Origin of the sequence: Streptomyces sp. PKU-EA00015 (assembly GCF_013387495.1) — a bacterium.
GTDB lineage: Bacteria > Actinomycetota > Actinomycetes > Streptomycetales > Streptomycetaceae > Streptomyces.
In genome coordinates, this window is sequence record NZ_JABZEE010000011.1 from 114,743 (window position 1) to 281,455 (window position 166,713).

The 166,713-nt window shown below is 71.4% G+C and carries 154 protein-coding genes, 4 tRNA genes and 4 pseudogenes; 95 read left to right on the forward strand and 67 right to left on the reverse strand.

Features of this window, described 5'->3' with window-relative positions:
- Nucleotides 1–770 precede the first annotated feature (770 nt).
- The 11 genes and pseudogenes from dnaN to HW130_RS11200 all read left to right on the forward strand — a co-directional run bounded on the left by dnaN (nucleotide 771) and on the right by HW130_RS11200 (nucleotide 14,457).
- On the forward strand, nucleotides 771–1,901 hold the full coding sequence (gene dnaN / locus HW130_RS11150; RefSeq protein WP_177149470.1) for a DNA polymerase III subunit beta: 1,131 nt from the start codon (nucleotides 771–773) through the stop codon (nucleotides 1,899–1,901).
- Between the two features lie 86 nt (nucleotides 1,902–1,987).
- Complete coding sequence (gene gnd / locus HW130_RS11155; protein ID WP_309140406.1) at nucleotides 1,988–2,881, forward strand: phosphogluconate dehydrogenase (NAD(+)-dependent, decarboxylating); 894 nt, start codon at nucleotides 1,988–1,990, stop codon at nucleotides 2,879–2,881.
- 57 nt (nucleotides 2,882–2,938) lie between these two features.
- Nucleotides 2,939–4,078 (forward strand): DNA replication/repair protein RecF, encoded by a 1,140-nt coding sequence (recF, locus tag HW130_RS11160; RefSeq protein WP_177149327.1) that lies wholly within the window; start codon nucleotides 2,939–2,941, stop codon nucleotides 4,076–4,078.
- A complete protein-coding gene (locus tag HW130_RS11165) occupies nucleotides 4,075–4,620 on the forward strand; it encodes a DUF721 domain-containing protein (RefSeq protein WP_177149328.1) in 546 nt (181 codons plus the stop codon). The genes recF and HW130_RS11165 overlap by 4 nt, the downstream gene beginning before the upstream one ends.
- A gap of 305 nt (nucleotides 4,621–4,925) precedes the next feature.
- The gene (gene gyrB / locus HW130_RS11170; RefSeq protein ID WP_309140395.1) at nucleotides 4,926–7,001 is read left to right on the forward strand and encodes a DNA topoisomerase (ATP-hydrolyzing) subunit B; all 2,076 of its coding nucleotides are present in this window, start codon (nucleotides 4,926–4,928) and stop codon (nucleotides 6,999–7,001) included.
- A 44-nt stretch (nucleotides 7,002–7,045) separates the two neighbouring features.
- Nucleotides 7,046–9,640: a DNA gyrase subunit A gene (gene gyrA, locus HW130_RS11175; protein WP_177149330.1), complete on the forward strand. Its 2,595-nt coding sequence runs from the start codon at nucleotides 7,046–7,048 to the stop codon at nucleotides 9,638–9,640.
- A gap of 3 nt (nucleotides 9,641–9,643) precedes the next feature.
- A complete protein-coding gene (locus HW130_RS11180) occupies nucleotides 9,644–10,279 on the forward strand; it encodes a DUF3566 domain-containing protein (protein WP_375256524.1) in 636 nt (211 codons plus the stop codon).
- A gap of 81 nt (nucleotides 10,280–10,360) precedes the next feature.
- Nucleotides 10,361–10,434 (forward strand) — tRNA-Ile (locus tag HW130_RS11185).
- A gap of 234 nt (nucleotides 10,435–10,668) precedes the next feature.
- Complete coding sequence (locus HW130_RS35365) at nucleotides 10,669–10,803, forward strand: DLW-39 family protein (protein ID WP_003958712.1); 135 nt, start codon at nucleotides 10,669–10,671, stop codon at nucleotides 10,801–10,803.
- Nucleotides 10,804–10,986: 183 nt separating this feature from the next.
- Nucleotides 10,987–12,958: pseudogene (locus tag HW130_RS11195) on the forward strand (VWA domain-containing protein).
- On the forward strand, nucleotides 12,955–14,457 hold the full coding sequence (locus HW130_RS11200; protein ID WP_177149331.1) for a hypothetical protein: 1,503 nt from the start codon (nucleotides 12,955–12,957) through the stop codon (nucleotides 14,455–14,457). Before HW130_RS11195 ends, HW130_RS11200 begins: the two are co-directional and overlap by 4 nt.
- A gap of 22 nt (nucleotides 14,458–14,479) precedes the next feature.
- On the opposite strand, the gene HW130_RS11205 is transcribed toward HW130_RS11200, so the two are convergent.
- Nucleotides 14,480–15,775 carry a serine/threonine-protein kinase gene (locus HW130_RS11205; RefSeq protein WP_177149332.1) on the reverse strand — a complete coding sequence of 432 codons (1,296 nt, stop codon included), beginning with the start codon at nucleotides 15,773–15,775 and terminating at the stop codon, nucleotides 14,480–14,482.
- A gap of 46 nt (nucleotides 15,776–15,821) precedes the next feature.
- Nucleotides 15,822–16,370, reverse strand: coding sequence for a DNA-binding protein (locus HW130_RS11210; RefSeq protein ID WP_177149333.1), 549 nt, complete (start codon nucleotides 16,368–16,370; stop codon nucleotides 15,822–15,824).
- A 190-nt stretch (nucleotides 16,371–16,560) separates the two neighbouring features.
- Between HW130_RS11210 and HW130_RS11215 the strand changes: the two genes are divergently transcribed.
- The 3 genes from HW130_RS11215 (at nucleotide 16,561) to HW130_RS36720 (ending at nucleotide 17,803) form a co-directional block, all read left to right on the forward strand.
- Nucleotides 16,561–16,633: transfer RNA gene (locus HW130_RS11215), tRNA-Ala, on the forward strand.
- Nucleotides 16,634–16,727: 94 nt separating this feature from the next.
- Nucleotides 16,728–17,105 (forward strand): AsnC family protein, encoded by a 378-nt coding sequence (locus HW130_RS11220; RefSeq protein WP_177149334.1) that lies wholly within the window; start codon nucleotides 16,728–16,730, stop codon nucleotides 17,103–17,105.
- A gap of 191 nt (nucleotides 17,106–17,296) precedes the next feature.
- Nucleotides 17,297–17,803, forward strand: a complete 507-nt coding sequence (locus HW130_RS36720; RefSeq protein ID WP_309140396.1) for a DUF6344 domain-containing protein — start codon at nucleotides 17,297–17,299, stop codon at nucleotides 17,801–17,803.
- Nucleotides 17,804–17,858: 55 nt separating this feature from the next.
- Here the strand turns inward: HW130_RS36720 and HW130_RS11230 are convergent, their stop codons facing one another.
- Nucleotides 17,859–18,539: a DUF5324 family protein gene (locus HW130_RS11230; RefSeq protein ID WP_177149335.1), complete on the reverse strand. Its 681-nt coding sequence runs from the start codon at nucleotides 18,537–18,539 to the stop codon at nucleotides 17,859–17,861.
- A gap of 281 nt (nucleotides 18,540–18,820) precedes the next feature.
- Between HW130_RS11230 and HW130_RS11235 the strand changes: the two genes are divergently transcribed.
- Nucleotides 18,821–19,354 (forward strand): peptidylprolyl isomerase, encoded by a 534-nt coding sequence (locus tag HW130_RS11235; RefSeq protein WP_177149336.1) that lies wholly within the window; start codon nucleotides 18,821–18,823, stop codon nucleotides 19,352–19,354.
- A 95-nt stretch (nucleotides 19,355–19,449) separates the two neighbouring features.
- Nucleotides 19,450–20,346, forward strand: a complete 897-nt coding sequence (locus HW130_RS11240; protein ID WP_177149337.1) for a rhomboid family intramembrane serine protease — start codon at nucleotides 19,450–19,452, stop codon at nucleotides 20,344–20,346.
- Between the two features lie 261 nt (nucleotides 20,347–20,607).
- Here HW130_RS11240 and crgA read toward each other — a convergent pair whose 3' ends face one another.
- On the reverse strand, nucleotides 20,608–20,865 hold the full coding sequence (gene crgA, locus HW130_RS11245; RefSeq protein ID WP_177149338.1) for a cell division protein CrgA: 258 nt from the start codon (nucleotides 20,863–20,865) through the stop codon (nucleotides 20,608–20,610).
- A gap of 141 nt (nucleotides 20,866–21,006) precedes the next feature.
- On the opposite strand from crgA, the gene HW130_RS11250 reads away from it, so the two are divergent.
- From HW130_RS11250 to HW130_RS11275, 6 genes are read left to right on the forward strand one after another with little or no spacing between them, the layout of a single operon-like run.
- Nucleotides 21,007–21,774 (forward strand): DUF881 domain-containing protein, encoded by a 768-nt coding sequence (locus HW130_RS11250; protein WP_177149339.1) that lies wholly within the window; start codon nucleotides 21,007–21,009, stop codon nucleotides 21,772–21,774.
- Nucleotides 21,775–21,825: 51 nt separating this feature from the next.
- Nucleotides 21,826–22,527 carry a class E sortase gene (locus tag HW130_RS11255; protein WP_177149472.1) on the forward strand — a complete coding sequence of 234 codons (702 nt, stop codon included), beginning with the start codon at nucleotides 21,826–21,828 and terminating at the stop codon, nucleotides 22,525–22,527.
- 57 nt (nucleotides 22,528–22,584) lie between these two features.
- A complete protein-coding gene (locus tag HW130_RS11260) occupies nucleotides 22,585–22,758 on the forward strand; it encodes a hypothetical protein (protein WP_177149340.1) in 174 nt (57 codons plus the stop codon).
- On the forward strand, nucleotides 22,755–23,393 hold the full coding sequence (locus HW130_RS11265) for an aminodeoxychorismate/anthranilate synthase component II (RefSeq protein WP_177149341.1): 639 nt from the start codon (nucleotides 22,755–22,757) through the stop codon (nucleotides 23,391–23,393). The genes HW130_RS11260 and HW130_RS11265 overlap by 4 nt, the downstream gene beginning before the upstream one ends.
- Nucleotides 23,390–24,745 carry a class E sortase gene (locus tag HW130_RS11270; RefSeq protein ID WP_177149342.1) on the forward strand — a complete coding sequence of 452 codons (1,356 nt, stop codon included), beginning with the start codon at nucleotides 23,390–23,392 and terminating at the stop codon, nucleotides 24,743–24,745. Before HW130_RS11265 ends, HW130_RS11270 begins: the two co-directional genes overlap by 4 nt.
- Nucleotides 24,746–24,784: 39 nt before the next feature.
- Nucleotides 24,785–25,462, forward strand: coding sequence for a class E sortase (locus HW130_RS11275; protein WP_177149343.1), 678 nt, complete (start codon nucleotides 24,785–24,787; stop codon nucleotides 25,460–25,462).
- A gap of 71 nt (nucleotides 25,463–25,533) precedes the next feature.
- On the opposite strand, the gene pknB is transcribed toward HW130_RS11275, so the two are convergent.
- From pknB to HW130_RS11305, 6 genes are all read right to left on the reverse strand, one after another.
- Nucleotides 25,534–27,555: a Stk1 family PASTA domain-containing Ser/Thr kinase gene (pknB, locus tag HW130_RS11280; RefSeq protein ID WP_177149344.1), complete on the reverse strand. Its 2,022-nt coding sequence runs from the start codon at nucleotides 27,553–27,555 to the stop codon at nucleotides 25,534–25,536.
- Between the two features lie 167 nt (nucleotides 27,556–27,722).
- A complete protein-coding gene (locus HW130_RS11285) occupies nucleotides 27,723–29,183 on the reverse strand; it encodes a penicillin-binding protein 2 (protein WP_177149345.1) in 1,461 nt (486 codons plus the stop codon).
- Nucleotides 29,180–30,607 carry an FtsW/RodA/SpoVE family cell cycle protein gene (locus HW130_RS11290; RefSeq protein ID WP_177149346.1) on the reverse strand — a complete coding sequence of 476 codons (1,428 nt, stop codon included), beginning with the start codon at nucleotides 30,605–30,607 and terminating at the stop codon, nucleotides 29,180–29,182. The genes HW130_RS11285 and HW130_RS11290 overlap by 4 nt, the downstream gene beginning before the upstream one ends.
- 26 nt (nucleotides 30,608–30,633) lie before the next feature.
- Complete coding sequence (locus HW130_RS11295; protein WP_177149347.1) at nucleotides 30,634–32,133, reverse strand: Stp1/IreP family PP2C-type Ser/Thr phosphatase; 1,500 nt, start codon at nucleotides 32,131–32,133, stop codon at nucleotides 30,634–30,636.
- 141 nt (nucleotides 32,134–32,274) lie between these two features.
- Nucleotides 32,275–32,790: an FHA domain-containing protein gene (locus tag HW130_RS11300; protein WP_177149348.1), complete on the reverse strand. Its 516-nt coding sequence runs from the start codon at nucleotides 32,788–32,790 to the stop codon at nucleotides 32,275–32,277.
- A 10-nt stretch (nucleotides 32,791–32,800) separates the two neighbouring features.
- Complete coding sequence (locus HW130_RS11305) at nucleotides 32,801–33,664, reverse strand: DUF3662 and FHA domain-containing protein (protein ID WP_177149349.1); 864 nt, start codon at nucleotides 33,662–33,664, stop codon at nucleotides 32,801–32,803.
- A 335-nt stretch (nucleotides 33,665–33,999) separates the two neighbouring features.
- Here HW130_RS11305 and HW130_RS11310 point away from each other — a divergent pair.
- The 4 genes from HW130_RS11310 to HW130_RS11325 all read left to right on the forward strand — a co-directional run bounded on the left by HW130_RS11310 (nucleotide 34,000) and on the right by HW130_RS11325 (nucleotide 37,164).
- A tRNA-Leu gene (locus HW130_RS11310) sits at nucleotides 34,000–34,086 on the forward strand.
- A gap of 309 nt (nucleotides 34,087–34,395) precedes the next feature.
- Nucleotides 34,396–35,877 (forward strand): DUF2252 domain-containing protein, encoded by a 1,482-nt coding sequence (locus HW130_RS11315; protein WP_177149350.1) that lies wholly within the window; start codon nucleotides 34,396–34,398, stop codon nucleotides 35,875–35,877.
- Nucleotides 35,878–35,910: 33 nt separating this feature from the next.
- Nucleotides 35,911–36,756, forward strand: a complete 846-nt coding sequence (locus HW130_RS11320) for a hypothetical protein (RefSeq protein WP_177149351.1) — start codon at nucleotides 35,911–35,913, stop codon at nucleotides 36,754–36,756.
- 63 nt (nucleotides 36,757–36,819) lie between these two features.
- Nucleotides 36,820–37,164, forward strand: coding sequence for a rhodanese-like domain-containing protein (locus HW130_RS11325; RefSeq protein WP_177149352.1), 345 nt, complete (start codon nucleotides 36,820–36,822; stop codon nucleotides 37,162–37,164).
- A 174-nt stretch (nucleotides 37,165–37,338) separates the two neighbouring features.
- Here HW130_RS11325 and HW130_RS11330 read toward each other — a convergent pair whose 3' ends face one another.
- The 6 genes from HW130_RS11330 to paaA form a co-directional block, all read right to left on the reverse strand.
- On the reverse strand, nucleotides 37,339–38,508 hold the full coding sequence (locus HW130_RS11330) for an acyl-CoA dehydrogenase family protein (protein ID WP_177149353.1): 1,170 nt from the start codon (nucleotides 38,506–38,508) through the stop codon (nucleotides 37,339–37,341).
- A 158-nt stretch (nucleotides 38,509–38,666) separates the two neighbouring features.
- Nucleotides 38,667–39,722, reverse strand: a complete 1,056-nt coding sequence (locus HW130_RS11335; protein WP_177149354.1) for a 2Fe-2S iron-sulfur cluster-binding protein — start codon at nucleotides 39,720–39,722, stop codon at nucleotides 38,667–38,669.
- Complete coding sequence (gene paaD / locus HW130_RS11340) at nucleotides 39,723–40,241, reverse strand: 1,2-phenylacetyl-CoA epoxidase subunit PaaD (RefSeq protein ID WP_177149355.1); 519 nt, start codon at nucleotides 40,239–40,241, stop codon at nucleotides 39,723–39,725.
- Complete coding sequence (gene paaC / locus HW130_RS11345; protein WP_177149356.1) at nucleotides 40,235–40,954, reverse strand: 1,2-phenylacetyl-CoA epoxidase subunit PaaC; 720 nt, start codon at nucleotides 40,952–40,954, stop codon at nucleotides 40,235–40,237. Before paaC ends, paaD begins: the two co-directional genes overlap by 7 nt.
- Nucleotides 40,951–41,241 carry a 1,2-phenylacetyl-CoA epoxidase subunit PaaB gene (gene paaB, locus HW130_RS11350; protein ID WP_177149357.1) on the reverse strand — a complete coding sequence of 97 codons (291 nt, stop codon included), beginning with the start codon at nucleotides 41,239–41,241 and terminating at the stop codon, nucleotides 40,951–40,953. Before paaB ends, paaC begins: the two co-directional genes overlap by 4 nt.
- The gene (paaA, locus tag HW130_RS11355) at nucleotides 41,238–42,209 is read right to left on the reverse strand and encodes a 1,2-phenylacetyl-CoA epoxidase subunit PaaA (protein WP_177149358.1); all 972 of its coding nucleotides are present in this window, start codon (nucleotides 42,207–42,209) and stop codon (nucleotides 41,238–41,240) included. Before paaA ends, paaB begins: the two co-directional genes overlap by 4 nt.
- Before the next feature lie 114 nt (nucleotides 42,210–42,323).
- On the opposite strand from paaA, the gene HW130_RS11360 reads away from it, so the two are divergent.
- From HW130_RS11360 to HW130_RS11370, 3 genes are read left to right on the forward strand one after another with little or no spacing between them, the layout of a single operon-like run.
- Nucleotides 42,324–43,160: a DUF5819 family protein gene (locus tag HW130_RS11360; RefSeq protein ID WP_177149359.1), complete on the forward strand. Its 837-nt coding sequence runs from the start codon at nucleotides 42,324–42,326 to the stop codon at nucleotides 43,158–43,160.
- Nucleotides 43,157–44,344 (forward strand): HTTM domain-containing protein, encoded by a 1,188-nt coding sequence (locus HW130_RS11365; RefSeq protein ID WP_177149360.1) that lies wholly within the window; start codon nucleotides 43,157–43,159, stop codon nucleotides 44,342–44,344. The genes HW130_RS11360 and HW130_RS11365 overlap by 4 nt, the downstream gene beginning before the upstream one ends.
- 17 nt (nucleotides 44,345–44,361) lie before the next feature.
- The gene (locus HW130_RS11370) at nucleotides 44,362–44,994 is read left to right on the forward strand and encodes a TrmH family RNA methyltransferase (protein ID WP_218183423.1); all 633 of its coding nucleotides are present in this window, start codon (nucleotides 44,362–44,364) and stop codon (nucleotides 44,992–44,994) included.
- A gap of 57 nt (nucleotides 44,995–45,051) precedes the next feature.
- Here the strand turns inward: HW130_RS11370 and paaN are convergent, their stop codons facing one another.
- Nucleotides 45,052–46,731 (reverse strand): phenylacetic acid degradation protein PaaN, encoded by a 1,680-nt coding sequence (paaN, locus tag HW130_RS11375; protein WP_177149362.1) that lies wholly within the window; start codon nucleotides 46,729–46,731, stop codon nucleotides 45,052–45,054.
- Nucleotides 46,732–46,853: 122 nt separating this feature from the next.
- On the opposite strand from paaN, the gene HW130_RS11380 reads away from it, so the two are divergent.
- Both HW130_RS11380 and HW130_RS11385 read left to right on the forward strand, forming a co-directional pair.
- A complete protein-coding gene (locus HW130_RS11380) occupies nucleotides 46,854–48,365 on the forward strand; it encodes a 3-hydroxyacyl-CoA dehydrogenase (RefSeq protein ID WP_177149363.1) in 1,512 nt (503 codons plus the stop codon).
- Nucleotides 48,362–48,961, forward strand: a complete 600-nt coding sequence (locus HW130_RS11385) for a TetR/AcrR family transcriptional regulator (protein WP_177149364.1) — start codon at nucleotides 48,362–48,364, stop codon at nucleotides 48,959–48,961. The genes HW130_RS11380 and HW130_RS11385 overlap by 4 nt, the downstream gene beginning before the upstream one ends.
- Nucleotides 48,962–49,076: 115 nt before the next feature.
- Here the strand turns inward: HW130_RS11385 and HW130_RS11390 are convergent, their stop codons facing one another.
- Nucleotides 49,077–49,619 carry an Lrp/AsnC family transcriptional regulator gene (locus HW130_RS11390; protein WP_177149473.1) on the reverse strand — a complete coding sequence of 181 codons (543 nt, stop codon included), beginning with the start codon at nucleotides 49,617–49,619 and terminating at the stop codon, nucleotides 49,077–49,079.
- Between the two features lie 241 nt (nucleotides 49,620–49,860).
- Here HW130_RS11390 and pdhA (HW130_RS11395) point away from each other — a divergent pair, with 241 nt between their 5' ends.
- The 7 genes from pdhA (HW130_RS11395) (at nucleotide 49,861) to HW130_RS11425 (ending at nucleotide 58,111) form a co-directional block, all read left to right on the forward strand.
- Nucleotides 49,861–51,000, forward strand: coding sequence for a pyruvate dehydrogenase (acetyl-transferring) E1 component subunit alpha (pdhA, locus tag HW130_RS11395; protein ID WP_177149474.1), 1,140 nt, complete (start codon nucleotides 49,861–49,863; stop codon nucleotides 50,998–51,000).
- The gene (locus tag HW130_RS11400) at nucleotides 50,997–52,001 is read left to right on the forward strand and encodes an alpha-ketoacid dehydrogenase subunit beta (protein ID WP_177149365.1); all 1,005 of its coding nucleotides are present in this window, start codon (nucleotides 50,997–50,999) and stop codon (nucleotides 51,999–52,001) included. The genes pdhA (HW130_RS11395) and HW130_RS11400 overlap by 4 nt, the downstream gene beginning before the upstream one ends.
- Nucleotides 52,001–53,446, forward strand: coding sequence for a dihydrolipoamide acetyltransferase family protein (locus tag HW130_RS11405; RefSeq protein ID WP_177149366.1), 1,446 nt, complete (start codon nucleotides 52,001–52,003; stop codon nucleotides 53,444–53,446). The genes HW130_RS11400 and HW130_RS11405 overlap by 1 nt, the downstream gene beginning before the upstream one ends.
- A 169-nt stretch (nucleotides 53,447–53,615) precedes the next feature.
- Complete coding sequence (locus HW130_RS11410) at nucleotides 53,616–54,572, forward strand: NTP transferase domain-containing protein (protein ID WP_177149367.1); 957 nt, start codon at nucleotides 53,616–53,618, stop codon at nucleotides 54,570–54,572.
- The gene (locus HW130_RS11415) at nucleotides 54,569–56,035 is read left to right on the forward strand and encodes a molybdopterin molybdotransferase MoeA (RefSeq protein WP_177149368.1); all 1,467 of its coding nucleotides are present in this window, start codon (nucleotides 54,569–54,571) and stop codon (nucleotides 56,033–56,035) included. The genes HW130_RS11410 and HW130_RS11415 overlap by 4 nt, the downstream gene beginning before the upstream one ends.
- Nucleotides 55,987–57,111, forward strand: coding sequence for a TrkA family potassium uptake protein (locus tag HW130_RS11420; RefSeq protein WP_177149475.1), 1,125 nt, complete (start codon nucleotides 55,987–55,989; stop codon nucleotides 57,109–57,111). The genes HW130_RS11415 and HW130_RS11420 overlap by 49 nt, the downstream gene beginning before the upstream one ends.
- A gap of 10 nt (nucleotides 57,112–57,121) precedes the next feature.
- The gene (locus HW130_RS11425) at nucleotides 57,122–58,111 is read left to right on the forward strand and encodes an NAD(P)H-quinone oxidoreductase (RefSeq protein ID WP_177149369.1); all 990 of its coding nucleotides are present in this window, start codon (nucleotides 57,122–57,124) and stop codon (nucleotides 58,109–58,111) included.
- A gap of 112 nt (nucleotides 58,112–58,223) precedes the next feature.
- On the opposite strand, the gene HW130_RS11430 is transcribed toward HW130_RS11425, so the two are convergent.
- From HW130_RS11430 to HW130_RS11455, 6 genes are all read right to left on the reverse strand, one after another.
- Nucleotides 58,224–58,766: a bacterial proteasome activator family protein gene (locus HW130_RS11430; protein ID WP_177149370.1), complete on the reverse strand. Its 543-nt coding sequence runs from the start codon at nucleotides 58,764–58,766 to the stop codon at nucleotides 58,224–58,226.
- 111 nt (nucleotides 58,767–58,877) lie between these two features.
- Nucleotides 58,878–61,739 (reverse strand): ABC transporter permease, encoded by a 2,862-nt coding sequence (locus tag HW130_RS11435; protein WP_177149371.1) that lies wholly within the window; start codon nucleotides 61,737–61,739, stop codon nucleotides 58,878–58,880.
- Nucleotides 61,736–62,497 carry an ABC transporter ATP-binding protein gene (locus HW130_RS11440; RefSeq protein ID WP_177149372.1) on the reverse strand — a complete coding sequence of 254 codons (762 nt, stop codon included), beginning with the start codon at nucleotides 62,495–62,497 and terminating at the stop codon, nucleotides 61,736–61,738. Before HW130_RS11440 ends, HW130_RS11435 begins: the two co-directional genes overlap by 4 nt.
- Nucleotides 62,498–62,643: 146 nt before the next feature.
- Nucleotides 62,644–63,282, reverse strand: a complete 639-nt coding sequence (locus HW130_RS11445) for a PadR family transcriptional regulator (RefSeq protein WP_177149373.1) — start codon at nucleotides 63,280–63,282, stop codon at nucleotides 62,644–62,646.
- 85 nt (nucleotides 63,283–63,367) lie between these two features.
- Entirely contained in the window at nucleotides 63,368–63,526 is a 159-nt protein-coding gene (locus HW130_RS35845; RefSeq protein ID WP_256356027.1) for a hypothetical protein, read from the reverse strand.
- An 823-nt stretch (nucleotides 63,527–64,349) separates the two neighbouring features.
- Complete coding sequence (locus HW130_RS11455; RefSeq protein WP_177149375.1) at nucleotides 64,350–65,945, reverse strand: protein kinase; 1,596 nt, start codon at nucleotides 65,943–65,945, stop codon at nucleotides 64,350–64,352.
- A 303-nt stretch (nucleotides 65,946–66,248) separates the two neighbouring features.
- On the opposite strand from HW130_RS11455, the gene HW130_RS11460 reads away from it, so the two are divergent.
- A complete protein-coding gene (locus HW130_RS11460) occupies nucleotides 66,249–67,787 on the forward strand; it encodes a protein kinase (protein ID WP_177149376.1) in 1,539 nt (512 codons plus the stop codon).
- A 19-nt stretch (nucleotides 67,788–67,806) separates the two neighbouring features.
- Here the strand turns inward: HW130_RS11460 and HW130_RS11465 are convergent, their stop codons facing one another.
- Both HW130_RS11465 and HW130_RS35850 read right to left on the reverse strand, forming a co-directional pair.
- Nucleotides 67,807–68,817: a phosphotransferase gene (locus HW130_RS11465; protein WP_177149377.1), complete on the reverse strand. Its 1,011-nt coding sequence runs from the start codon at nucleotides 68,815–68,817 to the stop codon at nucleotides 67,807–67,809.
- A 311-nt stretch (nucleotides 68,818–69,128) separates the two neighbouring features.
- Nucleotides 69,129–69,359, reverse strand: a pseudogene (locus tag HW130_RS35850) (response regulator); the annotation flags it as partial.
- 345 nt (nucleotides 69,360–69,704) lie between these two features.
- Here HW130_RS35850 and pdhA (HW130_RS11470) point away from each other — a divergent pair.
- The 5 genes from pdhA (HW130_RS11470) to HW130_RS11490 all read left to right on the forward strand — a co-directional run bounded on the left by pdhA (HW130_RS11470) (nucleotide 69,705) and on the right by HW130_RS11490 (nucleotide 75,334).
- Entirely contained in the window at nucleotides 69,705–70,853 is a 1,149-nt protein-coding gene (gene pdhA, locus HW130_RS11470; protein WP_177149378.1) for a pyruvate dehydrogenase (acetyl-transferring) E1 component subunit alpha, read from the forward strand.
- Nucleotides 70,854–70,855: 2 nt separating this feature from the next.
- On the forward strand, nucleotides 70,856–71,836 hold the full coding sequence (locus HW130_RS11475; RefSeq protein WP_177149379.1) for an alpha-ketoacid dehydrogenase subunit beta: 981 nt from the start codon (nucleotides 70,856–70,858) through the stop codon (nucleotides 71,834–71,836).
- 14 nt (nucleotides 71,837–71,850) lie between these two features.
- Nucleotides 71,851–73,257 (forward strand): dihydrolipoamide acetyltransferase family protein, encoded by a 1,407-nt coding sequence (locus HW130_RS11480; RefSeq protein WP_177149380.1) that lies wholly within the window; start codon nucleotides 71,851–71,853, stop codon nucleotides 73,255–73,257.
- 110 nt (nucleotides 73,258–73,367) lie between these two features.
- Nucleotides 73,368–74,030: a GntR family transcriptional regulator gene (locus HW130_RS11485; RefSeq protein WP_177149381.1), complete on the forward strand. Its 663-nt coding sequence runs from the start codon at nucleotides 73,368–73,370 to the stop codon at nucleotides 74,028–74,030.
- Entirely contained in the window at nucleotides 74,027–75,334 is a 1,308-nt protein-coding gene (locus tag HW130_RS11490; protein WP_177149382.1) for a nitrate/nitrite transporter, read from the forward strand. The genes HW130_RS11485 and HW130_RS11490 overlap by 4 nt, the downstream gene beginning before the upstream one ends.
- A 58-nt stretch (nucleotides 75,335–75,392) precedes the next feature.
- Here HW130_RS11490 and HW130_RS11495 read toward each other — a convergent pair whose 3' ends face one another.
- On the reverse strand, nucleotides 75,393–76,217 hold the full coding sequence (locus HW130_RS11495) for a maleylpyruvate isomerase family mycothiol-dependent enzyme (protein WP_177149383.1): 825 nt from the start codon (nucleotides 76,215–76,217) through the stop codon (nucleotides 75,393–75,395).
- 169 nt (nucleotides 76,218–76,386) lie between these two features.
- On the opposite strand from HW130_RS11495, the gene HW130_RS11500 reads away from it, so the two are divergent.
- Entirely contained in the window at nucleotides 76,387–77,193 is an 807-nt protein-coding gene (locus tag HW130_RS11500) for a carbon-nitrogen family hydrolase (protein WP_177149384.1), read from the forward strand.
- A 1-nt stretch (nucleotide 77,194) separates the two neighbouring features.
- On the opposite strand, the gene HW130_RS11505 is transcribed toward HW130_RS11500, so the two are convergent.
- On the reverse strand, nucleotides 77,195–77,689 hold the full coding sequence (locus HW130_RS11505; RefSeq protein WP_177149385.1) for an LURP-one-related/scramblase family protein: 495 nt from the start codon (nucleotides 77,687–77,689) through the stop codon (nucleotides 77,195–77,197).
- A gap of 53 nt (nucleotides 77,690–77,742) precedes the next feature.
- Between HW130_RS11505 and HW130_RS11510 the strand changes: the two genes are divergently transcribed.
- Nucleotides 77,743–78,051 carry an antibiotic biosynthesis monooxygenase family protein gene (locus tag HW130_RS11510; RefSeq protein WP_177149386.1) on the forward strand — a complete coding sequence of 103 codons (309 nt, stop codon included), beginning with the start codon at nucleotides 77,743–77,745 and terminating at the stop codon, nucleotides 78,049–78,051.
- 81 nt (nucleotides 78,052–78,132) lie between these two features.
- Nucleotides 78,133–79,944 (forward strand): NHL domain-containing thioredoxin family protein, encoded by a 1,812-nt coding sequence (locus HW130_RS11515; RefSeq protein ID WP_177149387.1) that lies wholly within the window; start codon nucleotides 78,133–78,135, stop codon nucleotides 79,942–79,944.
- 145 nt (nucleotides 79,945–80,089) lie between these two features.
- Here HW130_RS11515 and HW130_RS11520 read toward each other — a convergent pair whose 3' ends face one another.
- Both HW130_RS11520 and HW130_RS11525 read right to left on the reverse strand, forming a co-directional pair.
- Nucleotides 80,090–81,385, reverse strand: coding sequence for a M18 family aminopeptidase (locus HW130_RS11520; RefSeq protein WP_177149388.1), 1,296 nt, complete (start codon nucleotides 81,383–81,385; stop codon nucleotides 80,090–80,092).
- A 153-nt stretch (nucleotides 81,386–81,538) separates the two neighbouring features.
- Nucleotides 81,539–83,365, reverse strand: coding sequence for an acyl-CoA dehydrogenase (locus tag HW130_RS11525; protein WP_177149389.1), 1,827 nt, complete (start codon nucleotides 83,363–83,365; stop codon nucleotides 81,539–81,541).
- Between the two features lie 129 nt (nucleotides 83,366–83,494).
- Between HW130_RS11525 and HW130_RS11530 the strand changes: the two genes are divergently transcribed.
- The 3 genes from HW130_RS11530 to HW130_RS11540 all read left to right on the forward strand — a co-directional run bounded on the left by HW130_RS11530 (nucleotide 83,495) and on the right by HW130_RS11540 (nucleotide 86,232).
- Nucleotides 83,495–83,947, forward strand: coding sequence for an SseB family protein (locus tag HW130_RS11530; RefSeq protein WP_177149390.1), 453 nt, complete (start codon nucleotides 83,495–83,497; stop codon nucleotides 83,945–83,947).
- Between the two features lie 120 nt (nucleotides 83,948–84,067).
- Nucleotides 84,068–85,051 carry a pirin family protein gene (locus HW130_RS11535; RefSeq protein ID WP_177149391.1) on the forward strand — a complete coding sequence of 328 codons (984 nt, stop codon included), beginning with the start codon at nucleotides 84,068–84,070 and terminating at the stop codon, nucleotides 85,049–85,051.
- A gap of 89 nt (nucleotides 85,052–85,140) precedes the next feature.
- Nucleotides 85,141–86,232, forward strand: a complete 1,092-nt coding sequence (locus HW130_RS11540; RefSeq protein ID WP_177149392.1) for an AI-2E family transporter — start codon at nucleotides 85,141–85,143, stop codon at nucleotides 86,230–86,232.
- Here the strand turns inward: HW130_RS11540 and HW130_RS11545 are convergent.
- A complete protein-coding gene (locus tag HW130_RS11545; RefSeq protein WP_177149393.1) occupies nucleotides 86,175–88,286 on the reverse strand; it encodes a SpoIIE family protein phosphatase in 2,112 nt (703 codons plus the stop codon). The two genes, HW130_RS11540 and HW130_RS11545, sit on opposite strands and share 58 nt — an antisense overlap.
- A gap of 191 nt (nucleotides 88,287–88,477) precedes the next feature.
- Between HW130_RS11545 and aspS the strand changes: the two genes are divergently transcribed.
- Complete coding sequence (gene aspS, locus HW130_RS11550; protein ID WP_177149394.1) at nucleotides 88,478–90,262, forward strand: aspartate--tRNA ligase; 1,785 nt, start codon at nucleotides 88,478–88,480, stop codon at nucleotides 90,260–90,262.
- 114 nt (nucleotides 90,263–90,376) lie between these two features.
- Here aspS and metG read toward each other — a convergent pair whose 3' ends face one another.
- Both metG and HW130_RS11560 read right to left on the reverse strand, forming a co-directional pair.
- On the reverse strand, nucleotides 90,377–91,981 hold the full coding sequence (gene metG, locus HW130_RS11555; RefSeq protein WP_177149395.1) for a methionine--tRNA ligase: 1,605 nt from the start codon (nucleotides 91,979–91,981) through the stop codon (nucleotides 90,377–90,379).
- 127 nt (nucleotides 91,982–92,108) lie between these two features.
- On the reverse strand, nucleotides 92,109–94,121 hold the full coding sequence (locus HW130_RS11560; protein ID WP_177149396.1) for a VWA domain-containing protein: 2,013 nt from the start codon (nucleotides 94,119–94,121) through the stop codon (nucleotides 92,109–92,111).
- Nucleotides 94,122–94,405: 284 nt separating this feature from the next.
- Here HW130_RS11560 and HW130_RS11565 point away from each other — a divergent pair, with 284 nt between their 5' ends.
- On the forward strand, nucleotides 94,406–96,460 hold the full coding sequence (locus HW130_RS11565; protein ID WP_177149476.1) for a PhoX family phosphatase: 2,055 nt from the start codon (nucleotides 94,406–94,408) through the stop codon (nucleotides 96,458–96,460).
- A gap of 13 nt (nucleotides 96,461–96,473) precedes the next feature.
- Here HW130_RS11565 and HW130_RS11570 read toward each other — a convergent pair whose 3' ends face one another.
- Nucleotides 96,474–97,433, reverse strand: coding sequence for a hypothetical protein (locus tag HW130_RS11570; RefSeq protein ID WP_177149397.1), 960 nt, complete (start codon nucleotides 97,431–97,433; stop codon nucleotides 96,474–96,476).
- Between the two features lie 143 nt (nucleotides 97,434–97,576).
- The gene (locus tag HW130_RS11575) at nucleotides 97,577–99,055 is read right to left on the reverse strand and encodes an APC family permease (RefSeq protein WP_177149398.1); all 1,479 of its coding nucleotides are present in this window, start codon (nucleotides 99,053–99,055) and stop codon (nucleotides 97,577–97,579) included.
- A gap of 197 nt (nucleotides 99,056–99,252) precedes the next feature.
- On the opposite strand from HW130_RS11575, the gene HW130_RS11580 reads away from it, so the two are divergent.
- On the forward strand, nucleotides 99,253–99,648 hold the full coding sequence (locus HW130_RS11580; RefSeq protein WP_177149399.1) for an RNA-binding S4 domain-containing protein: 396 nt from the start codon (nucleotides 99,253–99,255) through the stop codon (nucleotides 99,646–99,648).
- On the opposite strand, the gene HW130_RS11585 is transcribed toward HW130_RS11580, so the two are convergent.
- The 3 genes from HW130_RS11585 to HW130_RS11595 all read right to left on the reverse strand — a co-directional run bounded on the left by HW130_RS11585 (nucleotide 99,643) and on the right by HW130_RS11595 (nucleotide 103,616).
- Complete coding sequence (locus HW130_RS11585) at nucleotides 99,643–101,631, reverse strand: FUSC family protein (protein ID WP_177149400.1); 1,989 nt, start codon at nucleotides 101,629–101,631, stop codon at nucleotides 99,643–99,645. The genes HW130_RS11580 and HW130_RS11585 overlap by 6 nt on opposite strands.
- A 59-nt stretch (nucleotides 101,632–101,690) precedes the next feature.
- Nucleotides 101,691–101,936: a DUF2630 family protein gene (locus HW130_RS11590; protein WP_177149477.1), complete on the reverse strand. Its 246-nt coding sequence runs from the start codon at nucleotides 101,934–101,936 to the stop codon at nucleotides 101,691–101,693.
- Between the two features lie 654 nt (nucleotides 101,937–102,590).
- On the reverse strand, nucleotides 102,591–103,616 hold the full coding sequence (locus HW130_RS11595) for an endonuclease/exonuclease/phosphatase family protein (protein WP_177149401.1): 1,026 nt from the start codon (nucleotides 103,614–103,616) through the stop codon (nucleotides 102,591–102,593).
- Between the two features lie 186 nt (nucleotides 103,617–103,802).
- Between HW130_RS11595 and HW130_RS11600 the strand changes: the two genes are divergently transcribed.
- The 5 genes and pseudogenes from HW130_RS11600 to HW130_RS11620 all read left to right on the forward strand — a co-directional run.
- Nucleotides 103,803–104,210: a hypothetical protein gene (locus HW130_RS11600; protein ID WP_177149402.1), complete on the forward strand. Its 408-nt coding sequence runs from the start codon at nucleotides 103,803–103,805 to the stop codon at nucleotides 104,208–104,210.
- A gap of 282 nt (nucleotides 104,211–104,492) precedes the next feature.
- Nucleotides 104,493–105,050, forward strand: a complete 558-nt coding sequence (locus tag HW130_RS11605; protein WP_177149478.1) for an NAD(P)H-dependent oxidoreductase — start codon at nucleotides 104,493–104,495, stop codon at nucleotides 105,048–105,050.
- An 82-nt stretch (nucleotides 105,051–105,132) separates the two neighbouring features.
- On the forward strand, nucleotides 105,133–106,104 hold the full coding sequence (locus HW130_RS11610) for an ATP-binding cassette domain-containing protein (RefSeq protein ID WP_177149403.1): 972 nt from the start codon (nucleotides 105,133–105,135) through the stop codon (nucleotides 106,102–106,104).
- Nucleotides 106,101–106,958, forward strand: coding sequence for an ABC transporter permease (locus tag HW130_RS11615; RefSeq protein ID WP_177149404.1), 858 nt, complete (start codon nucleotides 106,101–106,103; stop codon nucleotides 106,956–106,958). The genes HW130_RS11610 and HW130_RS11615 overlap by 4 nt, the downstream gene beginning before the upstream one ends.
- A 98-nt stretch (nucleotides 106,959–107,056) precedes the next feature.
- A pseudogene (locus HW130_RS11620) lies at nucleotides 107,057–107,350 on the forward strand (MerR family transcriptional regulator); the annotation flags it as partial.
- 42 nt (nucleotides 107,351–107,392) lie between these two features.
- Here the strand turns inward: HW130_RS11620 and HW130_RS11625 are convergent.
- From HW130_RS11625 to HW130_RS11640, 4 genes are all read right to left on the reverse strand, one after another.
- Complete coding sequence (locus HW130_RS11625; RefSeq protein ID WP_177149405.1) at nucleotides 107,393–110,581, reverse strand: AAA family ATPase; 3,189 nt, start codon at nucleotides 110,579–110,581, stop codon at nucleotides 107,393–107,395.
- 186 nt (nucleotides 110,582–110,767) lie between these two features.
- A complete protein-coding gene (locus HW130_RS11630; protein ID WP_177149406.1) occupies nucleotides 110,768–111,214 on the reverse strand; it encodes a universal stress protein in 447 nt (148 codons plus the stop codon).
- A 71-nt stretch (nucleotides 111,215–111,285) separates the two neighbouring features.
- On the reverse strand, nucleotides 111,286–111,909 hold the full coding sequence (locus HW130_RS11635) for an FMN reductase (RefSeq protein ID WP_177149407.1): 624 nt from the start codon (nucleotides 111,907–111,909) through the stop codon (nucleotides 111,286–111,288).
- Nucleotides 111,906–113,033: an LLM class flavin-dependent oxidoreductase gene (locus HW130_RS11640; protein ID WP_177149408.1), complete on the reverse strand. Its 1,128-nt coding sequence runs from the start codon at nucleotides 113,031–113,033 to the stop codon at nucleotides 111,906–111,908. Before HW130_RS11640 ends, HW130_RS11635 begins: the two co-directional genes overlap by 4 nt.
- A gap of 148 nt (nucleotides 113,034–113,181) precedes the next feature.
- On the opposite strand from HW130_RS11640, the gene HW130_RS35855 reads away from it, so the two are divergent.
- Entirely contained in the window at nucleotides 113,182–113,316 is a 135-nt protein-coding gene (locus HW130_RS35855; protein WP_251023638.1) for a DUF6126 family protein, read from the forward strand.
- Nucleotides 113,317–113,352: 36 nt separating this feature from the next.
- On the opposite strand, the gene HW130_RS11645 is transcribed toward HW130_RS35855, so the two are convergent.
- Together HW130_RS11645 and HW130_RS11650 are read right to left on the reverse strand one after the other, a co-directional pair.
- A complete protein-coding gene (locus HW130_RS11645; protein ID WP_177149409.1) occupies nucleotides 113,353–114,141 on the reverse strand; it encodes a DUF4239 domain-containing protein in 789 nt (262 codons plus the stop codon).
- Between the two features lie 47 nt (nucleotides 114,142–114,188).
- Nucleotides 114,189–114,836 carry a hypothetical protein gene (locus HW130_RS11650; protein ID WP_177149410.1) on the reverse strand — a complete coding sequence of 216 codons (648 nt, stop codon included), beginning with the start codon at nucleotides 114,834–114,836 and terminating at the stop codon, nucleotides 114,189–114,191.
- A gap of 193 nt (nucleotides 114,837–115,029) precedes the next feature.
- Between HW130_RS11650 and HW130_RS11655 the strand changes: the two genes are divergently transcribed.
- From HW130_RS11655 to HW130_RS11665, 3 genes are all read left to right on the forward strand, one after another.
- The gene (locus HW130_RS11655; protein WP_177149411.1) at nucleotides 115,030–117,072 is read left to right on the forward strand and encodes an NADPH-dependent 2,4-dienoyl-CoA reductase; all 2,043 of its coding nucleotides are present in this window, start codon (nucleotides 115,030–115,032) and stop codon (nucleotides 117,070–117,072) included.
- A gap of 184 nt (nucleotides 117,073–117,256) precedes the next feature.
- On the forward strand, nucleotides 117,257–118,138 hold the full coding sequence (locus HW130_RS11660; RefSeq protein WP_177149412.1) for a septum formation family protein: 882 nt from the start codon (nucleotides 117,257–117,259) through the stop codon (nucleotides 118,136–118,138).
- Nucleotides 118,139–118,215: 77 nt separating this feature from the next.
- Complete coding sequence (locus HW130_RS11665) at nucleotides 118,216–118,773, forward strand: PadR family transcriptional regulator (RefSeq protein WP_177149413.1); 558 nt, start codon at nucleotides 118,216–118,218, stop codon at nucleotides 118,771–118,773.
- A gap of 261 nt (nucleotides 118,774–119,034) precedes the next feature.
- On the opposite strand, the gene HW130_RS11670 is transcribed toward HW130_RS11665, so the two are convergent.
- Nucleotides 119,035–120,744, reverse strand: coding sequence for an Imm49 family immunity protein (locus tag HW130_RS11670; protein WP_309140400.1), 1,710 nt, complete (start codon nucleotides 120,742–120,744; stop codon nucleotides 119,035–119,037).
- A gap of 380 nt (nucleotides 120,745–121,124) precedes the next feature.
- Between HW130_RS11670 and HW130_RS11675 the strand changes: the two genes are divergently transcribed.
- Complete coding sequence (locus tag HW130_RS11675) at nucleotides 121,125–121,310, forward strand: hypothetical protein (protein WP_177149414.1); 186 nt, start codon at nucleotides 121,125–121,127, stop codon at nucleotides 121,308–121,310.
- A 10-nt stretch (nucleotides 121,311–121,320) separates the two neighbouring features.
- Here HW130_RS11675 and HW130_RS11680 read toward each other — a convergent pair whose 3' ends face one another.
- The 4 genes from HW130_RS11680 to HW130_RS11695 all read right to left on the reverse strand — a co-directional run bounded on the left by HW130_RS11680 (nucleotide 121,321) and on the right by HW130_RS11695 (nucleotide 124,334).
- Entirely contained in the window at nucleotides 121,321–122,418 is a 1,098-nt protein-coding gene (locus HW130_RS11680) for a magnesium and cobalt transport protein CorA (protein WP_177149480.1), read from the reverse strand.
- A gap of 131 nt (nucleotides 122,419–122,549) precedes the next feature.
- Nucleotides 122,550–123,710: a GTP-binding protein gene (locus HW130_RS11685; protein WP_177149415.1), complete on the reverse strand. Its 1,161-nt coding sequence runs from the start codon at nucleotides 123,708–123,710 to the stop codon at nucleotides 122,550–122,552.
- Between the two features lie 4 nt (nucleotides 123,711–123,714).
- Nucleotides 123,715–123,885, reverse strand: a complete 171-nt coding sequence (gene rpmF / locus HW130_RS11690; protein ID WP_177149416.1) for a 50S ribosomal protein L32 — start codon at nucleotides 123,883–123,885, stop codon at nucleotides 123,715–123,717.
- Between the two features lie 86 nt (nucleotides 123,886–123,971).
- Nucleotides 123,972–124,334 carry a helix-turn-helix transcriptional regulator gene (locus tag HW130_RS11695; protein WP_177149417.1) on the reverse strand — a complete coding sequence of 121 codons (363 nt, stop codon included), beginning with the start codon at nucleotides 124,332–124,334 and terminating at the stop codon, nucleotides 123,972–123,974.
- Between the two features lie 131 nt (nucleotides 124,335–124,465).
- Between HW130_RS11695 and HW130_RS11700 the strand changes: the two genes are divergently transcribed.
- Both HW130_RS11700 and HW130_RS11705 read left to right on the forward strand, forming a co-directional pair.
- The gene (locus tag HW130_RS11700; RefSeq protein ID WP_177149418.1) at nucleotides 124,466–125,863 is read left to right on the forward strand and encodes an NAD(P)-binding domain-containing protein; all 1,398 of its coding nucleotides are present in this window, start codon (nucleotides 124,466–124,468) and stop codon (nucleotides 125,861–125,863) included.
- Between the two features lie 5 nt (nucleotides 125,864–125,868).
- Complete coding sequence (locus HW130_RS11705) at nucleotides 125,869–127,140, forward strand: MFS transporter (RefSeq protein WP_309140401.1); 1,272 nt, start codon at nucleotides 125,869–125,871, stop codon at nucleotides 127,138–127,140.
- 17 nt (nucleotides 127,141–127,157) lie between these two features.
- Here HW130_RS11705 and HW130_RS11710 read toward each other — a convergent pair whose 3' ends face one another.
- From HW130_RS11710 to HW130_RS11720, 3 genes are all read right to left on the reverse strand, one after another.
- The gene (locus HW130_RS11710; RefSeq protein ID WP_177149482.1) at nucleotides 127,158–128,471 is read right to left on the reverse strand and encodes a serine/threonine-protein kinase; all 1,314 of its coding nucleotides are present in this window, start codon (nucleotides 128,469–128,471) and stop codon (nucleotides 127,158–127,160) included.
- 333 nt (nucleotides 128,472–128,804) lie between these two features.
- Nucleotides 128,805–129,545, reverse strand: coding sequence for a PP2C family serine/threonine-protein phosphatase (locus HW130_RS11715; RefSeq protein ID WP_177149419.1), 741 nt, complete (start codon nucleotides 129,543–129,545; stop codon nucleotides 128,805–128,807).
- A gap of 76 nt (nucleotides 129,546–129,621) precedes the next feature.
- The gene (locus tag HW130_RS11720; RefSeq protein ID WP_309140402.1) at nucleotides 129,622–130,389 is read right to left on the reverse strand and encodes a DeoR/GlpR family DNA-binding transcription regulator; all 768 of its coding nucleotides are present in this window, start codon (nucleotides 130,387–130,389) and stop codon (nucleotides 129,622–129,624) included.
- Between the two features lie 73 nt (nucleotides 130,390–130,462).
- Between HW130_RS11720 and HW130_RS11725 the strand changes: the two genes are divergently transcribed.
- Nucleotides 130,463–131,650 carry an MFS transporter gene (locus tag HW130_RS11725; RefSeq protein ID WP_177149420.1) on the forward strand — a complete coding sequence of 396 codons (1,188 nt, stop codon included), beginning with the start codon at nucleotides 130,463–130,465 and terminating at the stop codon, nucleotides 131,648–131,650.
- A gap of 393 nt (nucleotides 131,651–132,043) precedes the next feature.
- Here HW130_RS11725 and HW130_RS11730 read toward each other — a convergent pair whose 3' ends face one another.
- Complete coding sequence (locus HW130_RS11730) at nucleotides 132,044–134,623, reverse strand: glycoside hydrolase family 32 protein (RefSeq protein ID WP_177149421.1); 2,580 nt, start codon at nucleotides 134,621–134,623, stop codon at nucleotides 132,044–132,046.
- A gap of 286 nt (nucleotides 134,624–134,909) precedes the next feature.
- Entirely contained in the window at nucleotides 134,910–135,872 is a 963-nt protein-coding gene (locus HW130_RS11735) for a carbohydrate kinase (protein WP_177149422.1), read from the reverse strand.
- Between the two features lie 319 nt (nucleotides 135,873–136,191).
- Here HW130_RS11735 and HW130_RS11740 point away from each other — a divergent pair, with 319 nt between their 5' ends.
- From HW130_RS11740 to HW130_RS11755, 4 genes are all read left to right on the forward strand, one after another.
- Nucleotides 136,192–137,208, forward strand: a complete 1,017-nt coding sequence (locus HW130_RS11740) for a sugar ABC transporter substrate-binding protein (RefSeq protein ID WP_177149423.1) — start codon at nucleotides 136,192–136,194, stop codon at nucleotides 137,206–137,208.
- A 352-nt stretch (nucleotides 137,209–137,560) separates the two neighbouring features.
- Nucleotides 137,561–138,583, forward strand: a complete 1,023-nt coding sequence (locus HW130_RS11745; protein WP_177149424.1) for an ABC transporter permease — start codon at nucleotides 137,561–137,563, stop codon at nucleotides 138,581–138,583.
- Nucleotides 138,580–139,407, forward strand: a complete 828-nt coding sequence (locus HW130_RS11750) for an ATP-binding cassette domain-containing protein (protein ID WP_177149425.1) — start codon at nucleotides 138,580–138,582, stop codon at nucleotides 139,405–139,407. The genes HW130_RS11745 and HW130_RS11750 overlap by 4 nt, the downstream gene beginning before the upstream one ends.
- 77 nt (nucleotides 139,408–139,484) lie before the next feature.
- Nucleotides 139,485–140,507 (forward strand): LacI family DNA-binding transcriptional regulator, encoded by a 1,023-nt coding sequence (locus tag HW130_RS11755; protein ID WP_177149426.1) that lies wholly within the window; start codon nucleotides 139,485–139,487, stop codon nucleotides 140,505–140,507.
- A gap of 28 nt (nucleotides 140,508–140,535) precedes the next feature.
- Here HW130_RS11755 and HW130_RS11760 read toward each other — a convergent pair whose 3' ends face one another.
- Nucleotides 140,536–141,027, reverse strand: a complete 492-nt coding sequence (locus tag HW130_RS11760) for a hypothetical protein (protein WP_177149427.1) — start codon at nucleotides 141,025–141,027, stop codon at nucleotides 140,536–140,538.
- A gap of 41 nt (nucleotides 141,028–141,068) precedes the next feature.
- Complete coding sequence (locus HW130_RS11765) at nucleotides 141,069–141,521, reverse strand: helix-turn-helix transcriptional regulator (RefSeq protein WP_177149428.1); 453 nt, start codon at nucleotides 141,519–141,521, stop codon at nucleotides 141,069–141,071.
- A gap of 250 nt (nucleotides 141,522–141,771) precedes the next feature.
- Between HW130_RS11765 and HW130_RS11770 the strand changes: the two genes are divergently transcribed.
- The 7 genes from HW130_RS11770 (at nucleotide 141,772) to HW130_RS36725 (ending at nucleotide 144,841) form a co-directional block, all read left to right on the forward strand.
- On the forward strand, nucleotides 141,772–142,086 hold the full coding sequence (locus tag HW130_RS11770) for a WhiB family transcriptional regulator (protein WP_309140403.1): 315 nt from the start codon (nucleotides 141,772–141,774) through the stop codon (nucleotides 142,084–142,086).
- The gene (locus tag HW130_RS11775) at nucleotides 142,083–142,598 is read left to right on the forward strand and encodes a hypothetical protein (RefSeq protein ID WP_177149429.1); all 516 of its coding nucleotides are present in this window, start codon (nucleotides 142,083–142,085) and stop codon (nucleotides 142,596–142,598) included. Before HW130_RS11770 ends, HW130_RS11775 begins: the two co-directional genes overlap by 4 nt.
- Nucleotides 142,595–142,813, forward strand: a complete 219-nt coding sequence (locus HW130_RS11780; protein ID WP_177149430.1) for a helix-turn-helix domain-containing protein — start codon at nucleotides 142,595–142,597, stop codon at nucleotides 142,811–142,813. The genes HW130_RS11775 and HW130_RS11780 overlap by 4 nt, the downstream gene beginning before the upstream one ends.
- 244 nt (nucleotides 142,814–143,057) lie before the next feature.
- Nucleotides 143,058–143,393 (forward strand): hypothetical protein, encoded by a 336-nt coding sequence (locus HW130_RS11785; protein WP_309140409.1) that lies wholly within the window; start codon nucleotides 143,058–143,060, stop codon nucleotides 143,391–143,393.
- Between the two features lie 53 nt (nucleotides 143,394–143,446).
- Nucleotides 143,447–144,040: a phage tail protein gene (locus tag HW130_RS11790; RefSeq protein WP_177149432.1), complete on the forward strand. Its 594-nt coding sequence runs from the start codon at nucleotides 143,447–143,449 to the stop codon at nucleotides 144,038–144,040.
- Nucleotides 144,041–144,149: 109 nt separating this feature from the next.
- A complete protein-coding gene (locus HW130_RS11795) occupies nucleotides 144,150–144,440 on the forward strand; it encodes a hypothetical protein (protein WP_177149433.1) in 291 nt (96 codons plus the stop codon).
- 212 nt (nucleotides 144,441–144,652) lie between these two features.
- Nucleotides 144,653–144,841 carry a hypothetical protein gene (locus HW130_RS36725; protein WP_309140405.1) on the forward strand — a complete coding sequence of 63 codons (189 nt, stop codon included), beginning with the start codon at nucleotides 144,653–144,655 and terminating at the stop codon, nucleotides 144,839–144,841.
- A gap of 10 nt (nucleotides 144,842–144,851) precedes the next feature.
- Here the strand turns inward: HW130_RS36725 and HW130_RS11805 are convergent, their stop codons facing one another.
- Complete coding sequence (locus HW130_RS11805) at nucleotides 144,852–145,262, reverse strand: hypothetical protein (RefSeq protein WP_177149434.1); 411 nt, start codon at nucleotides 145,260–145,262, stop codon at nucleotides 144,852–144,854.
- 32 nt (nucleotides 145,263–145,294) lie between these two features.
- On the opposite strand from HW130_RS11805, the gene HW130_RS11810 reads away from it, so the two are divergent.
- The 9 genes from HW130_RS11810 (at nucleotide 145,295) to HW130_RS11850 (ending at nucleotide 152,651) form a co-directional block, all read left to right on the forward strand.
- Entirely contained in the window at nucleotides 145,295–145,915 is a 621-nt protein-coding gene (locus tag HW130_RS11810; RefSeq protein ID WP_177149435.1) for a hypothetical protein, read from the forward strand.
- Nucleotides 145,916–145,924: 9 nt separating this feature from the next.
- The gene (locus HW130_RS11815) at nucleotides 145,925–147,025 is read left to right on the forward strand and encodes a hypothetical protein (protein ID WP_177149436.1); all 1,101 of its coding nucleotides are present in this window, start codon (nucleotides 145,925–145,927) and stop codon (nucleotides 147,023–147,025) included.
- A gap of 9 nt (nucleotides 147,026–147,034) precedes the next feature.
- A complete protein-coding gene (locus HW130_RS11820; RefSeq protein ID WP_177149437.1) occupies nucleotides 147,035–147,880 on the forward strand; it encodes a hypothetical protein in 846 nt (281 codons plus the stop codon).
- Nucleotides 147,867–150,248 (forward strand): hypothetical protein, encoded by a 2,382-nt coding sequence (locus tag HW130_RS11825; RefSeq protein ID WP_177149438.1) that lies wholly within the window; start codon nucleotides 147,867–147,869, stop codon nucleotides 150,246–150,248. Before HW130_RS11820 ends, HW130_RS11825 begins: the two co-directional genes overlap by 14 nt.
- A complete protein-coding gene (locus HW130_RS11830; protein WP_177149439.1) occupies nucleotides 150,245–150,391 on the forward strand; it encodes a hypothetical protein in 147 nt (48 codons plus the stop codon). Before HW130_RS11825 ends, HW130_RS11830 begins: the two co-directional genes overlap by 4 nt.
- A 241-nt stretch (nucleotides 150,392–150,632) precedes the next feature.
- A complete protein-coding gene (locus HW130_RS11835) occupies nucleotides 150,633–151,274 on the forward strand; it encodes a hypothetical protein (RefSeq protein ID WP_177149440.1) in 642 nt (213 codons plus the stop codon).
- Nucleotides 151,275–151,288: 14 nt separating this feature from the next.
- Nucleotides 151,289–152,170 (forward strand): peptidoglycan-binding protein, encoded by an 882-nt coding sequence (locus HW130_RS11840; RefSeq protein WP_177149441.1) that lies wholly within the window; start codon nucleotides 151,289–151,291, stop codon nucleotides 152,168–152,170.
- On the forward strand, nucleotides 152,167–152,424 hold the full coding sequence (locus HW130_RS11845; protein WP_177149442.1) for a hypothetical protein: 258 nt from the start codon (nucleotides 152,167–152,169) through the stop codon (nucleotides 152,422–152,424). Before HW130_RS11840 ends, HW130_RS11845 begins: the two co-directional genes overlap by 4 nt.
- Nucleotides 152,400–152,651 carry a hypothetical protein gene (locus tag HW130_RS11850; RefSeq protein ID WP_177149443.1) on the forward strand — a complete coding sequence of 84 codons (252 nt, stop codon included), beginning with the start codon at nucleotides 152,400–152,402 and terminating at the stop codon, nucleotides 152,649–152,651. The genes HW130_RS11845 and HW130_RS11850 overlap by 25 nt, the downstream gene beginning before the upstream one ends.
- A gap of 62 nt (nucleotides 152,652–152,713) precedes the next feature.
- On the opposite strand, the gene HW130_RS11855 is transcribed toward HW130_RS11850, so the two are convergent.
- The 6 genes from HW130_RS11855 to HW130_RS11880 all read right to left on the reverse strand — a co-directional run bounded on the left by HW130_RS11855 (nucleotide 152,714) and on the right by HW130_RS11880 (nucleotide 156,348).
- Nucleotides 152,714–153,223 carry a hypothetical protein gene (locus HW130_RS11855; RefSeq protein ID WP_177149444.1) on the reverse strand — a complete coding sequence of 170 codons (510 nt, stop codon included), beginning with the start codon at nucleotides 153,221–153,223 and terminating at the stop codon, nucleotides 152,714–152,716.
- Nucleotides 153,224–153,404: 181 nt separating this feature from the next.
- Nucleotides 153,405–154,646: a PP2C family protein-serine/threonine phosphatase gene (locus HW130_RS11860; protein ID WP_177149445.1), complete on the reverse strand. Its 1,242-nt coding sequence runs from the start codon at nucleotides 154,644–154,646 to the stop codon at nucleotides 153,405–153,407.
- Between the two features lie 211 nt (nucleotides 154,647–154,857).
- Nucleotides 154,858–155,130: a hypothetical protein gene (locus HW130_RS11865; protein WP_177149446.1), complete on the reverse strand. Its 273-nt coding sequence runs from the start codon at nucleotides 155,128–155,130 to the stop codon at nucleotides 154,858–154,860.
- Nucleotides 155,131–155,173: 43 nt separating this feature from the next.
- Nucleotides 155,174–155,449 carry a hypothetical protein gene (locus HW130_RS11870; protein ID WP_375256525.1) on the reverse strand — a complete coding sequence of 92 codons (276 nt, stop codon included), beginning with the start codon at nucleotides 155,447–155,449 and terminating at the stop codon, nucleotides 155,174–155,176.
- A 73-nt stretch (nucleotides 155,450–155,522) separates the two neighbouring features.
- Nucleotides 155,523–155,774 carry a hypothetical protein gene (locus HW130_RS11875; RefSeq protein ID WP_177149447.1) on the reverse strand — a complete coding sequence of 84 codons (252 nt, stop codon included), beginning with the start codon at nucleotides 155,772–155,774 and terminating at the stop codon, nucleotides 155,523–155,525.
- Nucleotides 155,775–155,778: 4 nt separating this feature from the next.
- Entirely contained in the window at nucleotides 155,779–156,348 is a 570-nt protein-coding gene (locus HW130_RS11880) for a DUF5994 family protein (RefSeq protein ID WP_177149448.1), read from the reverse strand.
- Between the two features lie 295 nt (nucleotides 156,349–156,643).
- Between HW130_RS11880 and HW130_RS11885 the strand changes: the two genes are divergently transcribed.
- Nucleotides 156,644–157,168: a DUF5994 family protein gene (locus HW130_RS11885; RefSeq protein ID WP_177149449.1), complete on the forward strand. Its 525-nt coding sequence runs from the start codon at nucleotides 156,644–156,646 to the stop codon at nucleotides 157,166–157,168.
- 302 nt (nucleotides 157,169–157,470) lie between these two features.
- On the opposite strand, the gene HW130_RS36965 is transcribed toward HW130_RS11885, so the two are convergent.
- Complete coding sequence (locus tag HW130_RS36965; RefSeq protein ID WP_375256526.1) at nucleotides 157,471–159,021, reverse strand: tetratricopeptide repeat protein; 1,551 nt, start codon at nucleotides 159,019–159,021, stop codon at nucleotides 157,471–157,473.
- A gap of 362 nt (nucleotides 159,022–159,383) precedes the next feature.
- Here HW130_RS36965 and HW130_RS35860 point away from each other — a divergent pair, with 362 nt between their 5' ends.
- From HW130_RS35860 to HW130_RS11910, 4 genes are all read left to right on the forward strand, one after another.
- Nucleotides 159,384–159,542 carry a DUF5958 family protein gene (locus HW130_RS35860; RefSeq protein WP_256356042.1) on the forward strand — a complete coding sequence of 53 codons (159 nt, stop codon included), beginning with the start codon at nucleotides 159,384–159,386 and terminating at the stop codon, nucleotides 159,540–159,542.
- Nucleotides 159,543–159,705: 163 nt separating this feature from the next.
- Nucleotides 159,706–160,473, forward strand: coding sequence for a hypothetical protein (locus tag HW130_RS11900; RefSeq protein ID WP_177149452.1), 768 nt, complete (start codon nucleotides 159,706–159,708; stop codon nucleotides 160,471–160,473).
- 585 nt (nucleotides 160,474–161,058) lie between these two features.
- Nucleotides 161,059–161,607: an SMI1/KNR4 family protein gene (locus HW130_RS11905; RefSeq protein ID WP_177149453.1), complete on the forward strand. Its 549-nt coding sequence runs from the start codon at nucleotides 161,059–161,061 to the stop codon at nucleotides 161,605–161,607.
- 478 nt (nucleotides 161,608–162,085) lie between these two features.
- Nucleotides 162,086–162,445, forward strand: coding sequence for a hypothetical protein (locus HW130_RS11910; protein WP_177149454.1), 360 nt, complete (start codon nucleotides 162,086–162,088; stop codon nucleotides 162,443–162,445).
- 129 nt (nucleotides 162,446–162,574) lie between these two features.
- Here HW130_RS11910 and HW130_RS35370 read toward each other — a convergent pair whose 3' ends face one another.
- The gene (locus tag HW130_RS35370) at nucleotides 162,575–162,811 is read right to left on the reverse strand and encodes a hypothetical protein (RefSeq protein WP_218183389.1); all 237 of its coding nucleotides are present in this window, start codon (nucleotides 162,809–162,811) and stop codon (nucleotides 162,575–162,577) included.
- 481 nt (nucleotides 162,812–163,292) lie between these two features.
- Between HW130_RS35370 and HW130_RS11915 the strand changes: the two genes are divergently transcribed.
- Nucleotides 163,293–163,730 carry a hypothetical protein gene (locus HW130_RS11915; protein WP_177149455.1) on the forward strand — a complete coding sequence of 146 codons (438 nt, stop codon included), beginning with the start codon at nucleotides 163,293–163,295 and terminating at the stop codon, nucleotides 163,728–163,730.
- Nucleotides 163,731–163,762: 32 nt separating this feature from the next.
- Here the strand turns inward: HW130_RS11915 and HW130_RS11920 are convergent.
- Together HW130_RS11920 and HW130_RS11925 are read right to left on the reverse strand one after the other, a co-directional pair.
- Nucleotides 163,763–164,768, reverse strand: a pseudogene (locus tag HW130_RS11920) (IS110 family transposase); the annotation flags it as partial.
- Between the two features lie 221 nt (nucleotides 164,769–164,989).
- A tRNA-Gly gene (locus HW130_RS11925) sits at nucleotides 164,990–165,063 on the reverse strand.
- Nucleotides 165,064–165,284: 221 nt separating this feature from the next.
- On the opposite strand from HW130_RS11925, the gene HW130_RS11930 reads away from it, so the two are divergent.
- The 3 genes from HW130_RS11930 (at nucleotide 165,285) to HW130_RS11940 (ending at nucleotide 166,622) form a co-directional block, all read left to right on the forward strand.
- Nucleotides 165,285–165,461, forward strand: a complete 177-nt coding sequence (locus HW130_RS11930; protein ID WP_177149456.1) for a hypothetical protein — start codon at nucleotides 165,285–165,287, stop codon at nucleotides 165,459–165,461.
- A gap of 73 nt (nucleotides 165,462–165,534) precedes the next feature.
- Nucleotides 165,535–166,110 (forward strand): dCTP deaminase, encoded by a 576-nt coding sequence (gene dcd, locus HW130_RS11935; RefSeq protein WP_177149457.1) that lies wholly within the window; start codon nucleotides 165,535–165,537, stop codon nucleotides 166,108–166,110.
- Between the two features lie 14 nt (nucleotides 166,111–166,124).
- Complete coding sequence (locus HW130_RS11940) at nucleotides 166,125–166,622, forward strand: phosphoribosyltransferase (protein WP_177149458.1); 498 nt, start codon at nucleotides 166,125–166,127, stop codon at nucleotides 166,620–166,622.
- Nucleotides 166,623–166,713 lie beyond the last annotated feature (91 nt).

The following is a 166,713-nucleotide window of genomic DNA, read 5'->3' on the forward strand; positions in this document are numbered from 1 at the left end:
AGGCCGCCGTGCCGTCCTGTCACGGGACGGCTGTGTTCGAATACGTCCCGACCGGTGCCCGTTCTCCACAGGAGTGGGGACGATCTTCCGTCCACAGCCTGGGGACCGGGAAGTTGTCCAGATACAGTCCACAGGACCGCCTGTGGAGGCACTGCAGGGCCAGCTCAGCCGGGTGTGGATTTGTGGCCGGACGTCCTCCACAGTCTGTGGACAGCCGAATCGTCCACAGACCTTGATCCATGTTGTCCACCGGCAGCCCACAGGCAGGGCCTCGTTGCCCACAGCTTTTCCCCACCCCTGTCCACTGTTCGGCAACGCGACATCCCCGCTCACCGGGTCGAGTGAAAGGCATCACACCAAGGTGGTCGGTTGGCCTGTGGGGAACGTGGGTAAAGCTGGGGACGGCACTGGGGAGAAGTCCCTGTGGGCTGTGCATCGGGTGTGCAGAACTTTCGCGTGTCCACAGAAGCACCCGGTTGTCCACCGGTGCCGCCCACAGGCGCAGTGGACAAAAAACGGGCACTGACCTGCGCAGAAGGCGTTATCCACGGTTTCCACAGGCCCTACTACTACTCCCACTCAGAGTTACCGGGAAATTCGCTTGGAAGAGGGGCCTGTGCACAACTCGAGCCCGGAGCGCCCGGTACCTCTTGGCACGACTTGACCCCGACCCGCACCAGCTGTCGGCGCCGTGCGTCAGACTGGTCTCCGGCATCAAGCCGACGACGAAGGCCAGCAGGGCGAGCCAGCAACAGCAGGAGGCGGTTCCGGTGAAGATCCGGGTGGAGCGCGATGTACTCGCGGAGGCGGTGGCCTGGGTGGCCCGCAGCCTTCCGGCCCGTCCGCCGGCGCCCGTACTCGCAGGCCTTCTTCTGAAGGCGGAGGACGGCGCCCTCAGCTTCTCCAGCTTCGACTACGAGGTCTCGGCCCGCGTCTCGGTGGAGGCCGAGATCGACGAGGACGGCACCGTGCTCGTCTCCGGCCGCCTGCTCGCCGACATCTGCCGCGCACTGCCCAACCGGCCGGTGGAGATTTCCACAGACGGTGTACGGGCGACCGTGGTCTGCGGCTCCTCGCGGTTCACCCTCCACACCCTGCCGGTGGAGGAGTACCCGGCGCTCCCGCAGATGCCGACCGCGACCGGCACCGTGCCCGGTGAGGTCTTCGCCTCCGCCGCCGCCCAGGTCGCCATCGCCGCCGGCCGCGACGACACCCTTCCCGTCCTGACCGGTGTGCGGATCGAGATCGAGGGCGACACCGTCACCCTGGCTTCCACCGACCGCTACCGCTTCGCGGTCCGGGAGTTCCTGTGGAAGCCCGAGAGCCCTGACGCCTCCGCGGTGGCCCTGGTGCCCGCCAAGACGCTGCTCGACACCGCCAAGGCGCTGACCAGCGGTGACACGGTCACTCTGGCGTTGTCCGGCTCCGGTGCCGGTGAGGGTCTGATCGGTTTCGAGGGCGCCGGGCGGCGGACGACGACCCGTCTGCTCGAAGGCGACCTGCCGAAGTACCGCACGCTGTTCCCGACCGAGTTCAACTCGGTGGCCGTCATCGAGACCGCGCCGTTCGTCGAGGCCGTCAAGCGTGTCGCCCTGGTCGCCGAGCGGAACACCCCGGTGCGTCTCAGCTTCGAGCAGGGCGTGCTGATCCTGGAGGCCGGCTCCAGCGACGACGCACAGGCTGTGGAGCGCGTGGACGCGCAGCTGGAGGGCGACGACATCTCGATCGCCTTCAACCCGACCTTCCTGCTGGACGGTCTGAGCGCGATCGACTCCCCGGTCGCCCAGCTGTCCTTCACGACCTCTACCAAGCCCGCGCTGCTGAGCGGCAAGCCGGCCGTGGACGCGGAGGCGGACGAGGCGTACAAGTACCTGATCATGCCGGTGCGACTGAGCGGCTGATCAGCGGCTTTTGAGCGCCTGACCCCACAGGTGTGCAGCCGCGTCCGGGCGTAGTCTCGGACGCGGGTAGGAAACGGCACACAACGATTGAGGAATCTCTGATGGAGCTCGGTCTCGTCGGCCTCGGCAAGATGGGCGGCAACATGCGTGAGCGCATTCGCCGCGCAGGCCACACCGTCATCGGCTACGACCGCAACCCGGACCTCGCGGATGTCCACAGCCTCGAGGAGCTTGTGAACAAGCTCAAGGGCCCGCGCGTCGTCTGGGTCATGGTCCCGGCGGGCGCCGCGACCCAGTCCACGATCGACGAGCTGGCGGAGCTGCTGTCCCCCGGCGACATCGTCGTCGACGGCGGCAACTCCCGCTGGACCGACGACGAGAAGCACGCCGAGGAGCTGGCCGCCAAGGACATCGGCTTCGTCGACTGCGGTGTATCCGGCGGTGTCTGGGGCCTGGAGAACGGCTACGCGCTGATGTACGGCGGCGACGCCGAGCACGTGGCGAAGGTCCAGCCGATCTTCGACGCGCTCAAGCCCGAGGGCGAGTTCGGCTCGGTCCACGCGGGCAAGGTCGGTGCCGGGCACTTCGCCAAGATGGTCCACAACGGCATCGAGTACGCCATGATGCAGGCCTACGCCGAGGGCTGGGAGCTGCTGGAGAAGGTCGACTCCGTCACCGATGTGCGCGAGGTCTTCCGCTCCTGGCAGGAGGGCACAGTCATCCGTTCCTGGCTGCTCGACCTCGCGGTCAACGCCCTGGACGAGGACGAGCACCTGGAGAAGCTGCGCGGTTTCGCGCAGGACTCCGGCGAGGGCCGCTGGACCGTCGAGGCCGCGATCGACAACGCCGTGCCGCTGCCGGCGATCACCGCGTCGCTGTTCGCGCGGTTCGCGTCCCGTCAGGACGACTCCCCGCAGATGAAGATGATCGCCGCACTGCGCAACCAGTTCGGCGGCCACGCGGTGGAGAGCAAGAAGTAATCCACAGGCTGTGCACCGCCATGCACAGCCTCGCCGGGGGAAGGTCGGCGCCACACCATGCACGTCACGCATCTGTCGCTGGCCGACTTCCGCTCGTACGCCCGGGTCGAGGTCCCTCTCGATCCGGGCGTCTCCGCTTTCGTGGGGGCGAACGGCCAGGGCAAGACCAATCTCGTCGAGGCCGTCGGCTATCTGGCGACGCTGTCCAGCCATCGGGTGTCCTCGGACGCTCCGCTGGTGCGGATGGGGGCCGACCGTGCGGTGATCCGCGCCGCCGTCACCCAGGGCGAGCGCTCCCAGCTGGTCGAGCTCGAGCTCAACCCGGGCAAGGCGAACCGTGCCCGTATCAACAGGTCCTCGCAGGTCAGGCCGCGTGACGTGCTCGGGATCGTACGCACGGTCCTGTTCGCGCCGGAGGACCTCGCGCTGGTCAAGGGCGATCCCGGTGAACGCCGGCGCTTCCTCGACGAGCTCGTCACGGCCCGCTCGCCCCGCATGGCCGGGGTGCGCTCGGACTACGACCGCGTGCTCAAGCAGCGCAACACCCTCCTGAAGTCGGCCGCGATGGCGCGCCGGCACGGCGGGCGTTCCATGGACATGTCCACGCTGGACGTATGGGACCAGCACCTGGCCCGGGCCGGCGCCGAGGTGCTGGCCAGACGGCTCGACCTGATAAGCGCCCTCCAGCCCCTGACGGACAAGGCGTACGAGGCACTCGCCCCGGGCGGCGGTCCGATCGCCCTGGAGTACCGTTCCTCCTCCGCTCCCGCGGGCACCGAGCATGCCGGGCCCGTGACACGCGAGGAGCTGTACGAGCAGCTGATGGGCGCGCTGGCCGAGGCTCGCAAGCAGGAGATCGAGCGGGGTGTGACCCTGATCGGCCCGCACCGTGACGACCTGCTGCTCAAGCTGGGACAGCTCCCGGCGAAGGGGTACGCGAGCCATGGCGAGTCCTGGTCGTACGCGCTGGCGCTGCGGCTGGCCTCCTACGACCTGCTGCGTGCCGAGGGCAACGAGCCGGTGCTCGTACTCGACGACGTGTTCGCCGAGCTGGACGCACGGCGCAGGGAGCGCCTGGCGGAGCTGGTGGCCCCTGGTGAACAGGTGCTGGTGACGGCCGCGGTGGACGACGACGTCCCGCACGTGCTGGCGGGTGCCCGGTACGCGGTGGCGGACGGTCAGGTGGAGCGCGTATGAGCGAGGACGAGATCCCGTCGGCCGCCCGGGTTCCCGAGTCCTCGGGTGTCGACCTGGCACGCGTCGCGCTGCGCGCGGCCAAGGAGCAGGCGAAGGCCAAGGGCGCGGCCGCACAGCAGAAGAAGCAGGCCAGGCGCGGCGGTGGGCTGCGCTCCGGTGCGCGGGCGGACGGTCGCGATCCGCTGCCGCTGGGCGCGGCGATCAACCGGCTGATCACCGAACGGGGCTGGGAGACCCCGGCCGCGGTGGGCGGTGTGATGGGCCGCTGGCCGCAGATCGTCGGCGAGGACCTGGCCAGGCACTGCGTACCGCTGCGCTACGACGAGGACCCGGACGAGCGCGTGCTGACGGTCCAGTGCGACTCCACGGCGTGGGCGACGCAGCTGCGGCTGCTGGCTCCGCGGCTGGTGGCGCGGCTGAACGAGGATCTGGGGCACGGCACGGTCCGGGTGATCAAGGTGCTGGGCCCCGGCGGGCCGCAGCGCCGGTTCGGTCCGCTGCGGGCGCCGGGAAGCACGGGTCCGGGGGACACGTACGGCTGATCGGCCCCGGTCGCGCGGCTCCGGGACAGGGGAAACCTGGCGGTACGTCCGGGGTGTCCCTCAGGGTAGCCGGAGGTTGACAGCCCGAAGCTCTCAAAGCCCGTGTGAGCCTCTTGGAGCCCCTTCCCGTATATGGGGAGTCGGACGGAGGAGGTTCAGGGCGGCACATGCGGACTCAGCTACCGGCAAACCCCCATTCGTGTCGCCGGTACCGGTAGACTGGTCGACAATCCCGCGCCTCTCGCGGGACACGTCGATTAGATGCCGAACGACGCAGCCGGTCCCGCTAGCCCGGAGAGCGGCTTGTGCTGTGCCAGAAAGGGCGCTTCGTGGCCGATTCCGGCAACCCCAACGAGAACACCCTGTCCACTGCTGCCGGTGGTAACGGCGAGGTCAGCTCCTCGTACGACGCCAGCGCGATCACCGTCCTCGAGGGTCTGGACGCGGTCCGCAAGCGCCCCGGCATGTACATCGGCTCGACCGGTGAGCGTGGACTCCACCACCTCGTCCAAGAGGTCGTCGACAACTCCGTGGACGAGGCCATGGCCGGCCACGCCGACAGCATCGACGTCACGATCCTCGCCGACGGCGGCGTACGCGTCGTCGACAACGGCCGTGGCATCCCGGTGGGCATCCACCCCGTCGAGAAGAAGCCGGCCGTCGAGGTCGTGCTCACCGTGCTGCACGCGGGCGGCAAGTTCGGCGGCGGCGGCTATGCCGTCTCCGGCGGTCTGCACGGCGTGGGTGTCTCCGTGGTGAACGCGCTGTCCTACAAGCTCGCCGTCGAGATCAGGACGGACGGCTACCGCTGGACGCAGGAGTACAAGTCGGGCGTCCCCACGGCTCCGCTGGCCAAGCACGAAGAAGTCTCCGACACCGGCACTGCGGTCACCTTCTGGGCCGACCCGGACGTCTTCGAGACGACCGAGTACTCCTTCGAGACGCTGTCGCGGCGCTTCCAGGAGATGGCCTTCCTCAACAAGGGCCTGACGATCACGCTGACCGACGAGCGCGAGTCCGCGAAGGCGACCATGCGCGCCGACGACGCGGACGCCTCCGCCGAGGCGGTCGAGGAGCAGCCGGCCCGCACCGTGAAGTACTACTACGAAGGCGGCATCGTCGACTTCGTCAAGTACCTCAACAGCCGCAAGGGCGAGCTCATCCACCCCACGGTCATCGACATCGAGGCCGAGGACAAGGAGCGGATGCTCTCGGTCCAGATCGCGATGCAGTGGAACTCGCAGTACACGGAGGGTGTGTACTCCTTCGCGAACACGATCCACACGCACGAGGGCGGTACGCACGAGGAGGGCTTCCGGGCCGCTCTGACGGGTCTGGTCAACCGGTACGCGCGCGACAAGAAGCTGCTGCGCGAGAAGGACGACAACCTGTCCGGCGAGGACGTGCGCGAGGGTCTGACCGCGATCATCTCGGTCAAGCTCGGCGAGCCCCAGTTCGAGGGCCAGACCAAGACCAAGCTGGGCAACACCGAGGCGAAGACCTTCGTGCAGAAGGTCGTCCACGAGCACCTGACCGACTGGTTCGACCGCAACCCCAACGAGGCCGCGGACATCGTCCGCAAGTCGATCCAGGCGGCCACCGCCCGTGTCGCGGCTCGCAAGGCACGCGACCTGACCCGCCGCAAGGGACTGCTGGAGTCGGCGTCGCTGCCGGGCAAGCTGAGCGACTGCCAGTCCAACGACCCCACGAAGTGCGAGATCTTCATCGTCGAGGGTGACTCCGCCGGCGGCTCGGCCAAGTCCGGCCGCAACCCGATGTACCAGGCCATCCTGCCCATCCGAGGCAAGATCCTGAACGTGGAGAAGGCGCGGATCGACAAGATCCTGCAGAACACCGAGGTCCAGGCGCTGATCTCGGCCTTCGGCACCGGGGTCCACGAGGACTTCGACATCGAGAAGCTCCGCTATCACAAGATCATCCTGATGGCGGACGCCGACGTCGACGGCCAGCACATCAACACCCTGCTGCTGACGTTCCTGTTCCGCTTCATGCGGCCGCTGGTCGAGGCCGGCCACGTCTTCCTCTCCCGCCCCCCGCTGTACAAGATCAAGTGGGGCCGGGACGACTTCGAGTACGCGTACTCCGACCGCGAGCGCGACGCCCTCGTCGAGCTCGGCAAGCAGGCCGGCAAGCGCATCAGGGAGGACTCGATCCAGCGCTTCAAGGGTCTCGGCGAGATGAACGCCGAGGAGCTGCGCGTCACCACCATGGACCAGGAGCACCGCGTGCTCGGCCAGGTCACGCTGGACGACGCGGCGCAGGCCGACGACCTGTTCTCGGTGCTCATGGGCGAGGACGTGGAGGCGCGGCGCTCGTTCATCCAGCGCAACGCCAAGGACGTCCGCTTCCTCGACATCTGAGTCGGTCTCAGCTGAGTACCGCACGAAAGGACTGAAGACCAGCAATGGCCGACGAGAACACTCCTGTGACCACCGAAGAGGAAGAGCCTCTCGCCATGCGTGTCGAGCCCGTCGGGCTCGAGACGGAGATGCAGCGCTCCTACCTCGACTACGCGATGTCCGTCATCGTGTCGCGCGCGCTGCCCGACGTGCGGGACGGTCTCAAGCCCGTCCACCGCCGCGTGCTGTACGCGATGTACGACGGCGGCTACCGCCCCGAGAAGGGCTTCTACAAGTGCGCCCGTGTCGTCGGTGACGTCATGGGTACGTACCACCCCCACGGCGACACCTCGATCTACGACGCCCTGGTCCGCCTGGCGCAGCCGTGGTCGATGCGCATGCCGCTGGTGGACTCCAACGGCAATTTCGGTTCCCCGGGCAACGACCCGGCCGCGGCCATGCGGTACACCGAGTGCAAGATGATGCCGCTGGCCATGGAGATGCTCCGGGACATCGACGAGGAGACCGTCGACTTCCAGGACAACTACGACGGCCGCAACCAGGAGCCGACGGTCCTGCCGGCGCGCTTCCCGAACCTGCTGATCAACGGCAGCGCCGGTATCGCCGTCGGTATGGCCACCAACATCCCGCCGCACAACCTGCGCGAGGTCGCGGCCGGTGCCCAGTGGGCGCTGGAGCACCCGGAGGCCACGCACGAGGAGCTGCTCGACGCCCTGATCGAGCGGATCAAGGGCCCGGACTTCCCGACCGGTGCCCTGGTCGTCGGCCGCAAGGGCATCGAGGAGGCGTACCGCACCGGTCGCGGCTCCATCACGATGCGGGCCGTCGTCGAGGTCGAGGAGATCCAGAACCGCCAGTGCCTGGTGGTCACGGAGCTCCCGTACCAGGTGAACCCGGACAACCTCGCGCAGAAGATCGCCGACCTCGTGAAGGACGGCAAGGTCGGCGGCATCGCGGACGTCCGCGACGAGACGTCCTCGCGCACCGGCCAGCGCCTGGTCATCGTGCTGAAGCGCGACGCGGTCGCCAAGGTCGTGCTGAACAACCTGTACAAGCACACCGACCTGCAGACGAACTTCGGCGCCAACATGCTCGCCCTCGTCGACGGCGTGCCGCGCACGCTGTCCCTGGACGCGTTCATCCGCCACTGGGTGACGCACCAGGTCGAGGTCATCGTCCGGCGCACCAGGTTCCGCCTGCGCAAGGCCGAGGAGCGGGCGCACATCCTGCGCGGTCTGCTCAAGGCGCTCGACGCGATCGACGAGGTCATCGCGCTGATCCGGCGCAGCGACACCGTCGAGGTGGCGCGCGAGGGCCTGATGGGCCTGCTGGAGATCGACGAGATCCAGGCCAACGCGATCCTCGAGATGCAGCTGCGCCGGCTCGCCGCCCTGGAGCGTCAGAAGATCGTCCAAGAGCACGACGAACTCCAGGCGAAGATCAACGAGTACAACGTGATCCTCGCCTCGCCGGAGAAGCAGCGCGGGATCATCAGCGAGGAACTGGCCGCGCTGGTCGAGAAGTTCGGCGACGACCGCCGCTCCAAGCTGGTGCCCTTCGACGGCGACATGTCCATGGAGGACCTGATCGCCGAGGAGGACATCGTCGTCACGATCACGCGTGGCGGCTATGTGAAGCGCACGAAGACCGACGACTACCGCTCGCAGAAGCGCGGCGGCAAGGGCGTGCGCGGCACGAAGCTGAAGGAAGACGACATCGTCGACCACTTCTTCGTCTCCACCACCCACCACTGGCTGCTGTTCTTCACCAACAAGGGCCGGGTCTACCGGGCCAAGGCCTACGAGCTGCCGGACGCCGGACGTGACGCGCGCGGTCAGCACGTCGCCAACCTGCTGGCCTTCCAGCCGGACGAGCAGATCGCCGAGATCCTCGCGATCCGCGACTACGAGGCCGCGCCGTACCTGGTGCTCGCCACCAAGGCCGGTCTGGTGAAGAAGACGTCGCTGAAGGACTACGACTCCCCGCGTTCGGGCGGTGTCATCGCGATCAACCTCCGGGAGACCGAGAGCGGTGCCGACGACGAACTGATCGGCGCCGAGCTGGTGTCCGCCGAGGACGATCTGCTGCTCATCAGCAAGAAGGCGCAGTCGATCCGGTTCACCGCGACGGACGAGGCGCTCCGCCCGATGGGTCGCGCGACCTCCGGCGTCAAGGGCATGAGTTTCCGCGAGGGCGACGAACTGCTCTCGATGAATGTCGTCCGGCCCGGTACGTTCGTGTTCACCGCCACCGACGGCGGGTACGCGAAGCGGACCGCCGTCGACGAGTACCGCGTCCAGGGTCGCGGCGGCCTCGGTATCAAGGCCGCGAAGATCGTGGAGGACCGCGGATCGCTCGTGGGCGCGCTGGTGGTCGAGGAGACCGACGAGATCCTCGCCATCACGCTCGGTGGCGGCGTGATTCGTACGCGAGTCAATGAAGTCAGGGAGACGGGCCGTGACACCATGGGCGTCCAACTGATCAACCTGGGCAAGCGCGATGCCGTGGTCGGGATCGCTCGCAACGCCGAGGCAGGTCGCGAGGCCGAAGAGGTCGACGGGACCGAGGCGGACGGCGAAGAGCCGGCCGAGTCGGCAGTCGAGGGCACTCCGTCCTCGGCTGGGGAGCACGAGGAGTAGAGCGTGAGTGGAGCCACGGGCGCCGGAGCGGCCGCTTCCGGAGCGAACGGTGCCCGTGGCCCTGCCGCGGACTCCCAGGGGGCCACAGTGACGGACACCCGGGGGCCTCAGCCCCCTCACCAGATGTTCGGCGGCGAGCAGCCCGCTCCCGCCCAGCCGGGACAGGCGTACCACCCGCCGCAGGCGTATCCCTCACCGGGCGGCGCCCAGGGCGGCCAGTCCGCTTCGGCGGTGCGGCGGCCGCGTACGGGTGCCAGTACGACACCGCGTACGCGCAAGGCGCGGCTGCGGGTGGCGAAGGCCGACCCGTGGTCGGTGATGAAGGTCAGCTTCCTGCTCTCCATCGCCCTGGGCATCTGCACCGTGGTGGCGGCCGCGGTGCTGTGGATGGTCATGGACGCGATGGGCGTCTTCTCGACGGTCGGCGGGACGATCAGCGAGGCCACCGGCTCCAACGAGAGCAACGGCTTCGATCTCCAGTCGTTCCTGTCGCTGCCGCGCGTGCTCGTCTTCACCTCGGTCATCGCGGTGATCGATGTGGTGCTCGCCACAGCGCTGGCCACCCTCGGGGCCTTCATCTACAACCTCTCCGCCGGATTTGTGGGCGGTGTGGAGCTCACGCTCGCCGAGGACGAGTAGCGCCGGAGCCGGGCCCCGGAATCCGATTTTGGCGCTGCACCGCGGGTGCGCTAATCTTCAGAGGTCAGCGCGCAGCGCGGAGGGGCTATAGCTCAGTTGGTTAGAGCGCATCCCTGATAAGGATGAGGCCACAGGTTCAAATCCTGTTAGCCCCACAATGCGAAGGCCCCCAGCCGGATCCGGTTGGGGGCCTTTGGCGTGTCCGGCCGGGCCGATCGGTCCGTGACCGGCGCGCCCCGGCGAGAGCCGGGCCGATCGCTTAGCCGTGGCCCCAGTTGAGGCGGGGCGGGGGCTCGGCGGCTTCCCGGTAGGTCACCGATCGGTATCGGTCGGTGTGTATAGTCGGGCGCCAGAAGTCCTCATACGTCAAGGAAAGACGAGGTCGCGCGGTGAAGAAGCTTCTCCTGGTCGCACTGGCCGCCATCGGCGGGCTCCTCGTGTACCGCCAGATCCAGGCGGATCGCGCCGAGCAGGATCTGTGGACGGAGGCGACCGACTCCGTGCCCGCAGGTTCGGGTGTGTGAGACGCAGTCCGTGGATCATGGGCCCCGGTCGCGGAAGCGGCCGGGGCTTCGTGCTGTTCGGGCGCTGGTGCCGCGACGGCGGCCGACTGCGGGCCGTTGCGCGACCGTGACGCAATACCCTTGAGTTCACCTCCGCAAATCACTAACTTGCGAGAGCAAACGCGAAGCTGTGGGGGGACGAGCGTGACAGCACGACAGCGCCGCCGGGCGGCGGTGGTGACGATCGGGGCGGCTTTGGCCCTGGTGGCACCGCTGCCGGCGGCGGGTGCGGCGGAGCCGGGCGGGTGGGAGGCCCGGGCGCCGGGGGAGGGCAGCGCCACGGGACTCGTGATGGTGCTGGACTCCTCCGGGTCCATGGCCGACGACGACGGCACGAGGCGCACGCGGATGGAGGCCGCGCGCTCGGCCGTGGGAACGGTCGTCGACACGCTCCCCGAAGGCCATCCGACCGGGCTGCGCGTGTACGGGGCCGACTGCCCCAAGGGCTGCACCGACACCCGGTCCGTGCTGCCCGTGCGGCCCCTCGACCGGGCGGACCTGAAGCGGGCCGTACAGGCCGTGCGGCCCAAGGGGGACACTCCCATCGGCCTGTCGCTGCAGAAGGCCGCCGAGGACCTTCCCGAGCCCGCTGACGGTGCCGCCGGCACGCGCACCATCCTGCTGGTCTCGGACGGCGAGGACAACTGCGGCACTCCGCCGCCCTGCCGGGTGGCCCGCCGGCTCGCCGCGGACGGCGTGGGGCTGCGGATCGACACCGTCGGCTTCCAGGTGCGCGGCGCCGCAGCTGGAGTGCATCGCCAGGGCCGGGAACGGCCGTTACCACGACGCCCCCGACGCCGACGCGCTCGCCCGTCAGCTGCAGCGCTCCGCCCAGCTGTCGGCGGACGGCTACCGCTTCGACGCCGAGCGGGTCGCCGGCACGCCGGCACGGGACGCGGCCCCGGTGCTCCGCCCCGGCCAGTACCTGGACACCATCGGCCCCGGCGAACAGCGGTACTACGCCGTCGATCTCGACGCCGAGTCGACGGTGGTCCTCTCCGCCACGGCCGTGCCGCAGCCGGGGGCCGCGGTCGACACCTTCGACGCGCTGCGCACGGAGATCGCGTACGGCGCCGACAGCGCCTGCGAGTCGAGCACCGAACACTTCCTCCAGAAGGAGGGCGCGACTCCGCTGACGTCGGCCGTCGCACGCGTGCCCAGCCCCGAGGATTCCGGCAGCTGCGGCGAGGCGGGCCGCTACTGGCTCGTCGTCGAACGGAAGAGCAAGGCGGGCTCCGACGCCGCCCGCCGACCGCTGGAGCTCACCTACGGCGTCGAGAAGCCGCTGGGCGCCGGCGTGACGCCCGCGCAGTCGCAGCCGGAGTACGGAAAGGGCGGCAAGGACGCGGTGCTGCCCACCGGTGACCCGAAGGACGTGCGCGGCGGAACCGGCTTCAACGACGCCGAGAAGATCGGGCAGGGCGTGTGGCGGGACGAGCTGCTCCCCTCGCAGACCCTCTGGTACAAGGTCCCCGTGGGCTGGGGACAGCAGCTGCGCTACGACGTGGAGTTCTCCAACGAGCCGACCCTGAACGGCTCTTCGGGGGTCTCGTCGTACGGAGCCACCCAGGTCTTCACCCCGGCCCGGGCGCCGGTCGGCGGCGGCACCGGGGAGTTCAGCCCGCAGACCGTCTACAACGGCCGCCCGGCGGTGCTGGAGATGGGCACGGTCCCGGTCGCCTGGACCAACCGCCACGAGAGCCACCCCACCGTGGTTCCCGTGCACACGACAGGAGGCTTCTGCATCGCCGTGACGCTCGGCGCGGAGGCCGCCGAGATCGCGCAGAACCCGCGGATCGGTGCGGTCCTGCGCGTGACCGTCCTCGGCGAGCGGCTGTCCGGGCCGCAGCACGACGCCCCCGTGTCGGCGGGCGGTCCGGGCGAACAGGGGGACAAGAAGGGTGATTCGCCCGCGCGCGCAGACAGCGCGGGCGCCGACGGGGCAGGATGGTCCGGCGTCGCGATCGCCGCGGCGGCGGGCGGCGGCGCCGTCCTGATCGCGGCCGTGGCGGTCGTCCTGCTGCGGCGCAGGACCGCGGCGGCCACCGGCCCGTCCGGTTGGCCGAGCCCGGCGGCGGGCTCGTCGGACTCATCGACCACAGGGAGAAACGCGTGAAGAGGCAGCGCGGCAGGGGCCGGGTGACGCTGGCCGCGATGGCGGCGATGTGCGCCGTGGCGGCGCTGCCGGGGCAGGCGTGGGCGGCGGGCGAGCCGAGCCCGTACACGTTCGACGACGAGGCGAAGCCCGTCCGGGGCACGCCCGTCAACAGCACCGGCCCGGAACTCACCGCCGGTTCCACGTACAAGGACAGCATCAAGCCGGGCGAGAAGCGCTACTACCGGATCGACCTGGACGACACGTCCAACGCCTACGTCTCGGCGGTGGCCGTCCCCAGGCTGGGGACGAAGGTCGCCTACGCCGACAAGCTCGAGGTCAGCATCGAGGACCGGTCGGGATCCGAGTGCAGCGACGGCGAGGCCACGTTCGGATCGGCGACGTACGCCCGCCCGGTCGCCGACTACGCGACCCGGCGGATCGAGAAGGACAGCAGCAGCTGCCAGGAGGCGGGCGCGTACTACGTCCTCCTGGAGCGTACGAGCGAGGCCACGTCGACACCCGAGCCGTGGGATGTGGAGATCCGTTTCCTCTCCGAGCCCGGGCTGAAGGAGGCCGAGTCCACGGCGGCGCCGGAGAACTGGGCGTCCGCCTCGCCCGCGGTTCCGGGCGGCGGCCCGCAGAAGCGGGCCGGAGGCACCGGCTTCCACGACGCGACCAGCCTCGAACAGGGCGAGTGGCAGGACGAGATCGCGCCCGGCCGGACCCTCTTCTACCGGGTGCCGGTGGACTGGGGGCAGCAACTGTTCGTCAGTGCCGACATCGGAAACAGCACTTCGGGCGACGGCCTGAAGAGCGTCGGCAACGCCATGGCGGTGGCCCTGCACAACCCGGCCCGCGGGCTGGTGGACGAGGACAGCAGCGTCTACTACGACGGCAAGCAGAAGGCCATGGCCCTCGACCCGCTGCCGCCGGTGGCCTACGAGAACCGCTACGACTCCGACACCAGTGCGGCCGCCATGCGGTTCGCCGGCTGGTACTACCTCTCGGTCACGCTGAGCCCGGAGATGTCCGAGGCGTTCGGCGACAAGCCGCTGCCGCTGACGCTGCGCGTGAACGTGACCGGTCAGCCCGAGCCGGGTCCCGCCTACGACGGTCCGGCAGGCGACTTCCAGGTCACCGAGGACGACCGGGCCGCTGCCGACAGCGGCAAGAACGCCGACGCCGCGGAGAAGAGCGGCACGATGGCGGTCGTCGCCGCGGCGGGCATCGGCGCGGGGACCGTCCTGGTGCTCGGGCTCGGCGCATGGACACTGCTCGCACGGCGGCGGGACGGGGCCCCGGAGGGCCCGGCCACCGTCCCGGCGCAGGGGCAGGTGCCGGCCCCGCAGCAGGCCCGGGCGGTCCCGGCGCAGGACGCGCCGGCGGCCGCGTACGGCCCGCCGCCCGGGTACGGCTATCCGCCCGCGCAGCCGCAGGGACCGCACGGGCAGCCCCCGCAGGGACCGCACGGGCAGGGCTACGGGTACGGGCAGTACGGACCGCCGCCCGGCCGGTAGGCGAGAGTGCGGCGGTGCCGGCTCAGGTCTGGGTGAGCGCCCAGATGCCCACGGCGAAGCACAGCAGAGCGACGATCAGAACCGGGACCGCGACCTTCGGGGGCGGTCCCGGCCGCTTCTGTGCGGCGCGGCCGGGAACCTGCGGGCGCTGGGCGGTGTAAGCACGAGTGGAAGGCTGCTCGTACGGCACCGCAGCGGTGAGGGCCTGGGAGAGCTGCTCCTGCGCCGGCGCGTGATGGGGGGAGACGGGATGCGCTGGTGCGGGAGCGGCGGCAGCGGGGGCCGGGTTCGGCGTGGAGTCCGGCGGGACCACGTGCGGCAGCTGGGGGGAGGGCTGCTGCGGGGGCGGGGCCAGGTGGAAGCTGCCCGTCTCCGAGGCCGGGGCGGGCTGCGGGGCAGGTGTGGCGGGCGGCTCCTGCCGGGGCCTGTCCTGGACCGGCTCCGGCCCTGCCGGGCCGAAGCCGGCCGGCAGCGGCCCGAGTTGGTCGAAGATCTCGACCGGCTCCTCGTCGGCCGCGGCCTCGGGCAGCATCTCCACGGCGGCGGTGAGCGCCTTTCGCGCACCCGTCGCCGTGCGGAAGCGGGCCTGCGGATCGGGTTGCAGCAGCCCGGCGAGCACCTGCCACAGCGGCTCGGGAATGCCCCGGGGGGCGCTCGGGGTGCCGTAGTTGGCGAAGTGCTCGATCAGCGCCTGGGAGTCGGGCTTTCGGCCCTGCAGGAGATACAGCCCGACGAGACCGACGGCGAACAGGTCGGCGGTGAAGTCCGGCTCCGCGCCCATCATCTGCTCGGGGGCGAAGTAACCGGGCGTACCCACCACATAGTTGGTCTCGGTCAGCCGCGGCTCGCCCTTGCGCATGGAGATGCCGAAGTCGGAGACCCGCAGGTGCGGCCGGCCGGTTCCGGTGGCCTCCATCAGGATGTTGGCCGGCTTGATGTCGCGGTGCACGACCCCCTCCGCGTGCACCGCGGCGAGTCCGGACAGCAGCTGATCGAGCAGGGTGCAGACGAAGCGCGGGGGCAGCGGGCCGTAGTCGCCGATGACGTGCGCCAGCGACCCACCGCTCACCAGGTCCATGGTGAACAGGACCTTGTCGTCGTCCGCGGCCCAGCTGGCCGGGGCGAGGACGTGCGGGTGATCGATCCGCAGCGCCTGCTCGCGCACGAAGCGGAGCAGGGTGTGGGCGTCGCTCTGCTGCAGGACCTTCGCCGCCACATAGCGGCGGCGCCGGTGGTCCCAGGCGCGCCAGACGGCTCCGACACCGCCGCGTCCGATCGGGTCGATCAGTTCGTACCGACCAGCGAAGACCTCACCCATTGTGCTGCGCCAGCTCCTGGTTCCCTTGCGGCGGCGTCCGCCTCGTTCAGCTCTGGTGCGACTCGTAGTGGGCGACCGCGTCGGCGGTGCGCCCGGCGCCGTACACCCGGAGGAACTCTGCCAGTTCGGGGTGGGCGGGGGCGAGTGAGTCCGCGGCATCGATGATGTCGCCCGCCGCCGCGACCGAGCGCAGCAGCGACTGGATCTCACGCACGACGCGGCGCACGGTCGGCGCCCCGGACGTGCCCGTGGACTGGCTGGTGCCGGTGAGGACCGAGCCGCCCTGCGACTTCTTGATCTCCTCCATCCGGTCCGTGGCCTCCACGGCGCTCACGCTGCCGTCGGCCACCTGGCTCGCCAGCTCCTGCAGTGCCTGGACGCGCTGGACGACAGCGGGGTTGCCGATCTTGGCGCGCTGGCCGCTCATCAGCTGGGAGAGCATCGGAGCCGACAGCCCGAGCACGCCCGCGAGCCTCGCCTGGTTGAGGCCGAGGTCGTCGATGAGCCTGCGGAAGAGCGCCCCCAGCGGTTCCCCGTACCAGCTGCGCTGCAGTTCCCGGGCTCTTGCGGTCGTCTCCTGCTGCGCTGCGTCCATTGCGTCTCCCCATCGCTTCCCCAAGCGGCTTCGCTGCTGCGAACCTCGTGGTGCATCTTACGGAGCGTGTCCACGGACCGGGAGTCCCATCGGGAGTCCCAATCCTTTTGCAGAATCACGGGGGTGACCCGGTACTCTGGTGCGCGACGGTGACCGAGGAGCGTGCCTCTCGGTCGTGGTCACCTTTCCCGGGGCCTTAGCTCAGTTGGTAGAGCGCTGTCTTTGCATGGCAGATGTCAGGGGTTCGACTCCCCTAGGCTCCACAACCTCACAAACTCCCCTGACCTGTGGAAACGCGGATCAGGGGAGTTTTTCGTGGTGTGCGGCGGTCCCGGCGGGTCAGCGAGGCGCCCCATCGTGCGGCGACCCTGTCGAGGTGACGGCCCCCGGCAGCGCCGATCTGCTGCTGGACGTGCTCGCACCGGCCCTGCCCTCGTCGACCCCGTCGACCGGGCCCTGCTCGGCGCACTCGTCACGGACGGCCGAATGGGCTGGGCCGAACTCGCTCAGCGCACCGGGAGCAGCCCCGCGACCGTACGCCGCCGGCTGCGCCGTCCGACGGACGCCGAGGTGCCCACCTTCCGCCGCGACATCGCCACCGTCCACCGCACCCTCGAGGCGCTGGCCGAGTGCCGCCTGGTCGCGGCCGTCACGGGAACCGACGACCTCTTCGCACCGATAGGCACAGGGCGGGGCCCGCTGATCAGGCAGGAAACGGGGGCGGGAGGCCCCTGAGGGACACGCGCTACACGACCGCGGCAGGCCGCGCATCCCGTGCGCGGCCTGCCCACGGCGTCGCGGGATGGGCCACACGAGTGGTGTTCATCCGAAGAACTGCGCGGGAGCGGCGTCGCTCCCACACTCCTCGAGATGCGTACACATCATGAGAAAGGTATGTAAAGCGCTCAACCCGAAAGCGAGGGGTCATGGCCGCCTTCAAGGTCAGGAATCTGTGGACCGCGTTCGTCACCGCGTTCTTCGCACTGCTTGCCTCGGTGGGGCTCACCACCGCCGCCGCTGCCGCGTCGCAGCCCGCCGTCCGGACGTCCGACGAGCCGGTGAAGGCCCGTCCTCAGGTCTCCGGCGCCGTCCTGCCGGCCCAGAGCAGGAGGGCGGCCACGACACGCTGGCTGCCCACGACCCGGGACCGGTCCTTGCCGCCGACGATGAAGCAGCGCATCGGCGCCGAGGCCCATGGCGCCTCCCCTGCCACCAGGCATCTGCCCGCGCTCGAAGCCGACGCCGCCGACATGGCCGAGGCCGATGCCCCGGCAGCTGTCCCCGCCGTCTCGTCCGCCGTCGCCGCCGCACCCGCCGCCGCGGCGCACCCGACCGGATCCCGGCGGACGGCACGCACGACGCTCGCCGCACGTCCCGCGACCGGCGCCCCGGCCGCCGCTCCCGTCCGTTCGTCCTACGCCGCAGCGGCGTGAGGCGCCGGGAGCGTCCTTTTCTCCCGGCGCCATCTCCCACAGGGACGGAATACGGTCAGCGACCCTCGTCGCGGTCCGAGGACTCCGCCTCGTCCTGCTTCATCCGGACCTCGGGATCGAGATCGGACGTGGTGCTGCCGTCGACGGACGACAGCGGGGCCCGGTCGGAGACCTCCGTGGCGGCGGGCGGTTCCACCAGCCAGTCCGGGTTCGCCTGCTTGTCCCACCACTTCCAGGCGGCGAAAGCGCCGCCGGCCAGTACGCCGACCAGTGCAACACCCTTGAAGACACGTCCGGCCCTGGATCGCCGTTCGTGCTTCCTCACAAGCTTCCGGATCTCCTTCGCCGTCACCTGTCCGCGCAGAGCGGCAATGACGGCAGCAGAACGGGCCACAGCCTCCTGCCGCACGGGCTGGGCGACGGCCACCGCGTGCTCGACACGCGGAACGGTGTAGTCAGCCGCCTGATGCGCGGCCCTCCGGGCCTGTACAGCAGCCCGGTGCGCGGCCTTGTCGATCTTGGGCGGCACATGCGGCGCCACACGTGCGCCGTACTGGGTACGGGCCTGAGCAGCGGCCTTGGAGACTTTTGGCGCGAGCCGTACGCGGGCTTCGCGCGCATAGAGCGCGGCGTGGTCCTTGGCCGTGCCGGCGTAGGGCGCCACCACTTCCGCGGCGTGCTGCACGCTCTCCTTCGCCGTACCGGTCGCGGCGCGCACGCTGTCCATGCGGGTCACGGGATCCTCCTCCTCGGTGGCGTTCTGGTGGGTCTGGGGTTTGTCCCCAGTTGGGCACAGTTCCGCCTTTCCACCCGATTGAAAATCATGCCTGTTGAGCGCTCCCTCGGCATGTGGGGCGGGCATCCGGGTCATGTCGGGACCCCGCGGACGGCACGTGCCTGTTTACGTGTTCGGGTCGAAGAGTGCTTGTGCGACGGCTACCCCGCCGCCTTTCCGTGTACGCCGCCCCGCCGTGCGAGGATCGGGGGACGTCAGAGAAGACTTACGGAAGGCAGACCGTGGCCGAGCAGCTTTACGCCACCCTCAAGACCAGCCAAGGCGACATCGAGATCCGGCTCCTGCCGAACCACGCGCCCAAGACGGTGAAGAACTTCGTCGATCTCGCGACCGGCGAGCGCGAATGGGTCCACCCGGGTACCGGCAAGAAGTCCACGGACAAGCTGTACGACGGGACCGTCTTCCACCGTGTGATCAGCGGCTTCATGATCCAGGGCGGTGACCCCCTGGGCAACGGCACCGGCGGCCCGGGCTACGAGTTCGGCGACGAGTTCCACCCCGAGCTGGCCTTCGACAAGCCGTACCTGCTGGCCATGGCCAACGCCGGCCCGGGCACCAACGGCTCACAGTTCTTCATCACCGTGGCACCGACCGCGTGGCTGACGCGCAAGCACACCATCTTCGGCGAGGTCGCGACGGAAGCCGGCAAGAAGGTCGTGGACGCCATCGTGGCCACCCAGACCAATCCGCGCACCGACCGCCCGCTCAACGACGTCGTGATCGAGTCGGTCGTCGTGGAGAAGCGCGAGAGCTGATCCCGCGGGATTCCCGTGCGGGAACCTTTTCGCCCTGTCCGTCCGTAAGGATGGACAGGGCGGTGTCGCGCGAGCCCGGAAGACGAGGGGACCTCATGGACCAGGCGCCAGGCAGTCCGCAGGAGCCGCAGGACACCCATGGCCTGCCCGGCTGCTACCGGCACCCGGGCCGCGAGACGGGTATCCACTGCACCCGCTGCGAGCGTCCGATCTGCACGGACTGCATGATCAGCGCGTCGGTCGGCTTCCAGTGTCCGGACTGCGTGCGCACCGGGTCGGGCACGGGCCACGCGCCCGACGCGAACCGGCCGCGGACGATCGCGGGCGGGACCGTGACGGCGGATCCGCGCCTGGTGACGAAGGTGCTGCTGGCGATCAATCTGGTGGTGTTCGTCCTGGGCGCTGTGAACGACCGCCTGGTGGACGCGCTGGCCCTGATCGGTCAGTGGCCGCCCGCGCCGTTCCTTCCCAGCGAGGGTGTCGCCGAGGGCGAGTGGTACCGCCTCGTGACTTCGATGTTCCTGCACCAGGAGATCTGGCACATCGCGTTCAACATGCTGGGCCTGTGGTGGCTGGGCGGTCCGCTCGAGCAGGCTCTCGGCCGTTCCCGCTACCTGGCCCTGTACCTGATCTCGGGACTGGCGGGCAGCGCCCTCACCTATCTCCTGGCCGATCCCGGGCAGGGTTCGCTGGGGGCCTCCGGCGCGATCTTCGGTCTCCTCGGCGCCACCATGGTCCTCATGCGGCGGCTGCGGTACGACATGCGCCCGGTCATCGCCCTGCTGGCGATCAACCTGGTGATCACCTTCTTCTGGCCGGGCATCGCCTGGCAGGCCCACGTCGGTGGTCTGATCGCCGGCGCGGCCATCGCCTACGGGCTCGTCCACGCCCCGCAGGGCAAGCGGCGCACCCTGGTCCAGCTCGGCGTGTGCGCGCTCGTCCTGCTCGTCTCGCTCGTGGTCGTCGTGGCGCGGACCCTCGCGCTCAGCTGATCCGCGGCGGCATCTTTCCCCAAAGTTGTCCACAGCGTGTGTCGGATCTTGTGCACACTGTGGGAACAAGCGTACCCCTCGTTACTGACCTGGGGTTTCGTGGTCGCGACGAGGGGCCTTCAGCTTCACCGGCCCGGCCGAGGCAATCACATCGGCGTCAACGTCCGGAGAGTTATCCACAGATCGTCTGACCTTTTCCCCTGCTGTGGACAACCGTGTGGATAACCTCAGGGCAGGGCTTGACGGCCGACGGCGCGGAAGCTACTTCCACTGCGTGGAGACACCGAAGCCCGCGGCGATGAAGCCGAAGCCCGCGACGATGTTCCAGTTGCCGAAGCTCTTGATCGGCAGGTCGCCCTCGGTCACGTAGAAGAGAACGATCCAGGCGAGACCGATCAGGAACAGCGCGAGCATCACCGGCGCGACCCAGCTGCGGCTGGTCAGCTTGATGTTCGTGGCCTGCTTCGAGGCCGGCGGCGGCGTGAAGTCGGCCTTCTTGCGGATACGTGACTTCGGCACGAGGGACTCTCCTGTCGATGCGCTTGCGTGACCGCGCAGGTAACTGTGGCTGGCGCCGGGGCCGGCGCGAGGGGGACCATCGGTTCCCCCGGGCGTCCGTTAGCGTAGTGCTTCCGCGGTGCGGAAGGAGATAAGGGTACGTTGCGCAATTCTGCCGACTCCCCGCAAGGGGCGGTTCGCCGCACCAGGTGGCGGCTTGTCCGCCTGCTCACGGCTGCCGTTTTCGCCCTCGCCGGTCTGATCTTCGTCACGAGCTTCAACACCGCCAAGGGCACGGATCTGCGCACCGACGACTCCCTGCTGAAGCTCTCCGACCTGATCAAACAGCGCAGCGCCGTCAACGGCGACCTCGAGGAGTCCACCGCTTCCGTACGCGACGACGTCGACGCCCTCGCCCAGCGCGACGACGGCTCGACCGAGGCGGAGGACGCCAGGCTCAACGCCCTGGAGGAGTCCGCGGGCACCGAAAAGCTGAGCGGCAAGGCCGTGACCGTCACGCTCGACGACGCCCCGCCGAACGCCCAGGCCGCTCCCGGCTACCCCGAACCCCAGGCCAACGACCTGGTCATCCACCAGCAGGACCTGCAGGCCGTGGTCAACGCGCTGTGGCAGGGCGGGGCCCAGGGCATCCAGGTCATGGACCAGCGGCTGATCTCCACCAGTGCCGTACGGTGCGTGGGCAACACGCTGATCCTCCAGGGGCGCGTCTACTCCCCGCCCTACAAGATCACCGCTGTCGGTGACCAGGAGGCGCTCAAGAAGGCGCTCGCGAAGTCACCCGCGGTCCAGAACTACCAGCTGTACGTGGAGGCCTACGGCCTCGGCTGGAAAGTGGACGAGGACGAGCGGGTGACTCTTCCGGGTTACTCGGGCACAGTGGATCTCCACTACGCGAAGCCCGCCGGGTAGCGCTCAGGCCGCCCGGAGGGCGCCGCCGGTCGGTGGAGCCTGGGGGTGCACGTGAGAGTGCGGCTGCTCGTACGGACCTTCAGCGAACTGTGCATCACGGCGGGCACGTTGATCGTGCTGTTCGTCGTCTACGTGATGTTCTGGACCGGTGTCGAGGCCGAGGGCGCGACGGAAGGCCAGATCGACCGGCTGCGGGACAGCTGGACCGGGGCCCCGGTGGCGACACCCGCGCCCGACCGCGCGAGGCCGGCCGCCCCCGAGGAGTACGAGCCCGGAAAGCCTTTCGCTGTCATGCACATCCCGCGCTTCGGGAAGGACTGGGACTGGCCGGTCCTCGAAGGCACCGGCACGGGGGTCCTCAAGAAGGGGCTCGGGCACTACGCGGGGACCGCCGCCCTGGGCGAGACGGGCAACTTCGCGGTCGCCGGCCACCGCCGCACGTACGGCGACCCCTTCAGGGACTTCCCGCGGCTGCGCGCGGGGGACGCCGTCGTGCTGACGGACGGGACTACCTGGTTCACCTACCGGATCGTGAAGGCCCCCTACCGCACGCTGCCCACCGACATCGGCGTCATCGCGCCCGTGCCGGATCCGGTCGAGGCCGGCGCCGCCGGATTCGACGGACCGGGCCGCTATCTGACGCTGACCACGTGCGAGCCGGAGTGGGGCAGCAGCCACCGGCTCGTCGTCTGGGCGCACCTCGATGCGACGCAGCCTGTGACCGACGGCAAACCGCGGGCTTTCCACAGCTGACCCCCGGGGCCCGCGCCGCCCTTTAGTCTGGTGCCGTACCGAACGGAAAGGGACGGCATGTACGGCTGGATCTGGCGACATCTGCCGGGGAACGCATGGGTGCGGGCGGTCATCTCGCTCGTGCTGGTCCTGGCGGTCGTCTTCGTACTGTTCCAGTACGTCTTCCCGTGGGCGGAGCCGTTGCTCCCGTTCAACGACGTGACGGTCGACGGAGAGGGAGCGGCCCGATGAGCACACGCATCCTCGTCGTCGACAACTACGACAGCTTCGTCTTCAACCTCGTCCAGTACCTCTACCAGCTCGGCGCCGAGTGCGAAGTGGTGCGCAACGACGAGGTGTCCCTGGAGCACGCGCAGGACGGCTTCGACGGCGTGCTGCTCTCCCCCGGCCCGGGCGCACCCGAACAGGCCGGTGTCTGCATCGACATGGTCCGCCACTGCGCGGCCACGGGCGTGCCCGTCTTCGGCGTCTGCCTGGGCATGCAGTCGATGGCGGTGGCCTACGGCGGCGTGGTCGACCGTGCCCCTGAGCTGTTGCACGGCAAGACCTCGCTGGTCACCCACGAGGGCAAGGGCGTCTTCTCCGGGCTGCCGTCGCCCTTCACGGCGACGCGCTACCACTCGCTGGCCGCCGAGCCCGCCGACCTGCCGGCCGAGCTCGAGGTGACCGCCCGTACGGCCGACGGCATCATCATGGGTCTGCGCCACCGTGAACTGCCCGTCGAGGGCGTCCAGTTCCACCCCGAGTCCGTCCTGACCGAGCACGGCCATCTCATGCTCGCCAACTGGCTGGTGCAGTGCGGCGACGCCGGAGCCGTCGGGCGTTCGGCAGGGCTCGCACCGGTGGTGGGCAAGGCACTGGCGTGAGCGCCGTGCGCCCCGGGCACGAGCACGAGCAGGACGACGGGCGGCAGTACGGGGGCGAGGCAGGGCCCGGCTACGACCCCCTGACGGATCCCCTGCCCCCGGGCGAGCACGCCTCCCCCTGGTTCCGCGTGCCGACCGTGCCCGCGGGGCAGGAGAGCCAGGCCCTGCCGTACCCGGAGCCGCGGGCGGCAGGGGAGCCGGTCGACTGGTACGACCGCGAGGGCTACCGCCAGGACTGGTACGGCCCGGAGCCCGGAGGGGAGCCGGAGCCGGCCGGGGTACGGGCGTCGTCGCACGCCCCGGTCCCGCCGCGTCCGACGGTGCCAGGAGCCGAGCAGGCCGCGCCGCACACGGAGCTGTTCGAGACCGAGCAGGCCCCGGCGGAGACCGCCGTGTTCGAGACCCTGGACCCTGGGACCAGGACCCCTGAGACTCCGGCCGCGGACTCCGGGCCGGCCGTTTCCGCCACCGCCCCGGTGACCGACGACGAGACGATGGCGCTGCGCACGTCCGACACGCGCCGCGCGGCCGAGGCGCCTCCGCGGCCGGGCCGGGCCGATCGGCGCCGAGCGGCGAAGGGCAGGGGCCGCAGGCGGCCCGCCGCAGCGGCCGCCGAGAAGCCCGCCGGGCCCGCGAAACCGATGTCGCGGGTCGAGGCGAGACGGGCGGCCAAGGCGGCGAAGGACAGTCCGGCCGTCATCGCCAGCCGTGCCATCGGCGAGCTGTTCATCACGTTCGGCGTGCTGATGCTGCTGTTCGTCACCTATCAGCTGTGGTGGACGAACGTGCTGGCGGGGCAGCAGGCCGACAAGGCGGCGACCAAGATCCAGGACGACTGGTCCAAGGGCCGCAAGCCCGATGCCTTCGAACCGGGCCAGGGCTTCGCCATCATGTACATCCCGAGGCTGGACGTCGTGGTCCCCATCGCCGAGGGCATCGACAAGAACGGCGTCCTGGACCGCGGCATGGTGGGCCACTACAGCGAGGGCAAGCTCAAGACCGCGATGCCCCACGACAAGCAGGGCAACTTCGCGGTCGCCGGCCACCGCAACACCCACGGGGAACCGTTCCGCTACATCAACCACCTGGAGCCCGGCGACCCGATCGTCGTCGAGACGCAGGACACCTACTACACGTACGAGATGGCGAGCATCCTGCCGCAGACCTCGCCGTCGAACGTGAGCGTGATCGGTCCCGTGCCGCCCGGCTCAGGTTTCACGCGGCCCGGCCGGTACATCACGCTGACGACCTGCACGCCGGAGTTCACCAGTACCTACCGCATGATCGTGTGGGGCAAGATGGTCGAGGAACGGCCGCGCAGCAAGGGAAAACCCGACGCACTCGTCGGCTGATGACGTCGGCCCAGACACTTCAAGACAGGAACAGGTGCAGTGGCACGTGCACGAAGCCGGATCGCCGGCGCCATCAGTGTCTTCGGGGAGCTGCTGATCACCGCGGGCGTGGTGCTGGGGCTCTTCGTCGCCTACTCGCTGTGGTGGACGAACGTCCTCGCAGACCGGGAGGCCTCCGAACAGAGCGACCGGATGCGCGACGACTGGGCGAGCAGCGGTCCCGGTGAGCTGGACACCAAGGACGGCATCGGCTTCCTGCACGTACCCGCCATGAAGAACGGCGAGGTGCTGGTGAAGAAGGGCACGGACACCACGGCCCTCAACGACGGGATCGCCGGCTACTACACCGACCCGATCAAGTCCGCGCTCCCGTGGGACGACAAGGGCAACTTCACCTTGGCCGCGCACCGGGACGGCCACGGCGCCAAGTTCCACAACATCCACAAGCTGCGCGAGGGCGACCCGATCATCTTCGAGACGAAGGACACCTGGTACGTCTACAAGGTCTACAAGATGCTCCCGAAGACATCGAAGTACAACGTGGACGTGCTGCGGCCGGTCCCGGAGGAGTCGGGCAGGAAGAAGCCCGGCCGCTACATCACGCTGACGACGTGCACGCCGGTCTACACGTCGGACTACCGGTACATCGTGTGGGGCGAGCTGGAGCGCACGCAGAAGGTGGACGCGCAGCGGACGCCTCCGGCCGAGCTGCGGTAGAGCCCTTCACGGCACGGGAAAGCCCCGGCACCCCTCAGGGGTGCCGGGGCTTTCCCGTGCCGTGAAGGACCTCAGTCGTCGCCGACGCCGCCGATGAAGCCGCCGCCGTTGTTGCCGCCGTTGTTGCCGCCGTTGTCGCCGCCACCGCCGAACGTCGCGAGGACGATCTGCTGGCTCGGGTCGGCGGGGGTGCCGGGCGACGGGTTGGAGCCGGTCACGAGGGCGTTGTCGTCCTGCGGGTTGCCAGGGGCGATCGTGACGTTGGTGAAGCCGGCCTGCGCCAGGATCTGCTTGGCCTCGGCCAACCGCTTGCCCAGGATGTCCGCAGGCACCGGGACCTGTGTCTGCTGCGGGCCCTTGGAGACCTGGAGGGTGACCTTGGAGCCCTTGGCGACCTTGCCGGCCGGCGGGTTCTGGCCGACGACCTGGTTCGCCGGCTGGTCCGAGTCGACGTCGACCCGCACCACCTCGAACTCGAGGATCTCCAGCTGGCTCTTCGCCGTCTCGAACTGCTGGCCCACCACGTCCGGCAGATCCCGCTTGGCCTGCTTGGCCACCGTCAGCGTGACCTCGGTGCCCTTCTCGACCATGGTCCGGCCCGCCGGGTCCTGCTCGAGGACCGTGCCCGGGTCCTCCTCGGCGGACTCGACCTCCTTGACGTCGACTGCGAAGCCGTCCTCCTCGAGGAGTTCGGTCGCCGAGTCGACGTCCTTGTCGGTGACGTCGGGAACCCTGACCTTGGGCGCGCCCTCCGAGACGACTACGCTGATCGTGCTGCCCTCGGAGATCTCGCCGGACTCGGGGTCCTGGCTGCAGATCTTGCCCTTGGGCTGGTCGCAGCGCTCGGTACCGGACTGCTGGACCTCGACCTTGGCGTTCTCGGCGCGCTTCTCCGCGTCCTTCAGGGTCATGCCCACCAGCTGGGGCACCGGTACCTTGTTGCCGCCGCCACTGTCGCCGAAGACCGACTGGCCGATGAGCACCGCGCCGATCAGGACGAGGATGCCGGCGATGACCAGCAGGATCGTGGAGGTGTTCGACTTCTTCTGGCGTCGGCGGTCCGGGCGGTCGTCGTACCCGCCGTAGCCGCCGTCGTCGGGATTCAGCGGCGGGAGCATCGAGGTCTGGCCGGCCGGGTCGGCCTGGCGCAGCGCCGTGGTCGGCTGGTCGTCGGGGCCGTAGCCGCCGCCGTAGCCGACCGCGCCCATCGCGGCCGTCGCCGCGACCGGCTGGCCGTCGAGGCAGGCCTCGATGTCGGCGCGCATCTCGTCGGCGGACTGGTAGCGGTAGTCCGGGTCCTTGACCAGGGCCTTCAACACGATCGCGTCCATCTCGGGCGTGATCTCGGGGTCGAAGTTGCTGGGCGGCTGCGGCTCTTCCCGTACGTGCTGGTACGCCACGGCCACCGGGGAGTCGCCCACGAACGGCGGACGCACGGTCAGCAGCTCGTAGAGGAGGCAGCCGGTGGAGTACAGGTCGGAGCGGGCGTCGACCTGCTCGCCCTTCGCCTGCTCCGGGGAGAGGTACTGCGCGGTGCCGATGACCGCCGCGGTCTGCGTCATGGTCATGCCGGAGTCGCCCATGGCGCGGGCGATGCCGAAGTCCATGACCTTGACCTGCCCGGTGCGCGTCAGCATGACGTTCGCCGGCTTGATGTCGCGGTGGACGATGCCGTTGCGGTGCGAGTACTCCAGCGCCTGGAGGATGCCGATCGTCATCTCCAGCGTGCGCTCGGGCAGCAGCTTGCGGCCCGAGTGGAGCAGCTCACGCAGGGTCGACCCGTCGACGTACTCCATGACGATGTACGGGATCGAGACCCCCGCGCCCCCGCCGGGGGCGCCGTCGTACACCATGTCCTCGCCGGTGTCGTAGACAGCGACGATCGCCGGGTGGTTGAGCGAGGCGGCCGACTGGGCCTCACGGCGGAACCGGGCCTGGAAGGACGGATCGCGGGCCAGGTCGGCCCGCAGCGTCTTCACGGCGACGGTGCGGCCGAGCCGGGTGTCGTGGGCGAGGTAGACCTCGGCCATGCCACCACGGCCGAGCACCGAGCCCAGTTCGTACCGGCCGCCGAGGCGACGCGGCTCTTCCATAACCTTCCAGCCCTCTCCGTCAGTCCCGACCGCACCCGTGTGTGGTCCGCCGGTGTGCTGTTCGCGCATACGCTACCGGGCACGTACTGCTTGATCCGCCCGGTAGCGGCAGCTGATACCCGACCGGTATCGCAATGTGCAGGTATGCGGGTCGGGAGTGATCCTCGTCACTCCTGTTCGTCGAGCACCGCCTTCATCACGGCCTTGGCGATGGGGGCGGCGAGGCCGCCACCCGAGATGTCGTCGCGGCGGGCGTTGCTGTCCTCGACGACGACAGCGACGGCGACGGGGGACCCGTTGTCGCCCTTGGCGTACGAGATGAACCAGGCGTAGGGGTTCTTGCTGTTGTTCTCGCCGTGCTGGGCGGTACCGGTCTTGCCGCCGACCTTGACGCCGCTGATCCGCGCGTTGCTGCCGGTGCCGTTCTCGACGACGTTCTCCATCATCTGCTGGAGAAGCTGGGCGTTCTTCGCGGAGATCGGGCGGCTCATCTCCTCCGGCTCGTTCGCCTGGATGACGTCCAGGGTGGGCGACTCGAGCTTGTCGATCATGTACGGCTTCATCAGCCGGCCGTCGTTGGCGATGGCCGCCGTGACCATGGCCATCTGGAGCGGGGTGGCCGCGGTGTTGAACTGGCCGATGGAGGACTGCGCGTTCCCGTCCCGGCTCATGTTCTTGTCGTAGACGGAGGCGGCGGCGCGGACCGGGGTGTCGATCTCCGGGTTGTTGAAGCCGAACCTCTCCGCCATCTCGACCATCTTGTCGCGGCTCACGTCGTCGCCGAGCTTGGCGAAGACCGAGTTGCAGGAGACGCGCATCGCCTCGTTCAGGCTGGCGTTCTCGCAGCCGCCGGCGTGGTTGACCATCGGCGTCCGGGTGCCGGGCAGGATGTACGGCTCCGGGGTCTCGGTCGCGGCGTCGATGTCGTCGACTGCGCCGTACTCGAGGGCCGCGGCGGCGGTGACCACCTTGAACGTGGAGCCGGGCGGGTAGGTCTCGCGGAGCGCGCGGTTGAGCTTCGGCTTGTCCTTGTCCTTCTCCAGGGCGATCCACGCCTTCTCGTCCTTGGCCGAGTAGCCGGCGAAGGAGGAGGGGTCGTAGGACGGCGTGGAGGCGAGGGCGAGGATCTTGCCGGTCCTCGGGTCGATGGCGGCGACGGCGCCCTTCTTGTCACCGAGGCCCTCGAAGGCGGCCTCCTGGGCCTTGCCGTTGAGGGTGGTGACGACGTTGCCGCCCTTCTTCTTGTCACCGGTGAACATCGACATGGTCCGGTCGAAGAAGAGCTGGTCGGAGTTGCCGCTGAGAATGCCGTCCTGGAGCTTCTCGAGCTGGTTGGCGTCGTACGCCTGCGAGGCGTACCCGGTCACCGGCGCCCACATGGGGCCGTTGACGTAGGTCCGCTTGTACGTGAAGTCGGTGTCGTCCGTCTCGACGGAGCCGGTGACGGCCTTGCCGTCGACAATGATGTTGCCGCGCTCGTGGGCGTAGCGCTCGATCTGGACACGGCGGTTGAGCTTGTGCGTGTTGAGCTCGTCGGCCCGGACGTACTGGAGCCAGTTGTCCCGGATGAGCAGGGCGAGGACGAGCAGCCCGCAGAAGATCGCGATCCGGCGCAGGGGCTTGTTCACGGTCGGACCACCTGAGTCATCTCGGCGTCGGGGGACGGGGCGGGCGCGGGCGCGGGACGGCGCGCCGTGTCGCTGATCCGGATCAGGATGCCGATCAGGGCCCAGTTGGCGATCACGGAGGAACCGCCGGCGGCGAGGAACGGCAGGGTCATACCGGTCAGCGGGATGAGGCCCATCACACCGCCGGCGACGACGAACACCTGGAGCGCGAAGGCGCCGGACAGGCCGATCGCGAACAGCTTGCCGAACGGGTCCCGGGCGGCGAGCGCCGTGCGGACACCCCGCTCGATGAGCAGGCCGTACAGCAGGAGGAAGGCCATGGCGCCGGCGAGACCCAGCTCCTCGCCGACGGTGGCGAAGATGAAGTCGGAGTTGGCGGCGAAGCCGATGAGGTCGGAGTCGCCCTGCCCCAGACCGGTGCCGAGTGTTCCGCCGGCGCCGAAGGACATCAGGACCTGTGTCATCTGGTCACAGGCGTAGGCCATGTTGGAGCCCTCGGGGGCGGTCTCCAGGCACCCGAAGGGGTCGAGCCAGGCGGCCACACGGGACTGGACGTGGCTCGCGAACTGCGAGACGACGACCGCACCGCCCGCAGACATCAGCAGGCCCATGACGATCCAGCTGGTCCGCTCGGTGGCGACGTACAGCATGATCACGAACATGCCGAAGAACAGCAGCGAGGTACCGAGGTCGTTCTCGAAGACCAGCACCAGCAGACTCATGGCCCAGATCGTCAGGATCGGTCCGAGGTCGCGGCCGCGCGGCAGGTAGAGCCCCATGAAACGGCGGCTGGCCAGCGCCAGCGCATCCCGTTTCACCATGAGGTAGCCGGAGAAGAAGACCGCGATGACGATCTTCGCGAACTCCCCGGGCTGGATCGAGAATCCGCCGACGCGGATCCAGATCTTGGCGCCGAAGACGTTCGCGCCGAGGCCCGGAACGAGCGGAAGCAGCAGCAGAACGAGTGCCGCCGCCATCGAGATGTACGTGAAGCGCTGAAGGATGCGGTGGTCCTTCAGCATCAGCAGCACACCGACGAACAGGGCGACACCGAGAGCCGAGTACATCAGCTGGTTGGTGGCCTGTGCGGAGAAGTCGGGACGTGCCTGAAGCCGCGGTGACTGGTCGAGGCGCCAGATCAGCACCAGGCCGAGTCCGTTCAGCAGCGTCGCCAGCGGCAGCAGCAGCGGGTCCGCGTACTTGGCGAACTTGCGCACCACGAGGTGAGCGACGCCTGCGAGCAGACCGAGGCCGAGCCCGTAGCCGAGCATGCCCGTGGGCACTTCGCCGTCGAGAGCGAGCCCGGCGTTGAGGTAGGCGAACACCGGAATCGCGACAGCGAACCCGAGCAGCATCAGCTCGGTGTTCCGTCGGCTCGGCGCGTCGATCGCGCCGATCGTGGTCGTGTTGGTGACAACGCTCATGGTGGAGAAGGCCCCCTACGGCCCTGTTACTGCTTGCCGCAGTTCGAGGCCAGCTTCTGCTCCTCCTCCGAGAGGGTGGGACTCGGAGAGGGAGCGGCTGCGTTCGGCTTGGTCTTGGACGTCTGCGTGGTGGGCGTCCCGGCGGCTCCGTCGGCCTCGCCCTCGCCCTCACCGGGCGGTGGGGTGCTGGCGCGGTCGGCCGCCTCGCGGCGCTGCTCGTCCTTCTTGCAGGCGGTTGCCTGGCGGGCGAGCTCGTCGACCTTGGCTCTCGCCTTGCCGAGGCTGTCCTCGGTGATCGTCGCCTCCACCTGCTTGCGCTGGTAGGGCGGTAGGTACTTGAGTTCGATCTCGGGGTGGTCCTTCTCCACATCCGAGAGCGAGACCCAGGCGAGGTCCTGGCTGATGCCCCGGTAGAGCGCGACGTGCTCGTCCTTCGAGCCGACGTAGTACTGGGTCTGGGTCCAGCGGTAGCCGCCGTACAGTCCGCCGCCCACGACCGCGAGGGCGAGGGCGACGAAGAACGACCGCTTCAGCCACTTGCGGCCGCCGCGCCCTTTGACGAAGTCGTCGTCGGTGTAGGACCCGAAGGAGCCCTCCGGCGGCATGCCGCCGTATCCGTCGCCGGACCCGGGCGGGCCGAAGCTGCCGCTGGGAGCCTGCCCCCCCGAGGGGCGGCCGAGGCCCGCCGCGCGGCCGGCCGGGGTCTGCATGGCGCCGCCGTCGTTCAGCTGGTGCTGGTTCTCGGCGACCGCGCCGACGACGACGGGGGTGTCGCTCAGGTGTCCGGCCAGCGTGTCCCCGGAGTCGGTGTCGAGGACGTCCGCGACGATGCAGGTGATGTTGTCGGGACCGCCGCCTCGCAGGGCGAGCTGAATCAGGTCCTGCACGGTCTCCTGCGGCCCCTGGTAGCTGGCGAGCGTCTCCTCCATCGTCTGGTGGGAGACGACGCCGGAGAGGCCGTCGGAGCAGATCAGGTAGCGGTCGCCGGCGCGGACCTCGCGGATGGAGAGGTCGGGCTCGACATGGTCGCCGCTGCCCAGCGCGCGCATCAGCAGGGAGCGCTGCGGGTGGGTGGTGGCTTCCTCCTCGGTGATGCGGCCCTCGTCGACGAGCCGCTGCACCCAGGTGTGGTCCTGCGTGATCTGGGTCAGCACGCCGTCGCGCAGCAGGTACGCGCGCGAGTCGCCGACGTGGACGAGGCCGAGGCGCTGACCCGTCCACAGGAGCGCGGTGAGCGTGGTGCCCATGCCCTCGAGCTGGGGGTCCTCCTCGACCATCATCCGGAGCTGGTCGTTCGCGCGCTGCACGGCGCTGCCGAGCGAGGTGAGGATGTCGGAGCCGGGAACGTCGTCGTCGAGCGTGACGAGCGTGGAGATGACCTCGGAGGAGGCGACCTCTCCGGCGGCCTGGCCGCCCATGCCGTCGGCGATGGCGAGCAGGCGCGGGCCGGCGTAACCGGAGTCCTCGTTGCCCTCGCGGATCATGCCCTTGTGCGATCCCGCGGCGAAACGCAGAGAAAGACTCATGCGCACCTCGCCCGTCGGCTCGCCGCTTGACTGTCGCGCCAGCCGGTCTCGAGCCACACTGCCCACCCTCCGGTCGGGAGTCCGTGCCGGTCGCCCGTGGGGACCGCTGCGACTCGCTCGCTCCGCTCGCTCATTGTCGTACTACTTCCGCAGCTCGATGACGGTCTTGCCGATGCGGATCGGCGCGCCCAGCGGAATCGGTGTCGGTGTGGTGAGCCGGGTCCGGTCGAGATAGGTGCCGTTGGTGGACCCGAGATCCTCGACGATCCACTGGCCGTCTCGATCGGGGTAGATCCTGGCATGCCGGCTGGAGGCGTAGTCGTCGTCCAGCACGATGGTGGAGTCGTGCGCGCGGCCCAGGGTGATCGTCTGGCCCTGGAGGGCGACCGTGGTGCCGGTGAGGCTGCCCTCCGAGACGACGAGCTTCGTGGGCGCCCCCCTGCGCTGGCGGCCACCCGCCTGCTGGCGCTGCTGCTGCTGCGGGGCAGCAGCCTGACGCGCCTGCTGGGGACGGGCGTCCGCCGTGCGGCGTGAGCCGCGCTGCGTGACGCGCGTCCCGAACAGGTCGCTGCGGATGACCTGGACGGCCACGATCACGAACAGCCACAGAACAGCCAGGAAACCTAGCCGCATGACCGTCAGGGTCAGCTCTGACATTGCCCCCGCTTCACCCTTCGGCTTGCCGGTAAACGATGGTGGTGCTGCCCACGACGATCCGCGAGCCGTCGCGGAGCGTAGCGCGGGTGGTGTGCTGCCCGTCCACCACGATGCCGTTGGTGGACCCGAGATCCTGGATCGTCGAGGGCGTTCCGGTCCGGATCTCACAGTGCCGGCGTGATACGCCGGGGTCGTCGATCCGCACGTCGGCGTCGGTGCTGCGACCCAGCACCAGCGTCGGGCGGGAGATCTGATGGCGTGTGCCGTTGATCTCGATCCAGCGGCGTACCTGTGCGCTCGGCAGCGCGCCCGGGCCGGGCGCGCGCTGGCCGGCCGCGGGGCCGGGGCGCCGGTCGCCGGGCATGCCCGGCGGCGGCGCGGCCGGCATGGGCGGTGCGCCGGCGACGGGGGTCCCCCCGCCGTAGGCAGGGGGAGGGTAGCCGTAGCCGCCGCGGGGTGCGCCCTGGGGAGCGGCGGGTGCGCCGGCGTTTTGTGACGTACTCGACGCCAGAGTGCGGCTGCGCACGCGGTACAGACCGGTGTCGAGGTCGTCCGCCTTCTCCAGACGGACCTTGATCGGGCCCATGAAGGTGTAGCGCTGCTGCTTGGCGTAGTCGCGGACGAGGCCGGACAGCTCGTCGCCGAGCTGGCCCGAGTACGGGCTCAGGCGCTCGAAGTCGGGCGCGCTGAGCTCGACGATGAAGTCATTGGGGACGACCGTCCGCTCGCGGTTCCAGATCGTCGCGTTGTTGTCGCACTCGCGCTGGAGGGCGCCCGCGATCTCGACGGGCTGGACCTCGGACTTGAACACCTTGGCGAAGGTGCCGTTGACCAGGCCTTCGAGACGCTGCTCGAAACGCTTCAGGACTCCCATGGGGCACCTCCTCCGTCGTTGTCGCCCTGGTACTGCTTACAGATCGTATCCACGCGTCGGGAAATCGGCTGGTTCCCCTTGTCTGCCCCGTCGATGAGTGTCACCTCTCACACGGATCGTAGAGGCGGCCTGAGAACAGTGTCCCGCACCCTGGGTACATCAAGGAGGAGTGGGGGCAGGCCGCTCGTCGTTCCCGCTCATTCGTTCCGTTCCCTGTTCGCTGCGAGGGGCCCCGAAACAACGGATGTGAATCCACCCTGGGCAGCGTGCTAATCTTCTGCATGTCGCCAGGGGGCAGCACCGAAACGGTGAAGCACCCGACGACAGCACCCAATGCGCGGGTGGCGGAATAGGCAGACGCGCTGGATTCAGGTTCCAGTGCCCGCAAGGGCGTGGGGGTTCAACTCCCCCCTCGCGCACCATGGAGACGGGTCTCCACCGGACGAAAGTCCCGGTGGGGGCCCGTTTCTCGTTGTGCCCCGTTGTCGGCCCGGCCTCCGTGGGCGGCCGGGGCGTGTCGGCCAGGGTGCGGCGGCTCGATGTTTCACGTGGAACATCACGGGCCGAAGGCGCTCTGGTGGCGGGACATGGCGGGCTCCGTGGCGATGGCCACATGAGCGGCCGGAGAGCGGCGGACAGGGTTTTCCACAGGGGCAGACGGCTGTCGTGGCCCGGCGGTACGGTCTTGGCAGTTGATGTTGAGGGCGTACGACGCCGGGGGAGGCCGCGGCATGGACGAGGCCGAGATGTTGGTGCCGCCGCAGCGGCCGGAGAGCGGCGTGGCGGGCGGAGGGGCCGGTGAGCGTATCCCGGAAGTGCCCGGATTCGCTCCGCGCAGAGTGACGAAGGGCACGGCGGCCGGCGGTTCGCCGAAGGACCTGGGCAAGGCGCTGCGGGCGCGGGTGCCGCGGTCCGGGCACGATTCGCTCGTCCTCACGACCGGGCGGCCCGATGCCATGCGGGCGGTGGAGGAGTCCAGCCGGGGCCGCGTGCCCGAGCTGACCCCGATACGGGTGGGGAGGATGGCGGCCTCGCCGTTCGCGTTCCTGCGGGGCTCGGCCGGACTGATGGCGCACGACCTGGTGGGCACTCCCGTGAGCGGGATCGGCGCCCAGATCTGCGGCGACGCGCACGCCGCGAACTTCGGCCTCTACGGGGACGCCCGCGGCCGCCTGGTCATCGACCTCAACGACTTCGACGAGACCGTCGTCGGCCCCTGGGAATGGGACGTCAAGCGGCTGGCGGTGTCGCTGGTGCTGGCCGGCCGGGTGGCGGGGGCGGACGAGGACGTCTGCAGGGCGGCTGCCTTCGACGCCGTGGGCGCCTACCGCCGCACCATGCGACTGCTGGCGAAGCTGCCGGCACTGGACGCGTGGAACGCCATCGCCGACGAGGAGCTCGTCTCGCACACGGACGCGCGGGATCTGCTCGGCACCCTGGAGCGTGTCGCCGCGAAGGCCCGCAACAACACCAGCGCCCGCTTCGCCGCGAGGTCCACGGAGCCGGTGACGGGCGAGGGCGGTGAGGCCGGCCGCCGCTTCGTGGACGCGCCGCCTGTCCTTCGGCGGGTGCCGGACGAAGAGGCGTCGATGGTCGCCGCGTCCCTCGGCCCGTACCTGGCCACGGTCTCCGAGGACCGGCTGCCGTTGCTCGCGCGGTACGCGATCCACGACGTCGCCTTCCGCGTGGTGGGCACCGGAAGCGTCGGTACACGGTCGTACGTGGTGCTGCTGCTCGATCACCGGGGAGACGCGCTGGTGCTGCAGGTGAAGGAGGCGCGGGCCTCGGCGCTGGAGCCGCATCTGCGCGCCGCCGGTTTCCCGGTGCGGCAGGTGGAGCACGAGGGACGGCGCGTGGTGCTCGGTCAGAAGCGGATGCAGGTGGTCAGCGACATCCTGCTCGGCTGGACGACGGTGGACGGACGGCCCTTCCAGGTGCGGCAGTTCCGGAACCGCAAGGGCAGCGTGGACCCCGCCGCTCTGGCGCCCGACCAGGTCGACGACTACGGACGGATGACCGGCGCGCTGCTGGCGCGGGCGCACGCCCACAGTGCCGACCCGCGGCTCCTGGCCGGCTACTGCGGCAAGAGCGAGGAGTTCGACGAGGCCGTCGCGTCCTTCGCCGTCACCTACGCGGACAGGACAGAGGCGGACCATGCGGATCTGCTGGCCGCGATCAAGAGCGGACGCATAGCCGCCGAGCTGGGGGTGTGACCGGGCGGCCCGTCGCGCCCGTAGTCTGGACGGGTGACCCAGGAAGCCGCCGGGGGACCGACCACCCGGAACGACGAAGAGCGCGACGCGCACCAGGACGCGCAGCCGAGGCCCGAGGCCCGGCTCGCGCAAGCGGTGCGTGTGGCCGAGCAGGCGCTGATCGAGTTCGAGATCGCGCTGGAGACGTTCCGGGTGGAAGTGGAGAACTTCTCCCGGCTGCACCACCAGAAGCTCGGACCGATGTACGCGCGGCTGGACGAGCTGGACGCTCAGATCGCCGAGGCCCGGGCGGCACACAGCGGCGACCCGGAGGACCTGCGCAAGGCGCAGGAGGCCCGGGCCATGGTGCTGCCGATGCCCGGCGTGGACGAACTGTTCCACGGCTGGGTGGACAGCGACGGCCTGTCCCCCGAGGCCGCCGCGATGCTCACCGAGCAGCCGGTGCGCGCCCCCAAGCGGGTGCGGCCCAGTGAAGAGGCCCGCAAGCTCTACCGGGAGCTCGCGCGCAAGGCGCATCCGGACCTGGCACAGGACGAGACGGAGCGGGCCCGGCGCGACGAGTTCATCGCCCGGGTGAACGCCGCCTACGGCCTCGGTGACGAGGTCCGGCTGCGGGAGCTGGCCGAGGAGTGGGAGGCCGGTCCGGTGACGCCTGAGCCCCAGCTCAGCGAGAGCGAGGAGCTCTACGCACGGCTGGAGTGGCTCTCGCAGCGCAAGGAACTGCTCACCGCGGTCGCCAAGGAGCTGGAGGAGAGCGCGATCGGCGCGATGCTGCGGATGGCGCCCGACGACCCGGACACGCTGCTCGACGAGATCGCCGAGCAGTTGCTCGCGCAGGTCTCCGAGCGGGAGAAGGAACTGGCCGGCCTGGTGGAGTAGGTTTTTTGGAGGCCCGCAGGCGGCCCCCCGCCGCCGTGTACGTACGAGAGAAGGCATTGCCCCATGAACTTCGCCCCGCTGCCCTCCGTGGAAGCCGCGGCGGTACCGGCCGACGGTCTGGTGCTGGACGTCCGTGAGGCCGACGAGTGGGCGGCCGGTCACGTCGAGGGGGCGCTGCACGTCCCGATGAGCGACTTCGTCGCCCGCTTCGGCGAGGTGACCGAGGCGGTGGCCGACGGACGTCGCGCCTATGTGATGTGCCGGGTGGGCGGGCGTTCCGCGCAGGTGACCCAGTACCTGGTGCAGCAGGGCATCGACGCGGTGAACATCGACGGCGGCATGCTCGCCTGGGACGGCGCGGGCCGCCCGATGGTGACCGAGGGCGGGGCCCCGGCCTTCGTGCTCTGATCCCGGCCGGGCGGCCGCACTCGATCAGCGACGGCGCCCGCACCGGCGATCCGGTTCCGGCTGCGGCGGACGACCGGTTCCGGCTGTGGCGGACGACTGGCTACGGCCGGCAGGTGACGGCCGGGCGGCCGCGCGGGCGGTCCTGGAACGGCACGTGGCCTCCAGGGGGAGCCGCTAGCCGAGCGGATGCGCGGCGAGCAGATCGCCGAGGGTCTCCTCGTGGGCGGCGGCCGGGCCGAGGGAGAGTTCCAGTTGCTTGGCCCAGGCATGGAAGCGGTGGAGCGGACAGTCGGTGTCCGCGCCGAAGCCGCCGTGCAGGTGCTGGGCCGTCTGCACCACCCGGCGCACCCCTTCGGACGCCCAGATCTTGGCCACCGACACGTCGGCCGTGACGGGCAGGGCCACGGCGGACGCCATGCCGGACGCACCGGTCTCCTCCGGCTCGGTCAGGCGCCAGGCGGCCTGCCACAGGGTGGCTTCCATGGCGCGCAGGTCGATGTAGCGGTCGGCCGCCTGGACGGCGACCGCCTGGAACGTCGCCAAGGGGAAGCCGAACTGTTCGCGCTTCGCCGTGTAGCGGCTCGTCATCGTGAGCACCGCTTCGCCGAGGCCCAGCGCCAGCGCGCACGTGCCGGTCGCCAGGAGCCCGTGCAGCCATTCCCACGAGTCGTCCGCGTCGACGACGGCGGAGTCGTCCACCCGGACGGAGTCCAGGGTGACCTCGGCGAACAGCTCGCCGTTGGTGGAGATCTGCTCCGCCAGCGCGAGCCCGGCGGCGTCCTGGGGGACCAGGACGAACAGGGCACGCCCGTCGTCCGTGTGCGCGGGCACGGCGATCCGGTCCGCGCACTGGGCCCAGGGCACTCCGGTCTGCATCCCGTCGAGGACCCATCCGTCGTCCGACCCATCCGGCCGGCGCGCGGACACGGCGAGCTCGGCGGGATCGTGGCCGGTGCGGCCGTTCGCCCCGGCCGTCAGGATCAGCTCGCCGCGGACGACCCGGGGGAGGATCTCGGCCCGCAGAGCGGGGCTGCCGTACCGGGCCACCGCCATGGCGACCGCGCTTGTCTCCAGCAGGGGCACCCTGGCCAGCACCTTCGCGGACTCGCGCAGCACCAGGCACAGGGCGATCGGGTCCAGGCCCGCTCCGCCGTGCTCCGCCGGCAGGACCAGGCCGAGCAGGTCCGCACGCGCGAGGCCGGCCCACAAGGCACGGTCGACGTCATCGGCCACCGCGCCCGGCGTCAGTGCCGGACTGGGCACCGCGTCAGGCGCCACGTCCGAAAAGACGGCCCGGGCGGCCTCCACGGCCGCTTGCTGTTCCTCGGTGAAGGTGAAGTCCACTGTCCCGTCCTCCCGCACGCACCAGCACAACGGCACCGGTGGAGGCCATATCTGACGGAGCGTCAAGATAGGGCACGGTGCCGGAAATGAACACAGCGCGTGCGGGGCGGAATGCGGGTAGGGGCGGTCTTCGGGGCAGGAGTCCGGGACGGGCCGCGTCAGCGGTCGAAGTCCAACTCCACCTCGGCTGTGGCCGGATGGGACTGGCACGCGAGGACGTAGCCCGCCTCGGTCTCCTCCGGCTCCAGCGCGAAGTTGCGGTCCATGCGGACGTCTCCGGAGACGAGGAAGGCGCGGCAGGTGCCGCAGACGCCGCCCTTGCAGGCGTACGGAGCGTCCGCACGACTGCGCAGCACGGTCTCCAGCAGCGACTCCCCTTCCTGCACCGGCCACGTACCGGACCGGCCGTCGAGCGTCGCCGTCAGGGACGCATGGGCGGGAGCCACCACCGGAGCGGCGACCGGGGCCGAGCCGTCGTCCACGTGGAAGATCTCCTGATGGATGCGCCCGCGGTCCACTCCGAGTCCGCGGAGGGCCTGCTCGGCTCCCCGCACGAGTCCGAAGGGCCCGCACAGGAACCAGCCGTCCACGTCCGCCACCGGCAGCAGCGCGGGCAGGAGGGCCGTCAGCCGCTCCCGGTCCAGCCGGCCGGACGGCAGCCCCGACTGCTGCTCCTCCCTGGAGAGCACGGTGACCAGGTGGAAGCGGTCCGGGAAGCGGTCCTTGAGGTCGGCGACCTCCTCCAGGAACATCGTCGACGCCGCCGTGCGGTCGCTGCGGATCAGACAGAACCGGGCATCCGGCTCATCGGCGAGCAGAGTCGCGGCCATGGACAGGACCGGCGTGATGCCGCTGCCGCCGACCACGGCGGCGAAGTGCCCGGGGCGGGGCGGCAGGAGGAACCGGCCCATCGGAGGCATGACCTCGACGACGTCGCCGACGGCCAGCTCCTTGAGGGCGTACGTCGAGAACTCGCCGCCGTCGACCAGGCGGATGCCCACGCGCAGCACGGGGACCCCGCCGGCGGGGACGGCCGGGGAGCAGATCGAGTACGTGCGCCGGATCTCCTCGCCGTCCATGACCCGGCGCACGGCCAGATGCTGGCCCGGGGTGTGGCGGAAGGTCTCGTGCAGCTCGGGCGGCACCTCGAAGGTGACGGCCACCGAGTCGTCGGTGAGCTGCTCGACGGCGCCGACCCGGAGCGGATGGAACATCTACAGCTCCTTGAAGTGGTCGAAAGGTTCGCGGCAGGAGACGCAGCGGCGCAGGGCCTTGCACGCCGTCGAGGAGAACCTGCTGAGCAGCTCCGTCTCGGTCGACCCGCAGTGCGGGCAGCGCACGGCGAGCGTCAGCCGCACCGGTCCCTCGGCACGGTGGGGGCGCGGCGGCGCTATGCCGAACTCGTGGAGCTTGCGCCGCCCTTCCTCGCTGATGTCGTCCGTGGACCAGGCGGGGGAGAGCACCTTGACGACCGAGACGTCCGCCATCCCGTGGTCGTGCAGCACTCGCTCGATGTCCGCGGTCATCGCCTCGACGGCCGGGCAGCCCGTGTATGTCGGGGTCAGCTCGACCTCGACACGGTCGGGGCCGACCAGGTGGACCCCGCGGAGCACTCCCAGCTCCTCCAGAGTCAGCACCGGCAGCTCGGGGTCGGGAACGGACCCGGCCAGTCTGCGCAGCTCCGCCTCCAGCGCCGTGTCACCGGCGGGCGGCTCCTGTGTCCCGGTCACCATGACGCCCCCGGATGACTCCGGCGCAGATGCTGCATCTCGGCGAGCATCCGGCCGAACGGCTCCGTGTGCAGGCCCTGGCGCCCTGCCCCGGCCGACCAGGCGCCCTTGCGCGGCCCCTCCGGCACGGTCAGCGTCGCCTGCTTCAGCACGCCGGTGACGTACTCCAGCCAGGCCGACTCCAGCGCCTCCCACTCGACGTCCAGGCCCTCCACCGGCTGGAACATCTCGCCGGTGAACCGCCACAGCGCCTCGCACGCCGCCTGCATGCGCTCATGGCTCTGCGCGGTCCCGTCACCCAGCCGCGCGACCCAGTGCTCGGCGTGGTCGCGGTGGTACGCGACCTCCTTGACCGCCTTCGCCGCGAGTGCGGAGAAGGGGCCGTCACCGGCGGCGAGGGTCTCGTAGAGCATGCCCTGGTAGCCGGAGAAGTAGAGCTGGCGGGCCATGGTGTGGGCGAAGTCGCCGTTCGGCTGCTCGACCAGCTGGAGATTGCGGAACTCGCGCTCCTCGCGCAGGTACGCGAGCTCGTCCTCGTCACCGACGAGCGAGAGCAGCACCCTTGCCTGGCCCAGCAGGTCGAGGGCGATGTTGGCGAGGGCCACCTCCTCCTCGAGGACGGGAGCGTGGCCGGCCCACTCCCCCAGCCGGTGCGAGAGCACCAGCGCGTCGTCGCCGAGCGCCAGGGCCGCGGTGTGCACGGGCGTGCTGCTCACAGGTGCTTCACTCCTTCGGGGATCTCGTAGAAGGTCGGGTGGCGGTACGGCTTGTCGGCGGCCGGGTCGAAGAACGGGTCCTTCTCGTCCGGCGAGGAGGCGGTGATCGTGGCGGAGGGCACCACCCAGATCGAGACGCCCTCGCTGCGCCGGGTGTAGAGGTCGCGCGCGTTCCTCAGGGCCATGTCGGCGTCCGGGGCGTGCAGGCTGCCCGCGTGCGTGTGGGACAGGCCGCGGCGCGAGCGCACGAAGACCTCCCACAGCGGCCATTCGGTCGAGCTGCTCATGCGGTCGCCTCCCCGGGCTCGGTGTGCGGTGCTGCTGGTCTGTGCTTGTCGGCGTACGCGGCGGCCGCTTCGCGGACCCAGGCGCCCGCCTCGTGCGCCCGGCGGCGCTGGCTGATCCGCTGTTCGTTGCACGGCCCGTTGCCCTTGAGGACTTCCTGGAACTCCGACCAGTCGATCGCGCCGAAGTCGTAGTGGCCCCGCTCCTCGTTCCACCGGAGGTCCGGGTCGGGGAGCGTCAGGCCGAGCGCCTCGGCCTGCGGGACGCAGATGTCGACGAAGCGCTGGCGCAGCTCGTCGTTCGAATGCCGCTTGATCTTCCAGGCCATGGACTGGGCGGAGTGCGCGGAGGCGTCGTCCGGCGGGCCGAACATCATCAGCGAGGGCCACCACCAGCGGTCCACCGCGTCCTGTGCCATCGCGTGCTGCTCCGGCGTGCCCTGGGACAGGGTGAGCAGCAGTTCGTAGCCCTGGCGCTGGTGGAAGGACTCCTCCTTGCAGATCCGGACCATCGCGCGGGCGTACGGACCGTAGGAGCAGCGGCAGAGGGGGACCTGGTTGGTGATCGCGGCGCCGTCGACGAGCCAGCCGATGGCGCCGACGTCCGCCCAGGTCAGGGTCGGGTAGTTGAAGATCGAGGAGTACTTCTGGCGGCCGGCGTGGAGCTTGTCGAGGAGTTCGTCGCGGCTGGTGCCCAGGGTCTCGGCGGCGCTGTAGAGGTAGAGGCCGTGACCGGCCTCGTCCTGGACCTTGGCCATCAGGATCGCCTTGCGGCGCAGCGAGGGCGCCCGCGTGATCCAGTTGGCCTCCGGCTGCATGCCGATGATTTCGGAGTGCGCGTGCTGGGCCATCTGGCGGACGAGCGAGGCCCGGTACGCGTCCGGCATCCAGTCGCGCGGCTCGATGCGCTCATCGGCGGCCACGGCGGCGTCGAACGCCGCCTCGTACGCCTCCGGTGTCACTGTCGTCATCCGGACCCCCTACCGACCGATCGTTCGGTTCATCGACTTCAATGGTGGGTCGACGGCCCTTAAGGTGTCAAGCCTGTGGATAACCGAGGCGTACGACTGGGGATCGGGGCGGGGATGGAGTCCTTTGAGCACAGGGACGGCACGGGTGGGAGCCTCGGCTCCGGGCCGCCCGCGCCGCGGTCGCCGGAAGGGGACGCGATACCGGTCCAGGTCGCCCCGTCCGGCCCGCCCCCGGTCGTTCCGACCGAGGCGGGCCTCGCCCCGAGCGGGCCGGCGCCGTCCGGCCCCGACCGCGGCATCGCCGCGCTGCCCCTCCCGTACCAGGTCGCTGCAGCCGTCTTCCTCGTGCTCGTCGCCGCCGTCGCGTGCGTCCACCTGACCATGGTCTTCCTCCACGTCGCCCCCTCCAACACGGTCACCAAGAGCCATGGTGAGGCGGTCCAGGGATGGGTCTACCCCGAGTTCGAACAGAACTGGAAGCTTTTCGCCCCCAATCCGCTCCAGCAGAACATCGCCGTACAGGTGCGGGCCGAGTACACCGCCGAAGACGGCAGCCGCCGGACTAGTGAATGGCTCGATCTGTCCGCACAGGACGGTGAGGCCATCCGCGGCAACCTCGTCCCCAGCCACGTCGACCAGAACCAGCTGCGCCGCGGCTGGGACTTCTTCCTCGGCTCCCACGACAACGAGGCTCGCCCCAACGGCCTGCGCGGCAGGCTCTCCGAGCGGTACTTGCGCCGCATCGTGATGCTGCGGCTGGACGGCATGGACCTGGGAGGCCCCGTCCAGCGCGTCCAGCTCAGGTCGTCGACCCGTGCGATCGAAGCGCCCGCGTGGAGCGGCGAGAGGACCGACACCCGGCCCGTCCACCGGGTCATGCCGTGGTGGACGATCACTGCGGCCGATCTGCCCGCCGGTGTCGACAACGCAGACAAGGAGGCGGGCAGGTGAGCACCACCACTGTGGAGCGCGGCGTGGCCCGCATCGTCCAGCGCGTCACGGCGACGGCCTTCGGGCCCTACCAGACCGCGATCGTCCGGATCGGGTTCGGCACCACCTGGCTGCTGTTCCTGCTGGTCGAGCTGCCGAACCGGCATCAGCTCTACGGGCCCGGCGGCCCCTGGAGCTGGCACATGGGGCGGGAACTGGTCGCCAACAACAACGCCTTCACCGGCCTGCTGTGGTCGGACAGCGGCCTGTGGTTCGAGACCGTCTACGGCCTGTCCATAGTCGCGAGCCTGCTGCTCATACTCGGCTGGCGTACCCGCGCCGCTTCCGCGCTGTTCATGTTCGGCGTGCTGTCCCTGCAGAACCGCTCGATCTTCGTCGGCGACGGCGGCGACAATGTCGTCCACCTGATGGCGATCTACCTCGTCTTCACGCGCTGCGCCCAGGTCTGGTCGCTCGACGCCCGTCGCGCGGCGCGCACGGTGCCCGGCGTGCCCTCCCGGGACCGTGTCGGTCCCCTGCTGTGGACGGTGCTCGGAGCCGCACTGGTCGTCGGCTCCCTTCACAACGACACGGGCCTGTTCGTGCTGACGCTGCTCTGGGTGCTGTGGGTGGCTCAGGGGCTGTGGTGGCTCGTCTGCCGGTACGCGCCGCACAGCCGGCCACGCGTGCTGCTCGATGTCCTGGCCGACATCCTCCACAACTGCGCACTCGTCGTGATCATGGCCGAGGTCTGTCTGATCTACGCGACCGCCGGCTGGTACAAGATCCAGGGCACGCGCTGGCAGGACGGGACGGCCCTGTACTACCCGCTCAAGCTCGAGTACTTCGCGCCGTGGCCGGCCCTCTCCGACGCGCTGGCCACCAGTGGTCTGCTGATGCTGGTGCTCACCTACGCCACGGTCGCCGTCCAGGTCGCGTTCCCGTTCACCCTCTTCAACCGGCGCGTCAAGAACGTCCTGCTGGTCGCCATGATGCTGGAGCACGCGGGCATCGCCGTGCTGCTCGGGCTGCCGGTCTTCTCGCTCGCCATGATCGCCGCCGACGCCGTCTTCCTGCCGACCGCGTTCCTGCTGTGGCTCGGTGCGCGGGCGGCCCGGGCGCGGGACCGGGTGTTCTCGCGGAGGCCTGCCCAGGGGCAGCCGGAACGGGAGAGCGGCGAGGTGCCCCGTACGCTCGTCGGGTGAGCACCACCGAGGAACCGATGCAGTACGACGAGGGCTACGGCCCCGAGGTCGGCGTGGGACCGCACCCCCTGCCGTGGCCGCAGGACGAGCGGTACGACCCCAAGCTCCTGGCCGAGGGCGACCGCCGCAACGTCGTCGACCGGTACCGGTACTGGACGCGCGAGGCGATCGTCGCCGATCTGGACACCCGGAGGCACGGCTTCCATGTGGCCGTCGAGAACTGGGGCCATGACTTCAACATCGGGTCCGTGGTGCGTACCGCGAACGCCTTCCTCGCGAACGGGATCCACATCGTGGGCCGCCGGCGCTGGAACCGGCGCGGGGCCATGGTCACCGACCGGTACCAGCATGTGCGCCACCACCCGGACACGGCGTCCCTGACCGCATGGGCGGCCTCGGAAGACCTGCCGATCATCGGCATCGACAACCTGCCGGGCGCCGTGCCGCTGGAGCGGACCGAGCTGCCGCGCCGCTGTGTGCTGCTCTTCGGTCAGGAGGGGCCGGGCCTGACGCGGGAGGCGCGCGAGCATGCGGCGATGGTCTGCTCGATCGCGCAGTTCGGCTCCACGCGGTCGATCAACGCGGGCGCTGCGGCGGCCATCGCCATGCACGCGTGGGTGCAGCGGCACGCGGACGTGCCGCTGCCCTGAGGACGGAGCCCCCTTCAGGGCGCGGCGGGCCGGCGACCGACCGGCCCGCCGGGCGCGTCAGGCCTGCCGCCGCACCTCGACCACACGGAAGCGGCTCGAGACGAACGCGCCGTCGCACAGGGCGGCGTTCGCCGCAGGGTTGCCGCCGGAGCCGTGGAAGTCGGAGAACGCCGCGGTCTGGTTGACGTACACCCCGCCGGTCAGGTTCAGCGAGAGCTGGGCCGACTCGTCGAGGCAGACCTCCTCGAGCGCGCGCTCCGTCTCCTCGGACGTGGTGTAGGCCCCGACCGTCATGGCGCCCTTGTCGCGGACCGTGCGCCGCAGCAGGTCCAGCGCGTCCGCCGTCGAGTCCATGGCCACCACGAACGACACGGGGCCGAAGCACTCGGAGAGGAACGCGGGCTCCGCGTCCTGCGCCTCCCAGTACTTGCGGGCGCCGTCGAGCTTGACGATCACCGGAGTGCGCACGGTCGCGTCCGGGAACTCCGGATTGACCACCTCGCGCGAGCGGAGCGCCACCTCGCCGAGCTCGGCCGCCGCCTCCAGGCGGGCCTTCACGTCGGGATTGACCAGGGCGCCCAGGAGGGCATTGGCCCGGGCGTCGTCGCCGAGCAGACCGCCGACGGCCCCCGCGAGGTCGGCCGCCACCTCGTCGTACGTCTTCGGGCCCTGATCGGTGGTGATGCCGTCCCGGGGGACCAGCACGTTCTGCGGGGTGGTGCACATCTGGCCGCTGTACAGGGACAGGGAGAAGGCCAGGTTGGACAGCATCCCCTTGTAGTCGTCGGTGGAGTCGACGACGACCGTGTTGACGCCGGCCTTCTCGGTGTAGACCTGCGCCTGGCGCGCGTTGGCCTCCAGCCAGTCTCCGAAGGCGGTGGAGCCCGTGTAGTCGATGATCCTGATCTCGGGGCGGGTCGCCAGCGTCTTCGCGATGCCCTCGCCCGGGCGCTCGGCGGCCAGGCAGACCAGGTTGGCGTCGAAGCCCGCCTCGGCGAGGACCTCGCGCGCCACCTTCACGGTGAGGGCGAGGGGGAGCACCGCGCGCGGGTGCGGCTTGACCAGGACCGGGTTGCCCGTGGCCAGGGAGGCGAACAGCCCGGGGTAGCCGTTCCACGTGGGGAAGGTGTTGCAGCCGATCACCAGGGCGATGCCGCGGCCGGCCGTCGTGAAGGTCTTGCGCAGCTCAAGGGGGTCGCGCTTGCCCTGGGGCTTGGACCAGTCGGCCGCGGCCGGGGTCCGGGTCTGCTCCTCGTACGCGTACGCCACGGCCTCCATGCCGCGGTCCTGGGCGTGCGGGCCGCCCGCCTGGAACGCCATCATGAACGCCTGCCCACTGGTGTGCATCACCGCGTGCGCGAACTCGTGGGTGCGGGCGCTGATGCGGGAGAGGATCTCCAGGCAGACCAGGGCACGCGTCTCGGGGCCGGCCTCGCGCCAGGCCGCCATGCCCGCGCGCATCGCGGGGAGCAGCACGTCGAGATCCGGGTGGGGGTACTCGATGCCCAGCTCCGGCCCGTACGGCGAGGTCTCACCTCCCGTCCAGCCGTCCGTGCCCGGCTGGTCCAGGTCGAAGCGGGTGCCGCGCAGCGCCTCGAAGGCCGCGAGGCCGTCCGCGGGGGCGCTTTCGCCGTACGCCTTGGGGTGCTCGGGGTGCGGTGACCAGTAGGCGCGCGTGCGGATCGCTTCGAGGGCCTGGTCGAGCGTGGGCCGGTGGGTCTCGGTCAGCTGCTGCATGACGGACCAACTCCTCGTCGAGCTGGGCAGGGAACTAGTGACAGAGTTAGAGTAACCGAACGATCGGTCGGTACAAGGGGGCCTGTCGAAGCTGTGGACAACTCATCGGGGAGGATCGCTCCATGACCGCCATCGACACCAGCCGCACCGTCGCCGTCGTCGGCACCGGCACCATGGGTCAGGGCATCGCGCAGGTCGCCCTCGTCGCGGGCCACCCCGTGCGGCTCTACGACGCCGTGGCCGGCCGGGCCGGTGAGGCCGCGGACGCGATCGGCGCGCGCCTGGACCGGCTGGTCGAGAAGGGCCGCATGGGCGCCGGGGAGCGCGACGCCGCCCGCGCGCGTCTCGTCCCGGCCGTGGACCTTGCGGAGCTCGCCGACGCCGCGCTCGTCGTCGAGGCGGTTCTCGAACAACTGGCGGTCAAGCAGGAGCTCTTCGCCGAGCTGGAGAAGATCGTCGCCGACGACTGCCTGCTCGCGACCAATACCTCCTCCCTCTCGGTGACAGCCGTCGCGGGAGCCCTCCGCGCTCCGGGCCGCTTCGTCGGCCTGCACTTCTTCAACCCCGCACCCCTCCTCCCCCTGGTCGAGGTCGTCAGCGGCCACGCCACCGACGAGGAGACCGCCACGCGCGCGTGGGCGACGGCCGCGGCCTGGGGCAAGACGCCCGTGCGCTGCGCCGACCTGCCCGGCTTCATCGTCAATCGCATAGCCCGGCCCTTCTACGCCGAGGCCTTCGCCGTCCACGAGGAGCACGGCATCGACCCGGCCACCATCGACGCGATCCTGCGCGAGAGCGGCGGCTTCGCCATGGGGCCGTTCGAGCTCACCGACCTGATCGGCCAGGACGTCAACGAGGCGGTCACCCGCTCGGTGTGGGAGTCCTTCTTCCACAGCCCCAAGTTCCAGCCTTCCCTCGCCCAGCGCCGGCTCGTCGAATCACGCAGGCTCGGCCGCAAGTCGGGCCACGGCTGGTTCTCGTACGCCGAGGGCGCCGCGCGGCCCGGGCCGGCCGACGCGGGACCCGAGGACGCGCCGGAGTACGTCATCGCAGAGGGCGACCTCGCACCCGCCGCAGAGCTGATCGGGATGATCCGCGAGGCGGGCATCACCGTGCGGCAGGAGGACGAGGACAAGGGCACCCGGCTGATCCTGCCGAGCGGCGGGCAGCTGGTGCTGGCGGACGGACAGATCTCCGCGGAGTTCCGCGACGTCGTCTACTTCGACCTCGCCCTCGACTACCGGACGGCAGGCCGGATCGCCCTGTCCGCGGCGGCCGAAGTCCAGCAGGACACCCTCGCGCAGGCCACCGGCCTGTTCCAGGCGCTCGGCAAGCGGGTCAGCGTCCTCCCCGACGTACCCGGCATGATCGTCGCCCGTACGGTCGCGATGCTCGGCGACCTCGCGCTGGACGCCGTCGCCCGGCGGGTCGCCTCCGCCGAGGACATCGACACCGCGATGCGGCTCGGCGTCAACTACCCGCTGGGGCCGGTCGAATGGAACGAGAAGCTCGGGCGTGACTGGGCCTGGGAGCTGCTGGCCAACCTCCACCAGGCCGTGCCGACCGGCCGTTACGCGCGCACGCTCGGACTGCACCAGTGGTCGTACGGCTCCCCGCTCGAGGATGCGTCATGACCACGCCCAAGCGGGACACGTACACCCCCGAGACCCTGCTGACCGTCGCGGTGCGGATCTTCAACGAGCGCGGCTACGACGGCACCTCCATGGAGCACCTGTCCCGGGCCGCGGGCATCTCCAAGTCCTCGATCTACCACCATGTCGCGGGCAAGGAGGAGCTGCTGCGCCGGGCCGTCAGCCGGGCCCTGGACGCCCTCTTCGCGATCCTCGACGAGGACGGCGCCGTGGGGGGCCGGGCCGTCGAGCGCGTCGAGTACGTCACCCGGCGCACCGTCGAGGTGCTCATGGCCGAACTGCCCTACGTGACGCTGCTGCTGCGCGTCCGCGGCAACACGAAGACCGAGCGGTGGGCCATGGAACGCCGCCGCGAGTTCGACCAGCGCGTCGCCGACCTGCTGAAGGCGGCCGCCGCGGAGGGTGACCTGCGCGCCGACATGGACACCCGTCTGGCGACGAGGCTGCTCTTCGGCATGGTGAACTCCCTCGTCGAGTGGTACCGCCCGCACGCGGGCGGCGGATACGACGGGGAGCAGGTGGCCGAGGCGGTCGTGCGGATGGCCTTCGACGGGCTGCGGACGGACGTGCCCGCCTGAGCGGTCTCCGGGCGGGCGGCGGACAAGGCTGCCGGGCGTTTCACGCCTGAACCAGTTCCCGGGACCGTTTCCGGACGGGTGGTACCTGAGGCGCCCCGCGTGCCGTCCCCTGCTCCTACGGGCCCTCCGGCGGTTCCGCGTCGGGGGCCAGGCCGGCGGCCGTGCCGGGCGGGCCGGGCACGGGGTCGAGGTCCGTCTCCTCGAAGACCAGCAGCGTGCGCGTCGACAGGACCTCGGGGATGGACTGCAGCCTGGTCAGGACCAGTTCGCGCAGCGTGCGGTTGTCGGGCGTGTGCACGAGGAGCAGCACGTCGAAGTCGCCGCTCACCAGGGCGATGTGCGCGGCTCCCGGCAGGGCCTGGAGCTGCTCGCGCACGGTCCGCCAGGAGTTCTGCACGATCTTGAGCGTGATGTAGGCGGACGCGCCCTGGCCCGCACGCTCGTGGTTCACGCGGGCGCTGAAGCCACGGATCACGCCGTCGTCGATGAGCCGGTTGATCCGTGCGTACGCGTTGGCGCGCGACACGTGGACCCGCTCGGCCACGGAACGGATCGAGGCGCGGCCGTCCGCCTGGAGCATCCGCAGGATGTCGCGGTCGATCGCGTCCAGGGGGCGCGGCGGCGGCGTCTGCTCCGGGCGGTCCCCGTCCTGGGCCATTTGTTCAGTCGGCATGTCCCCCCGCCTTCCCAGCATGGACGACCTGTCTCCATCTCAAGCTGTGGAGAACCGTTTGTCCACAGGCTGCCCGCGCCTGTAGCCAAAATGCGTCCACGACCGAACAATCGGTAGGTGAGGCGCGCCACACTCGCGACGCCTCCCGTTCGCATTCGTCGTCGCCTTCGTCTTCGTTGATCGTCGGCGCTCCCACGAGGAGGTGCTCGCGTTGAGAAAGAGCAGCATGACGGTCCAGGAGCTGCCCGGTGACGCTGCCGTCTACCGGCCCACCCCGCCCCCGGCCTGGCAGCACCGCACCGACCCCGCACCCCTGCTCCCGGACCCGGAGCCGTTCCGCGTGCTGGGCACCGAGGCAGCCGCCGCGGCCGACCCCGAGCTGCTGCTCCGGCTGTACGCGGAGCTCGTCCGCGGCCGGCGGTACAACGCTCAGGCGACCGCTCTCACCAAGCAGGGCCGGCTCGCCGTCTACCCGTCGAGCACCGGACAGGAGGCGTGCGAGGTCGCCGCGGCGCTGGCCCTCGAGGAGCGGGACTGGCTCTTCCCGAGCTACCGCGACACCCTCGCGGCCGTCGCCCGCGGGCTCGACCCTGTCAAGGCCCTGACCCTGCTGCGCGGCGACTGGCACACCGGCTACGACCCGTACGAGCACCGCATCGCGCCCCTGTGCACCCCGCTCGCCACCCAGCTGCCGCACGCCGTGGGACTGGCGCACGCGGCCCGCCTCAAGGGCGACGACGTCGTCGCGCTCGCCATGGTCGGCGACGGCGGCACGAGCGAGGGCGACTTCCACGAGGCACTGAACTTCGCTGCGGTGTGGCAGGCCCCCGTCGTCTTCCTCGTCCAGAACAACGGCTTCGCGATCTCCGTGCCGCTGGCCAAGCAGACCGCCGCGCCCTCCCTGGCGCACAAGGCCGTCGGCTACGGCATGCCCGGCCGCCTCGTCGACGGCAACGACGCCGTCGCCGTGCACCAGGTGCTCGGCGAGGCCGTCGCCCGGGCCCGGCGCGGTGGCGGTCCGACGCTGATCGAGGCCGTCACCTACCGCATGGACGCCCACACCAACGCCGACGACGCCACGCGCTACCGGGGCGACAGCGAGGTCGAGACCTGGCGGGGGCACGATCCGATCCTGCTGCTGGAGCGCGAGCTGACCGAGCGCGGACTGCTCGACGACGACCGCCGCAAGACGGCCGCCGACGCCGCCGAATCGATGGCGGCCGACCTGCGCGAGCGGATGAACGCCGACCCGGTCCTCGACCCGATGGACCTGTTCACCCACGTCTACGCGGAGCAGACCGGCCAGTTGCGTGAGCAGGCGGCGCAGCTGCGCGCCGAGCTCGACGCCGAGGGAGAAGCACGATGACCACGGCTGCCGTGAAGCCGGCGACCATGGCCCAGGCCCTCCAGCGCGCGATGCGCGACGCGATGGCCGAGGACCCCACCGTCCACGTGATGGGAGAGGACGTCGGCACGCTCGGCGGTGTCTTCCGGGTGACGGACGGGCTCGCGAAGGAGTTCGGCGAGGACCGCTGCACCGACACGCCGCTGGCCGAGGCCGGCATCCTCGGCACGGCCGTGGGCATGGCGATGTACGGGCTGCGGCCCGTCGTCGAGATGCAGTTCGACGCCTTCGCCTACCCCGCGTTCGAGCAGCTCATCAGCCATGTCGCCCGCATGCGCAACCGCACCCGCGGCGCCATGCCGCTGCCGATCACCGTCCGCGTGCCCTACGGCGGCGGAATCGGCGGCGTCGAGCACCACAGCGACTCCTCCGAGGCGTACTACATGGCGACTCCGGGCCTCCACGTCGTCACGCCCGCCACGGTCGAGGACGCCTACGGGATGCTGCGGGCAGCGATCGCCTCCGACGACCCCGTGGTCTTCCTGGAGCCCAAGCGGCTGTACTGGTCGAAGGCCCAGTGGTCGCCGGAGGCCCCCACGGCCGTCGAGCCGATCGGCCGCGCCGTCGTGCGGCGCCCCGGTCGCAGTGCCACGCTCATCACCTACGGACCCTCCGTGCCCGTCTGCATGGAGGCCGCCGGGGCGGCCGAGGCCGAGGGATGGGACCTGGAGGTCGTGGACCTGCGCTCGCTGGTCCCGTTCGACGACGAGACGGTCTGCGCCTCCGTACGGCGGACGGGCCGTGCGGTCGTCGTCCACGAGTCCACCGGCTTCGGCGGTCCCGGCGGGGAGATCGCCGCGCGGGTGACCGAGCGCTGCTTCCACCATCTGGAGGCGCCCGTGCTGCGGGTCGCCGGGTTCGACATCCCGTATCCGCCGCCGATGCTGGAGCGTCACCACCTCCCGGGCGTGGACCGGGTGCTGGACGCGGTGGCACGGCTGCAGTGGGAGGCGGAGAGCTGATGGCGCAGGTGCTCGAATTCAGGCTGCCCGACCTCGGTGAGGGACTGACCGAGGCGGAGATCGTGCGCTGGCTGGTGTCCGTGGGCGACGTCGTGGCGATCGACCAGCCCGTCGTCGAGGTCGAGACGGCCAAGGCGATGGTCGAGGTGCCGTGCCCGTACGGAGGCGTCGTCACCGCCCGCTTCGGTGAGGAGGGCACCGAGTTGCCCGTGGGCGCACCGCTGCTGACGGTCGCGGTGGGGGCGATGGACGCGGACACCGCGGGCGCCGCCGGTTCCGGTGGCGCTGCCGGGCCGGCCGCCGACATCGGGGACACCGGCACGGAGACCTCCGGGAACGTGCTGGTCGGGTACGGGACCGGGGCCCCGGCGGCCCGCCGACGACGCGTCCGGCCCGCCACGGGCACACCGTCCGCCGACGGCGCCGGCCGCATCTCGGGCAACGTGCCCGCTGCCGCCCGGCAGGCGGGCGCGGCGGTGGCCACGGCGACCGGCCCCACCCCTGGCGCGTCGGCGCACAGGGCTGCCGGCGAGCGGGCGCCGCAGGACGGCCCCGTGGCCGTCATCTCGCCGCTCGTGCGCAGGCTCGCCCGTGAGCACGGTCTCGACCTGCGACGCCTCGCCGGATCCGGCCCCGACGGGCTGATCCTGCGGGCCGACGTGGAGCGGGCCGTGAGCGCCGCCGGCACGCAGCTCCAGGCTCCTGCCGCACCGCAGCCCGTGGCCGCCCGGTCCGAGGCGCCCTTGGCGTCGGCACAGGGCGAGCGCGTTCCGCTGCGGGGAGTGCGCGGAGCGGTGGCCGAAAAGCTCTCGCGCAGCCGGCGTGAGATCCCCGACGCCACCTGCTGGGTCGACGCGGACGCCACCGAGCTGATGGCCGCCCGTGTGGCGATGAACGCGGCGGGCGGCGAGAAGATCTCTCTCCTCGCGCTTCTCGCCCGGATCTGCACGGCCGCGCTCGCGCGCTACCCCGAGCTCAACTCCACCGTGGACACGGAGGCCCGCGAGATCGTGCGGCTCCCCGAGGTTCATCTCGGTTTCGCGGCACAGACCGAGCGGGGTCTGGTCGTGCCCGTCGTCAAGGACGCGCACACCAGGTCTGCGGAGTCGCTCACCGCGGAGTTCGCGCGGCTGACGGAGGCGGCGAGGCAGGGGACGTTGACCCCGGCCGACCTCACGGGCGGCACGTTCACGCTGAACAACTACGGGGTGTTCGGAGTCGACGGCTCCACGCCGATCATCAACCATCCCGAGGCTGCCATGCTCGGCGTCGGCCGGATCGTGCCGAAGCCGTGGGTGCACGAGGGCGAGCTGGCGGTACGACAGGTGGTCCAGTTGTCGCTGACCTTCGACCACCGGGTCTGCGACGGCGGCACCGCCGGCGGATTCCTGCGCTACGTCGCCGACTGCGTGGAGCACCCGTCGGTCCTGCTGCGCACCCTGTAGGGCGCCCCGGTACACAGCCGGGGACACGCACGCTGCAGGACGCCCCGGCACACGCCGGGGACATCACCGGCAGACAGCCGGGACACCCGCGGGCACGCCCCGGACCGAGATCCGACCGGAGATCGGGACGGGGCTCCCCGCCTGCCACGATCCGGCCCATACTGCATGGGTGACCGCGAAGACCGCGTACGACGCCATCGTGCTCGCCGGAGGCGCCGCGAAGCGCCTGGGCGGAGCCGACAAGCCGGCGGTGAGCGTGGGCGGGCGGGCCCTGCTCGACCGGGTCCTCGGCGTATGCCGGGACGCCGGGCGCACCGTCGTCGTCGGCGGACGCCGCCCCACCGCCCGCCCCGTCGTATGGGCCCGCGAGGAGCCGCCGGGCGGCGGACCGCTCGCCGCGCTCGACGCCGGAGTCCGGCAGTGCGACGCGCCCTCGGTGCTCGTGCTCTCCGCCGACCTGCCGTTCCTCGGACGGACGACCGTGCGGCGCCTGATCTCCGCGCTCGACGAGAGCGACCGGGAGGCGGCGCTGCTGACCGACGCCGACGGCCGCGACCAGCCTCTCGTAGCCGCCTACCGCACCGAGCCGCTCCGACGTGAACTCGCTCTCCTCGCGACCGAACACGGCACCCTTTCCGGACTGCCGCTGCGTCTTCTGGCACAGGAACTGGACCTTGCCCGGGTCCGGACCGACCCTCTCGCCTCCTTCGACTGCGACACCTGGGAGGACGTTTCCGCTGCCCGGGCCCGTATCAGGGAGCATGGCTACGTGCTGGATGAATGGATCACCGCAGTCAAGGACGAACTCGGCGTCGAACTCGACGTCGACACCCGTGTCCTGCTCGACCTCGCCCGCGATGCCGCGCACGGAGTCGCCCGCCCCGCCGCGCCGCTGACCACCTTCCTGGTGGGTTACGCGGCCGCCCGGGCAGGCGGCGGACCGGAGGCCGTGGCCGAGGCCGCCCGCAAGGCCGTCGCTCTCGCGACCCGCTGGGCGGAGGAGACCGAGCAGGCCGCCGGGCCCCCACCCGGGGCGGCCGGGACCGGCCCTGCCGCCTCCGGGACCGAACGCGGCGCCGGCGCCTCCCACGACCCACGCAAGAACGGCGAGGCCGAAGCCGGATGACCGGCCACGACGACACATCGGGCCGCCCCGGCACCGGGCCCGCCCACGAGGACCCGCCTCCCGGCGGGCGACGGCAGAAGCGCGTCCACGACGATCCCCGCTCCGCCCCGCGCCGACAGGAGCTCGCCCCCGAGGGCGACCTCGACGGAGTGGACGAGGCCCTCGCTCTCGTCGGCCCGCGAGACCGGCAGCCCGGCCGTGCGGATCCCGGCGCCGCGCCCCCCGGCGCTGCCGCTCCCGCGCGCCACCGTGCCACCTCCTGGCCCGAGGCGCGCTCCCACGCCGCCCGGATCGGACGCGCTGCCGCGCCCCGGACGCGGAGCGCGGCCCTCGGCGACGCGCTGGGACAGGTCGTCGCCGAGCCGCTCGTGGCGCTGTGCGACCTCCCGTCCTTCGACACCTCCGCCATGGACGGCTGGGCGGTCGCCGGCCCCGGGCCCTGGCGCCTGGACACGGAGGCGTCCGTCCTCGCCGGGCACGGCGAGACGCGGCCCCTCCCCGACGGCACGGCGGTACGCATCGCCACCGGCGCACGGGTGCCGCCCGGCACGACCGCCGTCATCCGCAGCGAGCACGCCCGTGCCGGTGCGGCCGCACAGCAGCTGCACGCCGAGCGTGAGGTCGTGCCGGGCCAGGACATCCGGCCGCGCGGCCAGGAGTGCCGTGCGGGCGACCAGCTCCTGCCCTCCGGCTCCCAGGTGACCCCGGCCGTCCTGGGGCTGGCCGCGGCCGCCGGTTACGACCACCTCGTGACCGTCGCCCGGCCGCGTGTCGAGGTCCTGGTGCTCGGCGACGAACTGCTCACCTCCGGGCTCCCCCACGACGGCCTCATCCGCGACGCACTCGGCCCGATGATCGGTCCCTGGCTGGCGTCGCTGGGAGCCGAAGTCGTCGCGACCCGGCGGATCGGCGACGACGCCGAGGCCCTGCACCGTGCCGTCACGACCTCCGACGCCGACCTGCTGATCACCACCGGCGGTACGGCGGCGGGGCCCGTCGACCACGTCCACCCGGTGCTGCGCAAGGCGGGCGCCGAGCTGCTGGTCGACGGAGTCGCCGTACGGCCCGGCCACCCCATGCTGCTCGCCCGGCTCGCTCCCGGCCGTCACCTGGTGGGCCTGCCCGGCAATCCCCTGGCCGCCGTCTCGGGTCTGCTCACGCTCGCCGAGCCGCTGCTGCGCGGACTCTGCGGGCGACCGCCCGCGGTTCCGTACAGCCTGCCCGTTCGGGATGCGGTGCACGGCCACCCGCACGACACCCGGCTCGTGCCGTTCGTGCACGGCGAGGATCTGCTCGTGCCGCTCCACTACAACGGTCCGGCGATGCTGCGGGGCATCGCGGCCGCCGACGGTCTGGCCGTGGTCCCGCCCGGTGGGGCACAAGCCGGTGACGAGCTGGAAGTCCTCGACCTGCCCTGGGCCGCCTGGACGCCGCCGACCGCCGAGGGAGGACGTTTCACGTGAAACTTCCCGGCCACGACGCCATGGCGCGGAATGCGGACGAACAGCTGATCACGAGCCGGGTGAAGCTTCCCCGACGGGTCGTCGAGCGTCCGCTGCGGCAGGTCAGCAAGCGCCTGCTGATGGCCCTGATGGTGCTCCTCATCACGGTGCTGCTCGTCTGGAGCGACCGCCACGGGTACCACGACAACGCCGACGACTCCGTCGACTTCCTCGACTGCATCTACTACGCGACCGTCACCCTCTCCACCACGGGGTACGGCGACATCGTTCCCTACAGCGACGCGGCCCGGCTCACGAACGTGCTGCTGGTGACCCCGCTGCGTGTGCTCTTTCTGATCATCCTGGTCGGCACCACCCTCGAGGTCCTCACCGAACGCACCCGGGAGGAGTGGCGACTGAACCGCTGGAGGTCCACCTTGCGCGATCACACCGTCATCGTCGGCTTCGGCACGAAGGGACGATCGGCGATGATGACGCTCTGCGCCACCGGCCTGCGGAAGGACCAGATCGTCGTCGTCGATCCGAGCAGCAAGGTGATCGAGGCGGCCAATGCCGAGGGCTTCGTCGGCGTGGTCGGCGACGCCACCCGCAGCGACGTGCTCATCCGTGCCGAACTCCAGAAGGCCCGCCAGATCATCGTCGCCCCCCAGCGCGACGACACCGCCGTGCTGGTCACCCTGACGGCCCGCCAGCTCAACCGCGGCGCCAAGATCGTCGCCGCCGTCCGGGAGGAGGAGAACGCGCCGCTGCTGCGCCAGTCCGGCGCCGACGCGGTCATCACCAGCTCGGGCGCCGCCGGCCGGCTGCTCGGCCTGTCCGTGCTCAGCCCCAGCGCCGGTACGGTCCTGGAGGACCTCATCCAGCAGGGCAGCGGCCTCGACCTCATCGAGCGGCCGGTGATAAAGGCCGAGGTGGGCCGCGACGTGCGGGAGACGGACGACCTGGTCGTCAGCGTGCTGCGGGGGCACCGGCTGATCGGCTACGACGACCCCGCGGCGAGCCCGCTGCAACTCACCGACCGGCTCATCACCATCGTCCGCTCACAGAACGACCAGACGCCCGGCGGCCGGGAGTAGCCTCGCGGCCATGTATGCGATCACGATTCCCGAACCCGGTGGTCCCGAGGCCCTGGTCTGGGCCGAGGTCCCCGACCCCGTACCCGGCGAGGGAGAAGTCCTCGTCGACGTCGTCGCCAGCGCCGTCAATCGCGCCGATCTGCTGCAACGGCAGGGCTTCTACGACCCGCCGCCCGGCTCCTCCCCCTACCCCGGCCTCGAGTGCGCGGGCCGGATCTCCGCGCTGGGGCCCGGGGTTTCGGGCTGGTCCGTCGGCGACGAGGTGTGCGCGCTGCTCGCGGGCGGCGGATACGCCGAGAAAGTCGCCGTACCGGCAGGGCAGTTGCTGCCGGTCCCGGCCGGAGTGGATCTGGCGACGGCCGCGGCGCTGCCCGAGGTCGCCGCGACCGTGTGGTCCAACGTCTTCATGATCACCCACCTGCGGCCGGGCGAGACCCTGCTCGTCCACGGTGGCGCGAGCGGCATCGGGACGATGGCGATCCAGCTGGCCAAGGCCGTGGGCGCGCGGGTGGCGGTGACGGCGGGCGGCCCCGAAAAGCTCGCGCGCTGCGCTGAGTTGGGCGCCGACATCCTGATCGACTACCGCGAGCAGGACTTCGTCGAGGAGATCCGCAAGGCGACGGACGGCGCCGGGGCCGACGTCATTCTCGACATCGTCGGCGCCAAGTACCTGGACCGGAACGTCCGGGCGCTGGCGGTCAACGGCCGGCTCGCCGTCATCGGACTCCAGGGCGGCGTGAAGGGCGAGCTGGATCTCCGCGCCCTGCTGGCCAAGCGGGCGGCGATCACCGCCACCTCGCTGCGCGCCCGTCCGCTGGGCGAGAAGGCGGCCATCATCGCGGCCGTGGCCGAGCATGTCTGGCCGCTGATCGCAGCCGGCCGGGTACGCGCGGTCGTGGACCGCCATGTGCCGCTGCCGGAAGCCGCCGAGGCCCACCGGGCGCTGGAGTCCGGTGAGCACGTGGGCAAGGTGCTGCTGATCGCGCCCGAGAAGCCCTGAGGGGCGTACGCCACGCCGAAGGCCCGGCCCACCGAGCGGTGGGCCGGGCCTTTCGCTGTCCGGCGATGAAGCCGTGCCTGGTGACGGCCGTGCCCGGCTGCGCCGATCCTGGTTACAGATACGGACCGGAGCGGATCGCTCCGTGCTGCCCGCCCTCGTCGTCGTCGTGCGGGGCACCGGGCGGCAGGGCGCGGCGCATCTGCTCCAACTGGGCCCTTGCGGCCATCTGCTGGGCGAACAGCGCCGTCTGGATGCCGTGGAAGAGACCCTCCAGCCAGCCGACCAACTGAGCCTGGGCGATGCGCAGTTCTGCCTCGGAGGGAATCGCGTCGTCGGTGAACGGGAGGGACAGGCGCTCCAGTTCCTCGACGAGCTCGGGCGCGAGGCCGTCCTCGAGCTCCTTGACCGAACCGCGGTGGATCTCCTTGAGCCGGACGCGGCTGGCCTCGTCGAGAGGCGCCGCCCGCACTTCCTCCAGAAGCTGCTTGATCATGCTGCCGATGCGCATGACCTTCGCAGGCTGTTCGACCATCTCCGTCACCGGGACCTCGCGCGACTCGTCGTCACCGTCACCGCCGCCGAGCGCCATCCCGTCCTGTCCCACCACGAGGACGTGGGGGCTCTCCTGCGACCGTTCATTCCTCGGCATCTCCATGCCGCCATTCTCTCGTACATGGGCGTCACCACACGGTGTGCCCCCGCAGGAAGGTGATCCACCCTCCTGCGGGGGCACGAAATCGCAGCGCACGGCCGTGGGCGGGTCCTCTCAGGTCGCCTCGCGGCGGGCGAGCGCCCCGCGGGAGCGGGTGACCAGGGCCGCCAGCAGGGCCGCCCCGACCGGCACGGCGACCAGCAGCGTGGCCAGCGTCTCCCACGGCACCACGATCGGCACGTACGGCAGCTCGCCCGCGCCCCAGCCGTTGTCGAGGGCCTCCTGGTACCAGCCCATCTGCTGACGCTTCTCGGTGAGCCGCAGGCCGACGGCCGGCAGGACTCCCGCCGCCGATCCCAGCACCACGCCCATCGCGGCGACCACGCCGCACTGGAATCCGCTGAGCGTCCTGCGGACCCGCGGCGGGGCGCCGACGGCGGCCAGCGTCTTCAGGTCGGCCTCCGCGTCGGCCTGCGCCAGGCCCGTGGCGATACCCGCCGCACCGATGGTGATCAGTCCGGCGAAGACGGTCAGTGCCAGCATCACGATGCTGTTCTCGCTGGTGTAGCCCTCCTCGACGTGCAGGCTGATGTCCGCGCCCGTCCTGTCGAGCTCGTCGTCGAGCTTCTGACGCTGTTCGGTGGTGGGCATCTCCTCGGTGGAGAAGTAGGCGCCGATCGGGACCGTGTCGAAGCCGGCCTTCTCGGCCGCCGTCGGCGGCACGACGAGCCTGACGCCGTACGTCTCCGGCGTGCCGGCGACCTGGTGGACGGGCAGGCTCCTGATCTCGCCGGGAGCCTCCTTGCCCTGCTCCATGGCCCTGTCGGCGGCCTCGATGTCGGTGATCAGCCGGATGTCGATCGAGCCCTGAGCGTTGACGTTGCGCTTGTCGAAGGAGACCGCCCGGCCGGAGGCCAGGGCCTTCTCGGCGGCCGGGTCGTCGATGCCGAGCACCTTGAGCAGCTTCTCGTCGCCGACGAGAAGCCCGCCGTCGGTGGGCACACCGTAGCCGCCGCTTTCCTGGCAGCGCCAGTCCTTGGCGAGCTTGCGGCGTTCGGCCTTGCTGAACTTCGCGGCCGGGTCCTGGCCGGGCTTGGCGACGTCCGTCGTCCACATGGGGCATTCGTGGGCCTTGGGCACGATCACTTCGTAGCGGCCGCAGCCCTCGCGCGGCTCGTACATCGAGCAGTTCTTCTTACCGACGGCGATGCGGTCCACATCGGCCCGCACGTCGACGGGCAGCAGCTTCTGCACCGTGGCGCGCACACCGGGGACGTCGCGCCCGCCCGCCTCGTCCATCGTCACCGAGACGGCTCCGTGCGGCAGTTGCGCCTGGTACTCGGCCCTGCGCTGGGTGTCCTCGCTCGCCGCGTACGTCGCCACAGCCACGGTGCCGGCCACCGCGGCCAGCACCGCGGCGACAGCGGGAGCCGTACGGCCCCGGTTGCGCACGGCGTCGCGCAGCGCGAGCCGCGGAGAGAGCGGCAGCAGACGGCCGGTCCGGCCGAACAGGCCGACCAGGGCCGGGGTCAGCGCGACCACACCCAGCTCGGCAAGGGCGCTGCCGCCCGCCACCACGACGAACTGGTCCGTCATCGTGGACCCGTACAGCGCGATGGAGGCACCGAGGGCGACCGCGACCAGGCCGACGACCGGCAGCACACGGCTGCTCCTGCGCACACCGCGGCGGCCGGTGAGGGAGGCGAGGACGGACTGCCGGGACGCCGTGATCGCGGGGACGATCGCGGCCAGCAGACCGGTCAGCACGGCCAGCAGGGCGATCGCGAGGAGTTCCAGGGGCCGTATGTCGAAGCTGCCGAAGCGCTGGCCCATGTAGTCCTCCAGCACCGGCTGGAGGGCGAAGGTCAGGATCAGGCCGAGCAGGGTGCCCGCGACGGCCGCGGCGACGCCGATCACCAGACCGCCCGCGAGGACGATGGCCCGGATGTGGCGGCGGTCGCCGCCGTTGGCGCCCACGAGACCCAGCTGACGGCGCGAGCGGCGTGCCCCCACGGCGAACGCGGGACCGGCGAGCAGGCAGATCTCCAGCATGGCCAGACCGACGACCGTGCCCACGGCGGCGAGCGCGGCGGCCTTGGCGGCGGTGCTCTCCTCGTAGTTGCCCCAGTCCTCCTTCTGGAACAGCGGCACCTCGGAGTCGGCGGGCGGGTTCAGGGCCACGGTGCGGGAAAGGACCGTCACACCCTTGGCGTTGATCTCCTGGACCGTGTTCCACGTGAAACCACCGGGAACGGTGACGAGAAGGCTCGTGCCGGCCGAGGGCCCCGGCAGCCCGGCGGCCTCCAGAGCCTTGGCGAGCGGGGCGATCAGGGCGCCGGGAAGGGCGTTGACCTGGTCGGTGTCCAGTGCGTCGGGGAGCTCGTACGCACCGACGATCGTGTACGCGCGGTCGAAGCCGCGCGCGGTCAGCTTCGAGCCGACCTTCAGACCGCTGCTCTCGAGGAAGTGCGTGGTGGCGGCGACCTCGTCGGACTTCTGCGGCAGCCTGCCGCTGACGACCGGCATGATGCCCCGGGCCATCGGGTCGGAGGCCTTCAGCTCACGGATCTCCGTCGGCAGCAGACCGTGGGTCGTGCGGAGCTTGGCGTAGCCGGTCGTGTCCGTCAGCGTCCTGGCGCCCGCGGGCAGAACCTTGGCGATGTCCGTGCTGCCCTCGGGATACGGCTTGTCTTCGAAGTCCTCGGCCGGAGTGTAGTTGCTGCCGTCCGGGGCCTGGAGGATCGGGACGCCGCCCATGCCGGGATCGGAGAGCCGCGCGTCAGCGGCGCCGATCCGGCGCGCCAGGCTCTGCTCGGTCGACAACTCGGCGCTGCGCACGGTGAGATCGGCGGCGCTCACCCCGAGGATGGGCAGCGCGATCATCGCGAGAACCAGGAAGCTGCGCCCCTTGGAGCGCCAGGCGTCGCGGCGCGCGATACGGATCGCGGCCCGCCAGGAGTGGTACCAGGTCGTCACAGCTCGGCCGCCTGGCCCGAGAGCAGCGAGTCCGCGTCGCTGCGGACGGTCTGGTCGACGACCGCGCCGTCCCGCAGGAACACGACCCGGTCGGCCCATGCGGCGAACCGGGGCTCGTGGGTGACCAGGATGCCGGCCGCGCCGGCGTCGCAGCGCGCCCGCAGCAGCGCCAGCACGGACTCTCCGGTCTCGGAGTCGAGGGCGCCGGTGGGCTCGTCGGCGAGCACGAGCCGGCGCTCGCCCACGAGGGCGCGGGCGATGGCGACGCGCTGCTGCTGACCGCCGGACATCTCGTCGGGGAAGCGGTCGGCGAGGTGGCCGAGCTCCATCTCCGCCAGGGCCGCGAGGGCTTCGGTGCGGGCCTTGCGGGCCGAGGTGCCGTCGAGTTCACGCGGCAGGGCGACGTTCTCGGCGGCGGTGAGGGCGGGAATGAGGTTGTAGTCCTGGAAGACGTACCCGATGCTGCGGCGGCGCAGGGCGGCGAGCGTCTTGCGGTCCGCGGTGGTGATGTCGGTGTTCTCGACGATCACCCGTCCCGACGTCGGGAGGTCGAGCCCGCCCGCGATGGTGAGGAGCGTGGACTTGCCGGATCCCGACGGGCCCATGACGGCGACGAGTTCACCGGGGAAGACGTCGAGGTCGATGCCGCGCAGGGCGTGCACCTCGGTGGCTCCGCTGCCGTGGACGCGCGTCAGCTGCTGGAGTTGCAGTACGGGCTGCTGCGACGGAAGTGGCTGTGGTGACGGGTGTTGGGACATGGATGGTTTCCCCCTTGAGCGGGTGAGTACACACGGGCGGTGTACGAGAGGTCGAAAGGGGCCTCGGGAGGCCGGAGAGCGGCCGGGGCGGACGCCCTGGGCATACACGGGCTGCCGCGTGCCCGTCGAAGAAGCCGCAGCGGGCCCTACGCCGGTCCGGGGCGCCGGCCCGAGGCCGATGTCCGGTCCGGCGCGGGCGACGGCGCACGAGGCGCGGCCGGCGGCGGGTCCTGCCGGGCCGCCGCGGAGAGCCTGGTGAGCCTCATCTCGCAGTGGTCGAGCCAGCGGGCCTCGGCCTCGGTCTGGAAGATCAGCTGTTCCAGCACCAGCAGCCAGGCGACGTCGTCGCGTTCCTGGGAGCCACCGCTCTCGATCGCGGCCAGCGCCTGCGCCTTGAGCCGGGTGTAGTCCTGCATCGCCTTCACGGAGTGACGGCGCTGGGACTGGATCACGGAGCGGATGTCCACGCCGGGCGTCCCGACCGCCATGGCGAGCTTGATGGCGAGCTCGTCGCGCGGCGGACTGCTGCGGTCCACGGGCGCCGCGAACCACTGCCGGAGCTCGGCGCGGCCCTTGTCGGTGATGACGTAGAGCGTGTGGCCCGCCTCGTCCTCGCCGTCCTGGGCGACCATGCCGTCACGTTCGAGGCGGCCGAGGGTCGTGTACACCTGGCCGACGTTCAGCGGCCAGGTGGCGCCCGTGCGCGACTCGAACTCGGAGCGGAGCTGGGAGCCGTAGCGCGGGCCGGGCTCCAGGAGGGCGAGAAGCCCGTGACGGATCGACATACTCGGTATGTATACCGGGTATGCCGCCTGCGGCCAACCGTCGCCGGAAGGACGTGCGGGGTCCGTCTTGAGGAGGACGGCTGTGTCAGCGGCGGCGCAGACGGATGCCGAGGAAGCCGATCCCGAGGCCCATCAGGGCCATGCCGACGCCCAGTGACAGCGGTGAGATCTGGTGCGCGACCGGCGCGGGCGCGGAATGAGGTCCCTGGTCACCGGCCTCGGCCGGTGTCCAGTGCGGCGGCACGGGCGACCCTGCGCCTGCGGATCCGGCGTCCTCGTCCCCTCGGGGCGCCCCGTCATCCGCAGGAGGGGGATCGTCCCCCGCGTCTGCCGTTCGGGGCGCCTGCCCCGGGGCGGAGAGGGACGGCGCCGCGGAGCGGGAGGGCTTCGGTGAGCGCCGCGCGGGCTCGGAGGCGGAGGCTGCGGGGGAGGTGACGCTGCGCGCGGGGTCCACGGACGGGCTCGCGCTCCCGGTCCCCGTCGGCTGCGGCCGTCCGGGCCGCGGCCGGCCCTGGCCCGCCTGCCGCCCGGCGAACGAGGTCGAGGGTGCGGGCGACGGCTTCACGACGGGCCGGGGCATCGGGGGCTCGGACGGCTCGGCGTGCGCGGCCGGTGCGAGAGGAAGAGCCGTCAGCGCGAGCGATGCGACGGTGATCGCGCACCGGGCGCGGAGTTGTGGAATCACCGGAGGGCCTCCCGTGACGGGGCACCGAGTCGCCGAACTGATCGAGAACGGACTCAGCGTCACATGGAGGAACAGATCCGGCATCTCGGGCACTCGGGCTCGGGCAGCGCCTCCGGCGGGAAGCCTGCGCCCAACGGCCGAGGCCCGGTACACGGACGGTGTACCGGACCTCGGCCGAACGGCGTATCACCGGGCCGCTCCACACGGCCGCCTGGGGGACTAGGGTCTCTCGTTTGGATCATGCCGGGCTCGCGGGCCCTGGCACGCACGCTCGCCGCGTTGTCGTCGGTCGCCATGGCTCCGCCATTGTCTCCCTCCTCCGCCTTGCGATCGCACGCACCAGACCCCGCTCACTGATCCGGCCTGATCCAAACGAAAGACCCTAGTCGGCGCGACCGGTGGACACCTCGAGCATGAACGTCGTGTTCTTCTCGGAGATCTCCGTGTCCGCCAGCGGGAACTGCGAGAGGACGATGTCCTCGCCCCACTGCGCGTTGGCGACTTCCTTGATGTTGAGCTTCCAGCCCATCGTGTCCGCGCATTCCTTCACGGACAGGACGTCCTTGAAGACGAAGTTCGGCGCCTGGACCTTCGACGGGTCGTCGTAGCCCTCCTGCGGGTTCGAGCACTTCGTCTTGTCGATCGTGCGGTTGCGCTCGGGGCCCTTGTAACTCGCGTCCTGTGACGCGCTCGTCGACGGGTCGCCGCCCCCGCCCGCCTCAGTCCCCTCGTCGTTGCCGTTCAGCGCGATCGCCGTGACCAGGCCGCCGACGGCGAGGAGCGCCACCGCGACGGCGCCCACGATCACGGGCATGTTCCGCTTGCCGCCGCCCGACGCGGGCGCCGGGGCCGGCGACATGGTGTACGGCGGCGGCGTGGAGGCCGCCGGGGGCTGGGTCTGGTACGCCGGGGCCGGGTAGCCGTAGTGCGGCGTGGGCGCCGGGGCTGGGGTGGGCGGACCGTACGGGCCCGGCTGGTAGGGCGTCTGCACGCTCTGCGGGGCGGGCGTCGCCTGGTCCAGCGGCGGGAAGACGGCGGAGCCGACACCCGAGCCGCTGTTCGCCGGTGCGCCACCCATGATCACGGGGGCGCCGGTGTGGCCGGCGCCCGCGACCCGGGCGCACTCGTCGCGCATCGCGGCCGCGCTCGGAAAACGCTCGTTCGGGTTCTTCTTCAGCGCCCGGGCGACCAGCGCGTCCATCGCGGGGGTGAGGGAGCGGTTGATCGTCGACGGGGCGACGGGCTCCTCCTGCACGTGCGCGTACGCGATGGCGAGCGGCGAGTCCGCGTCGAAGGGCAGCCGTCCGGTCAGCAGCTGGAAGAGCATGATGCCGACCGAGTACAGGTCGGAGCGGGCGTCCACGCCGCGGCCCAGGGCCTGCTCGGGCGACAAGTACTGGGGAGTGCCGACGACCATGCCGGTCTGCGTCATGGAGGTGACGCCCGACTGCATGGCGCGGGCGATGCCGAAGTCCATGACCTTGACCACGCCGCGCTTGGTCATCATCACGTTGCCCGGCTTGATGTCGCGGTGGACCAGGCCCATCTCGTGGCTGGTCTCCAGCGCGGCCAGCACGTCGGCGGTGACCTTGAGCGCCTTGTCGGCGGGCATCGCCCCGTACTGCTGGATGTCCGCGGCGAGGACCGAGCCGAGCGGCTGGCCCTCGACGTACTCCATGACGATGTAGGGCATGAGCGAGCCGTCCAGCTCGTCCTCGCCCGTGTCGAACACCGAGACGATGTTGGTGTGGGACAGCTTGGCGACGGCCTGCGCCTCGCGGCGGAAGCGCTCGCGGAAGGACTGCTCCCGGCCGAGCTCCGTGTGGAGCGTCTTGATCGCGACCTGGCGGTCCAGCGCGGAGTCGTACGCCAGATATACGGACGCCATGCCGCCTTCGCCGAGCAGGTCTCGAAGCTGGTACCGGCCGCCCGCTACGGAACCGCCCGCGTAGCGGCCCTGTGCGCCGTCCTGGCTCATCTCGTGCTTCCCCCTGTGCGCGCGGTGGCCGCGGCTGATCCGGATTTACGGGCCAAGTCTGCCCGAGGGCACCGACACGTCAAGCCGGGTGCCCGTTCCGTGACCGTACGCACAAGAAGCGTCTCGGAAGCGTTACAGGAACAGCATGGAATTTGCGCGGGCCGGTGGACTGCGGCTTTGATGGCCGGTCTCCTTCGAAACCGGCCTGTCGTCCGAAGGCTGTAGCGTGGCGTGGCACAAGCACCCTGAGGACAGCGGCCCCGCACGCACCACGCAAGCGGACAGATACGACGGCGAGGACTGATGGCACCCGAACCCGAAGCAGACGGCGGCGGAGTGCCGGAGTCGGCGGACGCCTGGGGCATCGGCGGACTGGTCGGTGACGGCCGCTACCGGCTGACGCACCGTCTCGGCCGCGGCGGCATGGCCGAGGTGTTCGCGGCGGAGGACGTACGGCTCGGCCGTACCGTCGCCGTCAAGCTGCTGCGCGCCGATCTCGCCGAGGACCCCGTCTCCAAGGCCCGGTTCACGCGCGAGGCGCAGTCGGTCGCCGGCCTCAACCACCATGCCGTGGTGGCGGTCTACGACTCCGGCGAGGACGTCGTCGGCAGCCAGACCGTCCCCTACATCGTGATGGAGCTCGTCGAGGGCCGCACGATCCGCGATCTGCTGGTCAACGCCGAAGCCCCGCCCCCCGAGCAGGCGTTGCTCATCGTCTCCGGCGTCCTGGAGGCCCTCGCCTACTCGCACCAGCACGGCATCGTGCACCGTGACATCAAGCCCGCCAACGTCATCATCACCAACTCCGGTGCGGTGAAGGTGATGGACTTCGGCATCGCCCGCGCCCTGCACGGCGCGCAGTCGACGATGACCCAGACCGGCATGGTCATGGGCACCCCGCAGTACCTCTCCCCCGAGCAGGCGCTGGGCAAGGCCGTCGACCACCGTTCCGACCTGTACGCCACGGGCTGCCTGCTCTACGAACTGCTCGCGCTGCGGCCCCCGTTCACCGGTGAGACGCCGCTCTCGGTCGTCTACCAGCACGTGCAGGACATCCCGGTCCCGCCGTCCCAGGTCCTGGACGCGGTGCCGCCGGAGCTCGACGGCCTGGTGATGCGCTCGCTCGCGAAGGACCCGGACGACCGGTTCCAGAGCGCCGAGGAAATGCGCGGACTCGTCCAGTACGCACTGCAGATGCTCCAGCAGCAGGGCGGCCACACGGGCATCTGGAACACCGGCCCGGTCGACCTGTACGACCCCGGGAGCACCCCGCCCGGCGGCATGACGGGACCGACCGCGGTGCACCCGGTGCACGGCGAGACCTCCCAGGGCCCGCTCCTGCCGCCGCCGAACCCGCACGACGGCGGCTACGACGGCATGCACCACGGGCGCGGCGGCCGCGGCAAGGTGTGGCTGCTGGCCGCGCTCGCGGTCGTCGCGGTGGTCGCCGGCATCGCGTTCGCGTTCAACAAGGCGAACGACTCCGGCAAGAACCCCGACACCACGCCGACGGTCTCGCAGACACCGTCCACGCCGGACGAGACGCCCACGCCGTCCGACGAGGAGACGGAGCCCACCGAGGACCCGGGCACCACGACCGGGGGCGACGAGCAGCCGTCCTGGACGCCGTCCGACATCCCGTCGTACACGCCGAGCACGCCGCAGACACCCTCCGGCGACCCGACGACCAGTGGCCCGACCGACGACCCGACGGACGATCCCACCGGCGATCCGACGGACGACCCGACCGACGTCCCGACGGACCCGACGGACGTCCCCACCGACCCGGCGGGCGGCGCCGACGGCGGGAACGGGGACACCGCCGGCAACGAAGGCGGCTGAGACCGCCGCACGCGGAGGGTCAACCGGCGAAGGCGTCGCACACCGCCTCGTACTCCCGCGTCCACCAGACCGCCAGGGCCGACGCCGCAGGAAACTGCGGGTCGGCCCTTCGGTCGTGGAGCTGATAGCGCCAGCGCAGTATCCAGAAGTCGTTGAGCCGCTCCCACCACACCCGGTGCACCGCCGCGGCCAGTTCCGCCGGGTCCGCGTCCGCCGCGCGCCGGTAGGCCCGCGCGTACGCCCGGACCTTCGCCAGCTCCAGCTGTCCGGCGGGCTGGACGAAGAAGATCGCGGCTGCCCGTACCGCCTCCTCGGCCCGTGGCTGGACGCCGAGGCGGTCCCAGTCGACGATCGCGGCGGGCTCGGCGCCCCGGTACAGCAGGTTCAGCGGGTGGAAGTCGCCGTGGACCCAGCCGCCACCGCCGCCCGGCGGCGGCCTGCGGCCCGCGTGCTCGGCCAGCAGAGCACGCCGCTGGAGCAGCCGGTGCTCGGCCAGGGTGTCGAACGAGTCGCGCGGGCGGCTGCCGCGGGCCAGCTCCAGCAGCTCGTCGATGAGCGCGAACGTCTCCTCGGGGTCGGCGCTGTCGTACGCGGCGCTCCGGCTCGCCGCGCCGTCCATGACCTGGGCCAGACAGGTGTGCACCAGCCCCAGCAGAGCGCCGAGCCGCCGTGACTGGGCGGTGCTGAGCTGGGCGCCGCCGCGGTGCCGGCCGTCGACCCAGGGGTGCAGGGCGTAACAGCGGCCCCCGATCACGGCCACCGTGCCGCCGCCCGCGTCCTCCAGGGGCGGCGCCACCGGGACGCCGAGCGTCTGGAGCCTGCGGGTGGCCTTGTGCTGGCGGACGATGGCGGCCTGGTCCCCGTCGAGGTGGTGCTTGAGGAAGTACGCGCCGCGCGTGGTGGAGAGGCGGTAGCCGCGATTGAGGAGGCCCTGGGTGACGGGACGGCAGGAGAGCGGTTGGCCCACGGTGTCGTAGCGGCGCAGAAGGGCGTCGACGGGGGGCGCAGCAATAGCAGATGAGCGCGGCACCCGCCAGATGTTAGATCACGCTGCGTGTCGCGCCGGTGGCTGTTCGAGGTGGTCGACCGCGTGCACGACGACGGACCGCGGGTCGGCGCGCAGGTGGACCGGGTCGAAACCGGCCGGTCGACGGCGCGGTGATCCTCGGTGGGCATGCCTTTCCCTCTCCGTCACCTGCGGCCCCGGACGGCAGGGCCACCGGATGTCCACCGGGGAGGGGGCCGAAGTCCCCGCCGGGGGGCCCAGCGGATTAGCCCGAACGGGTGACGCCCCCGGCCGTGCACCGCGATGACGCATCGCCGCCGCGGACGGCCTTGAGGACATGTGATGTTCTCGTTCTGAGAACGGACGTCGCGGCACACCTCGACGCCGTTTCCGTCCGGCAGCCGCACCTGGAGAAACGCCACGTCGGGAGCGGTGGCGGGGATCCTGACCAGGGCGTCTTCCGCCGTACCGGCCTCGCCCGCGACCTCGGTGCCGGGTTCGGCCGAAAGTGGTTCCCGGACGCCGCGCCGCCCGGCTGCGGGGTCGGCGAGCGGGAATAGGGTGATTTTTCCTTCTTCATGTGCCTGGGCAGTCTCACATGTTGACTCTTCCCGTGCCTGGGGTGTGCGGGATAACGTGCCTTCGTTCCGGCGGTCCGCACGGCCCTGACCAGTGGCGTTCCCGCATTTCCTCGATTTACTTGGAAATCCAAGCAAAATCGCAGGTCAAATGGGGTTTCGCAGGAGTGCTGCGCACTGGGTAACGTGCCTTTGACAGGACGTTCGCCGGGGCACCTGTCACGCCCGAATCCGGCCGCGTCGCACCCACCCCGTGCACCGGTCCGGACGCGGGCGAGCCGCACTGGCCACACCGGCGGACCCCGGGGGCCGGACCGACGGAGGAGCACGCACGTGACCGTGGAGAGCACTGCCGCGCGCAAACCGCGACGCAGCAGCAAGCGCGTCAGCGCCGCGAAGAAGCCACAGAGTTCCGAGCCCCAGCTCGTACAGCTGCTGACGCCCGAGGGTGAGCGCGTCCAGCACCCGGACTACGACATCGACCTGAGCGCCGAGGAGCTGCGCGGGCTGTACCGCGACATGGTCCTCACGCGTCGGTTCGACGCCGAGGCCACCGCCCTGCAGCGCCAGGGTGAGCTGGGCCTGTGGGCCTCGCTGCTGGGCCAGGAGGCCGCCCAGATCGGTTCGGGACGCGCTCTGCGCGACGACGACTACGTCTTCCCGACCTACCGCGAGCACGGCGTCGCCTGGTGCCGCGGGGTCGACCCGACGAATCTGCTGGGCATGTTCCGCGGTGTGAACCACGGCGGCTGGGACCCGAACAGCAACAACTTCCACCTGTACACGATCGTCATCGGCTCGCAGACGCTGCACGCCACCGGCTACGCGATGGGCGTGGCCAAGGACGGCTCCGACTCGGCCGTGATCGCGTACTTCGGCGACGGCGCGTCCAGCCAGGGCGACGTGGCCGAGTCCTTCACCTTCTCCGCGGTCTACAACGCCCCGGTCGTGTTCTTCTGCCAGAACAACCAGTGGGCGATCTCCGAGCCGACCGAGCGCCAGACCCGCGTCCCGCTCTACCAGCGTGCGCAGGGCTACGGCTTCCCCGGCGTCCGCGTCGACGGCAACGACGTCCTCGCCTGCCTCGCGGTCACCCGCTCCGCGCTGGAGCGCGCCCGCCGAGGCGAGGGCCCGACCCTGGTCGAGGCGTTCACCTACCGCATGGGCGCCCACACCACCTCCGACGACCCGACCAGGTACCGGCACGACGAGGACCGCGCCGCCTGGGAGGCCAAGGACCCGATCCAGCGCCTGCGGACGTACCTCGAGAACGAGGGCCACGCCGACGCGGCCTTCTTCGCCGCCCTGGACGAGGAGAGCGACGTGCTCGCCAAGCGGGTGCGCGAGGCGGTACGGGCCATGCCCGACCCCGACGACATGGCGATGTTCGACCACGTGTACGCGGACGGGCACGCGCTCGTCGACGAGGAGCGCGCACAGTTCGCCGCCTACCAGGCGTCGTTCGTCGAGGAGGGCAAGTAGTCATGGCGGTACAGAAACTCCCGCTCGCGAAGGCGCTCAACGAGTCGCTGCGCAAGGCCCTGGAGACCGACCCCAAGGTCCTGATCATGGGCGAGGACGTCGGCAAGCTCGGCGGCGTCTTCCGCATCACCGACGGGCTGCAGAAGGACTTCGGCGAGGACCGGGTCATCGACACCCCGCTCGCCGAGTCCGGCATCGTCGGCACGGCGATCGGCCTGGCCCTGCGCGGCTACCGCCCGATCGTGGAGATCCAGTTCGACGGCTTCGTCTTCCCCGCGTACGACCAGATCGTCACGCAGCTCGCGAAGATGCACGCCCGCGCACTCGGCAAGATCAAGCTGCCCGTCGTCGTCCGTATCCCCTACGGCGGCGGCATCGGCGCGGTCGAGCACCACTCCGAGTCCCCCGAGGCGCTCTTCGCGCACGTCGCGGGCCTCAAGGTGGTCTCCCCCTCCAACGCCTCCGACGCCTACTGGATGCTCCAGCAGGCCGTCCAGAGCGACGACCCGGTGATCTTCTTCGAGCCGAAGCGGCGCTACTGGGACAAGGGCGAGGTAGACACCGAGGCGATCCCCGGCCCGCTGCACACGGCGCGCGTCGCCCGGCCCGGCACGGACATCACCCTCGCCGCCTACGGCCCGATGGTGAAGGTCTGCGTCGAGGCCGCGGCCGCGGCGGCCGAGGAGGGCAAGTCGGTCGAGGTCCTCGACCTGCGCTCGATGTCCCCGATCGACTTCGACACGATCCAGACGTCCGTCGAGAAGACCGGCCGGCTGGTCGTGGTCCACGAGGCCCCCGTCTTCTACGGCTCCGGCGCGGAGATCGCCGCCCGTATCACCGAGCGGTGCTTCTTCCACCTGGAGGCCCCGGTGCTGAGGGTCGGCGGCTTCCACGCCCCGTACCCGCCGGCCCGCCTGGAGGAGGAGTACCTTCCGGGACTGGACCGGGTGCTGGACGCCGTCGACCGCTCGCTCGCGTACTGAGGAGTGCCGTGACCATGACCGCAGACACCTCCCTGCGCTTCCGCGAGTTCAAGATGCCCGACGTGGGCGAGGGACTCACCGAGGCCGAAATCCTCAAGTGGTACGTCCAGCCCGGTGACAGCGTCACCGACGGCCAGGTCGTGTGCGAGGTCGAGACGGCGAAGGCGGCCGTCGAGCTGCCGATCCCGTACGACGGCGTCGTGCACGAGCTGCGTTTCGAGGAGGGCACGACCGTCGACGTCGGCACGTCGATCATCACGATCGACGTGGCTCCCGGCGCGGGGCCGGCCGAGGAGCCGCCCCCGGCGGCCACCGAGCCGTCGCTCGCCGCCGCCGAGCCGCCGCCCGCGTCCGAGCCGGAGCCGGAGGCCAAGCCGCAGGGCCGCCAGCCGGTCCTCGTGGGTTACGGCGTCGCCGAGTCGTCGACCAAGCGCCGTCCGCGCAAGGCCCCGGCCGGATCCGTCCCCGAGCAGGCCGCCACGGCCGCGATCCAGGCCGAGATGAACGGGGCCGCCCCGGCCCGTCCGCGTCCGCTCGCCAAGCCGCCGGTGCGCAAGCTCGCCAAGGACCTGGGCATCGACCTCGAGGCGGTCACGCCCACCGGCCCCGACGGGATCATCACCCGCGAGGACGTGCACGCCGCCGCGGCACCCGCGCCGGTCGCCGCCCCCGAGCCGGTGGCGGCCGAGGCTCCCGCTCCCGTGTCCGTCCCCGCCGGTGCTCGTGAGACCCGTGTCCCGATCAAGGGCGTACGGAAGGCGACCGCTGCCGCGATGGTCGGCAGCGCCTTCACCGCGCCGCACGTCACCGAGTTCGTCACCCTCGACGTGACGCGCACGATGAAGCTGATCGAGGAGCTGAAGGCCGACAAGGAGATGGCGGGGCTGCGGGTCAACCCGCTGCTGCTGATCGCCAAGGCCCTGCTCGTCGCCATCAAGCGGAACCCGGGCATCAACGCCGCCTGGGACGAGGCCAACCAGGAGATCGTCCAGAAGCACTACGTCAACCTGGGCATCGCCGCGGCCACCCCGCGCGGTCTGATCGTGCCGAACATCAAGGACGCGCACGACAAGACCCTGCCGGAACTGGCCGAGGCGCTGGGCGAGCTCGTGGCCACCGCGCGCGAGGGCAAGACCACCCCGGCGGCCATGCAGGGCGGCACCGTGACCATCACCAACGTCGGCGTCTTCGGCGTCGACACCGGCACGCCGATCCTGAACCCCGGCGAGTCCGCGATCCTCGCGGTCGGCGCGATCAAGCTCCAGCCGTGGGTCCACAAGGGGAAGGTGAAGCCTCGCCAGGTCACCACGCTCGCGCTCTCCTTCGACCACCGGCTGGTCGACGGTGAACTGGGCTCCAAGGTCCTCGCCGACGTCGCGGCGATCCTGGAGAACCCGAAGCGGCTCATCACCTGGGCCTGACGGGCCTGTTCCACGTGAAACACCCCCGGTGAACCCACCGGGCACGGAAGCCCCGTCCGTATCGCGGACGGGGCTTTCTGGTTGAAGTCTGTTGTATCTATGCTGTGTGCATGCCTGCCGCCTCCGCGCCCCCCGTCAGACAGCCCCCGGCCGCCGACCGCGTCTACACCCACATCAAGCAGGCCGTCCTCGACCGGCAGTACGAGGGCGGGACGCTCCTCACGGAGGGCGAGCTGGCCGAGGCCGTCGGCGTCTCCCGCACCCCCGTGCGCGAGGCACTCCTCAAGCTCGAGGTCGAAGGGCTGATCAAGCTCTACCCGAAGAAGGGTGCGCTGGTCCTCGCCGTCTCCGCGCAGGAGATCGCGGACGTCGTCGAAACGCGGCTGCTGGTGGAGGAGTTCGCCGTGCGCAAGGCGGTGCCCGCGCCCGCCGCACTCGTCGCCCGCCTCCAGGAGCTCCTCGACGAGCAGCAGCGGCACGCCGCCGCCGGCGACCTCGCCGCCTTCGCCGTCAGCGACCGCTGCTTCCACGCCGAGATCGTCCGCCACGCGGGCAACGAGATCCTCTCCAAGCTCTACGACCAGCTGCGCGACCGCCAGTTGCGCATGGGCGTCGCGATGATGCAGGCACTCCCCGACCGGGTCACCAGGAACCACACCGAGCACGCCGAGATCCTCGAGAGGATCCGGGCCGGTGACGCGGACGGCGCCGCCGAGTGCGTGCGCAGCCACCTCAGCCGCGTCAAGGTGCTGGTGCGGGGTGAGGAACGGTGAGCGCGTCCTCCTGCGAGGTGTCCCTCCCCAGTGATCCCCCCGGCGGCCGACGGGCCGCCGCCGTCTGGGGCATCGGCGTCGCGGTCTACTTCGTCGCCGTCATATTCCGTACGTCCCTGGGCGTCGCCGGACTCGACGCCGCCGACCGCTTCGACGTCAACGCCTCGGCCCTGTCGACCTTCTCGATCCTGCAGCTGCTCGTCTACGCGGGCATGCAGATACCCGTCGGCCTGATGGTCGACCGGCTCGGCACCAAGAAGGTCCTCACCATCGGCGTGGTGCTGTTCACCGTCGGCCAGCTCGGGTTCGCCCTCTCGCCCTCGTACGGCATGGCGCTCGCGTCCCGTGCGCTGCTCGGCTGCGGCGACGCCATGACGTTCATCAGCGTGCTGCGGCTCGGCACCCGCTGGTTCCCCGCCCGGCGCGGTCCCCTCATCGCGCAGATCGCCGCGCTGTTCGGCATGGCGGGCAACCTGGTCTCCACCCTCGTCATCGCCCGCATGCTGCACGGCGTGGGCTGGACCGCCACCTTCGCCGGCAGCGCCGCGGCCGGCCTCGTCGTGCTCGTCCTGATGCTCCTCTTCCTCAAGGACCACCCCGAGGGCCACGAGCCGCCACCCGTCCGGCACACGGGCGCCGCGTTCGTTCGGCGTCAGATCGCCGCGTCCTGGCGCGAGCCGGGCACCCGGCTCGGCATGTGGGTGCACTTCACCACCCAGTTCCCCGCCATGGTGTTCCTGCTGCTGTGGGGGATGCCGTTCCTCGTGGAGGCGCAGGGGCTGACGCGTGAGAGCGCCGGCGCTCTGCTGACTCTCGTCGTGGCGTCCAACATGGTCGTCGGCCTCGTCTACGGGCAGATCATCGCGCGCCACCATGCGGCACGCACCCCGCTGGCGCTCGGCACCATAGGCGCCAGCGCCCTGCTATGGGCGGCCACCATCGTGTACCCCGGCGACACCGCCCCCCTGTGGCTGCTCATCACCCTGTGCACCGTGCTCGGCGCCTGCGGGCCCGCCTCGATGATCGGCTTCGACTTCGCGCGGCCCGCCAATCCGCCCGAACGTCAGGGGACGGCGTCCGGCATCGTCAACATGGGCGGTTTCGTCGCCTCGATGACCACGCTGCTCGCGGTGGGCGTGCTGCTGGACGCGACCGGTGACGACTACCGGATCGCGTTCTCGTCCGTCTTCGTGCTCCAGGCCCTGGGGGTCGCCCAGATCCTGCGGCTGCGGGCGCGCACGGTGCGGCGCGAGCGCGAGCGCCTGGTGGCGAGCCGGGTGGAGGCCGTGCACGTGCCGGTCTGACCGCCACCCGCCACGGGCGACGGCAGGGGGCGGGTGCGCCCGCCCCCCAGCGCCTTCGTCAGGGCGTGACCGCGATGACGCGCAGGATCGCCTCGGCCGCCTCCGCGTCGCCGTCGACCTTGACCCGGTCCGCCACGGCCGCGGGCCGCACCCGGCCGCATGCCAGCCGGTAGAACGTCTCCCAGTCCGTCGTGAACGTCACCAGCGGGCCCAGTGACGGCGAACCGTCCACCGAGCCGTGCCCGTCGGCGTCCACCCGCACGGTCCGCAGGAACTCCACCGGGCCGCTCACGTCGAAGACCACGGCCGAATTCGGCGGCGTGCCCGCGTCCTTGGCCACCACCTTGGGCAGGGCCTCGAGCAGGCAGTCCCGCGTCACGTACGCACCCGGCGAGTCCAGGTTTCCCGGCTTGCCGAGCGCCACGCGCAGATCCTGCTCGTGCACCCACGTGTCGAACGCGCGCATCCGGTAGGCGAGTTCGAGGGTCTGCTCGGCCCCCAGCGGGGCCCGGACCGGAGTGTCGGGGGCGCGGTTCTCGTTGCGCAGCTGACGGGCCCGGCGGATCATCGTGTACTCGAGCTCGGCCGTCATCTCCGGGGAGGTGTGGTGCCGGCGCACATCGACCTGCATCTCCATGTAGCGCGCGAACTCGCTCCGCACGTGGTAGAGATCGCGCGGCAGCGAGTGGATCGGGCGCGGGTCGCCGAGCATCTCGCACTCCATGCCGATGACGTGCGACACGATGTCCCGCACCGACCAGGCCGGGCAGGGGGTGGCGCGGTTCCACTCGCCCTCGGGGAGCGGCTGCACCAGCTCGGCTATCGACTCGACTGCGTGGGTCCAGGCATCGGCGTAGTTCTGGAGGCTGGGATGGACGGTCACGGGACCCCTCGGCGGTCGTACGCGGGCAAACTGGACTGGCGGCGGTCTGTGGGGGTCCGGGGGTGGCCCCCGGATGAGCACAGTACGCTGCCCGAAGGCACCCCGGCAGTGCTTTCGTGTGACGATCGTAGGCCCGAGTTGACAGCTCGAATGCCAGGACGGTGGTAGTGTGCGCGCCTCGCTCGTGCAGATCGCAGTAGACCCGGACGAATCGGTCGATTCTCGCAGGCGCCGCGTCGCCGCGCTGGTACGCGAGCAACGGGACGCCGACCTGGTGATCCTTCCCGAGCTCTGGCCCGTCGGCGCCTTCGCCTACCAGCAGTTCGAGGCGGAGGCCGAGACGCCGGCCGGGCCGACGTACGCGGCCATGGCCGGAGCCGCGCGCGACGCCGGCGTCTGGCTGCACGCCGGCTCGATCGTCGAGCGGGACGGCGACGGCACGCTCTACAACACCGCACTCGTCATCGCGCCCGACGGCCGGATGGCCGCCGTCTACCGCAAGATCCACCGTTTCGGCTTCGACAAGGGCGAGGCCGTGATGATGGGCGCCGGCGAGGAACTGGTGACCGTGTCCCTGCCCGGTGCGCTCACCCTCGGCCTCGCCACCTGCTACGACCTGCGCTTCCCCGAACTGTTCCGCGGCCTCGTCGACGCCGGCGCCCAGGCGCTCGTCGTCCCGGCCGGCTGGCCGGCCCGCCGCCGCGAGCACTGGACTCTGCTGGCCCGTGCCCGCGCCGTCGAGAACCAGGCGTACGTGCTCGCCTGCGGGACCGCGGGCACGCACGCCGACGTCGAACAGGCCGGGCACAGCATCGTCGTCGACCCCTGGGGCGAGGTCCTCGCCGAGGCCGGCCCCGACGAGGAGGTGCTGACCGTGGACCTCGACCCGTCGAAGGTGGAGAAGACCCGGGAGCTCTTCCCGGCGCTCAAGGACCGCCGCCTGGGCCTGCCGGTCCCGCCGGGCCGGTCCGGGTAGCTCACCCCTCCTCCCGCTCCTTCTCCGCCATCCGGATCACGCACTCCGCGACGGCGATCAGCAGCGCGGCGTCCGCGTCCTCGCGCACGACGTCCACGCCGTACGTGTCCCGCGGCGTCAGCCACCGCCGCGAGATGTGCGCCAGCAGTTCGCCCTCGTACTGGACGGCGAACTCCCGGTCCAGGATCCGCCCGCTGACGTCCAGAGCGGTGCCGTCGGCGAGCGTGACCCGGTAGTGGTTGCGCAGCAGCGACAGCCGCTTCCTGCGGATCGTGGCGAGGGCGGCCCCGTCCCGCTCGATCGTCATGGCATCCCGCAGGCCGAGCAGCCTCTGCCGCAGCGTGACGAGCACGTACCCGCTAGGGTCCTTGAGCTCCAGCGTGTCCCGCAGCCGCAGCGCCTTTCCGTCCACGAGGAAGGCGTGCCGCCCGTGCTCGTCGTCGATCCAGTAGTCGTCGCCGATCGCGAAGATCTTGTCCCGCACCAGGTAGGTCATGGGCGCACGGATTCCCGAATGAACTGACCGGTATGCCGGATTAGCCTGGTGGTATGAGAGAGGAACTCAAGCACTGGTCCTCGGGGAACTGGCACGTCACAGAAGGGAAGGCCGACGATTTCATCGACGCCTGGACGGAATTCCTGGCGTGGACCAAGGGCGCCAACGAAGGGTTCGTGAAGGCCCGCCTCATCCGCGACCTGTCCGACCCGAACCACTTCGTGTCCTTCTCGGCGTGGCGGAGCCCTGAGGCGATGTCCGAATGGCAGGGCAAGCCCGAGTTCGCGGACCTCTTCGGGAAGTGCCGGGCACTGTGCGACGACATGACGAGCGGGATCTACGAGTCCACGGTGACGCTCTGACGGTCGCGCGGGGTCACGATCCGGCACCCGGGGCCGCACGGCCGTGATCCGGCATTCATACCCGGATGGCAAGCTTGAACCATGAACGATGCCGCCCCGGCGCCCACCCCCGCGCCCAGCCGCCGTGCCCGTGTCCGTGCCCCCGAGCTGATCGGCAAGGGCGGCTGGCTGAACACAGGTGACAAGCAGTACACCCTCGCGGACCTGCGAGGGCGCATTGTGGTCCTCGATTTCTGGACCTTCTGCTGCATCAACTGCCTCCACGTCCTCGACGAGCTCCGCGAGCTCGAGGAGAAGCACCGCGACACCCTGGTGATCATCGGCGTGCACTCGCCGAAGTTCGTCCACGAGGCCGAGCACCAGGCCGTCGTCGACGCCGTCGAGCGGTACCAGGTCCACCACCCCGTCCTGGACGACCCCGAGCTCGCGACGTGGAAGCAGTACGCCGTACGGGCCTGGCCCACGCTCGTCGTCATCGACCCGGAGGGGTACGTCGTCGCCCAGCACGCGGGCGAGGGGCATGCGCACGCCATCGAGAAGCTCGTGGAGGAGCTGGAGGCCGAGCACGCGGCCAAGGGGACGCTGCGGCGTGGTGACGGGCCCTATGTGGCGCCCGAGCCCGTGGCCACCGATCTGCGTTTCCCCGGCAAGGCGCTGCTCCTGCCGTCGGGCAACTTCCTCGTGTCCGACTCGACCCGGCACCAGCTCGTGGAGCTGGAGCCGGACGGCGAGAGCGTCGTGCGGCGGATCGGGGACGGCGAGTTCAACGAGCCGCAGGGGCTCGCGCTGCTTCCCCACGGCCGCGTCGCCGTCGCGGACACGGTGAACCACGCCATCCGCGCCTACGACCCCGAGACCGGTGCGATCGAGCTCCTCGCCGGGACCGGGAAGCAGTGGTGGCAGGGGTCGCCGACCTCGGGGCCCGCGCTGGAGGTCTCGCTGTCGTCGCCGTGGGACGTGGCCTGGTGGGACGGCAGGCTGTGGATCGCGATGGCCGGCGTGCACCAGCTGTGGACGTACGATCCCGACGCGGGCACCGTGCAGGTCGCCGCGGGCACGACCAACGAGGGCCTGGTGGACGGCCCGGCGGCCGAGGCGTGGTTCGCGCAGCCGTCCGGGCTCGCCGCGACCGGGGACCGGCTGTGGATCGCCGACTCGGAGACCTCGGCGGTCCGCTTCATCGACCGGGACATGCAGGTCCGCACGGCCGTCGGCACCGGTCTGTTCGACTTCGGGCACCGCGACGGGGACGCCGGACAGGCGCTGCTCCAGCACCCGCTGGGCGTCACCGCGCTGCCCGACGGCTCGGTGGCGATCAGCGACACGTACAACCACGCGCTGCGCCGCTTCGACCCGGCGACGAACGAGGTCACCACGCTGGCCACCGATCTGCGGGAGCCCAGCGGGGCCGCGCTCGTGGGCGACGACATCGTGGTCGTGGAATCGGCCCGGCACCGGCTGACCCGGCTGCGGCTGCCGGAGGAGGCCGTGCGCGTGGAGGGCGTCGCCCACCGCACCCAGCGCGCCGCGACCGACGTCGCGCCGGGCGCGCTCCGGCTGGACGTCGTCTTCCAGGCCCCGGCAGGCCAGAAGCTCGACACGCGCTACGGGCCCTCGACCCGCCTGCTGGTCTCCTCCACCCCGCCCGAGCTGCTGCGCGCGGGCGAGGGCGCGGGGACGGATCTGAGCCGGGAGCTGGAGCTGAACCCGGAGATCACCGAGGGCGTCCTGCACGTCTCGGCCATGGCGGCGTCCTGCGACGACGATCCTGCCAACCAGTACCCGGCCTGCCACGTACACCAGCAGGACTGGGGCGTTCCGGTGCGCCTGACCGCCGGCGGCGCCGACCGACTGCCGCTCGTCCTGGCGGGGATGGACCCGGCGGCCGGGTAGGCCGAGACAGGTCCCGAGGCGGTCAGCGAGCCCTGGCCGCCTCGGCGAGGCCCTTCATCAGGTCGTCCTTGTTCACGCAGGGCTGGAGCTCGACGTCCGCGCCGAGAGGTCGCCTTCCTGCCGGGCACGGCCGCGCGTCTGCGGCTCAGCCCTCCAGGAACGCCACCAGCGCGTTCGCCAGCAGGTACGGGTCGTCCGCGCCGCACAGTTCGCGGGCGCTGTGCATCGACAGGATCGCGACGCCGATGTCCACGGTCGCGATGCCGTGCCGGGCCGCGGTGATGGGGCCGATCGTGGTGCCGCACGGCATCGCGTTGTTCGACACGAACGTCTGCCACGGCACGCCGGCCTTCTCGCAGGCCGCGGCGAACACGGCCCGGCCGCTGCCGTCGGTGGCGTAGCGCTGGTTGACGTTGACCTTGAGGATGGGGCCGCCGTTGGCGCGGGGGTGGTGCGTGGGGTCGTGGCGCTCGCCGTAGTTGGGGTGGACTGCGTGGCCGGTGTCGGAGGACAGACAGATGGTCCCGGCGAAGGCGCGGGCCCGGTCCTCCAGGGTGCCGCCGCGCGAGAAGACCGAGCGCTCCAGCACCGAACCGAGCAGCGGTCCCTCGGCGCCGGTGTCGGACTGGGAGCCGTTCTCCTCGTGGTCGAAGGCGGCGAGGACGGGGATGTACGGCAGCTCGCCGGAGGCGGCGACCGCGGTCAGCGCGGCCGTGCCCGCGTGGACGGACAGGAGGTTGTCCATCCGGGGGCCGGCCAGGAGCTCGCGGTCGCGGCCGAGGTAGGCGGGCGGTTCGATGGCATGGACCATCAGGTCCCAGCCGGTGACCTCGCCCTCGCCGACGCCCGACTCCTCCTCCAGGAACCGGATCAGGTCCCCCTCCTCGACGTCGCCGAGGCCCCAGACGGGCTGCATGTGGCGCTGGCGGTCCAGCTTGAGGCCGTCGGTGTTGACCGAGCGGTCCAGGTGGACGGCGAGCTGGGGGACGCGGAGCAGCGGGCGGTCGACGTTGACGAGCCGGTGCGAGCCGTCGCGCAGGGTCAGCCGGCCGGCCAGGCCCAGGTCGCGGTCGAGCCAGGTGTTGAGGAGCGTCCCGCCGTAGATCTCGACGGCGACCTGTCGCCAGCCGTGGGAGCCGGTGTCCGGCAGGGGCTTGACCCGCAGGTTGGGGGAGTCGGTGTGGGCGCCGACGATGCGGAAGGGGGTGTGGGCCGAGGCGCCTTCCGGTACGTACCAGGCGATCAGCGCGCCGCCGCGCAGCACGTACCGGCCGCCTGCGTTGCCGTCCCAGGAATCGGTCTCCAGCAGGTGGCGGAAGCCGGCCTTCTCCAGCCGCTCGGCGGCCTCGGCCACGGCATGGTACGGCGAGGGTGCTGCCGTCAGGAAGGACATGAGGTCGTCGGTGTGACCGCGGTCGAAGCGGGGGGATGGGCTGCTCATGGGTTCACCTTAACGAGGGGTGTGCGTGCGCCGGTTGCCGATGCGCGGCACCCCAGGTGGGCGGCCCTACGGGCTCCGCCGCGACGGTCTACGCGGCAGGGCCGCCGCCCGACGAGGTCGTGGCGGCGGCCCTGTGCGAGGGTGCGGCCGAGGTCAGAACGCGGCCTCGTCGAGGTCCATCAGCGAGCCGTCGACGGTCTCGGCGAGCGCGCGCTCGACGGAGACGCCCGGCAGGACGTTGGCGGCGAAGAACTTCGCGGCCGCGATCTTGCCCTGGTAGAACGGCACGTCCTTGGCGGACGCGGTCGGCAGCTTCTCGGCGGCCACGGCGGCGCCGCGCAGCAGCAGGTAGGCGACGACGACATCACCGGAGACCATCAGCAGCCGGGTGGTGTTGAGCCCGACCTTGTAGATGTTCTTGACGTCCTCGCCGGTGGCGATCAGGTCGTTCGTCATGGTGCCGACGATCGCCTCCAGGTCGACGGCCGCCTTGGCGAGCGCGTCGCGGGCCGGGGCGAGCTCGTCGCCGCCGGTGCCGACCGCGAGGAACTTCTTGATCTCCTCGGACAGCGCGTTCAGCGCCTGGCCCTGGTCGCGGACGATCTTCCGGAAGAAGTAGTCCTGGCCCTGGATGGCGGTGGTGCCCTCGTAGAGGGTGTCGATCTTGGCGTCGCGGATGTACTGCTCGACCGGGTACTCCTGGAGGTAGCCGGAGCCGCCGAAGGTCTGCAGCGACTGCGCCAGCTGCTCGTAGGACTTCTCCGAGCCGTAGCCCTTGACGATGGGCAGCAGCAGGTCGTTCAGCGCGACGAGGTCCTTGGCGTCCTCGCCGGCGGCCTCCTTGACGGCTATGTCGTCCTGGAGGGCGGCGGTGTAGAGCACCAGGGCGCGCATGCCCTCCGCGTAGGACTTCTGCGTCATGAGGGAGCGGCGCACGTCGGGGTGGTGCGTGATGGTGACCTTGGGCGCGGTCTTGTCCGCGAAGTTCTTCAGGTCCGGGCCCTGGACGCGCTCCTTGGCGTACTCCAGCGCGTTCAGGTAGCCGGTGGAGAGGGTGGCGATGGCCTTCGTGCCGACCATCATCCGGGCGAACTCGATGATCATGAACATCTGGCGGATGCCGTCGTGCTTGTCGCCGATCAGCCAGCCCTTGGCGGGGTGCTGGTCGCCGAACGTCATCTCGCAGGTGTTGGAGGCCTTCAGGCCCATCTTGTGCTCGACGTTCGTCGCGTACACGCCGTTGCGCTCGCCCAGCTCGCCGGTCTCCCAGTCGAAGTGGTACTTCGGGACGAGGAAGAGGGACAGGCCCTTGGTGCCCGGACCGGCGCCCTCGGGGCGGGCGAGGACGTAGTGGAGGATGTTCTCCTCCATGTCGTGCTCACCGGAGGTGATGAAGCGCTTCACGCCCTCGATGTGCCAGGAGCCGTCCTCCTGCTGGATCGCCTTGGTGCGTCCGGCGCCGACGTCCGAGCCGGCGTCCGGCTCGGTGAGGACCATGGTGGAGCCCCAGCGCTTGTCGACCGCGATCTGGGCGACCTTCTTCTGCGCCTCGTTGCCCTCCGTGAAGAGGATGCCGGCGAAGGCGGGGCCCGAGGAGTACATCCAGACGGCCGGGTTGGAGCCGAGCAGCAGCTCCGCGTAGGACCAGATCAGGGAGCGGGGCGAGGTGGTGCCGCCGATCTCCTCCGGCAGGCCCAGGCGCCAGTACTCCGAGTCCATGAAGGCCTCGTAGCTCTTCTTGAAGGAGGCCGGGACCGGGGCGGTGTTGGTGGCGGGGTCGAACACCGGCGGGTTGCGGTCGGCGTCCGCGAAGGACTCGGCCAGCTCGTTCTCCGCGAGGCGGGCGATCTCCTCGAGGATCGACTTGGCGGTGTCGACGTCCATCTCCGCGAACGGGCCGGTGCCGTACAGCTTGTCGCGCCCGAGGACCTCGAAGAGGTTGAACTCGATGTCGCGGAGATTCGACTTGTAGTGCCCCATGGCGACGGCTCCGTAAGGATCGGAAGATGGACTTGTCGTCCACGTACCAGTAAGTAGCTTCGATGATGCTACCCGTCGGTAATAAGATGCAACCCCTATCGGGGACTGTGACTCGTTACTCTTGCGCTCATGTACGGCTACGACCAGACCCCGGGCGCACAGCAGCAGCAGTACGTGCCGCAACAGCCCTCCTACGGAGAGCAGCCGCTGTACCCCGAGCCGTCGCCGCCGTCCCTGGCCGACGCGGTGCGGGCCTTCACGACGGGATCGATGTCGGCCGAGGACTTCCAGCAGATCTTCGCGACGTCGAAGGTCTACTGCCCGCGCGGCGACAACCCGGGCTTCCTGGCGCTGCACAACACCCAGCAGCCGGTCATCCCCATGTTCACGTCCCTCAAGGAGCTCCGCCGCTACGCGGGCAAGGACTCCAAGTACTTCGTCATCACCGGCGCCGAGGTGATCGACCTGCTGCCGACGGGGTACGGCTTCGTGCTCGACATGGAGGGTGACCACCGGATGGTCTTCGACGCGAAGGCCGTGGAGCAGATGGTCGACTTCGCCATGCGCCGGATGTACGGATAGGAGCCGGCGGGCAGGTTGTGGGACCGGGGCGCCCGGGAGGAATTCCTCCCGGGCGTTCGTCGTTCCCCGTGGCAAGAAGTTCAGGATTCAACTAAGCTGGTCGCACAAGGAGGTCCCGCCATGCCCGCAGTGACTGTCGAGAACCCGCTCACCCTGCCGCGCGTCGCCGCGCCCGCCGACGCCGTGTCCCGGCCGGTGCTCGCCGTGACCACGGCGCCCAGCGGCTTCGAAGGAGAGGGCTTCCCGGTGCGACGCGCGTTCGCCGGGATCAACTACCGCCACCTCGACCCGTTCATCATGATGGACCAGATGGGCGAGGTGGACTACGCGCCGGGCGAGCCGAAGGGGACCCCCTGGCACCCGCACCGCGGCTTCGAGACCGTCACGTACCTGATCGACGGGACCTTCGTCCATCAGGACAGCAACGGCGGCGGCGGCACCATCCGGAACGGCGACACCCAGTGGATGACCGCCGGCTCCGGCCTGCTGCACATCGAGGCGCCGCCTGAGCAGCTCGTCCTGTCCGGCGGCCTGTTCCACGGGCTCCAGCTGTGGGTGAACCTGCCCGCCAAGGACAAGATGATGGACCCCCGCTACCAGGACATCCGCGGCGGCCAGGTCCGGCTGCTGACCTCGGCCGACGGCGGTGCGCTGCTGCGGATCATCGCCGGTGAGCTGGACGGTCACGAGGGTCCGGGCATCACCCACACCCCGATCACCATGATCCACGCGACGCTGCGCCCGGGTGCGCAGATCCGGCTGCCGTGGCGCGAGGACTTCAACGGCCTGGCGTACGTCCTCGCCGGACGCGGCGCGGTCGGCGAGGAGCGTCGGCCGATCCACATGGGCCAGACCGCGGTGTTCGGCGCCGGCGGCGTCGTCACCGTCTGGGCGGACGACACCCAGAACGGCTCGCACACCGGCGACCTGGAGATCGTGCTGCTGGGCGGCGCGCCGATCCGCGAACCGATGGCGCACTACGGGCCGTTCGTGATGAACACCCGCGAGGAGCTCCAGCAGGCCTTCGAGGACTTCCAGAAGGGCCGGCTCGGTACGATCCCCGCCGTCCACGGCATGCAGGAGTCCGGGCCGACCGTCGCCTGACGGCGGACCGGGCCAGGGGGCTGACGCCGTGTCACCCCCCTGGCCGCTCCGGCAGGACGCGGAACGGGGGGCGTGATCGGCTGGGCACCGTGCAGACCCCTCACGTCCGGCCCGTCCTCCCCGATCCCGTGCGCCGACTCGCGGCCTGGTGCGTGGTCGTGCTGCTGCTGACGGGGGTCGCGGCGGTCGGCGTCTGGCTGGTCGTCACGCTCAAGACCTCCGTCACGGCGGTCCTGCTGGCGCTGCTCGGCACCGCACTGCTCGGACCGCTGTACCGGCGGCTCCTGCGCATGAAGGTGCGGCGCTCGCCGGCCGCCGGACTGACGTGCGCGGCCGTGCTCGCGGTCGTCGGCGGCGCGGCCTACATCGTGGTCAACGCGCTGCTGGAGACCGGCGACCAGATCATCTCCTCGCTCCGGCGGGCCGCCCGGGACCTCGCCCAGCACTTCGGCGCGGCGGGCACCTCGCTCGACGACGTCGCGGCCAACGCCAAGGAACTGCTGAGCAAGTTCGGCGGGACGGCCGCGTCCGGCGTGATCTCGGGACTGAGCGTGGTCGGCGAGATGATCGCCGTCGCCGTGCTGGCGCTGCTGCTCGTCTTCTTCTTCCTGCGCGACTCCGACCGCGCCGTCCTCACTCTGCGCTCCCTCGTCCCGCGCTCCACCGGCGACACCGCGGAGGCGATGGCCCGCCGCGCCTTCGAGGCGGTCGAGGGCTTCATGCGCGGAACCACCTTCATCGCGCTGATCGACGCCCTGTGCATCACCGTCGGGCTGCTGATCCTGCGCGTGCCCGGCGCGGTCGGCCTCGGGGCGCTGGTGTTCGTCGGCGCCTACATCCCGTACCTGGGGGCCTTCATCTCCGGCGCCGTCGCCGTACTCGTCGCGCTCGCCGACCGCGGATTCGTGATCGCGCTCTGGGTTCTGGGCGTCGTGCTCGCCGTCCAGGTGCTCGAAGGCCACGTGCTCCAGCCGATGATCCAGAGCCGTACGGTCCAGATGCACCCGGCCGTGGTGATGCTGGCGATCACGGCCGGGGCGAGCCTGGCCGGCATCCTCGGGATGCTGCTCGCCGTGCCCGTCACCGCCGCCGCCTTCGGCGTGATCGGCGAGCTGCGGGCCCGTTACGCCACGGGCGCCCCGTCCGGCCCGTCCGGGCCCTCGCCGGCGGCCGGCTCGTAGAGCTCGAACCAGATCGACTTGCCCTCGCCTCTCGGGTCCACGCCCCAGACGTCCGCCAGCACCTCCATCAGCACCAGGCCGCGCCCGGACGACGCCATCTCGCCGGGACGGCGCTTGTGCGGGAGCTCGTCGCTCGGGTCGGTGACCTCCACGCGCAGCCTGCGGCCCTTCTCCCCATGGGCGACCTCGGCGGCCAGCAGGGCGTTGCCGTCCGTGTGGACGAGCACGTTGGTGACCATCTCGGAGACCATCAGCACCGCGGAGTCGATCTGCTCCTCGTCCGACCAGTCGTGCAGCAGCTCGCGCACCTGCTGCCTCGCCGCCGCGATCCGCTCCGGCTGCGCCTGCGCGACGCTCATCGCCGTGCGCCGGGTGGGCCGCCGGGCGGGCTCGGCCTCCCGGGTGAGCAGCAGGACCGCGATGTCGTCCTCGCGCCGGTCGGCCAGCGGGCCGGTCGTGTAGTGCGAGGTCGGTCCGTGGACGGCCTGGACGAGGGTGTCGGCGAGATCCTCCAGGGGCCGGCCCGCGTTCCCCTCCAGCACGGCCCGCAGCCGCGCCCAGCCGGTGTCCAGGTCGTGCCCGCCGGTCTCCAGGAGCCCGTCCGTGCAGATCATCAGCGTCACGCCGGCCTCCAGCACGAACCGGGTCGTCGGATAGTCCGTGTCCGGGTCGATGCCGAGCGGCAGTCCGCCCTCGGTGGCCCGGAGCAGCACGGTGCCGTCGGAGGTGATCACGGCGGGCTCGGGATGGCCGGCGCGGGCGATCTCGACCAGGCCGGTGGACGGCTCGACCTCCAGGTAGAGGCAGGTGGCGAATCTGGGGCCCGCGTGGTCGCCGGTCTCGTGCGCGTCCGTGACGCCGTGCAGGAAGCGGGAGGCACGGGAGAGGACCGCATCGGGCCGGTGGCCCTCGGAGGCGTACGCGCGCAGGGCGATCCGCAGCTGGCCCATGAGCCCAGCGGCGCGCACGTCGTGGCCCTGCACGTCGCCGATGACCAGCGCCACACGTCCGGACGGCAGCGGGATCATGTCGTACCAGTCGCCGCCGACCTGGAGTCCGCCGCCGGTGGGCACGTACCGGGCGGCCACGGTCATGCCCGGGATGCCGGGGCCGAGCGTCGGCATCATCGTGCGCTGGAGGCCGAGCGAGAGTTCCCGTTCGGACTCGGCGGCCCCGGCGCGGGCGAGCGCCTGGGCGAGCATGCGGGCCACGGTGGTCAGCACCGAGCGCTCGTCGGGGGTGAAGGCGACCGGGTGGCGGAAGGCGGCCATCCACGCGCCGATGGTGCGCCCGGCGACGATCAGCGGCAGGAAGGCCCACGACCGGCGGCCGAAGCGCCGGGCGAGCGGCCAGGTGACGGGAAAGCGGCGGCGGTAGTCGTCCGGCGTCGGCAGGTAGATCGCGCGGCCGGTACGGACGACCTCGGAGGCCGGGTAGTCGGTGTCCAGCGGCAGGTCGCTGAAGGGCTCGTCGTCGCCCTCGCCGTGCCCGTGGTGGCCGATGATCGTCAGCCGGTCGCCGCGGACGCCGAAGACGGCGAGTCCGTCGGGCGAGAAGCCCGGCATGGACAGGGACGCGGCGACGCGCAGGACCTCGGCCGTGGAGCGGGCCTCCGCCAGCGCGCGGCCCGCGTCCAGCAGGAACGCCTCGCGGGAGCGCCGCCAGTCGCCGGTGATCGACGTCTGGGCGGCGGTGGCGCTCGGCCTCGGCTCGGTGACCTCCTGGATCGTGCCGATCAGCCGGTAGTGCGCGCCGTCGAGGACGGGCTTGCTGCGGCTGCGGACGGTGCGCAGGACCCGGCCCGCCCCGTCGACGATGCGCAGCCGCGCCTCGGCGAGGGTGCCCTCGGCGGCCGCGAGGGCGACGATCCCGTTCACCTCGTTCCAGTCGACCGGGTGGAAGCGGGAGCGCACGGCGGCCTCCGAGTACTCGCCGGGCTCCGCGGGCAGCCCCAGCAGCCGGGCGGCCTCCGCGTCGAGCGTGACCGTCCCGGACGCGTCGTCCCAGCGCCACAGGCCCGTCGCGATGGCGGCCAGCACGTCCTCCGTACGCATGGCCCTCACCCTATTCCGGCCCCCAAGGTCATGACGCGCCGGACGGTGTCACGGGGCAGCGGCCAGACAGCCGGGCCTCGCGGCCGGCCGATGTGACGCTGTCGCGTCTATGTCAATGAGCCGCGGCGGGGCCGGGCGGTAACCTTGCAAAGGTTGCCCGACCCCGACACTCCAAGACTGGATGAACGACGATGCATCGGTACAGGTCCCACACCTGCGGCGAGCTCCGCGCCTCTGACGTCAACGCGGACGTCCGGCTGAGCGGCTGGCTGCACAATCGCCGAGACCTGGGCGGCATCCTCTTCATCGATCTGCGTGATCACTACGGCATCACGCAGCTCGTCGCCCGCCCGGGGACCGCGGCCTACGAGGCCCTGGACAAGGTGAACAAGGAGTCGGTCGTCCGCGTCGACGGCAAGGTCGTCTCCCGCGGCGCCGAGAACGTCAACCCCGACCTGCCGACCGGCGAGATCGAGGTCGAGGTGTCCGCGGTCGAGCTCCTGGGCGCGGCGCAGCAGCTGCCGTTCCAGATCAACACCGACGACGGCGTGGGCGAGGAGCGACGCCTGGAGTACCGCTTCCTCGACCTGCGCCGCGAGCGCATGCACCGCAACATCATGCTGCGCACGGCCGTGATCTCCGCGATCCGGCACAAGATGACGGCCCTCGGCTTCAACGAGATGGCCACCCCGATCCTGACCGCCACCTCCCCCGAGGGCGCGCGGGACTTCGTGGTGCCGTCCCGGCTGAACCCCGGCAAGTTCTACGCGCTGCCGCAGGCGCCGCAGCAGTTCAAGCAGCTGTTCATGATCTCCGGCTTCGACCGCTACTTCCAGATCGCGCCCTGCTTCCGCGACGAGGACGCCCGCGCCGACCGCTCGCCGGGCGAGTTCTACCAGCTCGACGTCGAGATGAGCTTCGTCGAGCAGGAGGACGTCTTCCAGCCGATCGAGAAGCTGATGACCGAGCTCTTCGAGGAGTTCGGCGGCGGCCGCCACGTCACCTCGCCGTTCCCGCGCATCCCGTTCCGCGAGTCGATGCTGAAGTACGGCAACGACAAGCCGGACCTGCGGGCACAGCTGGAGCTCGTCGACATCACCGACGTCTTCGCGGGCTCGGAGTTCAAGGCGTTCGCCGGCAAGCACGTCCGCGCCCTGCCCGTGCCGGACACGGCCGCCCAGCCGCGGAAGTTCTTCGACGGCCTCGGCGAGTTCGCCGTCGAGCACGGTGCGAAGGGCCTCGCCTGGGTGCGGGTCGGCGAGAACGGCGCCCTGACCGGCCCGATCGCCAAGTTCCTCACCGAGGAGGACGTCAAGGTCCTCACCGAGCGCCTGTCCCTCGCCCCCGGCCACGCGGTCTTCTTCGGCGCGGGCGAGTTCGACGAGGTCTCCAAGATCATGGGCGCGGTCCGCGTCGAGGCCGCCAGGCGCGCCGGCCACTTCGAGGAGAACGTCTTCCGGTTCTGCTGGATCGTCGACTTCCCGATGTACGAGAAGGACGAGGAGACCGGCAAGATCGACTTCTCGCACAACCCCTTCTCGATGCCGCAGGGCGGCCTGGAGGCCCTGGAGACGCAGGACCCGCTGGACATCCTGGGCTGGCAGTACGACATCGTCTGCAACGGTGTCGAGCTGTCCTCCGGAGCCATCCGGAACCACGAGCCCGAGATCATGTTCAAGGCGTTCGAGATCGCGGGGTACTCGCGGGAGACCGTCGAGCGCGAGTTCGCCGGCATGCTGCGGGCCTTCCAGTACGGCGCCCCGCCGCACGGCGGCATCGCCCCCGGCGTCGACCGCATCGTCATGCTGCTCGCCGACGAGCCGAACATCCGCGAGACCATCGCGTTCCCGCTCAACGGCAACGCGCAGGACCTGATGATGGGCGCCCCGACGGAGCTGGAGGAGGCCCGCCTGCGCGAGCTGAACATCGCGCTGCGCAAGCCGGTAGCCAAGTCCGGCGACGACAAGGACAAGTAACGCCTTCCGTTCCGCAGAGCGCCCCCGGCCACCGGCCGGGGGCGCTCTGCGTCGTGCACGCATGCGAAAGGGGCCGGACTCCGGGTCCGGCCCCTCTTCGCGTGTACGGCGTCCTTACGCCGGCTTCTCCTCCAGGCGCGGGAACAGCACCGCGCCCTTCGTCACCGTCGCGCCGGCGGGGAGCCTGCCCCACTCGCCCGCGTCCTGGACCCGCTGGTCGGCCAGCGTGCCGAGGACCGGCTCCGCGCCGAGCGACTCCCAGAGCTTCTGGGACGTCTCCGGCATCACCGGGTTCAGCAGGACCGCGACCGCGCGCAGGGACTCCGCGGCGGTGTAGAGGATCGTGGCCAGGCGGGCACGGCCCTCGTCGGAATCGTCCTTGGCGACCTTCCAGGGCTCCTGCTCCGTGATGTAGCCGTTGACCTGCTTCACGAAGTCGAAGATCGCCAGGATGCCGCCCTGGAAGTCCAGCTCCTCGCCGATCTTCCGGTCGGCCTCGGCGACCGCCTTGGCCAGGCCGTCCTGGACGGCCTTCTCGGCGTCCCCGGCGGCCGTGGCCTCCGGCAGCTCGCCGCCGAAGTACTTGCCCACCATCGCCGCGACGCGCGAGGCGAGGTTGCCGTAGTCGTTCGCGAGCTCGGAGGTGTAGCGGGCGGTGAAGTCCTCCCAGGAGAACGAGCCGTCGCTGCCGAAGGCGATCGCGCGCAGGAAGTACCAGCGGTAGGCGTCCACGCCGAAGTGCGAGGTCAGGTCCTGCGGCTTGATGCCGGTCAGGTTCGACTTCGACATCTTCTCGCCGCCTACCATCAGCCAGCCGTTGGCCGCGACCTTGCCGGGCACCGGCAGGCCCTGCGCCATCAGCATGGCGGGCCAGATCACCGCGTGGAAGCGGAGGATGTCCTTGCCGACCAGGTGCACGTTGGCCGGGAAGGTCTCCTCGAACTTCGCCGGGTTCTCGTTGTAGCCGACCGCGGTCGCGTAGTTGAGCAGCGCGTCGACCCACACGTAGATGACGTGCTTCTCGTCCCACGGCACCGGGACGCCCCAGTCGAAGGTGGAGCGCGAGATCGACAGGTCCTGGAGGCCCTGCTTGACGAAGTTCACGACCTCGTTGCGGGCGGACTCGGGCTGGATGAAGTCCGGGTTCGCCGTGTAGAGGTCGAGCAGCTTCGGGCCGTACTCGGAGAGCTTGAAGAAGTAGTTCTCCTCCTTGAGGATCTCCACCGGCTTCTTGTGGACGGCGCACAGCTTCGTGCCGTCCTCGGCCTCGATGAGATCCCCGGGGAGCTTGTACTCCTCGCAGCCCACGCAGTACGGGCCCTCGTACCCGCCCTTGTAGATCTCGCCCTTGTCGTACAGGTCCTGCACGAACTCCTGCACACGGTCCGTGTGCCGCTTCTCCGTGGTGCGGATGAAGTCGTCGTTCGCGATGTTCAGGTGCTCCCAGAGGGGCTTCCACGCCTCCTCGACGAGCTTGTCGCACCATGCCTGGGGCGTGACGTTGTTCGCCTCGGCCGTGCGCATGATCTTCTGACCGTGCTCGTCCGTGCCGGTGAGGTACCACACCTTCTCGCCGCGCTGACGGTGCCAGCGGGTGAGCACGTCGCCTGCGACGGTCGTGTAGGCGTGGCCCAGGTGAGGAGCGTCGTTGACGTAGTAGATGGGGGTCGAGACGTAGTACGCCTTCGCCCCCTGCTTCTCGGATCCAGTGGCCGCCATGGTCGAAATCCTATCGGCCCTGCGGAGATCAACTCACACGCATAAGGCCGGACCGCCCCACGACGCCCGACGGCCGGGCCGCGCTGTGTGCGCGGCCCGGCCGTCGGGGTGTCGTTCGCCGGCCCGGTCAGGGGCGCCAGGTGCCGAGGAGGCCCTCGAACACCTCGGCGTCCGGCAGCTCGGCGGGCGCGGGGCCGGCGTGGAAGAACGCCGCGCCCGCGACCTGGAGCTTGCGGAGGTAGTCGAACGCCTTGGCGTCGTGCTCGCCGAACGCCACGAACTGCCAGAAGACCGGCCGGTCGGCGGCGGCCGTGAGGGCGGCGGTGGCGGCGGTCTTGGACTCGGGCGCGCCGTCGGTCTGGAAGATCACGAACGCGGGGGCGTCCGTGGCCGCCTTGGCGTGCAGGGCGAGGACCTCCTCGACGGCGAGGTGGTAGTTCGTCCGGCCCATCCGGCCGAGCCCGGCGTGCAGCTCGTCGACGCGGCCCTCGTGGGCGTCGAGGGTGAGCTCCCCGGTGCCGTCGATCTCGGTCGAGAAGAAGACGACGTCGACGGTGGCGCGCTCGTCGAGGTGCGCGGCGAGGGCGAGCGCCTGCTCGCCGAGGCGCTGGGCGCTGCCGTCCTTGAAGAAGGGGCGCATGGACCCGGACCGGTCGAGCACGAGGTAGACCCGCGCGCGTGCGCCGGTGAGCCCGGCCTTCTTGAGGGCGGCGCCCGCGGCCTTGTAGGCGTCGACGATCCGGGGTGCCCGCGTCTTGAGGCGCGCGAGCGGGACGGCGGCCTTGCCCTCGACCGCGCCGGCTTCCGGCTCGGTCTCGGTCTTGGTCTCGGGGGTGGCGGTCTGGGCCGCGAGCGGCTCGGCCTCGGCCGGCTCCGCGGGCGCGGCGGCCTCGGGCTCGGCCGCGACGGTCTGGGGCTCGGCGTCCTCGACAGGTGCGACGGCCTCGACCTCGGCCGGCTCCGCGGGCGCAGCGGCCTCCGGCTCGGCCGCGACGGTCTCGGGCTCGGCGTCGTCCGCAGGCGCGGCGACCTCGGCCTCGGCCGGCTCCGCGGGCGCGGCGGCCTCGGGCTCGGCCGCGTCGGCCTCCGGCTCGGGGGCGGCGGCCTCGGCCTCGGTCGGCTCCGCAGGCGCGGCGGCCTCGGCCTCGGTCGGCTCCGCAGGCGTGACGGCTTCGGGCTCGGCGTCCGGGGTGTCCTCGGTGGGGGCCTCCTCCGCAGCTGTGGCGTTGTCGTCGGGGGCGTTGTCCTGCGGCTCGACCGCGTCGGCCTCCGGCTCGGGGGCGGCGGCCTCGGGCTTGACGTCCTCGACAGGTGCGACGGCCTCGGGCTCGGCCGCGTCGGCCTCCGGCTCGGGGGCGGCGGCCTCGGGCTTGACGTCCTCGACAGGTGCGACGGCCTCGGGCTCGGCCGCGTCGGCCTCCGGCTCGGGGGCGGCGGCCTCGGGCTTGACGTCCTCGACAGGTGCGACGGCCTCGGGCTCGGCCGCGTCGGCCTCCGGCTCGGGGGCGGCGGCCTCGGGCTTGACGTCCTCGACAGGTGCGACGGCCTCGGGCTCGGCCGCGTCGGCCTCCGGCTCGGGGGCGGCGGCCTCGGGCTTGACGTCCTCGACAGGTGCGACGGCCTCGGGCTCGGCCGCGTCGGCCTCCGGCTCGGGAGCGGTCTCGGCCGCGGCGGTCTCCGGCTCGATGTCCTCCGCAGGCGCGGCGGCCTTGACCTCGGTCGGCTCCGCAGGCGCGGCGGCCTCGACCTCGGCGTCCTCGACAGGTGCGACGGCCTCCTCGGCCGCGGCGGGCTCCGGGGTGGCGGACTCCGCAGGCGCGGAGGGCTCCTGTGCGGGCGCCGTCGTCGACGGCTTCGACTGAGTGGGGAAGCGCGGGGTCGGGTTGTCGAACGCCGCCGAGACCAGGTCCGACGCCCGGTCCGCCGAGACCAGGTCCGACGCCCGGTCCGCCGAGACCAGGTCCGACGCCCGGTCCGCCGCGTTCTGGGCCGGCACCGTGGCCGGTTCCGTGGCCGTCTCCGTGGCCGGTTCCGTGCGCTCCGTCTGGGCGGGAACGGAGGCCGCCGCCGACTCCTCGCGCCCGGCGCCGTCAGCGCGATCGCGGCCGAACACCTTGCGCAGCAAGCTCCGAATACCCATGGGCGGGGCCTTTCGCATGAGTTGGGTGCGGTGACTGTCCGCTCTGCAGACGTTCCCCCCGGGCAATGCAGGCCAGGGCGGACACGTAAGGTTAGCGGCCGCCCGTCGCGGCTTCCGGGAGGGCACCCGCATGCCCCGTCCGCACACACCGACCGCGCCCCGTGTGCACCCCATTCATTCCTCGTTCACCTCGTGTCCGCCGCCGGGCAGAGGAGCACACCTAACGTCACCGCCGGAATCATTCCGACACCATGTCGGCGCAGGATGCGCCGGAGGAGGACGACGTGCGCAAACTGCTGCCGCTGTTGAACACCACCCCCCACGCGGGCGGACGTTCCGCGCTGACCTGCCGCTACCGCTGCGGCGACGCCTGCTTCCACGAGGTTCCCAACACCAGCGACAACGAGTACGCCGGTGACGTCATAGCGAGTGCGCTGTCGCGCCGTTCGATGATGCGTGCCGCCGCCGTCGTCACCGTCGCCGCTGCCGCCGGCGGTGCCGCCGCCGTGCAGGGCGCCACCCCCGCCGCGGCGGCGGGAACCGGCCGGCCGCAGAAGCCGGGCACGGCCGACGGCGCCCGCGGTCTGCGCTTCGCCCCCGTCGCCCCCAACAAGGACGACAAGGTCACCGTCCCCGCCGGCTACGAGCAGAGCGTCGTCATCCGCTGGGGCGAGCCCATCCTGCGCGGCGCGCCGGCCTTCGACCCGGACAAGCAGACCGCCAAGGCTCAGGCGGGTCAGTTCGGTTACAACAACGACTTCCTCTCCCTGCTCCCCCTCAAGGGCGAGTACGGCCGCCAGGTCCTCGTCGCGAACCACGAGTACACGGACGAAGTCCTGATGTTCAAGGGCTACGACCCCGAGAACCCGACCCGCGACCAGGTGGAGATCGCCTGGGCCGCGCACGGTCTGTCGGTCGTCGTGGTCCAGGAGGAGCACCGCAGCGGCAAGCTGACCCCGGTCACCCGCCACCCGCTCAACCGCCGCCTCACTGCCACGAGCGAGTTCGAGCTCACCGGTCCGGCCGCGGGCTCCGCCCTGCTGCGTACGTCCGCCGACCCGTCCGGCACCAAGGTGCTGGGCACGCTCAACAACTGTGCCGGCGGCACCACTCCGTGGGGCACCACGCTCCACGGCGAGGAGAACTTCAACCAGTACTTCGCCAACGGGTCGAGTGCGACCGACAAGCGGTACGGGATCGGCACCGGCGCCACCGAGCGCAAGTGGGAGCGCTTCGACAAGCGCTTCGACGCCAAGCAGGAGCCCAACGAGTCGCACCGCCACGGCTGGGTCGTGGAACTGGACCCGTACGACCCGGAGTCGACGCCCCGCAAGCGCACCGCCCTCGGCCGCTTCAAGCACGAGGCCGCGCAGCCGCGCCTCACCGACGACGGCCGTCCGGTCGTCTACATGGGCGACGACGAGCGGTTCGACTACTTCTACAAGTTCGTCTCCAGCAAGCGCATGATGAAGGGCAGCTCCCGGCGCGCCCGCGAGCACAACCTCACGCTCCTCGACGAGGGCACCCTCTACGTCGCCAAGCTGACGGGCGACAGCCCGGCCGCCGAGATCGACGGCACCGGCAAGCTCCCGAACGACGGCGAGTTCGACGGCAGCGGCGTGTGGATCCCGCTCGCCACCGACGACGTCTCGCACGTCCCCGGCATGACCGCCGAGGAGGTCTACGTCTTCACGCGCCTCGCCGGTGACAAGGTCGGCGCCACCAAGATGGACCGCCCCGAGGACGTCGAGCCGAGCCCCCGCACGGGCCGCGTCTACGTCGCGCTCACCAACAACAAGGACCGCGGCGCCGCCGGCAAGGCGGGTGCGGACGAGGCCAACCCGCGCAACAACAACAAGCACGGACAGGTCCTGGAGCTCGCGGAGCACTGGGACGACCCGGCGAGCGACGGCTTCGCCTGGCGCCTCTTCCTGGTCGCGGGCGACCCGAACGACCCGGCCACCTACTTCGCCGGCTTCCCCAAGGAGAAGGTCAGCCCCATCTCCTGCCCGGACAACGTCGCCTTCGACCCGTACGGCAACCTGTGGCTCTCCACCGACGGCAACGCGCTCGGCACCCACGACGGCCTGTTCGGCGTCGCGACCCACGGTGAGCGCCGCGGTGAGCTCAAGCAGTTCCTGACCGTGCCGACCGGCGCGGAGACCTGCGGTCCGATCATCCAGGACCGCCGCGTGCTGGTCGCGGTCCAGCACCCGGGCGAGGTCGACGGCGCGTCCGTCGAGAAGCCCGCGAGCTCCTGGCCCGACGGTCCGGGCACGCTCGTGCGCCCGTCGGTCGTCGCGGTCTACCGCAAGGACGGCGGCAACATCGGCGCCTGATCCCGGAGCCGGTTCACGAGGTGACGCCCAACTGTGTGCGCCACCTCGTGAACTGCTCGGCCGCGTCTCCCGTGTACGTCCACGGGAGATGCGCGGCCCGCGTCCCCAGCAGCTGGAAGAGGCCGCGGGCCTCCTGTCTCAGCCCTGCGTGACAGGCGGCGTGCGTCAGGTAGTTGAGCTCGCCGATCTCCTGCGGCGCGACCGGTCCGTCCGCGCGCCACAGGATCCACCGGTCCCATGTGCGCCGTATCTCCACGACGGCCAGCTCGTGCTTCCAGTGCTGGTCGAGGCCGCGCACCACCCGCCCCTGGGCCGTGTCGAAGACATGGCGGTACTCCTCCGCCCGCGCGATCTGCACCAGCACCGGCAGCGGCGACCCGGGAGGCGACGCCCCCGCCACGTCCCGCGCGAAGTCGTACATCCTGCCGTGCGTGCCGTGCCAGCGCGCCGAGTGGTAGCGCAGCAGCTGCACGTGACCCTCGACGTTGTACGGGTCGCGCCCGCGCATCTCGTCCCACCAGCGCCGCAGTTCCCTGCGGGGCACCCCGTCCTCGTACAGCCGCGCCACCGTCAGCAGCGACACCCACGGCATGGGGTCGGCGGGGTGCAGGTCGGCGGCGTGGAGGCAGGCCCGCACGGCGAGGTCCAGCCGGTCGCGGTCGACGCCGCCGCCGCGTCCCGCGGCGATGGCCCGGTGGAAGACCCGCACGACCTCGGTCGCGGCCGCGAGGACCGCCGCGTCGGGGCTGGCCGGCTCGGCGGCCCGCCAGATCCCCGTGGCGGACGAGCCGGCCGCGGCGTGGGCGAGCAGCCGGATCCGGTGGGTGCGCAGCCCCCAGTCGTCGCCGGTGTCGCGCAGCAGGTCCCGTACGCCCTGCCAGCGGCCGATGACGATGTCGTCGAGGGCGTCGGACAGCGCCCCGTCCCCGTACGCGGGATCGAAGTCGGGGACGAAGCGGCGGCGAGCGGCCATGGGCGGCACTTCCCTCGGCGGTTCAGGGACGATCCGACGATCCGACGATCTTCGGAGGGATCCACGGCGACTGCGGGGATCTACAGGCTCTACGGGGGACGCCAGCCGGTCCGGCGCGGGGATCGGGCGGCGTGCGGGGGCGGTCAGTAGTCGGTGGCCAGCGCCTTCCCGGTGTAGTCGGGACGGTGACCGGACCGCGGGTCGCCGTAGTCGTCGTCCGTGTCGACCGGGCGCGTGGCGTCGAGGGGAGCGGGCCGGTAGTAGGAACTGCCCTTGCGCCAGTAGTGGAACATCGGCACGAGGCCGGCGGCGAGCCCGCCGAGACCGATCGCGACCGACGCCCCGCTCAGCTCGCCCAGCGACTCGATGAAGATCCACAGCATGAACAGCGCGCCGAACAGCGGCCAGGCGCCGCCGAGGACGAAGTCGCGCACGGAGCGGAGCAGCGTCCTGCGGTACGCGACGACGGCGGCGATGCCCGCGAGACCGTAGTAGAACGCGATCTGCAGCCCTATCGCGGAGACTCCGGCGGCGAGCACGTCACCGACCGACCCGAGCGCGACCGACGCCGCGAACATCGTGAGCGCGACGGCGCCGACGGCGGCGACCGCGGCCCACGGGGTGTGCCACCGGCGGTGCACCCGGCCCAGCACCGCGGGCATCGTGCGGTCCCGGCCCATCGCGAACAGCGAGCGGGTCACCTGGATGAGCGTCGTCTCCAGGGTGGCGACGGTGGACAGCAGCACGGCCAGCACGAGGAGCCTGCCGCCCACTCCGGGCCAGACCGCCTCACCGAGCGCACCGAGCACGTCGGAACCGGACGCCCGGATCTCCTCGGCCGTCAGGAACATGTTGACGGCCACGGTGAACGCCTCGAAGACGAGGAAGACGACGCCGAGGCCGATCAGCGCGGCGAGCCCCGCGGTGCGCCGGCTGTCGCGGGTCTCCTCGCTCAGGTTGCTGGTCACGTCCCAGCCCCAGAAGTAGAACGTGGCGACCAGCGCGCCCGAGGCGAATCCGGCGGGTCCGTCGAAGTGCGCGAAGCCGAACCAGGACCAGTCGAAGGCGGCACGGCTGCCGCCGCGGACGAGTGCGGCGGCGACGAACAGCGCCAGGACGGCCAGTTCGACGCCGGACAGGACGAGTTGGGCGCGCACGGTCAGCCGCGCGCCGCCGAGCACGACCAGCAGCATCGCGACGAACCAGGCGGCGCCCACGGCCGTGGCCGGCGCCCTGTCGCCGGCCAGATCCGGATCGACGAGTGCGAGCGTCATCGCACCGGCCGGCAGGGAACCGGCCACCATGAAAAGGGTCGCGGAGACGACCAGAGCCCACCCCGACATGAAGCCGAGGAAGGGGTGCAGGGTGCGGCCCACCCACGAGTACCCCGCTCCGGCGTTGACGTCGAGGCGGCCGAGCCGGCCGAAGGCCAGGACGATGCCGAGCATGGGTATCGCGCAGTACAGCAGGGCCGCCGGTCCCGCGAGACCCACGGTGGCGACGAGGACGGCGGTGGTCGCCGCGATCGAGTAGGCCGGGGCGCTGCCCGCGACCGCCATGACGACGGTGTCCAACGTTCCCAGGACCCCTGGCCGAAGCCCTCTGCCGGAGCTGCTGCGCATGGAAATCTCCGAATGCCCTTGTGCCGCGCGGGAGATGCGGGCACGTCAGAAGCGAACACCCGCATTCGGAGGAGACGCCTCCGTCAAGGGGAGATCGTGCGCATCGTAGTCGGATGTGTGCGCTGTGGTGAGGGGGCGGGGTGCCGTCCCGCTCGTGCGCGTGCTCCCCGGGTCCCCCGAGCCGTACAGTCGGTGACATGGCTGCAGAGGTATCGGACGAGGGGACCGTACGGGTCGACGCCTGGGTCTGGTCGGTACGGCTCACCAAGACCCGCTCGCAGGCCGCGGCGGCGTGCCGGGCGGGCCACGTGCGCGTCAACGGCGAGCGGGTCAAGCCCGCGCAGTCCGTGCGCGTCGGCGACCAGGTGCGGGTGTTCCACGCGGGGCGGGAGCGGCTGGTGGTCGTCTCGAAGATCGTGCGGAAGCGGGTCGGACCGCCGGTCGCCACGACGTGCTACGTCGACAACAGCCCGCCGCCCCCGCCGAAGGAGTTCACCGCTCCGGCGGCGGTACGGGACCGGGGCGCCGGCCGCCCGACCAAGCGGGACCGCCGCGAGCTGGAGCGCCTGCAGGGGCTCCGGCCGGGGTCATGACCGAGGCGCGGGCGAGGCGATCGCCCGCGCGGCCCTGACCTCCTGACGCAGCGGCTCCAGGACGCCCTTCTCGTCGCCCGGCAGGTCGGCACGCACCTCCACCAGCTCCTCGCTGGAGCGCAGCCCCTCGGCGAGTTCGCGCAGCTGCTCCTCGATGCCGGTGATCTCCGTGCCGCGCGGCGGCTCGGCCCCGTGGTCGACGCGGACCCGGGCCGCCGTCGTGGCGTCCACGATCCGCTCGACGGCCACGACGAGCGGCCACCAGGCGGCGGCCCGTGCGCCGGTCGGCGGCGGCTCGGTCAGCGCCCGCTGGAACTCGGACCGCACGGACGACAGGTCCCGGTACAGCCGCCTGCGCCGCCGCACCCGTTCGCCCTGGTCGGTGCCGCCCGCCGCGCCGACCGGGCCGAAGGCGCACGCCACGTAGTCCGCCGCGTCCTCCACGGCCTTCGCCAGCCGGTCGCCGATCCGGGTGTGCCAGCTCTCCGGCCACAGCAGGTATCCCGCCACCAGCGCGATCGCGCAGCCGATGAGGCTGTCCACGAGCCGGGGCAGCACGAGGTGGAAGCCCTGGTGGTTGAGGACGTCCGACAGCATGAGGATCACCGGGGTGATCGCCGCGGTCTGGAAGGCGTACCCCTTCGCCGAGATCGCCGGGATCAGCGCGGCGAGCACCATCATCACCGGCACGTCCGCCCAGCCGCGCGGCACGGCCGCCAGGACCGCGGCCGCGACGAGCAGGCCCGCGGCCGTGCCCAGCGCACGCAGCACCGCGCGCGAGAACACCGAGCCGAAGTCGGGCTTGAGGACGAACGTGACGGTGAGCGCGACCCAGTACGACCGGGTCACCGGCACCAGGGAGACGAACACCTGGGCGATGCCGATGCACAGCGCGAGCCGGAGCCCGTACCGCCAGGACGGCTCGGACATCAGCACGTTGCGCGCCGCCCGCCGGACGCGGACGCCGAGCGCCGCGGGCCTGCCGAGCCGGTCGTGGGACAGCGCGGCGTCGGCGTCCGGCCGGTGGACGACCGCCGACGCGTGGCGCAGGGCGCGGTCGACGGCGCGGTCCGCCGGCCCCTCCGGCTCGGGCAGCACCAGCTCGGGGGCCGTGCGGCGCCCGCTTTCCACCGCGACCGCCAACTCCCGTACCGCGGCCGCGATCTCGGGCCGGCGGGAGGCACGGCCGTAGCGGTGCGCCGCCGCGGCGGCCTCGACGAGCGGGATGACCACGTTCAGCTGGGCGAGCAGCCGCACCAGCGGCCCGCGCCGTCCGTGGTCGCGGGCGCGCCGGGCGAGGACCAGGTCGTAGGAGGTGTTGAGGGACTGGGTGACGTCCTGGCGCCGGGCGTCGTAGTCGCCCGTGCCCGCCGCGGCGAGCAGGTCGGCGACACTGCGGTAGGTCGCGGCGACCGCGGCCACCTCCGGCGCCCGGCCGCGCAGCGGCCAGCCCAGCAGGGTCAGCACGAGCACGAAGAGACCGCCGAGGCCGAGCAGCAGCGGCGCCGTCCACCACGGTCCCGGCATCGGCAGACCGGCGCCCACGACGGCGTTCAGCAGGAGCAGCAGTCCGGACACGGAGGCGACCGCGCCGATCGTCGAGATCATGCCCGAGACGAGCGCCACGAGCGTGAGCGCGCCGACCGCGACCCAGCCCTGCCCGTACACGAGCGTGCCGAGCGTGACGCCGACCGCGCCGAAGAGCTGCGGGACGGCGATGTTCAAAAGACGCATCCGGTAGGCGTCGGCGGTGTCGCCGATGACGCCGGACAGCGCGCCCATCGACGCCAGCGCACCGTACGCGGGCTGTCCGGACGCGAGCCCGGCGGCCAGCGGCGCGGAGAGGGCGACGGCCGCGCGGGCGACGGCGGCCCACGGAACGGGCGCGTCCTGCGGACGCAGGCCGCGGATCAGCCATGCGGGTGGGGTGAGCCGCCCTGCGCGCCCGCCCTCCGCTGCCGCCCCGCCCTGGAGATCCGCCATGGTGTCAACAGACCCCGAAAGGCTCGCCCCGCGCAAGTACGGCGTCCGAAGCGGGCGCGTCAGCTCTCGTAGTTCTCGACCTCGTCGGCGGGCTGCTCCTGTGCCGTGTCGGGGTCGCCGCCGAACTCCGACTTCGCCCGCCGCCTGCGCAGCAGGTCCCAGCACTGGTCGAGGCGGATCTCCACCTCCTTGAGCCTGGCCTGCCGGTCCGGGTCGAGTCCGCCCTGCCGGATCGAGTGGTCGCGCAGGGCGCGCTCCTCCTCGACGAGTGCGCCGATGTCGTCGATGATCTGCTCGTCTTTCATGACACCTCCCTGGTCAGAGGACGAAGACGGTCCTGCCGCGGACTCCTCCCGCGCGGCTCCCGGCGAGCGCGTCGGCGCCTTCCGCAGCGGTAACCCGGCCTCCGGCGGCGTCTGCAGCGAACCGTCGGCCGCCGCGGCGGCGAGGGCGTCGAGCGGCGTCGACGAGGCGTGCAGCCGGAAGCCGATGCCCTCCACCTCGCCGGGCAGCGCGACCGCCCCCGCTCCGAGCCGGGTCGACACGGCGAGGCCGCCGGGCCGGGCGAGCACCGCGTACCCGGCGAAGGAGCCCGGTTCGTCCGAGACGAGACCGCCGGGCCGGGCGAGCACCGCGTACCCGGCGAAGGAGCCCGGTTCGTCCGAGACGAGACCGCCGGGCCGGGCGAGCACCGCGTACCCGGCGAAGGAGCCCGGTTCGTCCGAGACGAGACCGCCGGGCCGGGCGAGCACCGCGTACCCGGCGAAGGAGCCCGGTTCGTCCGAGACGAGGCCGGCGACGGCGTCGACGCCGTCCGGGCAGGCCGTGCGTGCCCGCGTCAGGTCGGCGGTGGCGTCCGCGGTGACCGTCGCGCCGAGGCCGCTCGTCATCCGCCTCGCCTCCCGACCGGCCACCCGCGTGGCCTCGCACCACGTCCCCACTCTGACCCCGCCGCCGGGTCAGCGCACGTCGTGCAGTTCCAGCGAGACGAGGAGCGCCCGGTGGTCGGTGGCCCCCAGGTCGAGGAAGCGGGCGGAGCGCACCGAGAAGTCCTCGCTGACCAGCACGTGGTCGATCTGCGCGCCGAGCGGGCGGGGCAGGGCGGTCGGCCAGGAAGGTGTGCGGGATGCGCCTGCGAGCCGGGCGCTGTCGCGCAGGCCGCCGGCCTCCAGGAGGTCCCGGAAGGCGGCGTGTTCCCGGGTCGCGTTGAAGTCGCCCGCGACGACGGACGGGCGGTCCGTGACCGCGGCGGCACGGTCGCGCAGCCGGGCCAGCTCCCTGCGCCAGTCGGTCACGGCGCCGGGGACGGGCGGCAAAGGGTGGGCGAGCTGGAGGGCCACCGGCCGGCCCGCGATGCGGGCGCCGGCGGCCGGCATGCCGAGCACGGAGCGGACACCGGTGGCGGGTGTCAGCGGGTACCGGCTGAGGATCGCCGAGCCCGCCGCGCCGTCGGCCTCGACGACACGGCGGTACGGGTAGTCGGCGCGGAGGACCTCGGACGCGAGCGCTTCGGAGCACACGGCCGGGCATTCCTGGACGAAGACGAGGCCCGGACGCTCCCGGCCGATCGCCGCGATCAGCGCGTCGGTGGCCCCGCCGAACTCGAGGTTCGCCGTGAGGACCTCGACGCGGGCGACGGCCGGCCCGGGCGGGTCGTCGGTCAGCCCGGTGTCGTACGGCCTGACGAACCAGCCGGTCAGAGCCAGCACCGCCACGGCCCACGCCGCGAGCAGGCGGCGCCGGGCGAACAGCGCCACCAGCAGCGCGACCGAGGCCGGGACCAGCAGCCACGGCAGGAAGGCGAGCAGCTGCGGCACGGGCGTGACGGCGTCGGTGTCCGCGGCACGGCACACGACGACGGAGGTCGGCACGACGAGCAGCAGCCCGGCGGGCCACGCGCCGCGTCGCCGCCCGGCAGCGGGGCCGCGCCCGGCGTCGTACGGCCCGGCCGCCGGGTACCCGCCGTCCCTGGTCTCCTGGTCCACGCAGGCCTCCGAGCCGTGAGTCGTCGTGTGCGCGTGCAGTCCCTCTCTCCTGAGGACGCCGGTCCCGCCGGATCCGTTGCCGCCGCCTCGACGGTGGTACGGGTGCGAGGCGGCCTGACTTGCCGCCCGGCGCGCGCGGGTGTGCCCTGAGAGGGGACGGGGGTCGGAGGGAAGGAGTTCTGCGCCATGGCCACACAAACAGCGACGCCGCGGCACCGGCGTCGGCGCCGGACGCCCGCACGAGAGCACCACCCGCTCGGTCTGCTACTGCCCGCCCTGCTCGCCGTCACCGTCGGCATCTGGGCCGCGTCCATCCTGCGCTTCCAGAACGACGGCGTCGCCACCGGTGGCCAGTGGGTCCTCGGCGTGGTCTGCGCGGTGGTGTTCGGCGCTCTCGCGTTCGGGCTCGGCCGCATCCGGCACTCCCTGCCGCGCGAGATGCGTGCCCTGGCCTACGGGGCGCTGACCGCGGTGACCATCGGGTTCCTGACCAGCCTGGCCGACGGCAGCGTGCTCAGGTCGGCGGGCATCGGTGTCGCTGTCGGCGTGGGTGTCGGGCTCGTGACGTTCTACTACGCCTACACGCATGAGTGAGGATCACCGGACCTGCGGATGAGCAGGTCACCGGACCCGTTCGTGCGGGTCCGGCCCGCTGCTCGATGGTGACGTCGCCGGTGTCGAAGGGGCCGTGGGCCGTCGGCCACCGCGCCACGACGACGGACTGGTGACGGGGCGCCGTGTCCCGCCCCAGAGCTGAACCCCGCCCGGCCCGCCGGGCCGGACCTGCCTCGCGCGGCCGCCGGATCCGATCCGGCGGCCGCGCGTTGCCGTCTCGCGCCTCCTGGGTGAGGGCCGCGGACAGGTGGAGGGAGGCGCATCGTGCGGGACGAGGACACGCCGCCGCTGCGCGTCGCAGTGATCATCGGCAGCACACGCGAGGGGCGCGTCGGCGAGGAGGTGGGCCACTGGTTCGCGCAGTACGCCGCGCGGCGGGACGACCTGGAGCCGGTGGTCGTCGACCTGGCCGGCTTCGACTTCCCGGCCCGCTACCCGGGCCGCGCCACCGCGCCCATGCGCGACTTCGCCGCTCAGGTCCGCCGCGCCGACGCCTTCGTCGTCGTGACCCCGGAGTACAACCGCTCCTTCCCCGCCTCCCTCAAGCAGGCCATCGACTGCGCCTACGACGAGTGGCACACCAAACCGGTCGCCTTCGTCAGCTACGGCCACGGCTCACGCGGCCTCTACGCCGTCGAGCAGCTGCGGTCGGTCTTCACCGAGCTGCACACGGTGACCCTGCGCAACGGCGTGGGCGTCGACCTGCTCGCCGAGTCGCCAAAGGACCGCGCCGCGGCCGTGACGCCGATGCTCGACCAGCTGCGGTGGTGGGGCCTCGCGCTGCGCGAGGCCCGCGCCCTGCGTCCCTACGCCTCATGACGGCACCGGCCGGACCACCGATGAATTCGCGCCCCCGCCCGAGTCCTGTCTCCACGGACGAAAAGGAACCGAAGGACTGACGATGAGTACAGATCTGGCAATCGAGACCACCGGCCTGGTGAAGGTCTTCGGTGAGAACCGCGCCGTCGACGGCGTCGACCTCCGGGTGCCGACCGGCACGGTCTACGGAGTCCTCGGCCCCAACGGCGCGGGCAAGACGACCACCGTCCGCATGCTGGCCACCCTCCTCAGGCCGGACGGCGGCGAGGCCCGCGTCTTCGGCAAGGACGTGCAGCGGGACGCCGACGCGGTCCGCAGCCGGGTCAGCCTCACCGGTCAGTACGCCTCCGTCGACGAGGACCTCACCGGCACCGAGAACCTGGTGCTCCTCGCCCGTCTGCTCGGCCACTCCAAGCCCGCCGCGCGCGAGCGCGCGGCGCAGCTGCTGGAGGCCTTCGGCCTGCGGGAGGCCTCCGACAAGCAGGTGAAGAACTACTCGGGAGGCATGCGGCGCCGTATCGACATCGCCGCCTCCATCCTCAACACCCCGGACCTGCTGTTCCTCGACGAGCCCACCACCGGGCTCGACCCGCGCAGCCGCAACCAGGTCTGGGACATCGTGCGCGCCGTCGTCGCCCAGGGCACGACCGTGCTGCTGACGACGCAGTACCTGGACGAGGCCGACCAGCTCGCGTCCCGCATCGCCGTGATCGACCACGGCAAGGTGATCGCCGAGGGCACGAAGGGCGAGCTGAAGGCGTCCGTCGGATCGGGGGCCGTCCATCTGCGGCTGCGCGAGGCCGGGCAGCGGCCCGAGGCCGAGCGCGTGCTGGCCGCCGCGCTCGGCGCCGAGGTCGTGCTCGATCCGGACCCGGTCGCCCTCACCGCCCGCGTCGACGGCAGCGGCAGCGACCGGGGCGCGGCCGAGCAGGCCGCGCACGCCCTGGCCGAGCTGGCCAGGAACGGCATCACCGTGGACAACTTCGCGCTGGGGCAGCCCAGCCTGGACGAGGTCTTCCTCGCCCTGACCGACAAGAAGGGGGAGGCGGCATGAGCACCGCGACCACCACCAAGGACCTCGGCGACATCGAACTTCGCGCGCCGAGGGCGGAGGACCTGGCCGCCCTGCTGGTCGCCGGGGAGCGGCCGCCGCGTCCGAGCGCCTGGTCGGCGTCGCTGACGTTCGGCTGGCGCGCCATGCTCAAGATCAAGCACGTGCCGGAGCAGCTGTTCGACGTGACGGCGTTCCCGATCATGATGGTGCTGATGTACACGTACCTCTTCGGAGGCGCGATCGCGGGCTCGGTCTCGGCGTACATCCAGTTCCTGCTGCCCGGCATCCTCACCATGAGCGTCGTGATGATCACGATGTACACGGGTGTCGCGGTCAACAACGACATCTCCAAGGGCGTCTTCGACCGCTTCCGTACGCTGCCGATCTGGCGGCCCGCCCCGATGGTCGGCTACCTCCTCGGCGACGTCGTGCGCTATCTGATCGCCTCCGTGGTCATGCTGGCCGTCGGCCTGGCCATCGGCTACCGCCCGGACGGCGGACCGGTCGGCATCGCGCTCGGCGTCGCGCTGCTGATGGTCTTCTCGTTCTCGTTCTCCTGGATCTGGACGATGTTCGGGCTGCTGCTGCGCACCGAGAAGTCGGTGATGGGCGTCAGCATGATGGTCATCTTCCCGATGACGTTCCTGAGCAACGTGTTCGTCGACCCGAAGACCATGCCGGGCTGGCTCCAGGCGTTCGTCAACAACAGCCCCGTCACCCATGTGGCCACCGCCGTACGCGAACTGATGGCAGGCAACTGGCCGGCGGCGGACATCGGCTGGTCCCTGGGCTGGTCCGCGGTGCTCGTGTTCGTGTTCGGCTCGGTGACGATGCGGCTCTACAACCGCAAGTAGGGCCCTGCCGCCCGGCCTTGACCTTCCTCGCGGGGGAGACTCCAGCATCGTGTCCGCCGGGCATCCCCGCCCGGCACGAGGAGGAAGGCCGGGCAGGCATGGGGTTGCTGGCCATCGGTGCGTTCGCCCGCGCGTCGCGGCTGTCCGCGAAAGCGCTGCGGCGCTACGACGAGCTGGGGCTGCTGCCGCCCGCACGCGTCGACCCCTTCACCGGCTACCGGTACTACGACGACGCCCAGGTGGAGCGGGCCCGGCTCGTGGCGTGGCTGCGGCGGATCGGGATGCCGCTCGCCGGTGTCGGCCGGGTCTGCGACCTGGCGGAGACGGACACGGACGCCGCGGCCCATCAGGAACTGACGCGGGGCGCCCGGGGCGAGTCGCGGCGCACGGCGTCGGGCCGCACAGCCGTGCGCCCGTGCGCGGCGCCGCCGCCGTCACAGGCGCCAGGTGACCGGCCGTGGCGGGCGGTAGGCGCACGACGCGCCCGTGGAGACCGATTCCCTCAGGTGCGCGGCCAGTTCGGGGTGGAGGCCGTCGAGGCGGCGCAGGGTGTCGCGGATGCGGGCCGTGACGGTCTTGCGGGCGCGTTCGGCCTCGTCGCCCAGGCGCCGGGTCCGGCCACCGAGCCCGGCGGCCGCACGCAACTCCTGGAGAAGCGCGGTGCGTTCGCGCCCGTACTCCTCGGCGCGGCGCTCGTCGCCACCGGCGGCCGCCCGGTCGATCTCCTCGTCGAGGCGCGCGAGGCGCTGCCGGTAGCGGTTCTTCGCCTCGTCGTCGAGCACCGGGTCCCCGCCGAGGCCGCGCGCGGCGACCACGGCCCCGCCGCCCTCGGGGGCGAGCAGCACCACGGCGGACAGGTCGTCCCCGGGGCGGGAGAGCAGGGTGTGCAGGTCCCGCAGCCCCTTGGCGTCGGGCACGTGCACGGCACGCCCCGCGAACGACAGCGCCCAGACGGCCCCGTCCCGCCGGAACTCCCCCACGGACGCGGACGCGGACGCGGGCCCGGCCCCCGGGGCCGACCGGGGCGCGGGCGGCTCGGACGGGGACGCGGCCCGTTCCTGCGGGTCGCGCAGGAGATGCGTCAGCCCCAGCTCCCGCGCCTCCCGCTCCGCGTCCGCCCTCAACGACCGTGCGGCCGCCTCACCTTCCGACGCCTCCAGCACATCGGCCAGTGCCGCACGGGCCCGCACCGACCAGGGCCGCGCCCGCAGCCGGTCCGCCGACGCGTACGCCGCCGTCAGCGCCCGGACCGCGTCCGCCGTCCGGCCCTGGGCCGCGTCCAGCAGCCCCCGCCACTGGTCGACCGGGCCGCTGATGTCGCACCCGTACAGCGAGACCACCCATTGCCCGGCGTACGGCTCCAGTGCCGCGCGGGCCCGCTCGATGGCGTCGTCGTCGCCCGAGGCCGCCGCCGTCTGCGCCCGCAGCCGCATCAGCAGCGGCGCGAACGCCCTCGGCAGCGACTCGGCACGCTCCTCGACCCCGTCCAGCAGCCGCCGCGCGAGACCGGCGTCGCCCCGCTCGACGGCCGTGATCCCCTCCAGCAGCTGCGGATACGGGTGCCCCACCTCCTCGAGACCCGACACGGCCTCGGCCGCTTCCTCCAGGCGGCCCGCCAGCAGCTTGAGGCCCCAGTCCATGTGGGACGTCATGAAGGCGAAGGCAGGGTGCTCGTGCCGGGTGCCGATCACCTGGTCCAGGAGCTGCCTGGCCTCGTCGAAGCGGCCCGCGAGGGCGGCGACCAACGAGCGGTCCACCGCGACGCCCAGCTCGAAGCGCCGCAGACCGCTCCGCTCGGCCAGGCCGACGAAGGTGTGCAGCTGCGTCAGATACCCCGGGTCGCCCAGCTCCAGCAGCGAGACCCAGCGCATCGCGGTGGCGTGCAGCTCCATCTCGGCGTTGTCCGTGCGGCGGGCGACCTCGGCCATCTCGTCCGTCAGGTCCAGCCGCTCGGCGGAGGTGCCGAGCCCCCAGATCGCGTCGTGCCGCGCCCACAGCGAGAACGACAGCGCGTCGTCGTCGCCCTCGCTGCGCGCCAGAGCGGTGCAGCGCACGGCCAGGTCCTGCGCGATCCGCTCGTGCGACAGGCCCGCGAGCTCCTCGCCGCCCCGGTCGACCAGCGCCTGGTAGGCGTCGCGCAGCAGCTGCCCGGTCCGTGCCCGCTGCCTGCCGCCCTGCACGTCGCTCTGGTTGTGGAGGGTGATCGCGACGCGTGCCAGCAGCTCGGGGGCGCCGAGCTCCTCCGCCAGGTCGGCGGCCCGGTCGAAGTGGCGCCAGGCGTCGATCTCGTCGCCTCTGTGGCGCAGCTCCGTGCCGAGGTCGAGGCAGACGAGCGCGGCCCGGCGCGCATCGGGCACGGCGGCCTGGAGCGCGCGGCGGTAGTGGCCGACGGCCTCCTCGCCGGCGAGCCGTCCGGACGCGTCGCGGGCTGCCGCCATCAGCAGCTCGACACGGCGCTCGCGCTCCAGCTCGTCGCCCGCGAGATGGGCGTGCCGTGCGAGGTCGGCGGGGAGGACCTTCTCGCTCAGGTCGGGCGCGGCCGCGACGGCCCGCACGACGGCCGCGTGCCGGGCGCGCGCGTCGGCCTCGTCCAGCGCCTCGTACAGCGTCTCCCGCACGAGGTCGTGGGCGAAGGCGAACCGGCCGCCCGTCCGCGGGGCCACCAGCCGCGCGGCGACGGCCCGCTCCAGCAGCCGGTCCACCTGAGGCACGGGTGCCGCCGCTGCCGCCGCGAGCATCTGCCGGTGGAACTCCCGCCCCAGCACGGCCGCGGTGACGAGCAGCGCGCCGACCGGTCCGGGCAGCAGCGCGAGCCGCCGCCGGACCGCCTCGCGCACACCGGGGGCGACGGTGGTGACGGGCTGGCCGCTGTGCCAGATCCGGGCGGTCTGCTCGACGAAGAACGGATTGCCTCCGGTGCGCCGGTGGACCTCGTCGACGAGGCCGGGCCCGGCCTCGACACCGGCCGTCAGCTCGATGAGCGCGCCGACCTCGTCGCGCTCCAGGCCGGTGAGCGTGACCGTGGCGGCGGCCCGGGCGGCCAGCGGCAGGATCAGCTCCTGGAGGGGATGGTCGGCCGCCTCGACCTCCGCGTCCCGGTACGTGCCGATGAGCAGCAGCCGCTCGAACCAGGTGTGCTGGGCGGCGAATTCCAGCAGGCGCAGGGACGCCGGGTCGGCCCAGTGCAGATCGTCCAGGACGACGACCACGGGGCGCTGCTGCGAGACGGTGACCAGCGCCGTCGTCACCGCGTCGTACATCGGGAAGCTCTCGCCGCCGGCCTCCGCGTCGCCCGGCGTCTCCCCGAGCAGGACCGCGAGCAGCCCGCCCGCCGCCTTCTCGGCCTGTGCCCAGGCGTCCGCACCGGCTCCCCGCCGCAGCCCGCGCACGACCTGGACCCACGGCCAGTAGCCCGGTGCGCTGTCCGAGTCCCAGCAGGAGCCGCCGAGCACGAGGGCGCCGCGCCGCCGGGCCTCGTCGGCCGCGGCGGTGACGAGGGTCGTCTTGCCGATGCCGGCCTCGCCGGTGACCAGCACCAGGCCCCCGTGGCTGTCCGTCGCCCGGCCGATCTCGGTCCGGAGGACGCCCGCGGGGTGGTCACGCCCGATCAGTGCAGGGCTCATGCCGAAACCATAGGCGGCGTCACCGACAACGCCCGCGGAACCGGGAAACCCCCGCGGAACCGGGAAACGACCGCCGAACCGGGAAACGACCGCAGAACCGGGAAACGACCGCGGAAGGACGAGCCCCCGCCGGGCCCGCCCGACCGGGAAGCCCGTCAGGCGTGCCCGTGCACCGGGATGCTCCCGTCAGTCCGTGTCCGCCTCGCCCCGCACCACCACGACCGGACAGGGGGCGTGCTGCGTGAGATGGAGCCCGACGGAGCCCAGCAGCGCCGCCTTGAACCCGCTGTACCCGCGGTCCCCGACGACCAGCAGTGTCGCCCCCTCGGCGCGCTCCATCAGGGCCTGCGCCGGGTTGCCGATGAGGACCTTCCGCGTGATCGCGGCCGCTGCCTCGGCGCCGATGGTCTGCTCCAGCGTGTCGTCGAGGATCCTGCCCGCCATCGCCTCCGGGTCGAAGTCGGCGGGCAGGGCGGGCACCATGGCCGCCCAGCCCGCCGCCGGGTACTCCCAGCTGATGACGGCTTCCAGGGGCTCACCCGTGAGCCCGGCCTGTCGCACCGCCCAGCGCAGTGCCCGGACGGACGGCTCGGAGCCGTCCACCCCCACGACGATCCTGCCCGCCTTCGCCATTCCGCCACCTCCGTGGTTCATGAACCCGAACTCGGTTCAAGCCTACGGATAACCGGCCAAGGAGCCCAGAACTAGGCAAAAAGGTCGGCGGCGACTGCTTCCTCCGGCGCGCCCTGGGCCGGGACGCCGGCCGCCGGGGCCAGCACGCGGGCCAGCTCGCGCCCCGCCCGCGCGATGCGGTCCGGCAGCGTGGCGGTGAGCGCGTCGCCCGTGCCGCCCCAGTCCTCCGACGCCGCGTACACCGCCGTCGGTACGACCACCGCCCGCAGGTAGGCGAACAGCGGACGCAGGGCGTGCTCCAGCACCAGCGAGTGCCGGGCCGTCCCGCCGGTCGCGGCGATCAGGACGGGCTTGCCGCCGAGGGCATCGGGCTCGATCAGGTCGAAGAAGGACTTGAACAGCCCGCTGTACGAGGCCGTGAACACCGGCGTGACGGCGATCAGGGCGTCCGCCCCCGTCACCGCCTCGATCGCCTCCTCGAGCGCGGGCGCGGGGAAACCCGTCACGAAGTTGTTGGCGATCGGCACAGCCAGGTCGCGCAGCTCCACCACACGGACCTCCACCGGACGTCCGCTGCCCGCGAGTTCGCGGCGTACGGACTCGGTGAGCCGGTCGGCGAGCAGCCGCGTGGACGACGGCACGCTCAGCCCGGCGGAGACGACGACGAGGTTCAGCGGCTCGGCGGTGTGCGTCATGACGACTCCTTCGTGTCACGGACGTCCGCGCTGCGGGCGTCCGTTTCCTGGGCGTCGCGGGCGGCGACGGCGGGGTGCAGGGGCGCGGTCTCGGGCACTCCGGCCGGCCGCAGGCGGGCGAACTCCTTGCGCAGCACCGGCACGACCTCCTCGCCGAGGATGTCGAGCTGCTCCAGCACCGTCTTCAGCGGAAGCCCGGCGTGGTCCATCAGGAACAGCTGGCGCTGGTAGTCGCCGACCGCGTCGCGGAAGCCGAGCGTGCGCTCGACGACCTGCTGCGGGGAGCCGACGGTCAGCGGCGTCTGCTCGGTGAAGTCCTCCAGCGACGGGCCGTGGCCGTAGACCGGCGCGTTGTCGAAGTAGGGGCGGAACTCCCTTACGGCATCCTGCGAGTTGCGGCGCATGAACACCTGGCCGCCGAGCCCGACGATCGCCTGCTCGGGTGTGCCGTGCCCGTAGTGCGCGTAGCGCTCGCGGTAGAGCGCGACCATCTTCTTGGTGTGGGACATGGGCCAGAAGATGTTGTTGTGGAAGAAGCCGTCGCCGTAGTACGCGGCCTGTTCGGCGATCTCGGGGGAGCGGATCGAGCCGTGCCAGACGAACGGCGGCACGCCGTCCAGCGGGCGCGGGGTCGCGGTGAAGCCCTGCAACGGCGTGCGGAACTTCCCCTCCCAGTCGACCACGTCCTCCCTCCACAGCCTGTGGAGAAGCGCGTAGTTCTCGATGGCGAGCGGTATGCCCTGGCGGATGTCCTGCCCGAACCACGGGTAGACCGGGCCGGTGTTGCCGCGGCCCATCATGAGGTCGACGCGCCCGTCGGCGATGTGCTGGAGGTAGGCGTAGTCCTCGGCGATCTTCACCGGGTCGTTGGTGGTGATCAGCGTGGTCGAGGTGGACAGGATCAGCCGGTCGGTCCTGGCCGCGACGTGCCCGAGGAGGGTGGTGGGGGACGACGGCACGAAGGGCGGGTTGTGGTGCTCTCCCGTCGCGAAGACGTCCAGGCCGACCTCCTCCGCCTTCTCGGCGATGGCGATCGTGGCCTTGATCCGCTCGTGCTCGCTCGGCGTGCGGCCGGTGGTCGGGTCGGTCGTGACGTCCCCGACCGTGAAGATGCCGAACTGCATGGGGGCTCACCTCTCGGGCTGATGGTTGAATGTTGAACTATAGCCCCTCAACAAAGGCCCTCCGGTCCGTATTCCGCCCCGGCAGCCCCACCCCCGTACCCTGTCCCGTGGCCCCGGCCGGGGCCGGACCCGAGGACCGGAGGCTGCCATGGGCGGACACGAGAGCGAGGAGTGGAAGGAGCGCGGCGTGGCGCTGCGCGTCTTCGTGTACGTGTTCGCGACCCACCTCTTCGCGGGTTTCGTGTGGCTCCTCTTCTACGTCGGCGAGCACGCGCAGAAGTGACCCCGCCGCCGGCCCGCGGCACGACGCCCGCCGGGGTCAGCCGGTGCCGCCCGCGCCCGGGAAGAGCTGGCGGAAGGCGTCCGCCGACTCGGTGCCGGACCGCCCGAACGGCGCGTCGAAGTCCCAGACCAGGAACAGCAGGAACGCGATCAGCGCGCTGAACACCCCCGCCAGCAGCAGTTCACGGAACGAGCGGCCGATCTGCATCGTGAAGATCAGCCCGATGGTGACGACGGCCCCGCTGATCAGGCCGAACCAGACGATGCCCGGCAGGGTCTCCTCGGCGCCCGAGGCCCGGGCGCCTCGCGCGTCCTCGGCGGCGGCCACCTGGTCGAGCATCGGCTGGTACGCCTGCGCCTCCAGCTCGTTCGCCGGCTCGCGCTCCGCGACCCCGGTGCGCACGGTGGCCAGCAGCTCCGTCCCGCGCGGCGACAGCTCCTCCTGGTCGATCATCCGCGGCCACTCCTCCTGCACCACCTCCGAGACGTAGGCGTCGACGTTCGTCCGCAGCTGCTCCCGGAAGTCGGCCGGGTACACCTGGGCGCGCTGGGTGACCTCGTGCAGCGCCTGGGCCTCGGCGCGCACGGCGTCCTGGGCCGCCCCGCGGGCCTCCCAGACACCGGCGATCGCGAGGCCGAGCACGATCGCGTACACGACGCCGACCATCATCACCATGTACTCGAGGACGTCGGGCGTCTGCGGCGTCCCGGCCGCCTCCATACCGTCCGCAAAGCCCCGCGTCCCGCGCTGTCCGAGGAGCGTGACGACGAGGACGACGGCGCAGGCGGCCGCCGTCACGGTGGCGAGCACCAGCCATTCGGTCATGGGGGATCTCCCGGGGGGTGTGGTGAGGGCGTGGGGCGGAAGCGGACTCAGGCGCGGCCGCGCCGTGCGGCGGAACCGGAACGGGGGCGCAGCATGGCCGCGGCGAGCACGGCCGGGGTCGTGGTCACCAGCATCAGCACGGTGAGAGGGGTGCCGTCCGCCTCGGGGCCCCGGAACGCGGGCCGGTAGGCGCGGACGGCGGCCGCCGGAGCCCGCGGCGGGGCGGCGGGCGGTTCGGCCGCGGGCGGCGGCTCATCGGGCGGCGGGGCCGGAGGCGCAGGGGGTGGCGACGGCGGCTCACTCGCAGGCGCAGGCGCAGGCGGGGGCGGGGGCGGGGGTGCGGGCGGTTCGGGGGCCGGCGGTTCCGGTGCGGAGGGCGGCTCGGGCGGCTCGTGAGCCGGGGGCTGCGGGGGCGGTGGTACGGGAGGGGCGGTCGGCGGCCGCTTCGGCGGAAGGCAGGCCCCGACGCCGATCGTCACGCCGAGGCCGATCCCCACCGGTCCCGGAAGGGACACGGACACCGAGAGGGCCGGCGGCGGCCGATCCGCTTCCGCCTGCCGTCCGGGCGCGGACGCCGATACCCCGGCCCACTCCGGTCCGCTGGGGTCCTCGGACGCGGAGGTGCCGATGCCGACCCCCTGCGTGCCGAGAACCGCGACGATCCCGAGTGCGCTCACCTGCTGCCAACCCGCCACGGCGCAAACGGTAGAGGCCGGAACGCGGTCGTATGCCCCAGATCACCCGTATGGATGATGAAAGCACTTTTTTCGACCGCGGGGACGATCGTCTTCGGCCGAGCGTGACCGAGTTCATTTTGCACTTTGTTGCAAAAGGCTCCGGAGGGCGGCTAGAACTTGAACCGACGAGCCCGCGCAAGGAGGCGCCCCGATGAGTACGAGCACTGCCCGGCCGACCCCGTACCCGCACCTGCTGAGCCCGCTCGATCTCGGGTTCACCACGCTGCCCAACCGGGTGCTGATGGGCTCCATGCACGTCGGCCTCGAAGAGGCGGAGAACGGCTTCGAGCGCATGGCCGCCTTCTACGCCGAGCGCGCCCGCGGCGGCGTCGGCCTGATCGTCACCGGCGGCATCGCGCCGAACGACCGCGGCCGCCCCTACGAGGGCGGTGCCAAGCTCACCACCGAGGACGAGGCCGCCCGGCACCGGGTCGTCACCGACGCCGTGCACGCCGAGGGCGGCCGGATCGCCATGCAGATCCTGCACTTCGGCCGGTACGCCTACCACCAGGACCTCGTCGCCCCGAGCGCGATCCAGGCCCCGATCAGCCCGTTCGTCCCGCACGAGCTCACCGACGCCGAGATCGAGGAGACGATCGAGGACTTCGTCCGCGCGGCCGTCCTCGCCAGGTCCGCCGGGTACGACGGCGTCGAGATCATGGGCTCCGAGGGCTACTTCATCAACGAGTTCATCGCGAGCGCCACCAACCACCGCACCGACCGCTGGGGCGGCTCGTACGAGAACCGCGTCCGGCTGCCCCTGGAGATCATCCGCCGCACGCGCGAGGCCGTCGGCACCGACTTCATCCTGATCTACCGGCTCTCCATGCTCGACCTGGTGCCCGGCGGCTCCTCGCTCGACGAGGTGATCACGCTCGCCAAGGCCGTGGAGGCCGCCGGTGTCACGATCATCAACACCGGCATCGGCTGGCACGAGGCCCGTATCCCCACCATCGCGACCTCGGTGCCGCGCGGCGCCTACACCTGGGTCACCAAGAAGCTGATGGGCGCGGTGTCCGTCCCGCTGGTGACCAGCAACCGCATCAACACTCCCGAGGTTGCCGAGCAGTTGCTCGCCGACGGGCGGGCGGACATGGTCTCGATGGCACGGCCGTTCCTCGCCGACCCCGCGTTCGTGGCCAAGGCGCAGGCCGGCCGGCCCGAGACCATCAACACCTGCATCGGCTGCAACCAGGCCTGCCTCGACCACACGTTCAGCCTGAAGATCACCTCCTGCCTGGTCAATCCGCGCGCGTGCCACGAGACCGAGCTCGTCCTCGCCCCCACCCGGCTGAAGAAGCGCGTCGCCGTCGTCGGGGCCGGACCCGCCGGACTGGCCTGCGCCGTCTCCGCCGCCGAACGCGGCCACGCCGTCACCCTGTTCGACGCGGCCGACGAGATCGGCGGCCAGCTGAACGTCGCCAAGCGCGTCCCGGGCAAGCAGGAGTTCGACGAGACCCTGCGCTACTTCCGCACCCAGCTGGCCGAGCGCGGTGTCGAGGTGCGCCTCGGCACCCGTGTCGCCGCCGCCGACCTGTCGGCCGACGACTACGACGAGGTCGTGGTCGCCACGGGAGTGACCCCGCGCGTCCCCGAGATCGCGGGCGTCGACCACCCGAGCGTCGTCAGCTACCTCGACGTGCTGCGCGACGGCGCGCCGGTCGGTGAGCGCGTCGCGGTCGTCGGCGCGGGCGGCATCGGCTTCGACGTGGCCGAGTACCTCACCGACGGCGGCGAGGGCGCGAGCCTCGACGCGGAGACGTACTTCCGCCAGTGGGGCGTCGACACCTCGTACGCCGGGCCCGGTGGCCTCACCGCGCCGAAGCGCCCCGCGCCGCCGCGCGCCGTGCACCTGCTCCAGCGCAAGACGAGCAAGGTCGGCGCCGGGCTCGGCAAGACGACCGGCTGGATCCACCGCACCGAGCTCAAGCATCGCGGGGTGACGATGACGGCCGGCGTGACGTACGAGCGGATCGACGACGAGGGCCTGCACATCACGGTCGACGGCGCCTCCTCCGTGCTGCCGGTCGACACGGTGGTGCTGTGCACCGGACAGGAGCCGCAGCGTTCGCTGTACGACGAGCTGACCGCCGCGGGCCGCAGGGTCCACCTCATCGGCGGCGCGGACGTGGCGGCCGAGCTGGACGCGAAGCGCGCCATCGACCAGGGCACCCGGCTCGCCGCCGCCCTGTGAGAACGCGTCCCCGTCGGCCTCGGCGAGGGGCCGGCGGGGAGTCATGACCTCGGCGTCGCGGCCGGGAGGCGAGACGTTCGCGGGCGTCCCCCGGCCGTCCGCACCCGTGCCCACAGCCCGGTCACAGGGGTGGCATACGATGCGCACGACATTCATAAGACTTCCGTAAGAGGATGTACGCGTCATGGCAGTCCGCACCCCCTCCCGTTCCCTGCGCGGCATATCCGCCGTCGTCGCCCTGCTCGCGGCCGGCGCCGTGGGGTGCTCGGACGTCGTCGAGAGCGCCAAGAACGGCGCCGAGAAGGTGGCGCGCCAGCGGTCGGTGTTCCAGCTCAACCCCGGGGACTGCTACAACCCGAACAGCAAGGCGGTCGAGGGCGAGGCGGTCACCATCGAGATGGTGCCCTGCGGCGAGCCGCACCAGGGGCAGGTCGTCGGCGAGTTCACGCTCGACGACGAGAAGGCGTTCCCCGGCAACGAGGCGATCTGGGCGATCGCCGACGAGCGGTGCCCGGCCGAGGCGGCGAAGTTCGCCCCGGACACCTGGGCGCTCCCCAAGGGCGTCGAGATCTTCTACTACACGCCCACCCAGGAGAGCTGGTCGACCGGCGACCGCGCCGTGAGCTGCTCCTACACCAAGGAGAAGGGCACCTTCACCGGCTCGCTGAAGACGCCGGGCACCGCGGGGCCCGAGCAGGCCGCGTACCTCAAGGGTGCGAACGCCGTCTACGACGCGCTGTGGAACAACCAGCCCGAGGCGGAGAGCGTCGAGGACGACCTCGCCGGCTACAAGGCGCAGGCCAAGGCCGTCGCCGCCGCCCTCGACGCGCACGTCAAGGGCCTTCAGGGCATCGAGGGCGCGGAGACCGGCAAGCTCCGCGCGCAGCTGGAGAAGACCGCCGGCCACTGGAGCAAGGCCGCGAACGCCGCCGACTCCGACGCGTTCTACCTCTCCTACGACCCTGCCTTCACCGGTCTCGACCCGAACAAGACGGTCGCCGCCCGCAAGGAACTGGGCCTGGCCACCACCGTCCCGGCCGACGAGGCCGAGGTCTGGGCGGGCTGACGCCCCGCGGAGCGCGCCCGGTCCCGCGGGCCGGGCGCGCGGCATTCCCCGGGCGGGGCGCGTCCTACGATGCGGCCATGTCCCTGCCCCACGCGATCCTCACGGCCCTGCTCGAAAAGCCCTCGTCGGGCCTGGAGCTGACGCGCCGGTTCGACCGGTCGATCGGCTACTTCTGGTCGGCGACCCACCAGCAGATCTACCGCGAGCTGGGAAAACTGGAGCAGGCCGGCCACATCAGGGCACTGCCCCCGGCGCAGCCGACCCGCGGCCAGAAGAAGGAGTACGAGGTCCTGCCCGCGGGCCGCGAGGAACTGGCCGCCTGGACGGCCCGCCCCGAGGACCCGAAGACCGTACGAGACCCCCTGCTGCTGCGCCTGCGCGCGGCGGCGGTGGTCGGCGGCGCGGGCCTGGAGGAGGAACTCGTCCGCCACAGGGAGCTGCACCGCGCCCAGTTGGCCGCCTACGAGGAGATCGAGGCGCGCGACTTCCCGCCGGAGCGCCGGATCACCCAGGAGGACCGGCTGCGTCATGTCGTCCTGCGGGCGGGCATCGAGCTGGAGACGTTCTGGACGAAGTGGCTGACGGACACGCTGACCGAGCTCGCGCCGGACCGCCGCCGGCCCGGGCGGCCTTAACTCCGGGCCCGACCCGGCCGGTTGGGTGGCGGAGGACCGCCCCTGGCGCATACTCCTGTGCTCCGTCGAGCAGCATCACCTTCACGCGCAACGGTATTCGTCACGAGGGCCGACGACCGTCCGGACGAACTGGTCGGCCATGTCTCGAGCTCGCCTCTGCCGACTCTCGCCCGGAGAATCTCCAGAACTGTTCCCGGTCCGTGTCGTCCTTGAGTGAGCGGCCGCTCGTGGCCGGAATGCGACCTCGTGAGTGCAAGGGGCTCAGCCGGGGATGTCCTCGATCCGTTCGCGGTTGAGTAGATACGTCGGCAGATACGGCTGCTTCGCCTCGACAGGGAACCCGGCGTCGTACGCGAGGCTCGCCATCGCCAGCGGTCCGAGTGCCACCCGGGAGCGCGGTGCCGCCGATTCGCCCCAGTAGGTGGCGTGGTGTGCGAGGGCTTCCGTGAGCGCCTCGGCGAAGGCGTCGTGGTCGCGGGTGATCAGGCGGTGGAAGAGGGCGGCCGGCTGGTAGTCGATCAGGTCCACGAAGTCCTTCGGCGCCCGGGTCACCCCCTCCGGCGCGGACGCCTTCATCGTGGCGATCAGCTTCTCCACGACATCGTCCATAGGGCTCTCGGACCAGTACGTCTGCAGCGTGTCGATCCAGTGCAGGACGTACTCGTCGACGGAGTCGTCCCGACGCAGAACCTCCAGCGGCACCCGGCACAGCCGGTTGACGCGGTCCCGCTGGCGGCAGACGACCGACACATAGAAGGCGTCGAGCCAGGCGCGGGCGTCGGCCGGCGGCTCGGCGGAGATGGCGGGCAACTGCCGCACGAGGTCCTCTCCCAGGTGGCACTCCTGCGGCTGCGCGCCGGTGAACAGCGCGGAGCCGAGTTGCACGGCGGCGGCCCACGCGTCCCAGCCCTCGATGCGCGCCACGTCGGGGTCGGCGGCGCAGTGGGCGTGGGCGAGGGCGAGGGCCGAGCCGAAGGCGTCGCCGAGCCCGGCCGGGTCTTGGGCGAGCCCGGCTGTTGCCTCGACCGTGGTCTGCGTGAGCTTGTCGATGTCCGGAGCCTCGGCAGTGGCGCGGTCGGCGAGACGTCCGGCGCGGTCGAGGCGGACCAGGCCCTTCATCACTCCGTACAGCTCCGGCGGCGGCTGCAGCGAGAAGGTACGGGTCTCGTCGTCGATGACCGTGAGCGACGTCAGGGCGCCCCGGTGCCACCAGTAGACCCTCGGGGACAGCGAGCCCGGCCCGTCCTGGTGGGCGCGGTAGGCATACGCGGCCAGGTCGTTGATGGCGTCGGCCACGGACCCGTCGGTGATCGGGTGGAACGCCAGCAGATGCCGCGTCGGCACGGCGACGAGGGCTCCGGCGTCCGGGAGCGGCTCGCCGGTCACCTGCCGGGCCAGCTCGGACAGGAACAGCGCCTTGCTCGCGACGAACGGGGAGTCCCCGTAGACGGAGTGCAGCAACGCATGGCCCTCGATAGTCACTTCCTCGTACTCGACGGGCACGCGCATCAGGTTCGCGTACGCCGCCTCCCCCAGCTCCTGAAGCCCGGCGCGCTCCACGTCGGGGTCGGTGAGGATCCGCACGGACGTGGGCCGGTCGAGGGCATAGGCGAAGACGAGCCCGTCGGCCACCTGGCGCGCGTAGCGCATGGCGCCGACGAGGTCAGGGGTGAACGACTCGGTGGGCAGCAGCCGTGCGTGCACACCGTGCAGGAGCTCCTCGGCGCTCTCGTCGCCTGCGCCGCCCCGCCTCGCCTCCCGCAGGGCGGCGAAGTGCGCCGCCACCATCTCGGGCCAACGTTCCTGGGGCGCTCGGCGGCACAGGTGCGCAAGGTTGTGCAGGGGGAAGCTGTGGCCGTCCTCGGCGTAGGGGGCGGCGAGGGCCCGCAGACGTACGGCCTGGGCGGCGGTCAGCATCGGCAGGTCGCGGTCGGGGCCGTCCGGCGTGTCAAGTGCGTTGTCTGCGTTCACCGTTGTGACTCTACGAGGCGCGTGCGCGGCCATCTGGCGGTGGGTCGCATTCGGAGCCGGTAAGTCGCAGCACCGCATCACCGAGCCACTGATCCACTTCTACGAGGCTGTCATGCGGCCACTCAGCTCGAGCTTGGAACAGCTCGGCGGCGGCGCGGTGACCGACCCGGCGGCGCGGCGGCAGATCCAGGTCGATGTCGCCGTGGTGGAGCCCGGGGCGGGCGGCGCGAGGCCGGCGATGCTCTCTACGGGCGGACGGGTCCGCCCGGCTCTTCGGATGGCCAGGCCGACGGGCCGCCCGACACGCCGTCCCGGTACCGCCCCACCCGGTCGGACGCGCTCCGGATGCAGGGACCCGCGGTGCGTGAGAACGTCGCCGCGTGGCTGACTCACTCATCGCCGCCTGCTGTGCGGCAGCGCTCGTCCTGCTCGGCAGGTCCGTCCTCGGTCTGCGCCGGGCAGGTGGCGGCACCGACCCCTCCGCCGAGGCCCAAGCGGTGACCCTCGCGCTCTACGGCGGCGCGGTGGCGCTCATGACGCTGGGGCTGTTCATCGCGCTGACCTGAACCGCGCCGCTCACAGCCAGCCGTTGCGGCGGAAGCTGCGGTGGATGAGCACGCAGGCGGTCGCCATCACGGCCAGGACGAGCGGATAGCCGTAGGTCCAGCGCAGTTCCGGCATGTGCGTGAAGTTCATGCCGTACACCCCGCAGACCATGGTGGGCACGGCGACGATCGCCGCCCATGCCGTGATCTTGCGCATGTCCTCGTTCTGGGCGACGGTCACCTGGGCGAGATGCGCCTGGAGGATGGAGTCGAGGAGTCCGTCGAAGGCGTTGATCTGCTCGCTCGTGCGCGCCAGGTGGTCGGCGACGTCGCGGAAGTACGGCTGGATGTCCTCGCCGACGGGCGGCAGGTGCTCGGCGGCCAGCGTCCGCAGGGGCCGCTCCAGCGGTGTCACGGCCCGCTTGAGCTCCAGCAGCTCGCGCTTGAGCTGATAGATCCGCCCGGCGTCGCCGCGGCCGGCGTGCTCGCTGAAGACGGCGCTCTCGACGGCGTCCACATCGCTCTGCATCGCGTCGGCGGCGGCCAGGTAGTCGTCCACCACCTGGTCGGCTATCGCGTGCAGGACGGCGGCCGGGCCCTTGGCCAACTGCTCGGGCACCGTCTCCAGTTCCTCCCTCAGCGGGCCCAGTGATCCGTGCCGCCCGTGCCCGACCGTGATCACGAAGTCGGCGCCGGCGAAGACCGCGAGCTCGCCGGTGTCCACGACCTCGCTGGTGGCGGTCAGTTCCTCGTGCTCGACGTAGCGGCACGTCTTGAACACGGCGAACAGCGTCCCCGTTCCGTCCGGGCCGTCGTAGCGCTGCACCTTGGGGCGCTGGGGCGGACGGACCGCGTCGTCGACGGCGAGCGGGTGGAGCCGGAACAGCTCGGCGAGGGCGGCGAGTTCTGCCTCGGCCGGCTCGTGCAGGCCGATCCACACGAAGCCGCGTCGCGTCTTGCGTGCCGCGCGCAGGGCCTCGTCGGCCGTGTACGGTCCCGGCCGGCGCACCCCGTCCTCGTACAGCACGCAGTTGACCACGGCGCTGCCGAGCGGTGACCGGGCGGGATGGCTGAGGTCGACGGTGCGGCGGTAGGCACGGCGGACGGCGCGGCGCAGGCTGCGGATCATCGGCACGGCGGAGCCCTTTCGAGCGACGGACGGTCAGTGTGTCACTCGAGGCCCATGGGGCCCGCCGCGGGGCATCTCGTCGGGTCCATGACGCGACGACGCCGTGCCTGCGACCACCGTGGTCCGGAGGTTCAGAGCGCGGGCACGGGCTCGTGCTCGCAGGCGTCGTCGATGCCGTACGTGTCCCAGGCCGGGAACGGGTCGTCGTGCGGCACGCGTTCGCCGTCCGCCATCAGGCACGCCTCCAGAGCGGCCCGCAACGCGTCGGCGCGCAGGTCCGTGCCGATGAAGACGAGTTCCTGGTCCTGCGTGCTGTCGGCATCCCGCACGCCCGACGGCTCGAAGCGGGCCACGGAGCCTGCCTGCGACCACAGGCCCATCACGGCGGGCCTGCTCGCCAGCCGGAAGAACCCCTTGGAGCGCAGGACCTGCCCGTACGTCCCGCCGTCGAGGCCCTCGGTGACGAAGTCCCACAAGCGGCCCGGGTGGAAGGGCCGTCCGGCGCGGAAGACGGCGGAGGAGATCCCGTACTCCTCGGTCTCCGGTACGTGGTCGCCGTTGAGCTCCATGACCCAGCCCGGCGCCTGCTGGGCGCGCTCCAGGTCGAACAGCCCGGTGCCCAGCACCTCCCCGACGCCGACCCGGCCGTGACGGGCGGGGACGATGCGCGCGACGGGGTTGAGGCGGCTGAGCGCGGCCCGCAGCCGTGCGGCGTCCTCGGGCCCGACGAGGTCGAGCTTGTTGAGCACGATGACGTCGGCGAACTCGATCTGGTCCATCAGCAGGTCGCTGACGGTGCGTTCGTCGTCCTCGTACTGGTCGAGGCCGCGTTCGGTGAGCCCGTCGCCGCTCGTCAGCTCGGGCAGGAAGTTCGCGGCGTCGACGACCGTGACCATGGTGTCCAGGCGGGCGACGTCCCCGAGGGTGGCGCCGTCGTCGCGGGGGAAGGCGAACGTCGCGGCCACGGGCATCGGCTCGGAGATGCCGCTGGACTCGATGAGCAGATGGTCGAAGCGGCCCTCGCGGGCCAGCCGGTCGACCTCCTCCAGCAGGTCGTCCCGCAGGGTGCAGCAGATGCACCCGTTGGTCATCTCGACCAGGCGCTCCTCGGTCCGCGACAGCGCGGCATCGCCGCCGCGCACGAGGGCCGCGTCGATGTTGATCTCGCTCATGTCGTTGACGATGACGGCGACGCGCAGGCCCTCGCGATTGCCGAGGACATGGTTGAGCAGGGTGGTCTTGCCCGCCCCGAGGAAGCCCGACAGGACCGTCACGGGCAGTCGGCCGGTCATCCCGTCAGCCCTCGGGGTGCAGCAGACCGCGCTCGTAGGCCTTCACCAGCCGCTGCGGCACCAGGTAGGTGGAGCCGTCGACGGTGATCGGCACGAGCTGGGACGTCGTCGCCTTCCACTGGGCGCGGCGGTGGCGGGTGTTGCTGCGGGACATCTTCCGCTTGGGAACGGCCATGGGAATCCTCCTGGTGAGCGACCGCCCCAGACCTTAGCTGAAAATGGTTCCCATTACGAACTGTGCCCCCGGCGCGCGACGCGGGCTCAGGCGGCGGCCGTCGTCAGTAGGCGCCCCATCGCGGCGAGCACGGACGGCTCGACCCGGTAGTACACCCACGTGCCGCGCCGCTCGGAGGACAGCAGTCCGGCTTCCTTGAGCTTCTTCAGGTGGTGGGAGACCGTCGGCTGCGATACGCCGACGTCGGAGATGTCGCACACGCACGCCTCGCCGCCCTCATGGGAAGCGACCGCCGAGAACAGGCGCAGGCGCACGGGATCGCCGAGCGCCTTGAACATCTTCGCGGTGCGCTCCGCCTCCTCCGCGTTCAGCGGGCGCTCGGTGAGCGGCGGGCAGCACGGCGCCGCGGACTCCGGTTCCAGCGGCGGCAGGGCCTTCGCGTTCGACATGCATCTATGTTGACGCACGTCGAACCAAGCCTGGGTTCGATGAATGTCTATGTTGACAGTCATCGATACAGGTGCGACGCTGGCAGCGCAAGGCATCGACAAACGTCGAAATAATGAGGAGTGGAAAACCGATGAACGCGCCCGTCACCACCGAGCTGCCCGTCGCCGTCGTCGGAGCCGGCCCCGTCGGCCTCGCCGCCGCGGCCCACCTGATCGAGCGGGGTATCGAACCACTGGTCCTGGAGGCGGGCCCGGTCGCGGGCGCCGCGGTGCGGGAGTGGGCGCACGTGCGGCTGTTCTCCCCGTGGGCCGAGGTCGTCGACCCGGCCGCCGAGAAGCTCCTGGCCCCCACCGGCTGGGTCAGGCCCGACGACGCCGCGTACCCGAGCGGCGGCGACTGGGCCGAGCAGTACCTTCAGCCGCTCGCCGACGTCCTCGGCGACAGGGTCCGGTACGGCACGACCGTCACCGGTGTGGCCCGCGCCGGCCGTGACCGCGTGGTCGACTCCGGCCGCGAGGACCAGCCCTTCACCGTGCACCTCGTCACCGCCGGCGGCGCCGAGGAGCGGATCACCGTCCGCGCCGTCGTCGACGCCTCCGGCACCTGGACCACTCCCGGCCCCCTCGGCGGCGACGGCCTGCCCGCGCTCGGTGAGAAGGCGGCCGCCGACCGGATCTCCTACCGCGTCCCCGACCTCGCGGACCCGGCCGTCCGCGCCCGTTACGCCGGCCGGCGCACGGCCGTCGTCGGCTCCGGCGCCTCCGCGTTCACGGCGCTGGCCACTCTCGCCGCCCTGGCGGAGGAGGACGCGGGCACGCACGCGGTGTGGGTACTGCGCCGGGGCATCAGCGGGTCCACCTTCGGCGGCGGCGAGGCCGACCAGCTCCCCGCCCGCGGGGCGCTGGGCCTGGCCGCCAAGGCGGCGGTCGACGCCGGGTACGCCTCCGCCGTCACCGGCTTCCGCACCGCCGCCGTCGAGCGGCAGGACGACGGGCGTCTCGTCCTGGTCTCCGACGACGGCGCCCGCACCGAGCCGGTCGACGAAGTCGTGGTCCTCACGGGCTTCCGCCCCGACCTCTCCTTCCTCTCCGAGCTCCGCCTCGGCCTCGACGAGCGCCTCCAGGCCCCCGTCGACCTGGCGCCGCTGATCGACCCCAACGTCCACTCCTGCGGCACCGTCTACCCCCACGGCGTGGGCGAGCTCTCCCACCCCGAACAGGACGTCTACCTGGTCGGCATGAAGTCCTACGGCCGCGCGCCGACCTTCCTGGCGATGACGGGGTACGAGCAGACCCGCTCGATCGCCGCCTCCCTCGCCGGGGACACGGCCGCGGCCGAGCGCGTCGAACTGACCCTCCCGGAGACCGGTGTGTGCGGCGGCGCGGGGCTGTTCGACGAGCCCGAGGCAGTCGAGGCATCCGCGGGAGCCGGGAACTCCGGTGCCGCCGGCGGCTGCTGCGGCGCCCCCGCCACCCTCCGGACCGGCGCGTCGGCCGCGCAGGCCGGCACCGCCTCGGGCGGCTGCTGACCGCCGTGAGCCGGATCCGCCCGCGCGCGGCCAGGGCCGGGACGGGGGACCGGACGAGGCCGCGCGCCGCCCTCCCGGCCCTCTGCGCCACCCAGATCACCGGATGGGGCGTCCTCTACTACGCCTTCCCCGTCCTCAATTCGGCGATCACCGCCGACACCGGCTGGTCGCCGGCCGCCACCACGGCGGCCTTCTCCGCCGCCCTGCTCGTGTCGGCCGTCGCCGGCGTGCCCATCGGCCGCGTCCTCGACGCCCGCGGCCCCCGCGCGGTGATGACCGGCGGCTCCGTCCTGGCGGTCGCGGGTCTGCTCGTGGTCGCCTACGCCCCCGGCCTCGCCGGATTCACGGCGGGCTGGCTGCTGGTCGGCGTGGCGATGGCCGCCACCTTCTACCAGCCCGCCTTCGCGGCGCTCACGCGCTGGTGGGGTGCGGAGCGCGTACGGGCCCTGACGGTCGTCACCCTCGCGGGCGGCCTCGCCTCCACGGTCTTCGCCCCCGTGACCGCCGTACTCGCCGAGCACCTCTCCTGGCGCGCCACCTACGTCGTACTCGCCGGAGTCCTGGCCGCCGTCACCGTCCCCGCCCACGCCCTCGCACTCCGGGGGCCCTGGCCGCCCGCCCCCGAGGAGGCGGTCCGGCCCGCGCACGACGCACCGGCCCGCGCCCCGGGTGCCGTGACGGGGAGCCGCCCCTTCCTGCTACTGGCGAGCGCGTTCACATTGTCCGGGTTCGCGATGCACTGCGTGGTCGTCGCACTCGTCCCGCTCCTCACCGAACGGGGTGTCTCCGCCACGGCCGCCGCCTGGGCCCTCGGCCTCGGCGGCGTGGGACAGACACTCGGCCGCACGCTGTACGGGGCCGTCGCGCGACGCACGGGCGCCCGCGCCCGGACGGCCGCGTTCATCGCGGCGGGCGGTGCCACGACCGCCGCGTTCGCGGTGGTCCCCGGGCCGTATCCGCTGCTCGTGGCCATCGCCGTCGCGGCGGGCACCGTCCGCGGCAATCTGACGCTGCTGCAGGCCACCGCGGTCACCGACCGCTGGGGTGCGACCCGTTACGCCCACCGGTCGGCGCTGCTCGCCGCCCCGGTCACCGTGGCCGGCGCGCTGGCGCCCTTCGCGGGAACCGCGCTGGCGGGTGCGTTCGGCGGCTACGAGGGGCTGTTCGTGGTCCTCGCGGGAGTGTCGGCGCTCGGCGCGGGCCTGGCGCTCGGGACCGGGACGCGCGGCTCGCCGCCGCGGGCACCGATCCGTCAGCGGGCAGAGGCGGCCTCGTAGACCGCCTCCGAGGTGCGTCAGTCGTCCTCGTCGTGCTTCCCGCCGTCGTTCTCGCCCTTTCCGCCGGGACTCTTCGCGTCGTCGCCGGCGTCCTCCGGTTTACGGGCGTCGTCCGACGGCTCGGCCGGCTGTTCGGCGGAGGGGCTCTCCGCGACGGGGCTCTCGGCGGGGGCGCCGTCCGCGCCGCCGGTGAGGGACTCGGTGACCGCGGGCTCGCCGGTCACCGGTGTGTCCGCCGGGCTGTCCTCGGGTGCGAACACCGCCATCCCGATCAGCAGGGCGGTGGCGAAGGCAAGGGCTCCGGCCACTGTCGCGGTCACCCTCGGGCGGCGTCGGGCGAGCGCCCGCAGAGCGGGGCGTGTGCCGGACGCCGGGGCGGCCCCGGGCAGCATGTACGTGGTCGCCGGGCCGGGTGCCGAGCCGACGGGACCAGGGGCGGCGGCCGGCGCGGCGGGCCGGGCGGGCTGCGGCGGGACGGGCCGTGTCTGCACGGGCTGCGGCGTGGGCATGGGCTCGGAGCGTCCCTGCCAGGCGCCGGAGGCGAACCAGGCGGCGACCTCGTCAGCGGTCGGCCGTTCCTCCGGCTGCTTCGCCAGCATGACGAGCAGATAGTTCTGGAACGCGGGCGACAGCCCGATGCCGAGCTCCAGCGGCGGCAGGGGCGCCGCGTCGATGTGCAGGTAGAGGGTCGCGGTGGCGGTGTCGGCCTTGAACGGAGGCCGCCCCGTGAGCAGTTGGTACAGGACGCAGCCCAGGGAGTACACGTCCGACGCGGGCTCGGCGGCGCGGCCCAGGGCGCGCTCGGGGGCGAGGTACAGGCTTGTACCGACGATCTGGCCCGCGGTGGTCAGCGCGGCCGACGGGTCGTCGACGAAACGGGCGATGCCGAAGTCGCCGATCTTCACGACGCCTTCGGTGTCGGAGAGCAGGTTGCCCGGCTTGATGTCCCGGTGGACTATGCCCTGCCGGTGGGCGGACGCAAGACCTGCCGCGGCCTGGGCCGCGACGGCAGCGACCCGCTCCGGCGTCAGCGGCCCACCGTCGGTCAGTTCCTCGGCCAGACTCCGGCCCTCGACCAGCTCCATCACCAGGTAGAAGCGGCCGTCCCACGTCCCGAAGTCGAACACCGAGACGACGGCGGGGTGGTTGAGCCGCGCTGCGGTCTGCGCCTCCATGCGGAACCGGGCGGCCGCCTGGGGATCGGCGTCGTCCCCGAGGAGCAGCTTGACGGCCACGGGCCGGCCGAGCACCTCGTCGGAGCCCCGCCAGACCTCCCCCATGCCGCCCTGCCCAATGCGGGCATCCAACCGGTATCGATCAGCCACCAGCACCTGCTGCACGAAAACCTCACTCCGGGGACCTGTCGCGAGCCGCCCTCGGCCTCCGCAAGGAGAATCGGTGAAGGAGTCGGGGCACAGTAAGCCTAGCCAGCCGGGACGGGTGCCCCGGACGCGGCAGGCGCCCAGCGACTCGCGACGAGCCCGGAGGCCACCGCACACCCCGGCTTCCACGGCCCCGGAGACGAACACCCCGCCACAGCAGGCGGATCCCGGCGCGGTCGTGACGAACGGACAGCCCACACCGGGCCGTTCGACCCTGTCCTGCCCGAGACCTGCCGGCGCGACGGGCGGTGGGGCGACCGAGGCACCCCTCGGCCGGTCGTCTCAGGCGCTGACGCGTACGAGCGCGAGCGTGATGTTGTCGGGGCCGCCGGCCTCGATGGCCGCCTTCCAGAGTTCGAAGGCCGCCCGGCCGTCGTCGTGCACCCGCAGCACGTCGCCGATCGTCTCGTCCGGTACCGGGTCGGTCAGCCCGTCGCTGCACACCAGGTAGCGGTCGCCGCCGGTCAGCGCGGAGGCCGTGACGTGGGGCGTGACGGCTCGGAACGCGGGCGTGCCGCCGAGCGTCTGGGTCACCACCGACGTGGTGCGCCGGCCCGGTGGCGGCGGCGGGCTGTCGTCCACGCTCACCTGGCGCAGCCCGTTGCCCGTTGCGTCGTACACCTTGCTGTCGCCGACGTTGAACGTCAGCAGTGACTCGGCCAGCAGCACGGCCCCGGCGACGGTGGTCCCCATGGTGAAGAGCTCCGGCTCGGAGTCGGCCGCCGAGAACACCTCGTGGTTGCACAGCTCCACGGCATCGCGGACGGCCTCCTCGCCGTCCAGGGAGGGGCCGAGCGAGGCGAGGCGGCGGACGACCAGCGCGCTGGCCACCTCGCCGCCCGGCTGCCCGCCGAGTCCGTCGGCAACGGCGACGACGAGTGGCGTGCCGAGGGGGAACAGCAGGGTCTGCGGGTTCTCGGTGACCGTCCCGCACAGCGTCCACGGGCCGACGACCAGGCTGTCCTCGTTGTGGTCGCGGATCAGGCCCGCATGGCTCAGGGCGGTCACGGCTGTGTAGGGCATGTCGGCTCCGGCCTCTTGTGACGGAAGGCGTGTCCCTCACCCCATTGTCACGCCACAGGGCGCAGGGCCGGGCCGGTCAGACGCTCCGTACCGTCGCGCCCGCCGCGGTCAGCGCGTCGATCTCCTCCTGCGGGGCGGCCGCGTCGGTGACGACGGCGTGCAGCGCGGATGCGGGCGCGACGAAGGCGAGGGCCGTACGGGAGAGCTTGGCGGCGTCCGCCACGGCGACCACCCGGCGGGCCGACGCGATCGCGGTGCGCTTGACGGCCGCGTCGTCCAGGTCGTACGCGGTCAGGCCGTTCTCCGCGTTCAGTCCGCAGCAGCCGACGACCGCCGTGTCGAAGCGCAGGGCGGACAGCGACGCCAGGGTCAGGGGCCCGGTCAGCGCGAGCTCGCCGGGCCGTGGGCGGCCGCCGGGGACGAGCAGCGTCAGCCGCGGGGCACCGGTCAGGGCGTGCACCGCGTGCAGGGAAAGGGGCATCACGGTCAGCCGGCGGTGCTCGAGGACGCGCGCCACCTCCAGGCAGGTGGTGCCGCTGTCGAGGACGACGGACTCGCCGTCGGAGATCAGTCCGGCGACCTCGGCGGCGATGCGCCGCTTGGCGTCGAGTCCGTCCTGCGCCCGCAGCGCGAACGGAGGCTCCTCGCCGCGCAGCAGGAGGCTGCGCGCGCCGCCTCGGTAGCGCTCGAGGACTCCCTGATCGGCCAGCAGCTCCAGGTCGCGTCGGATCGTCATCTCCGACGCGCCGGTCAGACCTGCCAGCTCCGCGACGCCGATACGGCCGGCCTCGCGCACGGCCTCGGTGATCTGCCGGAGTCGTTCCGCGCTCGGTGTGCTCGCCACGCCCCGATGGAACACCACGGATGCGCGAAAAGCAAGCTTACGAACACACATCATGTTCGATATGTTCGGAGTCATGGAGACATCACTGCGGAAGGGCCGTGCGGCCACCTTCGCCTACTTCGCCCTGAACGGCTTCCTGCTGGGCATGTGGGTGGTCCACATCCCGGCCGTCGAGCATCGGGCGGGCATCAGCCATGCCGTGCTCGGCTGGCTCCTGCTGCTGCTCGGCCTCGGGGCGTTCGCGGGGATGCAGGCCGCCGGCCCGCTCACCGACCGGGCCGGCGCCCGCACGGTGGTCCCGCTCGGAGCGGCGCTGTGCAGCGCGGCCGTCGTCCTTCCCGGCCTCGCCACGAACGCCTGGGCCCTGGGCGGGGCGCTGCTGCTGCTCGGGTTCGGCAACGGATGCCTCGACGTGAGCATGAACGCCCACGCCGTCCAGGTCGAGCGGGGCTACGGACGGCCCGTCATGTCCGCCTTCCACGCCACCTTCTCCATCGGCGGCGTCCTCGCTGCGCTGATCGGCGCCCGTACGCTGAGCTGGGGATGGAGCCCCGCGGCGACCCTCGGCGCGGCGGCGGTCCTCGGGCTCGTCGCGGCCGCGGCGGCCGCCGGCGCACTGCTGCGGCCCGAACGCGCCGCCGCGGAGGAGCCGGCGGCCGGTACGCCGTCCCGGCGCCGCACTCCCCGGCGCATCTGGTTCCTCGCCGCCCTCGCGCTGATGCTGATGCTCTGCGAAGGCGTGGCCAACGACTGGAGCGTGCTGCACCTGCGGGACGTCCTGGACGCGCCGGCCGCGACCGCGGCCCTCGCCTACGGCGCCTTCTCCACCGCCATGACCGTCGGCCGGCTGCTCGCCGACCGGGTGGCGGCCCGAGTCGGCCCGGTGGCCGTCCTCCGCCACGGTGCCGCCGTGGCCGCCCTGGGCCTCGCCGTCGCGGCGCTGTCCCCGTGGGTGCCGCTCGCCCTTGCGGGCTGGGCCGTGTTCGGGGCCGGCCTGTCCGGGTGCATCCCCCAGCTGTTCAGCGCCGCGGGCCACGCCGACCCGAACGCCGCGGGCGCCAACGTCTCGCGCGTCGCCGGCCTCGGCTACCTCGGGATGCTCGCCGGGCCCGCCGTGATCGGACCGCTCACCCACCTCGTTCCGCTCAACCTCACCTTCTTCCTGCCCGTCGCCTTCTGCGTCGTGGCCGCCTGCACGGCCGGCGTGCTGCACACCCGGAGCCCCGCTCCCGCCGCCGAACCGCGGACCGAGAAGGTGTGAGGACGGGACGCCGCAACGAGACCGGGCGGCCGGGAATCACCGGCACGGCACCGCACCGCCCCGGCACGTCACCGCCCGCGCCCCACACACGCCCTGCCGGGTGTGGGCAGGCCGGGCCGCAGGCGGGACGTCCACCCGCCGCCGGGCCGGGCGACCGCCGCCCGGCAGGGCGCGGCGTGCGTGGGGCACGGCGGTCGCGCCCGCCCGCCGCCGAACCGGACGGCACCGCCCGGAAAGGCGACCATGCCCGGCAGGGCACGGCGCGCACGGCGGTCCCACCCGCCCGGCAGGGAAAGCGCGTGGGGCACGGCAGTCGCACCCCGGCCCACAGCCCGACCGCACCGCCATGGACAGCGCGCCGCGCGTGGTGCCGCGCGGCGCGCCGGGCCCGGATCACCCCCGGTACGACCCCAGGCGGTGCACCGTCACCGCGTCCAGCCTCGCCGAGCCGCCCTCCGCGAAGAGTTCCACGCCGTCTCCGGCCTCGTCCGGGAAGATCTGGTCCGTGATGACCGCCTCGCCCTGGCCGCCGAACACCTCCACGGAGGACCAGTCGACGAGGATGCGCAGCCTGACCTTGCCGTCCCTGGCCTTGAGCGGAGCGCGCTGCACGCCGGGGAAGTCGCTGCTGAAGTCGACCGCACCGGACCTCGTGCGGTCGACGTACAGCTCCTGCGTTCCGGCGTCGTAGCCGATGACGGTCTCCTGGCCGCCGGGGCCGGTGCGGACCTTGAGGCCGAACCGTTCGGCGTCCCGCAGGGAGAACGTGGCGTCGATGTCCAGCGCCTTGCCGTCGGCGCGCCCGCCCGCCAGCGGCACCGAGCCGCCGGTGACGTCCACCTGCTCCGCGGTCACCACGGGCCCTTCGCGCAGCGACGCGACCGTCCGCACCGGCCGCTGGGTCAGCCGGAGCCTTCCGTCGACCGTGCGGAGTGCCATCTCGCGGGGAATGCTCTGCGCGCTGCGCCACGGCGAGGTGGGGATGTGGTTGCCGTACTGCCAGTTGTTCATCCAGCCGATCATGTGGCGCCTGCCGTCCGGCGCGCCCTCCCACGACACGGCCGCGTAGTAGTCCTTGCCGTGGTCGACCCACTGCGCGCGCCGCACCGAGGGCACCGCGGGCTCGTCGGCGGCGACGAACCGGTCGGCGACGAGGTGCCCCCACCCGCCGGTGTTCATGTCGACGAGCTGGATCCGCGCCTGCTTGCCCGCATGGGCGCGCAGGTCGAACGACGCCCAGTCCAGCGCGCCGCTGTCCGAGCCGGTGGCGCTCTGCACGACCTTCCCGTCCACGAGCAGATTGACGGAGGTCTCGGTGGAGCGGGGCCGGGCGCGGGTGTCGGACAGCATGATGTGGTCGACGTTGATGTGGCCCCAGCCGCCGGTGTTGGCGTCCACGATCTCGATGCGTGCCTTCCGGCCGGCCATCTCCCGCACGTCCCACGACGCCCAGTTGAGCGCCTCGGAGTCCTTTCCGGTCGCACTGCGCACGACCTTGCCGTCGACGATCAGGCGCACCGCGGTCGGTGCGTCGGTGGAGGAGGGGTGCCTGCCGCCGCCGATCAGGAAGTTGACGTAGTCCTGGTCGATCGTGAAGTCGGGGGAGGTGAGCGTGCCGGTGGTCGAGTCTTCCCGCAGGAACGTGTTCACCAGCCCGGCGCCGAGATGGCCGGACACCGGGTGCTGGCCGGGCAGCGTACCGGTGGCCGGGCCGTCGCCGAACGCCTCGCCGGTCGCTGTCCAGTCCCCGTATCCCTCGCCCTCGAAGTCGGCGAGGACGGTCCCGGCGGGCGGCGGGACCGGGCCATCGGTCAGGACGGCGTCCGGGTCGTGCGGATGACGGCCGCCGCCCACCTTGAAGTTGACGTACGGGCTGGTCACGGTGAACGCCGGGGAGGTGAGCGTGCCGGTGGCGGCGCCGTCGCCGTGGAAGCTGTCGACGTAGCCCCTGCCCTCGACTCCCGTGACGCCCGGCGGCGCGTCCTCCGGCAGCTTCACGGGCCCCTCTCCGAACGCCGTACCGGTCGTCTCCCAACTGCCGTGGTCCGAGCCGTAGCCGGACCCCTCGAAGTCCTGCATCACGAGGCCGGCCGGCGGCGTGTAGGAACCGTCGTCGTCGGGGACGAACCGCTTGCCGTCGAAGTCGCCCACGAAGTACTGCGCGGCCGAACCCCCGGCGATGCCACCGGGGTTGATGTTGACGACGAGGACCCACTTGACCCGGTCGGGGTCGCCGTCGACGGGCAGTGGGAACAGGTCCGGGCACTCCCACACGCCGCCCACAGCGCCCTGCGGGCCGAAGTCGCTGAGGTGCGTCCAGTGCTTGAGATCCTTGGAGGAGTAGAACCGCACCTTGTGCTCGGTGGACAGGGACACGGTCATCAACCAGCTCCTGGTCGGCGCGTGCCACTGGACCTTGGGGTCGCGGAACTCCTTCGACCCGATGTCGAGCACCGGGTTCCCCGCGTACTTCGTCCAGGTGCGGCCGCGGTCGGTGCTGTACGCCAGTGACTGGGCCTGCTTGCCGCCGTCCTTGTAGGCGCTGGTGTACACGGCGACCATGGCGGGGTTCTCCCGGGTGCCGAATCCCGAGGTGTTGTCCCGGTCGACGACGGCGCTGCCGGAGAAGACCATCTCCTCGTCGTCGTGCGGGATGGCGAGCGGGAGCTCCTCCCAGTGCACCAGGTCCTTGCTGACGGCGTGGCCCCAGGACATGTTGCCCCAGGTGTTGCCGCTCGGGTTGTACTGGTAGAAGAGGTGGTACTCGCCCTTGAAGTACACCAGCCCGTTGGGGTCGTTCATCCAGTTCTTCGCGGGGCTGAAGTGGAACTGGGGCCGGTGGGGCTCGGTGAACGGCGGGCGGTCGGCGGCGAACGACTGCGGCGCGACGGCGGTCGAGGTCAGGGCACAAACGGTGGCCACGGCGGCGAGCAGCCGCACGGGGGCACGCCGGACAACACGTCCAGAGCTCATGGTGTCTCCTGTGGTGCGGACCGTCCGGAGCACGGAGCGCCGCGATGCGAGGCGATGGGGGTGCGCCGCGGTGCGGGGAAGGCCCGCCGAGTCGGGGATCCCGCTGCCGGACCGGGATGGCAACGGTCCGGCAACACGGGTGTCATCGCTGACATGTGTCAGCGATGACATCGGCTGGCCAGATGATGGACACGCCGTCACAGGTGAGTCAACGGTCCGGACGGAATTGATCCGGCGGGAACGCGCGGAGACCGGACGGGCGAACCGGCCGCGAACGTATACGCGTTCACTCGGAGGCGACGGCGGCGGCCTGCGTCAGCTGGTGGCCCCATGGCGGGTTGGGACCCGCGACGGCGCAGGTCAGGGCGGCGACGCGAACGGCGAAGGCGCACGCGTCCGCGACGTCCTCGACGCGCAGGCCGTCGAGCCGTCCGCCGAGCAGCCCGCGGGAGCCGAGGTGGTGGAGGAACCCCGCCGTGAACGAGTCGCCCGCGCCCACGGTGTCGACGACCCGCGTGGCCGGCGCCGGCACCGCGACCCGCTCCCCGTCCAGCGACGCCAGTGCGCCCCGGGAGCCGCGGGTCACGACGACCAGCCGTACTCCGGCCGCGTGCCAGGTGTCGCAGGCGCGATCGGGAGCCGTGCCCGGCAGCAGCAGCTCCAGGTCCTCCTCGCTGAGGCGGAGGATGTCGGCGGCCGCGCACCAGCGGGGCAGCCGCTGCCGGTAGACGTCCGGACGGACCAGCAGCGGCCGTACGTTGGGGTCGACGGAGACGGTCGCCGTCGCGGCGGCCCGGGTCAGGAACTCCTCGACCGCGGGCGCGCCCGGGTCCCGCACCAGCGCCAGGGAACCGGAGTGCAGGCAGGCGGCGCCGTCCGGGCCGGCCGCCGCCAGCTCGGCGCGTGTCCACTGCCAGTCGGCAGTGCCCTCGGCGTGGAAGGAGTACGCCGCCTGGCCCTGGTCGTCCAGTTCGGCGACGGCCAGGGTGCTGGGCTCGGCCGCCCGCACCGCGCCGGACAGGTCGACGCCGGACGCTTCCAGGTGGGCGCGGAAGAGGCGGCCGAAGACGTCCTGGGAGAGCCGCGTGAGGAAGCGCGCCGGCGTGCCGAGACGGGCGAGGGCGACGGCCGTGTTCGCGGGGCCGCCGCCCGGCAGGACGCGCAGGGAGAGTTCGGCCGGGTCGGGCGGGGGCGAGGTGAAGGCGTCGGCGACGCATTCACCCAGGACAGTGACCTGCTGCGGGCGCATGGCTGCTTCTCTCTTCGGGGGCCTGGGGCCTGGGGCCTGGGGCGCGGGGACGGGCCGCGCCGCTCGAGCGGGCGGGGCGTTCGCACCGCTGCGTACGTTGCCGATTTGTGACGGTCCCAAGGCATTGACGTTGCCGGGAAGCGGAGTCCATCATCCTCGGCAAGCGGTGTCAACGATGACATAAGTCAGCGATGACACGGCGGAGCAACCGCGTTCGTCCCTCCTCTCCGGAGCCCCCGGGCTCCGCAGCACCGCAGCTCGCCGCGCCGTCGACACAGGTCTCCGGCCGTGCTCGCCCGAACTCGCAGGGAGTCGTCCCATGTCCCGCAGCACTCGCACCGTTTCCGGTCTCGCCCGAGTGACCGCCTGCGCCGCCGTCGCGGCCCTGTCCCTGACGGCCTGCGGCTCCGGTTCCGGCGCCCAGGGCGGAGGCGGCGGTCAGGTGAAAGTCGGCCTGATCACCAAGACGGACACCAACCCGTTCTTCGTGAAGATGAAGGAGGGCGCGGAGCAGGCGGCGAAGAAGAGCGGCGTCGAACTGGTCAGCGCGGCGGGCAAGTTCGACGGGGACAACGCGGGCCAGGTCACCGCCGTGGAGAACATGGTGGCCTCTGGCGTGAAGGGCATCCTCATCACGCCGAACGACTCGAAGGCGATCGTCCCCGCGCTGGAGAAGGCGCGCGCCAAGGGCATCCTGGTGATCGCGCTGGACAGCCCGACCGAGCCGCAGGACGCCACGGACGCCCTCTTCGCCACCGACAACCTCAAGGCCGGCGAGCTGATCGGCGCGTACGCCAAGGCGGCGATGGCGGGCAAGCCGGCGAAGATCGCGATGCTGGACCTGGCGCCCGGCGTGGCCGTGGGGGTCCAGCGCCACAACGGCTTCCTCCAGGGCTTCGGCATCGCCGAGGGCGACCCGGCCGTCGTGTGCGCCCAGGACACGGGCGGCGACCAGGCCAAGGGCCAGACGGCCATGGAGAACTGCCTGCAGAAGGCGCCCGACGTCAACGTCGTCTACACGATCAACGAGCCGGCCGCGCTCGGCGCGTACACGGCGCTCAAGGCGAAGGGGCTGGAGAAGAAGGTGCTGGTCCTCTCGGTCGACGGCGGCTGCACGGGGACGCGGGCGGTCAAGGAGGGGAAGATCGCGGCGACGTCGCAGCAGTACCCGCTGAAGATGGCGGCCCAGGGCGTCCAGGCCGTGGCCGACTTCGCCAAGGACGGGAAGAAGGCGTCGGGTTACACCGACACCGGCGTCACGCTCGTGACGGACAAGCCGCAGACGGGAGTCGACGCGAAGGACACGGCGTTCGGCCTGGAGAACTGCTGGGGCTAGCCCCGGCACCGCCGCCGGCCCGGCGGCTCCGAGCCGGCCGGACCCCCGGACCCCCGGACCCCCGGACCCCCGGACCCCCGGACCCCCGGCCCCCGGACGTCCGGACCTCGACAGGACCGCGGACCCGCCCGGACCCGCCCGGGCCCGCCCCGGCCCCGGTCGGGCCGGGGGACCGAGGGCGGCCGGTGGCCCTCGGCGGCGGGACCGCACGGATCCGGCCGACCACCGCCCCCGGCGGGGCGCACGCCGAGTGAGGCCGCCCCGCCGGGACGAGTCCGGACCCGGCCGCGCACCCCGCCCCGGCACCCGCCCGACCGGTCCGCCCCCGTACCCACCACTGGCAAGGATCACGATGACTGCCACGTCCACCGCCACCCCGCCCACGCCAACACCCACCCCCTACGCCCAGCTCAAGGGGCCGACCGCCGTCCGCAGGCTGCTCACGGCGCCCACCGCCGGGCCGCTCGCGGCGCTCGTGCTGGCCTGCCTCTTCTTCTCCCTCTCCACCGAGCAGTTCCTCACCGGCGGGAACTTCTCGCTGATCGTTCAGCAGGTCATGGTCGTGGGCACGCTCGCCATCGGCCAGACCCTGATCATCCTGACGGCCGGGATCGACCTCTCGTGCGGCGCCGTGATGGCGTTCGGCAGCATCGTCATCGCCAAGACGGCCGCGGAGGGCTCCCTCTCCCCCCTCGCCGCCATCGTCCTCGGCCTGGTCGTCTGCGGAGGCTTCGGCCTCGTCAACGGCCTGCTGGTGCAACTGATCCCGCTGCCGCCGTTCATCGTCACCCTCGGCATGCTGAACGTGGCGTTCGCCCTGACCCACATCTACTCGGCCGAGCAGACGGTCACCAACCTGCCCGCCCCGCTCACCGCGCTCGGCGAGACGTTCCCGCTGGGGAACACCGACATCACGTACGGCTCGCTCGTGACCATCGCCCTGTTCCTGCTCTTCGCCTATGCGCTGAGCAGCACGTCCTGGGGCCGGCACGTGTACGCGCTCGGCAACAGCCCCGAGGCCGCCCGCCTCAACGGCATCCGTACCTCCCGGCTGACCATCGGCATCTACACCCTGGCCGGACTCGTCTACGGGATCGCCGCCCTGCTGCTGATCTCCCGCACCGGCGTCGGCGACCCGCAGGCCGGACAGACGGACAACCTGGACAGCATCACCGCCGTCGTACTCGGCGGCACCAGTCTCTTCGGCGGACGCGGCGCCGTCCTCGGCACCTTCATCGGCGTCCTCATCGTCGGCGTGTTCCGCAACGGCCTCCAGCTGATGGGCGTCGCCTCGATCTACCAGACCCTGATCACCGGCGCGCTGGTGATCCTGGCCGTGACCGTCGACCAGATCTCCCGGAAGAAGGCCCGATGAACACGCCCACCCCCGTGCTCCAGGCCCGCGGCCTGGTCAAGCGGTACGGCCATGTCACCGCCATCGACGGCGCCGACTTCGACCTGCTGCCCGGCGAGGTCCTCGCCGTGATCGGCGACAACGGCGCCGGCAAGACGAGTCTGATCAAGGCGCTCACCGGTGCAGTCGTCCCGGACGAGGGGGAGATACGGCTGAACGGCGAGCCCATCCGGTTCACCGGCCCGCAGAGTGCCCGGCAGCACGGCATCGAGACCGTCTACCAGGACCTCGCGGTCGCCGCGTCGATGGACATCGCCTCCAACATGTTCCTCGGACGCGAGCTGCGCCGGCCCGGATTCCTCGGCAGCGCGCTGCGCATGCTCGACAAGAAGCGGATGCGGCAGGAGGCCGCGGCCCACATGGCCGACCTCAAGATCGGCCTGCGGTCCCTGACCCAGCCGGTGGAGACCCTCTCCGGCGGTCAGCGCCAGGCCGTGGCGGTCGCGCGCTCCGTGGCCTGGGCCAGGAGCGTCGTCGTGATGGACGAGCCGACGGCCGCGCTCGGCGTCAAGGAGTCCGGACAGGTCCTCGACCTGATCCGCCGGGTCCGTGACAAGGGCATGCCCGTGGTCCTGATCAGCCACAACATGCCGCACGTCTTCGAGATCGCCGACCGTATCCACGTCCACCGGCTCGGCCGGCGCGAGGCCCTCATCAAGCCGTCCGACTACTCGATGGCCGAGGTCGTCGCCATCATGACGGGGGCACTGAGTGTGCGCGAGGGCGGCGGTACTGTCGTCGCGGACACGGACGCCGCCAGAGCGGCCGGAGTCTCCGCCCACTGACTCAGCATCCCGCCGGCGGGTCCCGGCCGGCTTCCCGGCCGGGACCCGCCGGGCCGCACACACAGGAACGGTGACACATGGCCGCGACACGACGCCCGACCCTCGCCGATGTGGCCCGCGAGGTGGGCGTCAGCGCCAAGACGGTCTCACGGGTGCTCAACGAGGACGGGCCGAGCTCGCCGCAGACCAGGGAGCGGGTGCTCGCCGCCGTGGCGAAGCTCGGCTTCCAGCCCAACCTGATGGCCCGCAACATCCGCGTGGGCGGTCCCGACACCACCATCGGCCTGATCGTCCCGGACCTCGGCAACCCGTTCTTCGGCACGGTCGCGGGCGGGATCGAGGACACGGTGCGGGACCGGGGGCTGACGCTCCTGATGGGGTCGTCCGCCGACGACCCCGACCGCGAACGGACTCTGATCCAGACCTTCCTCGCGCGGCGCGTCAGCGTGCTGATGGTCGTGCCGGCGTTCGGGGCCGATCACACCTACCTCAAGGCCCAGCGCGCGGCCGGCCTGCCCGTGGTCTTCCTCGACCGCCCGGGCGTCGGACTGTCCGCCGACTGCGTCGTCAGCTCGAACCGTTCCGGCGCGCAGGAGGGCGTCGCGCACCTCGTCGAGCGCGGCCACCGGCGCATCGGCTTCGTCGGTGACCTGCCCACGAGGCTGTACACGCGGCGCGAGCGCCTCGCCGGTTACCGCGCCGCCCTGGAGGACGCGGGCATCGCCTACGACCGCACGCTGGTGACCGGCGCCCACGACCAGAGCACGGCAGCCGCGGTCACCACGCGCCTGCTGTCCCTGCCGGAGCCTCCCACGGCCCTTTTCGCCGGGAACAACATCGTGGCGCTCGGGGTCGTGGCGGAACTCGCCCGCACCGGCCGCAGGGACGTCGCCCTGGTCACCTTCGACGACCTTCCGCTCGCGGAGGTGCTGGAACCGGCCCTGACGGTGGTGGCCCAGAACCCGTCCGCCCTGGGCACGGCGGCGGCCACGACGGCGTTGTCCCGCCTGGACGGCGACCGCACCCGGGCCCGTACGGTCACGATCCCGACCCGCCTGGTGGCGCGGGGCTCGGGCGAACTGCCGGTGCGAGGCGACTGATCCGAAGAGGATGGGCCCGCAGGGGGCGTCAGTCGCTCGGAGCGCCCGGTCCTCCCGGGCCGTGATCCGTGTCCTTCGCACCACCGCCCTTGTGCCGCCGCCGGTGCGGCATCAGGTCCCGTACGCGCGCCTCACCCGCCCCCACGATGGGCAGGGGGTACGAGCCGTCGCCGGCCGCACCCGCGCGTCCGGATTCGGGAAAGCGCAACAGGCGCGCGGCGGGCAGCAGGAAGTCGTCGTTGTCGGGGTGCGGCCGGTGTGCCTCGGGAGCGGGAGCGAATCTCTCGCCGTCGTTCCCGCCCGCACGCTCCTGGCCGGTGCCCTCCGCGGAGGCGATCGCGTGTTCGTTCCAGCCGGCCCGGAACCAGTTCAGCTGGTCCCGCTGCAGTTCCTCGTCCGTGAGGATGCGTACGCCTTCGGGGCCGGCGGCCCGTACCTTCTCGCCGAGGCCGATGAGCAGGTCGCCCACCAGACGGGCCACTCGTGCCGTGTCATCCTCGCCACCCCCCGTGTTGCCCATCCCGTACTCCTTCGAGGCCCCCCACGGGCCAGCGTCACGATTCAGCCGTCCTCCGGCAGGAACTGCCGCACCACACGGACGAAGAGCTCCCGGAGCTCGGGCGGCACACCCATTCTGATAGCGGCCTCCTCGGGACTCATCCGCAGGGCCGTGTACCGCTGACTGTCCGCCAACTGCCCTTCTGCCAGAGGCAGATCCTGCTCGGACAGCCGTCCGGAGCGGATCAGCATCTCGCGCAGGGGTACCCCGAGGACGACCGCTATGCGCCGCATGGTTTCCAGGTCGGGCATCGACTGCCGTTGCAGCAGTCTGCTGACCGCCGCGCGGTGTACGCCGGCGTCGTCGGCCAGTTTGGACTTGCCGCCGCCGCGCGGACTGTCGATGTCGTAGCCGCGTCCCCGCAACAACTCCTCGATCCAGCCGGCGAATTCCTCGAGCCCTTCGGCCCGGTAGCCGTGGTCGGTGCGGGCGCTGGCCCGCGAGCCGGAACTCATCTTGTCGCTCTCCCCTCGTCGCGGGGAGCAGCGTACCGATCGCGCGCGCACCCAGATGTGTGCGCGCACGCGCGTTCCTGGGGAAAAGCTGTGACGGTCCAACTTCCGCCGGTCAAGGGGTGCATGACGGACCGCCACGTGACCCCCCTCACGACTGGTAGTCACTTGCGCACGCGCGCGCACCATGCGACTCTGATCGCGCGTTCGCAACTGTCGAACACATGTTCCCATACATGGGGAGGAGTCGCACGTGTCTCCGCAGTCGACTACATCCACTACCCTCATGAACTGGCACTTTCCCGTATCGGGCGGGGAGCTCGACTGGCGCCGCGCCGCTGCCTGCGCACAACTGCCCGAGCGTTCGATCTTCACGCGCAGTAGGTCCGAGGCCGAACCGGTATTGCGCGCCTGCAATCAGTGCCCGATCCGTCGTGAATGCGTGACGGTCGTCGACCCTGAGCACACCTGGTTCGACGGTGTCAGCGGCGGCCGGCTGTGGCGCAACGGCCGCGAGGTCCCGTCGGCCGGATCATCCCGTGGGACGGCCCGGAAGGACCGCGCGTGAACCCATCGACCGGACCCTCTCTCTGGCTGAGCGTGCTTCTTCGCCGATTCCCCGACCTCGTAGGCGAGTTGGCGCCCTCCTCCGGCACGCCTCCCCACGCACGCCGACGCTCCGGCACACCGCGTTCCGGTGGGGCCTCCGCGCCCCTGCGGCTCCATGTCTCCGACGCCGTACGGGACATCACCGACGGCGTCGTCGAACTGGAGGAGGCGGTCCGGGAGCGGCTCGGCCTGCGGCCCGTGGCGCCCGCGCCCGTACCGGTGAGGCTGCGCCGTATCGCAGGGCTCCTGGAACGCATCGGCTCGGATCCCGTGCTCGCCGCCCACGTCGAGGACGAGGCCCGGCGGATGGCCGCACGCTGTGCGCGGGAGCTCGGGGACCCCGAACAGGTGGTGCGGCTTCCGGGACGCTGCCCGGAGTGCGGATCGGTGTCCCTGCGGGCCCTGCCGGAGCGCGCACGAGTGTGCTGCGTCAACCCCGCCTGCCGCACACCGGTCGAGGAGGCCTCGTGAGCACGCCCCTGATCACCGCCGAACTGGCCGCGCGCGAAGCGGGGGTCGCGCCCGCCACCATCCGCAAATGGGTGCAGCGGGGGCAACTGGCCGCCGCGGGGCGCCAGGGCCGTGCCCTGCTCTACCGCCTGGAGGACGTGTTCGCCGCCGAGCGTGCCGTCCACCTGCGCAGGAACAGCTCAGTTGCGGGATCCGGCCCTCCGCGTCACAGTTGATGCAGCGGCAGAGCTGCGCCCACGGACCGACCGGACGGGGCGACGGACCTGCCGCTGAGTGTTTCCCGGAGACGGTGAAGAGGGGCGCAGCAGGCCCGCCCTCGTCGCGGACGGCCCGGCCGCCCGCCCCTCCCCGCCTCCGGACCTCGCCTCGCCCATCCCGGAAGGGAGCGTCCATGTGGCGACCCTGAACTTCCCCGATGTCGAACGGCTCGTCGTCGACTTCCTGAAGAACCGCGCCGAGATGGCCCAAACGGTGGTCGACAACCGGCCGCCCGCCGGCTTCGACGGCACCCAGCAGGTGGTACTCGTCTCCCGCGCCGGCGGCGCCTGGCTCGACGATCTGCACCTCGACCGGCCCCTCGTCGACCTGGAGGTCTACGCGGCCGACAAGACGGTCGCGCACGGCATCGCGCTCGCGGCCCGTGCGTGCGTGCTGGAACTGGTCGACACCCACTACGGCGGAGCCGTCGTCACCGAAGTCGACGAGGCCGACGGGCCGCGCTGGCTGCCGGACTACAACCGCCCGGCCGGCAACCGCTATCTGGCCACACTGCGGCTGTCCATCCGCCCCGCGTAGGCCCGCTCCACCCTCAGACCTCCGTCTTTCCGTACTCTTCCGAGGAGTTACGCATGGCTGGCTTCAAGAACACCGAGATCCGCATCGCCGGCGCCGGCAGCGTGTGGACCGCCACCGCCGGGACCACCGTGAAGGACACGGCCGCGCTGGCCTCGCCGTGGGTCAATCTCGGCTTCACGTCCTCCGACGGCGTGAAGTTCCACAAGAAGGACAAGAACGACCCGATCGACACCTGGCAGTCCATGGCCCCGGCCCGGTTCCTGCTCTCCGACCGCGATCTGACGGTGAAGTTCCAACTGCTCCAGATGAACAAGGACACCTTCCCGTTCTACCTGGGCCTGTCGTCCGGCTCCCTCGTCTCGTCGGGCTCCACGGTGGAGACCACCGCCCAGAAGATCGAGATGACCGGCAACCCGGGCGGGCAGGACCAGCGAGCCCTCGCCATCGACTTCGCCGACAACAACGGCACGAAGGACCTGCGGTACCGCCTGGTCATTCCGTACGGCGCCGTCTCCGAGGTCGAGGAGCTGTCCCTGACCCGCACGGGCGCGGTCAAGCTCGGCGTCACCTTCACCGCGCTGTCCGGCGACGACCCGACGAAGCCGCTGGCCACCTGGCTGGTGAACGACCCGGCCGCGCTGGCCTGAGCCCCTCCCCGATCGGCAGCTCCACCTGTTCCACCCCGGCGCGCGGTTCACCCCGCGCGCCGGGCCACCCGCCGAACGGCACAACACCCACACCTCTTGGAGGAGATCCATGGCCGGATTCGATGTCAACGCCGCCCGCGCCCAGCGCCTCGAAGCGCTCGGCCGGGACTGGACCTTCCGGCTCGACGAGGAGAGCTACCGGCTCCCGACCGAGCTGAATCGCGGCACGGCCCGCGCGCTGCGCGACCTGGACGACAACGACATCGACGGGCTGCTGCGGCTGCTCCTCGGCGAGCAGCAGTTCGCCCGCTTCGAGCGGCACGACGTCACCATGCAGGACATCGCCGCGATCCTGGAGGCGTACGGCAAGGAGACCGGGCTCGGCCTGGGGGAAGACTGAGCCTCGGCGAGCTCGTCGAAGAGCACGCCGAGGCCCTGGAGGCCGACCTCCTGCGGCACTTCGGTGTCGACCTGCTCGACTGGCACCGGGGCACCGTCTCCTCGCGCCGGCTCTCCGTCCTCATCCGGCATCTGCCCCGCGACAGCGAGCTGTTGCGGGCGCTGCACGGTGAGGCTGCGGACTGGTCGGTCACGGACCATCTCCTCGCCCACATGGCGGATCAACTGGCCGAGGCGAACTGGATGTTCGCCACGGTCAACCGCGACGAGGAGAGCGAGCCGCTGGAGTACCCGAAGCCACTGCCCCGTCCGGGCCTCACGGAGCCCCCGGACGACGACCCCGCCCGCGCGCACTCCGAAGCCGGCGCCTCCCCCGCGGAGATCGCCCGTTTCTTCGCCTGACGCCCGGGCCTCACTCGTAGTTGAGGTAGAGCACGTAACCGGCGAGGAACACCACTTCGACCAGCAGTCCGGACCACAGAACTGCCCACCCCTCCGACCGGGTGGACAGCTGTCGCTTGGTGCGCACCCGGCGCCAGGGCGACGACGGGTCGTACACGAGATCGGCCGGTTCTCCGGGCGTTCCCCAGAACCGGTCGCTCAGTGCGGTCTTGTAGTGGACCACCTTTCCCGGCTCCACCTCGAACTCGAAGCTGGTCCAGTGCCGGTCCTCGGATGTGCCGACGCGCTTGCAGATGCCGACGACGTCCACTCCGACGCGTCGCAGCCGGCGCTCGACCAGCAGCGGAACGATCGAGAAGGGCGCAAACACCCCCAACGTCAGGGCCATGACCGCCACGAATACCCACCCCAAAGCTTCCACTGCGCCAGTCTCTCAGGATCGAAGGAGTCCACATGGCTGGAAGTTCGAAAAAATCACAGGACGAGAGTGTCCTGTACTTCTGGACGAAGGGCGAGGCCGATGCGTTCAAGCACAAACTCAACGGCCTGAGTACCACCGTCGACCTGCTCAAAGTCGGTGTGGCGGGTGTGGCGCTCGGTTTCACACCGGTCAAGATCGATCCCACCCTCTTCAAAGTCGATGAAAAGGGCATCACTTGGGCTGGTGTGCAGAAGTGGACATGGCCCCACGCCCGCGACGAGAAGGGCAGGCTGGAAGCGGCGGAAAAGCGCCTCGACAAGATCCAGAAGCGCGCCGACGCGTCCTACAGCCGCTCCGAGAAGGCGCTTCGCAATGCGCAGGAGATGGCGCGTCGGGCCGGTGCGGGCAGCTGGGCAGGACAACAGGAGGCGCGCCGGGCGAGTTCCGCACGGCAGGACTCGATCCAAGCCCTCAAAGATGTCCGAGGCGCTCACCAGAAGATCGTGCGTCTGCAGAATGAAGCCCGGATGAAGGCCGAGGCGATCGAGGAAAACCGGGAGGCGGCCGCAAAAGCGGCACGGGACCTCCAGACCCGAATCAACTCGCTGCGCTCGGATTTCAACGCGCTCAGCCGTTCCGTCTCCGGACAGTGAGGAGCCGAGGTGTCACTGCAGAGTTCCTTCAAGAGGGCCACCACCAGTATCAACGGATTCCGGGGTGCGCTGGAGCGCACGGGCGCGGGCATGGGAAAGGTCCAGCAGTCCGTCCGCACCTCGGCGACCGCCGTCGACCGAGTACGGGGGTCACTGGCCCAGGCATCGCCCGCGCTCGGGCGCTTTCGTACCGGCTCGGACCAGGCAGGTAGCTCGGTCGGCCGACTGCGGACGGCCGTCGCACGAGGCGAGGGCGCCCTCGGACGTCTCAGGGGCGGGCTGAACAACGCCGGCGGTTCGATGAATCGGTCCAAGGGCTCCGCCGACAAGTTCAAGACCTCCCTAGACAAGCTGAAGTCCTCCGCCGACAAGACCAAGAACGCCCTGCGGGACGTCAAGCGGCAGGCCGACGCCGTCGAGAAGTCCGTCGGCAAGGCCGGCAAGAACGCCGACCGCGGCGGGAAGTCCATGGGCAGTCTCGGCAGGGGCCTCAAGGGCGCCAGCCTCGCCCAGCGGGGCCTGAACCTCGCCATGGCCGCCAGCCCCTTCGGGCTGATCATGACGCTGCTCGCGCCCCTCATCGCGCAGTTCGTCAACATGGACAAGGTGGCCAAGCTGGTCCGCACGGGGCTCACCGCCGCGTGGAGCGGCATCCGCAGCGCCTCCTCGTCCGCGGCCCGCTTCCTCGCGCCGCTGTTCAAGGGCGTCGTGAACGCCTTCCTGCTGCCCACCCGCATGCTCGTCACCGGCCTGAACGCCCTGATCGGCGGCCTGAACCAGGTGAAGTTCAAGGTGCCCGACTGGGTGCCGGTCATCGGCGGCAAGGGCTTCGCCTTCAACCTGCCGAAGATCCCCGTGCCCCGGCTCGCCCAGGGCGGCGTCGTCCGGGCCCGCTCCGGCGGCACCCTCGCGCTCGTCGGTGAGGCCGGGGAGTCCGAGGCCGTCATCCCGCTCTCGCGGCTGGACGGCATGCTCGGCTCCGGCGGCGGGATGCGCCGCCTCGCCGCGGCCGTGGAGCGCCTCGCGGACCGGCCCGTCCACGTCCAGGTGGACTCCCAGACCATCGCCCGCGCCGTCCTGATCGGACAGCGCCAACTCGCCCGGAGGTGAGGGACCGTCATGGCCAGGAATCTCTGGATCGGCAAGCCGGGACTGCTGCGTGAGTACGCGCAGGCCGCCCGGAGCTGGGACCGCAGCGCGGAACTGAGCGTCAGCGAATTCAAGTCGGTCGAGGGCCGGATCACCACCTTCGCGCCCCGGCACACCACCCGCCGGCTCAAGCTGTCGTGGGACCTGCTCCCGCCGGACGACGCCCAGCACCTCGTACGGCTCGCCCGCAGGATCAACGGGCCCGGGATGCAAGGCAGCGCGGCCACCGCGTACGGGCCCGTCGCCCTCATCGACCCGGCCTCGGTCAACCTTCTGGACCCCTATCAGGCGGCGGGCCAGAGCGCGGACGCGAACGGCCTGGACCACTGGTTCACGGTGCAGGGCTCCATCACCATCAGCGCGTTCATCGGTGACACCGTCCTCGGCGACTGCCAGGACGTGAACACGGCGATCGGCTGGCGCCACGGCTTCTGGCCGGGCTGGCCCGTGATGCCGGGCATGCAGGTGTCCTGGCTGCTCCCGCCGGACTGGACGGACAGCACCGCCACGGCCCAGCTGGACTGGAAGGACATCGACGGCGACTACCTGAGCAGCTCCACCGCACAGGCCGGCTCCGTCACCGGCGTCGCCCCGGGCGGGGCCGCCTTCGTCACTCCCGTCGGCCGGCCCGGCGCCCTCGGGATGACGGGTTTCGCCGGCGCCTGCCTGACCCTGGGCGAGCCGCCCGCCGCGTTCGCCATCGGCGAGGGCTGCCCCGCCTACTCGGTCACGTCCTACAGCGATGTCCCGGCGAACCCCCTGCCGTACCGGAGCATCGGGATCGATCTCGTGGAGGTGGCCAGTGCAGTCCTGTGACGAGGAGTTCGCGAGCGCGCTCGAGGCCCCGCACCGCACGCCCGCCCACTCCACCCGGCTCGGCGGCGTCGAGGTGGGCCGCCAGGTGCAGTCCTGGAAGGTCGAGCGCGCCTACAACACCGATCTGCCGGAGGCGCTGCGCGCCTTCAACGGCAGTTCGTCCGCCCAGCTGGAGGTGCAGCTCGGCGGCACCTCCGGCGCCGCCGCACCCCAGCTGTACTCGGCCTGGGCGCCGCGCGGCACCGGCGACGTCGCCCGGCCCGGCCAGTCCGTCGTCCACGCGGCGGGCGTCTCGGGCCGCACCCTGCCCGCTTTCCGGGGCACCGTCCGCAGCCGCACCGCCGCATCGGGCAGCGACACCGTCACCGTTCAGGCCCTGGACGGAGCCGAACGGCTGCGCGGCCCGGCACTTCTGCCACGCCCTTACCACGGCTACCTGTACGGGCGGCCGGTCGCCACGGAGGTGTGGTGCGTGGACGAACTGCTGCGGCAGGGCGGCATCCACACGTGCCCGCCCCCTCGTGCCCCGGCCGTGGGCAAGGACGTGTCCGACCCGTTCACCGTGCTCTACGCATCCCTGCACGGCGGCTTCAACGCCTCCCACGGCCAGCCCGAGACGCTGCCGAGCCCGGCCTCGTACGACTGGATCCGGGACGGGGCACCGTACGAGATGGCGCTCATGCCGCGCGCCGCGAACCTCACGGCATCGTGGATGCCGCGCTCGCGGTTCGTCGTGCAGGGCAAGGTGTTCCAGGCGGAGTGCTGGGTCAACACGGCGCTCGCCAAGGACAGCCTGCTCGAACTGAAACTGGTCTTCGACCGCAGCGCGGGCGCGTACGGCCACTACACCGCCGTCTTCGACATCTCCACCGGCACCATCAAGATCCACTCGGGGACGCTGGGCGGCACCGGCTGGTACTTCTCGTGGACCTTCAGCAAGCTCGCCGCGCTCCGGGGCACCTGGCACCTCGGCTTCGCCGTGGACACCCGCGCCGGCGGCACCGGCGTCCTCGCGACCGTGAAGCCGCGCCTGACCGCGCCGGACGGCCAGTACCTCGCGGGCACCCCCGCCACCTACACGGACCCCTCGGCCGCCCAGCCCGCCTCCGAGCTGTACCGGGTGGACCTGCGCACCGACATGGCCGTCGAATGCCTCCAGGTCACCGACCGCTCCTGGCCCGATCTCGACTCCTACAACCGCACCGAATGGGAGCAGACGGACCGCTGGCGCAAGGGTGCGGTGCTCGATCTGCCGACCGTGCCCCTGTACGACGTGCCGAAGGTGTCCGGCTCCCAGTGGGAGGCGCTCAGCGAGATCGCGCGGGCGACCATGTCCACGGCGGAGTTCGACGAGCAGGGCCTCTTCCGCTGGCGCGGCCCGGCACGCTTCGCGGCCGTACCCGACGAGCCCGACCTCACGGTCACCACCCGGCGCTCGATCGCCGCGCTGACCGTCTCCGAGGAGATCGACGCCTGCCGCAACTACTGCGCCCAGCCCTACCAGGACTGGACCGGTATCGGCTTCGTCCACGGCGAGGCGGTCGTCGACACCCTCGTACGGGAGATCAAGCCGGGCATCCCGGTGGAGGTCGCGTACGCCGTCGCCGAGGAGGAGAGCGACATCGGACCGCTGGAGATCGTCGACGACGCGGCTCCCGCGACCGGACACACCGTGCGCTTCGGCACGGCCGCGACCGGCGGCGCCTCGGTCAAGGGCAGCGTCACCGTGAGCGCCCGCCGCGACGGGCCCTCGTATGTGGTCCGGTTCGTCAACCACGGTTCGTCGAGCGTGTGGACGGTCACCAAGGACGGCAAGCCGTCGGTGCGGATCCTGCCGATCAGGCGTAACGCCGACCCCAAGCAGCGCACCCGCGCCTGGTGGAACTCCACCAGCCAGTCCTACTACGGCAAGCAGCAGTACATCGCGCCCGCGAGCGACTGGGTGCAGAGCGCCACCGCGGCGTCCGACCTCTCGCACCGGATGCTCGACGCGGGGCGCTATCCGGTGCCGCTGCTCGGCGAGGTGGACGTCCTGCACGATCCGCGTATCCAGCTCGGTGACGCGGTCCGGGTGATCGACACGGCCGGGGCCGCGCTGTCCACGCTGGCCTGGGTCGTCGGCATCCGCACGACCTGCCAGGCCGGCGCCGCACCTCAGCAGACCCTGACGCTGCGCGGCACCGCGTACAACGGCGCCCCGCTCGACATCGGCCTCACGCCGGACGCGCCGCTGGATCCCCTGTACGGCACCCAGCGCACGTACGTGCAGGTCACCGCCGAGTACGCCACGTTCGACGCGCTCACGAACGCACGGCTCAGCTACCGCGATCTGCTGATCGCGCCGGTACCCGCGGGAGGGACCTCGTGAGCGAACCGCTGCCGGAACCGACACCTTTCGAGGATCCCGGGCCCACACCGCCGGGGGAGGCCGCGCAGCCCGTCCCCGTCGATGTGCCCGGCGCCCGCGACGAGGACGACGGGACACCGCCGGGGGCGCTGCCCCCCGGCTGAGCCCCGCCCCTGCGCGAACCGGGCCACGGGCCTCGCCCAACCCGTCCGCGGCCCCGCGTACAGCCCGGCCAAGCCCCTTCGCGGCCCCCGCGCGCCGAAGCGCGGACCCCGCCATGCCCCTTCGCGGCCCCCGCGCCCGAACCACTGGCCTCCGCGCCGCCTGTTCGCCGACGTCACGTTCCGAACCCGCGGACCCCGCGCGCCGAAGCGCGATGCCGAATCCGACACAGGAGAACCCGCCATGGCTCTGCTCACCCCGTACGGCAATCTCCCCTACCCCCAGCCGTCCGATGCCGCCGATGTGCCCCAGCACATCCAGTCGCTCGCCGAAGCCGTCGACGGCCGGACCGTGCTGCGTTTCACCGACGCCGCGACCCGTGACGCCAAGGTCGTCGCGCCTGTCGCCGGCATGGTCGCCTGGCTCAGCAACCCCGGGCGGCTGTACCACTACACCGGGACCCACTGGGCGCTCGTCGCTCCCGGCCCCGTCCACAAGGCCAGCACCGTGACCGGGACCACCACCTCGACCAGTTACGTGGAGACGCTGACCGGCTCCACCGGCGACCCGACCGCGGTCGCCTTCGCCGCCCCGCCTTCCGGCACCGTGCTGGTCACGGTCGGTGCCCGTGCGAACAGCAGCGCGGCCACCGCGGCCTTCGTCTCCGCCAACGTGCGCCTGGGCACCACGCTCACCCTCGCCGCGGCCGACGCGCGCGCCGCCATCGTCAGCGGCACCAACCAGTGCTCCGGATCGACCCAGTTCCAGGTGAGCGGGCTCACCGCCGCGGGCGCGTACACCGCGACCCTCGCCTACAAGTCGGCGGCCACCACCAGCACCGCCACCTTCACCAACCGCTTCGTGACGGTCACGCCCGTCATGTGAGGAGTTCCACCGCCATGGCCACACCCCTGACCGCCGACGCACTGGTGCGCGCCCTGCACGCCGAGGGCGTCACCGTGCGCGAGCACTCCGGCTGGCGCACCCACAACCGCAACCACAAGGGCGCCTGGGGACCCGTCCACGGCGTCATGCTCCACCACACCGCCGGCACCGACAGCCTGCGCCTGTGCCGCGAGGGCACCGCCGTACTGCCCGGCCCGCTGTGCATCGGTCTCGTCACCAAGGACGGCACCGTGCACCTGCTCGGCTTCGGGCGCACCAACCATGCGGGCGCGGGCTCGGCCGCTGTCCTCGCCGCCGTGACAGCCGAACGCACCCCGCCGCCGCCCCCCGGTCCGGACGCCGTCGACGGCAACGCCCGTTTCTACGGCTTCGAGATCGAGAACCTCGGCAACGGCCGCGACCCGTATCCGGCGCCCCAACTGGCCGCCGTCGAGCGGCTGTCGGCGGCGCTGTGCCGGGCGCACGGCTGGGGCGGGGCGAGCGTCGTCGGCCACCGCGAGTGGACGCGGCGCAAGATCGACCCGACGTTCTCCATGACACGCATGCGGGCGAGGGTGGACAGCCGGCTCGCCGCGGAGCCGGCAGGCGCGTCTCCCCCGCCCGTTCCGTCCCACGAGCCCTTCCCCGGGGCCGCCTTCTTCGTCCCCGGCCGCCGCAGCGAGCTGATCACGGCCGTCGGCGAGCGGCTCGTGGCCGAGGGCTGCGGCCGGTACGCGGTCGGTCCCGGTCCGGTGTGGGGCCGCGCCGACGTGCTCTCGTACGCGGCCTGGCAGCGCAGGCTCGGCTACACGGGCGCCGCGGCCGACGGCGTTCCCGGCCGGGCCAGCTGGGACCGGCTGAGGGTGCCGCGCACGGGAAGGGGGGCCGCGGCATGACGGAACCGGAAGCGGGGAGCGTCGTCGTCGAACTGGAGCGGCTGCGCCGCTCGGTGGATGTCGGCTTCGCGACGACCCGTGGCGACCTGGCGCTCCTGCTCCAGCGCGCCGACCAGACCGACAAGACGCTCGTCGACCACGAGGAACGCCTCGACGCCCTGGAACGCACCCGCTGGCCGCTGCCGTCCCTCGCCGCGATCACCTCCTGCGCGGCGCTCGCGGTCGCGGTGTGGCAGGCATCGGGCACCCGCTGACACCGCATCCGCGGGGCTGCCGGCCGTGCGCCGGCAGCCCCGCACCACCCGAGACGCATCCGCGAGCCAGGCCGGGCTCAGTCGGGCCGCTCCTCGGCACGGCCCGCCAGCCGGGCACCGGCCTGACGGGTGTCTACTCACCGGTCTACGGCTGGGGCGTCGTGGACGCCGCGGCCGCGGTGAAGTCGCCGGGCGCGACCACGGCCAAGGGCCGCAAGAAGCACTGAACGGACCGGCGTGGGGCGGCCACCCGTGCGTCAGGGGTGGCCGCCTCCCTGTCGAGCCCGCGCTATCCCGCTCGTTCGAGGGTCAAGGCGCTGCGAGCGGGTTCGGCTCGCCACATGGCGACCAGCTGGGGGTAGGACTCGATGAAGCGACGCATCTCTCCGAGCGCGGCAGTCCTTGAAGCGCCGATCTCGGCGTGGTCGAACCCGGTGTCCTGATGTCCCATGCTGTCGAGATCGGCCCATGCCGGGTCCTCGCCGAAGACGAGCTGCAACTCCACCTTCCAGTACTCCGGCTGCCCATGGGGATCGTCACGCTCCCCGCCGTTGTCCACCGCGAGCAGTCGCCCGAAGGACAGCACAGGCTGGTCATCGTTCCAGCTCCACCTGCCCCACTCGGCGATGAAGCCGTCGCCGTCGTTCTCAGGCGGCTCGATCCCTTCGACCTCGGTCTGGAGAAACTCGGCGAAGGCGTCCCACGCAGCGTCGACGTCGCGTACGGCATCGGGGTCGAGCCCACGCTGTCGCAGGATCCGCGTGAACACCTCGGCGCTGGATCGCCAGGGAATGGGCATGCGGGATGCTAACGCGGCGCCCCCGCGGGCCGCCCACTGATCGGGCACGCGGCGGGCACGGCCCTCCTCGGCCGAAACACTCAGGTGGGACTGCCGGCCGGCGGCCGATCGGGCAGGGCCGTTCAGGATGCCTCCGCCCGCAAGGGCACGGTTGGAGCGATGGGGCGGGGTGCCGGCTTACTCACTCCAGGACGGCGAGGTGGTCGGCGGCGCCTCCGCGCCACTCGATCAGGAAGAGGGTCGCGTCGTCACTGGTGCTCCCGCCCCGTTCCTCCTTCAGCGTGTGGGAGAGCGAGCGCACCACTGCCCGCACTCCCTCCTCCGCCTGCTCGATGCGGTTGACCCAGTGGATGAGTTGTTCCTCGCCGAACTGCTCTTCGCCCGCTTCGTGCTCCTCGATCAGGCCGTCGGTGAAGCACAACACCCGGTCGCCCGGTTGCAGTATCTGCTCGCTGACCTGGGGCTCTTCACCTCCGAAGCCGACCGGCAAAGTGGTCGGGCTCTCCAGCTGCCGGAGGACCTGGTGTTCGCGGATCAGCAGCGGTGCGGGGTGGCCCGCGTTGACCCACTGCAGGTGGCCCGTTGCGATATTCAGACGCATCATCTGCGCGGTGACGAAGTGTTCGGGCCCGAACTGATCGGCGACGGCCCTGTCCATGAACGTGTAGATCTCGGACAGGCCGATGCCGGCACGTCTGGAGTGCCGGTAGGCGCCGATGGCGACGGTGGCCATCGTGGCGGCGTTCAGGCCATGGCCCATCGCGTCGATCACGGCCACGTGCAGGATGTCGTCGTTGAGCGCGTAGTCGAAGCTGTCGCCGGCGACGTTGTAGGCGGGCTCCAGGATTCCGGCCACCGCGACCTGGGGCACGGACATCGCCAGCGGCGGAAGCAGAGACCACTGGATCTCCGCGGCCACGCTCATGGGTTCACGGCGCCGGGTGAGGAAGAACTGGTCGGTGTAGCTGTGCTTGGTGACCAGCATGTCGGCGATCAGTCCGGCGAGCCTGCGCAGCAGGCGCCGGTCGTCGTCGTCGACGGCCTCCAGGGTGACGGACAACACTCCCACCTGGTCGCTGCCGTCCAGCAACGGCAGATACATCCGGACGCCGCCCGCCTGCGGTACCTCGACAGGGGTCGCACGCAGGAAGGCCGTACCGGCGTGGGAGTCACCGATCGGCTCGGGCTCGCTGAGGGACAGCCGCCTACCCGGCAGCGGCACCAGGAGCAGCTGTGCATAGTCCTGCAGGAGGATCGAGATGTCCCGGCCACCGACCCGGGCCACCTCTTCCGCGATCAGCGGGGCGATCAGCTCCGGCGGCATCTCGTGTGCCCGGTCCAGCAGCACGCCCAGCAGCCGCTCACCGAACCCCTCCGACCGGTCCACCGTGTCCTTGCCAGACCGCCGATCACCCTCCGCCATAACCGTGCCCTTTCAGCTCGCCGGCCTGATGTCCCTGCCGTCGCGCCGACCGTGCGCAACGACCCCGGTGTATACACACCGGGGTCGCCCTTCCGGGCGGTTGCACGTGAGAGTGCACCGACCCATTCACCATGCTATGCCTGGGCCGCTCATCCGGCAGAACGGGCTTTAGGTTCATTCAGGGCATAAATCGGAAGATCTCGGTGCCGCGTCAGCCGCTTTCCTCCTCTTCGGCCTCCATGAGCCGGATTCCCCGATGCGTCAGCGTGACCATCGCGGGGGTGTTTCCCCGTGCCCAGTCGACTGTGATGAGCCCCTCGCCCGCCAGATATGTGCAGGCGGCAGCCAGGTCCTGCTCGGGCATCTGGAGGCTGTCCCGCAGTTTCGCCCCGGTGACGCCAAGGAGGCGATTGCCTTCCGTGGCCACGTACAGGGTCTTCATGATCGCTTCGCGGTAGTGCTTCCGCTCGTGGAGTGTTGCCATGATTGCCACCCACCCGTGCCGGGCGCCGACGAGGGTTCCTGCCTCAGACTTCATCCGTCTGTGTGCGGTCCTGATCGGAGGACCGACTGGCTGCCAGCCAGGGTCGTGCCTGCTCCGCCGTGTGCGTGACGTCCACGGTGAGGTGGAGGCGGGTTCCGCCGTCGCTGCCGGCGGGGTAGCTGCGCTGCTCGGTGGAGGCGAAGCAATGGCGCAGTACTTCTGCGACCCGGCGGGCGGTCTCGGGGGACGACGCGACGATACGCACCTCGGCTCGCCCGTCCGCAGGTGGTGTCGGTGGCTCCATGGTGGCCTCGTTCATCAAGTCGACCTGCCGCCGGGCGGTGGCTCCACGCCTCTCGAGCCCCGCACCCACCGCCCCGATCACCAAACGGTCATGCGTCATTCGCGGTCCCTTCTCGGTCTTTCCTGTGGGCAGCGGCGACGGGGTGAGCGGGGACGACGGGCGATCCGGCACGCTCTGCCGGCCGTCGGCTCCTCCGGCCCCGCCGGCCGATTCCCGGCACGGCATCGCCGTAGTGGAATGCTGCGATCCGCTCGGCGTGCCGGCCATTGAGCAGATGGATCAACAGCACACCTATGACGATCATGGCGATGATCACGGACACCGTGATGGCGGTCTCCATGTCCTCACCTCCCTCGGGCGGAGCTCATGGGCCCGGTCGGGACGGGCTGCTCGGCCGCCGCTGAAGGGCGACCGCCGTCGGTCTCCCACTCCTCTTCCTGGCCCAGTGCGTCCCTGGCATCGCGGGCGACGTCCTCGCTCGCCATGAGACCGCTGGCGGCGGCGAGCCCGCCGGGGATGGTTGCGGCGGCCATCAACCGGGCGGCGGCAGCCGCACCGGTCTCCGGCGGGATCACCAGCAGATCCCAGCGGCCTGCGGTGTAGGAGAGAAGGATCAGCTTGTGCGGGTCCTGCTCATCGGAGAACCAGCCCACGTGCACCGTGTGCCCTGCCACGGCCACCTTGCGCGGGACCACGGGCCAGTGGCTCGGGTTCACCGTGACACGCGTGATCCGTCCCCAGCACGCGTCCAGCACGGCGACGAGGGCGGGGAGTTCACGGGAAAGATCGCGAGAGCGAGGCCACCAGGCACCGTCCAGAAGCCCCGGAACCGACCCCATCGGGGTCAGAGACAGACGGGCGGGCGGTGAGGTCACGCGCTCACTGATGGTCGTACCGTCGATGGTCGCGGTCATGGCGCGGACCTGTCCCCGGGCGCATCTTCATGGTCCCGGTGTTGTTGCTCGCCGAGAACGACACCCGCGTGGAGCTGGTGTGCGAAGTACTCCCGGTGTCTCCACTGTACTCCGGGCATGGTCCGGTGAACCGCCCGTGACCAGCGAATTCGATGGAAACCGCCGGTGCGGATCCGCAGCCCGCAGACGAACGTGGACGTAGGCTCGCGGAGTACCGTGAAACCGGCAGCCACCCGGACGCCATTCCAGGCGATCAACGCACGCATACCGCACCCCGCAGACAGGTGAGCACACCATGTCCGACGCCGACACCCCACCTGAAACGAAGCTCCTGCCGGACGCGATCCACAACGCCGTGAAACCTGGCACAGCCCTTCTGCGGCTGGGGACGACACATGTCCGCGAAGGAATCCTCGACGGCGCATGGTGGCCGCGTTCCCGCGACGTCGGCGCCGAACTGCCCAGCCTGATCACCGCGCTGACCGAGCACGTCGGAGCCCTCACGCGCGTCGGCCTGGACTCCAGCGCCTGGGAAGAACTACCGACACGACTGATCATCGACGACCGCGTCGTGCACATCGACTCCTTCCCGGTCGGTGATGACACCGTCCTCCTCACCCGAGGCGATCGAGACCACTTCTCCCTGCTGGTGATCCCACCGGACACGACTCCCGACGCCGCACGCGCAGCGATGGCCCGGGCCGTCAGCGCCCACAACACCACGGCCGAGCAGATCCTCATCGACACCGGCACCGGCCGGACACACCCGATCGCCACGGAAGACCGGCAGGCGGGCCAGGAACGCCGCGATACGAGGTGAGGGAGACGGCCCTCTTTCTCCTGCTGATCATCCTGGCGATCGTGCTGGGCATCATCGGAGCGGTGACCGAGAGACGGCGAAGTTCCAGCGTCTGGACCGCCCGCGGTGCCCAAGGCCCGTGACCAGTACGGCGAGGGGCCGCTCCGGGCCCGGAAGGGAGATCGGGTTTGCGAAGTGCGGTCCGCTTCCTCGTCGGCGGCCGCACAGCTCGCGCACTCCAGGATCACCTCGCCTCCCCTTGGTGCCGCGCAGGTGCCGGCAATCCTGGGTCTGGCCTCTTTCGGCGGTGTGCCGCTGTTGGTTCAGTCGGCGACGGTTTCGCACGCTGACGGCACCTTGGCTGCGGGAGGGAGCGCAGGGACGTACGGCGTCGGAGCGAGTTCCGCAGGCTTTGGGGCATCTGCGGCAGGCCGCCGTGGCCGGTCCTTACGACCCCTGCCCGTGAGCACCCGCCACATGCCGCGAGACTCCTGGCGTTTCAGGACCCGGCTCCGGCCCTCGCCGAGCTCGCTGAAGCGGCTGGCGGCCTGCTGGTGGGCGTCGGTGGCTTCGGCGAACCGCCGCACCTGCTGCAGAGCGGCACCGAGGTTGTTCAGCGCCTGACCCTCGCCGTGGATGTCACCGAGCTCGGTGAAACGATCGGCGGCCTGCTGGTGGGCTTCGATGGCTTCGTCGAACCGGCGCATCTGCTGCAGGGCGGCACCGAGGTTGTTGAGCGCCTGACCTTCCCGGTGGAGGTCACCGAGTTCGCTGAAACGCTCGGCGGCGAATTGGTGGGCTTCGATGGCTTCCTCGAACCGGCGCATCTGCTGCAGGGCGGCACCGAGGTTGTTGAGCGCCTGACCTTCGCCGTCGCGGTCACCGAGCTTGGTGAAATGGTTCGCGGCCTGCTGGTGGGCCATGATTGCCCCGTCGAACCGCCGCACCTGCTGCAGAGCGGCACCGAGGTTGTTGAGCGCCTGACCTTCGCGGTGGAGGTCGTCGAGCTCGGTGAAACGGTCCGCGGCCTGCTGGTGGGCGTTGATGGCTTCATCGAACCGCCGCACCTGCTGCAGAGCGGCACCGAGGTTGTTCAGCGCCCGGCCCTCGCCGTGGATGTCACCGAGCTCGGTGAAACGATCGGCGGCCTGCTGGTGGGCTTCGATGGCTTCATCGAACCGGCGCATCTGCTGCAGGGCGGCACCGAGGTTGTTGAGCGCCTGACCTTCCCGGTGGAGGTCACCGAGTTCGCTGAAACGCTCGGCGGCGAATTGGTGGGCTTCGATGGCTTCCTCGAACCGGCGCATCTGCTGCAGGGCGGCACCGAGGTTGTTGAGCGCCTGACCTTCGCCGTCGCGGTCACCGAGCTTGGTGAAATGGTTCGCGGCCTGCTGGTGGGCCATGATTGCCCCGTCGAACCGCCGCACCTGCTGCAGAGCGGCACCGAGGTTGTTGAGCGCCTGACCTTCGCGGTGGAGGTCGTCGAGCTCGGTGAAACGGTCCGCGGCCTGCTGGTGGGCGTTGATGGCTTCATCGAACCGCCGCACCTGCTGCAGAGCGGCACCGAGGTTGTTCAGCGCCCGGCCCTCGCCGTGGATGTCACCGAGCTCGGTGAAACGATCGGCGGCCTGCTGGTGGGCTTCGATGGCTTCATCGAACCGCCCCACCTGCTGCAGGGCAGCACCGAGGTTGTCCAGCGCCAGAGCTTCACCATGGCGTTCGCCGATCTCACGGCAGATGGCGAGGTCCTGCTGGTGGGCCGCTATTGCCCCGTCGAACCGCTGCACCTGTTGCAGAGCGGTGCCGAGACTGTTGAGCGGCCGGCCCTCGCCGTGGCGTTCACCGAGCTCGCGGCAGATCGTAAGGTCCTGCATGTTCTCTCCAGGAGTGTCGCGCGCTCCCGCCCTCACTGCCTATTCCTCACGCCGAGCAACGGCGTGACTGGACGGGCAACCCGTTCATGCTGACACCCTCAGTAATCAGCCGGGCGGTTGGCGCTGCAACCGGCCGGGTGTGGACCACCCCCAACTGGATGGCATATTCGCTTGTCCGGCGTACAGGAAACGACTGCTGCACTGTTCTGATGTATAAGGCCGGCTTGACGTCGAGTGGGCGGTTGACGTTCTCAGCCCGGGATCGTGCATCGCAGCGAGCTCCCACAGATCGTTTCGCGACCATGACCTGAGCAAGGCGGCGACAACGTCCGGGTCGCCTGCCGCATGGCCAGTCATGTCGCCTGCTCGTCGCCCTCTTCGGCATCGCCGACACTCGCAGGCGCGCACTGAACTGCACCGGCGGGTGCGGTCACGAGTGGCACAACTTGTCAACTCGGCACCAGGCGTGCGGTCCTGACGTTCGGAGCGGCTGGACTCGACCGGGGCCGAGACCACGGTAGCCATGAGCTACCCGTCTGCTGAAGGCCATCCTGGAGACGGCCGTCGTGGACCAGTTGATCCGCCGCAACCCCAGGACGGCCGGCACCAGCCCCGCCTCACCCGGTAACGTGGCGACCTTCGGCCGGCGGTTGCCGTACGGAGTCCTCGAAGGCCGGGCACATCATGCATCTCGCCGACCGTCCCGCACGCCGCCGCCTCAGCGCCGCCCTGGACAACCTCGCCGTCACCTTCCACGGCATGACCGCACACCCGGACGAGCACAACTGCGCATGCCACTGGGGCAGCCCGGAGGAGCTCTCTCTTCTGAAGACGCCGGACGTGGAGCTGGAGCCGGATCTCCTGCGACGGACCTGGCAGGCCATCGACTGGACCGATCACGCGGCCGTGCTGCGCCGCATCCTGCCGCAGTTCGCCGCGGTGCTGGTCGCCGGTCGCGCGGAACCCCTGTTCGGACTGGAAGAGGCCGGGTACTCCTTCGCCCGCGGCCGCTGGCAGCAGTGGCCTGACGATCACGCCGGTCCGGTACGCGAGTTTCTGCATGCGTGGTGGGTGCAGAGCCTCACCGAGCCGGATGCGATCGTCCCGGCGCACCAGGTCTTCGTGATGTGTGCCGAGGCGTCAGGAACTGTCGGCCCCTGGCTCGCCGAATGGGAGAAGCAGACCGGGTACCTCAGCGACCGACATCTCGCCGAGGCGGCGGCGGAATGGGAGTCCGAGCTCCTGGCGGACAGCCTGCCGTGGAGCGTCGGCTGGTACGAGCACGACGAGGAGGAGATGCGCGCCGAACTGGTCGCCTGGCTCCTCGACCACGCTGCCGTGCGGCTCCGCGAATCCGGCGCATCGGCGGATCTGCAGCACCGGATACGGCTGCTCGGACTCACGGGCGAGGACCGCTGGACGGATCCGCACTGGCCCGGCTACGGCTGCTGACGGGGGCACGACCTCGGGGCCGGACCGCGTAGCCAACGGCTCGTGCGCATGCGCTACTTGGCTGCGATGAGTCCGGGCACAGAGACTGGATCCGTAGCCGAAGAAATGACCCGCGGGCTTCGTGACCTGGCCCTCGTTGGCGACCAACGTCGTGACCCGCGATCGTTCGTCCACGGTTGTCAGCGCTGGTCGCCGCTGTGCGCCTCGCACGGCCCGGGGACGGCCCGAGCCGACTGGCTTTGCCACGAGTCGGACGGCGCTGAAACGGCCCGCGCCTGCTTCCTTGATCGACGGTATCGATGCCACCGTTGGGAGAGCATGCCGGACGCCAGGGAGAACAAGGCGAAGGCCGCGCAGGTCATCCAGCCCACTGGTTCGCCGGTGACCTTCCCCGCCAGCCAGAACATCGACGACGTGCCTGTCCAGATGGCGAGCCAAGAGCCTCCATCCGACATCCAGCGAGCTCTCTTCACGCGGGTGACCATACATTCCGCGGGGGCACGGACGGGCACGCCTGCAAGGAACGGCGGCGGATGAGTGGCCCAGGTCAAGGGCCTGTCCGGAGCGGCTGATACCTGTGGTGCCATGGATGCCGCTGATGAAGAACCTCGCCCGGGACGCGAAGCCCTCGATATCCTCCGAGCCGCCTTCCCACCCGAGTGGAGAGACACCCCGCTGGGATGGGACGGGGTCGCGGCGTGGGAGACAGCCAACGGCGTCGTACTCCCTGAGCCCTACCGCAGCTTCGTCGCAGAGATCGCCAACGGCTCCGCGCTCGGCCCGGCCGAAGACGGCGGTCTCCTCCCCCTCGGCTGGCTCCCTCCCAGCTGGCCTGCCCTCGGCGACCGACATGTAGCCGCACCGTTCCCGCTGGAGGCAGCGTGGGCCTGGGAGTACGAGGACGACGCAGAGGCGGACATCGAAGAACGCTCCAGTGCCGTCTACAACCACGGCTCGATCATCCTCGGGGCAGAAGACGGACCGATGTACTGGATGTTGGTGGTCACGGGGCAGCAGCGCGGGAAGATCTGGCTTGTGGCTGATGTCGGCGCCCACCCCTACCCCGGGCCTGATGCAGTTGGCTTCCTGGAGTGGGTCCAACGCTGGCAGGCCGGCGGCGACTGGTGGGACTGATCAGTCAGTCCTGCACCATGGGACGCACGTGCCCCGCATCTGGTGCGGGCCGCCCCCAGAAGGGCAAGGAGAAACCTTCCGGTGCGGATTTGGTGCAAGGCGCTTAGCGCGGTCCAGACGACAAAGAAGCCCCGGGCCGTTGGCCTGGGGCTTTCTGCTGGAGCGGGTGACGGGAATCGAACCCGCGCTCTGAGCTTGGGAATCACCGTACTTCTGGGCGTAGTTGGCGACCTGACCAGCGGCAACGGGCGCGAGGGTGAAGCCTTGGGGTCTCCCTGGCACCCGCTGTTGACCGTGGCTTACCGACCTGTCGGGCACGCATTGGGCACGGACACCTTCTGATCCGTAGCTCTAGCGGGATCGGTCAGCGGGGGTCATACCGGCCGCTGGGCGGGCCCGGAGGGACGCTACCGTGCGGGGGCGGTTACTAGGGTTGCGGTACCTGGCTGCTGTACCGCACGATCCAAACGGGGTGACCATGGAACGGCATGTGCTGGAATCGCTGTTGATTGGTGATGACGAGGCATCCCTGATAGCTCTGGCCGCCCTCCGCAGCGGCGCCCCCTACTCGGTGGAGGAGCGGGTACAACCCACTGGCGCGCATGCCGGAGTTTTCAGTCGCCGACTTCAGCGCATGCGGATGCGCGGACTCGAACCTCCTGGCCTGGAGCGAGCAGTGCAGCTCATCCGCGAATATGACCGACCTGTGCGCACAGCGCTGATCGATCCTGGCAATCGGACACGGTTCACCCTGCTCTTCCTCACCGAGGACGGCAGCGCACTCGTGGCCTGCGTTAGCTGGCCACGGCCACTGGTTGCCAGGAAGCCGCCGCTTTAGGAGTTCGATCAAGCCTCCGGCCCACCGCCGGACCGTCGTGTCATGTGTGGTGCTGCCATCCCGCAGGACACCGCCGCGATCCCTTCGTGTCCGCCGTCGTCGATGTCAGGTGTGGATGTCAGCTTCACCTCAGCCGGTTATGGCCTGATCCGCGACAAGGCTGCCCTGCTCGCATTCACCCGGTTCATCTCTGTCCTTGGCGGTACGAGCAAGGACGATAGGCACGCCCTTCTGGAGTTCACCGTAGACGTGAACCGTGAGCTTAGGCGCGTCCTCGTGTATCGCGCGGCATATCCTCATGGCGGCCTCGGCACCGCCTGTGTCCAAGCTGGTGCGGATCAACGTGACTGCCCTGTTCGAGCTCAACTTGACTTCCGTAATGACTGTGCTGTCGGATCCGGCTGCCTTGCGGACTGACTCCGTCGTAACACCGGGTCGGCTTCCGCACCCACTGAGCAGCAGGCCGCCAGCAACGACCGCTGCGGACAAACGTATGGCAGGCAACATCAGGCACCCTTGATCAGCAGTAGGAACGGCCGGATCGTATCTCGCCGGTCACTTGCACACGCTGCGATTTCCCCTCCTCATGAGCCAACGGGAGAGGCTGGAACAGGGTCGGCGGAGTCTCAATGACTGAGTCAAGCGTGGCCGGTCAGGGTCTGGAGCACCAGTTTGGAAGGCGCCGTATGCGGGTGACGGCTGACCTCGCAGTTTGCTGACCTGCGGGGGAGTGCCGTCGTCACTCTGGTTCCCCGTGGTTCCCCGCCCGCCTCCGAGCGATCGGGCACGCGTGGGGCACGCGGCACCCGCCAGGAGCGCTTCTCGCGGGATCGAGCATCATGTGCGCATGCTGCTGACCTTCGGTCCCGACCGCCAAACGCGCGAGTTCACCTGCGACTGCTGCAATGCTCCCATTGAGCGAGCGTGGGACTTCATCTATGCCGACGGTGCTCCGCACGCTGTGTACTTCGCGAACTGCTACCACCACACCGACCGCGACCACGATGCCTGGATAGACGTGATCTTCGGGACGTGGGGCGGGGGATCTGACCAGTGGAGTGACCATGTCGCCTTCGCCTGCCGCATCGGTCCGGTGGTGGGGCAGACCACGCCTGCCTCCACGCTTGTGACCGCCGGCCTGGCTCACCCCGATGGCCCGCTCTTCGGGCTCAAGCTCGATCGCGAAGCGGCCTTGCAGCACCCGCGGCTGAACGAGTTCTGGAAGGTGTCGGACTTCATCCTGGAGAACGACCCACTGGTGCGAGGGCACATCTACGGCCACTAGGAGACGAGGTCGGTGGAGTCTTAATGACCGAGTCAAGCTGCCGCGGCAGCCGTCGGTGGGGCTGTGGTGAAGCGGCGGCTGTCTCGGAGTAGGGCCCAGAGGACGTTGACGCGTCGGCGGGCGAGGGCGATCACGGCTTGGACGTGTTTGCAGCCCTCGGCTCGCTTCTTCAAGTAGTAGTCGCGGTTGGGGCCTTCGCGGATGATGCTGGTCTGGGCGGACAGGTAGAAGACCCGGCGTAGGCGGCGGCTGTAGCGCTTGGGTCGGTGGAGGTTGCCGGTGCGGCGTCCGGAGTCCCGGGGGACGGGCACGAGTCCGGCGGCGGAGGCGAGGTGGCCGGCGTCGGGGTAGGCGGCGAGGTCACCCGCGGCGACGATGAACTCGGCGCCGAGGATGGGGCCCATGCCTGGCAGGGACTCGATGATGTCGGCCTGCGGGTGGGTGCGGAAGGTCTGTCGGATCTGCTGGTCGATGTGCTTGAGCCGGTCGTCCAAGGCCAGGATCTGAGCGACGATGTCTGCGACGATGCCGGCGGCGATGTCCTGGCCCGGCAGCGTGGTGTGCTGGGCATGCGCGGCGTGGAGTGCGGTGGCGGCGACCGAGTCGGGGTTGCGCACCTTGCGGCCTGCCAGCCAGGCGGTGAGGCGGGCCTGGCCGCGGCGGCGTATGGCTGCCGGGGTTTGGTAACCGGTGAGCAGGATCAGTGCGCCTTTGTGGTCGGGGTAGTCGAAGGCGCGTTCCAGCGCGGGGAAGATGCCGGTGAGCACGTCGCGGAGCCGGTTGAGCATGCGGACCCGGTCGGCGATCAGGTCGGTTCGGTGGGCGGTCAGCAGTGCCAGGTCGGCGGCGAGCTGGGCGGGCACGTGGATGGGGCTGAAGTCTCGCCGCAGGCGTGCGGTGTCGACGATCACGTAGGCGTCTCGGGCATCGGTTTTTGCTTCACCGCGGTAGGCGCCGGGACATGCGGTTGACTGTGCGGCCGGGAACATAGACGGCCCGTTGGCCGTGGGCGGCGAGTAACGCCAGTAGCAGGGCGGATCGCCGGGCAGTCCTCCGAGCGGGCCGCGCTGATCTATCAGCACTCGAACTTGGAACGTCAGCGGGAGGTGGCCGACGGGATCGACGCCCGTGTCCGCGCCGAGCGTGAGAAGGCCGACAGCGTGCCCGATGATCAGGCATCGGGCACGGAACGGGCACGCGAAGCCTGATCCGGTCTAGACAACAAGGAAGCCCCGGGCCGCTGGCCTGGGGCTTTTGCATGGAGCGGGTGACGGGAATCGAACCCGCGCTCTGAGCTTGGGAAGCTCATGTTCTACCATTAAACTACACCCGCGTAGCGCACCGGTGATCGGTGCCGCATCGTCGCACACTCTACCCCATCGCCCGCCCCCCGGTGCATGACGCCGCGGGGTGTTCGTGTTTCCGGGAGGGCGGATGCGGGTGCCTGGCACGGGAGTTGAGGCGTAACCTCGGGGCGCGGAGTGCCGCCTCGGGTGGCGTCTGGATCATCCCCTAATGTGGGCGTTCGTCCGCATTCGTTGGGGAAGGGGCCCGATGGACCTGATGGAGCGCACCGTCGTCCGCTGTGCCGAGGGGCACGTGTTCACCACCGCTTCGTTTCCGATGCAGCAGCTCGGTCCCGACCGGCTCGGGCCGGGGCGGCTGATCCGGTGTCCTCGATGTGCGCGGCTGCGGCATGCCGTGCCCGTCGTGGAGCAGAACAAGCGGTAGCCGAGGCGGCGGCCGGGCGCGCGGGCAGGTGTCCGATTGGGGGCCGCCCGCGCGCTCTGCGTATCCTCGGGACGTGCTTCTCTCAGACAAGGACATCCGGGCCGAGATCGACGCCGGGCGCGTGCGTATCGATCCGTACGACGAATCCATGGTGCAGCCCTCGAGCATCGACGTGCGGCTGGACCGCTACTTCCGGGTGTTCGAGAATCACCGTTACCCCCACATCGACCCCGCCGTCGAGCAGGCCGACCTGACGCGGCTCGTCGAGCCGGAGGGCGACGAGGCGTTCATCCTCCACCCGGGCGAGTTCGTGCTCGCCTCGACCTACGAGGTCATCTCGCTGCCGGACGACATCGCGTCGAGGCTGGAGGGGAAGAGCTCCCTCGGGCGGCTCGGCCTGGTGACGCACTCCACGGCCGGCTTCATCGACCCCGGGTTCTCCGGGCACGTGACCCTGGAGCTGTCGAACCTCGCCACGCTGCCGATCAAGCTCTGGCCGGGCATGAAGATCGGACAGCTCTGCATGTTCCGGCTCAGCTCACCCGCAGAGGAGCCGTACGGAAGCGAGCGGTACGGATCCCGGTATCAGGGCCAGCGGGGGCCGACGGCCTCCAGGTCCTTCATGAATTTCCATCGGACGCAGGTGTGAGGGCCGGATCGAACATGAGTGACGTACGGGAGAACCTGACGTACGAGCGGTTCGGCGGCGCGATCCGTGAGCTCGCGCAGACCATCGCGGACGACGGCTACGAGCCCGACATCGTGCTCTCCATCGCGCGCGGCGGCGTCTTCGTCGCCGGCGGTCTCGCCTACGCGCTGGACTGCAAGAACATCCACCTGGTCAACGTGGAGTTCTACACCGGCGTGGGGACGACGCTGGAGATGCCGGTCATGCTGGCGCCGGTGCCCAACGCCATCGACTTCTCCGACAAGAAGGTCCTGATCGCCGACGACGTCGCCGACACGGGCAAGACGCTCAAGCTCGTCCACGACTTCTGCGTCGACCACGTCGCCGAGGTCCGCAGCGCCGTGATCTACGAGAAGTCGCACTCGCTGGTGAAGTGCGAGTACGTCTGGAAGCGCACCGACGACTGGATCAACTTCCCCTGGAGCGTGGAGAAGCCCGTCGTCCGCAGGTCCGGGCAGGTCCTCGACGCGTAGGACATCGCGCAGGACTCCGCGGCGACGCGGAAAGGCCCCCGCCGGCGGGGGCCTTTCCGCTGCCCGGATCAGATCGTGCCGAGCTTGATGA

What these genes read in the sequence shown, in the direction of transcription:
- HW130_RS11295 (WP_177149347.1), bottom strand. Translation starts at nt 32,133, where the DNA reads ATGAGTCTTTCTCTGCGTTTCGCCGCGGGATCGCACAAGGGCATGATC.
- HW130_RS11325 (WP_177149352.1), top strand. Translation starts at nt 36,820, where the DNA reads ATGAACTTCGCCCCGCTGCCCTCCGTGGAAGCCGCGGCGGTACCGGCC.
- HW130_RS11865 (WP_177149446.1), bottom strand. Translation starts at nt 155,130, where the DNA reads ATGGCAACACTCCACGAGCGGAAGCACTACCGCGAAGCGATCATGAAG.
- HW130_RS11860 (WP_177149445.1), bottom strand. Translation starts at nt 154,646, where the DNA reads ATGGCGGAGGGTGATCGGCGGTCTGGCAAGGACACGGTGGACCGGTCG.
- HW130_RS11380 (WP_177149363.1), top strand. Translation starts at nt 46,854, where the DNA reads ATGACCGCCATCGACACCAGCCGCACCGTCGCCGTCGTCGGCACCGGC.
- HW130_RS11400 (WP_177149365.1), top strand. Translation starts at nt 50,997, where the DNA reads ATGACCACGGCTGCCGTGAAGCCGGCGACCATGGCCCAGGCCCTCCAG.
- HW130_RS11520 (WP_177149388.1), bottom strand. Translation starts at nt 81,385, where the DNA reads ATGAGCAGCCCATCCCCCCGCTTCGACCGCGGTCACACCGACGACCTC.
- HW130_RS11485 (WP_177149381.1), top strand. Translation starts at nt 73,368, where the DNA reads ATGCCTGCCGCCTCCGCGCCCCCCGTCAGACAGCCCCCGGCCGCCGAC.
- HW130_RS11735 (WP_177149422.1), bottom strand. Translation starts at nt 135,872, where the DNA reads ATGCGCCCGCAGCAGGTCACTGTCCTGGGTGAATGCGTCGCCGACGCC.
- HW130_RS11455 (WP_177149375.1), bottom strand. Translation starts at nt 65,945, where the DNA reads ATGAGCCAGGACGGCGCACAGGGCCGCTACGCGGGCGGTTCCGTAGCG.
- HW130_RS11370 (WP_218183423.1), top strand. Translation starts at nt 44,362, where the DNA reads ATGCAGTACGACGAGGGCTACGGCCCCGAGGTCGGCGTGGGACCGCAC.
- HW130_RS11680 (WP_177149480.1), bottom strand. Translation starts at nt 122,418, where the DNA reads ATGATCCGCAGCCTGCGCCGCGCCGTCCGCCGTGCCTACCGCCGCACC.
- HW130_RS11615 (WP_177149404.1), top strand. Translation starts at nt 106,101, where the DNA reads ATGAGCACCGCGACCACCACCAAGGACCTCGGCGACATCGAACTTCGC.
- HW130_RS11875 (WP_177149447.1), bottom strand. Translation starts at nt 155,774, where the DNA reads ATGGAGACCGCCATCACGGTGTCCGTGATCATCGCCATGATCGTCATA.
- HW130_RS11870 (WP_375256525.1), bottom strand. Translation starts at nt 155,449, where the DNA reads ATGAACGAGGCCACCATGGAGCCACCGACACCACCTGCGGACGGGCGA.
- HW130_RS11695 (WP_177149417.1), bottom strand. Translation starts at nt 124,334, where the DNA reads ATGTCGAACGCGAAGGCCCTGCCGCCGCTGGAACCGGAGTCCGCGGCG.
- HW130_RS36965 (WP_375256526.1), bottom strand. Translation starts at nt 159,021, where the DNA reads ATGCAGGACCTTACGATCTGCCGCGAGCTCGGTGAACGCCACGGCGAG.
- HW130_RS11625 (WP_177149405.1), bottom strand. Translation starts at nt 110,581, where the DNA reads ATGAGCCCTGCACTGATCGGGCGTGACCACCCCGCGGGCGTCCTCCGG.
- HW130_RS11300 (WP_177149348.1), bottom strand. Translation starts at nt 32,790, where the DNA reads ATGTCAGAGCTGACCCTGACGGTCATGCGGCTAGGTTTCCTGGCTGTT.
- HW130_RS11930 (WP_177149456.1), top strand. Translation starts at nt 165,285, where the DNA reads ATGGACCTGATGGAGCGCACCGTCGTCCGCTGTGCCGAGGGGCACGTG.
- HW130_RS11910 (WP_177149454.1), top strand. Translation starts at nt 162,086, where the DNA reads ATGGAACGGCATGTGCTGGAATCGCTGTTGATTGGTGATGACGAGGCA.
- HW130_RS11390 (WP_177149473.1), bottom strand. Translation starts at nt 49,619, where the DNA reads ATGGCCCAGGACGGGGACCGCCCGGAGCAGACGCCGCCGCCGCGCCCC.
- HW130_RS11240 (WP_177149337.1), top strand. Translation starts at nt 19,450, where the DNA reads ATGGACCAGGCGCCAGGCAGTCCGCAGGAGCCGCAGGACACCCATGGC.
- HW130_RS11290 (WP_177149346.1), bottom strand. Translation starts at nt 30,607, where the DNA reads ATGAGCGTTGTCACCAACACGACCACGATCGGCGCGATCGACGCGCCG.
- HW130_RS11335 (WP_177149354.1), bottom strand. Translation starts at nt 39,722, where the DNA reads ATGTTCCATCCGCTCCGGGTCGGCGCCGTCGAGCAGCTCACCGACGAC.
- HW130_RS11940 (WP_177149458.1), top strand. Translation starts at nt 166,125, where the DNA reads ATGAGTGACGTACGGGAGAACCTGACGTACGAGCGGTTCGGCGGCGCG.
- HW130_RS11505 (WP_177149385.1), bottom strand. Translation starts at nt 77,689, where the DNA reads ATGACCTACCTGGTGCGGGACAAGATCTTCGCGATCGGCGACGACTAC.
- HW130_RS11305 (WP_177149349.1), bottom strand. Translation starts at nt 33,664, where the DNA reads ATGGGAGTCCTGAAGCGTTTCGAGCAGCGTCTCGAAGGCCTGGTCAAC.
- HW130_RS11725 (WP_177149420.1), top strand. Translation starts at nt 130,463, where the DNA reads ATGGAGACATCACTGCGGAAGGGCCGTGCGGCCACCTTCGCCTACTTC.
- HW130_RS11535 (WP_177149391.1), top strand. Translation starts at nt 84,068, where the DNA reads ATGCCCGCAGTGACTGTCGAGAACCCGCTCACCCTGCCGCGCGTCGCC.
- HW130_RS11430 (WP_177149370.1), bottom strand. Translation starts at nt 58,766, where the DNA reads ATGGAGATGCCGAGGAATGAACGGTCGCAGGAGAGCCCCCACGTCCTC.
- HW130_RS11510 (WP_177149386.1), top strand. Translation starts at nt 77,743, where the DNA reads ATGAGAGAGGAACTCAAGCACTGGTCCTCGGGGAACTGGCACGTCACA.
- HW130_RS11590 (WP_177149477.1), bottom strand. Translation starts at nt 101,936, where the DNA reads ATGAAAGACGAGCAGATCATCGACGACATCGGCGCACTCGTCGAGGAG.
- HW130_RS11765 (WP_177149428.1), bottom strand. Translation starts at nt 141,521, where the DNA reads ATGAGTTCCGGCTCGCGGGCCAGCGCCCGCACCGACCACGGCTACCGG.
- HW130_RS11880 (WP_177149448.1), bottom strand. Translation starts at nt 156,348, where the DNA reads ATGACCGCGACCATCGACGGTACGACCATCAGTGAGCGCGTGACCTCA.
- HW130_RS11385 (WP_177149364.1), top strand. Translation starts at nt 48,362, where the DNA reads ATGACCACGCCCAAGCGGGACACGTACACCCCCGAGACCCTGCTGACC.
- HW130_RS11840 (WP_177149441.1), top strand. Translation starts at nt 151,289, where the DNA reads ATGGCCACACCCCTGACCGCCGACGCACTGGTGCGCGCCCTGCACGCC.
- HW130_RS11600 (WP_177149402.1), top strand. Translation starts at nt 103,803, where the DNA reads ATGGCCACACAAACAGCGACGCCGCGGCACCGGCGTCGGCGCCGGACG.
- HW130_RS11700 (WP_177149418.1), top strand. Translation starts at nt 124,466, where the DNA reads ATGAACGCGCCCGTCACCACCGAGCTGCCCGTCGCCGTCGTCGGAGCC.
- paaB (WP_177149357.1), bottom strand. Translation starts at nt 41,241, where the DNA reads ATGAGCAGCTCGACCGAATGGCCGCTGTGGGAGGTCTTCGTGCGCTCG.
- HW130_RS11640 (WP_177149408.1), bottom strand. Translation starts at nt 113,033, where the DNA reads ATGCAGTTCGGCATCTTCACGGTCGGGGACGTCACGACCGACCCGACC.
- HW130_RS11685 (WP_177149415.1), bottom strand. Translation starts at nt 123,710, where the DNA reads ATGACCGGCCGACTGCCCGTGACGGTCCTGTCGGGCTTCCTCGGGGCG.
- HW130_RS11905 (WP_177149453.1), top strand. Translation starts at nt 161,059, where the DNA reads ATGGATGCCGCTGATGAAGAACCTCGCCCGGGACGCGAAGCCCTCGAT.
- HW130_RS11560 (WP_177149396.1), bottom strand. Translation starts at nt 94,121, where the DNA reads ATGGGTATTCGGAGCTTGCTGCGCAAGGTGTTCGGCCGCGATCGCGCT.
- metG (WP_177149395.1), bottom strand. Translation starts at nt 91,981, where the DNA reads ATGGCGGCCACTGGATCCGAGAAGCAGGGGGCGAAGGCGTACTACGTC.
- HW130_RS11755 (WP_177149426.1), top strand. Translation starts at nt 139,485, where the DNA reads ATGGCCGCGACACGACGCCCGACCCTCGCCGATGTGGCCCGCGAGGTG.
- HW130_RS11360 (WP_177149359.1), top strand. Translation starts at nt 42,324, where the DNA reads ATGGAGTCCTTTGAGCACAGGGACGGCACGGGTGGGAGCCTCGGCTCC.
- HW130_RS11795 (WP_177149433.1), top strand. Translation starts at nt 144,150, where the DNA reads ATGGCCGGATTCGATGTCAACGCCGCCCGCGCCCAGCGCCTCGAAGCG.
- HW130_RS11575 (WP_177149398.1), bottom strand. Translation starts at nt 99,055, where the DNA reads ATGCGCAGCAGCTCCGGCAGAGGGCTTCGGCCAGGGGTCCTGGGAACG.
- pknB (WP_177149344.1), bottom strand. Translation starts at nt 27,555, where the DNA reads ATGGAAGAGCCGCGTCGCCTCGGCGGCCGGTACGAACTGGGCTCGGTG.
- HW130_RS11580 (WP_177149399.1), top strand. Translation starts at nt 99,253, where the DNA reads ATGGCTGCAGAGGTATCGGACGAGGGGACCGTACGGGTCGACGCCTGG.
- HW130_RS11525 (WP_177149389.1), bottom strand. Translation starts at nt 83,365, where the DNA reads ATGGGGCACTACAAGTCGAATCTCCGCGACATCGAGTTCAACCTCTTC.
- HW130_RS11835 (WP_177149440.1), top strand. Translation starts at nt 150,633, where the DNA reads ATGGCTCTGCTCACCCCGTACGGCAATCTCCCCTACCCCCAGCCGTCC.
- HW130_RS11415 (WP_177149368.1), top strand. Translation starts at nt 54,569, where the DNA reads ATGACCGGCCACGACGACACATCGGGCCGCCCCGGCACCGGGCCCGCC.
- HW130_RS11445 (WP_177149373.1), bottom strand. Translation starts at nt 63,282, where the DNA reads ATGTCGATCCGTCACGGGCTTCTCGCCCTCCTGGAGCCCGGCCCGCGC.
- HW130_RS11265 (WP_177149341.1), top strand. Translation starts at nt 22,755, where the DNA reads ATGAGCACACGCATCCTCGTCGTCGACAACTACGACAGCTTCGTCTTC.
- HW130_RS11915 (WP_177149455.1), top strand. Translation starts at nt 163,293, where the DNA reads ATGCTGCTGACCTTCGGTCCCGACCGCCAAACGCGCGAGTTCACCTGC.
- HW130_RS11820 (WP_177149437.1), top strand. Translation starts at nt 147,035, where the DNA reads ATGGCCAGGAATCTCTGGATCGGCAAGCCGGGACTGCTGCGTGAGTAC.
- HW130_RS36720 (WP_309140396.1), top strand. Translation starts at nt 17,297, where the DNA reads ATGGCCGCCTTCAAGGTCAGGAATCTGTGGACCGCGTTCGTCACCGCG.
- rpmF (WP_177149416.1), bottom strand. Translation starts at nt 123,885, where the DNA reads ATGGCCGTTCCCAAGCGGAAGATGTCCCGCAGCAACACCCGCCACCGC.
- recF (WP_177149327.1), top strand. Translation starts at nt 2,939, where the DNA reads ATGCACGTCACGCATCTGTCGCTGGCCGACTTCCGCTCGTACGCCCGG.
- HW130_RS11790 (WP_177149432.1), top strand. Translation starts at nt 143,447, where the DNA reads ATGGCTGGCTTCAAGAACACCGAGATCCGCATCGCCGGCGCCGGCAGC.
- HW130_RS11715 (WP_177149419.1), bottom strand. Translation starts at nt 129,545, where the DNA reads ATGCCCTACACAGCCGTGACCGCCCTGAGCCATGCGGGCCTGATCCGC.
- HW130_RS11165 (WP_177149328.1), top strand. Translation starts at nt 4,075, where the DNA reads ATGAGCGAGGACGAGATCCCGTCGGCCGCCCGGGTTCCCGAGTCCTCG.
- HW130_RS11855 (WP_177149444.1), bottom strand. Translation starts at nt 153,223, where the DNA reads ATGCCCATTCCCTGGCGATCCAGCGCCGAGGTGTTCACGCGGATCCTG.
- HW130_RS35855 (WP_251023638.1), top strand. Translation starts at nt 113,182, where the DNA reads ATGGGCGGACACGAGAGCGAGGAGTGGAAGGAGCGCGGCGTGGCGCTG.
- HW130_RS11210 (WP_177149333.1), bottom strand. Translation starts at nt 16,370, where the DNA reads ATGGACGCAGCGCAGCAGGAGACGACCGCAAGAGCCCGGGAACTGCAG.
- aspS (WP_177149394.1), top strand. Translation starts at nt 88,478, where the DNA reads ATGCATCGGTACAGGTCCCACACCTGCGGCGAGCTCCGCGCCTCTGAC.
- HW130_RS36725 (WP_309140405.1), top strand. Translation starts at nt 144,653, where the DNA reads ATGGCGGATCAACTGGCCGAGGCGAACTGGATGTTCGCCACGGTCAAC.
- HW130_RS11750 (WP_177149425.1), top strand. Translation starts at nt 138,580, where the DNA reads ATGAACACGCCCACCCCCGTGCTCCAGGCCCGCGGCCTGGTCAAGCGG.
- HW130_RS11570 (WP_177149397.1), bottom strand. Translation starts at nt 97,433, where the DNA reads ATGGCCGCTCGCCGCCGCTTCGTCCCCGACTTCGATCCCGCGTACGGG.
- HW130_RS11610 (WP_177149403.1), top strand. Translation starts at nt 105,133, where the DNA reads ATGAGTACAGATCTGGCAATCGAGACCACCGGCCTGGTGAAGGTCTTC.
- HW130_RS11440 (WP_177149372.1), bottom strand. Translation starts at nt 62,497, where the DNA reads ATGTCCCAACACCCGTCACCACAGCCACTTCCGTCGCAGCAGCCCGTA.
- paaN (WP_177149362.1), bottom strand. Translation starts at nt 46,731, where the DNA reads ATGCAGCAGCTGACCGAGACCCACCGGCCCACGCTCGACCAGGCCCTC.
- HW130_RS11655 (WP_177149411.1), top strand. Translation starts at nt 115,030, where the DNA reads ATGAGTACGAGCACTGCCCGGCCGACCCCGTACCCGCACCTGCTGAGC.
- HW130_RS11480 (WP_177149380.1), top strand. Translation starts at nt 71,851, where the DNA reads ATGACCGCAGACACCTCCCTGCGCTTCCGCGAGTTCAAGATGCCCGAC.
- HW130_RS11635 (WP_177149407.1), bottom strand. Translation starts at nt 111,909, where the DNA reads ATGACGCACACCGCCGAGCCGCTGAACCTCGTCGTCGTCTCCGCCGGG.
- HW130_RS11475 (WP_177149379.1), top strand. Translation starts at nt 70,856, where the DNA reads ATGGCGGTACAGAAACTCCCGCTCGCGAAGGCGCTCAACGAGTCGCTG.
- HW130_RS11645 (WP_177149409.1), bottom strand. Translation starts at nt 114,141, where the DNA reads ATGACCGAATGGCTGGTGCTCGCCACCGTGACGGCGGCCGCCTGCGCC.
- HW130_RS11460 (WP_177149376.1), top strand. Translation starts at nt 66,249, where the DNA reads ATGGCACCCGAACCCGAAGCAGACGGCGGCGGAGTGCCGGAGTCGGCG.
- pdhA (WP_177149474.1), top strand. Translation starts at nt 49,861, where the DNA reads ATGACGGTCCAGGAGCTGCCCGGTGACGCTGCCGTCTACCGGCCCACC.
- HW130_RS11660 (WP_177149412.1), top strand. Translation starts at nt 117,257, where the DNA reads ATGGCAGTCCGCACCCCCTCCCGTTCCCTGCGCGGCATATCCGCCGTC.
- HW130_RS11730 (WP_177149421.1), bottom strand. Translation starts at nt 134,623, where the DNA reads ATGAGCTCTGGACGTGTTGTCCGGCGTGCCCCCGTGCGGCTGCTCGCC.
- gyrA (WP_177149330.1), top strand. Translation starts at nt 7,046, where the DNA reads ATGGCCGACGAGAACACTCCTGTGACCACCGAAGAGGAAGAGCCTCTC.
- paaD (WP_177149355.1), bottom strand. Translation starts at nt 40,241, where the DNA reads ATGGTGACCGGGACACAGGAGCCGCCCGCCGGTGACACGGCGCTGGAG.
- HW130_RS11885 (WP_177149449.1), top strand. Translation starts at nt 156,644, where the DNA reads ATGTCCGACGCCGACACCCCACCTGAAACGAAGCTCCTGCCGGACGCG.
- HW130_RS11260 (WP_177149340.1), top strand. Translation starts at nt 22,585, where the DNA reads ATGTACGGCTGGATCTGGCGACATCTGCCGGGGAACGCATGGGTGCGG.
- HW130_RS11745 (WP_177149424.1), top strand. Translation starts at nt 137,561, where the DNA reads ATGACTGCCACGTCCACCGCCACCCCGCCCACGCCAACACCCACCCCC.
- HW130_RS11205 (WP_177149332.1), bottom strand. Translation starts at nt 15,775, where the DNA reads ATGGGTGAGGTCTTCGCTGGTCGGTACGAACTGATCGACCCGATCGGA.
- HW130_RS11545 (WP_177149393.1), bottom strand. Translation starts at nt 88,286, where the DNA reads ATGCGTACGGAGGACGTGCTGGCCGCCATCGCGACGGGCCTGTGGCGC.
- HW130_RS11845 (WP_177149442.1), top strand. Translation starts at nt 152,167, where the DNA reads ATGACGGAACCGGAAGCGGGGAGCGTCGTCGTCGAACTGGAGCGGCTG.
- HW130_RS11810 (WP_177149435.1), top strand. Translation starts at nt 145,295, where the DNA reads ATGGCTGGAAGTTCGAAAAAATCACAGGACGAGAGTGTCCTGTACTTC.
- HW130_RS11630 (WP_177149406.1), bottom strand. Translation starts at nt 111,214, where the DNA reads ATGGCGAAGGCGGGCAGGATCGTCGTGGGGGTGGACGGCTCCGAGCCG.
- HW130_RS11900 (WP_177149452.1), top strand. Translation starts at nt 159,706, where the DNA reads ATGCATCTCGCCGACCGTCCCGCACGCCGCCGCCTCAGCGCCGCCCTG.
- HW130_RS11405 (WP_177149366.1), top strand. Translation starts at nt 52,001, where the DNA reads ATGGCGCAGGTGCTCGAATTCAGGCTGCCCGACCTCGGTGAGGGACTG.
- HW130_RS11585 (WP_177149400.1), bottom strand. Translation starts at nt 101,631, where the DNA reads ATGGCGGATCTCCAGGGCGGGGCGGCAGCGGAGGGCGGGCGCGCAGGG.
- paaA (WP_177149358.1), bottom strand. Translation starts at nt 42,209, where the DNA reads ATGACGACAGTGACACCGGAGGCGTACGAGGCGGCGTTCGACGCCGCC.
- HW130_RS11315 (WP_177149350.1), top strand. Translation starts at nt 34,396, where the DNA reads ATGGACGAGGCCGAGATGTTGGTGCCGCCGCAGCGGCCGGAGAGCGGC.
- HW130_RS11515 (WP_177149387.1), top strand. Translation starts at nt 78,133, where the DNA reads ATGAACGATGCCGCCCCGGCGCCCACCCCCGCGCCCAGCCGCCGTGCC.
- HW130_RS11740 (WP_177149423.1), top strand. Translation starts at nt 136,192, where the DNA reads ATGTCCCGCAGCACTCGCACCGTTTCCGGTCTCGCCCGAGTGACCGCC.
- HW130_RS11425 (WP_177149369.1), top strand. Translation starts at nt 57,122, where the DNA reads ATGTATGCGATCACGATTCCCGAACCCGGTGGTCCCGAGGCCCTGGTC.
- HW130_RS11760 (WP_177149427.1), bottom strand. Translation starts at nt 141,027, where the DNA reads ATGGGCAACACGGGGGGTGGCGAGGATGACACGGCACGAGTGGCCCGT.
- HW130_RS11785 (WP_309140409.1), top strand. Translation starts at nt 143,058, where the DNA reads ATGGCCCAAACGGTGGTCGACAACCGGCCGCCCGCCGGCTTCGACGGC.
- HW130_RS11530 (WP_177149390.1), top strand. Translation starts at nt 83,495, where the DNA reads ATGTACGGCTACGACCAGACCCCGGGCGCACAGCAGCAGCAGTACGTG.
- HW130_RS11665 (WP_177149413.1), top strand. Translation starts at nt 118,216, where the DNA reads ATGTCCCTGCCCCACGCGATCCTCACGGCCCTGCTCGAAAAGCCCTCG.